General features: G+C 73.0%; 188 protein-coding genes and 6 pseudogenes. 78 read left to right on the forward strand and 116 right to left on the reverse strand.

What is annotated here, in order from left to right:
• Nucleotides 1-216: 216 nt before the first annotated feature.
• The 3 genes and pseudogenes from DEJ49_RS36220 to DEJ49_RS00015 form a co-directional block, all read right to left on the reverse strand.
• Nucleotides 217-396 (reverse strand): annotated as a pseudogene (locus DEJ49_RS36220) (transcriptional regulator); the annotation flags it as partial.
• A 173-nt stretch (nucleotides 397-569) separates the two neighbouring features.
• Complete coding sequence (locus DEJ49_RS00010) at nucleotides 570-944, reverse strand: hypothetical protein (protein ID WP_150181743.1); 375 nt, start codon at nucleotides 942-944, stop codon at nucleotides 570-572.
• Between the two features lie 23 nt (nucleotides 945-967).
• A complete protein-coding gene (locus DEJ49_RS00015) occupies nucleotides 968-2218 on the reverse strand; it encodes a helix-turn-helix transcriptional regulator (protein WP_150181744.1) in 1251 nt (416 codons plus the stop codon).
• Nucleotides 2219-2386: 168 nt separating this feature from the next.
• Here DEJ49_RS00015 and DEJ49_RS00020 point away from each other — a divergent pair, with 168 nt between their 5' ends.
• The 3 genes from DEJ49_RS00020 to DEJ49_RS00030 all read left to right on the forward strand — a co-directional run bounded on the left by DEJ49_RS00020 (nucleotide 2387) and on the right by DEJ49_RS00030 (nucleotide 6529).
• Nucleotides 2387-2770, forward strand: a complete 384-nt coding sequence (locus DEJ49_RS00020; protein WP_150181745.1) for a hypothetical protein — start codon at nucleotides 2387-2389, stop codon at nucleotides 2768-2770.
• A 587-nt stretch (nucleotides 2771-3357) separates the two neighbouring features.
• Nucleotides 3358-4515, forward strand: coding sequence for a cytochrome P450 (locus tag DEJ49_RS00025; protein WP_150181746.1), 1158 nt, complete (start codon nucleotides 3358-3360; stop codon nucleotides 4513-4515).
• Between the two features lie 400 nt (nucleotides 4516-4915).
• Entirely contained in the window at nucleotides 4916-6529 is a 1614-nt protein-coding gene (locus tag DEJ49_RS00030) for an NlpC/P60 family protein (protein ID WP_223832656.1), read from the forward strand.
• 75 nt (nucleotides 6530-6604) lie between these two features.
• On the opposite strand, the gene DEJ49_RS00035 is transcribed toward DEJ49_RS00030, so the two are convergent.
• The gene (locus DEJ49_RS00035; RefSeq protein WP_150181748.1) at nucleotides 6605-7606 is read right to left on the reverse strand and encodes a HEAT repeat domain-containing protein; all 1002 of its coding nucleotides are present in this window, start codon (nucleotides 7604-7606) and stop codon (nucleotides 6605-6607) included.
• Between the two features lie 4 nt (nucleotides 7607-7610).
• On the reverse strand, nucleotides 7611-8378 hold the full coding sequence (locus DEJ49_RS00040) for a HEAT repeat domain-containing protein (RefSeq protein WP_150181749.1): 768 nt from the start codon (nucleotides 8376-8378) through the stop codon (nucleotides 7611-7613).
• Between the two features lie 215 nt (nucleotides 8379-8593).
• Between DEJ49_RS00040 and DEJ49_RS00045 the strand changes: the two genes are divergently transcribed.
• Together DEJ49_RS00045 and DEJ49_RS00050 are read left to right on the forward strand one after the other, a co-directional pair.
• On the forward strand, nucleotides 8594-8830 hold the full coding sequence (locus DEJ49_RS00045; protein ID WP_150181750.1) for a hypothetical protein: 237 nt from the start codon (nucleotides 8594-8596) through the stop codon (nucleotides 8828-8830).
• 226 nt (nucleotides 8831-9056) lie between these two features.
• Nucleotides 9057-9278 (forward strand): hypothetical protein, encoded by a 222-nt coding sequence (locus DEJ49_RS00050; RefSeq protein ID WP_150181751.1) that lies wholly within the window; start codon nucleotides 9057-9059, stop codon nucleotides 9276-9278.
• Nucleotides 9279-9344: 66 nt separating this feature from the next.
• Here the strand turns inward: DEJ49_RS00050 and DEJ49_RS00055 are convergent, their stop codons facing one another.
• On the reverse strand, nucleotides 9345-9746 hold the full coding sequence (locus DEJ49_RS00055) for a RidA family protein (protein ID WP_150181752.1): 402 nt from the start codon (nucleotides 9744-9746) through the stop codon (nucleotides 9345-9347).
• Nucleotides 9747-9846: 100 nt separating this feature from the next.
• Here DEJ49_RS00055 and DEJ49_RS00060 point away from each other — a divergent pair, with 100 nt between their 5' ends.
• The 3 genes from DEJ49_RS00060 to DEJ49_RS00070 all read left to right on the forward strand — a co-directional run bounded on the left by DEJ49_RS00060 (nucleotide 9847) and on the right by DEJ49_RS00070 (nucleotide 12860).
• Complete coding sequence (locus tag DEJ49_RS00060) at nucleotides 9847-10230, forward strand: winged helix-turn-helix transcriptional regulator (protein ID WP_150181753.1); 384 nt, start codon at nucleotides 9847-9849, stop codon at nucleotides 10228-10230.
• A 209-nt stretch (nucleotides 10231-10439) separates the two neighbouring features.
• Entirely contained in the window at nucleotides 10440-11450 is a 1011-nt protein-coding gene (locus DEJ49_RS00065; RefSeq protein WP_150181754.1) for a winged helix-turn-helix domain-containing protein, read from the forward strand.
• A 396-nt stretch (nucleotides 11451-11846) separates the two neighbouring features.
• The gene (locus tag DEJ49_RS00070) at nucleotides 11847-12860 is read left to right on the forward strand and encodes a ParB/RepB/Spo0J family partition protein (RefSeq protein ID WP_223833143.1); all 1014 of its coding nucleotides are present in this window, start codon (nucleotides 11847-11849) and stop codon (nucleotides 12858-12860) included.
• 153 nt (nucleotides 12861-13013) lie between these two features.
• On the opposite strand, the gene DEJ49_RS00075 is transcribed toward DEJ49_RS00070, so the two are convergent.
• A complete protein-coding gene (locus DEJ49_RS00075) occupies nucleotides 13014-13835 on the reverse strand; it encodes an AfsR/SARP family transcriptional regulator (RefSeq protein WP_150181756.1) in 822 nt (273 codons plus the stop codon).
• 694 nt (nucleotides 13836-14529) lie between these two features.
• On the opposite strand from DEJ49_RS00075, the gene DEJ49_RS00080 reads away from it, so the two are divergent.
• From DEJ49_RS00080 to DEJ49_RS00090, 3 genes are all read left to right on the forward strand, one after another.
• Entirely contained in the window at nucleotides 14530-16593 is a 2064-nt protein-coding gene (locus tag DEJ49_RS00080; RefSeq protein ID WP_150181757.1) for an FAD/NAD(P)-binding protein, read from the forward strand.
• Complete coding sequence (locus tag DEJ49_RS36830; RefSeq protein ID WP_223832657.1) at nucleotides 16590-18455, forward strand: lyase family protein; 1866 nt, start codon at nucleotides 16590-16592, stop codon at nucleotides 18453-18455. The genes DEJ49_RS00080 and DEJ49_RS36830 overlap by 4 nt, the downstream gene beginning before the upstream one ends.
• Nucleotides 18456-18588: 133 nt before the next feature.
• On the forward strand, nucleotides 18589-19674 hold the full coding sequence (locus tag DEJ49_RS00090) for a methyltransferase (protein ID WP_150181758.1): 1086 nt from the start codon (nucleotides 18589-18591) through the stop codon (nucleotides 19672-19674).
• A gap of 92 nt (nucleotides 19675-19766) precedes the next feature.
• On the opposite strand, the gene DEJ49_RS00095 is transcribed toward DEJ49_RS00090, so the two are convergent.
• The 9 genes from DEJ49_RS00095 to DEJ49_RS00135 form a co-directional block, all read right to left on the reverse strand.
• Nucleotides 19767-21335: an MDR family MFS transporter gene (locus tag DEJ49_RS00095; RefSeq protein WP_150181759.1), complete on the reverse strand. Its 1569-nt coding sequence runs from the start codon at nucleotides 21333-21335 to the stop codon at nucleotides 19767-19769.
• On the reverse strand, nucleotides 21332-22798 hold the full coding sequence (locus tag DEJ49_RS00100) for a multicopper oxidase family protein (RefSeq protein ID WP_150181760.1): 1467 nt from the start codon (nucleotides 22796-22798) through the stop codon (nucleotides 21332-21334). Before DEJ49_RS00100 ends, DEJ49_RS00095 begins: the two co-directional genes overlap by 4 nt.
• 403 nt (nucleotides 22799-23201) lie before the next feature.
• Nucleotides 23202-23966, reverse strand: a complete 765-nt coding sequence (locus DEJ49_RS00105; RefSeq protein WP_150181761.1) for a response regulator transcription factor — start codon at nucleotides 23964-23966, stop codon at nucleotides 23202-23204.
• 72 nt (nucleotides 23967-24038) lie between these two features.
• Nucleotides 24039-24479 carry a GNAT family N-acetyltransferase gene (locus DEJ49_RS00110; protein WP_150181762.1) on the reverse strand — a complete coding sequence of 147 codons (441 nt, stop codon included), beginning with the start codon at nucleotides 24477-24479 and terminating at the stop codon, nucleotides 24039-24041.
• Complete coding sequence (gene purB / locus DEJ49_RS00115; RefSeq protein ID WP_150181763.1) at nucleotides 24463-25752, reverse strand: adenylosuccinate lyase; 1290 nt, start codon at nucleotides 25750-25752, stop codon at nucleotides 24463-24465. Before purB ends, DEJ49_RS00110 begins: the two co-directional genes overlap by 17 nt.
• 79 nt (nucleotides 25753-25831) lie before the next feature.
• Nucleotides 25832-27352, reverse strand: a complete 1521-nt coding sequence (locus tag DEJ49_RS00120) for a glutamine synthetase family protein (RefSeq protein ID WP_150181764.1) — start codon at nucleotides 27350-27352, stop codon at nucleotides 25832-25834.
• 3 nt (nucleotides 27353-27355) lie between these two features.
• Nucleotides 27356-28780 (reverse strand): amidase, encoded by a 1425-nt coding sequence (locus tag DEJ49_RS00125; RefSeq protein WP_150181765.1) that lies wholly within the window; start codon nucleotides 28778-28780, stop codon nucleotides 27356-27358.
• Nucleotides 28777-30714 (reverse strand): hypothetical protein, encoded by a 1938-nt coding sequence (locus tag DEJ49_RS00130; protein WP_150181766.1) that lies wholly within the window; start codon nucleotides 30712-30714, stop codon nucleotides 28777-28779. Before DEJ49_RS00130 ends, DEJ49_RS00125 begins: the two co-directional genes overlap by 4 nt.
• Nucleotides 30711-31037 carry a 4Fe-4S dicluster-binding protein gene (locus DEJ49_RS00135; RefSeq protein WP_150181767.1) on the reverse strand — a complete coding sequence of 109 codons (327 nt, stop codon included), beginning with the start codon at nucleotides 31035-31037 and terminating at the stop codon, nucleotides 30711-30713. Before DEJ49_RS00135 ends, DEJ49_RS00130 begins: the two co-directional genes overlap by 4 nt.
• A 210-nt stretch (nucleotides 31038-31247) precedes the next feature.
• Here DEJ49_RS00135 and DEJ49_RS00140 point away from each other — a divergent pair, with 210 nt between their 5' ends.
• A complete protein-coding gene (locus tag DEJ49_RS00140) occupies nucleotides 31248-31712 on the forward strand; it encodes a VOC family protein (protein ID WP_150181768.1) in 465 nt (154 codons plus the stop codon).
• Between the two features lie 108 nt (nucleotides 31713-31820).
• Here DEJ49_RS00140 and DEJ49_RS00145 read toward each other — a convergent pair whose 3' ends face one another.
• Complete coding sequence (locus tag DEJ49_RS00145; protein ID WP_150181769.1) at nucleotides 31821-32273, reverse strand: carboxymuconolactone decarboxylase family protein; 453 nt, start codon at nucleotides 32271-32273, stop codon at nucleotides 31821-31823.
• Between the two features lie 185 nt (nucleotides 32274-32458).
• Nucleotides 32459-34561 carry an MMPL family transporter gene (locus tag DEJ49_RS00150; RefSeq protein WP_223832658.1) on the reverse strand — a complete coding sequence of 701 codons (2103 nt, stop codon included), beginning with the start codon at nucleotides 34559-34561 and terminating at the stop codon, nucleotides 32459-32461.
• Between the two features lie 301 nt (nucleotides 34562-34862).
• Between DEJ49_RS00150 and DEJ49_RS00155 the strand changes: the two genes are divergently transcribed.
• Complete coding sequence (locus tag DEJ49_RS00155) at nucleotides 34863-35732, forward strand: sigma-70 family RNA polymerase sigma factor (RefSeq protein WP_150187948.1); 870 nt, start codon at nucleotides 34863-34865, stop codon at nucleotides 35730-35732.
• A 176-nt stretch (nucleotides 35733-35908) separates the two neighbouring features.
• On the opposite strand, the gene DEJ49_RS00160 is transcribed toward DEJ49_RS00155, so the two are convergent.
• The 11 genes from DEJ49_RS00160 to DEJ49_RS00210 form a co-directional block, all read right to left on the reverse strand.
• Nucleotides 35909-36748 (reverse strand): alpha/beta hydrolase, encoded by an 840-nt coding sequence (locus DEJ49_RS00160; protein ID WP_150181771.1) that lies wholly within the window; start codon nucleotides 36746-36748, stop codon nucleotides 35909-35911.
• A gap of 569 nt (nucleotides 36749-37317) precedes the next feature.
• On the reverse strand, nucleotides 37318-38892 hold the full coding sequence (locus DEJ49_RS00165) for an FAD-dependent monooxygenase (RefSeq protein WP_150181772.1): 1575 nt from the start codon (nucleotides 38890-38892) through the stop codon (nucleotides 37318-37320).
• A 42-nt stretch (nucleotides 38893-38934) separates the two neighbouring features.
• Nucleotides 38935-40470: an FAD-dependent monooxygenase gene (locus tag DEJ49_RS00170; RefSeq protein WP_150181773.1), complete on the reverse strand. Its 1536-nt coding sequence runs from the start codon at nucleotides 40468-40470 to the stop codon at nucleotides 38935-38937.
• Between the two features lies 1 nt (nucleotide 40471).
• The gene (locus DEJ49_RS00175) at nucleotides 40472-41416 is read right to left on the reverse strand and encodes an aromatase/cyclase (protein WP_150181774.1); all 945 of its coding nucleotides are present in this window, start codon (nucleotides 41414-41416) and stop codon (nucleotides 40472-40474) included.
• Nucleotides 41417-41471: 55 nt separating this feature from the next.
• Nucleotides 41472-42257, reverse strand: coding sequence for a 3-oxoacyl-ACP reductase FabG (gene fabG, locus DEJ49_RS00180; RefSeq protein WP_150181775.1), 786 nt, complete (start codon nucleotides 42255-42257; stop codon nucleotides 41472-41474).
• 13 nt (nucleotides 42258-42270) lie between these two features.
• Nucleotides 42271-42540: an acyl carrier protein gene (locus tag DEJ49_RS00185; RefSeq protein WP_150181776.1), complete on the reverse strand. Its 270-nt coding sequence runs from the start codon at nucleotides 42538-42540 to the stop codon at nucleotides 42271-42273.
• Nucleotides 42541-42559: 19 nt separating this feature from the next.
• Complete coding sequence (locus DEJ49_RS00190; protein ID WP_150181777.1) at nucleotides 42560-43780, reverse strand: ketosynthase chain-length factor; 1221 nt, start codon at nucleotides 43778-43780, stop codon at nucleotides 42560-42562.
• Nucleotides 43777-45048 (reverse strand): beta-ketoacyl-[acyl-carrier-protein] synthase family protein, encoded by a 1272-nt coding sequence (locus DEJ49_RS00195; RefSeq protein WP_150181778.1) that lies wholly within the window; start codon nucleotides 45046-45048, stop codon nucleotides 43777-43779. Before DEJ49_RS00195 ends, DEJ49_RS00190 begins: the two co-directional genes overlap by 4 nt.
• Nucleotides 45045-45374 (reverse strand): TcmI family type II polyketide cyclase, encoded by a 330-nt coding sequence (locus DEJ49_RS00200; RefSeq protein ID WP_150181779.1) that lies wholly within the window; start codon nucleotides 45372-45374, stop codon nucleotides 45045-45047. Before DEJ49_RS00200 ends, DEJ49_RS00195 begins: the two co-directional genes overlap by 4 nt.
• 95 nt (nucleotides 45375-45469) lie before the next feature.
• Nucleotides 45470-46165 (reverse strand): antibiotic biosynthesis monooxygenase family protein, encoded by a 696-nt coding sequence (locus tag DEJ49_RS00205; protein ID WP_150181780.1) that lies wholly within the window; start codon nucleotides 46163-46165, stop codon nucleotides 45470-45472.
• A 90-nt stretch (nucleotides 46166-46255) separates the two neighbouring features.
• Entirely contained in the window at nucleotides 46256-47731 is a 1476-nt protein-coding gene (locus tag DEJ49_RS00210; RefSeq protein ID WP_150181781.1) for an FAD-dependent monooxygenase, read from the reverse strand.
• A 175-nt stretch (nucleotides 47732-47906) separates the two neighbouring features.
• Here DEJ49_RS00210 and DEJ49_RS00215 point away from each other — a divergent pair, with 175 nt between their 5' ends.
• Entirely contained in the window at nucleotides 47907-48374 is a 468-nt protein-coding gene (locus DEJ49_RS00215) for a nuclear transport factor 2 family protein (protein ID WP_150181782.1), read from the forward strand.
• Between the two features lie 32 nt (nucleotides 48375-48406).
• Here DEJ49_RS00215 and DEJ49_RS00220 read toward each other — a convergent pair whose 3' ends face one another.
• Nucleotides 48407-48823 carry a pyridoxamine 5'-phosphate oxidase family protein gene (locus tag DEJ49_RS00220; protein ID WP_150181783.1) on the reverse strand — a complete coding sequence of 139 codons (417 nt, stop codon included), beginning with the start codon at nucleotides 48821-48823 and terminating at the stop codon, nucleotides 48407-48409.
• Between the two features lie 51 nt (nucleotides 48824-48874).
• Nucleotides 48875-49003, reverse strand: coding sequence for a hypothetical protein (locus DEJ49_RS36675; RefSeq protein ID WP_263398769.1), 129 nt, complete (start codon nucleotides 49001-49003; stop codon nucleotides 48875-48877).
• Between the two features lie 200 nt (nucleotides 49004-49203).
• On the opposite strand from DEJ49_RS36675, the gene DEJ49_RS00225 reads away from it, so the two are divergent.
• Nucleotides 49204-49425, forward strand: coding sequence for a DUF6059 family protein (locus tag DEJ49_RS00225; RefSeq protein ID WP_150181784.1), 222 nt, complete (start codon nucleotides 49204-49206; stop codon nucleotides 49423-49425).
• A 30-nt stretch (nucleotides 49426-49455) separates the two neighbouring features.
• On the opposite strand, the gene DEJ49_RS00230 is transcribed toward DEJ49_RS00225, so the two are convergent.
• The 12 genes from DEJ49_RS00230 to DEJ49_RS00285 form a co-directional block, all read right to left on the reverse strand.
• Nucleotides 49456-50331: a ParB N-terminal domain-containing protein gene (locus DEJ49_RS00230; protein ID WP_411757123.1), complete on the reverse strand. Its 876-nt coding sequence runs from the start codon at nucleotides 50329-50331 to the stop codon at nucleotides 49456-49458.
• Nucleotides 50332-50708: 377 nt separating this feature from the next.
• Entirely contained in the window at nucleotides 50709-51590 is an 882-nt protein-coding gene (locus DEJ49_RS00235) for an ABC transporter permease (protein WP_150181786.1), read from the reverse strand.
• Nucleotides 51577-52365, reverse strand: a complete 789-nt coding sequence (locus DEJ49_RS00240; RefSeq protein WP_150181787.1) for an ABC transporter ATP-binding protein — start codon at nucleotides 52363-52365, stop codon at nucleotides 51577-51579. Before DEJ49_RS00240 ends, DEJ49_RS00235 begins: the two co-directional genes overlap by 14 nt.
• A 21-nt stretch (nucleotides 52366-52386) precedes the next feature.
• Entirely contained in the window at nucleotides 52387-53499 is a 1113-nt protein-coding gene (locus DEJ49_RS00245) for an aliphatic sulfonate ABC transporter substrate-binding protein (RefSeq protein WP_150181788.1), read from the reverse strand.
• Entirely contained in the window at nucleotides 53487-54824 is a 1338-nt protein-coding gene (locus tag DEJ49_RS00250; protein WP_150181789.1) for a sulfate adenylyltransferase subunit 1, read from the reverse strand. The genes DEJ49_RS00245 and DEJ49_RS00250 overlap by 13 nt, the downstream gene beginning before the upstream one ends.
• Nucleotides 54824-55765: a sulfate adenylyltransferase subunit CysD gene (gene cysD, locus DEJ49_RS00255; protein WP_150181790.1), complete on the reverse strand. Its 942-nt coding sequence runs from the start codon at nucleotides 55763-55765 to the stop codon at nucleotides 54824-54826. The genes DEJ49_RS00250 and cysD overlap by 1 nt, the downstream gene beginning before the upstream one ends.
• Nucleotides 55762-56298: an adenylyl-sulfate kinase gene (cysC, locus tag DEJ49_RS00260; RefSeq protein WP_150181791.1), complete on the reverse strand. Its 537-nt coding sequence runs from the start codon at nucleotides 56296-56298 to the stop codon at nucleotides 55762-55764. The genes cysD and cysC overlap by 4 nt, the downstream gene beginning before the upstream one ends.
• A gap of 48 nt (nucleotides 56299-56346) precedes the next feature.
• A complete protein-coding gene (locus DEJ49_RS00265; RefSeq protein ID WP_150181792.1) occupies nucleotides 56347-57876 on the reverse strand; it encodes an FAD-dependent monooxygenase in 1530 nt (509 codons plus the stop codon).
• A gap of 2 nt (nucleotides 57877-57878) precedes the next feature.
• The gene (locus tag DEJ49_RS00270; protein WP_150181793.1) at nucleotides 57879-59426 is read right to left on the reverse strand and encodes an FAD-dependent monooxygenase; all 1548 of its coding nucleotides are present in this window, start codon (nucleotides 59424-59426) and stop codon (nucleotides 57879-57881) included.
• A gap of 125 nt (nucleotides 59427-59551) precedes the next feature.
• The gene (locus tag DEJ49_RS00275) at nucleotides 59552-61090 is read right to left on the reverse strand and encodes an alpha/beta hydrolase (RefSeq protein WP_150181794.1); all 1539 of its coding nucleotides are present in this window, start codon (nucleotides 61088-61090) and stop codon (nucleotides 59552-59554) included.
• A 278-nt stretch (nucleotides 61091-61368) separates the two neighbouring features.
• The gene (locus DEJ49_RS00280; RefSeq protein ID WP_150181795.1) at nucleotides 61369-62061 is read right to left on the reverse strand and encodes a sulfotransferase family protein; all 693 of its coding nucleotides are present in this window, start codon (nucleotides 62059-62061) and stop codon (nucleotides 61369-61371) included.
• Nucleotides 62062-62193: 132 nt separating this feature from the next.
• Complete coding sequence (locus tag DEJ49_RS00285; RefSeq protein ID WP_150181796.1) at nucleotides 62194-62640, reverse strand: carboxymuconolactone decarboxylase family protein; 447 nt, start codon at nucleotides 62638-62640, stop codon at nucleotides 62194-62196.
• Between the two features lie 331 nt (nucleotides 62641-62971).
• On the opposite strand from DEJ49_RS00285, the gene DEJ49_RS00290 reads away from it, so the two are divergent.
• The 5 genes from DEJ49_RS00290 to DEJ49_RS00310 all read left to right on the forward strand — a co-directional run bounded on the left by DEJ49_RS00290 (nucleotide 62972) and on the right by DEJ49_RS00310 (nucleotide 67823).
• Nucleotides 62972-63697, forward strand: a complete 726-nt coding sequence (locus tag DEJ49_RS00290) for an SDR family oxidoreductase (RefSeq protein WP_150181797.1) — start codon at nucleotides 62972-62974, stop codon at nucleotides 63695-63697.
• Between the two features lie 196 nt (nucleotides 63698-63893).
• Entirely contained in the window at nucleotides 63894-64211 is a 318-nt protein-coding gene (locus DEJ49_RS00295) for a Rieske (2Fe-2S) protein (RefSeq protein ID WP_150181798.1), read from the forward strand.
• Nucleotides 64212-64223: 12 nt separating this feature from the next.
• Nucleotides 64224-64937 (forward strand): gamma-glutamyl-gamma-aminobutyrate hydrolase family protein, encoded by a 714-nt coding sequence (locus DEJ49_RS00300; protein WP_150181799.1) that lies wholly within the window; start codon nucleotides 64224-64226, stop codon nucleotides 64935-64937.
• Nucleotides 64938-65037: 100 nt separating this feature from the next.
• Nucleotides 65038-66816 carry an FAD-dependent monooxygenase gene (locus tag DEJ49_RS00305; protein ID WP_150181800.1) on the forward strand — a complete coding sequence of 593 codons (1779 nt, stop codon included), beginning with the start codon at nucleotides 65038-65040 and terminating at the stop codon, nucleotides 66814-66816.
• A gap of 134 nt (nucleotides 66817-66950) precedes the next feature.
• Nucleotides 66951-67823 carry an NmrA/HSCARG family protein gene (locus DEJ49_RS00310; protein WP_150181801.1) on the forward strand — a complete coding sequence of 291 codons (873 nt, stop codon included), beginning with the start codon at nucleotides 66951-66953 and terminating at the stop codon, nucleotides 67821-67823.
• Nucleotides 67824-67883: 60 nt separating this feature from the next.
• On the opposite strand, the gene DEJ49_RS00315 is transcribed toward DEJ49_RS00310, so the two are convergent.
• Nucleotides 67884-68660 carry an alpha/beta fold hydrolase gene (locus DEJ49_RS00315; protein WP_150181802.1) on the reverse strand — a complete coding sequence of 259 codons (777 nt, stop codon included), beginning with the start codon at nucleotides 68658-68660 and terminating at the stop codon, nucleotides 67884-67886.
• Between the two features lie 210 nt (nucleotides 68661-68870).
• Between DEJ49_RS00315 and hemG the strand changes: the two genes are divergently transcribed.
• From hemG to DEJ49_RS00335, 4 genes and pseudogenes are all read left to right on the forward strand, one after another.
• Nucleotides 68871-70334: a protoporphyrinogen oxidase gene (hemG, locus tag DEJ49_RS00320; RefSeq protein ID WP_150181803.1), complete on the forward strand. Its 1464-nt coding sequence runs from the start codon at nucleotides 68871-68873 to the stop codon at nucleotides 70332-70334.
• A 41-nt stretch (nucleotides 70335-70375) separates the two neighbouring features.
• Nucleotides 70376-70984 (forward strand): DsbA family protein, encoded by a 609-nt coding sequence (locus DEJ49_RS00325; RefSeq protein WP_223832659.1) that lies wholly within the window; start codon nucleotides 70376-70378, stop codon nucleotides 70982-70984.
• Nucleotides 70985-71089: 105 nt separating this feature from the next.
• On the forward strand, nucleotides 71090-71536 hold the full coding sequence (locus DEJ49_RS00330) for a YdeI/OmpD-associated family protein (protein WP_150181805.1): 447 nt from the start codon (nucleotides 71090-71092) through the stop codon (nucleotides 71534-71536).
• Between the two features lie 43 nt (nucleotides 71537-71579).
• A pseudogene (locus DEJ49_RS00335) lies at nucleotides 71580-72442 on the forward strand (FAD-dependent oxidoreductase); the annotation flags it as partial.
• Nucleotides 72443-72626: 184 nt separating this feature from the next.
• Here DEJ49_RS00335 and DEJ49_RS00340 read toward each other — a convergent pair.
• From DEJ49_RS00340 to DEJ49_RS00350, 3 genes are read right to left on the reverse strand one after another with little or no spacing between them, the layout of a single operon-like run.
• Nucleotides 72627-73403, reverse strand: coding sequence for an ABC transporter permease (locus DEJ49_RS00340; RefSeq protein WP_150181806.1), 777 nt, complete (start codon nucleotides 73401-73403; stop codon nucleotides 72627-72629).
• Nucleotides 73400-74377 carry an ABC transporter ATP-binding protein gene (locus DEJ49_RS00345; RefSeq protein WP_150181807.1) on the reverse strand — a complete coding sequence of 326 codons (978 nt, stop codon included), beginning with the start codon at nucleotides 74375-74377 and terminating at the stop codon, nucleotides 73400-73402. Before DEJ49_RS00345 ends, DEJ49_RS00340 begins: the two co-directional genes overlap by 4 nt.
• Nucleotides 74378-74420: 43 nt before the next feature.
• Nucleotides 74421-75089 (reverse strand): DUF4097 family beta strand repeat-containing protein, encoded by a 669-nt coding sequence (locus DEJ49_RS00350; protein ID WP_150181808.1) that lies wholly within the window; start codon nucleotides 75087-75089, stop codon nucleotides 74421-74423.
• 273 nt (nucleotides 75090-75362) lie between these two features.
• Between DEJ49_RS00350 and DEJ49_RS00355 the strand changes: the two genes are divergently transcribed.
• The 4 genes from DEJ49_RS00355 (at nucleotide 75363) to DEJ49_RS36680 (ending at nucleotide 78937) form a co-directional block, all read left to right on the forward strand.
• On the forward strand, nucleotides 75363-76133 hold the full coding sequence (locus tag DEJ49_RS00355) for a helix-turn-helix domain-containing protein (protein WP_150181809.1): 771 nt from the start codon (nucleotides 75363-75365) through the stop codon (nucleotides 76131-76133).
• Nucleotides 76134-76228: 95 nt separating this feature from the next.
• Nucleotides 76229-76489, forward strand: a complete 261-nt coding sequence (locus tag DEJ49_RS00360) for a DUF5133 domain-containing protein (RefSeq protein WP_150187949.1) — start codon at nucleotides 76229-76231, stop codon at nucleotides 76487-76489.
• Between the two features lie 67 nt (nucleotides 76490-76556).
• Nucleotides 76557-77189, forward strand: coding sequence for a DUF6629 family protein (locus DEJ49_RS00365; RefSeq protein WP_150181810.1), 633 nt, complete (start codon nucleotides 76557-76559; stop codon nucleotides 77187-77189).
• Nucleotides 77190-77638: 449 nt separating this feature from the next.
• The gene (locus DEJ49_RS36680; protein ID WP_263398770.1) at nucleotides 77639-78937 is read left to right on the forward strand and encodes an ANTAR domain-containing protein; all 1299 of its coding nucleotides are present in this window, start codon (nucleotides 77639-77641) and stop codon (nucleotides 78935-78937) included.
• Between the two features lie 3 nt (nucleotides 78938-78940).
• Here DEJ49_RS36680 and DEJ49_RS00375 read toward each other — a convergent pair whose 3' ends face one another.
• Nucleotides 78941-79435 carry a cupin domain-containing protein gene (locus DEJ49_RS00375; RefSeq protein WP_150181811.1) on the reverse strand — a complete coding sequence of 165 codons (495 nt, stop codon included), beginning with the start codon at nucleotides 79433-79435 and terminating at the stop codon, nucleotides 78941-78943.
• An 80-nt stretch (nucleotides 79436-79515) separates the two neighbouring features.
• Between DEJ49_RS00375 and DEJ49_RS00380 the strand changes: the two genes are divergently transcribed.
• From DEJ49_RS00380 to DEJ49_RS00400, 5 genes are all read left to right on the forward strand, one after another.
• On the forward strand, nucleotides 79516-80406 hold the full coding sequence (locus DEJ49_RS00380) for a LysR substrate-binding domain-containing protein (RefSeq protein WP_150181812.1): 891 nt from the start codon (nucleotides 79516-79518) through the stop codon (nucleotides 80404-80406).
• Nucleotides 80407-80551: 145 nt separating this feature from the next.
• Entirely contained in the window at nucleotides 80552-80860 is a 309-nt protein-coding gene (locus DEJ49_RS00385) for a DUF6332 family protein (protein WP_317850435.1), read from the forward strand.
• Nucleotides 80861-80999: 139 nt separating this feature from the next.
• A complete protein-coding gene (locus tag DEJ49_RS00390; protein ID WP_150181814.1) occupies nucleotides 81000-81563 on the forward strand; it encodes a (2Fe-2S)-binding protein in 564 nt (187 codons plus the stop codon).
• Nucleotides 81560-82579, forward strand: coding sequence for an FAD binding domain-containing protein (locus tag DEJ49_RS00395; protein WP_150181815.1), 1020 nt, complete (start codon nucleotides 81560-81562; stop codon nucleotides 82577-82579). The genes DEJ49_RS00390 and DEJ49_RS00395 overlap by 4 nt, the downstream gene beginning before the upstream one ends.
• A gap of 69 nt (nucleotides 82580-82648) precedes the next feature.
• Nucleotides 82649-84745, forward strand: coding sequence for a xanthine dehydrogenase family protein molybdopterin-binding subunit (locus tag DEJ49_RS00400; RefSeq protein ID WP_150181816.1), 2097 nt, complete (start codon nucleotides 82649-82651; stop codon nucleotides 84743-84745).
• A 31-nt stretch (nucleotides 84746-84776) separates the two neighbouring features.
• On the opposite strand, the gene DEJ49_RS00405 is transcribed toward DEJ49_RS00400, so the two are convergent.
• The 4 genes from DEJ49_RS00405 to DEJ49_RS00420 form a co-directional block, all read right to left on the reverse strand.
• Entirely contained in the window at nucleotides 84777-85808 is a 1032-nt protein-coding gene (locus DEJ49_RS00405; RefSeq protein WP_150181817.1) for a PHP domain-containing protein, read from the reverse strand.
• 91 nt (nucleotides 85809-85899) lie between these two features.
• The gene (locus DEJ49_RS00410; RefSeq protein WP_150181818.1) at nucleotides 85900-86775 is read right to left on the reverse strand and encodes a short-chain dehydrogenase/reductase; all 876 of its coding nucleotides are present in this window, start codon (nucleotides 86773-86775) and stop codon (nucleotides 85900-85902) included.
• Complete coding sequence (locus DEJ49_RS00415; protein WP_150181819.1) at nucleotides 86772-88403, reverse strand: phytoene desaturase family protein; 1632 nt, start codon at nucleotides 88401-88403, stop codon at nucleotides 86772-86774. The genes DEJ49_RS00410 and DEJ49_RS00415 overlap by 4 nt, the downstream gene beginning before the upstream one ends.
• Nucleotides 88396-88860, reverse strand: a complete 465-nt coding sequence (locus tag DEJ49_RS00420; RefSeq protein ID WP_150181820.1) for an SRPBCC family protein — start codon at nucleotides 88858-88860, stop codon at nucleotides 88396-88398. Before DEJ49_RS00420 ends, DEJ49_RS00415 begins: the two co-directional genes overlap by 8 nt.
• 235 nt (nucleotides 88861-89095) lie before the next feature.
• Here DEJ49_RS00420 and DEJ49_RS00425 point away from each other — a divergent pair, with 235 nt between their 5' ends.
• The 3 genes from DEJ49_RS00425 (at nucleotide 89096) to DEJ49_RS00435 (ending at nucleotide 92231) form a co-directional block, all read left to right on the forward strand.
• Nucleotides 89096-90607, forward strand: a complete 1512-nt coding sequence (locus DEJ49_RS00425) for an SDR family oxidoreductase (protein ID WP_150181821.1) — start codon at nucleotides 89096-89098, stop codon at nucleotides 90605-90607.
• A gap of 435 nt (nucleotides 90608-91042) precedes the next feature.
• On the forward strand, nucleotides 91043-91939 hold the full coding sequence (locus DEJ49_RS00430) for an SDR family oxidoreductase (RefSeq protein WP_150181822.1): 897 nt from the start codon (nucleotides 91043-91045) through the stop codon (nucleotides 91937-91939).
• An 88-nt stretch (nucleotides 91940-92027) separates the two neighbouring features.
• Entirely contained in the window at nucleotides 92028-92231 is a 204-nt protein-coding gene (locus DEJ49_RS00435) for a hypothetical protein (RefSeq protein WP_150181823.1), read from the forward strand.
• 9 nt (nucleotides 92232-92240) lie between these two features.
• Here the strand turns inward: DEJ49_RS00435 and DEJ49_RS00440 are convergent, their stop codons facing one another.
• The gene (locus DEJ49_RS00440; protein WP_150181824.1) at nucleotides 92241-93443 is read right to left on the reverse strand and encodes a PP2C family protein-serine/threonine phosphatase; all 1203 of its coding nucleotides are present in this window, start codon (nucleotides 93441-93443) and stop codon (nucleotides 92241-92243) included.
• Between the two features lie 216 nt (nucleotides 93444-93659).
• Between DEJ49_RS00440 and DEJ49_RS00445 the strand changes: the two genes are divergently transcribed.
• Together DEJ49_RS00445 and DEJ49_RS00450 are read left to right on the forward strand one after the other, a co-directional pair.
• Complete coding sequence (locus tag DEJ49_RS00445; RefSeq protein ID WP_223832660.1) at nucleotides 93660-93920, forward strand: hypothetical protein; 261 nt, start codon at nucleotides 93660-93662, stop codon at nucleotides 93918-93920.
• 46 nt (nucleotides 93921-93966) lie between these two features.
• On the forward strand, nucleotides 93967-94332 hold the full coding sequence (locus DEJ49_RS00450) for a hypothetical protein (RefSeq protein ID WP_223832661.1): 366 nt from the start codon (nucleotides 93967-93969) through the stop codon (nucleotides 94330-94332).
• A gap of 106 nt (nucleotides 94333-94438) precedes the next feature.
• Here DEJ49_RS00450 and DEJ49_RS00455 read toward each other — a convergent pair whose 3' ends face one another.
• Entirely contained in the window at nucleotides 94439-94984 is a 546-nt protein-coding gene (locus DEJ49_RS00455; protein ID WP_150181827.1) for a bacterioferritin, read from the reverse strand.
• Nucleotides 94985-95353: 369 nt separating this feature from the next.
• Here DEJ49_RS00455 and DEJ49_RS00460 point away from each other — a divergent pair, with 369 nt between their 5' ends.
• The gene (locus DEJ49_RS00460; protein ID WP_150181828.1) at nucleotides 95354-96241 is read left to right on the forward strand and encodes a helix-turn-helix domain-containing protein; all 888 of its coding nucleotides are present in this window, start codon (nucleotides 95354-95356) and stop codon (nucleotides 96239-96241) included.
• An 815-nt stretch (nucleotides 96242-97056) separates the two neighbouring features.
• A complete protein-coding gene (locus DEJ49_RS00465; RefSeq protein WP_150181829.1) occupies nucleotides 97057-98508 on the forward strand; it encodes a multicopper oxidase family protein in 1452 nt (483 codons plus the stop codon).
• Between the two features lie 77 nt (nucleotides 98509-98585).
• Here the strand turns inward: DEJ49_RS00465 and DEJ49_RS00475 are convergent, their stop codons facing one another.
• Nucleotides 98586-99059, reverse strand: a complete 474-nt coding sequence (locus tag DEJ49_RS00475) for a carboxymuconolactone decarboxylase family protein (protein WP_150181830.1) — start codon at nucleotides 99057-99059, stop codon at nucleotides 98586-98588.
• Between the two features lie 83 nt (nucleotides 99060-99142).
• The gene (sigJ, locus tag DEJ49_RS00480; protein ID WP_150181831.1) at nucleotides 99143-100075 is read right to left on the reverse strand and encodes an RNA polymerase sigma factor SigJ; all 933 of its coding nucleotides are present in this window, start codon (nucleotides 100073-100075) and stop codon (nucleotides 99143-99145) included.
• Between the two features lie 145 nt (nucleotides 100076-100220).
• Between sigJ (DEJ49_RS00480) and DEJ49_RS00485 the strand changes: the two genes are divergently transcribed.
• Nucleotides 100221-100604 carry a nuclear transport factor 2 family protein gene (locus tag DEJ49_RS00485; RefSeq protein ID WP_150181832.1) on the forward strand — a complete coding sequence of 128 codons (384 nt, stop codon included), beginning with the start codon at nucleotides 100221-100223 and terminating at the stop codon, nucleotides 100602-100604.
• 53 nt (nucleotides 100605-100657) lie between these two features.
• On the opposite strand, the gene sigJ (DEJ49_RS00490) is transcribed toward DEJ49_RS00485, so the two are convergent.
• Nucleotides 100658-101590: an RNA polymerase sigma factor SigJ gene (gene sigJ, locus DEJ49_RS00490; protein WP_150181833.1), complete on the reverse strand. Its 933-nt coding sequence runs from the start codon at nucleotides 101588-101590 to the stop codon at nucleotides 100658-100660.
• Between the two features lie 557 nt (nucleotides 101591-102147).
• Here sigJ (DEJ49_RS00490) and wrbA (DEJ49_RS00500) point away from each other — a divergent pair.
• Nucleotides 102148-102759, forward strand: a complete 612-nt coding sequence (wrbA, locus tag DEJ49_RS00500) for an NAD(P)H:quinone oxidoreductase (protein WP_223832662.1) — start codon at nucleotides 102148-102150, stop codon at nucleotides 102757-102759.
• A 76-nt stretch (nucleotides 102760-102835) separates the two neighbouring features.
• Here the strand turns inward: wrbA (DEJ49_RS00500) and DEJ49_RS00505 are convergent, their stop codons facing one another.
• The 12 genes from DEJ49_RS00505 to DEJ49_RS00570 form a co-directional block, all read right to left on the reverse strand.
• Complete coding sequence (locus DEJ49_RS00505) at nucleotides 102836-103318, reverse strand: PhzA/PhzB family protein (protein WP_150181836.1); 483 nt, start codon at nucleotides 103316-103318, stop codon at nucleotides 102836-102838.
• A gap of 34 nt (nucleotides 103319-103352) precedes the next feature.
• The gene (gene phzG / locus DEJ49_RS00510) at nucleotides 103353-104003 is read right to left on the reverse strand and encodes a phenazine biosynthesis FMN-dependent oxidase PhzG (RefSeq protein ID WP_150181837.1); all 651 of its coding nucleotides are present in this window, start codon (nucleotides 104001-104003) and stop codon (nucleotides 103353-103355) included.
• A gap of 102 nt (nucleotides 104004-104105) precedes the next feature.
• On the reverse strand, nucleotides 104106-106031 hold the full coding sequence (locus DEJ49_RS00515; RefSeq protein ID WP_150181838.1) for a chorismate-binding protein: 1926 nt from the start codon (nucleotides 106029-106031) through the stop codon (nucleotides 104106-104108).
• Nucleotides 106028-106651: an isochorismatase family protein gene (locus DEJ49_RS00520; RefSeq protein ID WP_150181839.1), complete on the reverse strand. Its 624-nt coding sequence runs from the start codon at nucleotides 106649-106651 to the stop codon at nucleotides 106028-106030. The genes DEJ49_RS00515 and DEJ49_RS00520 overlap by 4 nt, the downstream gene beginning before the upstream one ends.
• Before the next feature lie 49 nt (nucleotides 106652-106700).
• Nucleotides 106701-107876: a 3-deoxy-7-phosphoheptulonate synthase gene (locus DEJ49_RS00525; protein WP_150181840.1), complete on the reverse strand. Its 1176-nt coding sequence runs from the start codon at nucleotides 107874-107876 to the stop codon at nucleotides 106701-106703.
• Nucleotides 107877-107907: 31 nt separating this feature from the next.
• Nucleotides 107908-108396 carry a PhzA/PhzB family protein gene (locus DEJ49_RS00530; protein WP_150181841.1) on the reverse strand — a complete coding sequence of 163 codons (489 nt, stop codon included), beginning with the start codon at nucleotides 108394-108396 and terminating at the stop codon, nucleotides 107908-107910.
• A 311-nt stretch (nucleotides 108397-108707) separates the two neighbouring features.
• Nucleotides 108708-109622, reverse strand: coding sequence for an aromatic prenyltransferase (locus DEJ49_RS00535; protein ID WP_150181842.1), 915 nt, complete (start codon nucleotides 109620-109622; stop codon nucleotides 108708-108710).
• Between the two features lie 135 nt (nucleotides 109623-109757).
• Entirely contained in the window at nucleotides 109758-110828 is a 1071-nt protein-coding gene (locus DEJ49_RS00540; protein ID WP_223832663.1) for a methyltransferase, read from the reverse strand.
• 86 nt (nucleotides 110829-110914) lie between these two features.
• Entirely contained in the window at nucleotides 110915-111817 is a 903-nt protein-coding gene (locus DEJ49_RS00545) for an aromatic prenyltransferase (protein ID WP_150181843.1), read from the reverse strand.
• A 590-nt stretch (nucleotides 111818-112407) separates the two neighbouring features.
• Nucleotides 112408-114135 (reverse strand): cytochrome b, encoded by a 1728-nt coding sequence (locus DEJ49_RS00555; RefSeq protein ID WP_150181845.1) that lies wholly within the window; start codon nucleotides 114133-114135, stop codon nucleotides 112408-112410.
• A gap of 869 nt (nucleotides 114136-115004) precedes the next feature.
• Nucleotides 115005-117338: an FAD-dependent oxidoreductase gene (locus DEJ49_RS00565; RefSeq protein ID WP_150181846.1), complete on the reverse strand. Its 2334-nt coding sequence runs from the start codon at nucleotides 117336-117338 to the stop codon at nucleotides 115005-115007.
• Nucleotides 117339-118180: 842 nt separating this feature from the next.
• Nucleotides 118181-119248 (reverse strand): polyprenyl synthetase family protein, encoded by a 1068-nt coding sequence (locus tag DEJ49_RS00570; protein ID WP_150181847.1) that lies wholly within the window; start codon nucleotides 119246-119248, stop codon nucleotides 118181-118183.
• 760 nt (nucleotides 119249-120008) lie between these two features.
• Here DEJ49_RS00570 and DEJ49_RS00575 point away from each other — a divergent pair.
• Nucleotides 120009-120635, forward strand: coding sequence for a hypothetical protein (locus tag DEJ49_RS00575; RefSeq protein WP_150181848.1), 627 nt, complete (start codon nucleotides 120009-120011; stop codon nucleotides 120633-120635).
• Nucleotides 120632-120814, forward strand: coding sequence for a hypothetical protein (locus DEJ49_RS00580; protein ID WP_150163957.1), 183 nt, complete (start codon nucleotides 120632-120634; stop codon nucleotides 120812-120814). Before DEJ49_RS00575 ends, DEJ49_RS00580 begins: the two co-directional genes overlap by 4 nt.
• 797 nt (nucleotides 120815-121611) lie before the next feature.
• On the opposite strand, the gene DEJ49_RS00585 is transcribed toward DEJ49_RS00580, so the two are convergent.
• The 23 genes from DEJ49_RS00585 to DEJ49_RS00700 all read right to left on the reverse strand — a co-directional run bounded on the left by DEJ49_RS00585 (nucleotide 121612) and on the right by DEJ49_RS00700 (nucleotide 160737).
• A complete protein-coding gene (locus tag DEJ49_RS00585; protein WP_150181849.1) occupies nucleotides 121612-123282 on the reverse strand; it encodes a lyase family protein in 1671 nt (556 codons plus the stop codon).
• Nucleotides 123283-123760: 478 nt separating this feature from the next.
• Nucleotides 123761-125728, reverse strand: a complete 1968-nt coding sequence (locus DEJ49_RS00590; protein ID WP_150181850.1) for an FAD/NAD(P)-binding protein — start codon at nucleotides 125726-125728, stop codon at nucleotides 123761-123763.
• Nucleotides 125729-126073: 345 nt separating this feature from the next.
• A complete protein-coding gene (locus DEJ49_RS35835) occupies nucleotides 126074-126244 on the reverse strand; it encodes a hypothetical protein (RefSeq protein WP_190329227.1) in 171 nt (56 codons plus the stop codon).
• A gap of 789 nt (nucleotides 126245-127033) precedes the next feature.
• Entirely contained in the window at nucleotides 127034-128044 is a 1011-nt protein-coding gene (gene mvk, locus DEJ49_RS00595; RefSeq protein ID WP_223832664.1) for a mevalonate kinase, read from the reverse strand.
• 468 nt (nucleotides 128045-128512) lie between these two features.
• A complete protein-coding gene (locus tag DEJ49_RS00600; protein ID WP_150181852.1) occupies nucleotides 128513-130039 on the reverse strand; it encodes an MFS transporter in 1527 nt (508 codons plus the stop codon).
• A gap of 191 nt (nucleotides 130040-130230) precedes the next feature.
• Entirely contained in the window at nucleotides 130231-130692 is a 462-nt protein-coding gene (locus DEJ49_RS00605; protein ID WP_150181853.1) for a hypothetical protein, read from the reverse strand.
• Nucleotides 130693-131180: 488 nt separating this feature from the next.
• Nucleotides 131181-132644 carry an adenosylhomocysteinase gene (ahcY, locus tag DEJ49_RS00615; protein WP_150181855.1) on the reverse strand — a complete coding sequence of 488 codons (1464 nt, stop codon included), beginning with the start codon at nucleotides 132642-132644 and terminating at the stop codon, nucleotides 131181-131183.
• The gene (gene metF, locus DEJ49_RS00620; protein WP_150181856.1) at nucleotides 132622-133527 is read right to left on the reverse strand and encodes a methylenetetrahydrofolate reductase [NAD(P)H]; all 906 of its coding nucleotides are present in this window, start codon (nucleotides 133525-133527) and stop codon (nucleotides 132622-132624) included. Before metF ends, ahcY begins: the two co-directional genes overlap by 23 nt.
• Nucleotides 133524-137051 (reverse strand): methionine synthase, encoded by a 3528-nt coding sequence (gene metH / locus DEJ49_RS00625; RefSeq protein ID WP_150181857.1) that lies wholly within the window; start codon nucleotides 137049-137051, stop codon nucleotides 133524-133526. The genes metF and metH overlap by 4 nt, the downstream gene beginning before the upstream one ends.
• Nucleotides 137048-138031, reverse strand: a complete 984-nt coding sequence (locus DEJ49_RS00630; protein ID WP_150181858.1) for a carbohydrate kinase family protein — start codon at nucleotides 138029-138031, stop codon at nucleotides 137048-137050. The genes metH and DEJ49_RS00630 overlap by 4 nt, the downstream gene beginning before the upstream one ends.
• 216 nt (nucleotides 138032-138247) lie before the next feature.
• Nucleotides 138248-139462, reverse strand: coding sequence for a methionine adenosyltransferase (metK, locus tag DEJ49_RS00635; RefSeq protein WP_150181859.1), 1215 nt, complete (start codon nucleotides 139460-139462; stop codon nucleotides 138248-138250).
• 520 nt (nucleotides 139463-139982) lie between these two features.
• Nucleotides 139983-141572, reverse strand: a complete 1590-nt coding sequence (locus DEJ49_RS00640; protein ID WP_150181860.1) for a class I adenylate-forming enzyme family protein — start codon at nucleotides 141570-141572, stop codon at nucleotides 139983-139985.
• Between the two features lie 1467 nt (nucleotides 141573-143039).
• Entirely contained in the window at nucleotides 143040-143651 is a 612-nt protein-coding gene (wrbA, locus tag DEJ49_RS00645; RefSeq protein ID WP_150181861.1) for an NAD(P)H:quinone oxidoreductase, read from the reverse strand.
• A 99-nt stretch (nucleotides 143652-143750) separates the two neighbouring features.
• Entirely contained in the window at nucleotides 143751-144818 is a 1068-nt protein-coding gene (locus DEJ49_RS00650; RefSeq protein ID WP_150181862.1) for a class I SAM-dependent methyltransferase, read from the reverse strand.
• Complete coding sequence (locus DEJ49_RS00655; RefSeq protein WP_150181863.1) at nucleotides 144815-146023, reverse strand: DegT/DnrJ/EryC1/StrS family aminotransferase; 1209 nt, start codon at nucleotides 146021-146023, stop codon at nucleotides 144815-144817. The genes DEJ49_RS00650 and DEJ49_RS00655 overlap by 4 nt, the downstream gene beginning before the upstream one ends.
• Nucleotides 146024-146028: 5 nt before the next feature.
• Complete coding sequence (locus DEJ49_RS00660; protein WP_150181864.1) at nucleotides 146029-146598, reverse strand: cupin domain-containing protein; 570 nt, start codon at nucleotides 146596-146598, stop codon at nucleotides 146029-146031.
• A gap of 94 nt (nucleotides 146599-146692) precedes the next feature.
• Nucleotides 146693-147760 (reverse strand): type III polyketide synthase, encoded by a 1068-nt coding sequence (locus tag DEJ49_RS00665; RefSeq protein ID WP_150181865.1) that lies wholly within the window; start codon nucleotides 147758-147760, stop codon nucleotides 146693-146695.
• A 2136-nt stretch (nucleotides 147761-149896) separates the two neighbouring features.
• Entirely contained in the window at nucleotides 149897-150856 is a 960-nt protein-coding gene (locus tag DEJ49_RS00670; RefSeq protein ID WP_150181866.1) for an aromatase/cyclase, read from the reverse strand.
• A 2122-nt stretch (nucleotides 150857-152978) separates the two neighbouring features.
• Entirely contained in the window at nucleotides 152979-153800 is an 822-nt protein-coding gene (locus tag DEJ49_RS00675) for an AfsR/SARP family transcriptional regulator (RefSeq protein ID WP_150181867.1), read from the reverse strand.
• Between the two features lie 620 nt (nucleotides 153801-154420).
• Entirely contained in the window at nucleotides 154421-155413 is a 993-nt protein-coding gene (locus DEJ49_RS00685) for an AfsR/SARP family transcriptional regulator (protein WP_150181869.1), read from the reverse strand.
• Between the two features lie 681 nt (nucleotides 155414-156094).
• Entirely contained in the window at nucleotides 156095-156784 is a 690-nt protein-coding gene (locus tag DEJ49_RS00690; RefSeq protein ID WP_150181870.1) for a ScbR family autoregulator-binding transcription factor, read from the reverse strand.
• A gap of 1065 nt (nucleotides 156785-157849) precedes the next feature.
• Nucleotides 157850-159373: an acyl-CoA carboxylase subunit beta gene (locus DEJ49_RS00695; protein ID WP_223833145.1), complete on the reverse strand. Its 1524-nt coding sequence runs from the start codon at nucleotides 159371-159373 to the stop codon at nucleotides 157850-157852.
• 1151 nt (nucleotides 159374-160524) lie between these two features.
• The gene (locus DEJ49_RS00700) at nucleotides 160525-160737 is read right to left on the reverse strand and encodes an acyl-CoA carboxylase epsilon subunit (protein WP_150181871.1); all 213 of its coding nucleotides are present in this window, start codon (nucleotides 160735-160737) and stop codon (nucleotides 160525-160527) included.
• A 1330-nt stretch (nucleotides 160738-162067) separates the two neighbouring features.
• On the opposite strand from DEJ49_RS00700, the gene DEJ49_RS36685 reads away from it, so the two are divergent.
• Both DEJ49_RS36685 and DEJ49_RS00715 read left to right on the forward strand, forming a co-directional pair.
• Complete coding sequence (locus DEJ49_RS36685) at nucleotides 162068-162688, forward strand: ScbR family autoregulator-binding transcription factor (protein ID WP_150181872.1); 621 nt, start codon at nucleotides 162068-162070, stop codon at nucleotides 162686-162688.
• Between the two features lie 588 nt (nucleotides 162689-163276).
• Entirely contained in the window at nucleotides 163277-164047 is a 771-nt protein-coding gene (locus DEJ49_RS00715) for a glucose 1-dehydrogenase (RefSeq protein WP_150181873.1), read from the forward strand.
• Nucleotides 164048-165460: 1413 nt separating this feature from the next.
• On the opposite strand, the gene DEJ49_RS00720 is transcribed toward DEJ49_RS00715, so the two are convergent.
• Entirely contained in the window at nucleotides 165461-166126 is a 666-nt protein-coding gene (locus tag DEJ49_RS00720; protein WP_150181874.1) for a ScbR family autoregulator-binding transcription factor, read from the reverse strand.
• A gap of 137 nt (nucleotides 166127-166263) precedes the next feature.
• Between DEJ49_RS00720 and DEJ49_RS00725 the strand changes: the two genes are divergently transcribed.
• The 3 genes from DEJ49_RS00725 to DEJ49_RS00735 all read left to right on the forward strand — a co-directional run bounded on the left by DEJ49_RS00725 (nucleotide 166264) and on the right by DEJ49_RS00735 (nucleotide 169339).
• Nucleotides 166264-166755, forward strand: a complete 492-nt coding sequence (locus tag DEJ49_RS00725) for a diadenosine tetraphosphate hydrolase (RefSeq protein WP_411757124.1) — start codon at nucleotides 166264-166266, stop codon at nucleotides 166753-166755.
• Between the two features lie 510 nt (nucleotides 166756-167265).
• Nucleotides 167266-167709: an HPP family protein gene (locus DEJ49_RS00730; protein WP_223832665.1), complete on the forward strand. Its 444-nt coding sequence runs from the start codon at nucleotides 167266-167268 to the stop codon at nucleotides 167707-167709.
• A gap of 415 nt (nucleotides 167710-168124) precedes the next feature.
• Entirely contained in the window at nucleotides 168125-169339 is a 1215-nt protein-coding gene (locus DEJ49_RS00735; protein ID WP_150181875.1) for an alanine--tRNA ligase-related protein, read from the forward strand.
• Between the two features lie 149 nt (nucleotides 169340-169488).
• Here the strand turns inward: DEJ49_RS00735 and DEJ49_RS00745 are convergent, their stop codons facing one another.
• Nucleotides 169489-170241: a DJ-1/PfpI family protein gene (locus DEJ49_RS00745; RefSeq protein ID WP_150187955.1), complete on the reverse strand. Its 753-nt coding sequence runs from the start codon at nucleotides 170239-170241 to the stop codon at nucleotides 169489-169491.
• Nucleotides 170242-170562: 321 nt separating this feature from the next.
• On the opposite strand from DEJ49_RS00745, the gene DEJ49_RS00750 reads away from it, so the two are divergent.
• On the forward strand, nucleotides 170563-171384 hold the full coding sequence (locus DEJ49_RS00750; protein WP_150181877.1) for an alpha/beta fold hydrolase: 822 nt from the start codon (nucleotides 170563-170565) through the stop codon (nucleotides 171382-171384).
• Nucleotides 171385-171421: 37 nt separating this feature from the next.
• On the forward strand, nucleotides 171422-172042 hold the full coding sequence (locus DEJ49_RS00755; protein WP_150181878.1) for an L-threonylcarbamoyladenylate synthase: 621 nt from the start codon (nucleotides 171422-171424) through the stop codon (nucleotides 172040-172042).
• 60 nt (nucleotides 172043-172102) lie between these two features.
• Here the strand turns inward: DEJ49_RS00755 and DEJ49_RS00760 are convergent, their stop codons facing one another.
• Complete coding sequence (locus tag DEJ49_RS00760) at nucleotides 172103-175429, reverse strand: amidohydrolase family protein (RefSeq protein WP_150181879.1); 3327 nt, start codon at nucleotides 175427-175429, stop codon at nucleotides 172103-172105.
• A gap of 84 nt (nucleotides 175430-175513) precedes the next feature.
• Nucleotides 175514-177304 (reverse strand): immunity 49 family protein, encoded by a 1791-nt coding sequence (locus DEJ49_RS00765; protein WP_223832667.1) that lies wholly within the window; start codon nucleotides 177302-177304, stop codon nucleotides 175514-175516.
• Nucleotides 177305-177493: 189 nt separating this feature from the next.
• On the opposite strand from DEJ49_RS00765, the gene DEJ49_RS00770 reads away from it, so the two are divergent.
• The 8 genes from DEJ49_RS00770 to DEJ49_RS00805 all read left to right on the forward strand — a co-directional run bounded on the left by DEJ49_RS00770 (nucleotide 177494) and on the right by DEJ49_RS00805 (nucleotide 187998).
• Nucleotides 177494-178708 carry an alpha/beta hydrolase family protein gene (locus DEJ49_RS00770; RefSeq protein WP_150181880.1) on the forward strand — a complete coding sequence of 405 codons (1215 nt, stop codon included), beginning with the start codon at nucleotides 177494-177496 and terminating at the stop codon, nucleotides 178706-178708.
• Between the two features lie 46 nt (nucleotides 178709-178754).
• Nucleotides 178755-179186 carry a GNAT family N-acetyltransferase gene (locus DEJ49_RS00775; protein WP_150181881.1) on the forward strand — a complete coding sequence of 144 codons (432 nt, stop codon included), beginning with the start codon at nucleotides 178755-178757 and terminating at the stop codon, nucleotides 179184-179186.
• Nucleotides 179187-179308: 122 nt separating this feature from the next.
• Nucleotides 179309-180250 carry a family 16 glycosylhydrolase gene (locus tag DEJ49_RS00780; protein WP_411757125.1) on the forward strand — a complete coding sequence of 314 codons (942 nt, stop codon included), beginning with the start codon at nucleotides 179309-179311 and terminating at the stop codon, nucleotides 180248-180250.
• A 343-nt stretch (nucleotides 180251-180593) separates the two neighbouring features.
• Nucleotides 180594-181082, forward strand: coding sequence for a transglycosylase SLT domain-containing protein (locus tag DEJ49_RS00785; RefSeq protein WP_150181882.1), 489 nt, complete (start codon nucleotides 180594-180596; stop codon nucleotides 181080-181082).
• Nucleotides 181083-181135: 53 nt separating this feature from the next.
• Nucleotides 181136-182269, forward strand: coding sequence for an LCP family protein (locus DEJ49_RS00790; protein WP_150181883.1), 1134 nt, complete (start codon nucleotides 181136-181138; stop codon nucleotides 182267-182269).
• Between the two features lie 134 nt (nucleotides 182270-182403).
• Entirely contained in the window at nucleotides 182404-183996 is a 1593-nt protein-coding gene (locus DEJ49_RS00795; RefSeq protein WP_411757126.1) for a sigma-70 family RNA polymerase sigma factor, read from the forward strand.
• 132 nt (nucleotides 183997-184128) lie between these two features.
• Nucleotides 184129-185067, forward strand: coding sequence for an alpha/beta hydrolase family protein (locus DEJ49_RS00800; protein WP_150181884.1), 939 nt, complete (start codon nucleotides 184129-184131; stop codon nucleotides 185065-185067).
• 156 nt (nucleotides 185068-185223) lie between these two features.
• On the forward strand, nucleotides 185224-187998 hold the full coding sequence (locus DEJ49_RS00805; RefSeq protein WP_150181885.1) for a helix-turn-helix transcriptional regulator: 2775 nt from the start codon (nucleotides 185224-185226) through the stop codon (nucleotides 187996-187998).
• Here the strand turns inward: DEJ49_RS00805 and DEJ49_RS00810 are convergent.
• Nucleotides 187985-188626, reverse strand: coding sequence for a response regulator (locus DEJ49_RS00810; protein WP_150181886.1), 642 nt, complete (start codon nucleotides 188624-188626; stop codon nucleotides 187985-187987). The two genes, DEJ49_RS00805 and DEJ49_RS00810, sit on opposite strands and share 14 nt — an antisense overlap.
• Complete coding sequence (locus tag DEJ49_RS00815) at nucleotides 188623-189795, reverse strand: sensor histidine kinase (RefSeq protein WP_150187959.1); 1173 nt, start codon at nucleotides 189793-189795, stop codon at nucleotides 188623-188625. The genes DEJ49_RS00810 and DEJ49_RS00815 overlap by 4 nt, the downstream gene beginning before the upstream one ends.
• 249 nt (nucleotides 189796-190044) lie before the next feature.
• On the opposite strand from DEJ49_RS00815, the gene DEJ49_RS00820 reads away from it, so the two are divergent.
• The 6 genes and pseudogenes from DEJ49_RS00820 to DEJ49_RS00845 all read left to right on the forward strand — a co-directional run bounded on the left by DEJ49_RS00820 (nucleotide 190045) and on the right by DEJ49_RS00845 (nucleotide 197628).
• Complete coding sequence (locus tag DEJ49_RS00820) at nucleotides 190045-191136, forward strand: ABC transporter permease (protein ID WP_150187960.1); 1092 nt, start codon at nucleotides 190045-190047, stop codon at nucleotides 191134-191136.
• Nucleotides 191133-191804: an ABC transporter ATP-binding protein gene (locus DEJ49_RS00825; protein ID WP_150181887.1), complete on the forward strand. Its 672-nt coding sequence runs from the start codon at nucleotides 191133-191135 to the stop codon at nucleotides 191802-191804. Before DEJ49_RS00820 ends, DEJ49_RS00825 begins: the two co-directional genes overlap by 4 nt.
• A gap of 103 nt (nucleotides 191805-191907) precedes the next feature.
• Entirely contained in the window at nucleotides 191908-193086 is a 1179-nt protein-coding gene (locus DEJ49_RS00830; protein WP_223832668.1) for a hypothetical protein, read from the forward strand.
• Between the two features lie 341 nt (nucleotides 193087-193427).
• Nucleotides 193428-195440 carry a DNA topoisomerase (ATP-hydrolyzing) subunit B gene (gene gyrB / locus DEJ49_RS00835; protein WP_150181888.1) on the forward strand — a complete coding sequence of 671 codons (2013 nt, stop codon included), beginning with the start codon at nucleotides 193428-193430 and terminating at the stop codon, nucleotides 195438-195440.
• Between the two features lie 44 nt (nucleotides 195441-195484).
• A pseudogene (locus DEJ49_RS00840) lies at nucleotides 195485-196254 on the forward strand (toprim domain-containing protein); the annotation flags it as partial.
• Between the two features lie 174 nt (nucleotides 196255-196428).
• Complete coding sequence (locus DEJ49_RS00845; RefSeq protein WP_150187962.1) at nucleotides 196429-197628, forward strand: serine hydrolase domain-containing protein; 1200 nt, start codon at nucleotides 196429-196431, stop codon at nucleotides 197626-197628.
• Between the two features lie 65 nt (nucleotides 197629-197693).
• Here DEJ49_RS00845 and DEJ49_RS00850 read toward each other — a convergent pair.
• Nucleotides 197694-198633, reverse strand: a pseudogene (locus tag DEJ49_RS00850) (RNA polymerase sigma-70 factor).
• Nucleotides 198634-198832: 199 nt separating this feature from the next.
• On the opposite strand from DEJ49_RS00850, the gene DEJ49_RS00855 reads away from it, so the two are divergent.
• Together DEJ49_RS00855 and DEJ49_RS00865 are read left to right on the forward strand one after the other, a co-directional pair.
• Entirely contained in the window at nucleotides 198833-200020 is a 1188-nt protein-coding gene (locus DEJ49_RS00855) for an MFS transporter (RefSeq protein WP_411757127.1), read from the forward strand.
• A gap of 161 nt (nucleotides 200021-200181) precedes the next feature.
• The gene (locus tag DEJ49_RS00865) at nucleotides 200182-200721 is read left to right on the forward strand and encodes a GNAT family N-acetyltransferase (protein ID WP_150181890.1); all 540 of its coding nucleotides are present in this window, start codon (nucleotides 200182-200184) and stop codon (nucleotides 200719-200721) included.
• Between the two features lie 14 nt (nucleotides 200722-200735).
• Here DEJ49_RS00865 and DEJ49_RS00870 read toward each other — a convergent pair whose 3' ends face one another.
• From DEJ49_RS00870 to DEJ49_RS00895, 7 genes are all read right to left on the reverse strand, one after another.
• Nucleotides 200736-201146, reverse strand: coding sequence for a cysteine/serine endopeptidase inhibitor (locus tag DEJ49_RS00870; RefSeq protein WP_150181891.1), 411 nt, complete (start codon nucleotides 201144-201146; stop codon nucleotides 200736-200738).
• Nucleotides 201147-201446: 300 nt separating this feature from the next.
• On the reverse strand, nucleotides 201447-202568 hold the full coding sequence (locus tag DEJ49_RS00875; protein WP_150187963.1) for a winged helix DNA-binding domain-containing protein: 1122 nt from the start codon (nucleotides 202566-202568) through the stop codon (nucleotides 201447-201449).
• 127 nt (nucleotides 202569-202695) lie between these two features.
• A complete protein-coding gene (locus DEJ49_RS00880; RefSeq protein ID WP_411757223.1) occupies nucleotides 202696-203274 on the reverse strand; it encodes a DUF5825 family protein in 579 nt (192 codons plus the stop codon).
• Between the two features lie 77 nt (nucleotides 203275-203351).
• Nucleotides 203352-205304 carry a RiPP maturation radical SAM C-methyltransferase gene (locus tag DEJ49_RS00885; RefSeq protein WP_150181893.1) on the reverse strand — a complete coding sequence of 651 codons (1953 nt, stop codon included), beginning with the start codon at nucleotides 205302-205304 and terminating at the stop codon, nucleotides 203352-203354.
• 69 nt (nucleotides 205305-205373) lie between these two features.
• Entirely contained in the window at nucleotides 205374-205502 is a 129-nt protein-coding gene (locus tag DEJ49_RS36690; RefSeq protein WP_263398771.1) for a hypothetical protein, read from the reverse strand.
• Between the two features lie 30 nt (nucleotides 205503-205532).
• On the reverse strand, nucleotides 205533-207317 hold the full coding sequence (locus tag DEJ49_RS00890; protein ID WP_150181894.1) for an alpha/beta hydrolase family protein: 1785 nt from the start codon (nucleotides 207315-207317) through the stop codon (nucleotides 205533-205535).
• A complete protein-coding gene (locus DEJ49_RS00895; RefSeq protein WP_223832669.1) occupies nucleotides 207314-208528 on the reverse strand; it encodes an MFS transporter in 1215 nt (404 codons plus the stop codon). The genes DEJ49_RS00890 and DEJ49_RS00895 overlap by 4 nt, the downstream gene beginning before the upstream one ends.
• Nucleotides 208529-208994: 466 nt before the next feature.
• Here DEJ49_RS00895 and DEJ49_RS00900 point away from each other — a divergent pair, with 466 nt between their 5' ends.
• Nucleotides 208995-209714 carry an MgtC/SapB family protein gene (locus DEJ49_RS00900; RefSeq protein WP_150181895.1) on the forward strand — a complete coding sequence of 240 codons (720 nt, stop codon included), beginning with the start codon at nucleotides 208995-208997 and terminating at the stop codon, nucleotides 209712-209714.
• Between the two features lie 25 nt (nucleotides 209715-209739).
• Here the strand turns inward: DEJ49_RS00900 and DEJ49_RS00905 are convergent, their stop codons facing one another.
• Genes DEJ49_RS00905 through DEJ49_RS00915 form a run of 3 tightly spaced genes read right to left on the reverse strand, consistent with a single transcriptional unit; the run spans nucleotide 209740 to nucleotide 211951 of the window.
• Complete coding sequence (locus tag DEJ49_RS00905; protein WP_150187965.1) at nucleotides 209740-210291, reverse strand: TetR/AcrR family transcriptional regulator; 552 nt, start codon at nucleotides 210289-210291, stop codon at nucleotides 209740-209742.
• A gap of 24 nt (nucleotides 210292-210315) precedes the next feature.
• Nucleotides 210316-211734 carry an amidase gene (locus DEJ49_RS00910; RefSeq protein ID WP_150181896.1) on the reverse strand — a complete coding sequence of 473 codons (1419 nt, stop codon included), beginning with the start codon at nucleotides 211732-211734 and terminating at the stop codon, nucleotides 210316-210318.
• Nucleotides 211721-211951, reverse strand: coding sequence for a hypothetical protein (locus DEJ49_RS00915; RefSeq protein ID WP_150181897.1), 231 nt, complete (start codon nucleotides 211949-211951; stop codon nucleotides 211721-211723). Before DEJ49_RS00915 ends, DEJ49_RS00910 begins: the two co-directional genes overlap by 14 nt.
• A 125-nt stretch (nucleotides 211952-212076) precedes the next feature.
• Between DEJ49_RS00915 and DEJ49_RS00920 the strand changes: the two genes are divergently transcribed.
• Nucleotides 212077-212982: an MBL fold metallo-hydrolase gene (locus DEJ49_RS00920; RefSeq protein WP_150181898.1), complete on the forward strand. Its 906-nt coding sequence runs from the start codon at nucleotides 212077-212079 to the stop codon at nucleotides 212980-212982.
• Between the two features lie 15 nt (nucleotides 212983-212997).
• Here the strand turns inward: DEJ49_RS00920 and DEJ49_RS00925 are convergent, their stop codons facing one another.
• Entirely contained in the window at nucleotides 212998-213996 is a 999-nt protein-coding gene (locus tag DEJ49_RS00925; protein WP_150181899.1) for a helix-turn-helix transcriptional regulator, read from the reverse strand.
• A gap of 144 nt (nucleotides 213997-214140) precedes the next feature.
• On the opposite strand from DEJ49_RS00925, the gene DEJ49_RS00930 reads away from it, so the two are divergent.
• Nucleotides 214141-214545, forward strand: coding sequence for a VOC family protein (locus DEJ49_RS00930; protein WP_150181900.1), 405 nt, complete (start codon nucleotides 214141-214143; stop codon nucleotides 214543-214545).
• A 13-nt stretch (nucleotides 214546-214558) separates the two neighbouring features.
• Here the strand turns inward: DEJ49_RS00930 and DEJ49_RS00935 are convergent, their stop codons facing one another.
• Both DEJ49_RS00935 and DEJ49_RS00940 read right to left on the reverse strand, forming a co-directional pair.
• On the reverse strand, nucleotides 214559-215428 hold the full coding sequence (locus DEJ49_RS00935; RefSeq protein ID WP_150181901.1) for a hypothetical protein: 870 nt from the start codon (nucleotides 215426-215428) through the stop codon (nucleotides 214559-214561).
• Between the two features lie 15 nt (nucleotides 215429-215443).
• Nucleotides 215444-217396, reverse strand: a complete 1953-nt coding sequence (locus DEJ49_RS00940) for an AfsR/SARP family transcriptional regulator (protein WP_223832670.1) — start codon at nucleotides 217394-217396, stop codon at nucleotides 215444-215446.
• 229 nt (nucleotides 217397-217625) lie between these two features.
• Between DEJ49_RS00940 and DEJ49_RS00945 the strand changes: the two genes are divergently transcribed.
• Nucleotides 217626-218516, forward strand: coding sequence for an alpha/beta fold hydrolase (locus DEJ49_RS00945; RefSeq protein ID WP_150181902.1), 891 nt, complete (start codon nucleotides 217626-217628; stop codon nucleotides 218514-218516).
• 39 nt (nucleotides 218517-218555) lie between these two features.
• Here DEJ49_RS00945 and DEJ49_RS00950 read toward each other — a convergent pair whose 3' ends face one another.
• Together DEJ49_RS00950 and DEJ49_RS00955 are read right to left on the reverse strand one after the other, a co-directional pair.
• Nucleotides 218556-219287: a haloacid dehalogenase type II gene (locus DEJ49_RS00950; protein ID WP_150181903.1), complete on the reverse strand. Its 732-nt coding sequence runs from the start codon at nucleotides 219285-219287 to the stop codon at nucleotides 218556-218558.
• Nucleotides 219288-219398: 111 nt separating this feature from the next.
• A complete protein-coding gene (locus tag DEJ49_RS00955) occupies nucleotides 219399-219863 on the reverse strand; it encodes a winged helix-turn-helix transcriptional regulator (RefSeq protein WP_150181904.1) in 465 nt (154 codons plus the stop codon).
• A 201-nt stretch (nucleotides 219864-220064) separates the two neighbouring features.
• Here DEJ49_RS00955 and DEJ49_RS00960 point away from each other — a divergent pair, with 201 nt between their 5' ends.
• Nucleotides 220065-221327: an MFS transporter gene (locus DEJ49_RS00960; RefSeq protein ID WP_223832671.1), complete on the forward strand. Its 1263-nt coding sequence runs from the start codon at nucleotides 220065-220067 to the stop codon at nucleotides 221325-221327.
• A 95-nt stretch (nucleotides 221328-221422) separates the two neighbouring features.
• Nucleotides 221423-222481 carry a vWA domain-containing protein gene (locus DEJ49_RS00965; protein ID WP_150164010.1) on the forward strand — a complete coding sequence of 353 codons (1059 nt, stop codon included), beginning with the start codon at nucleotides 221423-221425 and terminating at the stop codon, nucleotides 222479-222481.
• A gap of 57 nt (nucleotides 222482-222538) precedes the next feature.
• Here the strand turns inward: DEJ49_RS00965 and DEJ49_RS00970 are convergent.
• Nucleotides 222539-223012, reverse strand: a pseudogene (locus tag DEJ49_RS00970) (5-amino-6-(5-phosphoribosylamino)uracil reductase); the annotation flags it as partial.
• A gap of 187 nt (nucleotides 223013-223199) precedes the next feature.
• Here DEJ49_RS00970 and DEJ49_RS00975 point away from each other — a divergent pair.
• Nucleotides 223200-223907 (forward strand): ribonuclease H, encoded by a 708-nt coding sequence (locus DEJ49_RS00975; protein WP_190329229.1) that lies wholly within the window; start codon nucleotides 223200-223202, stop codon nucleotides 223905-223907.
• A 199-nt stretch (nucleotides 223908-224106) separates the two neighbouring features.
• Complete coding sequence (locus DEJ49_RS00980; protein WP_150181907.1) at nucleotides 224107-224346, forward strand: chaplin; 240 nt, start codon at nucleotides 224107-224109, stop codon at nucleotides 224344-224346.
• 128 nt (nucleotides 224347-224474) lie between these two features.
• On the opposite strand, the gene DEJ49_RS00985 is transcribed toward DEJ49_RS00980, so the two are convergent.
• A complete protein-coding gene (locus DEJ49_RS00985) occupies nucleotides 224475-224813 on the reverse strand; it encodes a hypothetical protein (protein WP_150181908.1) in 339 nt (112 codons plus the stop codon).
• A gap of 156 nt (nucleotides 224814-224969) precedes the next feature.
• On the opposite strand from DEJ49_RS00985, the gene DEJ49_RS00990 reads away from it, so the two are divergent.
• From DEJ49_RS00990 to DEJ49_RS36235, 3 genes and pseudogenes are all read left to right on the forward strand, one after another.
• Entirely contained in the window at nucleotides 224970-225575 is a 606-nt protein-coding gene (locus tag DEJ49_RS00990; protein ID WP_150181909.1) for a hypothetical protein, read from the forward strand.
• Nucleotides 225575-226798 (forward strand): sensor histidine kinase, encoded by a 1224-nt coding sequence (locus tag DEJ49_RS00995; RefSeq protein ID WP_150181910.1) that lies wholly within the window; start codon nucleotides 225575-225577, stop codon nucleotides 226796-226798. The genes DEJ49_RS00990 and DEJ49_RS00995 overlap by 1 nt, the downstream gene beginning before the upstream one ends.
• Nucleotides 226795-226980: pseudogene (locus tag DEJ49_RS36235) on the forward strand (response regulator transcription factor); the annotation flags it as partial. The gene DEJ49_RS00995 and the pseudogene DEJ49_RS36235, both read left to right, overlap by 4 nt.
• Nucleotides 226981-227661 lie beyond the last annotated feature (681 nt).

Here is a 227661-nt window from a genome sequence, read left to right on the forward strand (position 1 = left end):
CCGCGCTCCGCGCGGCAGCCGGTGACTCCGTCACCGGCGCGGCCAACTCCGTTGTCCGCGGCTCGAATCGCTTCGCGATTCGGCCTGCCGGAATTCGCTCCGCGATTTCCGGGTGAAAACCGCTCCGCGGCTTTCACTAAAAACAGCGGCAAAGGGCGCCACCGTGCGGGGTGTGACGCTACGTCAGGTAGGGACATACCAATACCTGATGTAGCGTCAGCTTATGCCGCAAACCCCCACAGCTGAAACATATTCGTACTGCCCCCATTGCGACCCCAAATCCACAATCAAATCCACCCATGCATCGTCCTGAGCCGTCACATCTCCAGCCGCCCAGGACCGGATAATGGCGTCCCACCGGCGAATGTTGAGACTGCGGTACTCCAGCACCCGCTGAAACCGTCGACCGCCACACTCGGACTAGCCGGGTGGGGTGACCGCTCCTGAAGGAGACCAAGTCCGGTGCCTGACGTGCCTGCTACCAGAAGCTTCTACATCAGTGGTGTTCGCGCAGCATCAAACGGGGGATGCAAAGTCCCTATCTTCTTCGAGTGATACGGGATCGTTGATCAAGCCTCCTTTGTGGCGTCCTCCACCGCCTCGAAAATGTCCGCGTCCGTTTCCTGTTGCCACCTAGGCAGCTCGGGCCAGTCCGCGACATAGCCAGGCTTGACGTCTTCGCCAAAGTGCTTGTACATCTGTGCAGTCCAGGCAGTGGCGACGAATCGGCTCTTCTGCTCACGCGACAGACGCGACGCGTTGCGATCCGAGTGGGCAAGGAGCTGGGCAACCTGGTCGAAGACGGCGCCGGCGGCAGCTCGCTCCCAGTCGGGGGTGTCCTGCCATGGCGTCACGTAGGACGGCTTCGGTTCGCCGTCGAAATGCTTGCGCACCCCTGCGATCCAAGCCTCGCGGAATACCTTCGCGCCCTCGATGTCGCTCACAACGCTCACCTTTCGCTTTTCGGTCAGACGGTCAGCACACGGATCCGGGCATCGAGTTCGGCGACCCTGCGGTCCCCGGACAGCGCCGTGCAGGCGGTGCGCAGGTCGCCGAGTCTACGAGCCACGTAACCGGATGAGGACTCGTGGCAAATCTTGAGGGCCTGATCGGCATAGGAGGTGAGCTGCTCGACGTCCCTGCGTTTGGCCCCGATTGCTGCCAGGTCGGTAAGCACGGCCGCCCGGCGCCGCAGAGAGAGGCCAGGTGCGAGTCCGTCGAGCCGCAGTGCGTCTTGGAGAGCTCGTTCGGCGAGGTCTAGGCGCTCAAGTCGTACGTACCGGGCGCCGCGTTCCTCCGCCAGGCGTGAGCCGTCGAAGCGCAGCCAGCCGCCGTTGCCCGAAACCGGGCCTGCGGTGACCTCCTGAGCCACGTCCAGCGCCCGTTCGCAGGAGGCCAGGTCCCCCAGTCCCGCGTGTGCTTCGGCCTGCACCGAGGCGACCCAGTGGCGTGTGGAGAGCTGCGGGTCGCCACGGCGTGCGATACGTTCAGCGGCGCTGAGCGTGGACACGGCTTGCGTGTATCGGTTTTCGTACAGGTCGACGTAGGCCAGGCGCGTGAGTCCGCACGCCCACAAGTCGTATGCCTTGGAGTCCTTAGCTGCTGAGGTGGCAAGGCTGTATGCGACTGCGGCGTCGGTGTACCGGTTCTGGTCGAAGGCCAGCTCCCCGGCGAGCTGGAACAGGTCTGCAGCCGCTGCGACGAGCGTGTGGTGGTGGCGGGTTTTGCCGTCGGCGAGGCAGTCGGCAAGCGCGGTTGTCTGGTCGTGTACAAGTGGATGCACAGCTGCCTTGGTGCGCGCCATCTGAAACACCTGCCAGAGGTGGTTGTTCATCGCAGCGAAGGTCCCCGCGTGGGCGTCTGTTGTCTCGCTGCCGTCGGCGGTAGCGTCGTCGCTCATCGCGGAGAGGGCGCTGGTCACGGCTACCAGGCGCAAAAATTCACGTCGGATCATGTCGTCGGATACCCCCGCACTGAAGACGCTCCCCTGCGTGACTGTCACTGGCTCTTGAGCAGCGCCGGTACGTGTCTCGGCGATCAGGACGTCCAGCTCGTGCAGTTCGACTTGCAGCAGCTTGGCCAGTCTGGGGCGCTGGCAGGGCTGGGGTAGCGCCTTGCCGCATTCCCACCGGCCGACCGTACGTCGGTCGACGTCCAGGTCTGCGGCCAGCGCTTCTTGACTGTATCCCAGCCGTTTACGCCGTTCGCCCAAGGTCATCGGCCAGGCCCTTCGTCATCCGACAGCGTCACTGGGGTGCTGTACCCGTAACGCGCAAAGGTGTCCCAAGGGTGTCCCACAGACGCCGTGGCCTGCAGCAACTCAGCACGGAAGGCTGAGTGTTGTTGAGGTCGGAGCAGTCCGGCAGTCGTGGTGAGGGAGCAGACGGTGACCGCAATGACCAGCGAGGAAAGAGAATTCCGACCGGCACAGACCGGACCGGCCGACCTGGCAGAGGTGGACAACGCGATCCGTCGTGCGGAGGTCCTGGCTGTCGCCGACCCCTCTAGCCTCCTGGCCGACGAGGTAGCCGTCGAACTCTGCGGTCACCTGACCCGATTGCTGGATCCGGCAGAGGCCCGGCTCGCCAGGTTCAGCGGCAGCAGCCTCGCCGCGCAGCGTGCCCGTGACGTTCTGGCAGGCTCCATCCGTCACGCGCAGGCCGTTTACGAGGACCAGCAGGCGGCGGCGTTCACCAACCCGGCCGCCCGTCTGTACCTCCTCGCGGGCGCCTGCCGAGTGCTCAAGAACGCAACGACGCTCTCGTGGTGACCTCCCTGGATTCGGCGCGCCGGCGCCGACTATAGGCCTGACTTCGCGCCGTACATCGGCAGCACCGGGTTGGAGCGCGAGGGTCAGGCCGTCGTCGACCTGGGATTCTAGTTGGGCGCGGAGGTGGTGGGCTACCCGCTGGCGTTGGAGTTTGGTTCTCGTCGTCATTGTGAGCTGGCCGCCGCTGATCTCGGGCCAGGACATCGGTGTCGGGTTGCGGAACGTATCGCTGGGCCGGTCGTCGTGTCTGGTCGGCGAGGCGTGCGCCGGGAGTGGGGGGTGGGGGCCGGGGGTGTCGGGTGTGGGGGTTGGTGGTGGGTGGGGGGACCGGCGTGCGCTTACACCTTCGGGTCATTGCGGACATATCTCAGGGGTGGGGTGGAAGTACCTCTGTGTGCCAACCGCTTTGTGGGGTGCGGCTGTTGGTGGCGGGCGTTGGTCGGGTGTCGTCTGGGGGTGGGTGTTTCCTCGGGGCGGTTCCGGCTGCGGCTCGGTGTATTCGGGTGTCTGTGAGGGGGCTTCGTCATGCCTGGTATGGGTTGCTGGACTTCGCTCCGGGGCTGCGCGGAGGTCTGGGGGGTGGGGGGATGAGGCTCGGGGTCAGGGTTCGGCTGCGGCAGGATCCCCTCGCGTACATCGAGGAGCTGAGCCGTGGCAGCACGGCCGAGGTGATGCGGCTGCCGTGGGGTGGCTGGTGTGTCCGCGACACGGAGTTGGCGCAGGTGTTGCTGCGTGATCCGGAGTTCAATGTGGGCGGGTCGGTGTTCTTCGGTGCGTTGCTGCCCGATCGTGGTGCGCAGGTGGAGGTGGGTCGTGCGGTGCGCGGTCTGCTGCGGGAGGGTGTGCCGTCCTGTCGTGCCGTGCTGGGTGAGGCGGTGGCGGGTTTGCCGGTGGTGAGCCGGTGGCCGGGGGCCGGTACGCGGTTGGTGTACCGGTGTCTGGCGGATGTGTTGCTGCATCCTGGTGCGCCGGAGGGTGTGCGTGGGTTGTTGCGGCAGGCGGCGCATGAGGGTGTGGCGGTGCGTGCGCCGTATGCGTGGCAGCGGGCTCGGGCGGAGGTGGTGCGGGCCCGGTTGGTGGGGGCTTTGGCCGAGGAGGTGCGGCGTCGGCGTCGGCGGCCTGTGGGTGAGCCGCGGGATCTGCTGGATGCGGTGCTCACGGTGTGTCCGCGGGCGGAGATGGCTGATCGGGCGGTGGCCGATCTGTATCTGATGATGTTCCGGGCGATCATGTCTCCGGTCAGTTCGTCGCTGGCGTGGTCGGTGCTGTTGGGGTGTCTGCATCACACGCGGGCCGCGCCGTGGCCGTGGCCCGTGGATCATGTGGTGCGTGAGGCGGTGCGGCACCGTCCGGTGCCGTGGATGCTGGGGCGTACTCTTCCGCGGGCCGTGGAGCTCGGCGGCACCGTTTTCGAGGCCGGTGAGCTGCTCTCCGTCTGTCCGTATCTGCTGCATCACGATGGGCGTCATTGGGATGCTCCCGATGTTTTTCGGCCCGAGCGTTGGGCGGAGAGCGGTGGCCATGGGCCGTATGTGCCGTTCGGGATGGGGCCGTTCAGCTGTGCCGGTGCGGCGGTGGCGCACACGCTGCTCACGGAGTCGCTGGCCGCTCTGACCGATCAGGCTTTTCTGACCGTTGCCGGTGGTGATGCGCGCGCGGTCATGTCGGAGGGCAATGCCCCGCGGCCGTTCGTCCTGCACCGCACCCCAGACCCCCCGTCCGCCCGCCAGTTGGGGAGGAGGTGATTGGTCATGGCTGCGACGATGCGACGCATCTTCACGAACAAGCCGGCCCGGCGCTGGTACTGGTACTGATGGATCAGGGGCGCTGTCGGCCTCGGCCCGGGCACCTTCGGTGTCCGGGCCTCGCCTTTGGCGGGGCCCTTGGTTGTTGTGTGTCCGGTGCCGGATGCGGTGCTTCCGGGGGGTCGTGGGGATGATGTGGCGCGTGAGTGATACTTCCCGTCGTAGTCTCCTTGGCGCCCTTGGGGCACTTACTGTTTCGGCTGCCGTTTCTCCGGCCGCTGTCGCCTCGTCCGCGGGGCGTGCCGCTCCGGGCTCGCCCGCTGCTGTGCCGCTCGCGTCGGGGGGTGTTGCCGGTGCTGCTTCTACGACTGGGCCGCGCTCGGCGATGACGTTCACGGGGGTGCCGTACGACACGGCGGCCTTCGCTCGTTCCTTTCTCGGGGAGCTGAGGGCGAGGGTGCTGCCGGGCACGCCGGTGCGTACGGAGGTGCGGCACGGGGATCAGCGGGTGGCCGTGCTGACCGAGGGGGCGCGCACCGTGGTGGTGTCCGGGCCCGAGCGGACGTTCACGGAGAACAAGCAGTCTTTTGCCGATGTGTTCGACCGGCTGGTTCCCGACCCGGCGCTGCTGCCCGCCAAGCGGTTGAAGCCCGGTTGGGGCTATTCGCCGGCCGGTGGCACCTGGAGTGTGCACGGGGGGACGGCCGGTGATGCCGATTTCGGTGTCCACACCAGGGGTGCGGCGACGATGGTCCTCAAGGACACGGAGGAGGGCCGCTATGCCACGTTGACGGATGACGGGATATCCGACGTCGACGTCATGTGTGAGGCCTCCTTGGACAAGGTGCCGGTGGGCAACGCCTGTTCTGTTGCTCTGCTCTTCGGGTATCGCAGTGGGAGCGCGCACTATCGGGCTCGGCTCTCCTTCACCACGAAGGGGGAGGTGGATCTGCGCGTGGAGAGGGTGGCGGACGGCAGGACGGTGGTGCTGGCCGAGGCGGGGCCGCTTGCCACGGGGGTGCGGGCCGGTGCCGTGTGGAAGATCCGGGTGCGGCGTACGGGGGTCAAGGCGCTGGTCACGGCGTGGCCTGCGGCCGGTGTGGAGCCCGGGGAGCCCATCGCGCAGGTGGAGGTCGCGGAGGCGGGGCGTCGTGGGCGGGTGGGGGTTCGCGGGTTTGCCTCTTCGGGCTGTACGAATCTGCCGGTCACTGTGGCCGTGCGTCGTTTTGAGGTGGCTGATGCCACGTGGGCGGCGCCGCCTTCGGTGACGCATCGCGACTGGGTGCGGCTTTTGGACGCGCCGTTCGACGGTGCGTGGACGCCGGCCGTTGAGGCCGTGGTGCGTGGCTGGGCCGGTTCGATGGCCCCGGACGTCTTCTCGTACGCGATGATGTTCCTGCCCGATGCCCCGCCTGTTGGGGGTGCGGATCCGCGGGTGGGGGGCGCGGACGTGCTGGGTGAGGCGGGGTATGGGAAGCCCGACAGTCAGGGGCTGTTGCCCGTCGGCGCGGACTTCCACGACTACATGCAGCAGCCGTGGGCCTTTCCCGACGAAACCCGGGAGCCGGAGGACAAGCAGGGCCGGCACCTGGACTGTTCGGGGTATGTGCGGATGGTCTACGGCTTTCATCTGGGCGTGGACATGGTGGCGGTGAAGGACCCGGCGAAGAAGGCGCTGCCGCGCAAGTCCGGTGCGATGGTGGACTTCGCGCCCGGTGTGCGTGTCGCCCAGCGGGCGGGCAGTGGTGGTTCCGGGGTGGATCTGGGGCAGTTGCAGCCGGGGGATCTGGTTCTGTTCGATGTCCATGACGTGGCGGGTGATCCGGATGATCCGGAGTCGTACGACGTCGATCACGTGGGCATCTATCTCGGCCTCGACCAGGAGGACAAGCGGCGTTTCCTCTCCAGCCGCAAGAGTGCTGACGGGCCGACCATGGCCGACATCTCGGGTGCGTCGGTTCTGGACGGGCCGGGGATCTACGCGGACTCCCTGCATACCGTCCACCGCATCTGACGGGGGCCTCTCTGCCCGGGAGGGGGCGGGCGGGTGTGGTCGCCGGTGCGGGTTCGCTGCCCGGGGGGGGGCGGGTCAGGTGCGGGCCTGGAGGAGGTAGGTGGCGGTCAGGGAGACTGCCGGGTCCTCATCGTGCGACAGCTGTACGAGGGCTTGTGCGGCTGTCGTTCCCGGGATGTCGGCCAGGGCCTGGGTCAGGCGGCCGCGGGCGGGGGGCTGTGTGGTGGGGTGGGCGAGGTGGTCGACGAGGCGGGTGGTGATCCGGTGGGCCGTCGCGGTGTCCTGGCCCGCCAGTTCGCTCAGGGCGTCGGCCGCGTCGGTGTCGTTCCGTCCCGCGACGATCATGTCGATGAGCGTCGGGATCGCTGTGGTCTCTCCGCGTGTCCCAAGGGCCAGGGCCGCTTGCCCGCGGACCTGCGGGTCGGGGTCGGTGAGGGCGTCGTGCAGGTGCGTGGTGGTCTGGTCCCCGGGCATTTTGGCGAGGGCCTGGACGGCGCGTCTGCGTACCGCGGGCAGGGGTGAGTCGAGGCCTTTGGCCAGGAGTGCCGGGGCGTCGTCGGGTGCCTGCGCCAGTGCCCAGCGCAGGGTGCCCGCGACGTTCGGCTGTGTTTCGCTCAGTGCCGCTTCGACCAGGGCCTCCACCGGCACGGGGGTTCCGTGGGCGGTGGAGAGGGCTGCGCGCTGGCGGGTGCCGGGGTTGTGCGATCCCAGGGCCTGCAGGAGCGCGATGACCTTGAGGACGTCCTGCCAGTCGGTGGGGTCGGCGGCGTCGATGCGGCGCAGGCGGGTGAGCAGTTCGGTCTCGGTGGCGATGCGGTCGTGTGTCTGGCGGATGAGGTCGCCGACGAGGGCCGCGGGGGTGAAGTCGGCGTCGTCCAGGGCGCGCCCGATGTCGCGCAGGGACAGGCCAAGGGAGCGCAGGCTTTCGATGTGGAAGATCCGCTGGATGTCTTTCGCGGAGTATTCGCGGTAGCCGGAGTCGGTGCGCTGGGATGGCTGGACCAGGCCGAGGGATTCGTAGTGCCTGAGCATGCGGGCGCTCACGCCGGACTGTTTTGCCACCTCACCGATCAGCACGGGCCTATTGTCCGTCCCGTGGGGTGCCCTGGGTGTCCTGGGCGGCGCCCGGTGCCTCCTGGCCGTTTTGTGGGGCGCCGGTGAGGGCCGCGGTGCGTTTGGCTTCCTCGATGGCCAGGGTGAATCCGGCGTCCGGGTCGTGCAGCAGTTGCCGGGTGGCGAGGGCGTGGGCTCGTACGTCGGCGTTCGGGGCCGTGGTCGCCTCGTGGAGGACCGGTTCGATGACCGCGCCGAGCGCGACCAGTGCCTGGCTGAGGCTCAGCTGTGTCTCGCGCTCGCCGCGTCCGAGCTGGGTGGCCAGGGTGGCGGCCAGGGCGGCTTCGTCGCCTTCGGGGACGAGGAGGACCGCGGCACGCCAGGCGCTGCGCGCGACCTCGTCGTCGGCGTCGGTCAGCAGGGCCTTGGTGATGGCCGGCCAGGACCGCGGGTCTGCGATCTTGGAGAGGGTGTGCAGGGCCTGGCTGCGTGCCTGGGCGTGCTCCGAGCTGAGTTCCCCGAGCAGTTCGGGCAGGGTCAGGTCCACGGGGTGGCGGGTGAGTGCCCAGGTCAGCATGTCGCGGACGAAGAACTCGGGCTCGGTCGCGCTTCGTTCGACGAGGTGGTCGACGTAGCGCGGGTCGGGGCTGGTGCCGGCTGCCAGGGCGGCTCGCAGGCGTACGGAGGAGTTGTTGTCCCGCAGGGCCTTGAGTGTCTGCTGGGACTGCCGGGACTGGGATGTCTGGGGTGTCTGGGGGGTTTGTGTCGGGTCCGGGCTCTGGGGTGTCGTGGTCATCGGTCCGCCTCTCTCTGGGAGGCAGTGGACACCTTGTCACTGTGGCAAGGTCAAGCGCGGGCGGCCGCCCGGCCGGTTCCGGGGTCGTGTGGGCCGTGCGGAAGCATGGCGGGGCCCGTTCGGGTGGTGAGGGGGTGCCGGGCCGTTACCCGGGTCTGCCGGCGCGGCAAGTGACATAGCGACAACACCCCGCATATTCCAGGAGGAATATTCTCATGCGTGTTCGCTCGACCATCCTCGCCGCCGTCCTGACCGCGTCCGTTGTGGCCATCGGGGCGGGCTCGGCCGTCGCCGACGACGACCACTACGCCCCGCACGACGGGCTGGGCTACAACCACAAGGGCTTCGAGGGCGAGTACGACAGCGTCGGCGGCCCGCTCGGCATCGTCTTCTCCCAGGCCAAGGGTTACGGCCACGAGGGCATGGGCCACGAGCCCGCCGCCCAGCGCTGACGTACGCGCTCGGGATCAGCACAGGCGCGGTGGCGAGGCGGGCTCGGCCCTCCTTGCCGCCGCGTTCTGTCATGGGCGGCCGGGGATCACACGGATGAGCGATTGCCTGCCGGTGGCCTCGCTCGTTGAGTGATCGCTGATCTTGTGCGGCGGCTGGGCCGCGGCAGGACGGCGTGGATCTCCGGAGCGTTCCGCTCCGGCGCGAGAACGAGAAGAGGAGAACGTTGTGCGTCGGATGAGTATGGCCCTGACCCTGGCCGTGGCTGCTGCCGGGCTCGGTGCGTCGGCAGTGACCGCCCAGGCGGCATCTGCACCTGAGCAGGGCCCGCCGTTCCCCTACCAGGACTGCCTCAAGGCGACCAAGGACAAGGGCGAGAGCCCTTCTCAGAGCCGGTGGCACTGTGACCAGTTGGTCGAGAAGGGTTGGGTCCGGCCGGCGAACCGCTGACCTGTCCTTCCCCCGGGGGGCGTCTTCGCCGGCGCCCCCCGGTGCCCGCCGGGGGCCCGCGAAGCCTCAGGCGGGCAGTTTCATGTCGATGATGAAGCTGATCTCCACGAGCTGGCCGGGGAAGGTCAGTTCGGTGACGCCCAGGGCCGTGGCGGCCGGGCGGTGGGTGCCGAAGTAGTCCAGGTTGCCCTTCATCGTGGCCGCGGCGTGCTGTTGCAGGTCCACCAGGTACAGGGTCTGCGAGACGATCTGGTTGCGGGTGGCGCCGTAGTGGGCCAGGACCTTGTCCATGGTGGCGTGGGTCTGCCGCAGCTGGGCGGTGAAGTCGCCCGGGTGCAGGAGTTCGCCCGCCTCACCGAACGCGAGCTGTCCCGAGACGTGGACGAGGTCGCCGGACTTGATCGCCTGTACGTAGCCGAAGTCGCTCTCGGCGGGCACGTCGTGGGTGAAGATGTCAGGGGTGGTCATGGTGGCCGTCCTTCCGGTCGCTCTCTTGTGGTTACTCGGGAACTGTAAGAGAGTGTGGGCTGACCTGGAAGAACGCACTTTTTAGTGACTGGGGAACCTGATGGTGACCAAGCAGCTCCTCAAGGGTCTGCCCGAGGACGCCGACCTGCGGCGCGCGGACTCCCTGGCGCGGGAGATCTTCTCCGACGTCGCCAACAAGTGGGCGCTCCTGATCATCGAGGCGCTCGGCGAACGCACCCTGCGCTTCGGCGAGTTGCGCGACGAGGTCGAGGGCGTCAGCCACAAGATGCTCACCCAGAACCTGCGCATGCTGGAGCGCAACGGCCTGGTCGACCGCACGGTGCACCCCACCGTGCCGCCGCGGGTCGAGTACACCCTCACCGGGCCGGGCCGGGACCTGCGCACCGCGGTCGACGCCCTCTGCGGATGGACCCACCAGCACCTGGCCCACATCGAGAGCGCGCGCGGCCGCTTCGGCACCTGAGAGGGCAGCTTGGTGGGGCGGCCGTGTTCCCCCGTGGCACGGCCGTCCCACCGGTATGAGGCCGGCCCCTCGCAGGGCCGGGATGGGGCTGATGCGGGCTGCTCGGGCTGCTGCGGGCTGCTCGCGGTTCAAGAGTGGCGCATTGGGGTGATCGAGGTCGACGTGTTTTGGGCTAGCCCGAATAACGACATCTTGATCAGGCTCTGCGCATGCCGCTGCGTCTCCACTTCACCGCCGCCGATCTGGCCCGTACCCGGCTGGCCGAGGGGCCCCGGCCGATGCTGGAGCTGGACATCGCCGTGCGGCTGCTGCAGGACGGCGCCCATGCCGCGCGGTTCGGGGCCTGGCGGCGCCACTCGCTGCGGCGGCTGGCGCCCGGCGTGCGGCGGCTGTTCGATCTGATTCCGCCGACCGGCTGGACCGTCGGCTTCCTGGACCATGCGGGGGCCGCCGGCATCGACGAGGCGGTGGAGCGGGTGCGCGCCACGCCCGCCGCCCGGATCGCCGCGGACATGGAGAGGTGGGCGGCGCGCATGCAGGGGCAGGCGGTGCCGGCGTGGACGCGGGCACTGGGCAGCGACCGGCGGTTGCTCGGCGAGCTCGCCGACGCCGTCGCCCTCGCGCACCGGGAGGTCGTCGCGCCCTATCAGGAGCACATGGACGTGCTCAGCCGCGCGGATCAGGCGCTGCGGGCCCGTCAGGTGGCCCACGGCGGGCTCGACATGCTGCTGTCGGGCCTCAACCCGTCCTGTATCCGGTGGGATTCACCGGTACTGGAGCTGACGACGGCATCCGGGTTCACCGGGGACATTCATCTCGCGGGCCGCGGACTGCTGTTGATTCCCTCGGTGTTCGGCGCGGTGTTTCCGGCCTTCGACGAAACCGCCGAGCCGCAGCCGTGGCTGACCTATCCCGTCGGTGTACGTGACACGGATCTATTTCTGGCGCCCGTGGAGACCGCCCGGGTACTGAGTGCGGTCCCCGATTCCCTGACGGCGCTGCTGGGGCATACGCGTGCCGTGGTGCTGTGGACCATTGCCGAGCATCCGGGCTGTACGACCAGTGAACTCGCCCGGCGTGCGGGGATCTCACCGGCGAGCGCGAGCCAGCACGCCACCGTGCTGCGCACCGCCGGCCTCTCCCACACCGTGCGGCACCGCAATACCGCTTTGCACACCGCTACTTACGCAGGGACCCATTTACTGAGTACCGCGGGGTGAGGGTGGTGCGCGGGTGGCTGAATGTGGAGGTCGGCCGGGCGGGAGCGGAGCGCCGGGGCCGGTGCGGGGGCGTGCGGGGGTGCGGGGCTCCGTCGGCTGCGCGGGTGGCCGGAGGTGTGCGGTGGGGAGGGGGCGCCTGAAGGGGCGTCGGGGCTGGTCCCGGGCGGCTCGAGGGGTCGCGGGGGCGCGGGTGGGGGGTGTGGGTGAGGTGGCTTGTGTCGGTCCGGTCCGGTGATCGCTGGTGGATTCTGTTGCCGGGGACCTTCTCCGGAAAAAACGGGCATAACGCAATTGCATGAAATCCCGGAGAGTTCTCTGTTCGTGGCGGAATCTCATGATACTCTCGCCGCGTTATGCGCTTCGGTCCGGGGGAGGAGAAGCAGCGTGATGATCGGAATGCCAGGGGAGGCAGCCCCTGGGGGGGAACTTCCTAAAGATCAGTTCTGCCGGCCCGTCGGGCCCGACCACTCGACCGAGGTTTCTGCTTCAATCATCAGGATTCCGATCGCCTTGCTCCGTGACGCGGATTCTCCTCGTCTCGCCGGTGTCGACCAGGATCATGTACGTACTCTGGCGGCCTGCACCGATAAACTTCCGCCGATCATCGTGCACCGCTCGACGATGAAGGTCATCGACGGAATGCACCGGCTGCACGTGGCGCGGCTGAACGGCGAGGAAACCATTGAGGTCCGCTACTTCGAGGGATCGAACAGGGAAGCGTTCCTCTTAGCCGTCGAACTGAACCTGAAGCACGGCCTTGCGCTGGCTCTCTCCGACCGCAAGAAGTCGGCGATGAAGATCCTGGAGAGTTTCCCCGAGTGGTCGGACCGGGCCGTCGCCATGAAGACCGGCCTTTCCGGCAAGACCGTCGGGGTACTGCGCCGTAAATTCGCGGGACAGATCGCCCAGGCCCCGCTGAGAGTCGGGCGGGACGGCCGCGTACGGCCGCTGAATTCCCACAAAGACCGCCAGAAGAGCGCCCACATTCTGCCCGCGGAGCCGGACATCGTCCTGCGGGAGGGCGCCGAGAGCGCCCAGCTGCCCGCGCCATCGTCCCGGGAGGCGCAGAAACGGTTGCGCAGCGCGGAGGAGGGGCCCCTGTCCGGCGCGGAGGCCCGCAGCCGGGCTCCGCACGGCCCCGAGGCGGCCCTCCCGCTCGTGGACCCCCTCGCCCAGCTCGAGTCGCTCAAGCGGGACCCCGCCCTGAAGTACAGCAACGACGGCCGGGAGATGATCCGCTGGCTCGAGGCCCGCATCATCCGCAAGAGCGACCCCGGCCTGGTCCTGCAGGCCCCCGCCCACCAGGCGAGGAAGATCGCCGCCCTGGCCCGGGCGTGCGCGGCGCAGTGGAACTGCATCGCCACGCGCATGGAGCTCCTGTGCGACGACTGCTCCAAGGCGTCCAACTGAGGAAATTCCGCAGTCGACCCCCACAGATCCGACCGGGGTCCGGGGCCTTGGGTCCGGGGTCCGGGCGGGCGGTGTGGGCGGCATCCCTCCGCGGGCAACGGGTGCCCCGCGGAGAGCTGCGGATGCCGCCGACGGCATCGCCGCTGTGCCCGCTCAGCTCGCGTAGCGGTCGAACGTGGAGGACGGCCGCGGGCCCGCGATCACGTCCAGTCGCGGGTCGACCGCGAGAATCGCCTGATGAAGCCGCTGCAACTGCGGCGACGGCTCCACCCCCAGGTCCTCGATCAGCCGGGCCCGCAGCCGCTGGTAGACGTCCAGGGCCGAGGCCTGGCGGCCCGAGCGGTACAGCGCCACCATCGCCTGCGAGTGCAGGCCCTCGTGCCGGGGGTGGCGGGCGGTCAGGTCGCTCAGCTCGGCCAGGAACTCGCAGTGCCGGCCCAGGCGCAGCTCGGCGTCGATGCGCCGCTCCAGGGTGACCAGGCGGCTCTCCTCCAGGCGGGTGGCCTCGATCTCCAGTACGCAGCCCATGCGCACGTCGACCAGCGCGGACCCGTCCCACAGGTCCAGGGCCCGCCCGAAGAGGGTGGCCGCCGCCCGGTCGTCGCCGCTGTCGAAGGCGCGCTGGCCGCCGGCCACCAGGCGCTCGTACTCGTGCACGTCGACCTGTTCGGGCGGGATCTGCAGGAGATAGCCGCCGTACCGGGTCACCAGGACGTCCTTGGCGCTGCCCGCCGCGTCCGGGCCCATGGCCGTGCCCAGGCGCCGGCGCAGCTGGAGGATGTAGGTCTGCAGGGTCGTCATGGCGCTGGCGGGCAGGTCGACCCCCCAGATCTCCTCCATGAGCGTCGAGATCGGCACGACCCTTCGCGGGTAGAGGGCCAAAAGCGCCAGGATCTGCCGGGGCTTGCTTGCGGTTGGCACAACATTCACACCGTTAACATCGGCACCAAGCGGGCCGAGGACCTTTACCCTCACAGATTCCTCCTAGAATCCGGCGGCTTCGCGTTTGCGAGCCGGCACCGAATCTGATCTGCAGCGCATGTCGCATGGCAGACTCCACAGCCTCTCTCTGCTAACCGATCCGTCAGGTGCGCCGGCCGCCGGAGCGGCCCCGGATCTGCAGATACTCCACCGCTTTTCAGGTATCCCTCTGATGTCACTTTCGCCGTTGTCCACCGATAACTCATGGGCCAGCGGAATTGTGTCGACTGATTGCCGGGTGCGGCAAGTGCTTCCCTCGGCGCCCCGAGGGGCCCGTGCGGGACGAAGCGGAGGTGATACCTCCGCCGTCCTTCCGTACATGAGGTCTCCCCTGCCGGGCGCACTTGTAATAAGGTCTGCGAGATTGTGATCTGTCACGCTGCGCCGGACGGGCCGATGTCCGGCACGGCGTCATGTCCGCATTCACGCATTCCTCCGGCCGTGGACTCACCGGCGGAGTTCTGATAAACGCGCGAGAGCGGTGGGAGCGGTCCGGGCCGCGCAATGCGCGGCCCTCTCCCATTTCCCCGGTGATCCAAAGATGGGGTGAACTGCGGGTGGCGGCGGGCTCCGCCGGGACGCGAGTCCTGGTTGAGCCCGCCTCCTGACCCCGTGGGGAGTGTGGGGGCGCACCGCCCGGCGGCGGTTGCCCTCCCGGTATGCCCTCCGCGACAAGGAGCACGCGACCATGCCCACAGGACCCCTGGCTCAGCACACCGCGGTGTGTCTGGTCGGAGCCGGCCCGCGCGGGTTCTCCGTGCTCGAGCGGATCTGCGCGCAGGAACGCAAGTCCCCGCTGTGGGACCGGGTGAGCGTGCACGTCGTGGATCCCGCGCCGCCCGGCGCGGGCCGGGTGTGGCGGCCCGCGCAGTCGCCGCACCTGCTGATGAACACCGTCGCCTCGCAGGTCACCGTCTACACCGACGACAGCGTCTGCATCCGCGGCCCGCTGGAGGAGGGGCCCAGCCTCTATGAGTGGGCCCGGGCGCTGGGCCGGGGCGCGCTGGCACCCGGCCCCGCCACCCCGTGCGAGGCGGACGTGCTGGGTGAGGCGCGGGCGCTGGGGCCGGACAGCTATCCCACCCGCGCCCTGTACGGGCGGTACCTGGCCTGGGCGTTCGCGCAGGCCGTGGCCGGCGCGCCGGCGCATGTGGTGATCCGCGTGCACCGGATACGGGCGGTGGCCCTCACCGATGAGGAGGGCACGGACGACCAGGGCACGGGGGCGCGCGGGGCTGCGGCGCAGACGGTGGTGCTGGAGGACGGCACGCGGCTTTCGGGGCTGTCCGCGGTGGTGCTCGCCCAGGGGCACGTGCCGGTGCGGCCCAGTGCGCAGGAGGCCGCGCTGGGCCAATTCGCCGGGCGGCACGGCCTGTTCTACGTCGCGCCGGCCAACCCCGCCGACGTGGACCTCTCCCCCATCGCGCCGGGCCAGGACGTGCTGCTGCGCGGCCTTGGCCTGAACTTCTTCGACTACATGTCGCTGCTCACCCAGGGCCGGGGCGGCCGGTTCGAGCGGGCCGGCCGGCGCCTGGTCTACCGGCCCTCGGGGCGCGAGCCGCGGCTGCACGCCGGGTCGCGGCGCGGTGTGCCGTACCACTCCCGGGGCGACAACGAGAAAGGCGCGTACGGCCGTTACCGGCCGCGGCTGCTCACCGCCGGGCACGTCGCGGCGCTGCGCGCGCCGGGGCGCGGCCCGCTGGGTTTTGGCGACGACCTGTGGCCGCTGATCTCCAAGGAGGTGCGGTGCGTCTACTACGAGGCGCTGCTGGCCGGGCGGGGCGAGGCGCCCGGGGCGGTGGCCTGTTTCGCGGCGGGTTTCCTGGCCGCGGCGCCGGGGCGGGCCGAGGAGCGGGTGCTGGCGGCCGCCGGGATCGGTGAGGAGGCGCGCTGGGACTGGGAGGCGCTCGCCCGCCCGTACGGCTCCCGTCTCTTCGCGGACTCGGCGGAGTTCGCCGCCTGGCTGCGCGGCCACCTCGAGCAGGACGTGGCGCAGGCGCGGCGCGGCAATGTGCGCGGGCCGCTGAAGGCCGCCCTCGACGTGCTGCGCGACCTGCGCAACGAGATCCGGCTGGCCGTGGACCACGGCGGGCTGAGCGGGGACTCGCACCGCACCGAGCTGGAGGGCTGGTACACGCCGCTCAACGCCTATCTGTCCATCGGGCCGCCCGCCGGGCGGGTGGAGGAGATGCTCGCGCTGATGGCGGCCGGGGTGCTGGAGGTGTCGCTGCCCGGCATCCGCGTCACCGCCGCCGAGGGCGGCCCTGGGGGCGAGGGGGCGGGGTTTGTGGGGACCTCGACGGTGGTGCCCGGCGCCCGGGTGCGCGCCGGTGCGCTGATCGAGGCCCGGCTGCCGGAGACGGACCTGCGCCGCACGGATGATCCGCTGCTGCGCCGCCTCCTCGCCTCGGGGCAGTGCCGCCCCTACCGCGTCCAGGACCACGAGACGGGCGGCCTGGCCGTCACCCGCTCCTTCCAGCTGCTGGACGCCGGCGGGAGGGCGCACCGGCGGCGTTTCGCCTACGGGGTGCCCACGGAGTCGGTGCACTGGGTGACGGCCGCGGGCATCCGGCCCGGCGTCGGGTCGGTGACGCTGGAGGACTCCGACGCCATCGCGGGGGCGGTCCTGGCCCTGCCCGCCCCCGCCCCCGCCCCCGCCCCTGCCCCCGCCCGCACGGCGCCGGTTCCTGGGCCCGGGCCCGGGCCCGGCGGCGGGGCGGGCGTTTCGGAACGTGAAGAGGTGCAGCCGTGACGACGAACTCCGGGGATTTCGTGGCAGCCGCTCCCCCGCCCGTGGCGGCCGCTCCCCCGGTGCAGCCGGATGCGGGGCTGCTGTCGCCGGTGCGGGTGGGCACCGCCGTGGAGGCCGCGGTCGGTGACAGGGCCTGGCTGCAGGCCCTGCTGGACGCGGAGGCGGCGCTCGCCCGGGCCCAGGCGCGCACGGGCACGGTTCCTGCCGCGGCGGCCGCGGCGATCACCGCGGCCGCCCGCGCCGAGCACTTCGACGTGCGGGAGGTGGCGCTGGCCGCCCGGTCGACGGCCAATCCGGTGGTCGGGCTGGTGGCCGCGCTGACCCGCGTGGTCGCCCGTACGGCGCCGGAGGCGGCCGAGTACGTGCACCGCGGCTCCACCAGCCAGGACGTCTTCGACACCGGGGCGATGCTGGTGGCCGCGCGCGCCCTGCGGCTGATCGTCGCGGACCTGCGGGCGACGGCTGTGTCCCTGGCCGCGCTGGCCGGCGCCCACCGCGACACGGTGATGGCCGGGCGGACCCTGGCCCTGCACGCCGTGCCCACCACGTTCGGCCTCAAGGCGGCCGGCTGGCGCCACCTGGTACTGGAGGCCGTCGCACGCCTGGAGCGTGTCGCGGAGGAGTCCCTGGTCATCTCGCTGGGCGGGGCGGCCGGCACGCTGGCCGGCTACCTGCAGTACGCCGAGCAGGCCTCGGGGCGGGACGCCGGGCAGGCCCCGGGACAGGAAGCCGCGCAGGTTCCGCAGGAGTACGCCGGGCAGGCCCCGCGGCAGGCCCGGCAGCAAGAGGCCGGGCAAGCGACGCGGCAGGAGGCCGAGCAGACCCCGCAGCAGGCCCAGCAGCAGGAATCCGGGCAAGCGACGCAGCAGACCCCGCGGCAGTACACCCAGCAAACCCCGCGGCAGGCCCGGCCGCAGGAGACCGGGCAGGCCCCAGGGCAGGGGCAGAAGGTGGAACAGGGCCCGGGGCAAGAGGCCACGCAGGACCCGCAGCAGAACGCCGAGCAGGCCCCAGGCCAAGAGGCCACGCAGGACCCGCAGCAGAACGCCGAGCAGGCCCCAGGCCAAGAGGCCACGCAGGACCCGCAGCAGAACGCCGAGCAGGCCCCAGGCGGTGGGGTGGGGTGGGGTGTCGGGGAGAGGGTGGAGCTTTTGGGGGAGGCGTTTGCCGGTGAGACCGGGCTGGCCCGGCCGGTGTTGCCCTGGCATGCGCTGCGCACGCCCGTCACCGATCTGGGGGCCGCCCTGGCGCACACCGCGGGCGCCCTGGGCAAGATGGCGGCGGACGTGCAGGTCCTGGCCCGCACCGAGATCGGCGAGGTCGCCGAGCCCGCCCCCGAGGGACGCGGCGCCTCCTCGGCGATGCCCCACAAACGCAACCCCGTCCTGGCCACCCTGATCCGTTCGGCCGCCGTCCAGGTGCCCGCGCTCGCCTCGGTCCTGGCGCAGTGCCTGCCCACCGAGGACGAGCGCTCGGCGGGGCTGTGGCACGCCGAGTGGCAGCCGCTGCGCGAGTGCCTGCGGCTGACCGGCGGCGCCGCCCACGCGGCCGCCGAACTGGCCGCCGGACTGGTGGTGCGGCCCGAACGGATGCGCGCCAACCTCGAATTGACGGCTGGTCAGGTCGTTTCCGAGCGGCTGGCCGCGTACCTGGCGCCCCGGCTCGGCAGGAGCGCCGCCAGGGAGCTGCTCTCCCGTGCTTCGCAGCAGGCGCAGGCCACTGGGCGGCCGCTGGGGCAGGTCCTGGCTCAACTGCCCGCCCTGGCCGGGGTAGTGAGCGGCGAGGAGCTGGCGCGGCTGCTCGATCCGCGGCGTTACACCGGGGCTGCGGGGGTGCTGGTGGACCGTGCGCTGCGGGAGTGAGCCCCCCCCCGGGCCTTAGTCCTCCGCTCTCTGCCCTCCCGTTCTCTTCTTTCCCCCTCCCCCGCTTTCCGCTCCCTTGTCTCTCGTCGCCGTTTTTGTCCGCAAATGTCCAGCACTCAGCCGGAGGAATGTCATGCCGCCACTGCCGCCCGCCCGTGTCGTCCGTGCCGTCGAGAGCGTGCGTGCCGCGCTGCAGAGCCTGACGCGCAAACTCGCTCCCCCGCCGTTCGCGCTGCTCGAGCTCGTCCAGGGCGCCATGGTCAGCCAGGCGATCTACGTGGCCGCCGAACTGCGCATCGCCGAGACCCTCCAGGACGGGCCGCTCACCCCCGGGCAGATCGCGGAGCGGGCCGGGGCGGACGCCGACGCGGTGCACCGCCTGCTGCGCCTCCTTGCGACCTACGGCATCTTCACCGAGCGCAAGGACGGGCGGTTCGCGCTGACCCCGATGGCGCGGGCCCTGATCGAGGACGCCCCGATGTCCATGTACGGGATCGCCCGGCTGATGGGCCACCCCATCCACTGGGAGGACTGGGGGCACCTGGTCGACGCGGTGCGCACCGGTGAGCCGAGCCTGCCCAAACTGCGCGGCATGGGTGCCTTCGAGTACCTGGAGGCCAACGCCGAGTACGGGGCTGTCTTCACCGCGGGGATGGGGGCGATGTCGGGCACGGAGACCGAACCCCTGCTGGCCGCCTACGACTTCGCCCGCTTCGGCACCGTCGTCGACTTCTGCGGCGGCCGCGGCGACCTGCTGGCCGGGGTGCTGAAGAAGACGCCGAACGCGCGCGGGATCCTCTCCGACCCCCGCGTGGGCACCAACGGCGCCGCCGGCTTCCTGGCCGAGCAGGGCCTCTCGCAGCGGTGCACGATCGCCGACGGCGGGCTGTTCGACGCGGTGCCGGCCGGCGGGGACGCGTACATCCTCAAGCACATCCTGCACGACTGGCCCGAGCCGCAGGCCCTGGAGATCCTGCGCAACGTCCGCAAGGCGATGAACCCCGGCGGGCGGCTCCTGGTGATGGAGATGGTGGTGCCCGACAAGGTCAACGGCCCGCACTCGGGCAAGCTGGTCGACCTGTGGCTGATGCTGCTGGTCGGCGGCAAGGAACGCACCCGCGCCCAGTACGCCGACCTGCTCGGCAAGGCCGGTTTCCGGCTGGAGCGGGTGGTGCAGACCCCGGCGGCGATCTCCGTCGTCGAGGCGAGCGCGCACTGAGCCCACCTCCGGCCGCCACCCGGTGCCCCCTTCCGGCGCCGCACCTCCTGCCCCGGAAGTCGGGGCAGGAGGTGCGGCGCCGGATCTTTGTGTCAGGTGTCCTGCTTTTGCTGGGGGGGCTTGCCGGTGGCGCGCAGGGGGACCTCGCGGACCCCGAGCGCGGCCGCCAGCGCCAGGCCCGCGGCCACTGACGCCAGCACGAACGCGCCCTGCACGCCCTGGGCGACGGCGCTGCGGTAGACGGCGCGCACCGGGGCGCTGAGGCGGTGCATGCTCTCGGCGTCCAGGCGGGTGCGGTGCAGGGCCGTGCCGTGGGTGTGCGCGCTCATCACGTCGCGGACGCGGTGGTTGAACAAGGTGCCCATGACGGCGACGCCGACCGACTGGCCCAGCGTGCGGAAGAGGGTCATCGCGGCGGAGGCGACACCGACCTCGTGGGCGCCGACGCTGTTCTGGGCGACGGTCATCACGTTCTGGCCCAGAAAGCCCATGCCGGCCCCCAGCAGGGCCATGAACAGGGCGGCGGAGAGGCGTGAGGTGCCGGTGCCCACATGCGAGAGCAGCAGGGTGCCGGTGAGCATCGCGGCCGAGCCGGTGACCTGCAGGATTTTGTAGCGGCCGGTGCGGGCGACGGTGCGGCCCGACAGCTGGGAGGCCAGGACCAGGGCGCCGAGCATCGGCAGCAGCAGCAGACCCGAGCCGGTCGCCGAGACGCCGTGCACGGCCTGCTGGTAGAGCGGCAGGTACAGGACGGCGCCGAACATCACGAAGCCGTTGGTGAAGCTCAGGGCGGCCATCAGGCAGAAGTTGGGCTCGCCGAACAGGTGCGGGGGCAGCACCGGTTCCAGCGCGCGGGACTGGGCGTGGACGAAGCCGGCCAGGGCCGCGGCGGACAGGACGGACAGCGTCACGATCGTCGCCGAGTTCCAGGCGTGTTCGACGCCGCCCCAGGTGACCACCAGCACGAACGAGACGATGCACACGACCAGCAGCAGCGCGCCCACGTAGTCGATGTGGGCCTTTCTGCGCCGGCCGGTCACCCGCACCAGGCGGGCGATCAGGACCAGCGACAGCAGCCCGAGGGGCAGGTTGAACCAGAACGCCCAGCGCCAGCCGGCCGAGTCGGTGAGGGAGCCGCCGATCAGCGGGCCTGCGGTCATGGAGAACACCATGACGCTGGTGATCATGCCCTGGTAGCGGCCGCGTTCGCGCGGTGGGATCAGCTCGCCGATGACCGCCATGACACCGACTGCGAGGCCTCCCCCGCCAAGTCCCTGCACGGTGCGCGCGGCGATCAGCTCGGCCATGTCCTGGGCCAGGCCGCACAGCAGTGACCCGGTCAGGAACACCGACATCGCCACGACGAGCCACCGCTTGCGCCCGTACATGTCGCCGAGCTTGCCCCAGACGGGGATGGAGGCCGCGGCGGCCAGCGTGTAGGAGGTCACCGCCCAGGACAGGTAGGCGGTGCCGCCCAGTTCGCCGGCGATGGTCGGCATGGATGTCGCCACGATGGTGGAGCCCAGCGAGGAGGGCAGCATCGCGAGCAGCAGGGGGATCAGCGCGAGACGTATGCTGCGCGGCCCCGGGTCGCGCCGTGTCCCTGGGGCCTGGCCCGTCGGCGCGTCCACGGGCTCCTCCTGGTGGCCGGTGTGCCTCATCTGATGTGCATCGTGGCCATCATGCCCCGCACACCGTGCTCGAACATGTGGCAGTGGTAGAGGTATCGGCCGCGGTAGCTGTCGAAGACGGCCTGCAGGCGCACGGTTTCGCCGGGGGCGAGGTGGACGGTGTCCTTCAGGCCGCTCTCCTCCGGCCCCGGGGGCCGGCCCGCGCGCTCCAGGACGCGGAACTGCACCAGGTGCAGGTGGAAGTTGTGCTCGGCGCGGGCGTTGGCGTTGGTGACCGTCCAGACCTCGCTGGTGTTGAACTTGATGCGGGCATCGACGCGTTGGGGGTCGTACTCCTTCTCGTCGATGTAGGCGCCGGGGTGTTCGCCGCCCTCGTCCATGCGCAGCACCACCGTCCGCTCGGTGTCGGGGCGGGGCAGGGGCGGCAGGGTGCGCAGCCGCTCGGGTATGCGGCTGGGGTCGTGGGCGGTGCGCACCACGTCGAAGCGGAGTACCTCGCCGATCTGTTCGGCGGGTCCGGTGCCGGTGGTGTTGGTCAGGACGACGCCGGTGCCCACCGGGTAGCGGGAGAAGTCGACGACGACGTCGGCGCGTTCGCCGGCGGACAGGGCGATGCGGTCGGTGGTGTGGGGGGCGGTGAGCAGGCCGCCGTCGGAGCCGATCTGGGTGATCGGGCTGTTGTCGGCCAGGCGCAGTTCGAAGCGGCGCTGGTTGGAGGCGTTGAGCAGGCGCAGCCGGTACTTGCGGGCGGCGACCTGGAAGTAGGGGTAGGGCACGCCGTTGGCCAGGAGGGTGTTGCGGGCGCGGTCGCCCATGGCGTAGGCGAGCTGGTTGTTGTCGTCGAAGCGGGCGTCGCGCAGGGCGATGACGACTTCGTAGCGCCCCCTGGGCAGGGGCAGGGCGCGTTCGGTGGCGTCGGTGAGCAGGTAGGAGCCGGACAGGCCGCGGTAGACGTTCTCCGCTTCGAGGTGGTGGGCGTGGTCGTGGAACCACAGCGGGGCGTGCGGCTGGCGGTTGGGGTAGTGGTAGACGCGGTCCGTGCCGGGTTCGATGACGTCCATGGGGTCGCCGTCGCTGTCGGGGGGCACCGCGGCGCCGTGCAGGTGGACGGCGGTGGGCACGGTGAGGCGGTTGCGCTGGCGGATGATGACGGGGTGGTGGGAGCGGGCCCGGATGACGGGTCCGGGGAAGTGGCCGTCGTAGGTGAGGACGTCGGTGGACGGGCCGCCGGGCAGGATCTGGGCGCGGGCGGGCTGCATCGTCATCACGTACACGTCGGATTTCCCGGTGCGGCCCGTCGGCTTCTTCTCGGGCAGCAGGGGCATGGGGCGCCGGAACTTCTCAGGCGCCGCGGCCGGGGCCGCGGGGGTGTTGGCGGTGGTGGTGGTGGCGGGGCGGGCGCGGGCGGCGAGCAGCGGGGTGAGGCCGGCGCCGGTGAGCGCCGCCCCGCCGGTGGCGAGGGTGACGCTCAGGGCACTGCGTCGGTTGATCATGGTTGCTCCAGGGCTGGTCGGCGCCGCTGCCGGGTGCGGCAGGAGGGTGGGCGCGGGTGCGGGTGCGGGTGCGGGTGCGGGTGCGGGTGCGGGTGCGGGTGCGGCGGGAGGGTGGGTGCGCGGGCTCGGTGCGAGTGCGGCGGGCTCGGTGCGGGTGCACATGCGGGTGCGGCGGGCTTGCGTGGCGCGGTGCGGGTGCGGGTGCGGCGGGCTCGGTGCGGGTGCACATGCGGGTGCGGCGGGCTTGCGTGGCGCGGTGTGGGTGCGGTGTGCGCACGTGGTGCGGTGTGGGTGTGGCGCTCGCCTGGTGTGCTGCGTGCGGGGTGCGGTGCGGTGCGTGCGCGGTGGTGTGCTGGGTGCAGCGCGGGCGGGGTGCGGTGGTGTGCGGGGTGTTGTGTGGGAGTCAGCCCGTGCCGAGTTTGAAGCCGACGCCGCGTACGGTGACGACCCAGCCGTTGCCGCCGAGTTTTCCGCGCAGGCTGCTGACGTGGGTGTCGATGGTGCGGCGCGACCAGGAGTCGCCCCACACCTGCTGCAGGAGCTGCTTGCGCGGGATGACCGTGTCGGGCTGGGCGGCCAGCAGGCACAGCAGGTCGAACTCCTTGCGGGTCAGGGCGACGGCCCGGCCGTCGACGGTGACCTGGCGGGAGTCGACGTCGATGCGCAGCCGGCCCAGGTCCAGTTCGCGGGCCGCGGCGGGCTGCCAGCGGGTGCGGCGCATCACCGCTTCGATACGGGCGATGAGTTCGCGCAGCCCGTAGGGCTTGGTGACGTAGTCGTCGGCGCCCGCGTGCAGGCCGAGCACGCAGTCCAGTTCGGAGCGGCGGGCGGTGACGATGATGATGGGGACGCGGCTGACCTCGCGGATCGCGCGGCACACCTCCAGACCGTCCAGGTCGGGCAGGTCCAGGTCGAGCAGGACCAACTCGACGTCCTCGTAGGCCTGCAGGGCCGCGCTGCCGTGCCGCACGCCGACGGGGTCGTGGCCGTGGCGGCGCAGCTGGGCGGTGAGGGAGCCGGCCAGGGCCGCGTCGCCGTCGACCACCAGGATGCGCTGGCCGGTGGGGGCGCGGGCCGGCGGCGGGGTGCCCGGCGGCTCGGCGGGGCGGGCGCCCGCGGGCACGGCGGTGCAGGGCTCCAGCAGTGCCGGTGACGGTATGTGGCTCATGCCTCCCCCGTGGGGTGTGCGGTGCCCGGGCGGGCCGCCGGCGGGCGGCGGCCCGCCGCGGTCCGGGTGCGCCTACGGTTGCCGGGACGGCGGCCCCGCCAGGGGCTGCCCGGGGTTCAGGACCCATGCCGAGTCGTGCCGGGTGAAGCCCACGCGCGGGTAGTAGCCGGTGGCGGCGGGCGCCGACAGGAGCACCACCTTGGCGTCGGGGGCCTGGCGGCGGGTCTCCTCCATCAGGGCGAGGCCCACCCCCGAGCGCTGGTGGGCGCGGATGACGGCGATGTCGGAGAGGTAGGTGACGTAGGAGAAGTCGGAGATGCTGCGGGCGATGCCGATCAGGGTGTTGTCCGCCTCGCGGGCGACGACGACGAGGTTGGCCTCGCGCACCATCGCGGCCATCCGCTCCCGGTCCGTCACGGGGCGGCGCTCGCCCAGTCCGGAGGCGTGGTAGACGGCCAGGACCTCGTCCAGGTCGAGGTCGGCGCCGTTGACGCGTTCAGTCTTCCAGCTCATCGAGCATCTCCAATCGCCGCCGTATGACGTCGTGGTGGACGAGGAAGCGCTCGGGTCGCGGCTCCTCGCGCAGCTCGACGCCCTCGGCGGCCAGGGTGTCCTTGAAGGGGGTGCCGGTGGCCGCCGTGCGGTTGGCGGCGGCCTGCGCGCAGCGGTAGGCGTGCTCGCGCTCGGTGCCGTCGCCGAGCAGGTCGGCCAGGACGGCCGAACTGTAGATGAGGCCGTGGGTGCGCTCCAGTGCGGCGCGCATCGTCTCGGGGCGCACGGTGAGGTGGGCCAGGAGCTCTTCGGCCCGGGTGGCCTGGAAGTGGGCGACGGCCAGGCTGTCGGGCAGGATGACCCGCTCCACGGACTGGTGGGCCAGGTCCCGCTCGTGCCACAGCGCGACGTCCTCCAGGGCGGTGGTGGCGTAGCCGCGCAGCAGGCGGGCCAGGCCGCACAGCCGTTCGCTGGTGGTGGGGTTGCGTTTGTGGGGCATGGCGCTGGAGCCCTGGTAGGCGGGGGCGCGCTGTTCTTCGACCTCGGCGACCTCGGTGCGCTGCAGCAGCCGCATCTCCAGGGCGATCTGTTCGACGCAGGCGCCCAGCGCGGCGACGGCCTGCACGAGTTGGGCGTGCCGGTCGCGGGCGACGACCTGGCTGGGCGCGGGCTCGATGCCAAGGCCCAGCGACTGGCACACGTACTGTTCGACGTAGGGGTCGATGAGGGCGTAGGTGCCCACCGAGCCGGAGATGGTGCCGACGGCGACGGCCTCGCGGGCGGCCGTCAGGCGGGTCAGGGAGCGGTCGATCGCGAAGGCGTAGCCGGCGAGTTTGTGGCCGAAGGTGGTCGGTTCGGCGTGGATGCCGTGGGTGCGGCCGACCATGAGGGTGTCGAAGTGTTCCAGGGCGCGGGCCACCAGGGTGCGGCGCAGGCGGCGGGCGGCCGCCGTCAGCAGGTCGGTGGCCCGGGCCAGGGTGTGGCCCAGTGCGGTGTCGACCAGGTCGTAGCTGGTCATGCCCAGGTGGACCCAGCGGGCGGAGGATTCGGGGATGTGCTCGCAGTAGGCGGCGAGGAAGGAGAGGACTTCGTGGTCGCGGTCCTTCTCGATCTCGGCGATGCGCTGGGCGAGTGGCACGGGGGCGCGGCGCATGTCGCGCACCGCGTCCTCGGGGACGCGTCCCAGGCGCACCTGGGCCTCGGTGGCGAGGATCTCGACGCGGACCCAGGTGGCGTAGCGGTGCTGGTCGCTGAAGAGTTCCGCCATCTCGGGCAGGGTGTATCGGGCAATCATGCAACGGCCTCTGTTCTGCGGGGTGTCGGCTCGTGGGGTGTCGGCATGCTGGTCGGGGGCGTGCGGGTGGTGGGCACGCTCAGTACGCCTCGAAGTACTCGCGCTGTTCCCAGGCGGTGACCTGGTCGGGGCTGGTGCCGGTGGTGGCGCACCAGGTTTCGTAGCGGCGCAGTTCGCTCTCCTTGAGGCGGGTGAGGCAGGTGGCCAGCGGGCGGCCCAGGAGCTGGTCGGCGCGGCCCGCGGTGAACGCGGCGAGCGCTTCGCCCAGGGACTGCGGTACGTGCTGTTCGGCGGCCGGGGCGGACTGCTCGGCGGCGGGGGCGGGCCGGCCGCCTTCCGGGGTGCCTTTCAGGCCGGTGAGGCCGGCGAAGAGCTGGGCGGCGATGGCCAGGTAGGGGTTGGCGCACGGTTCGCCGCTGCGGTTTTCGATGTGGGCGCCGGTGCCGCCGCCGACCATGCGGAGCATGACGCTGCGGTCCTCCATGGACCAGTCCATGCGGGTGGGGGCCAGCGCGTGGCGGGAGTCGAGGCGGCGGTAGCCGTTGACGGTGGGCACCGAGAGCAGGAACAGCTCCCTGGTGTGGGCGAGCAGGCCGTCCGCGTACGCCTTGGCCTGCGGGGAGAGGCCGCCCGCGGGGCCGTCGGCGGCGAAGAGGTTGCGGCCGCTCGCGGTGTCCAGGACGGACTGGTGCAGGTGCCAGCCGCTGGGGTCGAAGGCGTCCAGGAGCGGCTGGGACATGAAGGAGGCGTGGTGGCCGCGCCGGGCGCACCAGCGTTTGGTGGCGGTGCGGAACAGCAGCATGGCGTCCGCGGTGTCCAGGGCGGACATCGGGCTGAAGGTGGATTCGACCTGGCCGGGCCCGGATTCGTGCTCCATGGAGCGCAGCGGCAGGCCCAGCGCGGCCAGGTGCAGGGCCAGGGGGTCGGTGATGTGGGCGACGGAGTCGTAGCGGGCGTCCAGGTTGAACTGGTAGCCGGCGTTCATCGCGGCCACCCGGGGCGCCTGGCCCTGCAGGCCGAAGCCGTTGCCGGTGTTGCCGGGCGCCTGGTCCAGGAGGCGGGTGAGGTACCACTCGACTTCCAGGCCGGTGACCGGGGTGTAGCCGTGGGCGGTGTAGTCGGCGCCGAGGCGGCGCAGTACGGCGCGGGAGGACAGCGGGTGGGCCGTGCCCTCGCGCAGGTATTCGTCGCCGATGACCCAGGCGGTGCGCGGCTGGGTGTCGGGCAGGAGCTGGAAGGTGAGCGGGTCGGGTACGAGGATGAAGTTGCCGGCGCCGGCGAGTTCCTCCACGCCCAGGCCGGGGTCGCCCAGGAAGTCGACGGCGATGGCGTGGCCGGTGTCGAAGAGGAAGGGGCCGGGGCTGAAGTTCATGCCGTTGCGCAGCACGGAGCGGAAGGTGTCCGCGGTCAGGGTCTTGGAGCGGGCCAGGCCGTGCGGGTCGCAGAAGGCCAGGCGGACGAAGTCGAGGTGGTCGAGGTCGGCCTCGATCTGTTCGGCGGCGGCGAACTGCTCCTCGCTCCACAGGTCGTGGTCGGCGACGAAGGAGGGGGTGCCGACGGCGTCCTGGGCGGCTATGGAGCGCCATGCGCGGGTGTACATGGGTCAGGGGGTCCTTTCGGTGGCGGGGACGAGCGCGTGCCCGGGGCGGGGCGGGGGCAGGGCTCCCAGCTCCCTTTCCAGGCGGTGGGCCACCGTCAGGACCAGGTCGTCGGCGCCGACGGGGCCCACGAGCTGGATGCCGGCGGGCAGTCCGGAGCCGGTCAGGCCGGCCGGGAGGGTCACCGCGGGCTGGCCGGTCATGTTGAAGGGGTAGGAGGCGGGTGACCAGGACAGCCAGAGCAGGTCGCGGGGGTCGGCCGCCCAGGGCGGGGCGATGGCGTGCAGGTCGAAGGGTTCGATGGGGACGGTGGCCATGGCCAGCAGGTGGTGGCGGCGCATCACCGAGCGCAGCCGGGTGCGCAGTTGCTGGCGGACTTCTTCGGCGCGCATCAGGGCGGTGCCGCTCAGGGTGCGGCCGTAGCGGACGATTTCCAGGCGGCCCGGGTCGCAGTGTTCCTCGTCCTCGCGGGTGGTGCCGGCGGCTTCGGCGGCGGCCAGGATGTCGACGAGGGCGGGGTAGAGGTCGTCGCAGCGCACCTGGACGCGTTCGACGTGGTGGCCCTGGCCGGTGAGGGCGCCCATCGCCTGTTCGGTGACCTTGCGGATCTCCTCGGTGGTGCCCTCGTACTCGATCCATCCGATGTGCTGGCGGCGGCGGTGGGCGGGCAGGTCGATGGAGCCCAGGCCGGAGTCGGGGTCGGCGGGGTGGGGGCCTGCGATGACGGCGGCGAGCGCGGCGGCGTCGGTGACGGTGCGGGCCAGGGTGCCCTGGTGGGCGAGGCGGTCGACGCCGTTGGGGACGTAGGGGACGCGTCCGTAGGAGGGTTTGTAGCCGGCCACGCCGCAGAACGCGGCGGGGATGCGGATGGAGCCGGCGCCGTCGGTGGCCAGGGCGCCCTCGCCCAGGCCGGTGGCGACCGCGGCGGCGGCGCCGCCGCTGGAGCCGCCCGCGGTCAGGTGGGGGGCGTAGGGGTTGGCGGTGGGCGGCGCGGTGCGGCCCAGGGTGGCGGCGCTCCAGCCGTACTCGCTGGTGGTGGTCTTGCCGATGACGACGGCGCCGGCGGCGCGCAGCCGGGCGACGGCCGGGGCGTCTTTGCGGGGGCGGTGGTTGGGCAGCAGGGAGCCGCGGGTGGTGGGCAGGTCGCGGGTCTGCAGGAGGTCCTTGACGGAGACCGTGACGCCGAGCAGCGGGGCGCCCTGCCAGGCGCCCGCGCCGCGTTCGCGGATGCGGCGGTCGGCGTGCTCGGCGGCGCGCAGCGCTTCGTCGCCGGCAACGGTGACGAACGCGCCGAGGGTGTCGTGTTCGCGTACGGCGTCCAGTACGGCCTGCACGTGCTCGACGACGGTCGTCTCGCGGCGCCGCAGCCGCGCGGTGAGCTCCCCGATCGCCCCGTGCGCCCCGTGCGCCCCGTGCGCCCCGGCGGTCATCGTGGGGTGCCCTGGGGGGTGTGGGCGGCGGTGATGGTGTGCCAGTGCCAGGGGGCGTCGAAGGCGGTGACCTCGACGGGGGTGCCGGCCAGGGTGAGTTCGGCGGCCAGGGTGGTGGCGCGGGCGATGAAGCGGGAGGCGCGGTGGGCGGCGAGCAGGTCGGGCTCGGTGAAGGGGGTGCCGGCGCAGCGCAGCAGGCGCAGGTCGACGAAGCCGTTGAAGGTGCGTCCGGCGACCTCGACGGGCTGCGGGGAGCGGATGGAGAAGCGCACCTGGTTGCTGACGTGCCCGTGGTGGTGCTGGTCGGAGAAGAACGCGATGTCGGGGATGGTGGGCGGCACGAAGTGGTCGCGGGCCACCACGGCGGGGTGGCGGGGCAGGTTGCCGGGCACGAAGTGCCAGGAGTTGTACTGCATGCGCGAGGACATCGCCCAGGCCGCGTCCGCCATCGCCTTGGGTGAGTCGCCGAAGTGGGCGCGTGCCTGGGGGCGGGGCACCACGCAGCAGAAGTAGTGGGTGATGTCCCAGCCGCAGATCTCCGCCCAGCTCTCGGTGCGCAGCGCGTCGATGAGGGCGGGCAGGGAGCGCATGCCGCGGCTCATGGCGAAGTCGGCGGCGAAGACGTCGGCGACGGCCGTGACGCTCTCGTGGACGAGGGCTTCGAGTCCGGTGGCGTGGGCGCCGTGCGGGCGGGCGAGCCAGGCGGGCTCGGCGGCCGCGCTGTGGCCCAGTTCGTCCAGGGTGGTGCCGGTCAGCGGGAGGCGGGCGGCCAGGCGGCGGCTGAGTTCCTCGTCGCGCCGGCGTACTCCGTCGGTGTCGGCGGCGATGCGTTCCACCTTGTGCATCAGGGTGCCGTGGATCTCGCGGTAGAGGGGGACCTGGCGGATGACCTGGCGGCGGCGGGTGCCGAGTGCTTCGGCGAGCGTCTTGAGGTCCTCCACGCCGTGGGAGGCGGCGGGGGCGACCGGCTGGCCGGGGACGCTGTTGTAGGAGTGGCGGATGCGTTCGAGCATGGCGGCGACGTGGTCGATGCTCAGCTGGGTGCCGTTGGCCTCCTCCACCCGGCCGGCGCCGGCGGAGCGGATGAGCAGGGTCAGGCCGATGACCAGCTGCACGTCGTGGTCGGACCAGAGTTCCAGGGGCAGTTGCTGCAGGCTGCTCAGGACGCAGTCGGGGTGTCCGGGCCACAGGGTCTTGCCGGTGAGGCTGTTCTGCTCGCGGAAGTTGGTGTACTGGCGGTGTTCTTGGTAGAGCACGAAGGGGGCGGTGCGCAGGGCCGCTTCCTTGGCCTGTTCCAGGAGTTCGTCGCGGCCCTTCTCGCCCTGGCGCTCCAGCCAGGCGCGGCAGTCGGCCAGGGTGTGGGCGGTGCGGGCGGCGGCGCGGCTCATGCGGTCGTGGTAGGCGCGGGCGGCCTGCAGGGACCAGGGCACGCGCAGGACGCCGCCGACCAGGTGGCGGCGGTCCAGGGGGCCCTGGGCGGGGCCGCGCAGGACGATGCGGCCGGTGGTGGCCAGGGCGAGCTCGCCGACGAAGACGGGTTCCTCGGCGGCGGCCTCGATGAGGTCGACGGCCGGCTCCGTGCCGTGGCCGGCGGGGGTGGTGTCCTCGCGCCAGGTCAGGCCCCACAGGGCGCGGAAGGCGGCTTCCTCGGTGGTGGCCAGGGCGCGCAGCTGTACCTGGGGCGGTACGTGGCCGTCGAGGCTGAGGAGGATGTCGACGCTCGCGCGCAGGTCGGGGGCGGTGCGGGCGCGCTGCCAGACCCTCTCCAGGAGGGCGGGGAAGCCGGCGCCGGGCTCGCGGGGGCGGTCGGGGCCCGGTGCGGTGCCCGCGGCGGTGCCCAGGCGGCTGGGGCGGCGGCTGAGGCGTTTTCTGGCGTTGGCGGCGCGGCGGCTCTCGCGTTCGGCGGGCCCGTTCGTCTCGGCGGGCCCGGTCATGAGGTGCCCGCGGACAGGTCGATGTGGCTCCACAGGCTCGCGTCGGTGGCCTGCCAGTCCTCGTCGACGTAGATGCAGTCGACGGGGCACTCCAGGACGCAGGCGGGGCAGCCCGAGCACAGTTCGGGAATGATGACGACGTCGAGACCGCGGTCGAATATGGCGCCGAACTCCTCGGGACAGCCGCGCAGGCAGCTGTCGCAGGTGATGCACTCCGAGGTTTCTATGCGGCGCGGTGGCTTCTTCCAGTTCTCGCCGCGAGTTCGCGCGGCGATCCGCTCGGAACGGGCGGATTTCGCCGCCGGCAATGCGTTCTCGCTCACGGAACACTCACCCTTCGGGTCGGTTCGAGACGCCCACATCGTTACGACGGGGTCTCGACCACTCCATGAGCTTCGGTGGTGGCGTACTCGACTGCTTTGTTCAACCGGTGAATTGCTCGGTTGAACAGCGGCGGGCGGTTCTACCGTCGTGCCCACACACCGTCCCCACCGGGGTCCTACGGGGTTGGACCACGAACAGGAGCTGCCACGATGCCTGCGACGCCGACGCCGAAACTGATGACGTTCTTGACCTTCAGGAGCCAGGCCGAGGAGGCGCTGCAGTTCTACACCGCGCTCTTCGACAACTCCGAGGTGCACCGGATGATCCGGGCGCGGGCCGGTGAGCCGGGATGGCAGGAAGGGGTGCTGCAGCACGCCCTGTTCACACTCGACGGGCAGATGTTCATGTGTACGAACATGCCGCCGCCGGGGGCCGTTGGATACGATCTTGCGCCGTGGGATTCGTATGAGTTCTCCCCCGCGACCGCGATATATGTGCAGTGCGAATCGGAAAGTGAATTCGATCGTTTCTACACGGCGCTTTCCGAGAAGGGTGAGGTCATCATGCCGGCGGGCGGGTACGAATTCAGTGCCCGGTTCGCGTGGCTGACCGACCGGTTCGGGGTGTCGTGGCGCATCAATCTCGTGCCGTCCCGGGGCCCGCGCGCCCGGTGAGAGCCCTGCGCGCCACACGCGCCGCACGCGGCTGAGGCCGGCCCGCCTCGGGGAAGGGGGGCCGGCCTCAGCCGTGTGCGGGTTTCGGTCGGCGGGTGCGGGGGCCGGTCAGCCCCAGGCGCCGGCGATCGCCTTGGTGGTCACGTTCAGGCGGTTGAAGAAGTTGGACAGGGCGATCATGAGGATCAGGGCCGCCAGGCCCTTCTCGTCGTAGTGGGCCTTGGCGCGCTCCCACACGTCGTCCGGCACCGGGTCGGAGCGGTCGGCCAGGCGGGTGGCGCACTCGGCCAGCTCCAGCGCGGCGCGCTCGGCGTCGGTGAAGTAGGAGGTCTCCCGCCAGGCGGAGACGGCGAACAGGCGCTCCTCGGTCTCGCCGGCCTTGCGGGCGCCGCGGGCCCCGGAGTCCACACAGGGGCTGCAGCCGTTGATCTGGCTCGCGCGCAGGTGGACCAGGTCCAGGGTCGTCTTCGGGACTCCACCGGAGTAGATCGCCTTGTACATGTCCTGCACAGGCTGGGTGGCGTCAAGGATCATCGCCGGGTTCTGCAGGCGCGCTTCCATGATTTTTCCTCTCTTGGTTCACCATCGACGCCGCTTTCAGGCAGCGTCACTTCTATGACGACTGGGGGCGGGTGAGTGTGACAGCGGCAGGTCACCGGGGCTGCCGGGACCTGGCGCACGGTCGGGGGCGGGGGCGCGCGCCGCGGGGGATTCGGCGCGGCGCCCCCTTCCGTCCGGCGCGCCGGTCAGGTGCCGACGTCGACGCGGGCGGTCTGTGCGGGGCGCTCGCCGGTCAGCGGCGCCTCGTCCTCGGGATGGCCCGGGCGCCAGATGCGCGGGCCGATGCTGAGGGACAGGGCGGGGATGAGCAGGCTGCGCACCAGGAAGGTGTCCAGGAGGATGCCGATGGCGATGAGCAGGCCCTGCTGCAGGGAGGCGACGGTGGGGATGGCGGCCAGGACGCAGAAGGTGGCGGCCAGGACGACGCCCGCGGAGGTGATGACGCCGCCGGTGACGGTGAGGCCGGTCAGGGTGCCCTCGCGGTGGCCGCGGAGTTTGACCTCCTCGCGGACCCGGGCCATCAGGAAGATCGTGTAGTCCACGCCGAGGGCGACCAGGAACAGGAAGCCGATCAGCAGCAGGCCGCGGTCGATGCGCGGGTAGTCGATGGCGTGGAAGAGCAGGGAGGCCGCGCCGACGGCGGAGGCGAAGGAGACGACCACCGACGCCAGCAGGACGAGCGGGGCGACCACCGCGCGCAGCACCAGGACCAGCATGAGGAAGACGACCGCGAGGATCAGCGGGATGAGGAGCAGCTCCTCGTCCTTCTGGGCGTCGGAGGTGTCCAGGACGATCGCGGTCTGGCCGCCCACGACGGCCTCGGCGCTCTCCCCTTGCGTCCGGTCCAGGGCGGTGCGCATCCGCTCGACGGTGTCCTTGGCCGCGGCGGTGTCCGGGGCGGCCTCGAAGACGGCGGTCAGGTGGGTCCAGCCGCCCGCGGTGCGCTCGCTCGCGGCGGACTCGACGCCGGGGACCTCGCGCACGGTCTGCAGGACGGTGCCGGCCCCGGCGGCGGGCACGTAGATGTCGGCGGGCGCGGAGGAGCCGGCCGGGAAGTGCTTGGCCAGCAGGTGCTGGCCCTCGACCGAGTCGACGGACTTGGTGAACTGCTCGGCCTGGGTCTGGCCGGTCTCCACCGTGGTGGTGCCAAGGGCCAGGACGGCCAGGACGCCGATGGAGGCGGCCCAGATCACGCGGGGCCTGCGGCCCACGGCGCCCGCCACGCGGGCCCAGGTGCCGTGCTCCTTCTCCGCGCTCGCGTCGTAGCCGGGGGTGTGGCGCGGCACGAACGGCCAGAACGTCCAGCGGCCCAGGATGACCAGCAGGGCGGGCAGCAGGGAGGTCATGGCCAGGAAGACCACCGCGATGCCGATGGCCACGACCGGGCCCAGGCCCTGGGTGGAGTTCATGCTGCCGAAGACCAGGCAGAGCGTGGCCACGCCCACGGTGGCCGCGGAGGCGGCGAGCGCGGGCAGGGAGCGGCGCACGGCGATCTGCATCGCCTCGTGGCGGTCCTGGTGGCGGTGCAGTTCCTCGCGGTAGCGGGCGATGAGCAGCAGGGCGTAGTCGGTGCCCACGCCCACGCACAGGATCATCAGGATGTACGCGCTGAGTCCGTTGACGAGCAGCCCCGCGTGTTTGGCCAGGAGGTAGACCACGCCGCTGGCGACCTGGCTGGCCAGGAAGACGGTGAGCAGCGGGACGATCCACAGGACGGGGCTGCGGTAGGTGAGCAGGAGCAGCAGGGCGACGACGCCGAGGGCCGCGCCGAGCAGGGCGCCGTCCATGCCGCTGTAGACCTCGGCGAAGTCGCGGACGCTGCCGGCCTCGCCGGCGATGCGGATGTCCAGGCCGTCGGGTGCGCCCTTCTTGACGATGTCCTCGGAGTCGCTGACGGCGTCGGTGAGCACTCCGTTGTCGCTGGGGCTGGTGCGCAGCGGGTAGCTGAGGAAGGCGGCCTTGTTGTCGTCGGAGATCTGGGGTTTGGCGACGTCGCCGACGGCGATGTCGTCCTGCAGCGCGGTGCGGTCGGCCGCGATCTTGTCCCGGTCGGCGTCGGTGAGGCCGCCGCCGCGGGCGTAGATGATGATGGCGGTGCTGCTGTCCTTGTCGGCGAAGTGCTTCTCGGCCAGCTTGACGGCCTGGGTGGACTGGGCGCTGGAGGGCAGCCAGGTCTCGGGGTCGTTGTCCTGGACGTCGCCCAGCTTGGCGGCGAGGGAGCCGCCGGCCGAGATGAGCACCAGCCAGATGAGGAGTACGGCCCACTTGGAGCGGCGTCCGCTGACCATGCGGGCATAGCGGGCCAGGAATCCGGCTGCGGCGCCTGGACTGTCACTGTGGGTGTCTGGTCGACGACGTAGCGTTGTCATGGTTGCTCGCAAAGGGTCAGGGAGCCTGCTTCGGACAGCTCCGCTCTTGAAAATTCGGGAGAGAGCGCGACCAGGGGTGCGGCGCCCTGTCGAAGCCGGCGCCGGCGCATCCCGTCACACGCGGGTGGTCCCGTTCGTCACTGCTATGACGCCCGGCAGCGCGAAGATGTGACAGGCGTTTGTCACACACGGACCGGGATCGAAGGGGACGACGGTGGTCATGCAGGAAAACGAACGGTTGGCACGCGCGTTCGAGGAGAAGCGGCCGCGGCTGCAGGCCGTGGCCCACCGCATGCTCGGCTCGACCGACGAGGCCGAGGACGCCGTGCAGGAAGCCTGGATCCGGCTGCACCGCAGCGAGACCGACAGCGTGGAGAACCTCGACGGCTGGCTCACCACGGTGGTGAGCCGGGTCTGCCTGGACATGCTGCGCGCCCGCAACCGGCGCGAGGAGTTCCTGGCCGAGCACGCCGAGCCCTCGGACGATCCCCGCACCGAGGTCGCCTCCGACCCCGAGCACGCGGCCGTGCTCGCCGACTCGGTGGGCCTGGCGATGCTGGTGGTCCTGGACACCCTCGACCCCGACGAGCGCCTCGCCTTCGTCCTGCACGACACCTTCGCGGTGCCGTTCGCCGACATCGCCGCGATCATCGGGCGCAGTCCGGCGGCCACCCGGCAGCTGGCCAGCCGGGCCCGGCGGCGCGTGCACGGCGCCTCTCCCCTGCCCGACCTGCAGCGCCAGCACAAGGTCGTGGACGCCTTCTTGACCGCCGCCCGCAACGGGGAGTTCGAGCGGCTGCTCACCCTGCTGGCGCCCGACGCCTCCATGCACGCCGACGACACGGCGGTACGCATCGGGGCGGCGCCGCTGACCGAGGGCGCCGAGGGCGTGGCGAGCATCTTCTCCGGCGGTGCGGAGGCGGCCCGGATCGCGCTCATCGACGGGTCGGTGGGGGCGGTGTGGCAGTCCAAGGTCCGCCCGATCGTGGTCTTCAACTTCACCATCGAGGACGGGCGGATCACCGCGATCGATCTGGTGGCCGGGCCCGAGCGGCTGCGGGAGCTGGACATCGTGGTGCTGGACGCCTGAGCGCGGCGGCGGTCCGCTCCCCGGGCGCCGCTCAGAGCCTGTCTGTGAACCCCCGTCGTCCGCGCGAAGCGCGGGCGCAGCGGCGGATTGGGGCCTCCCCTGCTCGAGCGGAGCCGAGAGCTTGGGGGAGTGCGTGCCGGGCGTCGGGGCGCAGGCGGGGGTTCACAGACAGGCTCTCAGGCGCCCGGGGGCAGGCACTCCTCCAGGAACGCCAGCGCCCGCAGGTGGTAGGCGCGGGCCGCCCAGCCCAGGCTGATGTTGTGCCCCGCGCCCGGCTGGTGCTCCAGCAGGACGCGCGGCGCGGCGGTGAAGGCGGCCGCCAGTGCCGCCAGGTCGGGCTCCTGGCGGCGCCACCACAGCTCGTGCTCGGCGAAGGTGAACCGGACCGGCACCCGCACCCGCGGCGCGAGTCGGTCGAACAGCCCCGGCCAGCCGGCCAGTTCGGCCGCCTCCCGCACCGGCATCGGCGCGACCGTGCCCGCGCTCTGCCGGAAGGTGCCCGGCGGATACAGCCGCAGCGGCCCCCAGTGCCGGCGCCGGGAGGCGGGCCGGCGGTGGCGCACCTCGTCCTCGGCGCCTGGCGCGTAGTGCCGCCCGCAGCCGGAGATGTCCACGCCGAGCAGCCCGGCGCCGTCCCCGGCGTGCGCGGCCAGCGCGAGGGCCAGCTTGCCGCCGAAGGAGTGCGCCAGCACGAAGTGGCCGGCGCCCACCGGATGGCGGCCGGCGAAGTCGGCGAGGGCGGCGCGCAGCAGCGGCGTCTGCTCCGCCAGGGGCAGGCCCTCGGGCAGGGCGGCCGCGGAGCGGCCGTAACCGGGCCGGTCCACGGCCAGCACGGTGCAGCCGAGCCGCGCCCCGAGCCGGAGCAGGGACAGCTCCGAGCGGGCCCGCCCGTGAAAGTAGCCCGCACGCATACCGCCCCCGTGCACCGCCACGACCAGCGCCCGCGGAGGGCCTGCCGGTTCACACAGCAGCGCGGAGAGGGCGAGCCCGCCGGCATCCAGAACGACCGACCGCACTTCGCCCGGCCCCTCCTCGGGCGGGGTGGTCCCGGCGGGGCCGGGGGCTTTGGGTGGTGTGCGGGGAGCCTTCTGGCGGGGTGGCGGGGCGGTGGTGTCCGGATGCTCCGCGGGTAGGGCGACTCCGGCTACGGCGGGGGCTGTTGGGGCTGCGCGGGGCGCATCCTGGCGAGGTGGCGGGGGGCGGTCGGCGGTTCCCGGATGCTCCTCGGGCGGGGCAACCCAAGTCGGGCCGGGGGCCGTTGATGCTATGTGGGGCGCGCCCTGCCGGGATGGCAGGGCGGGGGCGGTGGCGCCCGGATGCTCCGCGGGCGGGGCACCTCCGGCTGCGGCGGGTGCTGTTGTGGCTGCGTGGGGCGCGCCCTGGCGGGGTGGCGGGGCGGGGGTGGGGGTGTCCAGGGCGAGCGGGTGTCCTTCGCCTGGCTGGTGCGCGGGCGGGGCAATTTCCGCCGGGGCTGGTGCTGTTGGCGCCGGGCGGGGGGCCTCCTGGCGGGGTGGCGGGGCGGGGGTGGGGGTGTCCGGGGGCTCTTTGGGTGGGGTGGGTCCGGGCGGGGCGGGGGCCGTTGGCACTAGGACGCTCGTTTCGGGCCGAACCAGTGGGTCAGGGCTGCGGTCAGGCCGGCAGGGGTGTCCTGGCTCGTCCAGGCCACGTGGCCGTCGGGGCGGACCAACAGGGCGTCCAGGTCGGTCAGGACGTCGGTGGCGCCCTCGGACGGTTTGGCGGTGGCCGTGATCGTGTGGATCCGGTCGGCCCAGGGGGCGGCCGCGGCGCGCAGGGCCGGGTTGTCGGTCAGGTCGAGGAGGATGCCGCGGGCCGGGTGCAGCAGGCGGGCGGTGTCGCTCTCGCCGTCGGCGCCGGTCAGGGGGCGCTTGGGCAGGCGGCGGCCGAGCAGGGGGTGGGGGGCGGGTGAGGGGGCCGTGCCGGGCGGGGTCATGTCGTAGTGGATGTCCAGGTGGCTGACGATCCCGGCCAGGTGGCGCTTGACCTCGTCGTGTGCGAGCAGTTCGGTGAACAGGGCCCGCAGCGGGTCCGACTGCTCGCCGCCCAGGAACACGATGCCCTGTGCGCGGGTGTTCATCAGCAGGCGCTGCCCGACCGGATGCCGCTCGGCGTGGTAGGTGTCCAGCAGACCCGCCGGAGCGGTGCCGCACACCGTGGCGGCCAGCTTCCAGCCGAGGTTGACCGCGTCCTGCACGCCGGTGCTCAGCCCCTGCCCGCCCGCCGGGAGGTGGATGTGCGCCGCGTCGCCCGCCAGCAGCACCCGCCCGCGCCGGTAGGTGTCGGCCTGGCGGGTGGCGTCGCTGAAGGAGGAGACCCACTGCGCGCTGCCGGCGCTGATGTCCTCGCCGGTGATGTGCCGCCAGGCGGCGGCGACCTCGGCGAAGGTGATGTCGTCGTCGCGCTCGTGGGCCGGCACGCCGTGCGGGCAGACGATGATGCGGTCCACGCCCTCCCCGAGCGGGGCCGCCATCACCATGCCGTTGGGCAGCCGCTCCCCCAAGAAGCGGGGCTTGAGACCGCAGCCCACCACGTCGGCCAGGTACATGGTGCGGGTGGCGGGCAGGCCGGGGAAGCCGAAACCGGCCGCCTTGCGGATGCCGCTCTGTCCCCCGTCGCAGCCCACCAGGTAGGCGGCGCGCAGCCGGCGGACCCCGTCGGGGGTGCGGGCGGTCACCTCGACGTGGTCGCCGTCCAGGAAGCCCTCGGCGATGTCCGTCACCTGCCAGCCGCGCCGGATGTCGGCGCCCAGCTCCCCGGCCCAGGCCTCCAGGACCGCCTCGGTCTGGTTCTGCGGGATGCCGCGGGCCCCGAAGTGGGCGTCCTCCAGCGCGGTGTAGTCGAACTGCACCCCGCCGAAGTGGCCCAGCGGGCTGACCTCCAGGCTGGGGCCCTGCCCGAAGCGGGGCAGCAGGCCGCGCTGGTCGAAGACCTCCATGGCCCGGGCGGTGAAGCCGAGGCCGCGCGACTGCCCGGTCGGCTCGGGAAGCCGCTCCAGGAGGGTGACGCGCGCCCCGCCCAGGCGCAGTTCGCCCGCGAGCATCAGCCCCGCCGGGCCGGCGCCGACCACGATGACGTCAGTGACGTCGGGGCCGTCGGTGCCGGTGGTGCCGGTGGTGCCGGTGGTCACTGCTGTCCCCGCCATGATGTTCCTGCCTCTCCTCGCTCGCGGATGTCGTGACGTGCGTCAGTGCGGGGTGCCGAACCAGCGCTCCAGGGCGCAGGACAGCTCCTCGGCGCCGGCGGGCCGGTCGCTGGTGGCCGCCCACACCACGTAGCCGTCCGGGCGCACCGCCAGCGCGGTCACCTTGTCCAGCTCGCCGGATTCGCTGTCCGGTTCGGGGCGGGCCACCACCAGATCGATGCGGTCGGCCCACCGCTCCCCCGCCGCCGGCACCCGCCCGTCCAGGCCGAGCAGCAGGCCGCGCCCCGAGCGCAGCAGTTCCAGGGTGGTGCAGGTGGCGCTGCCCACCCGCAGCCGGGCGTGCGGCAGGCGCAGGCCGGTCAGGGGGTGGCCGGTGCCGCAGTCGGCGTAGCGGATGTCGAGGCCGCTGATCATGCCGGCGAGGCGGGTGCGTACCTGCTCGTCGCCCAGCAGTTCGGCCAGGACCGCGCGCAGCGGCTCCACCTCGGCGCTGCCCAGCAGCAGTTGTGCCTGGGCGCGGATGTTGGCGAGCACGGCGCGGCCCACCTGGTGGCGTTCGCTGTGGTAGGTGTCCAGCAGGCCGGCGGGGGCGTGGCCGGCCAGGACGGCGGCGAGTTTCCAGCCGAGGTTGAAGGCGTCCTGCAGGCCCAGGTTGAGGGCCTGGCCGCCGATGGGCATCTGGCGGTGCGCGGCATCGCCCGCGTACAGCACGCGGCCGTGCCGGTAGTGGGTGAGCTGGCGGTTGGCGTCGTCGAAGTGGTTGACCCACAAGGGGGTGCCGGCGCCGATGTCCTCGCCGGTGACCCGCTGCCAGGCGGCGGCCATCTCGGCGAACTCGGGGGGCCCGGTGCGCTGCCTGGCCTTCGCGCCGAATTCGTGGACCATCACGCGGGTCACGCCGTCGGCGCGGCGGGCGGCGATGGCCAGGCCGCCGGGCAGGCGCTCGAAGCGCCGGTCGCGGATGTGGATGCCCTCGACGTCGGCGCGCAGCAGTTCGCGGGTGGCGTCCTGGCCGGGGAAGTCGGCGCCGGTCAGGCGGCGCACGGTGGAGTCCTGGCCGTCGCAGGCCACCAGGTACTGTCCGCGCAGCCGCACGGGGCGCCCGTCGCGGCCCATGGCCTGTGCTTCGACCGCCTCGCCGTCCTGGACCAGGTCGATCAGTTCCAGGCGGTGGCCGCAGTGGATGTCGGCGCCCAGCGAGAGCGCCCACTCCTCCAGGACCGACTCGGTCTTGGTCTGGGGCACCTTGTGCTGGCCGGGGTAGGCGCCGGGCAGGGTGAGGTCCAGGGGCAGGCCGCCGAAGTGGCCGCGCGCCTCGGTGGGCGGGCTGGCGAAGTCGGTGAGCAGGCCGCGGCTGTCGAAGATCTCCATGGTGCGGGCGTGCAGGGTGGAGGCCCGGGACTCCTTGGTGGGGCGGTGGCGCTGTTCGACGACGGCGACCTGGATGCCGTGCAGGCACAGTTCGGCGGTGAGCAGCAGCCCCACGGGTCCGGCGCCGACGACGATGACCTGGGTGTCCAGCACGTCGGTGCGGCCCGGGGCGGGGCGGCGGGGGCGGGCGGGGTCCTGCGCGGCCATGTCAGTGCGTCCGCTCCGCGTAGTCCTTGGCATGGCCCAGCGTGGCGCGGCTGTTGGTGGACAGGGCGCTGTGCACGTAGGCGCGGGCGTCGGCGACGGTGGCCTGTTCGCCGAGGATCCCGGCGATGTTGGCGGTGTTGATCGACACGGTGTGCTGGGAGGCGGCCTCGGTGGTGCCCCGGCCGGTGTCGGTGAACGTCCAGTAGCCGGTGTGCAGGGTCATCAGGGCGGGCAGGGTGACCTGCTTGTAGGCGATCTTGTGGGTGTCCAGGGCGACCCGGTAGGACTTGGTGGTGTGCACCGAGCCGTCCTTGGCGCGGGTGTCCATCTCCAGGATCTGCAGGCCGGGGGCGGGTTCCTCGAAGCGTACGGTGGCCACGTGCGGCAGCCGTTCGGGCCAGCGCCCGGCCTCGTTGACGAAGTCGAAGGCGTCCTTGGCCGCGCCGTTGATCTCCACGGTGTCGGTGAAGGAGAACAGGAGGTCCTCGCTCTCGGCGGCGTGGGCCTGTTCGACGTTGTCCTTGAGGGCGGCCAGTTCGGCGGTGCTGTTGGTGTCCACGGCCCTCTCGATCCACTCGAGGTCCTGCGGGTCGTCGTCGATGGCCCGGTAGTCGTGCAGCAGCCGCACCCGGGAGGTGTCCGCGCCCTGCGGTTCCACGATCCAGGTGCCGCCCATCGCGGCGACCGGGGCGGTGGTGACCTCCTGGCGGAAGGTGATGCGCAGCGTGTCGGGGTCCAGGGTGCGGCGCGAGGTCCAGTTCTTGGCCTCGCCGTTGGCGGTGGCCCAGATGTGGATGCGCTCCTGGTGCGCGCCCGTCTCCTCGCGCTCGACGTGGATGGTGGGCGGGAAGATCTGCGGCCAGTGGCTCACGTCCGCCAGCAGGCGGTAGACCGTGGCGGCGGGCGCGCCGACGGTGATCTCGTGCTCGACCTGACGCGTCGTCATGACTGCTGCTCCTTGTGCGGCGGCGGGCGGGGCGGTCGGGGCGGGGCGGTGGGTGTCAGAAGTTGCCGAGGCCGCCGCAGACGTTGAGGGCCTGGGAGGTGATGGAGGCGGCGGTGTCGGAGGCGAGGTAGCCGATGAGGCCGGCGACTTCGTCGGGGGTGCTGTAGCGGCCGAGGGGGATCTTGGCCTGGAACTTGGTGAGGATGGCCTCTTCGGTGGTGTCGTAGGCGGCGGCGTATCCCTGGCGCACCCGCTGGGCCATGGGGGTCTCCACGTAGCCGGGGCATACGGCGTTGACGGTGATGCCGGTGGGGGCCAGTTCGTTGCCGAGCGCCTTGGTGAAGCCGACGACGCCGTGTTTGGAGGCGGAGTAGGGGGCGCCGAGCACGACGCCCTGTTTGCCGGCGGTGGAGGCGACGTTGATGATGCGGCCGCGGTCCTGCTCGCGCATGCGGCCGGTGGTCAGCACCGCGCGGGTCATGCGGAAGACGCTGTTGAGGTTGGTGTCGATGACGTCGTCCCACAGCTCGTCGGCGATGTCCGCGGTCACCCCGCCGCCGGAACGGCCGGCGTTGTTGACCAGGACGTCCACGGGCCCGTGGCGCTCCACGGCGGTGCTGACGAAGGCGGTGACGGACGCCTTGTCGCGTACGTCGAGCGCGCTTCCGTCGGCGTCCAGGCCCTCCTCGCGCAGCTGCTTGACGGTGGAGGCCACGTTCTCCGCGGTGCGGGCGCCGAGGAAGACGCGGTGGCCCTGCCGGGCCAGCAGGCGGGCGGCGGCCAGGCCGATGCCGCTGGTGGCGCCGGTGACGAGGGCGAGGCGGGGGGCGGTTGCTGTCATGGCGGGTGTCCTCTCAGGCCACGCGGGCGGCGGCCAGCCGCTCGTTGACGGTGCGGATCAGTTCCCGGGGGGTCAGGGCGTCGCTGAGCGTGTCGTCGTCCAGCGCGATGCCCCACTCGCGCTCGATGCAGCCGCCGGTCTCCAGGAGGGCCAGCGACTCGTAGCCCAGGTCACCGAAGGTGGTGTCCAGGATGTCGTCGTCCGGCGGGGCGGCCTCGTCGGCGCCCGCGGCCTCGACGAGGATGCGCTTGAGGTCGTCCAGGGTAAATCGCTGTTCGCTCATGTCGGTCTGCTTCCTTGTCTCAGGTCCCGGCCGGTGCGGCGCGCACGACCATCGCGGAGTTGAAGCCGCCGTGGCCCCGGGCCAGCACCAGCGCGGTGCGCACAGTGGCCGGACGCGCCTGGTACAGGACCAGGTCCAGGTCGTACTCGGGACAGGGGTCGATGTGGACGGTGGGCGGGATGAGGCCGGCGCGCATCGCAAGGAGCGCGCAGGCCACGTCCAGGGGTGCGGCGCCCGAGTGCAGGCGGCCGGTCATCGTCTTGGGCACGGTGACCGGGACGCGGCCGGGACCGAACACCTCGCTGATCGCTGCGGCCTCCGCGCGGTCCAGGTCGGGTACGCCCGCGCCGTCGGCGAAGACGACGTCGATGTCGGCGGGCGCGGCGGCGGCGTCGTCCAGGGCGGTGCGGATCGCGGTGCGCAGGCTGGAGGGGCGGCCGCTGTGCGGGGGCGGGTCGATGGTGGCGCCGTAGCCGGCGAGTTCGCCATAGAGGGTGGCGCCGCGGGCGCGGGCCGCCTCGGTGGGCTCCAGGGTGAGCAGGGCGCCGCCCTCGCCGGGGACGTAGCCGCGGGCGTCGCGGTCGAAGGGCAGGTAGGCGCGGGTGGGTTCGTCGCTGTCGCTCAGGCGTCCGCCGGCCAGCTGGGCCACCCAGCCCCAGGGGCAGACCGAGGCGTCCACGGCGCCGCCGATGATCAGCGGGGTGCCCTTGCGGATGAGGCGGCGGGCCTGGGCGAGGGCGTCCAGGCCGCCGGCCTGGTCGCTGACGACGACGCCGCTGGGCCCCTTCATGCCGTGCCGGATGGAGATCTGGCCGCTGTTGACCGCGTAGAACCAGGCGAAGGACTGGTAGGCGGAGACGAACTGGCTGCCCCTGGCCCACAGTTTCTGCAGTTCGTCCTGGCCGAACTCGAAGCCGCCGGCGTGGCTGGCGGTGACCACGCCCATGTCCAGCGGGTCGAAGGCGGCCACGTCCACCCGGGCGTCGGCCAGCGCCCAGTCGGCGGCGGCCAGCGAGAGGCGGGTGACGCGGTCGGTCTGCGGCAGCAGCCGGCCCGGCAGGTGGTCGGCGGCCTCGAAGCCGGGGATCTCCCCGGCCAGTTGGGCGGGGTAGCCGGAGGGGTCGAAGCGGGTGATGCGGCCGATGCCGCTCTTGGCGCCCAGGGTGGCCGCCCAGTAGTCGGCCGCGCCGAGCCCGTTGGGGGCGGCGATGCCCATGCCGGTGACCGCGACCGCCGTCATACGGTGCTCCTTTGCGCCGAGGTGAGCACCATCGCGCTCTGGAATCCGCCGAAGCCGCTGCCGACCGTCAGGACCGTGTCGGTGCGCTGGTCGCGGGCGGTCAACGGCACGTAGTCCAGGTCGCATTCGGGGTCGGGGGTGTGCAGGTTGGCCGTCGGCGGCACCACGTCGTACTCCATGGCCAGTGCGGAGGCGGCGATCTCGATGGAGCCGATGGCGCCCAGCGAGTGGCCCACCATCGACTTGATGGAGCTGACCGGGGTGTCGTAGGCGTGGTGGCCCAGCGCCCGTTTGAACGCGGCCGTCTCGTGCCGGTCGTTCTGCTTGGTGCCCGAGCCGTGGGCGTTGATGTAGTCGACCTGCTCGGGGTTGATGCGCGCCTCGTCCAGGGCCAGGCGGATGGCCTCGGCCATCTCCGCGCCGTCCCGGCGCAGTCCGGTCATGTGGTAGGCGTTGGAGCGGGTGGCGTAGCCGGCGATCTCGGCGTAGATGTGCGCGCCGCGCCGCCGGGCGCTCTCCAGTTCCTCCAGGACGAAGAAGGCGGCGCCCTCGCCCAGCACGAAGCCGTTGCGGGTGCCGTCGAAGGGCCGCGAGGCCCGCTCGGGGGCGTCGTGGCGCGGTGTGGTCGCCTTGATCGCGTCGAAGCAGGCCATGGTGATCGGGGAGATCGGCGCGTCGGAGGCGCCGGCGACCATGACGTCGACGGAGCCCTCGCGCACCAGCTCCACCGCGTAGCCGACCGCGTCGATGCCCGAGGTGCAGCCGGTGGAGACGACCGTGGAGGGGCCCTCCGCGCCGACCGCCCAGGCCACTTCGGCCGCGAACGAGCTGGGCACCAGGTAGTTGTACAGGTGCGGCACCGCGTAGCGGTGGTCGACCAGGTCCAGGCGGCCGCCGTCGCTGACGACGCGGTATTCGTTGTCCAGGCCCATGGTGGCGCCCACCGCGCTGCCCACGGCCACGCCGATGCGGTGCGGGGCGTGCTCGGCCAGTTCGGCGCCGCTGTCGGCCACGGCGCTGCGCGCGGTGACCACGGCGAACTGGGCGGCGCGGTCCATGCGCCGCACCTCCTGCGGGCTCAAGCCCTGTTCCAGGCCGCAGAAGTCGGCCTCGGCGGCCACCTTGGAGCGGAAGGGGGCGGGGTCGAAGAAGGTGATGCCCCGGGTCGCGGTGCGGCCCTCGCTGATCAGCTGCCAGAACTCCTTGCGGCCCAGACCGCCGGGGGCCAGGACCTCCAGGCCGGTGATGGCGACGCGGCGCTGCGTCATGCGCCGGCCTCCCAGGAGTAGAAGCGCTGGGCCATCGCGTCGGCCGGGGAGCGCCAGGTCGCCGGGTCGTAGGCCTCGATGTGCGGCTTGAGGTCGTCGCTGATCCGCACGAAGCGGGGGTCGTCCTTGGCGTGTTCGATGCGGGCGCCCCCGTCGTCGTTGTCGAAGTCCTGCAGGTGGAAGTAGAGGCCGCGGTAGGCGAAGAGTTGGCGGCGCCGGGTGCCCATGCGGTGGGGCATGTCGGTGGCGTCGAAGTCGGTGAACAGTTCGGCGACGCTGCGGCTGGAGTCGATCGCCATCCGGGCCACGATCAGCGTGCTGTGCATACCTCGCTCCTTGCGGTGGGCGCCGGGCGCCGTGGTCGGCGGGGACGGGGCGGACCGGCCGGCCGGGCGGGGCCCGCGCGGCCGGTCCGGGCGGCTCACGCGCCGGCGGCGCGGCTGTGGATGACCCGGTAGGAGTTCCAGTCGCGGTCGGTCTTCAGGGCGTCGATGCGGGCCTGGGACTTCTGGCGCGCCTCGGACTGCTGCGCGGCGGGCTGGTTGCGGTGGGCGTCGTACTGCTCCTTGCTGGCCCACTGGGAGTAGACGACGGCGAAGGGGCCCTCCAGGAAGCGGGCGCGCAGGCCCTTGAAGACGCTGTGCGAGCGGTAGCCGTCCACGTCCGCCAGCCAGGACTGGCCCTGGCCGAGCTCGGCGATCAGCTCGTCCTGGTCGCCCGCGGAGACCTTGAAGATCTCGATGACGGTGTGGTCGTCGCGGTCGGGCGAGACCTCGGTCGCCTCGCCCTGGGAGGGGTGGCGCTGGGTGTAGACGATCTCGCTCTGCAGCAGCCGGATGGAGGTGGTGATGTCCTGGAAGACGGGCAGCGTGCGGTGCTTGAACTCCTCGCCCGCGTACCGCTTCTCCAGGTCCTCGCCGCTGCGCCACTGGATGAAGTTGGCGGTGCCGGGGCTGTCCTGGCCGGCGTGCACGGTGGAGGAGATCCAGCCGTCGAACGCCGCGGTGTCGACGATCTTCCGCATCTCCTGGATCAGCGTGTCCTGCTTCTCCGGCTTGTCGGTGGTGAACAGGTTGAGGACGGTCAGGTGCTTGTCCTGGGTGGAGATGTAGGGCATGGCGTCGGGTCTCTTCCTGTCGGGCTGTCAGGGATGGCTGCGCGCGCGGCGGGGCCCGGTCGGGGCGCGGGCGCGGTCGGGCGGTGGCGGTCAGGCGGCGGGGCCGAACCAGCGCTCCAGGGCGTCGGGCAGGGGGCTCGCGTCCGGGTCGGGGGCGATCCAGGCGATGTAGCCGTCGGGGCGCAGCAGGATCGCGTCGGCGGCGGGCAGGCCGGGGCCGGGCCGGGCGGTGACGAGGTCGACGCGGTCCGACCAGGCCTTGGCGGCGGTGGTCGGGGTGCTGTCGCCGCCGAGGTCCAGGAGCACGCCGCGGCCGGTGTGCAGCAGGGCGTGGACGCTGGTGGGCCGGCCCTCGCAGGTGAGGTCGCCGTCCTCCAGGCGCCGGCCGAGCAGCGGGTGGCTCCCCGTGCCGACGTCGTGGCGGATGTCGAGGCCGGTGACCATGCCGACCAGGTGGCGCTGGACCGACTCGTACCGGGTGAGTTCGGTGAACACGTCGAGCAGCGGGGTGATCTCCTCGCCGCCGAGGTAGAGGATGCGCTGGGCCAGGGTGTTGGTCAGGATGCGGGCGCCGACCGGGTGGCGCTCGGTGTGGTAGGTGTCCAGGAGGGCGTCGGGGGCCAGGCCCTTGAGGACGAGGGCGAGTTTCCAGCCGAGGTTGACCGCGTCCTGCACGCCGGCGCTCATGCCCTGGGCGCCGATGGGCAGGTGGATGTGTGCGGCGTCGCCCGCCAGGAAGACCCGTCCGCTGCGGTAGCGGTCGGCCTGCCGGCTCACGTCGGTGGTCGAGCTCACCCACAGCGGGGTGGCGGCGTGGATGTCCTCGCCCGACAGCTTCTGGAAGGTGTCGGCGACCTCGTCGAAGGTGATCGGCTCGGTGCTGCGGCGCAGCGGCTCGCCGCGGTCGTAGTAGATGATGCGGCAGCGGTCCGGGCCCAGCGGCAGCACCATGATCATGCCGCCGGGCACCCGCTCCCCGGCGAAGCGGGGCCGCAGCCGCACCCCGGCGATGTCGGCGAAGCGCAGCTCGATGGCCGGTTCGGTGCCGGGGAAGCCGATGCCGGCGGCGGTACGGACCTTGCTGCGGGCGCCGTCGCAGCCGATCACGTACCGGGCGCGCAGCTCTTCGCCCGCGGCTTCGGCGCCGGTGCCGCCGGTCTGCAGGGTCACCCCGTCCGCGTCCTGGGTCAGGCCGGTGACCTCCACCCCGCGGCGGATGCGGGCGCCCTGCTCGGTGGCGTGGCCGGCCAGCATCGCCTCGGTGCGGGACTGGGGGATGCCGCGTGCGCCGTAGGAACCGCCGCTGATGACCTGGTAGTCGAGCGGTACGCCGCCGAAGTGCCCGGCGGGGATGGTGTCGACCTCGCCGAGGCGGGCGAGCAGTCCGCGCTGTGCGAATTCCTCGATGGTGCGCGCGGAGAAGCCGAGGGCGCGTGACTGGCGCATCGGTTCGGCGAGCCTGTCGAGCACGAGAACGGAAATGCCGTGCAGCCCCAACTCACCGGCGAACATAAGGCCGGTGGGTCCTGCACCTACGATGATCACGTCCGCGTCATAATTGTCCATCGTCGCCCATCCGCCGTCGTGTGGTTGATGTTTTACGAGTATGGACAGCGCCCGAGCGGCCGGTAAAGGGACGCCGGTACACAGCTTTTGCAGTCCACTACAGAAACGTGCGGACAACGTCAGATCTTTGACAGGCGGGGTTGGTGACAGCGGGTTTGTGGGCCCATTCTCAAGCATGACCTCGACTGAAGCTGAATCCGTCACTCCGGACACGGCCGTGGTGGACGCCTTTACGGTGAGCGGTCTTCTTGACCGTTATCTCCTGGCGTTGGACACCGAAGAACTCGACGACGCGTGGGCGCGCACCTTGTTCACCGAGGACGCGGTGGTCGCTTTCCCGTTGAGCCGGCACGAGGGAATAACCGGGCTTGCCCGGTGGCACCGGGCCGCGCTGGAGAATTTCGCGCGCACCCAGCACCTGAATTCGCCCGCGGTGGTGGAGCTGACCGGTGCCGGGGCGAGCCTGCGCGCCAATCTGCTGTCCACGCACGTGCACCATCCCGGCGGCCCGGGCCCGGAGTTGTTCACCACCGGCACCTCGGTGACCGGCGCGGCCCGCCGCACCCCGGACGGCTGGCGCCTGACGCGGCTCTCGTTCGGGCTGATCTGGGTGGACGGGGTGCCGCCCGGCGCCCGCGGCTGATGGCGCCGAGCGGGCGGGCGGCGGGCGGGCTCTCAGCAGTTGAGGCTCAGCACCCGGTCGACGGCGATCTCCACGACGACGCGGCCGGGCGGGTGGGGCGGGCCGGAGAAGTAGCGCTCGGTGTAGCGGCGGACCCCTTCGGCGACGCGTTCGGGGGCGTCCAGGACGCGGGCGGTGCCCTCCAGGGACACCCAGGCGAAGCCGTCCACCTGGCACAGCGCGACGCGCGCGTGCGGGCTGGCCAGCACGTTCTTGACCTTGCGGGTCGTGTTCACGGTCAGGACGCGGGCCAGGCCGGCCGGGGCGTCGAAGGTGAAGCGCACCGGGGTGAGGTGGGGCGAGCCGTCGGGCCGCAGCGTGCTCAGCACGCCGGTGTGCGGCGCGGCGAGGAACCGGCGTGCCGCCGGGGACAGCGCCGTCGCGCCGGCGCGCTGCGGGGAGAGCGTCATCGTCTGGGACTCCTTGTTCGTCTCACCGGCGCAACGCGCCCCGGCACCCGGTCAGTCGATCCCGCGGACCACGTTGCCTTCCGCGGGATCGTCCTCCTCCTCGTCCACCCCGGCCAGCCGGAGCACCGGTGCGGCCCCCTCGGCACCGCGTGTCTGCCGCTCACGTTCGGCCTCGTCCATGGGCCTGTCCTTTCGCGACCGTGCGCCCTGCCAGGCTGCGGAGCCGGCTTGCTCCACCCGCCCACGGTGGCAAGGCGCTCTCGAGGCCGGGCGGAGGGGCGGCTCGAGTCCGCCTCGACCACCGGCCCGCACAGTGACGGCTCCCGGCGCACCCCGAGCCCCCGCCGCCCCGCGGCCCCCACCCCGTTGGAGGAAGACCCATGGCCGGCCTGATCAGGCGTGTGTGGCGCGAGGTGTACGCGGCCCTGCAGGCGTACGGCGCGATCTACGTCTCGGTGGCGCGGCCCGCCGAGGACCTGGCCCCGCCGGCCGCGCCGCGGCGCGGCGGGCCGCCGGCGGGCCATCCGGAGCGGCTGTGCCCGGAGGTGGCCCTGAGCCCGGTGGAGCGCGCCCTCAACCGGCAGCTGGAGACCGGCCCCTGAGGGGCGGCCGGGGGTGCGTGGCACGGGAGGTCAGACGGCTTCCTGGCGGTTGCGCAGCCGTTCGGCGAACAGGCTCCACTCCTTGCCGACGCTCTCCGCGATGGGCGCGATGACGCCGACCCAGTGCGCGGGGACGGCGCCGACGAGCTCGCGCCAGCCGTCGGGGTCGCTGGCGTGCAGCGCCATCCACTGCAGGAACTCCTTGCCGCCCGCGGTGTAGCGGATGCACGGGTCGTTGGCGACCTTGGCGGCGACGGTCTCCCAGGCCGGGGGCGCCTCGGCCGGGACGGTGGCGGGGCGGCGGGCCGGCAGGTCCTCGGCGGCCGCGGGCGGGGCGGGCGGGGGGTCGGCGGGCCGTTCGGCCGGGTGCAGGGTCAGGCGGGCCCCGGCGCCGCGCAGGCCGTCGCGTTCCGGGCTGATTCCGCGGCGCAGGCGGGCGCTGACGTCGTGGACGGTGCCCAGGGACACCTCGGTCTCCCGGGCGACCTCGCGCAGGGTGGCCTCGGGGTGGGCGTGGATGTAGGCGGCGGCGCGGCGGCGGCCCTCGCCGGCGCTGACCGCGCGCAGTTTGCCGTCCAGGCCCAGGCGTTGGCCGCCGGGCGGGGTGGCGCACGCGGAGCGTTCGCGCAGCGCCGCGATGGTCTTGGCGCTGAGCCCGGTGACGCTGGCGATGGCGCGGTCGGACCATTCGGGGTGGGCGAGCAGGACGCGTTCGGCGCCGGCCATACGGTCGGCCCGCGACAGCGGGAGTCCGTGGGAGGTATTGGCTTTCATGGCGAGTACGAGGGCTTCGGCGTCGGTGCATTCGACGAGCCGTGCGGTGATGCTGTGGTCGCCGCAGAGTTTCGCGGCCTCCAGTCTGTGGAGTCCGTCGATGATCCGCCAGCCGTCTTTCTGGACGAGCACGGGCGGCAATTGGGAGCGGCCCGGGGCTTCGACGAGCAATTGGAGATAGGCGGCGTTGATTCCGCCCCGGCGCAGGTGCAGTCCGGGCGACAGCGCATGGACCGGGAGTTCCTGTGCCGGTGTGTTCTCGATGTTCTGGGGGCCGATTTGGGGGCCGTTTTTGGGGCCGTTTTTGGGGCCGGTTCCTTCACCGGTCTCCGGTTCTCCGCACCGTATTGCGGTGGAACTAGAACTGCCTGCGATCACCGTAGCCCGCCCGTCTTTGAAAGCCATCCGGTGTGCCCTTTCTGCTGCATTCCGGATGAGCGTCGCAGCGGTTTCTCTAGCCGCAGTAGAGGGTGGGTCGATGGTCGTCGGACTGTGGCCGGGGGCAGGTTTCAGCGGCGTACGAGCAGGCCGCGGCTGCGCAGGACCCAGCGTTCCAGGGGGCTGAAGACGAGCAGGTCGATGGCGATGCCGACCAGCAGGATCAGCAGGATGGCCTCGAAGACCATGGCCATGTCGCTGGCGTTGCGGCCGTTCTCCAGGAGCTGGCCCAGGCCCAGGCCGAGGTCGGGGAAGGACGCGATGATCTCGGCGGCCATCAGGGAGCGCCAGGCGAAGGCCCAGCCCTGTTTGAGGCCGGCGACGTAGCCGGGCAGGGCGGCGGGCAGCACCACGTGCCAGGTGCCCTTGAGGCCGGTGGCGCCCATGGTGCGGCCGGCCCGCAGGAACAGCGGCGGCACCTGGTCGACGCCGGAGACCAGGCCGTTGGCGATGGAGGGGACCGCGCCGAGCAGGATCACCGCGTACATCATGGAGTTGTTCAGGCCCAGCCAGATCACCGCGGGCGGCACCCAGGCCACCGAGGGCAGGGACTGCAGGCCGGACAGGATCGGGCCGATCGCCGCGCGCAGGAATCTCAGGCGGGCCACGAGCAGGCCCAGCGGGGTGCCGATGAGCAGGGCGAGCAGGAACCCGGACAGGCCGCGCGAGACGGACGTCCAGATGTAGCCGAGGAGTTCGCCCTCCAGCCAGGCCTGGTGGGCCACGTTCCACACGGCGCCGGGGGACGGGAGCCTGCCGGGGTCGTCGACGATGTGGAAGGAGACGAGGCCCTGCCACAGGGCGAGGACCAGTGCGATGGCGAGGGCGGGCGGGGCGACCTTCTCCTTGAGGGTGAGGGTGAGGGGCCTGCGGATCTGCTGGGGGGTTTCCAGGGCGTCCAGGCCGGCGAGGTCGTTGCCGTCCTTGGGGACGCTGGTGTCAGTACTGGCCATGTCGGCGGATCTCCCCCCGCAGCTGTTCGGTGATCTCGATGGAGAGTTCGGCGACGGCGCTGTCCTCGATGCGGCGCGGCTGGGGGATGTCCACGGCCCATTCGCGGGCGATGCGCCCGGGGCGGGAGGACAGCAGGATCACGCGCTGGGCCAGGCGGGCGGCCTCGCGCACGTTGTGGGTGACGAACAGGACGGAGAGTTTCGTCTCGCTCCAGATGCGGGTCAGTTCGTCGTGCAGCACGTCGCGGGTGATGGCGTCCAGCGCGGCGAAGGGCTCGTCCATGAGCAGCAGGCGGCTCTCCTGGGCCAGCGCGCGGGCCAGGGCGACCCGCTGGCGCATGCCGCCGGACAGTTCGTGCACCCGCTTGCCGTGGGCGCCCTTGAGGCGGACCAGGGCCAGGAGTTCCTCGGCGCGTTCGCGGCGCCGCTCAGGGGCGATGCCGCGCAGTTTCAGGGCGAGTTCGATGTTCTTGCCGGCGCTCAGCCAGGGGAACAGGGCGTGTTCCTGGAACATCAGGGCGGGCCGGCCGTCGGTGGTGATCTCGCCGGTGGTGGGCTCGTCCAGGCCGGCGACGAGGTTGAGCAGGGTGGACTTGCCGCAGCCGGAGGCCCCGAGCAGGGTGACGAACTCGCCGGGGGCGACGGCCAGGCTGATGTCGTCCAGGACGAGCTGGGGCCCGGCGGGGCCCGGGAACGACTTGGAGACGTGCTCCAGGCGGGCGGCGTGGCGGGCCGTCGCGGCGGCGTCGGCGGCCTTGTCGAGGGTCGCGGTCATGGTCGTCACCTCCGGGGAAATTCATCGAGGGGGTCGGCGGACGCCGAGGCCGGCGTCGTCCACCGGGCGCTGCCCGGCGGCTTTCAGGACCTTGTTGAGCGGGGCGAGGTCGTAGATGCCGGACAGGTCGGGGTGCTGCAGCAGGCCGGCCCGCACGGCGTGGGCGGCCTCGGTGCGCAAGGTGGCGGCCAGCGGGTCGTCGGTGAAGTCGATGGACTGCCAGGCCGGGTCCAGGACCCGGCGGGGCAGGGCCTTGCCGGCGTCGGCGGCCAGCTGTTGGTTGGCGGCCTGCCGGGCGCGGCCGGGATGGTCCTTGATCCACCGGTTGGTGGCCACCGACGCCGTCAGCACCGCCTCGACGACCCGGGGGTGCCGGGCGAGGAACTTCTGGGAGACGATGATGTTGGTGATGACGAAGGAGCCGCCGGGCCACAGCGTCTTCTCGTCCAGCAGGACCTTGCCGCCCAGGGCGACGATCTTGGAGGCGGTGGGCTCGGGCACCCACGCGCCGTCGAGGGAGCCGGACTTGTAGGCGTCGGGGGTGACCTTGTTGTCGCTGCGCACCACGGTCACCTCGCCCTTGCCGCTGGGCGCGTCGACCTGCCAGCCCCTGCCGGCCGCCCAGTTGAGGAAGGCGACGTCCTGGGTGTTGCCCAGCTGCGGGGTGGCGATCTTCTTGCCCTTGACGTCGTCCAGGGTCTTGATCTTCTTCGGGTTCACGACGAGTTTCACGCCGCCGGAGGCGGAGCCGCCGATGATGCGCAGGTTCGTGCCGCCCGACTTGGTGAACCCGTTGATCGCCGGGGACGGGCCGATCCAGCCGATGTCGATCGAGCCCGCGTTGAGCGCCTCGATCTCGGAGGGGCCCGCGTTGAAGGTGGCGTACGTCGCCCGGGTGGCGCCCAGCGCCTTTTGGAAGAAGCCCTGCCGGTTGCCGACCAGGGCGGTGGCGTGGGTGAGGTTGGCGAAGTAGCCGATGCGCACCGAGTCCAGGCCGTCGATCTTGTGTGCGCCGGCGGCGATCGGCGCGGTGTCCTTGTCCTTGGCCTGCGAGCCGTAGCCGCAGCCCGCGGGCGCCCACAGCAGCAGGGCGGCCAGCAGGGCGGGTACGGCGCGCCGTCTCAGAAGTCCCATGCGTCGTCCTGAGCGGGGTCGGTGGCCGGGTGGGTGGCCGGGTCCGGCAGGGCGAAGGCTTCGCCGACCATGCCCGCGGTCAGGGTGGTGCCGTCGGCCGGGTCGATGAGGATGAAGGAGCCGGTGCGCCGGGAGTGGGCGTAGCTGTCCAGGGGCAGCGGTTCGGCGGTGCGCAGGCGCACCTGCCCGATGTCGTTGGCGGCTAGCCGGCCCGGGTGCGGGTAGGGCGAGAGGTCCTCCAGGGTGAGGCGGGAGGGGATGTCGGTGACCAGGGCCTTGACGGTGCGGGTGCCGTGTTTGAGCAGCACCCGCCGGCCGACGGTGAGCGGCTGGTCGGCGACGTGGCAGACGGTCGCCGCCACCTCGCGGGTGGTGGCCGGCGCCTCGTCGGCCGGCACGATCAGGTCGCCGCGGGAGACGTCGAGGTCGTCGCTCAGCAGCACGGTCACCGACTGCAGGGCCCCGGCCGTCTCGACGGTGCGGCCCAGGCGTTCGATGGCGGCGATGGTGGTGGTGCGGCCCGAGGGCAGCACGCGCACCTGCTGGCCGGTGCGGAAGGTGCCCTCGGCGATGCGGCCGGCGTAGCCGCGGTAGTCGGGGCGCTCAGGGCTCTGCGGGCGGATGACGTACTGCACGGGAAGGCGGGCGGCGCGCGGCGCCATCAGGTCGCCGACGGGCACGCTCTCCAGGTGTTCCAGGACGGTGGGGCCGCCGTACCAGTCCATGTGCGCGGAGGTGTCCACGACGTTGTCGCCGGCCAGCGCGGAGATCGGGATGACGGTGACCTGCGGGCCGCCCAGCTCCTTGACGTAGGCCGTGTACTCCTCGGCGATCTCCGCGAAGACCGCTTCCCGGTGGCCGACGAGGTCCATCTTGTTGACCGCCAGGACGATCTGCGGGACGCGCAGCAGGGCGGCGATGGCGGTGTGGCGGCGGGTCTGTTCGACGACGCCGTTGCGGGCGTCGACCAGGATGATCGTGAGTTCGGCGGTGGAGGCGCCGGTGACCATGTTGCGGGTGTACTGCACGTGGCCGGGGGTGTCGGCGAGGATGAAGCGGCGCCGGGGGGTGGCGAAGTAGCGGTAGGCGACGTCGATGGTGATGCCCTGTTCGCGTTCGGCGCGCAGGCCGTCGGTGAGCAGCGCCAGGTCGGGGGTGGCCTGCCCGCGGTTGCGGGAGGCGTGGGCGACGGCTTCCAGCTGGTCGGCCAGGACCGACTTGGAGTCGTGCAACAGCCGTCCCACCAGGGTGGACTTGCCGTCGTCGACGGAGCCGGCGGTGGCAAAGCGCAGTGTGTCGGCGGCGGTGTCGCTCAGATGGCTCATCAGAAGTACCCCTCGCGCTTGCGGTCTTCCATCGCGGCCTCGGAGAGCTTGTCGTCGGCGCGGGTGGCGCCGCGTTCGGTGAGGCGGGACGCGGCGATCTCCGTGATGACCTTGTCGATGGTGTCGGCGTCGGAGTCCACCGCGCCGGTGCAGGACATGTCGCCGACGGTGCGGTAGCGCACCCGGCGCTTCTCGGTGCGCTCCCCCGGTGCCGGGCCGCCCCAGGACCCGGCGGTCAGCCACATGTGGTGGCGCTCGAACACCTCGCGTTCGTGGGCGAAGTAGATGCTCGGCAGCTCGATGCGTTCGCGGGCGATGTACTGCCACACGTCCAGCTCGGTCCAGTTGGACAGCGGGAAGACGCGCACGTGCTCGCGGGGCAGGTGGCGGCCGTTGTACAGGTTCCACAGCTCGGGGCGCTGGCGGCGCGGGTCCCACTGGGAGAACTCGTCGCGCAGGGAGAACACGCGTTCCTTGGCGCGGGCTTTTTCCTCGTCGCGGCGCCCGCCGCCGAACACCGCGTCGAACCGCTCGCGTTGGATGGTGTCGGTCAGCGGGCGGGTCTGCAGCGGGTTGCGGGTGCCGTCGGGGCGCTCCTTGAGGATGCCGCGGTCGATGTAGTCCTGCACGGAGGCGACGTGCAGGCGCAGCCCGTGCTCGGCGACCACCCGGTCGCGGAAGGCGAGGACTTCGGGGAAGTTGTGGCCGGTGTCCACGTGCAGCAGCGCGAAGGGCACCGGCGCCGGTGTGAACGCCTTCAGTGCCAGGTGCAGCATGACGATGGAGTCCTTGCCGCCGGAGAACAGCAGCACCGGGTTGTCGAACTCGCCCGCCACCTCGCGCAGGATGTGCACCGCCTCCGACTCCAGCACGTCGGGGTGCGAGAGGGCGTAGGGGCTCTGGCCGCCGCCGGCCGTCACCGCACCCAGGGTCGGTGTCATACCAGTCCCCTTTCGGTGAGCAGGGCGTGCACCGCGGCGGCGGACTGCGCCACGCTCTGGTGCTGCGACTCGATGCGCAGGTCCGGGGCGGTCGGCTCCTCGTAGGGGTCGTCCACGCCGGTCAGGCCCGTCAGCTGTCCGGCGGCCTGCTTGGCGTACAGGCCCTTCACGTCGCGTGCGCTGCACACCTCCAGCGGGGTGGCGACGTGCACTTCGAGGTAGGGGGTGCGGTTGCTGTCGTGGCGTTTGCGGACCGCTTCGCGGCTGTCGGTGTACGGCGCGATGACCGGGGCCAGCGCCAGGATGCCGTTGCGGGCCAGGAGTTCGGCGACGTAGCCGATGCGCTGCACGTTGGTGTCGCGGTCGGCGCGGGAGAAGCCGAGGCCGGCCGAGAGCGCCTCGCGGATCTCGTCGCCGTCCAGGACCTCCACGCGGTGCCCGTCCGCGCGGAGCCGGGCGGCCAGCTCGTAGGCGATGGTGGTCTTGCCGGCGCTGGGCAGGCCGGTGAGCCAGACGGTGACTCCGGGCGTCACGGGCATCTCCTGGGGGTCGGGGGGTGGCGGCGGTGCGGGGCGCGGGTCTCAGAGCGGCCGGGCGGGCGGGCGCGGGGCGCCGAACCAGCGGGTCAGGGCGTCGGTGAGGTCGCTGTCGCTGCCGGGCGCGGTCCAGGCGACGTAGCCGTCGGGCCGGATGAGGACGGCCTGCGGGGCCTGGGCGGCCGGGCCGGCGGGGCCGGTGGCTTCGGGGGTCCAGGTGCCGGTGACGATGTCGACGCCGGCGGTCCAGTCCTGGGCGAGCTGGGCGGCCTTGGAGCCGGTGCCGTCCGCGCCGTCGGTGGCGATCAGGACGCCGCGCGCGGGATGCAGCAGCTCCGCCACCCGGGTGCGGGTGCCGTCGGGGCGGGTCAGTTCCAGGGCGGGGGGCATGCGCCGGCCCAGCAGGGGGTGGTCCCCCGGCCCCATGTCGTAGCGGATGCCCAGGCCGCTGAGGACGCCCGCCAGATGGGTGGCCGCGTCCTTGTGGGTGAGGACCTCGCCGAGCACCTCGCGCAGCGGCGCCATCTCCTGCCCGGTCAGGCGCAGTTCGATGGCGGCGCGGGCGTTGCGCGCCAGCTGCTCCCCGATCGGGTGGCGCTCGGCGTGGTAGGTGTCCAGGAGCGTGTCGGGGGCGCGGCCGGCGAGGACCGCGGCCAGTTTCCAGCCGAGGTTCACCGCGTCCTGCACGCCCACGCTCAGCCCCTGCGCCATCGCCGGCGGCTGGACGTGGGTGGCATCGCCCGCCAGGAAGATCCGGCCGCGCCGGTAGTCGGCGGCCACCCGGGAGGCGTCGGTGAAGCAGCTGATCCAGCGGCACTGCCCGTGGTGGATGGACTCGCCGGTCAGCCGCTGCCAGGCGTCGGCGAGTTCGCCGTACGTGAGGGCCTCGCGGTCCTTGGGGCGCGTGCCCCGCTCGTAGGCGACGACGCGGGTGACGCCGTTCTCCAGGTCCATCGCCATGATCATGCTGCCGTCGGGGAGGTTCTCCCCGATGCGCCGGCGGCGGGTCTCGATACCGGTCACATCGGCGGTGTAGAAGCCGCGGGTGGGCTCGGGTCCGGGGAAGTCGATGCCGGCCAGCTTGCGGACGGTGCTGCGGCCGCCGTCGCAGCCGACCAGGTAGCGGGCCCGGTCCCGGCCCGCCCCCTCGGGCCCGTCGAAGGTCACCTCGACGCCGTCGGGGTGCTGGTCGAGGCCGGTGACCTCATGGCCGCGGCGGACGGTCACCCCGAGTCCGCCCGCCCACTCCTCAAGCATCCGCTCGGTGCGGGACTGCGAGACGCCGCGGGCGCCGCTGTGGTCCTCCTCCAGCGGGCCCAGGTCGATGGGCACCCCGCCGAAGTGGGCGTCGGCCGGCTCCGTGGCGCCGAGCCGGGCGAGCAGTCCGCGCTGGTCGAAGCTCTCCACGGCGCGGCGGGTGAGGCTGGCGCCGCGGGACTCGCGGGCCGGGGCGGGCAGCTTCTCGTAGACGACGACGTCGGCGCCGGCCAGGCGCAGCTCGCCGGCCATCATCAGCCCGACCGGGCCCGCGCCGACGACTATCACGTCCCTTCTCGTGCTCGTGCTCGTGCTCATGCTCACGCTCCTGTTCGGTGGAGGGCGCCGGGAGTGCCGGGGGCCCCTGGGGTGCCGGGCGTGCCGGGGGTGCCGAACCAGTGGGCCAGGGCGTCGGCCAGGTCGCGGTCGCTGCCCGGCGCGGTCCAGGCGACGTAGCCGTCGGGGCGGATGAGGACCGCCACCGGGGCCGGGCCGGTCGAACCGGGGGCGTCGGGGGCGTCGGGGGTCCAGGTGCCGGTGACGACGTCGACGCTCGCCGCCCAGTCCTGGGCGATCTCGGCCGTCTTGCCGTCCGCGCCGTCGGTGGTGATCAGTACGCCGCGCGCGGCGTGCAGCAGCTCCGCCACCCGGGTGCGGGTGCCGTCGGGGCGGGTCAGTTCCTTGTGCGGGGGCATGCGCCGGCCCAGCAGGGGGTGCTCCCCCGGCCCCAGGTCGTAGCCGATGCCCAGCCCGCTCACGATGCCGGCCAGCTGCCCGGCGGCCTCCTTGTGCGCCACCAGCTCGCCCAGCACGCCGCGCAGCGGGTCCATGTCGGCGTCGCCGAGGTAGAGCATCGACGCCGCCTGCGCGTTGCGGATCAACTGCTCGCCGACCGGGTGGCGTTCGGCGTGGTAGGTGTCCAGGAGGTGCTCGGGGGCCCGGCCTGCGAGGTGGGCGGCCAGTTTCCAGCCCAGGTTCGCCGCGTCCTGCAGCCCGGCGCTCAGGCTCCAGGCGGCCAGCGGCGGCATGGCGTGGGCGGCATCGCCCGCCAGCAGCACCCGGCCGCGCCGGTACTCGGTGGCCAGGGCGGCCGCGTTGTCGCAGGCCCACATCCACTGCGCGCTCGCGTGACGGATGTCCTCGCCGGTCAACTTCTGCCAGGCGTCTGCCACTTGAGGGAACGTCAGCTTGGCGGGGTCCTGGTGCGGGGGCAGGTCCTTGTCGTGGATGACGATGCGGCAGCGGCCCTCGCCCAGCGGGGTGCACACCACCATGTGGCCACCGGGCAGGCGCTCCCCGATGGGACGGGGGCGCAGCGTGATGCCGGTGAGCTCCGCGGTGTACATGCCGCGGGTGGCCTCCCAGTGGCGGGCGGGGATGCCGGCGGCGGTGCGGACGGTGCTGTGCGGTCCGTCGCAGCCCACCACGTAGCGGGCGCGGTGCTCGCCGGCGCCTGCGGGTCCCTGGCAGGTGACGACGACGCCGTCGCTCTCCTCGCGCACGCCGGTGACCTCGAGCCCGCGGCGCACCGGCACCCCGAGCTCGGCGAGGCGGGCGGCCAGCATCGCCTCGGTGCGGGCCTGGGAGAGGCCCAGGACGCCGCTGTGGTCCTCCTCCAGCATGCCGAGATCGAACCGGACGCCGCCGAAGTGGCCCATCGGCCCCCACCGGAACCGGCCGAGCCCGGTGAGGAGTCCGCGCTGGTCGAGTGTTTCCGCCGCGCGCCGGTTGAAGCCGAGCGCGCGGGATTCCCCGGAGGGGGCGGGGAGTTTGTCGAAGACGGTGACATTCACACCGCCCAGGTGGAGTTCACAGGCCAGCATCAATCCGACGGGACCGGCACCGACAATTATTACGCCAGTTTCCATTGTTGACCTTCCACGCGGGCGGCTGAGGAATCGTCGATGTCAAACTACACATCAGCATGTTCAACCGGTGATTTCCCGCGGTTGAACGAGGCGGGCGGAATCTGTTTCTGCCATGTGTGCGGGTTTTACGGGGCGGGCTGCGGCGGCGCGGGCGCCTGGCAGGTGGCGTCGGCGCCCTTGCGCGCGGCCGGGCGGCTGCCGTCCTTCAGGTAGGCGTCGACCACCGTGTTGACGCAGGTGTTGGCGTTGCGGGACAGCGACGTCTCGTGTTCGTAGCCGCCCTGCTCCACAAGGAGCCGGGAGCCGGGGAACCTGCGGTGCATGTCGTGGGCGCCCGCCAGTGGGGATCCGGCGACGTGCTCGCCCTGCACGACCAGGACGTTCACGTCCTTGGCGCCGACCTTCTGCGGGGTGCCCGCGGGCGCGGGCCAGTACGCGCACGGCGCGTTGTACCAGGCGTTGAACCAGGTCAGGAAGGTGTTGCCGGCGCGGTAGTCGCGGGTGTAATCGCGGTGCCAGCGCTGCCAGTTCCGAGGCCAGGGCGAGTCGGTGCACTGCACCGCGCTGTACATGGCCTGCTTGTTCTGGGTCGGGTAGCCGGGCTCGTTGAAGGCGGACCTGAGCCCGGTGGCGTCCTCGCGCAGCACCCAGTCGGCCAGCGCCTTGGTGTGGCCGCTCCAGGCGGAGCGGCGGTAGAGGTCGATGAGGAAGACCTCGGTGTACTCGGCCGGGCCGATCTTTCCGTCGACGGGTGCCGTGCGCAGCTTGGCCATGCCTTGGTAGTACGCGGCCTCGACGGCGGCGCGGGTGGTGCCCAGGTGGTAGGTCGCGTCGTTGCGGGCGACCCAGGAGAAGTAGTTCTGGGCGCTCTGTTCGAAGGTGGCGTTCTGGGCGAGGACGTTCTTGTACCAGCCCTTGCCGGGCAGCATCACGGTGTCCAGGACCATGCGGCGCACCCGGTGGGGGTACATCGAGGCGTAGACCGAGCCGAGGTAGGTGCCGTAGTCCCAGCCGAAGTAGGTCAGTTGCTCCTCGCCGAGCGCCTGACGGATGAGGTCCAGGTCGCGGGCGCTGTCCTTGGTGCTGAGGAAGTTCAGGGTGTCGCCGTGGGCGCGGCCGCAGCTCGCGGCGAAGTCGCGGGCCCGGGTGCGCCAGGCGCGTTCGTCGGCGGCGGTGCGGGGCACCAGGTCGGCGCGGGCCCTGCCGGGCCAGACGTAGTCGGGCGCGCAGGTGATCCGCGGTTCGCTGGCGCCGGTGCCGCGCGGGTCGAAGCCGATCCAGTCGTAGGTGGCGCCGACGGCCGGGGACAGGCCGGAGGTGCCCTTGGCGAACCGGGTGGGCAGGTCGCGGCCGAACTGGCCGGGCCACTGGCCGCGGTTGAGCAGCACGATGCCCTGGTAGCGGTCCTCGGGTGCGGTGTGCCGGGCGCGGGTCAGTGCCAGGTCGATGGTGCGGCCGGTCGGCCTGGTGTGGTCGAGCGGGACGGCGAGCGTGCCGCACTCCAGGCCCTTGAGCAGGGCGCCGACGACGGGGTCGTTGTCCGGGCAGGGCGACCAGGAGACGGTGGACGCCGGGCGCTCGGGTGCGGCTTTCGCCGGCGCCGCGGCGACCGTTCCCGCCAGGGCGGTGGCGGCCGCCGCCGTAATTGCCAGTAACTTCCTCACGTAATCCCCTTCTTGAGGCAGATACGCCGCCGGGCCGGGTTGTGCGGGCAGGCCGGCGAAGCCGATTTTCTCGGGCGGGTCCTGGGGGCGGCGCGAGACTATCGGCTGCGGGAAGTGGCGTGAAAACAACTGCGGTTGAACAATGACGGGCGGTCGAGCGGGGCTGGAACGGCGGTATCGGGCGGGAACAGCGCGACTTGTTTACTGGATACGAAAAAGCCCCGCGGCCAGCCGGTCATGGGCTGTCCGCGGGGAAAAGGAAAAAGGTGCGGGTGGTGTTATCGCGGTCCGCCGCCAAAAGCGGGTGCGCTGCCGGGGGCGGGCGGGCCACCCGCGGCCATCTGCTGCATCCGCTCCCGCATGTTCGCGGTGGTGTTGGCGTGCGGGAACGGCGTGGTGGGCGTGTCGGTGCCCAGGAACGCGCACAGCGGCTCCCAGCCCTTGGTGACGTCGTAGACCAGGAGGTTGTCGGCGGGGACCGCGTCGATGATCTCCTGGTTGCGGCGGTGGTAGACCTCGATGGCGTGGTCCTTGTCGGAGAACCGCCCCTCGAACAGCCCCTCCCAGGTCATGACGTTGGTCATGCGGAAGACGCGGGCCTGGCGGCTGCCCTGCTCGGGCGGGGTCTCCTTGTTCTTCAGGACGAACTGGTACAGCGTGTTGTACGTGCTCTGGTACCAGCCGTCCGCGTCGCGCACCGTCAGGACGACCTTGGCCTCGGGGAAGGCCTTGATGATCTGGTCGTAGTAGAAGGAGGGCGGGCCGTCCACCGCGGAGGTGTAGCCCTCGAACACCGCGTCCCAGTCGGGCTGCTGCCCCTCGCAGATGATGCGCTCCCACTGCTCCAGGCGCTTCTCGTCGCCGACGATGTCGAACATGTGGTAGCAGGGGCCGTAACCGAGCTGTTCCAGCGCCACCTGCAGTGACGTGGTCCCGGTCCTGCCGAGACCGGCGTTGATGAGCTTCAACACGGGGCGGTTCCTTCCCTGCGGCTGGGTGGTCAGGTGGTGCGTGGGGTCCCGGTCGTCACTGCTATGACGCCCGGCGGCGCGCGGATGTGACAGGCGTACGGCGCGCCGCACGGGCCGGGGCGCGGCGGGCGCTCAGCGCCAGGCCGCGGGCACCTGGCGGGTGGCGACGTTGATGCGGTTCCAGCAGTTGACCAGGCCGATGTGGATGACCAGGGAGGCCAGTTCCTCCTCGGTGTAGTGGCCGGCCGCGTCCTGCCAGACCTCGTCGGGCACCGCGTCCTCGCGGCCGCTGAGTTCGGTGGCGTCCTCGGCCAGCGCCAGGGCGGCGCGCTCGGCGGGGGTGAAGCAGGTCGCCTCGCGCCACTCGGCGACCTGGGGCAGGCGGGCGTCGGCCTCGGCGGCCTGCCCCAGGTCGTCGGGGATCGTGTAGATGCGGCCGTTGATCTGGCTCACCCGCAGCCGGATGAGGTCGAGCGTGCGCTGCGGGACCCCGACCCTGCCGATGACTTTGGTCAGGTCGAGCAGGGGCTGCAGGGCGTCGGGCACGACCAGCGAAGGGTTGTTCATCCGCGGTGGCATCGGGGCGTCTCCTGTGAGTCGGGCCCGCGCCGGCGCCGCTGCGGCGCCGCCCGGCGGCAGGCGCGCGGGGGCGGACGGGCAGGGCGGGGGCGGGCAGCGGCGAGTGCCGGTCCACCAGGCTGCCGCCGCCGTGTGTGTTGGTGCAAGTGCCCGGCGAACAGGGCGCCGTGCGGGCGGTGTTCGACCGCGCGGTCGCCGCAGTTGAACATCCGCGGCGTTCACGGGGGCCTCGGGCGCGCCGGGCGAACTGTGTGACGCTTCGGTGGGTTCACAGCGCGTGACCCATCCCCCTCCCCTCCCCCTTTTCCGACGGACAGAAGGGACCACGGACGTGCCTGAGAAGATCGCGCTCGTCACCGGCGCCAACAAGGGCATCGGGCAGGAGACCGCACGGCAGCTGGGCGAGCGGGGAGCCGTCGTCCTGGTCGGCGCCAGGGACGAGGTGCGCGGCAAGCAGGCGAGCGCCGTGCTCGCGGACCGCGGCATCACCGCGGTGCCGCTGCGCGTCGACGTGTGCGACGCGGCCTGTGTGGCCGAGGCCGCCGCCCTCATCGAGCGGCGCTACGGCCGCCTGGACATCCTGGTCAACAACGCGGGGATCGCCGGGCGGTTCACCGGCGCGCCCAGCCAGGCGGCCGCGGGCGATCTGCGGGAGGTGTACGAGACCAACGTGTTCGGCGTGGTCACGGTGACCAACGCGATGCTGCCGCTGCTGCGCCGCTCGCCGGCCGGGCGCATCGTCAACATGTCCAGCCACCTGGGGTCGCTGGCCCTCAACGCCGACCCGGCCTCCCCCATGGCGCACGTCAACATGCTCGCCTACCAGTCCTCCAAGACCGCGCTGAACGCGCTGACCCTGGCCTACGCCAAGGAGCTGCGGGACACCCCGATCAAGGTGAACGCGGCCCACCCGGGTGTGGTGGCCACCGACATCAACGGCCACCGCGGGCAGCGCACGCCCGCCCAGGGCGCCGTGATCGCGGTGCGGCTCGCGCTGCTCGACGCGGCGGGGCCCACGGGGGCCTCGCTGTCGGAGGACGGCCCGGTGCCCTGGTAGCGGCCGGGCACGGCGCGGGGGCAAGGGCGGGGGCTCCGATGAACCTCGTCCTGAGCTCGGGTCATCCTCAAGAGCCCCGGCGGAACGTGTGGCCCGGCGCGTGGAGATCCGGCGGACACCGGACCGGCCCCCGATGCCGGCCCCCTGGATCCAGTCCCTGATTCCGGGCCCCTGACTGTGGAGGAGAGCGGGAGCGATGAGCTTCATCAAGGTTTGTCCGGTGGACAAGATCCCGGCCGGCGGCGCGATCGCGGTGGAGGTCGAGGACGCCCCGGTCGCACTGGTGCGCAGGGACGAGACCGTGTACGCGGTCAGCGACCTGTGCTCGCACGCCGAGGTCTCCCTCGCCGAGGGCGAGGTCTACGGCACCACCATCGAGTGCTGGCTGCACGGCTCGTGCTTCGACCTGCGCACCGGGCAGCCCGTCAATCCGCCGGCGACCCGGCCGATCGCCACCTACCGGGTGAAGGTCGAGGACGGCTTCGTCTACGTGGCGCCGGGCGCCGAGGACTAGGGGCAGGTGGAGATGAACGCAGCGAAGCGGCCGGTGGTCGGGATCACCGCGCGGACGGTCCCGGTCACCCTGCAGGGCACCGACATGGTGGTCAGCCTCTCGCTCCAGTCGCATGTGGACTTCCTGGCCGCGGCGGGCTGCGTCCCGGTGGTGCTGCCGGTGCGGCCCGGCGTCGAGCAGCTGCTCGACGGTCTGCAGGGGCTGCTCGTGCCGGGCGGCCCGGACGTCGATCCGGCGCTGTACGGGCAGGAGCGCCACCCGCTGACGCGGGTCGCGAGCACCGAGCTGGACCGCGCCGAACTCGCTCTGATCGGGGCGGCGCTGTCGGGCGGGCTGCCTTTGCTGGCCATCTGCCGCGGCATGCAGCTGCTCAACGTGGGCTGCGGGGGCACCCTGCACCAGCATCTGCCGGAGGTCACCGGATCCGACGGGCACCGCCCGCCGGGCCCCGGCTTCGAGTTCGGCCGGCACGTCCTGGACCTGCGGTCCGGCAGCCATATCGCGCGGGTCTTCGGCGACGACACCCCCAAGACCGCCTGCCACCACCACCAGGCCGTGGACCGTATCGGCGAGAACCTGACCGCCACCGCCCGCACGCCCGACGGCGTCGTCGAGGCGGTCGAGGCGGTGGGCCACCCCTTCGCGCTGGGCGTGCAGTGGGAGGCGGGACAGACCGAGGACGACCGGCTGCACCGCGCCCTGGCAGACGCCGCACGGCGCCGGTGAGACACGTACCAGCAGCCCGAGACAGCTCAACGCACCTTCAATCCCGGCACATTCGGCAGTTTCCGTGAGCGTGGGACTGTCACCTTCCGGAAGGACGAAAATGGGAACAGTCGAGGTTCCGGTTCTTATCGTGGGCGGCGGCGGATGCGGTCTTGCCGCCTCCAACTTCCTGTCCGATCACGGTGTGGACCACCTGCTCGTCGAACGGCACGCGGACACCGCGCACGTGCCCAAGGCGCACTACCTCAACCAGCGCACGATGGAGATCTTCCGCCAGCACGGGCTCGACGCGCCGATGGTGGAGCAGGGCGCGCCCCTGGAACTGTTCGGCAAGCTGCGCTGGCTGACCTCGCTGGCCGGCGAGGGCCCGCTGGACGCGCGGCACATCCACGAGATCGACGCCTTCGGCGGCGGCTCGCTGCGCGAGCGGTACGCGGCCGCCGGGCCCGTCCTGCCGGTCAAGCTGCCGCAGGTCCGCCTGGAGCCGATCCTGCGCGCCACCGCCGAACAGCGCCGCCCCGGGCGCATCCTGTTCGGCCACGAGATGACCGGCTTCACCGACGAGGGCGACCGGGTGGTCGCCGAGATCCGCGAGCGGGCCACCGGCGAGACGACGACGGTCACCGCCCGCTACATGATCGGCGCCGACGGCGGCCGCACGGTCGGCAGCGCCCTGGGCATCGAGATGCGCGGCGTGCCCGCACTCCTCGACGTGACCACCGCGTACTTCACCGCGGACCTGTCGCAGTGGTGGCAGGAGGGCACCCTGCTGACCCACTTCCTGCACGCCGACGACCCGGACCTGTGCAGCAACCTCATCGAGATGGGGCCCAGCTGGGGCAAGGCCTGCGAGGAGTGGGTGCTGCACTTCCCGCCGATGGACGCCGACCGCCTCGACGAGGAGGCGGTGGTGGCCCGGGTCCGGCAGCTGCTCGGCCTGCCCGAGCTGGAGCTGACCCTGCACCACGTGACGAACTGGACGGTGCAGGCGCTGGTCGCCGAGCGCTACCGCAAGGGGCGGGTGCTGCTGGCCGGCGACTCCGCGCACCGCCAGCCGCCCACCGTGGGCCTGGGCCTGAACTCCGGCATCCAGGACGCCCACAACCTGGCGTGGAAGCTGGCCGCGGTCCTCGACGGCCGCGCCGACGACACCCTCCTTGACACCTACGAGGCCGAGCGGCAGCCGGTGTGCCGGCTCAACGTCGACTGGGCGGTCTCGGCGGCCTCCCACCACCAGGCGGTCCTGGACACGGTGGGCCTGGGCCCGCATGCCCCCGCCCAGCGCCGCAAGCGGATGTTCGCCGCGTACTTCGAGCAGTCCCCCATCGGTGAGGTGGTGCGGGCCAGGACCGCGGAGATCCTGGACACCCACCGGGCCGGCTGCCAGGCGCACGACTTCGAGATCGGCTTCCACTACGAGCAGGGCGCGCTGGTGCCCGACGGCAGCGAGCCGCCCGCGCGGGTGCCGATGCGCGATGTGTACCAGCCCACGACCCGGCCCGGGCACCGGCTGCCGCACGCCTGGCTGGAGCAGGACGGCCGGCGCCTGTCCACCCACGACCTGACTGGGTCCCCGGCCTCCTTCGTCCTGATCACCGGGGAGCGGGGCGGCGCGTGGGCGGAGGCGGCCGCGCAGGTGGCGGAGAAGCTGTCGCTGCCGATCCGGTCGGTGCGGATCGGCGCGGGCGGAGAGTTCGCCGACGCCGAGGGCGGCTGGGCGCGGGTCCGTGAGATCGCCGGGGACGGCGCCGTCCTGGTGCGCCCGGACAACCACGTGGCCTGGCGCAGCATGGGCGCCGCCGACAACCCGGCGCAGCTGCTGGCGAACGCGTTCTCCCGCATCCTCGAACCGCGTATCACCGCGGATTCCGCTTCCTGACTGTCCGGGGCGGGCGGAAGGGGGGCGGCCGCACCGGCGGACCGGCGGCCGCCCCCCCTTTATTGCACGGCTTTGTTGCACGGCACCTTTCGCGGCCCATCTTGCACGGCCATCTTTCACGACGGAGGAATACGGTGACGGTAGACGGAACGGTCCTGGTGCTGGGCGGAACCGGCCGGCAGGGGGGTGCGACGGCCCGGGCCCTGCTGGCGCGGGGACGCGTCGTGCACGCGCTGGTGCGCGATCCGCGGGCGGCCGCGGCGCGCGCGCTCGCCGCGGCGGGTGCGGTGCTCGTCCGCGGGGACCTGGAGGATCCGGCGTCGCTGCGCGCGGCGATGCGCGGCGTCCAGGGCGTGTTCAGCGTCCAGACGTTCCGCGGCCCGGGCGGCGTGGAGGCCGAGGAGCGGCAGGGCAGGGCGGTGGCGGACGCCGCCGCCGAGGCCGGCGTGGCCCACTTCGTGTACAGCTCGGTGGGCGGCGCGGACCGCTGCGAGGTCATCCCGCACTTCCGCAGCAAGTGGAACATCGAGCAGCACATCGACAAGCTCGGGCTGCCGGCGACGGTGCTGCGGCCGACCATGTTCTACGACATCCTGCTGGACCTGGGCCCCAAGCCGGCCGGCGGCGGGCTGGTCCTTGGCCTGTGGCTGCGTCCCGAGGTCCCGGTGCAGGTGATCGCGACCGGCGACATCGGGGCGTTCGCCGCGGACGCCTTCAGCGATCCGGACGCGTGGCTGGGCCGGCGGGTGGAGATCGCCAGTGCCGAGCTGACGGGACCGCAGATCGCCGCGGCGTTCGCGCGGGTGGCGGGCGTCCCGGTCCGCTACGAGCAGCAGTCCTTCGAGCCGCTGCGCACGGCCCGCCCGGACCTGGCCGCGATGTTCGACTGGCTCGACACCGAGGGCTACAGCGCGGACATGGCCGAACTGCGCCGCCTGCGCCCCGGCGTGACCGGCCTGGAGGCGTGGCTGCGCGAGAACTGGACGATTCCCCAGGCCCAGGCGTAGGCGCCGGCAGACGGCTGAGGGCCACGTCCGCCGCGGCGGACGTGGCCCTCGGCGGCGGGTTCAGGTGGTGGTGAAGCCGGCCAGGACGCGGCCCAGGATGTCGGTGTCGATGCGGTGCCAGGAGCCGGGCAGCTGCATGCCCCAGCCGCTGGGCAGGGCGGCCGCGGTCGCGCGGGCCGCATCGCGCAGCCAGTCGCCGGTCGCGTCGCTGTTGAGGACCAGGGCCGGGGTGCGCAGGGCCGCCAGGCGGGCGGTGGGCACCTCGAAGTCGCCGAGGATGGTCGTGTCGTACAGCAGGGTGTGGGCGTTGGCCTCGTTCGTCGCCCACAGGGGTGCCTTGCGCCACTCGGCGATGACCTGGGGGCTCAGACCGAGGAACTCGCGCAGCCAGTACTCCGCGGTCTGCCCGCGCCGGTCCTGGGCGAGCAGCGTCTTGAGGGTGTCCATGCAGTCGGCGGGCGGCTTGGGGTGGGGGGCGACGCGGAAGTAGGGCTCGTGCAGGGCGAGTCTGGTGATCGGCACGCCGGCCAGGGCCGCTTCCAGGGCGAGGTTCGCGCCGGTGGAGCCGGCGAAGACGGCCGCCCGGCCGCCCGCGTCGTCGATGACCGCCGCGAGGTCCTCGATCTCGCGCTGGACGGCGTAGTACGGGGCGTCGCCGCTCTGGCCCCGGCCCCGGCGGTCGTAGACGTGGACGGTGCAGTGCGGCGCCAGTTCCGGGACCAGGGCGTCGAAGATGGTGTGGTCGCGGAACGCGCCGTTCATCAGCACGATCGGCGGGCCGTCGCCGGTGCTGCGACAGGCGATCGTCGTGCCGTCCTGGGAAACGACCTTCCGCATGCCACCACTCTCCTTTGGTCCACGGGGTGTGTTGTGCGCAGCGGTAATGTCCAGCGGTCCGGTCGATGGCGGGTGGAGCCTGAATCGGGCCCAAGTCGCCCTGGAATCAGGCCGGTTGCCAGGCGATTGGGGATCCACTCCCGCTCGACCGGGACTATCGGCGCCCCTCCAAAACTGATGCGACACCGTATCCACGAAGGAGCAGGTCGTATGGCGGACAACGGAATGGCTCGGTCGGGCACGGCGCCGCACGTCGTCGTCGTCGGGGGCGGCGTCGCCGGGCTCGCGGCGGCGTTCTTCCTGCGCGAGGAGCCGGTGCGGGTGACCGTCCTGGAGGGCGCGGACCGGCTGGGCGGGCAGCTGGCCGTCTCCGAGCTGGCGGGCGTCGTCATCGACGAGGGCGCGGAGTCGACGTACGCCCGGCGGCCCAAGACCGCCCGGCTGCTCAAGGCCGCCGGCCTGGAGGAGCGGGTGGTGGCGGCGGGCACCAAGTCGATGGCGGTGTGGAGCGGGGGGCAGCTGCGGCCGCCGCTGGAGCGTCAGTTCATGGGCGTGCCCTGCGACATGGACGAGCTCGCCAAGTCCGGCATCCTCTCCGAGGAGGGTGTGGCACGGGCCCGCCAGGACCTGACGCTGCCGCGGGCCGGGCGGGAGGGCGACCGGTCGGTGGCGGACGTGGTGGGCGGGCGCCTCGGCCGCGAGGTCGTGGACCGGCTGGTGGATCCCTTCCTGTCGGACGCCTACTTCGGCCGCGCCGACGAGCTGTCCTTCGAGGCCACCCTCACCCCGCTGGTCACCGCCGCCCGGCGGCGCGCCTCCCTGGCCGAGGCCGCGGGCGCGCTGCTGCCGGCGCCGCCGCCGCCGGGCCAGGAGCCCACCACCGGCATCTCCACCCTGGCCGGCGGGCTCGGCTCGCTGCCCCGGGTCCTCGCCGACGGGCTGCTCGCCGCCTCGCCGGACGCGGCCGTGCGCACCGGCACGCGGGTGCGCGGCCTGGAACGCCGCGGACAGGGCTGGCGGGTGAGCGTGGACGGCGCGGCCGGGCCCGAGCAGCTGGACGCGGACGCCGTCATCGTCGCCGTGCCCGCCGCGCAGGCCGGCCCGCTGCTCGCCGGCCTGCCCGGCACCGGCGGGGCCACCGCGGCGCTCGCCGGGATCCCCCACGCCGGGTCCGTCATCGTCACGCTCGCCTTCCCGCGCAGGGCACTTGACGCGGTACGCCCCCTGGGGCACAGCGGCTACCGGGTGCCGGCCGTGGACGGGCGGGCGATGAAGGTCGTCACGTTCTCCACCATGAAGTGGCCGCACCTGGCGGGCGAGGTGGACATCGTGCGCTGCCAGGGCGGCGGCAGCGGCGGCGAGGAACTGCTGGGCCGCGACGACGCCGACCTGGTCGCGCTCGCCGCCGCCGAACTGGCCGAGGTCACCGGGGTCGGCGGCCCGCCGCTGGCCTCCCGGGTGAGCCGGTGGGAGGCGGCAGTGCCGCAGTACACGGTGGGGCACCTGGAGCGGGTGGCGCGCATCCGGGAGGGGGTCGCCGCCCAGCGCAGCCTCGCGGTGTGCGGCGCCGCCTACGACGGGGTCGGGGTGGGCCAGTGCGTGGCAAGCGCCCTCAAGGCCGCCGAGGAGGTGCTCGGCGAGCTGCGCGCGGGCGCCCTGGCCGGGCCCGCATGACCGGGAGGGACGTCCACGATGCCGAGGGAGGGGAGGCCGGCGTGTCCGAACAGAGCGTGAGCGCCGTCGACTTCTGGTTCGACCCGCAGTGCCCGTGGGCGTGGATCGCCTCGCGGTGGATCACCGAGGTGCAGCGGCTGCGGCCGATCCGGGTGCGCTGGCACGTGATGAGCCTGGCGGTCCTGAACGAGGGACGCGACGTGCCGCACAAGTACCGGGTGGGGCTGGGCTTCGGGCCGGTACGGGTGTGTGTGGCCGCCGAGCAGAAGTACGGCCCCGAGGTGCTGGGCCGCCTCTACACCGAACTGGGCGTGCGCTACCACCACGAGAAGGCGCCCAAGGACCGGGCCACCCTGGAGGCGGCGCTCGCCGCGGCCGGGCTGGACGCGGGTCTGGCCGCGGCGATGGACTCCACCGAGTACGACACGGCGCTGCGCGCCTCGCACCGCGACGGCATGGACCGGGTCGGCTACGACGTGGGCACGCCGGTGATCGCCGTGGACGGCAACGCGTTCTTCGGTCCGGTGGTGACGCCGGTGCCGCGCGGCGAGGCGGCGGCGCGGCTGTGGGACGGGGTGCTGCTGGTCACCGCGACGGACGGGTTCTTCGAGCTCAAGCGCACCCGGGACCGCAAGCCGGACTTCGGCTGACGGGTCGGTTCGCGCCACACGGATGGCGCCGATCCGCGCACCCGGCAGGCCCGCCCCCGTCAGGATGTGACCCAGCACGGTCACTTACACCGACAGGAGCAGATGATGAAGTTCCGAACCTACGTCGAGCCTCCCGAGCCCATGCGGGGCCTGGAGGTTCCTGTGGAGGTCGTGGAGAAGCTCGACGGGGGCAAGCGGCCGGCCGTGACCATCACCGTCAACGGGCACTCCTGGAACAGCCGGCTGGCCATCATGCGCGGCCGCCACCTGATCGGCTTCAGCAAGGCCAACCGGGAGGCGGCCGGGGTCGAGACGGGTGAGGAGGTCGAGGTGGAACTCGTCCTGGACACCGAGCCCCGCGTCCTGGTCGAGCCGGACGACTTCATCGCGGCGCTGGACGCCGACCCGATCGCCCGCAAGGTCTACGACCGCCTGTCCCCGAGCCGCAAACGGGCCCACGTGCACGCCATCGAAAGCGCGAAGAAACCCGAGACCCGCCTGCGCCGAATCGAAAAGGCGGTGACGACACTGCGCGACGAGGCCTTCGCGTAGAACCATCCCGCCCCGCCGGGGCGGGCCGAGGTGGGGCGGGCCGGGCCTGATGGAGGGGTTCGCCGGTCTGGTCCTGGAGGGCCGCCAGGCGCTGCGGGTCCTGGACCCCGAGGGGCGCGTCCTGCTCGACCAGCCCGACGACGGCACGGGCGGCCGCCCCGAGTGCAGCGCGGTGAGCTGCGCCGGCTGCTGCTCGACTCGCTGCCGGCCGGCACCGTGCGCTGGGGGCACAAGGTCAGCGGCGTGCGGGCGCTGGGCCGGGGCCGGCACGAGGTGACCTTCGCCGGCGGTGCCGCGAGCGTCACCACGGGGCTGCTGGCGGGTGCGGACGGCGCCTGGTCACGGGTCCGGCCGCTGGTCACCGACGCCGTCCCCGCCTGCGTCGGCAAGTCGGTCGTGGAGACGTACCTGTTCGACAGCGAGGACCGGCACCCGGCCACCGCGAAGGCGGCCGGCGGCGGGATGATGATCGCGCCCGCGCCGGACCGGGAGATCGTCGCCCACCGGGAGCGGGCCGGCACCCTGCACGCCTCTGTGGGCATCACCGCGCCCAAGGAGTGGTTCACGGCCATCGACTTCGGCGACGCGCGGGCGGCCGCGGCGCGCACCGCCGGGGAGTTCGGGGGCTGGGCGCCGGAGATCACCGCGCTGATCACCCGGACCGACACGCCGCCGGTCCTGCGCCTGCTGCACGCCCTGCCCCGGGGCCACCGGTGGGAGCGGGTGCCCGGGGTGACCCTGCTCGGCGACGCCGCCCATCTCGCGCCGCCCAACGGCGAGGGCGCCAACCTGGCCATGCTCGACGGGGCCGACCCGGGCCGGGCCCTGGCCGCGCACCCCGAGGACCTCGAGGCCGCCCTGGGCCTCTACGAGCAGGCCATGTTCCCGCGCAGCGCGGCGGCCGCCCTGTCCCAGGGCACGGGGAGACGCACGAGGACGGAGGCCACGGGGGCGGGGGCGGTGACCACGACCTGTTCGCTCTGCTCTCCGGGCTCATGGAGAAGCCCCGCCCGAGGTGAGAGCCACTCTTCGAGGCCTCGGGGCGGGGCTTTTCGGCGGGCGGGGGCGGCGGGCCCGGGCCGGCACGCGGCTACTTGGGGTCGCGGTTGAAGCGGGCGGTGGACCAGCCGTAGCCCAGGGCGGTCAGGGCCAGGCACCAGCCCAGCGCGAGCCATCCGTTGTTGCCGATGCCGGTGCCCAGGAGCAGGCCGCGCAGGGTCTCGATGGCGGGGGTGAAGGGCTGGTACTCGGCGATCGGCTGGAACCAGCCCGGCATCGAGTGCAGCGGGACGAAGGCGCTGGAGATGAGCGGCAGCAGGATCAGCGGCATCGCGTTGTTGCCGGCCGCCTCGGCGTTGGGGCTGCTCAGGCCCATGCCGACGGCGATCCAGGTGAAGGCCAGGGCGACCAGGGCGAGCAGTCCGAAGGCCGCGAGCCACTCCAGGACGGTGGCGTCGGTGGAGCGGAACCCCATCGCCACGCCGACGGCGCCGACCAGGACGAGGCTGATGAGGATCTGCAGGACGCTGCCCACGACGTGGCCGAAGAGGATGGAGCCGCGGTGGATGGCCATGGTGCGGAAGCGGGCGATGATGCCCTCGTTCATGTCGGTGGAGATGGAGACGGCGGTGCCGATGGCGGTGGAGCCGATGGTCATCAGCAGGATGCCGGGCACGAGGTAGGCGACGTAGGCGGAGCGGCCCGCGCCGGCGCTCATGGTGTCGCCGAAGATGTAGACGAACAGCAGCAACAGCATGACCGGGGTCATCAGCAGGTTCAGGGTGAGCGAGGGGTAGCGGCGGGCGTGCAGGAGGTTGCGGCGCAGCATCGTGGAGGAGTCGCGCACGGCGAGGGAGAGGGAGCTCATCGGACGTTCTCCTTGGGCTGGCGGGGCCGGCCGGAGTGGCCGGGCTGGGCGGACTGGCTGGTGGTGAGGGCGAAGAAGACGTCGTCCAGGTCGGGGGTGTGCACGGTCAGTTCGTCGGCCTCGATGCCGGCCAGGTCCAGGCGGTCGAGCAGGGCGCGCAGGTCGCGCTGGCTGCCGTCGCTGGGGAGTTGGAGGGTGAGGGCCTCCTGGTCGCAGGCGGCCCCGGGCAGGGCGGCGGCGGCGCTGCGGTGGGCGGCCGGGTCGGTGAAGCGCAGGCGCACGTGCCCGCCGGGGACGAGGCGTTTGAGTTCCTGGGCGGTGCCCTCGGCGGCGATCCTCCCGTCGTTCAGGACGGCGATGCGGTCGGCGAGTTCGTCGGCCTCCTCCAGGTACTGGGTGGTGAGGAAGACGCTCGCCCCGTCGGTGACCAGTTCGCGGATGATGCCCCACATGGTGTGGCGGGAGCGGGGGTCCAGGCCGGTGGTGGGTTCGTCGAGGAAGATGACGCGGGGGCTGCCGACGAGGGTCATGGCGATGTCCAGGCGGCGTTTCATGCCGCCGGAGTAGGTGGCGGCGGGTTTCCTCGCGACCGCCACGAGGTCGAAGCGTTCCAGGAGTTCGGCGGCCACCCGGCGTCCCTCGCGCCTGGGCAGGTGGTGCAGGTCGGCCATGAGGAGCATGTTCTCCTCGCCGGTGATCAGGCCGTCGACGGCGGAGAACTGGCCGGTGACGCCGATCTGCGCGCGGGCGGCCTGGGCCTGGTGGGCGAGGTCGTGGCCGGCGACGCGCAGGTCGCCGGCGTCGGCCCGGACGAGGGTGGAGAGGATTTTCACGGCGGTGGTCTTGCCGGCGCCGTTGGGGCCCAGCAGGGAGAAGACGGTGCCTTCGGGGACGCTCAGGTCGATGCCGTCCAGGACAGTCTTGTCGCCGTAGGACTTGCGCAGCCCGCGGGCGGCGATGGCCGAGCCGGTCATGAGGGGAGCTCCTTGTGTCGTGGGCCGCGGAGGGAAGGCGGGGTCAGAGGCTGCGGGCGGTGATGTCGCCCTGGGCGACGGTGGCCTTGATGGTCAGGGCGGGGGTGGCGCCGCTGTTGTGCAGGGCGTTGTCGATGCGGCCGTAGGCGGTGCCGGCGTCCAGGGTGGCGCTGACGCCGCGGGCGGCGGTGACGGTGATGTCGCCCTGCTCGGTGCTCAGGGCGAGCGCACCGTGCCCGGCCTCGGCGATGTGCACGTTGCCGCGCAGGGTGCGGATCTCGCCGCCGCCGTTCAGGCGGCCGACCCAGATGTCGGCGTCGAGGCCGGTCAGGCGGGCGGCGGTGGCCTCGTCGAGCTTGACGGAGCCGTGGCCGCCGTCGAAGGCGACCTCGCCCAGGCGTCCCACGCCGCGGAACTCGGCGGCCGAGGAGGTGGCCCGCACATGGGATCCGGCGGGCAGCTGGACGGTGACCTCGACGGCGCCGGCGGTGCCGAGGACGCGGTTGGTGGGCTGGGGGGCCTGGATGCGCAGGACGCCGTCGGCGTAGGCGACTTCGGTCTGCTCGGCCGCCTTGACGTCGCGGTCCCGGGCGGGGTCGGCGGGCCGGACCTCGACGGTGGTGTCGGCGCGGTCGGCGGCGATGAACTGGATGCGCCCGGCGGGGATGTCCAGGACGGTGCGGACGGCGGCGGGGGTGTCGAACTTCTGCATCGTGTGCTCCTTCATCCGGTGGCGCGGACCCCGGCGGCCCGCCCTTTCCGATGACAGAAACGCTACGTTGCATTCACAGATCTGACAACAAACTTGTTGCGTTGCAACCCCATATCCGCAGGTAGATATGGGGAAGTTGAAGCAATGACCTCACGCTTAACGCAACAACACCCCACCCATTGCATTGCAATGAGTTGGGCGTGAACGCTATGGTCGGCGTGTCCACCCGCCCCCTGCGGGGCCCGGCGGGCCCCGGCCACGAAGGAGACCCCGATGCCGGGAGGCAGACTCACCCAGCAGGAACGCCGGCAGATCGCCCAGGGACTCGCCGACAACCTCTCCTACGCCGAGATCGCCCGGCGCCTGGAGCGGCCGACCTCGACGATCACCCGCGAGGTGACGCGCAACGGCGGCCCGGCCGGCTACCGCGCCGAGGTCGCCCACCGCGCCACCGAGCACCGCGCCCACCGCCGCAAGCAGAGCGCGCCCCGCACCGCGCGCACCGCACCGCAGCCACACGGGCGCGACGCCGGCGAAGTGCGCGCGTACGAGGAGGTGTTCGCCACCGTCATGATCACCTCGGGCATGCCCACGATGATGTCCCGGGTGGTGGCCGCCCTCGTCCTCACCGACTCCGGCAGCCTCACCGCGGCCGAGCTCGCCGGGCACCTCCAGGTCAGCCCGGCCGCCATCTCCAAGGCCATCGCCTACCTGGAGAGCCAGGGCTTCGTGCGCCGGGAGCGCGGCGAGGGCCGCCGCGAGCGCTACGTCGTCGACGACGACGTCTACTACCAGTCCATGATGGCCTCCGCCCGCGCCACCGCCCAGGTCGTGGCCACCGCCCGCCAGGGCGTGCCCGTCCTGCGCCCGGGCACCCCCGCCGCCACCCGCCTGGAGAACATCGCCCGCTTCCTGGACTTCGTCTCCGAGAGCACCGCCCGCGCCGCCGAACAGGCCCGCGACATCCTCCACACCAAGCCCGCCCCCTCCCCCTCCGCCTCCGCCTCCGCCGACGGGAGTGCCGTACCGCCCGCACAGAAATGACCGCCCGCCGCGCATGACGGTGCACGGCGAGGGGCACACGGCGCATCACGTACGACAAACCCGGTAAAAACCGCCTGTAAGGGAGGCCCCTGATGCTGCTGATGGCCCGTCCGGTCCTGAAGAACCTGCTCGAGCAGTACGAGACACTGCGCGCCCTGCACGCCGAACAGGGCTCCAAGGAGACCCTGCGGCGCCTGGAGGACGTCTCCTACACCCTGTGCGTGTCCACCGGCACCCGCGACATCGACGCCGCCCTCGCCGCCGCCCGCCACCGGCTCGCCGCCACCGCCCCCGCCGCCGGGCAGCACCGCGCACGGCACGCGGCCCCCAAGAGCGCCCAGGCGCTGGCGAGCTGACCCCGCGGAGTCTGCTCGCGGCGGGCACGGCGCGCTCGCGCGCCGCGGCGGCCGTAGCGTGGGCGGCATGTGCTGGAGTGCCACGGCCGATCTCGCGGCGGGAACGGGCATCGCAGCGGTGGGCGTCGTCTCGGTGAGCCTGGCGGCCCGCCGCCCCCGCGACCTGCCGCTGGCCGCGCTGCCGCTGCTGCTGGGCGCCCACCAGATCGTCGAGGCCGCCGTCTGGCGGCACAGCGGCGGCACCGGGCCCGCCACCCTGGCCTGGGCCGTGATCGCGCTGCCGCTGCTCGCGCTGTGGGTGCCGGCGGCCGTGCTGTGCGCGGCGCCGCCCGCCGCCCGGCGCCGGCTGCTCCTCCCGCTGGCGGCGGGGGCGGCGACGGCGGCGGTCCTCGCCCACGCGCTGGCGACACGGCCGGTCAGCGCCGAGATCCGCGGGCACACCGTCGGCTACGCGCTGGGGCTGCCGCAGACCGGGCTGCTGGTGACCGGCTACCTGCTGGCCACCGTCGGCTCCCTGCTCCTGTCCGGCGAGCGGGCACTCGTCCTGTTCGGGGTGCTGGTCGCGGCGGGCGCGGCGGTGTGCTTCGTGCTGTGGCGCGAGGAGTACGTCTCCACGTGGTGCGCGTTCGCCGCGGTGTGCTCGCTGCTGCTGACGCTGTGGGCGGCCCGGCGCGGGCCGGCGCGCACCGCCGCTGCCTGAGAGGTCGTCAGCCGTTGGTGTTGATGTGGGCCGGGGTCCGCCACGGGCCCTGCCGCCCGCAAGTGTGACCGCCGCAGAGGTCCCGGGCGTGCGACGTGCCCGTCAGGCGCGGCAGCGCAGCATCTCCAGCGGCGGGTTGGCGTGGAAGTCCGCCCAGTGCTCCGTGCCGAAGGCGCGCAGGCCGGCCCGGCGGTCTCTACGGGTGCGCGGCGGCGGCCGTACTGGCGGAAGCCACAAAGACCCGGGCCCGGGCCCGGCCTCCCCTCCAGCCGGCCGTCCGGCACCGGGGCGGCCATGACATCGCCGGGGCGGGCGGGATACGGTCGCTGGAGCGGGTGAGGAGCAGGGCGTGCCGGGAGGAACCGGGCGGGCCGGGGCCGGTGAGTACGGTCCGCTGCGCCTCGGCCGATCGGCAAGGGGCCGGAGAGGGTGCGGCCAAGGGAGAGAGTTTGACCAGCATTCCGACCGCGTCCCCCTCACCGGAGGAGCGGCCGTCGTCACGTGAGGACCGGCTGCCCTCGCCCGAGCGGGCCGCGTCCCCCGAGCGGATCTCCTCGCCCGAGGGAGCCCCCTCCCCTGAGCCCCCGCCCGAGCAGGCCTCGGCGCTGGAGCGCGTCCCCTCGCCCGAGCAGGCCTCATCGCTGGAGCAGGCCCCCTCGCCCGAGCAGGCCCCCCTGCCCAAGCAGGTCTCGGCGGTGGAGCAGGCCCCCTCGCCCGAGCAGGCCCCCCTGCCCAAGCAGGCCTCGGCGCTGGAGCAGGTCCCCTCATCCGAGCAGGCCTCGGCGGTGGAGCAGGTCCCCCCGCCCGGGCGGGCCTCTTCGCCCGAGCTGATCCCCTCCCCCGGGCGGGCCTCTTCGCCCGAGCTGATCCTCTCCCCCGGCCGGGTCCCCTCGGCCGAGGCGGCGTCCGAGCGGCTCGTGCTGCTGGAGCGGGAGGCGGAGCAGCTGCGGGTCACCGCCGGGCGGCTGCGTGAGCAGGTGGCCGAGCTGGAGGTGCGGGCGCGGGCGCGGCCCCGGATCGCGCTGGCCGAGGGCATCCTGGTCGAGCGCTACCGGCTGGCACACGCCCAGGACGCGTTCATGCTGCTGCGCCGGGCCTCCCAGCACGCCAACATCAAGCTGCACCAGCTGGCCGCCGCGGTGGTGCGCACCCCCGGCCCCGCGCCGGGCGCCGAGAGGTGGCTGCCCGAGCGGACCCGGCACGCCGCCCTGCCCGGCCTGGACGCGCTGCGGGCCGGCACGCTGGACGCGCGCAACCAGGGCGAGGTGCTGGGCGCCGCGCTGCACCGCGTGCTGACCGTCACCGGCACGGGCATGGGCAACGTGCAGCTGCTCGAGAACGACGTGCTGCGCATGGCCAAGCACGCGGGCCTGCCCCGGCACTTCACCGACCACTTCGCGTTCGTCGACGGGCGCACCTCCTGCTCCCGGGCCGCCGAGGCCAGCAGCCAGGTCACCGTCAAGGAGGTGGCCTCCTCGGCCGGGTTCGGCGAGGAGGACCGCCGGGTGATCCTCACCTCCGGCAGCCGCGCCTGCCACAGCATCCCGCTCGTCGACGAACACCAGGTCGTCCACGGCGTCATCTCCTCCCACCACGACCGGCCCCTGACCGGCTTCACCCAGGCCCAGCTGCGGGAACTGCACACCACCGGCCGCACCATGGGCGAGTGGATCAGGTGGCACCAGGAGACCGTGCTCCTGGACGCGCTGGAGGACCTGCACCGACTCGCCCTGGCCGGGCAGGACTGAGCCTCAAGAGGCGGGCGAGGCGGGGCGGGTGGCGTAGCGGCTCATGGTGGCCAGGCTGTCGGCGGGGGTCGGGGGCCGGCCCTCGGCGAGCGTGTCGCGCAGGTCGCGGAAGTACTGCACGTACAGGTCCGGGGTGAAGACGCTGAGCATGCGGGCCGGCTGGGCGCCGGGGTTGGCGAAGGTGTGCGGCGCACCGGCCGGCACCATCACGAACGTGCCGGGGCCGGCGTCGTGCTCCTCCCGCCCGACGGTGAACCGCACCGTGCCCGCCAGCACGTAGAAGCCCTCGTCGTGCTGGGCGTGGCGGTGCTGCGGGGGGCCGGGGGTGTGCGGGGCGAGGACGGACTCGGTCAGGCCCAGGCGGTGTTCGGTGTTGCTGCCGTCCTCCAGGACGCGCATGCGGGTGGTGCCCAGGGTGAGTGTCTCCCCCTCGCCGGGGCGGACCACCGATACGGCGGGGGCGTCGGTCGTGGGGGCGGGCTGTGTCTCGTCGGTCATGACCCGATGGGACCGCGCGGGGGCGGCGGGCGTCCAAGACCTGTTCCGTGGGCCCGATACCGGCTGGGTATCGTGGCGGGATGGAGCTGCGGACGTTGCGGTACTTCGTGGCGGTCGCCGAGGAACTCCACTTCGGGCGGGCGGCCGTGCGGCTGCACATCAGCCAGCCGCCGCTGAGCCGGGCCGTCAAAGGGCTGGAGGCGGAGGTCGGCGCGGTGCTGCTGGTGCGCTCGCCGGCCGGCGTCACGCTCACCGCGGCCGGCGCGGTGCTCCTGGAGGAGGCGCGCGCCCTGCTGGAGCGGGCCGCGCTGGCGCGCGAGCGGGTGGCCGCCGCGGCCGGGCCCGGGGCCGTCACCGTCGGGGTGCTGGGCGACGGCGCCGACGCGGGGCTGAGCCGGCTGGCCGCCGCCTTCCGCCGCCGGCATCCGGGCGTGGAGGTACGCGTCCGGGAGGCCGATCTGAGCGATCCCACCTGCGGGCTGCACGCCGGCCGCGTCGATGTCGCGCTGACGCGCGGGCCCTTCCAGGAGACCGGGCTCTCGGTCCGCACGCTGCGCACCGACGCCGTGGGGGTACTGCTGCGCGCCGACGACCCGCTGGCCCGCCGCGCGAGCCTGCGCCTGGCCGACCTCGCGGGGCGGCGCTGGTTCCGCTTCCCGCCGGGCACCGACCCGCTGTGGCAGTCCTACTGGGGCGGCGGAGTGCGGCGTGAGGGGCTGGTGGTGCGGGCGGTGGTGGAGTGCCGGCAGGCCGTGCTGTGGAACGGCACGCTCGGCATGACCCTTTTGGACCACCCGCCCTCCCCCGGCCTGGTGGTGATCCCCCTGAACGACATGCCGCCCAGCCCGCTGGTGGCGGCGTGGAGCACGGGCAACGCGGACGTCCTGGTCCGCTCCTTCGTACGCGCCGCAACCGGCCTCCACCGGGGGCGGGGGCGGGGGGCGGTGGACGCGCGGCCCGGCGGCGGGTAGCCGCGGGGCCGACTCGCGGGCGGCGGGGCGGTTGTGGCGCGGGGCGGTGCCGCGGAGCGAGGGGCCCGGTCCTGCGGTGTGGTGGGGCGGTTTCGCGGGGCTGCGGGGGCACTTGACGGGGCTGGGTAGGGTCTGGGACATGGGGATGAGCCGCCGTAGTCAGGCCGAGCGGGATGCGATGACCGTGGAGATCGGTTACGCGCTGCTCAGCGCCTGCTTCCTGGGCGCCGTCGTGTTCGGGGTGATCGCCGGCCCGGCCGCGGTGTGGCGGCTCCCCTCCGGCGCCGAGAGGCTGCTGGTGGTCGCGGGCGCCGCGCTCGGCACGGTGCTCGGGGTGCTGCGGGTGGTGCACGTGCTGTGGCGGTACGCCGGAGCCCCCCGCCCCGACTCCGGCCCCGGCCCCGGCTCCGGCTCCGGCTCCGGCCCCGGCTCCGGCTCCGGCTCGACGGACTGACCCCGCCGCTCCCCCGGTCTGCCTTCCGGTCTTCGGCCCGGCGCGGAGCGGTTCGGCATGCCGGAACGTGTGTCCTGTCCCAGGCTGGAGGGGCTGATACCGGGACGGACCCACCTTCGGGACGAGGGAGCAGAGCGCCATGGGGACCGATGTGTTCCATTCGGAAGTGCCCCTGCGGGTGAACGGCAGGCCCCACAGCCCTGTCGTCGATCACCGGGCGACGCTGCTGGACGTCCTGCGGGAGCAGCTGGACCTCACCGGCGCCAAGAAGGGCTGTGACCACGGCCAGTGCGGTGCCTGCACCGTCCTGGTGGACGGGCGCCGGGCCAACAGCTGTCTGCTGCTGGCGGTCGCCGTCGAGGGGTGTGACATCACCACCGTCGAGGGGCTGCGCGGCGCGGAGGACGGCCCCCCGCATCCCCTGCAGCGGGCCTTCGTGGAGCGTGACGCCTTCCAGTGCGGGTACTGCACGCCGGGGCAGCTGTGTTCGGCCCTCGGCATGCTGGCCGAGGCCCGGGCGGGCCATGCCTCGCACGTGACGGACCCCCAGGTGAAGGGCGGTGAGCCGGTGCCACTGAGCCGGCAGGAGATCCAGGAGCGGCTCAGCGGCAACCTGTGCCGGTGCGGCGCCTATCCGCGCATCGTCGAGGCCGTCCAGGACACGGCCGCCGCCGGCGATGTCGAAGGAGGCGGGGTGCGGTGAAGTCCTTCCGGTATGTGCGCGCCCACAGCGTCGAGGAGGCCACCGCGGCACACGCCGGCCGGGCCACCTCCCGCTACCTGGGCGGCGGGACCAACCTCGTCGACCTGATGAAGCTGGGCGTGGAGCGGCCGCGGACGCTGATCGACGTGAGCCGGCTGCCGCTGGACGACGTGGCGGAACTGGCCGACGGGTCCCTGCGCGTGGGCGCGACGGTGCGCAACAGCGACCTGGCCGCCCACCCGCTGGTCCGCGCCCGCCACCCCGTGCTGTCCCAGGCGCTGCTCGCCGGCGCCTCGGGCCAGCTGCGCAACATGGCCACCACCGGCGGCAACCTCCTCCAGCGCACCCGCTGCCCCTACTTCCAGGACGTGGCCAAGCCGTGCAACAAGCGCGAGCCCGGCTCGGGCTGCGCCGCCCGGGAGGGGGTGCACCGCGACCACGCGGTGCTGGGGCACTCCGCGCAGTGCATCGCCACCCACCCCTCCGACATGGCCGTCGCGCTGGCCGCGCTGGACGCGCAGGTGGAGCTGCAGGGGGTGCGCGGGACGCGGACGGTGCCGGCCGCCGACTTCCACCGGCTGCCGGGCGACCGGCCGCAGACCGACACCGAGATCGCCCACGGCGAGCTGATCACCGCGGTGCTGCTCCCGCCGCCGGCGCCGGGCACCGTCTCGGCCTACCGCAAGGCACGCGACCGTGCCTCCTACGCCTTCGCCCTGGCCTCGGTGGCCGTGGTCGTGGCCGTGCGGGAGGAGACCGTGCACGAGGTGCGGATCGCCTTCGGCGGGCTGGCCCACCGGCCCTGGCGGGCGCGGCGCGCCGAGGAGGCGCTGCGCGGCGCCGCGCCGGGCGGCGAGGCGTTTAAGCGGGCGCTGGACGCCGAGCTGGCGGCGGCCGAGCCGCTGCGCGACAACGCCTTCAAGGTGCCGCTGGCCCGCAATCTGGCCTGCGACGTCCTGCGCCGCCTGACCCGCCCGGACGCCGACGCCGACGCGGGCGCGGGCGCCACGCCCTGAGCGGACGGTCCCGCCCGCCCGCCGCCCCCTTCCTTTCGTACGTACGTATCGCCTGCAGGGAGAGACACCATGCCGCAGACCGCCGACGCGCAGGGAGCGGACCTCGAGCGCCGGGAGGGCACCGACAAGGTGCTCGGCAGCGCCCGCTACGCCGCCGAGCACACCCCTGAGGGCTGCGCGTACGCGTGGCCGGTCGCGGCCACCGCGGCGCGCGGCGAGGTGGCCGCCCTGGACGACGCGGCGGCGCTGGCGCTGCCCGGCGTGGTGGGCGTACTGCACCACAAGAACGCGCCGCGCCTGGCCGAGCCGGACGACGCCACCCTGGCCCTGCTGCAGGACGCCCGGGTGCCGCACCGCGGCTGGTACGTGGCGCTGGTGGTCGCCGACACCCTGGAGGCGGCCCGCGAGGGCGCGGCCGCCGTCGAGGTCACCTACGCCACCGAGCCGCACGATGTCACCCTGCGGGCCGAGCACCCCGACGCGTATGTGCCCAAGGACTCCGACGGGACCTCGGGCGAGCACGTGCGCGGCGACGCGGAGGCGGCGTTCGCGGCCGCGCCGGTGCGGGTGGACACCGGCTACCGGGTGCCGCCGCTGCACAACCACCCCATGGAGCCGCACGCGGCCACCGCCCACTGGCGGGACGGGCATCTGAGCGTGTACGACTCCAGCCAGGGCGCCACCACCGTGCGCGACACGCTGGCCGGCCTGTTCGGGCTGCGCAAGGAGCAGGTGACGGTCGTCTCCGAGCACGTGGGCGGCGGCTTCGGGTCCAAGGGCACGCCCCGCCCGCACGTGGTGCTGGCCGCCATGGCCGCCCGCGTCACCGGCCGCCCGGTCAAAATCGCCCTGCCCCGGCGGCAGTTGCCCGCCGTGGTGGGGCACCGCGCGCCGACCCTGCACCGGGTGCGGCTGGGCGCAGCAGCGGACGGCACGCTCACCTCGGTGATCCACGAGGTGACCGCGCACACCTCGCGCATCAAGGAGTTCATGGAGACCGGGGCGGCCGCCACCCGCGTCATGTATCCCTCGCGGCACGCGCGCACCACGCACCGGGCGGTGCCGCTGGATGTGCCCAGCCCGTCCTGGATGCGGGCCCCGGGCGAGGCGCCGGGCATGTACGCGCTGGAGTCGGCGATGGACGAACTCGCCCAGGCGCTGGACATCGACCCCATCGAGCTGCGGCTGCGCAACGACACCGGGCACGAGCCGGACAGCGGCAAGCCCTTCAGCAGCCGGCACCTGGCGCAGTGCCTGCAAGAGGGGGCGCGCCGCTTCGGCTGGGCGGAGCGCGACCCGCGCCCGCGCACCCGCCGGGAGGGGCCGCTGCTGGTGGGCAGCGGGGTGGCGGCGGCGACCTATCCGGTCGTGGTCGCGCCCTCCCGGGCCGGCGTGCAGGCCTGCCCGGACGGCACGTTCGTGGTGCGGATCAACGCCACCGACATCGGGACCGGGGCGCGCACGGTGCTCGCGCAGGTCGCCGCGGACGCGCTGGGCGTGCCGGTGGAGCGGGTGGGCACCGAGATCGGCAGCAGCGACCTGCCCTCGGCGCCGCTGGCCGGCGGCTCCTCGGGCACGGCCTCATGGGGGTGGGCGGTGCACGAGGCGTGCACCGCGCTGGCCAAACGCCTGGCCGAGCAGCGCGGGCAGCAGCTGCCGCCGGAGGGGGTCAGCGCCACGGCCGACACGGCGGGGCGGGCCGACGCGGACAGCGACTACGCGCGGCACGCGTTCGGCGCGCACTTCGCCGAGGTCACGGTGGACACGGTCTCCGGCGAGGTACGGGTACGGCGCCTGCTCGGCGTCTACGCCGCCGGGCGCATCCTCAACTCCCGTACCGCCCGCTCGCAGTTCGTCGGCGCGATGACGATGGGGCTGGGGATGGCGCTGATGGAGAACAGCACGATGGATGCCGCCTTCGGGGACTTCGCGGAGAACGACCTGGCCTCCTACCACGTGCCGGCGCACGCGGATGTGCCGCACATCGAGGCGCACTGGATCGAGGAGGACGATCCGCACCTCAACCCGATGGGCAGCAAGGGCATCGGCGAGATCGGCATCGTGGGAACGGCCGCGGCGATCGGCAACGCGGTGCACCACGCGACGGGGGTCCGCCTACGGGAACTCCCCCTGACCCCCGACCGGGTGCTCACCCACGCCCTGTAGCCACCCGCCGCTCGACTCAACTCAGCTCAGCTCAAGCGGTGGTGCGGGCGCGGCTTTCGCGGGTCCAGGACAGGACCTCGGGCGCGGTCCAGGTGGTCACCACGCGTTCGGCGGGCACCTTGCACTCCTCGGCCCGCGCGCAGCCGATGATCTGCCAGTCGAGCTGGCCGGGCGCGTGGGCGTCGGTGTCGACGGCGAACAGCGTGCCGGCCGCCACCGCCTGGCGCAGCAGGCGGCGCGGCGGGTCGAGGCGTTCGGGACGGCTGTTGATCTCCACGGCGGTGCGGGCGGCCGCGCAGGCGGCGAAGACCTCCGCCGCGTCGAACTGTGACTCGGGGCGGCCGCGGCCGGTGACCAGGCGGCCGGTGCAGTGGCCCAGGACGTCGGCGCGGGGGTTGCTCACCGCGGCGACCAGGCGGCGGGTCATCGCGGCGGCGTCCATGCGCAGTTTGGAGTGGACGGAGACGACCACGACGTCCAGGCGGTCCAGCAGGTCGGGTTCCTGGTCCAGGGAGCCGTCGTCGAGGATGTCGCACTCGATGCCGGTCAGCAGCCGGAAGGGCGCCCACTGCTCGTTGAGGGCGGCCACCACCTCCAGCTGGTCGCGCAGCCGCTCGGGCGACAGGCCGCGGGCGATCGTCAGGCGGGGCGAGTGGTCGGTGAGCACGGCCCATTCGTGGCCGATCTCGCGGGCGGCGCGGCCCATCGCCTCGATGGGGCTGCCGCCGTCGGACCAGTCGGAGTGCAGATGGCAGTCGCCGCGCAGCAGGGCCCGCAGCCGGCTGCCGGCGCCCTCGGCCAGCGGCGCGCGGGCCTCCTCCTCCAGGCGCTGCAGATAGCCGGGCATGGTGCCGGCCAGCGCCTCGCGGATCACGCCTGCGGTCTTGGGCCCGATCCCCTTGAGGGACTCCAGGGACCCGTCCCCTGCGCGGCGCTCCAGCTCCGGGCCCGCAAGGTTCCCGATCACCTCGGCGGCGGTACGAAAGGCCCGCACCCGGTAGGTGGGGGCACGCCCCCGCTCCAGAAGGAAGGCAATGCGCTCCAGCGCCTCCACGGGCTCCATGACACCTCCGGCCGGGCGGTACGCAGCGGTACGCAGGGATGGGTGGGTTCCAGCGTCGCGCAGGCGCCGGGGGGCGGCACGGCGGGGCTGGTCAGTCAGGTGGGGGGTGGGCGGTGTGGGCGGCGTGGGCGCCGGGGCCCAGGGGGCCGGTTTGGGGGATGGGGCGGTGGTGGGGGCGGGTGCGGGCCAGGCGGGTGATCAGGGGTGGCAGCAGGCCGCGGCCGGCCTGGGCCAGGCGGGTCCAGGCCGGGACGTAGACGGCGGTGCGGCGGTGTTCGATGGCGTCGGCCAGGCGGGCGGCCACCGGCGGCAGGGGGCGGATGCGGCGGGCCGGGGGCGGCAGCAGGGCGCGCGGCTCGCGCAGTGCGGCGTGGGCGTCCACCTGGGCCAGCATGTCGGTCTCCAGCCAGTTGAGGTAGGCGATGCCCACCGCGACGCCGAGGTGGGCGGTCTCGGCGCGCAGCGCGTGGGTGAAGGCCTCCACGCCGGCCTTGGAGGCGCAGTAGGCGCTCAGCATCGGCACGGCGCCCAGCGCGGCCAGGGAGGCGATCTGCAGGTGGTAGCCGCGGGTGCGCAGCAGGTCGGGCAGGAAGGCCTGGGCGGTCAGGGCGCTGCCGGTCAGGTTCACCTCGATCACCCGGCGCCAGGAGTGCGGGTCGGCGCTCTGCAGGGGGCCGGCCTGGGCGATGCCGGCGTTGGCGACGACGACGGAGGGCGCTCCCAGGCGGGCGCGCACGGTGCGGGCCGCGGCGTGCAGGGCGGCGGGGTCGGTGACGTCGACGGGCAGGGCCAGGGCGGGCGTGGGCAGGGTGGCCGCGACCTGTTCCAGCGCGTGCGGCTCCAGGCCCAGCAGGGCGATGCGGGCGTCGCGGCGGGCCAGTTCGCGGGCGAGGGCGGCGCCCAGGCCGCGGGCGGCGCCGGTCACCACGACGGTGCGGCCGCTGAGCGGGCCGGGGCCGGCTTTCACGGGCGGGGCGGGGGTGGGGTGCCGGTGCGGTCGCGTCGGGTGAGGTGGCGTTGGGTGCGGGTCAGCGGGAAGGGCAGGCGGCGGCGCAGCGCGGCGCGGGCCGCGTTGGCGCCGGGGGCGCCGTGGACGCCGCCGCCGGGGTGGGCGGCGGCGGAGGCCAGGTAGAGGCCCGCCAGGGGGGTTTCGGGGCGGCCGGTGCCCGGCACGGGGCGGAAGAACAGCTGCTGGTGCAGGGAGGTGGTGCCGCCGTTGAGGGCGCCGGCGTGCAGGTTGCGGTCCAGGGCCTGCAGGGTGGGCGGGGCCAGGATGCGGCGGGCCCGGATCAGGCTGCGGAAACCGGGGGCGAAGCGTTCGACCTGCTGCTCCATGCGGTCGGCCATCCGCTCCTGCTCGGCGGCCCGCCAGGCGCCGGTGATGCCCTCCTCGCCGGCGTCGGCGCGGATGTCCTGGGGGACGTGGGTGTAGGCCCAGGCGGACTCGGTGCCGGCCGGTGAGCGGGTGGCGTCCGAGGTGGTCATCTGGCCGAAGAGGAGGAAGGGCCGGTCGGGTACCTGGTGCATGGCCAGCTGGGCGGCGAAGCGGGTGAGTTCGTCGACGCCGTCGGCCAGGTGGACGGTGCCCGCCCCGGCCGCCTCCTTGGCCTGCCAGGGCACCGGGCCGTCCAGCGCCCAGTCGACCTTGAAGGTGGCGAAGTCCCACTGGAAGCGGCCAAGGTCGGCAAGGAGCTGGTCGGGCAGGTGCTGGGGGGCGATGAGGTCGCCGTACAGGGCGGGCAGCGAGACGTCGGCCAGGACGGCGCGGGTGGCGGGCACGGTTTCGCCGTCGGCGGTGCGCACGGCGACCGCGCGCCCGTCGCGGACGATGATCTGTTCGGCGCGGCGGCCGCAGTGCACCGCCGCGCCGCGCGCCTCAAGGCGCCGGGTCAGGGCGGCGGTCAGGGCGCCGGCGCCGCCCACCGGGACGGGGAAGCCGTAGCTCTGGCCGAGCATCGCCATGAGCCAGCCGAAGCCGCCGCTGCCGGCCGCCTCGGGGGCCAGGTCGGCGTGCAGGGCGTTGCCGGCCAGCAGGAGCCGGCCGCCCTCGCCGGTGAACTCCTCCTCGCCCAGGCGGCGTACCGGCAGCAGCAGGGTGCGGGCCATGCGCAGCGCGCCGGCGGTCTTGAGGCGGTAGGCCAGCTTGGCGGTGGCCTTCACCGGCGGGAAGGGGGTGAACAGGGCGTCCAGCAGGGCGGGGCGGATGTCGTCCCATATCGCGTGCAGGCGCTCCCAGGCGGCGCCGTCGCCCGGGGCGAAGGCGTCCAGGGAGGCGGCGGTGGCCTGCGGGCTGCGGTCCAGGACGGCGCAGCGGCCGTCGCTCAGGGGGTGGGCCACCACGTGCGGGGCGTGGCTCCAGCGCAGTCCGTGCTCGTGCAGGCGCAGCCGCCGCAGGACCGGCGAGGCGGCCGCCAGCGGGTAGAAGGAGCTGCACAGGTCGTTGACGAAGTCGGGGTGCACGCCCCGGTCGTGGCGCACGGCGCCGCCCGGCTCGGCCTGTTCCTCCAGGACGGTGACGCTCCAGCCGGCGTCGGCCAGGAGGTTGGCGGCGACCAGACCGTTGGGGCCGGCGCCGATGACGACGGCGTCAGGCATGGCCCGCTCCGCTGGTGGCGCGGGGCGTCTGGGTCTCGCACACCTTGGCCAGGCGGGCCAGCATCGCGCGGTGGCGGATCTGGATGAGGGCTTCGACGGCGGTGTTGTGCAGGGCGCCGGCCGCGCCGCGCAGCGGGTGTTCGTCGACGGTGACCAGGCTGTGCTCGCCCCAGGGCCGCACCTCCAGGGCGATGCGGGCGGTGCCCAGCGGGCCGGCCTTGGCCTCCAGTTCCAAGATGGTGCCCTCCTCGCAGCGGCGTACGACGGTTTCGTTGGTGGCCCGCAGCGGGCCCAGCCGTACCTCGTACCGAAGGGCCGCGCCGACCTGCGGCCAGTGGCCGCGCACCGGGGTGGAGGAGGCGGTGCCCACCACCCATTGGGCGTAGCGGTTGCCGTCGGCCAGCACGCTCCACACCGTTGCCGGGCTCACCGTGATCAGTCGATGACGCCGTGCCATCCATGCCTCCCTGACTCGCCCCTGACCCGCCGTCATCGCCGGGTGCCCCGTTCCGGCGTTCTCAACATCGTGCGGGAGATGCGGCGTCTTCGCGCCCCGGGGCAGGTGTGCGGGCAGGCGGTGGCGGGGTGCGGCGTGGTGCGGGCGGGGCCGCGGCGGGTGAGACTTCCCGGGGCGGCCGGATGCGGCGCCGGGCTCCCCGGGGGTCCTTTTTCTCGAGGAGGCGGCAGCGCACGTGAGTGACGGCGAGGACGCCCGTGCCGGGCGGCGGCTGGTCCTGGTGACCGGGGCCACCGGCTACATCGGGGGCCGGCTGGTGCCCGAACTGCTGGCGGCCGGGTACCGGGTGCGGTGCCTGGCCCGCTCGCCGGAGAAGCTGCGCGATCACCCCTGGGCCGGTCGGGTGGAGGTGGTGCGCGGCGATGTGACCGACGCATCGTCGCTGGCCGGCGCGTTCGAGGGGGTGGCGGTGGCCTACTACCTGGTGCACGCGCTGAGCACCGGGGCCGGCTTCGAGGACACCGACCGGCGCTCGGCGCGCACCTTCGCCGAGCAGGCCCAGGCGGCCGGGGTGGGGCGCATCGTGTATCTGGGCGGGCTGACCCCGGCCGGGGTGGACGAGCGGGAGTTGTCGCCGCATCTGCGCTCGCGGGCCGAGGTGGGCCGGATCTTCCTGGACTGCCCGGTGCCCGCCGCGGTGCTGCGCGCGGCGGTCATCATCGGGTCGGGCTCGGCGTCCTTTGAGATGCTGCGCTACCTCACCGAACGCCTCCCCGTCATGATCACCCCCAGCTGGGTGCGCACCCGCATCCAGCCCATCGCGGTCCGCGACGTGCTGCGCTACCTGGTGGCCTGCGCCGAGCTGCCCGCCGACGTCGACCGCGGCTTCGACATCGGCGGCCCGGACGTGATGACCTACCGCGACATGATGCGCACCTACGCCCGCGTCGCCGGGCTGCGGCACCGCCTGATCGTGCCGGTGCCGATTTTGACCCCCACGCTCTCCAGCCACTGGGTCGGCCTGATCACGCCGGTGCCGCGCGGCATCGCCCGGCCGCTGGCGGAGTCGCTGCGCCACGAAGTGGTCTGCCAGGAGCACGACATCGCCGCCCACGTGCCCGACGGTCCGGGCCGGCCGCTGCCCTTCCCCCAGGCGCTGCGGCTGGCCCTGCGGCGCATCCAGGAGGCGCAGGTGAGCACCCGCTGGTCCTCGGCCGCGGTGCCCGGCGCGCCCAGCGATCCGCTGCCCACCGACCCCGACTGGGCCGGCGGCAGCCTTTACACCGACCACCGCACGCTGCTGGTGGACGCTACGCCGGCGGCGCTGTGGCGGGTCATCGAGGGCATCGGCGGCGACAACGGCTGGTACTCCTTCCCGCTGGCCTGGGCGGTGCGGGGCTGGCTGGACCGGCTGGCGGGCGGGGTGGGCCTGCGCCGCGGGCGCCGTGACGCGCACCGGCTGCGGGTGGGCGACTCGCTGGATTTCTGGCGGGTGGAGGAGATCGAGCCGGGCCGGCTGCTGCGGCTGCGCGCGGAGATGCGGCTGCCGGGGCTGGCCTGGCTGGAGATGCGGGTGGAACACGACGCCTCGGGCCGCACCCGCTACAGCCAGCGCGCCCTGTTCCACCCGCGCGGCCTGGCCGGCCACGCCTACTGGTGGGCGGTGGCGCCCTTCCACGCGGTGGTCTTCGGCGGCATGGCCCGCAACATCACCGAGGCGGCGGGCAAGGAGCCCGCCCCCGCCTGACCCGGCGCGCCGGGTCGCCCTCCCCTGAGGCGGGCGCGCACCCCCGGCGGGCGGCCCGTCTTGCGAGCCGCGGATGGCGCCGACGACGCGGTGGCGGGCGGGTGGTCAGCGGCGGTTGTGCGACTTCAGGTACCAGGCGGCGGCGACGGCGAGGACGACGAGAACAAGAAGGATCTTCATGGTCCCCGGTTGTCCCCGATCGCGCGGGACATGCCTGCCGCGCCCCGCCGGGGCCCTGGGGGTGCGTTTTGCCGGTCGGGGGCCAGGGCACCCGGTGGCCGCGGCCGCGCCGGACGCCGCCGGTGCGCCAAGGCGGCGCCGGCCCGGCGCTCCGGTGGTGCGGTGCTCGCGTCTTGCGGAAGGTGGGAGAGGCGCCCCCGGGGCCCGGAGCGGTCCGCGCCCGGCCCGTACGCCCCCGCACGAAAGGCAGCACCCATGACGGACACTTCCGGCCGGCAGGGCCCGCAGGACCCCACCTCCAAGGGGCCGCGCCCGGACTTTCCCCAGCAGGACCAGGAGGTGCCGGGGTGGACCGGGCCGATGGACCCGCCGCCCGACCACGGGGAGGACTCCTACCGCGGCTCCGGACTGCTGCGCGACCGGATCGCGCTGATCACCGGGGGTGATTCGGGCATCGGGCGGGCGGTGGCCATCGCGATGGCCCGCGAGGAGGCCGACGTCGTGTTCACCCATCTGCCCGCCGAGGCCGGCGAGGCGCAGGAGACCGCCCGCTGGATCGAGGAGGCCGGGCGGCGGGCTATTGCGGTGCCCTGCGACATCCGCGAGGAGGAACAGTGCCGGCGGCTCGTGGAGCGCGCGGTCACCGAGTTCGGGCGGATCGACGTGCTGGTCAACAACGCCGCGTACCAGATGTCGCAGCCCAAGGGCATCACGGACATCTCCACCGAGCAGTTCGACCGGGTGGTGCGCACCAACCTGTACGGCATGTTCTGGCTGTGCAAGATGGCCGTGCCGCACATGCAACGCGGCGCCTCGATCATCAACACCACTTCGGTGCAGGCCTACAAGCCCAGTCCGCACCTGCTGGACTACGCCATGACCAAGGGCGCCATCGTGACGTTCACCCAGGGTCTGGCGCAGATGCTGGTCGAGGACGGGATCCGCGTCAACGCGGTGGCGCCGGGGCCGGTGTGGACGCCGCTGATCCCCGCGACGCTGCCGGACACCACGGAGTTCGGCAAGCAGGCGCCGCTGGGCCGGCCCGCGCAGCCCGCGGAGATGGCCCCGGCCTACGTCTTCCTCGCCTCGGAGCACGCGAGTTTCATCACCGCCGAGATCATGAACGCCACCGGCGGCACCCCGCTGCCCTGACCCGGGGCACGGGGGCCCGGCAGCGGACCACGGACCACGGATCACGGACCACGGATCACGGATCACGACGGAGGGAAGGGACATCACCATGCGCCACCACGAGCACGAGCCCGCGCAGACCGCGGCCGAGGAGGTCCTGGAGGAGGTCGAGGACGCCGAGGAGCGGCCCGTACCCGATGAGAGGCGCGAGCACGCCAAGGACGGCGAGGCGGGCGACACCCTCACGCCCAGCCCCACCGCCCAGGAGGACATCCACGAGGACAAGGGCCGCAACGGCGGCGGGGGCCGCTGAGGGGGGCGTTCAGCGGTGCGCGGGCCGGGGCTCCCGGCCGGGCGGATGCCACTCGATCATCAAGATGGTGGCGTCGTCGCGCAGCCGCTCGGTCTGCGCGTCCAGCACGGAGTGGATGAGCCGGCGCAGCGTCTCGGCGGCGACCTCGCCGCCGGTGGAGGCGCGGATGACGGAGTCGGCGAAGCGCTCGAGGCCGAGTTCGGTGCCGTCGGCCAGCCGGGCCTCGGTCAGGCCGTCGGTGTAGAGCAGCACGCGGTCGCCGGGTTCCAGGGTCGTCTCGTGGACCTGGCGGTCGGTGCCGCTGCGCAGGAAGGCGGAGAAGCCCATGGGCGGGTCGGCCTCGCGTTCCAGGGCGCCCTCGACGAGCCGGCTGTCGCGGATGAGCAGGGGCGGGGGGTGGCCGCAGTTGCTCCAGCGCAGCACCCCGCTGGCCAGGTCCAGGCGCAGCAGGACGCCGGTGCAGAACTGGTCGGGCAGCCACAGGCCGATGGCCGCGTCCACGGCCTCCAGGAGTTCGGGCAGTTCGGCGCCGGTGCGCCGGCCGTTGCGGCAGGCGGCCAGGGCGACCGCGGTGGTCAGGCCGGAGAGCAGGTTGTGGCCCATCGCGTCGACGATCGTGGCGTGCAGGGCCGTTGGGGTGAGGCAGTGGTCGAAGGCGTCGCCGCCGATCTCGTAGGCGGGTTCCAGCACGGCGGTGGAGACCACGTGGGTGTTGCCGATGGTGCGCGGCGGCAGGAAGGCGCGCAGCATCTCGGCGGGCAGCTGCATGGGTTCGGAGCGGGTGCGCTGGATGACGTTGTCCTTGTAGGCGCGCTTGGAGGTGATCATCATCGCGAGGAGGGCGGCCAGGGCCCGGCTGCGGCGCAGCAGCGCGGGGTCCAGGAAGGGGGTGTGGACGGCGACCACGCCCAGGCGTTCGGCGCCGTCCAGCAGGGGCAGCCAGGCGGTCATGCCGCCGGCGGGTGATTCCTGCACGCGCAGGGACAGGGTGCGGTAGGCCCAGCCGGCCAGCGAGTTGTCCACGTCGGCGGCGGCCGCGTCGTCGTTGAGCGGGATCAGGCGGCACTGCTGCAGGTCGGCGAGGTAGACCACGGCCTGGGGCACGCCCAGGGCGGTGGCGCACCGGGCGACGGCGGTGGCCAGGTCCAGTACGGCGTTGTCCGGGTCCGCGAGGAACTCCTCGAGTCCGCCGGGCGGCTCCGATGTCGGCACGTCCTCTCCCTTCGCCACGGGGCTGCGCGACTCGGCTGGGTGACACGAGCAGTCTCACACCGCACCGGCGCGGCTGCCCGGCCGGTCGTGTCGCCGATCGGCCGCGGGTGGTCCACGGTGATCAGTACGAGTTGTCCCGCCCTGCGCGGGTACCTGCACCCCAGCTCCCCCCGCGGCCGGTCCGCGGCCGGGGACCGGCCGATGAGAGGAGAGACCGTGAGCGAGCAGATACCGCCCTCCCCCGGTGCGGACGGCACTGCGCCCGTGCCCCGGGACCCGCCGGACCAGCAGGCCGACGGCGGCCAGGACCCCTGGGAGGCGGCGCAGGACACGGCCAAGGCCGACAGCGAGGCCTCGAAGGACAGCGGCGGCGACGACGTGCCCGAGACCGACGAGGCCGGCACCGGCCGGCGCGACAACGGCGGGGCCACGGGCGCCCAGAGCGAGGATCCGGTGCCGCAGGAGCCCTCCGGGTGAGGGCGCGGCCCGGCCGGACGAGCACAGCGAGGGAAAGGGATTGACGGTGAGCGGTGCGGGAGAAGAGCCGGCGCAGGTCACGGTGGAACTGAGCGGGGCGGCCACGGACGCCGGGAGCGTCTTCGACGTCCTGAAGGCGGTCTACGCCTCGGACCGCGACGGCGGGCCCACGGCGTCGGACACGAGCGGGCCGACCGTGTGGAGCGGGGTGTTCGACACCGCCAGGCCGGCGGGCGGCGGGCCGGGCGGCACGCCCTCCCTGCAGGGCCCGGTGACCGCCGGTGTGCAGGGCGGCTATGTGGCGGTCGACCAGGTCGTCACGGTCCTTTCGGCGGCCTTCGCCGTCACCGAGGAGGGCTCCGCCTCGGGCGACCAGGAAAAGGACGTGTCGCTGCGGCTGGAGAGCCGCTGACCGTCCTTCGCCGACGGGGCCGGGCGGGGCCCCGTCCCGGGCTCCGGTGCGGTGACGGCACAAGAGCCCGGGGCGGCGCGGGGGCAGGGCCCGGGAGACGGGCTTGTCAGGCCCGGTGGTCGCCCGGGATGCGCTCGAGCAGGCCGCGCAGGTCGTCGGCGTGCTCCTCCTCCTGGGCGAGCAGGTCCTCGAAGACGCGGCGGGTGGTGGGGTCGCCCTCCCCCAGCCACTGGGCGATCTCGGTGTAGGCGGCGACGGCGACGCGTTCGGCCACCAGGTCCTCCTTGATCATTTCGATCAGGTCGGTGCTGTCGTCGTACTCCGCGTGGGAGCGGGAGGTGAGCGTGTCGGGGTTGAAGTCCGGCTCGCCGCCCAGCTGGACGATGCGCTGGGCCAGTTTGTCGGCGTGCTCCTGCTCCTCCTGGGCGTGTTCGAGGAACTCCGCGGCCACCGGCTCGGAGTACAGGCCCGAGACCGTGTAGTAGTGCCGCTTGTAGCGCAGGGTGCAGACGATCTCGGTGGCGAGGGCCTCGTTGAGGACGAGGAGGACGCGCTGCAGGTCCGCGCCGTAGGCGTCGGTGACCGGGCCCTTCTCGATCTGCCGGCGGGCCCGCTCGCGGATGGTCTTGATGTCGGTCAGGAACTCGGCCATGGCTGCTGCTCTCTGCTGGGCGGTCGGGGCGGCGGGCGGACCGCGTGCGGTGTCCCGCCACCCCCTGACCGTACCCATATGTCCGCATTCATCCCCTGGGGGCCGGTCCCGGTGTCGGGACCGGCCCCCAGCGGCGCCGGGGCGCGGCGGCACCCCCCGCGCGGTGCCGGTGGCCTCACAACGCAGGTGACCTCTCTGCGGGTGCCGGGGTACTCTGCGCGCCGAACAGGGGTGGCGCGTGCGCGCGTTGGGCCGCGCGGCGGGCCGTGGGGGGAAGCGGGGACGACATGCGGGGGCTGGGCCAGGACATACCGGCGGGCGGCGGGCCCTGGCCGCCGGGGGCGGTCGCCGCGGGCGGGAGGGCCGGCGGTGGACAATAAGGCCGCCCTGCGGCAGCTGCTGCGCTGGAAGCGGAGCCGGCTGGAGCCCGCCTCGGTGGGCCTGCGCCCGCGCACCGGCCGCGGCCGCCGCGCCCCGGGGCTCTCCCAGGCGCAGGTCGCCCAGCTCCTGTACGTCTCCGAGCGCACCTACGCCCAGCTGGAGCGGGGCGAGATGCCCTCCCCCGCCGCCGGCTTCCTGGACCGGGTCTGCGAGGTGCTGCGCCTGGAGGAGGACGAGCGCACCGCGCTGTACGTGTATGCGCTGGGGCACGAGCCGCCCCGGCCGCGGGACCCGCTGGCCGGGCAGGACATCCACGGCGCCTGGCACGAGGCGGTGGCCAGTGTGGCCCGGCCCTGTTACGTCAACGACGTCGCCTGGAACGTACTGGCCTGCAACGAGGCGTTCACCGCCACGTTCCCGCGCGCGCCGGGGGCCCGGCCCGCGCTGCCCGAGCGCAACCTGATGCGCTACATGCTGCTGCGGGAGAGCGCGCGCGAGCACCACCTGCTGGACTGGGAGCGGCAGTGGGCCCGGCCGCTGGCCGCGCAGCTGCGCAAGGCCGTGGCGCTGTATCCGGGCAACGCCGATCTGCGGGAGCTGGACAAGGAGGTGGAGGCCGACCCGGTGGCCGGGCCCCTCTACCGCTCGGACCCGGTGACCTACGTCCAGCCCGGCGGGGCGACCCGGCCGGTGCGCTTTCCCTGGCCCGCTCCGCCGGGCCCGCCCGAGCGCGCCGAGCGGTGCTGCCCGGACCATCTGCCCTCCCGGGCCGGGCTGGTGACCATGTGCGCGGCGGTGCCGCTGGGCTCGCCCGGCGCCCGCTTCTTCATCCTGGTCTTCGAGCCCGCACCGGCGGCCGGGGGCACGCGGCCCTGAGGAAGTCCCGCACGCCTCACCCCGCCCCGGGGGCGGGGCCGGTCCCGGGCAGGTGCCGGCCGCAGTGGGAGCAGAACTGGGCCTGGCCGGGGGCCAGGTGGCCGCAGCGGGGGCAGCCGCGGTCGAGGAGGCAGGCCGGGTCGCCCGGGGGCGAGCGGGAAGCAGGTGCCGGCCAGGCGCAGTTCGCCCGCGCCGGCCAGCACGGTGAGAGCCTGTGTCATCACCCCGGCCGGATCAGTGGGCGTCGTCTGGTGCGTGCGATCGCAAGGCGCCGGAGCGCCCTGGGTGGGGGTCCCCCCGGGCCCTTCAGGCCTGGGGGAGGAGCTACCTGGGCGGTTCGGCAACGCCGCTCTGAGCAGGAGGCCGTGCCCGGCCCCGGCGTCCTCGCCCAGGTCCGTGCCGGGGGCCGGCCGCACCACGGCGGCGTCCAGGTCGCGGCCCCGGCCGCGCAGCGCCCACACCAGGCCGACCGGTCCGCGCCCCGGGGGCGCGGGTCTGGTGCGGGCCGAGCAGGACCGGTCCCTGCGCGTCGCCGGGCTCACTGATGGGCATCGCGGCATGTCTCCTTGGCGCCGGGGCCGGGTCCTTGCGCAGTGTGCGGCGGCCGGGCGCCGCGCGCGGGGCCGGCAGGGGTGAAAGCGGGGCGGACCAGGACCATGCGGATCCGAGTGAATCTCAAGGAGCGGCTGGTGGACTACCGCTGGCACCGCACGGCTTGACGCGGCCGCGCTCTTTGTCACCCCGTGCGGCCGCCGCCCCCCTTTCGCGGTGCCCCGTTTTCTCAACTCACGTACGCATGTACTTAGGAGGGCACCATGGTCACCCGACGCCGTCTGCTCGGCACCGGACTCGCCGCCGCGGGCGTAGGGCTCACCGGGGCGTCGTTCACCCCCCTGCTCGGCGTGGACCGCGCCAAGGCCAGCCCGGCCCCGGCCGCCGCGGCGATACCCGAGCTGTTCACCGTACCCATGCCGCAGATGCCGGTCCTCAGACCCACCGTGCGCACCGCGACCACCGATTACTACGACGTCACCACGCGCCGGGTGCGCAAGGAGATCCTGCCGGGCATCCAGACCGATCTGATCACCTACGACGGGAACTTCCCCGGCGCGACCCTCAAGGCCCGCTCGGGGCGCACCGTCGTCGTGCGCCAGCACAACGAGCTGGACGTGGCCACCTCCTCGCACCTGCACGGCGCCTCGGTCACCCAGGCCAACGACGGTGACCCGATGGACACCCTGGCCCCGGGCGGGGTGCGCGCCTACACCTATCCCAACAAGCAGCCGCACGCCTCGCTGTGGTACCACGACCACGCCCACCACATGGAGTCGGAGAACGTCTACCGCGGGCTGCACGGCAGTTACCTGCTGACCGACGCCATCGAGGACAAACTGCCGCTGCCCAAGGGCGAGTACGACGTGGTGATCGCGATCCGCGACGCGCACTTCGACGCGGCGGGGCAGCTCGTGTACGTCATGGACGACCAGCAGCGCTCCACGCTGCTGGTCAACGGCGCGCCCTACCCCTTCTTCCAGGTCGCCGCCCGCAAGTACCGGCTGCGCTTCGCCAACATGTCCAACCAGCGTTTTCTGGGGCTGCGGCTGGCCGACGGCAGCGAGATCGTCCAGATCGGCTCGGACGGCGGGCTGCTGCCGCGCCCGCACACCACCGACTCCCTCACCCTCTCCCCCGGCGAGCGCATCGACGTCGTCGTGGACTTCTCCCGCTACAAGGTGGGCGACAAGGTGGTGCTGGAGAACACCATCATCTTCGCCGGCAGCGCCGAGCAGGTCGGCCAGGTGATGCGGTTCGACGTGGTGCGCACGGCCGCCGACAGCAGTGCGGTGCCCGCGGTGCTGCGCTCGCTGCCGGCGCTGCCCACGCCGACCAACGAGCGGACCGTCGTGCTGAAGATGGAGGAGGGGGTGGCGCACCCCAAGGGCTTCGTGGACGGCAAGACGTACGACCCGGCGCGGGTGGACGCCAGCATCCGGTTCGGGGCCAGCGAGGTGTGGACGGTCACCAACGCCAATGCGCGGGTGCCGCACAACTTCCATATGCACCTGGTGCAGTTCCGGGTCCTGGAGCGGGGCGGCAAGCCGCCGGCGCCGGGCGAGTCGGGCCTGAAGGACACCGTCATCGTGGCGGCCGGTGAGACGGTCAAGCTGCAGGCGACCTTCGACTCCTACCGGGGTTCCTACGTCTACCACTGCCACATGCTGGACCACTCGGCGATGGGCATGATGGCGACCATGAAGATCAGCTGAACGGGAGGAGCAGGCGCCGCCCGCGGCCCGCGGCCGCGGGCGGCCCGCCCCCTCCCCCCCCGGGTCGCGGGGGCGGCTCAGGTGAACTGGCCGACCCGGTAGTGGCCGGCGGGCTGCTGGGACATGACGTTGAGCCGGTTGAAGGCGTTGATCAGGGCGATGGTGGCCAGCAGGGCGGCCAGCTGGTCCTCGTCGTAGTGGCGGGCGGCGTTCGCCCAGGCCGCCTCGCTGACCCCGCCGGCCGCGTCGGCCAGGCGGGTGCCCTGCTCGGTCAGTTCCAGGGCGGCGCGTTCGGCCTCGGTGAAGACCGTCGCCTCGCGCCAGGCGGCGACCAGGTGGAGGCGCACCTGGCTCTCCCCGGCGTGGGCGGCCTCCTTGGTGTGCATGTCGATGCAGAAGCCGCAGCCGTTGATCTGGCTGGCGCGCAGCCTGACCAGTTCCTGCGTCGACGCGGGCAGCGCGGAGTTGGCTGCCGCCTTGCCCGCCGCGGCCAGGTACTTCAAGAAGGCGGCCGAGACGGGGTTGTCGAAGAGGTTCAAGCGGGCGTCCATGGTGGGCTCCTCTGCCGTGCTGGTGCGTACACAGCTCAGACCACGCAGGACGCCCGGATGTGACAGCCGCCCGCCCGCCAGGGTCAGCCGGTGGTCCAGGGGCGCAGTTTTTCGGGGTTGCGCACCGCCCACAGGTGCTTGATGCGCTCGCCGGCGAAGTCGAAGGCCAGCACCGAGACGGTGACGCCGTGCTGCTGGACGACCAGGCCGGGCTCGCCGTTGACGGTGCGCTCCAGGATCGTCATGGCGGGCGCCTTGGCGGTGATGGTGACCAGGTAGCGGGCGATCTGCTCGCCGCCGCCGGTGGGGGGCGCGGCGTTGACCAGGCCGCCGCCGTCGGCCAGCCCGGTGGCCTCGGGGTCCAGGAGGCTGATCAGGGCGCCGATGTCCTTGGCCTCCCAGGCCTGCTTGAAGTCGCGCACCAGGTCGGCGCGGCGGGCGGTGGCGGTGGCGGGGGCCTGCTGGGCGCTGCGGATGCGGCGCCGGGCGGAGGAGGCCAGCTGGCGGCAGGCGGCCGGGCTGCGCCCGACGCTTTCGGCCACTTCGGCGAAGGAGTAGCGGAAGACGTCGTGGAGGATGAACGCGACCCGCTCGGCCGGGGTCATGGACTCCAGGACGACCAGGAAGGCCATGTTGACCGACTCGTCCAGGGTGATGCGGTCGGCCGGGTCGGCGGTGCCCGCCGAGCGGCCGCTGATCCACTCGGAGTGGTCGGGCAGCGGCTCGGGGATCCACTCCCCCACATACCGCTCGCGCCGCGCCCGCGCCGAGCCCAAAAGGTCCAGGCAGATGCGGCTGGCCACGGTGGTCAGCCAGCCGCCGGGCGAGGCGACCGCCTCGCGCTGGGCGGGCGTCATGGCATACCAGCGGGCGTAGGCCTCCTGCACCACGTCCTCGGCGTCGGCCAGCGAGCCGAGGAACCGGTAGGCGAGGTTGATCAGCTGACGCCGCTCGCTCAGGACCGTGCTCAGGTCCGCCTCGAGCCGGTCGTCGTCTGGCGCGGTCTGCGTCCTCATCGTCTCGCTTGCTCCCTTGGCCGGAATCTGCCGTCATGGCATACGACGAGACAGCCGGTGGGAATGTGAGGCGGCCCGGCCCGCGCGGGGGCACCTTCTGGCAGGATTCCAGCGCTCTCCTAGGCGTATCAAATAGTCATATGGCATGAGCAAACACAAAGCGATCGTGGAGCGGTACCGCGACGGGGTCCTCAGCGGCGACCACGAGCAGGTGCTGTCCCTGGTGACCGACGACGTGGTGTGGGAGAGCCTGGGCCAGCTGCGGGTGCAGGGCAAGGACGCGCTGCGCGGCGTGGTGCAGAACAAGGACGGGGTCGCGGCGCAGGGCGTCGTGCAGCGTCCGCGGATCACGGTCGACCGGCTGATCGAGGAGGGCGACACCGTGGTGGCCACCGGCCGGGCGGCGCTGCCGCTGCCCACCGGCGCGACGGCGGAGTTCCTCTTCTGCGACGTGTTCACCTTCGTCGGGGACGCGATCAGCCACCTGGAGAGCTACAAGGTCCCCCTGGCCCCGCCGCAGCAGGGCTGAGCGCCGGCACCCCGCCCCGGCCGGGCCGCCGGGCGGGGCGGGGTGCGGGCGGGTCAGCCGGCCGTCCAGGGGCGCAGCTTCTCGGGGTTGCGCACCGCCCAGATGTGCTTGATGCGCTCGCCCTCGAAGTCGAAGGCCAGCACCGAGACGGTGACGCCGTCCTGCTGGGCCACCAGGCCGGGCTGGCCGTTGACGGTGCGCTCCAGGATCGTCAGGTCCGGGGCGCGGCCGGCGACGTCGGCGAAGACGTGGGCGATGGCCGCGCCGCCGGTGACCGGCTGCAGCTGGGCGCTGACCAGGCCGCCGCCGTCGGCGATGGTGGTGGCGTCGGGGTCGAGCAGGCCGATGAGGGCCTCGATGTCCTTGGCCGCCCAGGCCTGCTTGAAGTCGCGCACCAGATCGGCGCGGTGGGCGGTGGCGGCCGCCGGGGTGCTGCGGGCGGCGGTGATGCGGCGCCGGGCGGAGGAGGCCAGCTGGCGGCAGGCGGCCGGGCTGCGCCCGACGATCTCGGCGACTTCGGCGAAGGAGTAGTGGAAGACGTCGTGGAGGATGAACGCGACCCGCTCGGCCGGGGTCATCGCGTCCAGGACGACGAGGAAGGCCATGTTGACCGACTCGTCCAGGGTGATGCGGTCGGCCGGGTCGCCGGTGGCCTCCGGCCCGCTGATCCACTCCATGCGGTCGGGCAGCGGCTCGGGGATCCACTCCCCCACATACCGCTCGCGCCGGGCCCGCGCCGAGCCCAGGAGGTCCAGGCAGATGCGGCTGGCCACGGTGGTCAGCCAGCCGCCGGGGGCGGCGACCGCCTCCCGCCGGCGCTCGGACATGGCATACCAGCGGGCGTAGGTCTCCTGCACCACGTCCTCGGCGTCGGCCAGCGAGCCGAGGAACCGGTAGGCGAGGTTGATCAGCTGCCGGCGCTCGCTGAGTACGGCGCGCAGGCCGGGGTCGAGCCGGCTGTCCTCCGGCTCCACTTGGTTGCTCATGGTGTCGCCAACTCCCTTGACTGCGCCCTGACTTCACCAGTTCGTTCCGGCGTCGCCCAGAAGGTGGCGCGCGTCACCTCACATTACAACGGGCTGCGTCGTCGTATGGCTGGAGATCGAATTCCCGCCGGGCTCCCGTCCCCCGGTCGCCCGGTACCGGAATCCCCGTTCTCCGCCCGCGACTTCGGGCCTTCGAGGTCGCACCGACCGCCGAGGAGAATTGCCGTGCAGCTGACTTCGATCCGCGGGTCACCAGCAGGTCCGGGCCCCGCCGTGCGCGGCGGCCGCCCGGTGCGCCCGGCCTCGTCCTGGCCGCGGGGTGCCCGCGGCTGACCTGGGCCGCAGGGCTCCCGGTGGCGGGGGCCGCCGACAGTGCCACACCGCCGGCGGCGCCCCGCGGGGCGGACGCGGTCCGGGCCGCGGCCCCGCGACGGATGTTTTTCCCGGCTCTTTGCCCTCACCCCGCTGGATGTTTTCCCACAGGGGCGCGGCCCCCTCCGCCGAGGCGGCCGGCTCCTGGCACCACCCGTACAGCACGCGAAGAAAAGGAAACAGTTGTGGAACCTGTGAACGTTGCAATCATCTATTACAGCGCGACCGGCAACGTGCACACGTTGGCTCAGGCCGTGGCCGAGGGCGCGGAGAAGGCGGGCGCCACCGTGCGGCTGCGCAAGGTCGCCGAGACCGCCCCGGACGCGGCGATCAGCGCCAACCCGGCCTGGGTGGAGCACCGGGCGGCCACCACCGACATCGCCGAGGCCACCCACGACGACCTGGCCTGGGCGGATGCGGTCCTGTTCGGCACCCCCAGCCGGTTCGGCAACCCGGCCAGCCAGCTGCGCGCGTTCATCGACACCACCGGCCCGCTGTGGTTCGCGGGCAAGATCGCGGGCAAGGTGTTCTCCGCGTTCACCGCGAGCAACACCGCGCACGGCGGGCAGGAGTCGACGATCCTGGCGCTGTCGAACACCTTCTACCACTGGGGCGGCATCATCGTGCCGCCCGGCTACACCGACCCCATCCAGTTCCAGTCCGGCAACCCGTACGGCACCTCGCACGTCGCCGGCGAGGGCGCGCCCGGCGAGGTCGCGCTGCAGGCCGCCCGCCACCAGGCGCGCCGCGTGGTGGACACCGCGGCCGCGCTGAAGGCCGGGCGCGGCGAGCTCTGAGCCGCCGCGGGACTCCTTGCGCACACCGGCGGGGGCCGCCGACCCGATGGTCGGCGGCCCCCGCCCGTTGCCGGGTTCAGGAGGGGATCCAGTCGCGTTTGATGTGCGGGGTGTCGATGCTCAGGGCGCGCATGTGCTCGATGGGGTTGGTGTATTCGCGGCTGGCGGCGATGAGTCCGTCGTCCAGGGTGAAGCCGTGGATGAAGTGGTTGCGGTAGCGGCCCTCGGGATAGCCGGGGAAGCGGATGGTGCCCTCACCCTCGCACTCCACCCAGATGACGGCCGGGTCCTGGGTCTCGTAGATCTGCACGTCGGACCACTCCCAGTCGGGCAGCACCTCAAGGGAGAGCTCGTTGTGCTTTTGCAGCTTGGCGCGGCCCTTGACGGTGATGGGGCGGCCGATGTCGGTGTTGAACAGGGCGGCGGTGCCGTCTTCGGTGTAGAGGGTGTAGCGGCGCAGCCGGGCCTCGCGGCCGGTCTCCATGTACTGCTCCACGGCCCGCCGGTTGCGGGCGCGCAGCTCGAGGTGGTTGGTGAACACCGGGGCGGGGGCGGTCATCGCATCTCCGAGAACAAGTGGGGGGTGGGGTGGGTCAGGGCTGCAGGCGGGTGGTGTCCCAGCCGCTGTCGGTGCGGTCGTAGCGCAGCCGTTCGTGCAGCCGGTCGGTGCCATTCGCCCAGAACTCCACGGCGGCCGGCTCCAGGAGGTAGGCCACGAACGTGTCGGGGCAGGGCAGCGCGCGCGGCGGCTCGCCCAGTTCCAGGGCCCTGGCGCGGATCTCTTCGAGGTGGTCCAGGTCGCGCAGCGGCTCGCTCTGCAGCGAGACGGTGGACATGGGGTGGGTGAACACCGCGCGCGCCGCCCACAGTTCCTCCGCCGTCGCGCGCGGGAGCTGGCGCACCGGGCCGGCCACGGTGATCTGCTGGCTGGTCTCGCGCCAGTACAGCACCCCCGACGCCCAGGGGTTGGCGGTCAGTTCCCGGCCCTTCTGGCTGCCGGCGTGGGTGATGAACACGATGCCGGTGTCGGTGACCTGGTTGACCGCCAGGATCCGCGAGGAGGTACGCCCCTGCGCGTCGGCGGTGGCCAGGGCCAGCGCGCGCGGCTCGCGCACGCCCTGCTCGGTGGCCGTCTTCAGCCAGGCGGACAGCAGGCCCAGCGGCTCCGCGGGCGGCGTGTGGAACTCGGGGAACTCCACCTCGAGGGAGCCCGTCAGCGTCTCGGAACGCCGTACATCAGACATGGATGAATCCTTCAACGGTGCGGCCACAGCGCGGCTTTGACAGGGGAAAGGGCCGGGCCGGCGCTCGGGGGTGGGCGCCGGCCCGGCAGTGGGTGGGGCGGATCAGGCCGGGTCGGGGGTGCGGGCCGGGGCCAGCAGGCCGGCCAGCGCGGTGCCGACGATGCGGGGGCCCTCGCGGGTCAGGACGGATTCGGGGTGGAACTGCAGGGAGGCGAAGCCGGGGCCGCGCAGGGCGTGCACCTCGCCGCTCTGCGGATCGCGGCTGACCTGGACGGGTCCGCCGGTCAGGCCGGGCACGCCGGCGGGGGTGAATTCCTCGTCCTGGCTCAGCAGCGCGAAGGTGTTGTAGTAGCCGACGTGCTCGGGGGCGCCGAACAGGTCGATCTGCTTTTGCACGCCCTGGTTGGGCACCTCGCGGCGGCGCAGGCGCAGGCCCAGTTGCAGGCCCAGGACCTGGTGGCTGAGGCAGACGGCGAGGAAGGGGCGCTGTTCGCGCAGCAGGGTGGCCACCGCGGTGTGCAGGTGGGCCATCTTGGGGTGGGCCACCTCCTGGGGGTCGCCGGGGCCGGGGCCCATGACGACGAGGTCGTGGCCGGTGAAGGTGTAGTCCTCGTCGTAGCGGCGCAGGGTGACGTCCAGGCCCAGGGAGCGCAGCTGCTGGTCGATCATGGAGGTGAAGGTGTCCTCCATGTCGACGACCAGGACGCGGCGGCCGGCCAGGCCGGGTTGGGCGGCGGCGCGGGCGGGGATGTCGGCGAGCCAGAACCCGGCGATGGCGTCGTTGCGTCCTTCCAGGGCGCGGCGCACGCGGGGGTGGTCGGCGAAGCGGCCGGTGGTGGCGCCGCCCAGGGCGGCGACCAGGCCCGCGGCCTTGGCGCGGGTCTCGGCGGCCTCGGAGGCCGGGTCGGAGTGGCGCACGATGGTGGCGCCGACGCCGATGGCCAGGCGGCCCTGCTCGTCGATGTCGGCGGTGCGGATGAGGATGGCGGAGTCCATGACGCGCTCGCCGTGCTCGTCGCGGCCGATGAGGGCGGCGGCGCCGCTGTAGTAGCCGCGGCCGCCGGGCTCGTACTGGTGGATGATGCGGCAGGCGCTTTCCAGGGGGCTGCCGGTGACGGTGGGGGCGAACATCGTCTCGCGCAGGATGTCGCGCACGTCGCGGTCGGTGCGGCCCTCGATGAAGTACTCGGTGTGGGCCAGGCGGGCCATTTCCTTGAGGTAGGGGCCCACGACGCGGCCGCCGGTGTCGCAGATGCGGGCCATCATCTTCAGTTCCTCGTCGAGGACCATGTAGAGCTCGTCGGTTTCCTTGCGGTCGCCGAGGAATTGAAGGACGCCTTCGAGGGTGGAGCCGGAGGGCGGGTAGCGGTAGGTGCCGCTGATGGGGTTCATGACGGCGGTGCCGTCCTGGAGGCTGACGTGCCGCTCGGGCGAGGCGCCGACCAGGATGCGTTCGCCGGTGTGGATGAGGAAGGTCCAGTGGGCGCCGCTCTCGCCTTGGAGCAGGCGGCGGAAGAGGGCGGGGGCGCTGGCCGGGCCGTAGTCGGTGATGTCGGCGAGGAAGGTGCGCTTGATGACGAAGTTGGCGCCCTCGCCGGTGCCGATCATTTCCTTGGTGATGCGGCGCACCACGTCCTCGTAGGCGGCGTCGTCGACGTCGAAGTCGCCGCCGGACAGCGGGGTGGGCACGTCGGGGATGCGGGCCAGGGCCTGGTCCAGGGGCAGTTGCTGCTGGCCGGTGACGGTCATGGCGAGCAGTTCGGTGCCGTCGTCGGCGCAGGCGAAGCCGCGTTCGGCCAGCTGCCGGTAGGGCATGAGGACCAGCACCTCGTGCCCGGCGCCGGTGCCGGGGGCGGGCCGGTCGGGCAGGGGGATGTCGGCCAGGGTGGCGGGCCGGGTGAGGGAGCCGGTGAGGACTTCCAGGGTGTGCGGCCCGGTGGTGTGGGGGCGGTGCAGCAGGGCGAAGGCCTCGGCCTGGCCGTCCAGGGCGCGGGCCAGCAGGTCGGGGGTGGGTGGTGTCGGTGTCATGTGAAGAGCCCCTTGACGGTGGTGACCCGGGCGCAGCGCTCGGCGGCGTAGGTGAGGGCCGAGCGGTGGTAGTCCTGTGAGAAGTCGGCGGTGGCGTCGGCGACGAAGAACGGCTGGATGTCGTGGGTGAAGGCGTCGATGGCGGTGGCCAGGACGCCGACGTGGGCGTAGACGCCGCACACGATGAGCTGGTCGCGGCCGGCGGCGCGCATCCGCTCGAGCAGGTCGGTCTTGAAGAAGGCGCTGTAGCGCCACTTGGTGAGCTGCCAGTCCTGTGCGGTGGGGGCCAGCGCGTCGACGACCTGGCGGTCCTCGGGGGCGGGGCGCATGCCCGGGCCCCAGAAGTCCTTGAGCAGGCCGCGCTGTTCGTCGCTCATGCCGCCGGGCTGGGCGGTGTAGGCGACGGGGATGCCCAGGGCCGCGCAGCGGTCGCGCAGCTGCGCGGCGTGGGTGATGAGCTGGTGGCGCAGGGGGTCGGGGAAGGGCTTGAGGAAGTACCGCTGCATGTCGTGGACGAGCAGGACCGCCCGGTCGGCCTCGGCGGTCCAGGACACGGCGGCCGGGGGCAGGTCGCCCTCGGCGGGCAGGGGGTAGGGGCTGATGGGGGGTATGCCGGTCATGGTGGAAGTCCTCGAACGGGTGCGGGGGGTGCGGGTGGGTCGCCGGTGCTCAGGCGGGCCAGGCGTTGACGGCGCTCTGGGCCTGGGCGGGGTTGAGGCGCGGGTCGCAGCAGGAGGTGTAGCGCTCGCCGACGCGGTCCAGGTCGGCCTCGGTGCTGGCGCACTCGGTGACGTCGTCGGGGGTGGTCTCCAGGTGGAGGCCGCCGGCGGTGCCGCCGGCGGACTGGACGGCCTGGACGAAGCCGGTGATCTCGCGGGCGACGGTGTCCAGCAGGCGGGTCTTGTAGCCGCCGGGGGCGGTGACGGTGTTGCCGTGCACCGGGTCGCTGAGCCAGATGACGGGGTGGCCGGCCTCGCGGACGGCTTCGACCAGGCGGGGCAGTTTCTGGCCGACCTGGTCGGCGCCCATGCGGGCGATGAGGGTCAGGCGGCCCTCGTCGCGCCAGGGGTCCAGGCGTTCGCACAGGGCGAGCAGGTCGGGCACGTCCATGCTGGGGCCGACCTTGCAGGCCACCGGGTTGCTGACCTGGGACAGGAGGGCGACGTGGGCGCCTTCGACCTGGCGGGTGCGCTCGCCGATCCAGGGCCAGTGGGTGGAGCCGAGGAAGAGGCGGCCCTTGTCGTCCATGCGCAGCATGGGGGTCTCGTAGTCCAGGAGCAGCGCTTCGTGGCTGGTCCACACCATCGGTTCGACGACCTCGCGGCCGGCGGCGCGGTCGCGCCAGCCCAGGTGTTCGAGGATGTCGCCGGCGGCCATGTAGCCGGTGAGGATGCGCAGCGGGTCGGGGCGGCGGCTCTCGGCGTCGGGTTCGGGGCCGTTGACCATGTGGCCGCGGAAGACGGGCAGTTCCACCCCGTCGACGATCTCGGTGGGCTTGGAGCGCGGCTTGGCGAACTGGCCGGCGATGCGGCCCACCCGCAGCACCGGCTTGCCGGTGATCAGGCCGAGCGAGCCGGCCAGCACGTCCAGGAGGGCGGCCTTGCGGGCGACGTAGGCGGGGGTGCATTCCTGGGGGTCCTCGGCGCAGTCGCCGGACTGCAGCACCATGGCCTCGCCGCGGGCGACCTTGCCCAGCAGGGTGCGCAGGGTGGCCAGGTCGTCGCCCTGGACGAGCGGGGGGCGGGAGGCGAGGGCTTCGCCGACCCGGTTGAGCTGTGAAAGGTCGCTCCAGTCGGGTTGCTGCAGTGCCCCGCGGATACGAATCTCCCGTATAACGTCTTCCATGACGTACTCCGATCCAGCGGTGAAGTGATACTCAGGTGGGAATTCCGGTGCGCTTGATCTCCGGTACCGGAATACCGAGCGCCCGCAGCTGCTGGAAGGGGTTCATGAACTCGCGATTACGCTTGATCTTCCCGTTGTCGAGTTCGAACGAGTGCAGGAAGTGGTTCTCGTAGTAGCCCTCGGGGTAATCGCCGAAGCGGATCTTTCCGCGTCCGTCGCATTCCACCCAGATGTGGTTGGGGTCCTGCGTCTCGAATATCTGGATGTTGTACCACTCCCAGTCCGGGAAGCAGTCGAGGGACCATACGGCGTGCTCGGCGAGCCGGTCGCGGCCCACGGTCTCGACCGGGGATCCGGTGTCGGTGGTCCACAGGCCGCCGCGGCCGTCCTCGGTGAACAGCTCGTGGCGGCGGAGCCGGTCCTGGCCGCGGGTGTGCATGTACTGCTCGACGGTGGCCCGGTTGGCGCGGCGCAGTTCGGCCGCGTCGGTGAATCCCTGGGCCGGGGCGGATTCGGACATGGGTGTCCCCTTCGTGGTGAGCAAGTGCGTTGGGCGAGTGGTGGGGGGATGGCGCGTCGGGGCGCGGAATTCCCCCCGTTCCGCGGTGCGATCTTGCCCGATTCCACAGAGCAAATCAACACCGTTTCGGCGGTACGCTACTGACGTTGTGTAATATTCAACTTTATTGATGGCATAGTGGTCCACGCACCGGTGGAAACAATGCGGAATGCCCCCTGGAGCAGGTTTGTTCCGGGTGGCGCAAAGAAATTGCCTGAGCTGGGCACAAGCCCGGCTCAGGCATTTCACAAGTGGATCTGTGGCAGGACTTTTCAGAGCTTTCCGTTGTGGACGGCGCTGATGACCTGGCGCATGAGCGGGGAGAGCTGGAAGTAGGGGCCGAGGTTGAGGTAGCGGCCCTCGGGGGCCCACTTCACGGCCGCAATGACGATGGGCTCGCCGGGGTAGGCGCGCGGGGCGTGGTCCACGAAGTGCGCGACCTGGTCGGTGACGGGCACCGGCAGGGCGGCGCGGTCCCAGCCGCGGGCGGGCGGCGGGGCGTAGCAGATCCGCTCGATGCCGGCGGAGTCCCAGCTGAGGGTGGTGTAGATGCGAAAGGCGCGCCGGGCGAAGGCGAGCGTGGCCTCGTCGGGGGCGGGCCAGCCCAGTTCGCGGTGCAGGGACAGGAGCGTCTTCGGCGCCCGGCACTGCTCGGAGAGCTGGGTGAAGTAGAGGTTGACGGTGCGGCGCGGGTAGTCGATGCCGATCATCGCGACGTCGCTCAGGCCGTGCCGGGCCAGCAGGTCCAGGCTCTGGGCCAGGGCGGGCGGCATGGCGGGCAGTTCGGCGAGCTTGGCCACGTCCTGGACGTCCTGCGGGAAGTGCGCGTAGATCTTGTTGAAGCCGCCGACGACGCCGCCGTCGATGAGGTACTCGCTGATGGTGCACCGGCTCTGGAGGTCGGCGAGCAGGGTGTCCACGGGGTGGCCGGCCGCCGTGACGAAGCCGTGGGCCAGCGCGGTGGCGTAGGGGTCGCCGGCGCGGGTGGGCACGGTGAGGGTGAAGTCGAGTTCGGCCGGGGCGTCCTGGCTGGTGGAGACGCTGTAGACGACGCCGGCCTCGTGCAGGCCGTCGGCGAAGGCGGCCACGATGGGCCGCACGCCGCCGGGCCGGGCGGGCACGCCCGCCAGCCGGGCGGCCTCCTCGATGGCCGAGCACACCTCGTTGATCCCCGTGGCGTGGGGCATGACTCCTCCATGGGCCGGTTGGCGCGTGTGCGGGCGGGGGCCGGGGCGGGGCGCGGACCGGCGGGGCGCGGCCCGGGCGCGCGGGAAGAGGGGCGCCCGGGCCAGGGGGTTCAAGGACAGGCTCTGAGGGGGGGGTCAGCCGACCTTCGTGGCGCTCAGGATGGCCTGGACGGGGATGACGTCGCGGGGCACCTCGGCGGGGTCCTTGGTGATGGCCTTGGTGACCTTGAACCCGCACTCCTCCAGCCAGCTCTGGTAGGTGGAGATCTTCTGCGGGCCGCCCTGGCCCATGGTGCAGCCGATGAAGAAGGCGGGGAAGAAGTCGACGTTGTAGTTGTCGGTGTCGCGGATGTCCTCGGGATAGACCGGCACCATGATGTGGACCTGGCCGCCCGCCTCCAGGGAGCGGTGGACGCCCTGGAGGATGGTGAAGACGTCGTCCTTGTCGAACATGTCCAGGAAGTGCTTGATCAGGACGGTGTCGAAGCCCCGGGGGATCTCGTCGAAGACGTTGCCGCCGATGAAGGAGCAGTGCTCGGCCACGCCGTGCTTCTGGAAGTTCTCCAGGCAGGTGCGCTCCTTCTCCGGCAGGTCGAAGGTGGTCACCTTCAGCCCCGGGGAGGCCTTGTGCTGGTAGGTGTGGATCGCCCCCAGGCCGGTGTTGCCGGCCACGTCCAGGACCTGGGCGCCGGCGGGCACGTCGATGTTGGCGAAGAACCAGGGGTCGATGTTGGCGGTGACGTTGTTCATCAGCGTCAGCCAGGCGTCGTTGAGGTCGCTGTGGTCGGCCACCGCGTCGTAGAGGGTGCCCTCGCCCGCGCCGTAGAGCTCCTTGAGGCCCACGATGGTGCCGGTGCGCACGCTGTCGGTGAGGTAGAAGAGCTGCCGCAGCGCCACCACCTTGATCATGTTCATGTAGGTGAGGGCGCGCTTGAGGTCGTGCTCGGCGACCTCGGCCAGCGCGTCCAGGCGGTAGCCGCCGTCCTCGTCCTGGGCGACGAAGCCCTCCTTGACCATCAGGAACAGCAGCTGCTCCACGGCGTCGGGCTTGGCGCCGACGGCCTGACCGAGCTCGGCGGCGCTCGCGCCGGGCGTGGCGCGCAGCTCATCGACGAGGCCGAGCTCGAAGACGGACAGCAGGCTCATGAACCGCGAGGGGCCGACCATGTACTCGCGGAACCGGGCGAGGGTGGCTTCAGTAGACATTGCGGCTGTTCCCTTTCGATAGGCGGTGCGGGTGGCCGGGAGGGCGCCCCGGCGGGCGGACGGGCCAACGGGCGGGGCGGGGGGAATCAGGCCGAGCGCCCGCCGACGTAGGAAAGGTTCAGCCGGCTGTCGGTGCGCCACTGGTAGTACGACTGGAGCTTGTAGTACTCCTCGCCGCTCGCGGTCACGGCGGCGTAGACCATCTTGGGGGTGTCGGTGCCGTAGGGGACGCTCTTGAGGAACTGCTCGACCTTGCTGCCCAGGCGGGCGGAGAGCTCCAGCGGGTTCTCGGTCTTGACGCTGTAGGCGATCCGCTCGACCTTGTGGGAGTCCCAGTTCAAGGTGGTGTAGATGCCGAAGGCCCGCTGGCAGAAGTCGAGCATCTGCTCGCTGGGGTCGGGCAGGCCGATCTCGCGGTGCATCGCCAGGACGGTGTCGCGGGAGACGACGTCGGCGGAGGCGGCGAAGTACACGTTCATGGTGCGGCTGGCGTAGTCGATGCCGATCAGGTCCACCTGGTCGGCCAGCTGGTAGCGGGCGAAGAAGTCCTCGGTGGCGGCCAGGCCGGGCGGCATGGAGGCGATCTCGGCCAGGTGGGCGAGGCTCTCGTGGCGGCCGCCGGGGAAGTACACCCAGATCTTCTTGAAGCCGCCCAGCACCCCGAAGTCGACGCCGTAGCTGTCCACCGCGCAGTGCTTTTGCACGTCGGCCAGGAGCGACTCGATGGGGTGGCCGCTCTGGGCGGTGAGGTTCTTCTCCACGGCCACGGCGTAGGGGTCGATGGCGCGCGGGACGGTGAAGCGGCAGTCGAACTCGCCCTCGTGGCGCGCGTTGGTGGCCACCCGGAAAGCGATCACGGCGCCCGGCAGGACGTCCTCGTAGGCGGCCAGGATGGGCCACACCTTGTCGCGGTCGCAGGCCACGTCCAGCAGCCCGGCGGACTTTTCGACGGCAGCGTAGACACCGGCCAGATCGGCGGTTCCCGACATCATTCCTCCAGAGATGGATTACGGCGCCGGTGAGCGGCGGCACGTTGCAGGGGCGGCGCGCCGGGGCCCGGGGCGGGCTGCGCCCGGGCGCCGGGCGGGGTGGTGCGGGCGGTGCCCGGCGCGTGCGGGGGCGGGGCGCGCCGGTCGGGGCGGGCACGCGGGGGGCCGGCGCGGGGCGGCGGGCCAGGGCGTGCCGCGGCGGCGGCACCGGCCGGTGGTGCGAGGGGGGCTGGGGGGTGAGGGCCCGTCAGGTGCGCGCGTGTACGCGGGTGTTCCCGGGCCCTTCGGCGCAACTCCCCCACAGCCAAGGGCTCCACGCTCCGAGGGAGGGGGCACGACTTTTGGGCAGGGGAGGCTTGCAGAAATAGTGACACGGGCGGGCCCCTACACCAAGAGCCGTTCAAAGTGACGTGGGTCACGTGAAACGGGGGGTGCCGGTGGCGCCTGCCGGGCCAACTCCCGCGCCGCACGCGGCTGTTGTGGCGCGGCCCGGCGGGGGATGCGAAAAGGCGGCGCGGGTGACCCGTCCCCTGGTCACCCGCGCCGCGGTTCTCGTCCGGGCCCGGCCGCTGCGGGCCGGGCCTGACGCGTCAGTGCACGTGCCGGTCCTCCCCGCGCCCCTCCAGGGCGGCGGGCCGGCCGTTGTCCTGTCCGCCCGCATGACCGTTGACCTGGCCGCCCGTGTGGCCGCCGGCGCCGTGGTCGAGGTGGTCCAGGGCCTGCTGCAGCTCCTGCGGGGTGGGGTTGGCGATCTGCCCGTCGCTGAACCAGCGGCTGAGCCGGTGGCGCAGCAGCTCGGCGCGGGACTTGGGGTTGGGCACGCCGTCGCGGTCCTCGCGCACCGGGGCCGGCAGCGCGGGGTGGACCTCGCGGGAGAGCAGGGTGTACTCCTGCGCGCGGGCCAGGCGCTCGTGGACCTCGACGAACTCGCCGTGCGGCAGGCGCTTGATGCGGCCGGTCTCGCGGCCGTGCAGCAGCTTGTCGCGGTCGCGCAGCTGGAGGCCGATGCAGATCCGCTTGGTGACGACGTAGGTCAGCGCGGGGATGACGAACACCCCGATGCGCACCGCCCAGGTGATGGAGTTCATCGACAGGTGGAAGCGCTCGGCGAGGATGTCGTTGGAGCCGCCGAAGAACAGCACCAGGTAGAAGGCGGCCAGCGAGCAGACGAAGGCGGTGCGGGTGGGCTGCTCGCGCGGGCGGTCCAGCAGGTGGTGCTCGCGCTTGTCGCCGGTGATCCAGGCCTCGATGAAGGGCCACAGGCAGGCGATGGCGATCAGCAGGGTGGGCAGCACCACGGCCGGGACCAGCACGCCCATGTTGACGGTGTAGCCGGCGACGGCGAACTCCCAGGCGGGGAAGGCGCGCAGGGCGCCCTCGAGGAAGCCCATGTACCAGTCGGGCTGGGAGCCCTGGGAGATCTGGTCGGGCCGGTAGGGCCCGTACACCCACACGGCGTTGATCTGGGCGATGCCCGCCATCAGGGCCAGGACGCCGGAGACCAGGAAGAAGAAGCCGCCGGCCTTGGCCGCGTAGTGCGGCATCAGGGGCTGGCCGACCACGTTCTGCTGGTTGCGGCCCGGCCCGCGGAACTGGGTGTGCTTCTGGTAGATGACCAGGATCAGGTGGACGGTGACCAGGGCCAGGATGATGCCGGGCAGCAGCAGGATGTGGAAGCTGTAGAAGCGCGGGATGACGTCGGTGGCGGGGAACTCGCCGCCGAAGAGGAACATCGTCAGGTAGGTGCCGACCAGCGGGATGGCCAGCGTGACGCCCTCGGCGATGCGCAGGCCGGTGCCCGAGAGGAGGTCGTCGGGCAGCGAGTAGCCCAGGAAGCCTTCCAGGGTGACCAGGATCAGCAGGACCACGCCGATGAGCCAGTTCAGCTCGCGGGGCTTGCGGAAGGAGCCGGTCAAGAAGTGCCGCAGGGTGTGCGCCATGGTCGCGGCGATCATGGTGAGGGCGGCCCAGTGGTGCAGCTGGCGGATGAACAGGCCGCCGCGCACCTCGAAGCTGATGCGCAGGGTGGAGGCGTAGGCCTCCGACATCTGCACGCCCTGCAGCGGGACGTGCGGTCCTTCGTAGACGGTGTGGGCCATGCTCGGGTTGAAGAACATGGTCAGGTACAGGCCGGTGAGGATCAGGATGATGAAGCTGTAGAGCGCGATCTCGCCGAACATGAAGGACCAGTGCTCGGGAAAGACCTTGCGCATCAGGGTGCGCCACTGGTAGATGCCGAGCCGGCCGTCCGCCCAGTCCGCGATGCGTTCGCCCTGCGGTGCCGTGGTCCGCTGCGGCGCCTTGTCGGTGATGCTCATGCCCGTGCGCCCTCCCCTCGCCGCTGAGTCGTCACAGGCACACCCGGGCCGGCCGGTGAGGGCGCGGCGGTGGGGGCGGCCTGCAGCGGCGCAAACGGGCCCGTGCCGTGAAGCGGGTCGAACGCTATCGACACGGTGTGCGGCCGGACAACCGTGCTCGAGCCGGAACCCGGCCCCAACTCCACCGTTTCTTGAGCGAGTTTCGAGCCGTCCCGCCGCGCAGGTGCCATGACCCCGCCCAACTGGGCGGTCATTGCTGGCGAGTTGCCCCGGCGCGTGCGCCCCGGTCTCCCCAAGTGGGCCTCAACAGCGGCTAGTTGCTGCGCTCTTGTCATGCCCGAAGCCTATGTCGCGGGCATTTGGCACTCGCGCCCGGCACCCCCTTGTCCGCGCCCGGGGGGCGGGAGGCTCCCGGGGGGCGGGCGGCTCCCGGGGGGCGGGCGGCTCCCCCCGGGGGGGAGGAGGGGGAGGCTCCCCCCGGGGGGGCGGGGGCCTCAGGGCGGCGGCGCTCGCCGGTCGGGACCGGGGTGGGTCTCAGGGGTGCGGCGCTCGTCCGGCGGGGATGGGGCGGGCCTCCTCAAGGCCGGGCCGGGGTGGGTCTCAGGGGTGGCGGCGCTCGCCTGCCGGGGCCGGGGCGGGGCGCAGGGGCGGCGGCGCTTGCCCGGCGGGAAAGAGGCGGGTCAGGGCCGGGCTGGGGTGGGTCTCAGGGGTGTCGGCGCGCCCGCCCGGCGGGGAGGGGCGGGGCAAGGCCGGGCCGGGGTGGGCCTCAGGGGTGGTGGCGCTCGCCCGCCGGGGCCCGGGCGGGGCGCAGGGGCGGCGGCGCCCGCCCGGCGGGGAAGAGGCGGGTCAAGGCCGGGCCGGGGTGGGTCTCAGGGGTGGCGGCGCTCGCCCGCCGGGGCCGGGGCGGGCCACTGGGCCGAGGAGCCGGCCGGGTGCAGGCGGGCCGAGCCGGTGGCCACGCCGATGACGGGCACCGCCGGGGCCGGGGCACGGCGGCGGCGGGCGTGCTCGCCGTGGGTGATGCTGGGCGGCGCCGGCACGGGCGGCGGGACGGGGACCCGGCGGGCGCGCGGACCGGGCACCACGGCGAGCGTCCCCACGGCCTGCACCCGCGCCAGCAGCCGGGCGGCGGCATACGGCTCGGTGACGGCCTCGGCGGCGATCCGCGCAGTCACCCGCCGGGCCAGCCAGGCCCGCAGACCGCGGGGCGGCCGGCCTGGGTCGGCGGTGCGGGATCCGCCCGCGAACCAGGCCCGCGGGCCGCGGGAGCGGGCCGGGTTGGTGGCGGGAGCGGCCGGGGGGTGCGGGGTGGCCGTGGCGGGGCTGGGAGTCGTTGCGGCGGGGCGGGGGGTGACTGCTGCACCTGCGGTGGCCGTCACGCCTGGGGACGCTGTTCTGCCTGGGGTGGCTGCAGGGCTGCGCGCGCCTGCGGAACCGGGGGCGGCTGTCGTACCTGCTGCGCCGACGGTGTCTGGCGCGTCTGCGGCGCCGGTGGGAACTGCCGCACCTGCCGCGCCCGGCATGCCTGCGGCGCCGAAGGCGGGTGCAGGGTCGAGGGTGCCCGCCACATCTGCCGCCCCGGGCGGAGCTGCCGCACCCGCCGCGCCCGTCACGCCTGCGGCACCGGAAGCGGCGGCAGGGTCGAGTTGGCCCGCCGGGGCTGCGGCACCAGCGGTATCAGGGACGTCCGCGGTGCCCGCCGAGCCCGCCGAGCCCGCCGCACCTGCGGCCCCTCCAGGGCCGGGGGTGCCTGCGGTGCCGGCCACGCCTGCTAGGCCTGCCGCGCCCGTCACGCCTGCGGCACCGGAAGCGGCTGGGTCGAGTTGGCCCGCCGGGGCTGCGGCGGCGGCGGTGTCAGGGGCGTCCGCCGTGCTCGGCGCGCCCGCCGTGCCTGCGGTGCTGGCCGTGCCTGCGGTGCCGGGGACGGCTGCTGGCGTACCTGCTGCGGCAGGGGCGCTCGCCGCGTCCGGGGCGGCTGTCGTGCCTGCGCCTGCAGAGTGGGGGGCCACTGCGGGGGCGGGGCCTGTGGTGCGTAGGTGGCGGGTGCTGGACTGCCAGGCGGGGGACAGCCGGTGGGCCAGGGCGCGGCGCAGGCGGTAGGCCAGGCCCACCGTCGTGCCGTGGCCGCTGAGCATGCCGTCCAGGACGAGGGCGCTCTGCACGGCCAGGGTCATGCCCTGGCCGTGGGCGGGGTCGGTGACGGCCAGGGCGTCGCCCATCACCAGGAACTGGTCGGGCCAGCGGCGCAGTTGGTCGTAGTGGCGCCAGCGGTTCTCGGTGCGGGTGCAGGTGTGCACCGGGCCCAGCGGGGTCGCGCTCTCGATGACGTCGCGCAGCAGCGGGTGGCGCAGCAGGCCCGCCGCGTGCAGCAGCGCTGCGTGGTCGGTGGGCGGCGGGGTGCCGTCGGCGAAGGTGAGGGTGAGCGCGAGGCGGCCGCCCTCGATGACGTTGAGGGCCCCCTGGCGGGGGTGGCCGGGCGCGGCCGTGAGCAGCAGGCTCTGCCAGTCGGCGACGTGGCCGAGGGGCGGGGCGAAGACGGTGGAGGCGTACGTGGTGCGGGCGGGCACGACCGTTTCGCGGGGCGGCTCGTAGCCGAGGCCGGCCAGCCAGTGGGGGGCGCGGGAGGCGTGTCCGGAGGCGTCCACCACGAAGTCGGCGGGTATGAGGCGGTGCGGGCCCGCACCGCCGGGGCCGGGCCGCTCGCGCCGGCGGGTCCAGACGCCGGTGACGGTGTCGTTGGGGCCGCCCTGAAGACCCTGCACCTCGTGGCCGGCCAGGAAGGTGACCGCGGGTTCGGCGCGCAGCCGGGCGCGCAGGACGGCGTCGATCAGGTCGCGGGAGGCGCTGAGCATCGACAGGTCCGCGTCGAAGCGGGGCAGCCAGCCGGCCGGGCCCAGGACCAGCGCGTCCTGGGGCAGGCGGATGCGGACCGCGCCGGCGCGGGCGAAGTCGGCGCCGATGCCGGGGAAGAGTTCCTCCAGGCCCTGCTGGGCGGTGGTGGTGAGGCTGTGGGTGTGCCGGGCCTGGGGCAGGCCGCGGCGGCGGGCGGCGCCGCGCGGCAGGTGGTCGCGCTCGATGACGGTGACGTGGTCCATGGAGTTGGCCAGGGCCCGCGCGGCGGTGAGCCCGGCGAGGCCGGCGCCGATCACCACGGCGTGGCCGCGGCCCCCGCTCTGCTCGACGCCGCGTGCGTCCTGACTCATCTCGGCCGCCCTTCCGGTGCGTTCGTGGTTGCATCATGCGGCGTGCGCGCGCCCGTACGGCGGGATTTGCCCAACCCCCCACCGCTCCCCCGCCCTTGCCGTCCCCGCGCCCGGCCCGTCCCCGGCAGCGCCCCCGCCCGGCCGGGCGCGCCCCGATCTCCCTGGTGAGACCGCATGCGCGCGCCCGCCGCCCGGACCGGTCCCCGGTCCGGGCGCGGCGCGGGCCGAGGCCAGCGGTCAAGCGGTCCTCGAGGCGGCCGCGACAGGGGCTGTGGCGGACGTCGAGCGGAGGTCGCGGGGCTCGGGCGGGGGGTATGGGGCGTTGCTGGGGGGGGTGCGGGGCGCGGCCGGCCCTGTCCGGGGGGTGCGGGGCGCGGCCGGCCCCGTCCGGGGGACACGGAGAGGGCTGCCCGCCGGGGTGGGGGTGCGGAGAGGGCCGCCCGCCGGGGGGTGCGGTCGCGGGGCGGCCGCCGGGGTGGGGGTGTGGTCGCGGGGCGGGTGCTCAGGGGGTTCGCCTGCCGCGGGGGCACGGCGGCTTCGCAGGCGGCGTCTTGCGGAGGGGAGCGCTCCCGGGGCAGCCCTCCCCCGCGAGGGGTCTGGCGTGAACGGTGCGCGGCCGGGCGGGAGTTGACCGGAAGTGGCGGCGTCCGGCGCGCCGCTGCCGGGCCCGCAGAGGGCGCGTAACTCCTGCTGGTACTACCGGTACGCAGGGCAGCGCAACGTACCCCTGAAACCCAACCCCGCGGGTGCTGGCGGGGGTTGGTCCGGCCGGAGCCCGGGCGCCGCCCCCGCCGGCCCCCCGGAGGGGGCGGGGCGGCACCAGGGGCCGGGACGGGTGGCGGTCAGGTGGTGCGGTAGGCGACCTGCGTGGCCATCGCCGTCAGTTCCGTGCGCCACACCGGGTCGATGGGCACGTCGGCGATGGCGTCGCAGCCCTGTTCGACCAGGGCGGCGATGTGTTTTTCGACGTCGTCGGGGACGCCGGTGTCCACCAGGCGGCGGCGCACCTCGTCGGGGGTGTGGCCGGGCTCGGTGATCAGGCTGTGGATGCGTTCGTCGCGCTGCATCGCCCAGCCCAGCAGCAGGGTCATCTTGTGCTGCTGGAAGTCGAGGCCCGCGGGTTTGCCGGTGTGCGCGGAGTCGCCGAAGGCGTCCAGCAGGTCGTCGCGGAGCTGGAACGCCTCGCCCACCGCCTCGCCGTACTTGGCGAAGGCGGGGGCCAGGTCGGGGCGGCCGGCCGCGCTCGCGCCGACGGCCAGGGGGCGGTGGATGGTGTAGTGGCCGGACTTGGCCAGGGCGATCCAGCGGGACAGCCGCGGGTCGACGGAGAACTCGGCGGCCGCGGTCATGTCCATGTACTGGCCGATCATCAGCTCCGAGCGCAGCGTGTTCCACACTCCCTGCACTGCCGCGGGCGCGGCGCTCATCAGCTGTTCGCTGTAGACCAGGGCGAGGTCGCCGACCAGCAGGGCGACGCCTTCGCCGTAGCGGCGCGATTCGCCCTGCCAGGCGCGGGCGGCGTGCAGCGCGCTGTGGTGGGCGTGCACGGTGGGCAGGCCGCGCCGGTGGCTGGAGGCGTCGATGACGTCGTCGTGGATGAGGGCGGAGGCGTGCAGCATCTCCAGGGCGGCGGCGGCCGAGACGACGGCGGGGTCGGCGGGGTCGCCGTCGGCGGCGAGGTAGCCGGCGATGCAGAAGGCGGGGCGGATGCGTTTGCCGCCCGCCGCGACCAGTTCGCTCAGCGCGTCCACGGCGCCGACCGCGCGGTCGTTCACGTCTGCCCATAACTCGTGCTCGGCGGAGAGGAAGGCGCGCAGGTGTCCCTCCATTCTCTCCAGCAGATCGTCGCGGGTGCGGCGCGCGGTCGCGGCCAATTCCTGGTCGGTTCCGTCGGTTTCGATACAGGCCATTTCCATAGCCACAGCTTTTCCCTTGCGTTGAGGTGGGGCAGGGGGCGGTGTCACCGGGCGGCCGGGGGCGGGCCGCCGGCCGGAGGGGCCGGAAGGGGTCCCGGAGGGAGGGCCCCGGACGGGGGCGCGCGGCAGGGGGGTCGGGAGAGGTCTGGGGAACGGCGCCGGGAGGGGCGCGGGGCAGGGAGCAGAGGGCGGGGGCGGGGGCGGGGGCGGGGGCGGGGGCGGGGGCGGGGGCGGTAAAGCAGGGCGTCATCCGTCCAAAGCGAAACATGAAGAACCCTGGAGTTCTCCTTTAGAAAAGAGGAATCTCAAATTCCCCTTTAGGGCAGATCGATTACGAAATGAAAAATTTACAACCGCTGGATTACCGCTCCCTTCCCGGTGGGACGCACGTTGACACCCCCCGACCGGTCATGGAACTCTCCGAGGGCACCCATAGCCGTGACTAGGCGGCGGTGGGGTCCGGGGACACATCGGGGGGATGGACCGCACATGACAGCCGTATTCACTGAGTGCATCAGGGCCTGCGCCTATAGGGCCGGGCCTGAATTCTTTGCCGGAATTTCCTGAACGGGACCGTTCCGCCACGTTGCGACGTGATGACCGTTCAGCGGCCCGCATCCGAAGGCTCCGGCCACGCCCCCCACTCTTTCCCTTTCCGGGGGCCATCGATTCAGCAATTCACTGCGGCATCCGGTACGGGAGACGTGTGTCTTCGTGCCGGGTGCGGGGCGCGTCAGCTCATGAAGGAGATTCAATGGAGTTTCACTCATGCCCCAGGAACCATGACCGGCAGGTCCCTGTCGCCGCCGGCGCCGTCCTGTGCACCGGCTGTGTCGAGCAGCTGGAGCGCAACCTGCGCACCCTTCCCGGTCTCCACCAGGAAGGACTGCACCACATTCTGTCGACGTCCCGGCGGCGGAACCCGACAAAGGTGTCGGGCAGCCGCAGGCGGGATCATCTGAACATTTCCGCGCTCGATGCCAGGAACAATATTCTCGCGATCCTGGAGTCGTGGTCCGGTTTTGTCGTGGAAAAGCGGGGGGTGGCCGCTCCCGGGCGTTCCGTACCGCATCTGGCCTGCTTTTTGATTCTCCATCTGGAGTGGCTTGCGACGCAGCCGCCGGCCGCCGAATTCGCCGATGAAGTCGAGAGTCTCCAGATGGAATCGCTGCGGGCCATCGACCCGGATTCCGAGGATGAGAAGGCGCCGGTCATCGGGTGTGTCGTGGACGACTGCCCGGGGACGATCAATGCGTCGCCGCGCCCCGCGCGGCCGGCGGTCCGGGGCAGTGTCAGCTGTTCGTCGGGCCATTCCTGGGAAATGCGCGAATTGCTCACCATCCGGCATCTCATGGACCGGCAAAGGAAGGACGCCGCATGAACCGACCGCCGCGCCACCGGCTCGTTCCCACGAATGTGGCCGCACTGGCCACGGGTGTGTCCGAAGCGACCATTCGCAAGTGGGTGAGCCGGGGCAAGATAACCCGCTACGGCACACCGGGCCGCTCCCAGTTCGACATAGAAGAGCTCACGGAGATCGCTCTGCAGCGCCAGCGCTGAGCGAGGTCCGTGAGCGCCCTCGCCGGCCCCTCGGGGCCGCTTGCCTTGCCCGCGGCGCAGGCCGCCATCGAGACCCCGCCTGGAGCGGGGGCGGTGGCGGCCTTCGCCGTCGCCGGGGGGGTGGCCGCCCTCGCCGTCGCCGGGGGGGCGGGCGCCACCTCGCCATCGCCCCGGGGGCCGCCGCCTCGCCACCGCTCGGGGGACGGTGGCCGCCCTCACCGTCACCGGGGGCCGCCCTCACCGTCACCGGAGTCGGTGGCGGCCTTCGCCGTCGCCCAGGGGACGGTGGCCGCTTTCGCCGTCGCCGGGGGCCAGGGGACGCGCCTCGGGGGCCGGTGGCGGCCTTCACCGTCACCCGGGTCGGTGGCCGCCCTCACCATCGCCCCGGGGGTCGGTAGCCGCCCTCACCGTCACCGGGGGCCAGGGGACGCCTCGCCGTCGCCCCCGGGGGCCGGTGGCGGCCTTCACCGGCACCCGGGTCAGTGGCCGCCCTCGCTGTCACCCGGGGTCGGCGGTGGCCTCCGCCGTCGCTCGGGGGACGGTGCCGCCCTCACCGTCGCCCCCGGGGGGCCGGGGCCGCCTTCGTCGTCGCCCGGGGTCGGCGGTGGCCTTCGTCGTCGCCCGGGGGACGGTGGCCGCCCTCACCGTCGCCGGGGGCCGGTGGCCACCCTCGCCGTCGCCCGGGTCGGTGGCGGCCCTCACCGTCGCCGGGGGCCGGTGGCCACCCTCACGGTCGCCCGGGGGCCGATGGCCGCCCACGCCGCCCGCCCGGGGGCTGGTGGCCGCCCTCACCGTCGTCAGGGGCCGGTGGCCGCCTCGCCGTCGGCGGCGCAGAGCCCCCCTCCCTGGTTGGGCGGCGCGGGCGGGGCGGGGGGCACGGGGGCCGCAGAAGGCGCAGACGGTGCGGGAGTCGCGGACGGCGCGGGCGTCTCGGACGGCGCGGGTGTTGCGGGCGGCGCGGGTGCCTCGGGCGACGCGGGTGCCTCGGGTGGCGCGGGTGTCTTGGACGGTGGGGGCGGGGCGGGGCGGGTCAGGGCGCGGTCGGTCAGCGCGGCGGCCGCCCCGGTGTAGGCCCGGGGGGCGAACAGGTCGCCCCCCGGGTCTGCGCCGGGCCCGGCGTCGCGCAGTGCGGCGGCCGCGCGCGGGTCCTGGCCCAGGACCTCGGCCAGCGGCCGGCCGCCGGCGGCGGACCGGGCCGATGCGGCGTCCAGCAGGTCGCGGGCGGCGGCCCGGCCCAGCCGCGGCGCCAGGACGGCGGCGATCCGTTCGGAGACGATGCGGCCGCCGGTCAGGGCGGTGTTGGCCTCCATCCGGGCGGCATCGACGCGCAGCTGCGCCACGAGCTCCGCGGCCTGGTGGGCCGCGCCCCCGGCCAGCCGCAGCAGGGCGCGCAGCGGCTCCCACTCGGCGTGCCAGGCGCCGGCCGAGCGCTCGTCCTCGCTCAGCATGCAGCCCAGCACGCCGGCCGCCAGCGGCGGGGCCTGCAGGGCGGCGGAGCGGATGGCGGTGGCCAGGACGGGGTTCTGCTTGTGCGGCATCGCCGAGGACGCGCCGCGCCCGGCGGGCGCCGGTTCGTGCACCTCGCCGACCTCGGTGCGGGTCAGCGACAGTACGTCCACGGCGATCTTGCCGAGCGCGGCGCAGGTGAACGCGGCGCCCTGGGCCAGGTCGGCCACCGGGGTGCGCAGCACGTGCCAGGGCAGCAGCGGGGCGCGCAGCCCCACTTCGGCGGCGAACGCCTCGGTCAGGTCCTGGACGTAGGCGGCGGGGTCGGCGCCCGGCGCGTGGGCGAGGTAGCCGGCCAGCGTGCCGGCGGCCCCGCCCAGCTGGACGGGCGCCGCCGCCTCCAGCGCGGCGAGCCGGTCGGCGGCGTCCAGCACCAGGTGGCGCCAGCCCGCGGCCTTGCAGCCGAAGGTGGTGGGCACCGCGTGCAGGGCCAGGGTGCGGCCGGCCATCACGGTGTCGCGGTGGGTACGGGCCAGCGCGGCCAGCGCCTGTTCGGCGCGGGCCAGGTCGGCGCGGATCAGGGCCAGGGCCCGCCGGGCGACGAGCATGGCGGCCGTGTCGAAGATGTCCTGGCTGGTGGAGCCGCGGTGCACGTAGGCGGCCGCGGCCGGGTCCTGGGCGGCGACCAGTGCGGTGAACTCCCGTACCAGGGCCACCACCGGGTTGGCGGACTGGCGGGCCCGCACGGCCAGGGCCGCCACGTCCAGGTGCTGTGCGGCCGCCGCCCGGGTGATCGTGCGGGCGGCGTCCTGGGGCACGGTGCCAAGGCGTGCCTGCGCCCGGCTCAGCCCCGCCTCGGCATCGAGCATGGCCTGCAGCCACGCCCGGTCCCCCACCGCCCCCGCCACCGGCACCCCGGCCCACACGGGCGCCAACAGCCCGGCTTCAGATCCCACCCCGTCCGGCCCCGCCGCATCCGTCCCGGGCGGGGGCGGCGGCACGGGTGAAGGGTCAGCACTCATGGGTGACTCCTGCTTCCTGTTCGATACGAGGACCCGGCACCCGGCCCCGCCCAACTCCCGGGACCGGCCGGGCCGGTTGCCGCCGGAGGGAAGGGCCGAGGGCACGGTGGCAGCACGAGGGCGCCGCCTTGCGCCCCACGGCTCGGCATCGGCCCAGGGCGAGACGGCCGCCCCCGGACGGAAGGGCCGGCGGCACGACGGCCACCCCTTCCACCCGCGCGGCTCGACGTCGGCCCGGAGCACGGCGGTTGCCGCCGCACGGAAGGGCCTGCGGCACGCCGGCGGCACGGCAGACTCCCCCTCCTCCCGCGACTCGACGTAGACCCAAGGCGAAGCGCTTGCCGCCGCGCGGAAGGGCCGGCGATACATACCGGCGGCACGACGGGCCCCCGGCTCAACGACGGTCCAGGGCGGAGCAGTTGCCAGTGGGGCTGCCGGCCCGGCCGGGCCGGTGTCGTCCGGCGGATGCGGGGGGCGGTCACGTGGTGGCTCGGTCGAAGGTGGTCGTGGATGGGGTGGGGGTCGGGGTGTGCAGGGCGGCGCGGGCGATCGCGTCCGCGTCGGTGAGGGTGACCGAGTTGACGCCGGGGCGGATGCCCGCGGCCGTCACCCAGTGCACCGCTTCGGTCGGCACACCGAAGGCGTAGCGGTGCGGATGGGGGCGGCCCGCCGCGTCGATCAGGCGGAAGGGGCGTTCGGTGACGGCCAGCCCGTCGCTGTCGAAGGGCCGGCCGGTGCGGGTGCGGATGCGGTGGGCGGTGCACTGGCCGGTGGCCAGCAGGTGGCGCAGCAGCCGGTCCCCGGTGCGGCGCAGCGTGATCGCGGGCAGCCGGGCCTCCACGACCGCGTCCACCTGCCGCGCCGAGCCGGGCACCAGCGGGGACAGGACCGTGCAGCGCCCGTCCTGCACCTCCACGCGCAGGCCGGGACCGATCACCTCCAGCACCCCCGCCTCGATCAGCGCGGTCATCTCCTCCACCCGCCGCGCCGGCGGGCCGATGGACAGGTGCGCGTTGAGCGGTGTGTACCAGCCGTCCAGGTCGGTGCGGTGGGAGTCGCCGTCCAGACCGCCGTGGTCGACGGCCAGGCGGATCTCGTTGCGCAGGTCCCGCAGCACGTCCAGGGCCGCCTTCAGGGGCCCGTTGACGTTGCCGGCCCGCGCCTCGGCCACGTCCTGGCGCAGCTGGTCCAGGAGCCAGCCGGTGAAGTCTTCGGGGCCGGTGAACTCCCGCCCGCGCCAGGGGCGGGCCAGCAGCTCCCAGTCCAGGCGGTCCTTCTCGCCGATGCCGTACTCCTCCAGCACCGCCCGCAGGTGCCCCTCCCCCGCCGGCGCGGCCAGGCAGGCGGCCTCCAGCTGGCGGGCCGGCAGCGCCTCGCCGCGCGAGCGCAGCAGCGTGGCGTAGTAGACGGCCTCCGCCTCGCGGGCGACCAGCGGCCACACATCGCGCCGGAAGTCCAGCCCGCTTACGGCGTGTTCGCGGCGCAGCGCGGCGATGTGCGCGGCGGTCAGCAGCCGCGGCTCGTGCCGGCCGTGGGGGCCCTTCTGGTTCTCCCCGCGTGCCTGGTAGGGAATGCCGCGCCGCGATCCCGCGTACAGCCGCGGCTCCTGGCCCGAGGCCCGGTAGGACAGCCGGCCGCCGCGGCGGGTGAAGGTGCCGCCGCGGCCGGCGGTGAGCCGGGCCAGGTAGTCGAAGAAGTTCAGGCCCAGGCCGCGCAGCAGCACCCGCATGCCCGGCGCCAGCGCCCGCAGGTCCACATCGGCCGGGTTGGCCGGCGCCAGGTGGTGCACCCCCGCGGCACGGGCGCGCCCGGCAAAGGCCCGCTCCGCCTCATCCGCGGCGGCCGGCAGGTGGCCCTGGCACAGGATGACGGCGTCCAGCCCGCCGAGCACCGTGCCGTCGGCCAGCCGCACCCGCTGACGCACCCCGACCTGCGCTTCCGGGCCCGTTTGCGGGGCGGGCTCGTCGTCCAGGGCCACGGCCAGGGCGCGGTGGAAGGTGACGTGCACCCGGCCGGGCGCGCCGCGCACCACGCGCCGGCAGGCCCAGCGCAGGTAGTGGCCGTAAAAGGCGCGGGTGGGATAGGTGTCGGGGCCCAGCGCGCGGGCCTGGGCCAGTACGTCGTGCGGATACGTGCCCTCGATCTCGCCCGCGGCCAGCGCGCGGGCCCACTCGTGCAGGCTGGGCCCCGGCTCCAGCGGGCCCGCCAGGTCGACGCTGGCGTCGGTGAACACCGAGATCTGTCCGGCCACGGTGTTCATGAGCAGGTGCGGGGACTGGTCGGTGCGCCATACCCGGCCGGCGCCGGGCGGGCAGGGGTCGATCACATGGATGTGGACGGGGCCGTCCTGCGGCCGCAGGCGGGCGTTGGCGCACAGGCGCTCGAGTACGGACAGGCCGCGGGGTCCGGCACCTACCACGCACACCGTGCGAGGGCTCACTGTCATGACTAACCGTTTCTGCTGGTCACGCAACGGGGCGAGGACCACGGCGCAGCGCGGGGGCCGCCCCTCCAACGGGGCGGTGGCGGGCCGGGTCCGGGCCTGTCGCCGGGCCGGGCCCGGTGGCAGGCGTGCGCACGCCCCGCCGCCGAGGGCAGACCTCACCCGGCGGCGGACCACACCCGGGCGCGCCGGCTGGGCGGCGGGAGGGTGTGGGCATACGGCGGCACGTGCGGCAGGGGAAGACGGGTCGGCGGGGGCGGCGGCGGGCGGTGTGCCGCGCCGCGGGTGCTTCCCCCGCGTCCCTGCTGCGCCGCCGTCACCCGCTGTCGCGGGGCGGACGGTAGCCGTTCACCATGCGCGCCGGGTCGGCCCCGCGGCCGGACGGCCGCCTCCTACGCGCGTCGGCGGAAACAGAGTCGGGTCGCCCTCACCGGGCTGGTCGTGACGGGGCCGGACGAGCGGGCCGCCGGCCACGCCGAGGCCACAGCCGAGCCCGTACACGGTGCTGTTGGCATCCATGTGCCTGCTCCTCTCGTCTGTCAGTGCGTCAGTGCGTGGGTAGGTAGGTGGGTGGGTGGTGCCCGGTGGCACGGGGTGGTGCCGGGGGTCGGGATGGTGCCAGGCCACGGGGTGGCGCCAGGGCACGGGATGGTGCCAGGGCACGGATGGTGCCGGGGCACGGGGTGGTGCCAGGTCACGGGGTGGTGCCGTGGTCCGAGGTGGTTCGGGTGGTGCGCAATGGTGCCGGGGCACGGGATGGTGCCGGGTAGTGCGGGATGGCGCCAGGGGTGCGGGGTGACCTCTTGGCACGGGACAGTGCCCGGGGGTACGGGGTGGCGCCGAGGCATTCCGCGGCGCGGGACGGCGTCGGGGCACGGGCTGGTGCCCCGAGGCACCGGACGGTGCCGGGCGCGGGACAGTGCCGAGGTTCGGGACGGTGCCGCGGCGCAGGACGGCGTCAAGGCACAGGGTGACGCCGGAGGCACCGGGCGGTGCCGGGGGCGGGACAGTGCCGAGGTTCGGGACGGTGCCGCGGCGCAGGACGGCGTCAAGGCACAGGGTGGCGCCGGAGGCACCGGACGGTGCCGGGGGCGGGACAGTGCCGAGGTTCGGGACGGTGCCGCGGCGCAGGACGGCGTCAAGGCACAGGGTGACGCCGGAGGCACCGGACGGTGCCAGGTGCGGGACAGTGCCGAGGTTCGGGACGGTGCCGTGGCGCAGGACGGTGCCGCGGTGCAGGACGGCCTCGGGGTACGGGGGGGGCGCCGGCGGCACCGGGCGGTGCCGGGTGCGGGAGGGTGGCGTAGGTCAGGTGCCGTCGTGGTGGCTGGGCGTGCGGGGGGTCAGGGGGAGGACCCAGGTCTGCTGGGCGCCGGCCGCGTGGAGGCGGCGGGTGACCGTGCCGGCCTGGTCGGAGGGGACCAGCGCGATCATGCAGCCGCCCAGCCCGCCTCCGGTGATCTTCGCGCCGAGGCTGCCCGCGGCCAGGGCTGCCTCGACCAGCGCGTCGATGCGCTCGGTGCTCAACCGGGCCTCGCGCAGCAGGTGGTGATAGGCGGTCAGGTAGGGGCCGAGTTCGTCGGGGGTGTCCTGGGCCAGGGCCTGGCGGGCCCGGTCGGTCAGCAGGGCGGCGCGGCGCAGGAAGTGGTGCCGGCTGCCGGGGTGGCGGGTGAAGCCGTCGCGCAGCCGGGTCACCGCGTCCTTGGTGCGGCCCACCTCGCCGCTGTCGGCGACGATGAACAGGCCTTCGCAGCCCACCTGCAGGTCCCTCGCGGTGCCCTGCTGGAACAGCACGGGGCCGGGTGCGCCCACGGCGGTGGCGTCGACGCCGCTGGCCCGGCCGTGGGCCACGTTCTCGGCGCTCTGCACCAGGTCGAAGACCGTCCGCGCGTCGACCTCGCGGCCGAAGAGGTCGGCCAGCGCCAGGACCACGGCGCGGGCGCAGGCGGCGCTGGAGCCGAGGCCGCGGCCGGGCGGGATCGCGCAGTCCAGGATCACTTCCAGGTGCACGTCCTGGGCCACGTCCACGGTGGCGCGGAACTCGGCGGCCAGCTGCCGCAGCCCGTCGGAGGCTTCGGTGGCCACCGGCCGGGACGGGGAGCCGGTCATCGTCAACGACACCCCGCCGGTGCGGCCGGGGCCGGGCGCGGACCAGCCGGCGCTGGCCGTGACCGCCAGCTGCGGCACCGGCAGCGCCAGGGCGGGCGCCCCGTAGACCACGGCGTGCTCGCCCAGCAGGATCGTCTTGGCGTGGGCGCGGCCGACCCCGACCGTGCGGGCCCGGCGGGCGGGGGCGGTGTCCGGGGCCGGTGGTGTCAACGCGCTCAGCTCCCCTGGTGTTTTCCGCATGGAGATCGCATCGTCCAGACTTCTCGGAAGGAAGGAGGAAGGAGGAAGGAAGGCAGGAAGGCAGGAAGGCAGGAAGGAAGGAAGGAAGGGGTGAGGAAACGGCAGGCGTACGAGGGGTACGTGAAGACGTAAGCCGTAACGCCCGCGCCCGGCCCGGGGCGCCTTGCGCCTCACCGGATTTCCGCTACGGGGCGCCCGGCCCCAATTCCCGGCCCCGGTACGGCATTTGGGCAGGGTGGACGCACTGGAATAGTGACACGCGCGATGAGGCCGCGACTAGAGCGCCTTGGGGTGGTGTGGGTCACGTACCGGGAAATGCGGGGGAAATACGGGACGGGGAAAAGCCCGTACCGCCCCCGGGGCAGGACCCGGGGGCGGTACGGGCAGAACGGGCCGTCAGTCGTGCGACGGCGTCACGGGGTCAGCGCGGCACGGCTGTCACGAGGAGACGCCGGTGGCGGCGGGCCGCTGGGCCGTCTCCGCGTCGGGCTCCCCCTCGGCCTCGGCGAGCACGTTGCGCGGGGTGGCGTCGACCTTCTGCATCAGGACGACGACGAGCACCGCGGCGACGGCCACCAGGATGGCGCCGACCTGGAAGGCCCGCGAGGCGCCGTCGGCCTGCGCGACGGTGGGGATGACGCCGTCGCCGATGTGGTCGGTGGTGTAGCGGATGGCCAGCGGCACCAGGGTGGCCAGGCCGAGCGCGCCGCCGATCTGCTGCATGGCGGTCTGCACGCCGGAGGCCAGGCCGGAGTCCTTGCCGGTGACCTGGTAGAGCGCGCCGTTGACCAGGGCCGGGTAGCACATGGCGCTGAACAGGCCGAACACGATCATGCCGGGCAGGACGCCGCCGACGTAGGAGGAGTCGGCCTCCAGGGTGGAGGCGACGAGCAGGCCCGCGGCGGCGCCGCCGAAGCCGATGGCCAGGACCGCCTTGACGCCGATGCGGGGCATCAGCGCGGAGGCGGCGCCCATGCCGGCGCCCATCGCGAAGGCGAGTGGCACCACGGCCATGCCGGACTTGATCGCGGAGTAGCCGAGGACCTTCTGCATGTAGAGGATGAGCAGGAAGGCGTAGCAGTGGAAGCTGGCCAGCAGCGCCAGGGTCACGACGTTGGAGGTGACGCGGGTGCGGTTGGTGAAGAAGCGGATGGGCACCATCGGGTCGGAGATCCGCGTCTCCCAGATGGCCGCCAGGAGCAGCACGCCGATGCCGCCGAGCAGCGGGAGCAGCACGGTGGAGGAGCCCCAGGAGTGGTCGGCGGCCTTGATCAGGCCGTAGACGACGGCGACGAGACCGCCGGTGATGGAGACCGCGCCGACGACGTCGACGCTGCGGCCCTCGCGCTCCATGCGGCTCTCCGGCATGACCTTGGGCACCAGGATGAGCGCGGCGAGCGCGATGGGGATGTTGATGTAGAAGATCCAGCGCCAGTCGACGTACTCGGTCAGGGCGCCGGAGACGACCGATCCGATGACGCCGCCCAGGGCGGCGGTGCCGCCCCACACGCCGAGCGCCTTCATCCGCTCCTTGGCGTCGGGGAAGAGCACGGGGATCATGCCGAGTGCGGCCGGGCCGCACAGCGCCTCGCCCAGACCCTGCACGAAGCGGCTGGAGACCAGCATGCCGGAGGACATCGCGGCGCCGCAGGTGGCCGAGGCGACACCGAAGCAGACCACACCGACCATGAAGATCTTGCGGCGGCCGTACATGTCGGCCAGCCGGCCGCCAAGGAGCAGGAATCCGCCGGCCGTCAGCACATAGCCGTTGATGACCCAGGCGAGGTCACCGGTCGGGTTGAAGGTCAGATCCTTGTCGATTTCGGGAAGCGCGACGAGCACAATCGTGACGTCCATGACGAGCATGAACTGAATGGCGGCCAAAATGGCCAGCGCTTTCCATCGCCGCGGGTCGGCAGCGGGGGCTTGCGCCCCGCCCGTGGACTCTTTGTCGAGAGTACTCATGGCCTGATTACTTCCTCCGAATGATGTGCGACCAAGAAGGCCACCCGCGCGGACATTCCGGCCGGCGCCGGTGAGGGGCCCGCGCCCGCTGTGCGCGGGGTGGCGCCGTCTCCACCGGTACGACGACGCAGCCCTGCGGAATGTGAGGGGGGGTTCGCGCTTCCGGGCCGCCGGGGGGGGTGCGGGCGGGCTCAGCCGACCAGGTAGCGCTGGATGGTGGGCGAGACCAGGGCGACGACCTCGTCGACCGAGGCGGAGGCGATCGGCTCCAGTTTGACGACGTAGCGCAGCACGGCCACGCCCCATACCTGGGCCTGGGCGGCGTTGATGTTCATCGGCGGCACGCCGAGCGCCTCGGCGACCTCGTCGAAGTCCTTGGGGGGTTCCTCCAGGGAGGCGGCCAGCTGCTGGAAGATCTGGCGGGACATGAAGTCGCGCATCTGGGCGGCGCCCTGGCCGTCGGCGAACACGGCGCCGAAGGCGGCCAGGAGCTGCGGCCGGGCCTGGGGGTCCTCCCACTTGGACAGGGCGGCCCGCAGCAGGCCCTCGGCCAGCTGGGCGCGTTCGCCGGTGAGCGAGGCCGCTCCGGCCTCGGCGAGGGCGTCCCCGATGTCGCTCAGGGCGTTGGGGCCTTCGGCGGCGGCTGTGGACATCGCTCCTCCTAGGAACAGGGGCCCGCGCTCTGGAGGTCGGGCCCCGGTCGGACGTATGGCGCACCGGCTCCCCCGGACAGGGCGGGGGGTGGTGCGGCGGTGCGGGGCGGTGCCGGTCAGGGGCGGCAGCGGTGGCAAGGATCGTGCGTGGGGGGGGCAGGGCGCCATCGTCGCTCCTGGCCGCTCCGGATCCGCTCGATGTCCGCTCGAACCGGCGCCGGGGCCGGGCCGGTCGGGGCCCGGCCCCGGCGGGTGGGGGTCAGTCGATGCCGCGCACGAGGTGGCTCTCGAACGTGTCGTCCTCGTCGATGCCGGCGAGCCGGAGCGGCGGGGTGCCGTACGGGGCCGGGGGCCGGGCCACAGCCATGGCTGCCGCCGTGGCCGGTCCGGGTGGCCCGGGTGGCCGGGGTGGTCCGGGGTCCTCCTGTGCGGTGTCGTGCACCGGCTTCTCCTGTTCCGACCGCCCCGCGCGGGGCGTTCCGTCCGTGTCAGTAGCGGTAGTGGTCGGGCTTGAAGGGGCCTTCGACCTCGACGCCGATGTAGGCGGCCTGCTCCGGGCTGAGCGTGGTCAGCTTCACGCCCAGCGCGTCCAGGTGCAGACGGGCGACCTTCTCGTCCAGGTGCTTGGGCAGCACATAGACATCGGTGGGGTACTGCTCCTGCTTGGTGAACAGCTCGATCTGGGCCAGCGTCTGGTCCGCGAACGAGTTGGACATCACGAACGAGGGGTGGCCGGTCGCGTTGCCCAGGTTCAGCAGACGCCCCTCGGACAGCACGATCAGCACCTTGCCCTCGGGGAAGGTCCAGGTGTGCACCTGCGGCTTGACCTCGTCCTTGACGATGCCCTCGATCGCCGCGAGACCGGCCATGTCGATCTCGTTGTCGAAGTGGCCGATGTTGCCCACGATCGCCTGGTGCTTCATCCGGGCCATGTGCGAGGCCATGATGATGTCCTTGTTGCCCGTCGTGGTGACGAAGATGTCGGCCGTCTCCACGACCTCGTCCAGGGTGGTGACCTGGTAGCCGTCCATCGCCGCCTGCAGCGCGCAGATCGGGTCGATCTCCGTGACGATCACCCGCGCGCCCTGGCCGCGCAGCGACTCCGCACACCCCTTGCCCACATCGCCATACCCGCACACCACCGCGGTCTTGCCGCCGATCAGGACGTCGGTGGCGCGGTTGATGCCGTCGATCAGGGAGTGCCGGCAGCCGTACTTGTTGTCGAACTTCGACTTGGTCACCGCGTCGTTCACATTGATCGCGGGGAACAGCAGCTGGCCCTCGCGCTGCATCTCGTACAGGCGGTGCACGCCCGTGGTGGTCTCCTCGGTCACACCACGGATCTCCGAGGCCAGCTGGGTCCACTTCTGCGAACCCTCACTGATGGTGCGGTTCAGCAGCTGCAGGATGACACGGTGCTCGTCGTTCTCCGCGCTCTCCACGGCGGGGACCTTGCCGGCCTTCTCGTACTCGACGCCCTTGTGGACCAGCAAGGTGGCGTCGCCGCCGTCGTCCAGGATCATGTTCGGGCCGCCGGTGGGCGTGTTCGGCCAGGTCAGCGCCTGCTCCGTGCACCACCAGTACTCCTCCAGACTCTCCCCCTTCCAGGCGAAGACCGGCACGCCCCGCGGGTCCTCGGGGGTGCCGTTGGGGCCGACCGCGATGGCCGCGGCCGCGTGGTCCTGGGTGGAGAAGATGTTGCAGGAGACCCAGCGGACCTCGGCGCCGAGCGCGACCAGCGTCTCGATGAGCACCGCGGTCTGCACGGTCATGTGCAGGGAGCCCATGATGCGGGCCCCGGCCAGCGGCTGGGAGGCGGCGAACTCCTTGCGGATCGCCATCAGACCGGGCATCTCGTGCTCGGCCAGGGTGATCTCCTTGCGGCCGAACGCGGCCAGCGAGAGATCGGCGACCTTGAAGTCGTGGCCGTCAGTGGTGGGCTGCGAGGTCATGCGGGGTGCTCCTTGCGTCGGTGACGTTGCGGTGGATCTCGAGCGTGGCGGTCGAGCGGTTGAGGGTGATGTAGTGCAGGCCGGGGGCGCCTTCGGCGAGCAGGCGCCGGGCCATGGCGGTGGCGTGGTCGACGCCGATGCGGTGGCCTTCGGCGGGGTGGTGGCGGGCGGCGTCCAGGCGGTGGGCCAGGTGTTCGGGGAAGGCGGCGCCGCTGAGCTGGGCGAAGCGGCTGATCTGGCGCACGTCGGTGGCCGGCATGATCTCGGGGATGATCGGGGTGGTGCAGCCGGCGGCGGTGACCTTGTCGCGCAGGCGCAGGTAGTCCTCGACGTGGAAGAACATCTGGGTGATGGCGTAGTCGGCGCCGGCCCGGCATTTGGCGACGAAGTGGCGGATGTCGCTGTCCCAGTCGGTGGAGCGGGGGTGGCGTTCGGGGAAGGCGGCCACGCCGACGCTGAAGTCTCCCGACTCCTTGACCAGGCGCACCAGTTCGTGGGCGTGGGTGAAGCCGTCGGGGTGGGCGATCCAGGGGGCGCCGGGGTCGCCGGGCGGGTCGCCGCGCACGGCCAGGACGTCGCGGACCCCGGCGTCGGCGTACTGGCCGATGATGTGGCGCAGTTCGGCCACCGAGTGGCCCACCGCGGTCAGGTGGGCGACGGGGCGCAGGGTCGTCTCGGCGGCGATGCGTTTGGTGACCTCCACGGTGCGGTCGCGGGAGGAGCCGCCGGCGCCGTAGGTGACCGAGACGAAGGTGGGGGCGAGGGTTTCGATGCGGCGGATGGCCTTCCACAGGGTGCGGGCGGCCGCGTCGCTCTTGGGCGGGAAGAACTCGAAGGAGAAGCTGGGGGTGTCCTGGTCGATGAGGGCGCGCAGGGCGGTCATGGGCGGCCTCCGGCGTTGAAGTAGCTGGCCTGGGGGTGGTGCAGGACGAGCGCGTCGGTGGACTGTTCGGGGTGCAGCTGGAATTCCTCGGAGAGGTGGACGCCGATGCGTTCGGGCCGCAGCAGGGCGGCGATCTTGGCGCGGTCGGCCAGGTCGGGGCAGGCGGGGTAGCCCAGCGAGTAGCGGCAGCCCTGGTACTGGGTGCGGAACATGCCCGCGATGTCGTCCGGGTCCCCGGCGTTGATGCCGAGTTCGGCGCGTACCCGGGCGTGCCAGTACTCCGCGAGGGCCTCGGCGAGCTGGACGGACAGGCCGTGCAGTTCGAGGTAGTCGCGGTAGGAGTCGGCGGCGAACAGTTCGGCGGTGGCCTCGCCGATCTTCGAGCCGACGGTGACCACCTGCAGCCCCACCACGTCGATCTCGCCGGACTCCTCGGGGCGGAAGAAGTCGGCCAGGCACAGCCGGCGCCCGCGCGGCTGGCGGGGGAAGGTGAAGCGGGTGTGTTCGGCGCCGGCCTCGTCCAGCAGGATCAGGTCCTCGCCCTTGGACACGCAGCGGAAGTAGCCGTGCACGACGGCGGCTTCGAGCAGGTTGTCGGTCTGCAGCTTCTCCAGGAGCCCGCGCAGGCGGGGCCGCCCCTCGCTCTCCACCAGTTCCTCGTAGGTGGGTCCGTGGCCGGTGCGGTTCTGCTTGAGGCCCCACTGGCCCTTGAACAGGGCGTCCTCGTCCAGCCAGGAGGCGTACTCCTTGAGGGGGATGCCCTTGATGACGCGGGTGCCCCAGAACGGCGGCGTGGGCAGCGGGTTGTCGACGGCGACGTCGGAGCGGGAGGGGCCCTCGGGCTCCTCGACGGCCACGGGGGCATCGCGCTTGGGCACCCGGCGCTGCTTGAGCTCGGGCAGGCTCGCGCCGGGCACGCCGCGCTTGACCGCGATGAGGGCGTCCATCAGGCGCAGCCCTTCGAACGCGTCGCGGGCGTAGCGCACTTCGCCCTCGTAGATCTCGTGCAGGTCCTGCTCGACGTAGGCGCGGGTGAGGGCGGCGCCGCCCAGGATGACGGGGTAGTCGGCGGCCATCTGGCGCTGGTTGAGCTCCTCCAGGTTCTCCTTCATGATCACCGTGGACTTGACCAGCAGCCCGGACATGCCGATCACATCGGCCTTGTGCTCGGCGGCGGCGTCCAGGATCGCGGCGACCGGCTGCTTGATGCCGAGGTTGACGACGTTGTAGCCGTTGTTGGACAAGATGATGTCGACGAGGTTCTTGCCGATGTCGTGCACGTCGCCGCGGACGGTGGCCAGCACGATGGTGCCCTTGCCCTCCGCGTCCGACTTCTCCATGTGCGGCTCCAGGTGCGCCACCGCCGTCTTCATCACCTCGGCGGACTGCAGCACGAAGGGCAGCTGCATCTGCCCGGAGCCGAACAGCTCACCGACGACCTTCATGCCCTCCAGCAGGGTGTTGTTGACGATGTCCAGCGCGGGGGTGTCCTGCAGGGCTTCGTCGAGGTCGGCCTCCAGGCCGTTCTTCTCGCCGTCGATGATGCGCCGCTGCAACCGCTCGTCCAATGGCAGGGCGAGGAGTTCCTCGGCCTTGCCCGCCTTCATCGACTTCGTCGAGACGCCCTCGAAGAGCTCCATCAGCTTTTGCAGCGGGTCATAACCCTCGGCGCGCCGGTCGTAGATCAGGTCGAGGGCGACCTTGACCTGCTCCTCCTCCAGCCGCGCGATCGGCAGGATCTTCGAGGCGTGCACGATCGCCGAATCCAGACCCGCCTTCACACACTCGTCCAGGAAGACGGAGTTGAGGACCACGCGCGCGGCCGGGTTGAGGCCGAAGGAGATGTTGGACAGGCCCAGCGTGGTCTGCACGTCCGGGTGACGCTTCTTCAGCTCACGGATCGCCTCGATGGTGGCGATACCGTCCTTGCGGGACTCCTCCTGACCCGTGCAGATCGTAAAGGTCAGGGTGTCGATGAGGAGGTCCGACTCCTGAATGCCCCAGTTCGTCGTCAAGTCCTCGATCAGGCGCTCGGCGATGGCGACCTTGTGCTCGGGGGTGCGGGCCTGGCCCTCCTCGTCGATGGTCAGCGCGATCAGCGCCGCGCCGTGCTCCCTGGCCAGCGCGGTGACCTTCGCGAAGCGGGATTCGGGGCCGTCGCCGTCCTCGTAGTTGACGGAGTTGATGACCGCGCGGCCGCCCAGCTTCTCCAGGCCGGCCTGGATGACGGGGACCTCGGTGGAGTCCAGGACGATGGGCAGCGTGGAGGCGGTGGCGAAGCGCCCGGCCAGCTCCTCCATGTCGGCCACGCCGTCGCGGCCCACGTAGTCCACGCACAGGTCCAGCATGTGCGCGCCCTCACGGATCTGATCGCGCGCCATCTCCACACAGTCGTCCCAGCGCCCCTCCAGCATCGCCTCGCGGAACTTCTTGGAGCCGTTGGCGTTGGTGCGCTCCCCGATCGCCAGGTAGGCGGTGTCCTGGCGGAAGGGGACGGTCTGGTAGAGGGAGGCGGCGCCGGGTTCGGGGTGCGGGGTGCGGGCGGGCGGGGTCAGGCCGCGGACGCGTTCGACGACCTGGCGCAGGTGTTCTGGGGTGGTGCCGCAGCAGCCGCCGACCAGGGAGAGGCCGTAGTCGCGGACGAAGGTCTCCTGGGCGTCGGCCAGTCCGTCGGGGTCCAGCGGGAAGTGCGCGCCGTTCTTGGTCAGGACGGGCAGGCCGGCGTTGGGCATGCACAGCAGCGGGATGCGGGCGTGGCGGGCCAGGTGGCGCAGGTGCTCGGTCATCTCGGCGGGGCCGGTGGAGCAGTTCAGGCCGATCATGTCGATGCCCAGGGGTTCGAGCACGGTCAGCGCGGCGCCGATCTCTGAGCCCAGGAGCATGGTGCCGGTGGTCTCGAAGGCCAGGGAGCACACCAGGGGCAGGTCCAGGCCGGCCTGGGTCAGGGCGCGGCGGGCGCCCAGGACGGCGGCCTTGGTCTGCAGCAGGTCCTGGGTGGTCTCCACGATGAGCAGGTCGGCGCCGCCGGCGATGAGGCCTTCGGCGTTGGCCTGGAAGCCGTCGCGCAGGGTGGTGAAGTCGGTGTGGCCCAGGGTGGGGAGTTTGGTGCCGGGGCCCATCGAGCCGAGCACGAAGCGCTGGCGGCCGTCGCCGGCGTCGCATTCGTCGGCGACCTGGCGGGCGATGTGGGCGCCGGCCCGGGAGAGTTCGAAGATGCGGTCGGCGATGTCGTACTCGTTCAGTGCGGCGTGGTTGGCGCCGAAGGTGTTGGTCTCCACGCAGTCCACGCCGGCCGCGAAGTAGGCCTGGTGCACCGAGCGCACGATGTCGGGGCGGGTGACGTTGAGGATCTCGTTGCAGCCCTCGAGCTGTTGGAAGTCGCCCAGGGTGGGGTCCTGGGCCTGGAGCATGGTGCCCATCGCGCCGTCGGCGACCACCACGCGGGTGGCGAGGGCCTCGCGGAGGGCGGCGGCGCGGGCGCGCGGCGTGCGGCCGGGCGTGCTGGGTGTGCTGGGTGTGCTCATGCGGTCCCCTCGAGCCGCGCCTCCAGGGCGCGGGCGGCGCCGGCTCCGTAGGTCTGGTCGATGCGGGCGCTCAGGTCGGCGGGGATGAGTTTGTACTCCTGGGTGCCGACCGATTCCAGGACGGTGGTGGCCAGGGCGCAGCCGAGCTGGGCGGCGCGTTCGTGGGGCAGTTCCCAGGCGGTGCCGGCCAGGAATCCGGCGCGGAAGGCGTCGCCGGCGCCGGTGGGGTCGGCGATCTTGTCGGTGGGGACGGCGGGCACGGGCAGCCGGGGGCAGCCGGCGCGGGCCAGGGAGACGCCGCCGGCGCCCAGGGTGGTGATCCAGGTGCCGACGCGGTCCAGGAGCTGCTGTTCGCTCCAGCCGGTGCGCTCCAGCAGCAGGGCGGCCTCGTATTCGTTGGTGAACAGCCAGCGGGCGCCGTCCACCAGGCGGCGGGCCTGCTCGCCGTCCAGGCGGGCCAGTTGCTGGGAGGGGTCGGCGGCCACCGGGATGTTCAGGCGGTGGGCGGCGGCGGTGTGGCGCAGCATGGCCTGGGGGTCGTCGGCGCCGATCAGGACGAGGCCGGGCGGGCCGGTGCGGGCGGTGACCTCGGCCAGGTCGATGTGGGAGGCCTCGGCCATGGCGCCGGCGTAGAAGGTGGCGATCTGGTTCTGGTCCTGGTCGGTGGTGCACACGAAGCGGGCGGTGTGCAGGGTGTCGCTGACCTGGACGGCGCCGGTGTCCACGCCGTGGTCGCGCAGCCAGTGGCCGTAGTCGGTGAAGTCCAGGCCGGCGGCGCCGATCAGGATCGGGTCCAGGCCGAGCAGGCCCAGGCCGAAGGCGATGTTGGCGCCGACGCCGCCGCGGCGCACCTCCAGGCGGTCGGCGAGGAAGGACAAGGAGACCCGCTCCAGCTGTTCTTTGAGCAGCTGTTCGGCGAAGCGTCCGGGAAAGACCATCAGGTGGTCGGTGGCGATCGATCCGGTCACGGCGATACGCACGGCAAGGCACTCCTTGAAGCTGGGTGGGTCGGCGGTGTGGGGCCGGCCGCCCCCGCCCCCGCTTGGTTGCGGGCGCCGGGCGGGCGCGCCCGGGGGGGGCGGCCGGTGGCCGCGCCCGGGGGGGCGGCCGGTGGCCGAAGAGCGGCACGGGGGCCAGGGCCGGGGGCGGGGGCGGGCCGGGCCGAGGGAGGGGCCGCAGTTCGGGAGGGCGGCGGGTCAGCTGGCGGCTTCGACGGCCTTGCGCAGGGCGTCGGCGCGGTCGGTGCGCTCCCAGGTCAGCTCGGGCAGTTCGCGGCCGAAGTGGCCGTAGGCGGCGGTCTGGGCGTAGATGGGGCGCAGCAGGTCCAGGTCGCGGATGAGCGCGGCCGGGCGCAGGTCGAACACCTCGGTGACGGCCGCTTCGATGGCGGCCTGCGGGGCGGTGGCGGTGCCGAAGGTCTCGATGAACAGGCCGACCGGTTCGGCCTTGCCGATGGCGTAGGCGACCTGGACCTCGCAGCGGGCGGCCAGGCCCGCGGCGACGACGTTCTTGGCGACCCAGCGCATCGCGTAGGCGGCGGAGCGGTCGACCTTGGAGGGGTCCTTGCCGGAGAAGGCGCCGCCGCCGTGGCGGGCCATGCCGCCGTAGGTGTCGACGATGATCTTGCGGCCGGTCAGGCCGGCGTCGCCCATCGGGCCGCCGATCTCGAAGCGGCCGGTGGGGTTGACGAACAGGCGGTAGTCGTCGGTGTCGAGTTTGATGCCGTCGTCGGCGAGCCGGTCCAGGACGTGTTGCACGACGTGGGTGCGCAGGTCGGGGGTGAGCTGGTCGGTGAGGTCGATGTCGGCGGCGTGCTGGGAGGAGACGACGATGGTGTCCAGGCGCACGGGCCGGCTGCCCTGGTATTCGATGGTGACCTGGGTCTTGCCGTCGGGGCGCAGGTAGGGGACGGTGCCGTCCTTGCGGACCGCGCTCAGGCGGTGCGAGAGGCGGTGGGCCAGCTCGATGGGCAGCGGCATGAGGGTGGGCGTCTCGTCGGTGGCGTAGCCGAACATGAGGCCCTGGTCGCCGGCGCCCTGGCGGTCCAGTTCGTCCTGGTCGCCCTCGACGCGGTTCTCGTAGGCGGTGTCCACGCCCTGGGCGATGTCGGGCGACTGGGCGCCGATGGACACCGATACGCCGCAGGAGGCGCCGTCGAAGCCCTTGGCCGAGGAGTCGTAGCCGATGTCGAGGATCTTCTGGCGGACCAGGGTGGCGATGTCGGCGTAGGCGGTGGTGGTCACCTCGCCGGCGATGTGGACCTGGCCGGTGGTGATGAGGGTCTCGACCGCGACGCGGGAGGCGGGGTCCTGGCTGAGCAGGGCGTCCAGGACGGTGTCGCTGATCTGGTCGGCGATCTTGTCGGGGTGGCCCTCGGTGACGGATTCCGAGGTGAACAGACGGCGGGACATGGCTCTCCTGGCGGGAGGGGGTGGGTGTGGGTGGTGGTGGCTGGGAAGGGGGCGGTGGCCGGGGGCGGGCAGCCCTGGGGGCGGTGCAACTCCAGTGACGGGCCCGCGGGGTTGCATCCACACGCCGCGCGCGGATCCCGGGGGGCCCTCCGGGGGTGCAACTCCCCTGGCGGCGCGCAGGACTTGCGTACCCACGCCGCGCGTGGCGCCGTGGGCGCGCGCCCTGCGGGGGCGCACCTCCCGTGGCGGTGCGCAGGGTTACGTACGCACGTCGCGTGCGGGCCCGGGGGCGGCCGCCGGGCGCGGGAGGCCCCCGGGGGGCGCGACCCCCGCGCGGTGGTACGCGGAGTTGCGTACGCACGCCGCGCCGGCCGGGGGCGGCCGGGGGCGTCGGGGAAACCGCCCCGCTCCCCTCCCCCGCTCCCGGGCCGGGGGCACCGACTCCGGTGGCGGTCTGGGGGGGGTGGCGCCCCGCCGGTCCCCCGGCCGCCGGGCCCCGGGGGGGGCCGGGCCGGGCGGGTCAGGCGGGGTCGGGCAGGTGGTGGCGGAGCTGCTGGGTCAGGGCGATGCGCTGGACCTTGAGGGTGGCGGTGCGCGGCAGGTCGGCCTGCGGGAGCTGGACGGGGTCGGCGAGCTGGGGGAAGTCGGTGACCGCGGCGCGCCAGCGGGCGCGGTCCAGGGGGGCGTCGTCGGTGGTGCAGACGACGGGGACGGGCCGGTCGTCGGGGCCGGTGACCACGACCAGTTCGCTCAGTTCCGCCAGCCGTCCCAGGACGACGTCCTCGATCTCGAGGGAGCTGCGCACGCCGTCGATCATGTCGACTTCGCGGTCGAGCATGTGCAGGCAGCCCAGTTTGGTGCGGTAGCCGACGTCGCCGGTGCGCCACCAGGCGCCGTTGCGGTTGGTGTCGTAGCGGTCCTGTTCGGCGTGGTAGGTCTTGGCCAGGCCGGGCCAGGCGACCTCGATGAAGCCGGGGTTGGTGGGCGAGGGGGTCTTGCCGTTGCGGCTGACGACGCGGACCCTGGCGGCGCCGGCGGGCATGGCCCAGCCCACGCAGCGGCCGTTGGCCTTGTGGGCGGAGTTGCGGAAGTAGGCGCGGCCGACGGCGGGGCCGACCTCGCTCTGTCCGTAGATCTGGAAGAACAGGGCGCCGGGGCGGTCGGAGGCGTTGAGCAGCCGGCCCATGGTGCGCGGGTGGATGGCGTCGAAGGTGCTGCTGAAGACCTTCACCGAGGCGAAGGGGCGGCGCGGGTCGCCGGCCAGGTCTTCCCAGTCCATCAGGGAGTTGGGCAGGGCCTCGACGAAGCCGGGGCGGTGGGCCAGGAACTGCTCGGCGACGCTGTCGGGGTCGGATTCGTTCATGAGGAGGATCGGGAGCTGTTTGAGCAGGGCCAGGGACATCGCCGCGACCATCCGGGAGTGCACGAAGGGGATGTGGATGGCGACGGTGTCCTTGCGGCGCAGCAGGGTGAGCAGGCGCCACTGCGGGACCAGGCGGATGCCCTGGGTGCGGGGGGTGTGCACGACGAGTTTGGGCAGGCCGGTGGTGCCGGAGGTGTGGGTGATGACGGCGGCCTCGTCGATGGGGCGCACGACCGGGGCGACGCGGGGGGCGTGGGCGAGGCGGGCCAGGGACTGGGTGCCCTCGCGTTCACCGGCGGTGATCAGGACGTGCCGGGTGAGGTCGGCCAGGGCTTCCTTGGCCAGGCCCGCGTCGAGTTTGGGCAGGTCGGTCAGGAGGCTGGGGCGTTCCAGGCGCTGCATGAGGGCGGCGACGGTGGGGGCGTCCAGGGCGGGCGAGAGCATCACCGGGACGGCGCCGATGCGGGAGGCGGCGGCGCCCAGCATCCAGATGTCGGCGTTGGCGCTCTTGTGGATGACCAGGTGTTCGTCGGGGCGGATGCCGGCCGCCCACAGGCGGGCGGCCAGGTCGTCGATGGCCTCGGCGAACTCGGCCAGGGTCAGGCGCCGGCCGGCCTGGGGCAGGACGTGCAGGTCGTGGTCGAGGGTGATGGGGATGGAGCCGTTGACGGCGGCGGCCATCTCCGGCAGGAGACCGAGGTGCAGACCGCGCTTTTGGATCGATGCGTAGACCGTGGAGCCCTTCATCGGGGCTGTCTCCTTAGGTGAGGTGGCCGGACGGCGACGGGATGGGGGCCCCGGGGCGGGGCCGGGCCTTATCGGGCGGGGTGGGGCGGGTCGGGGCGGTGAGGGGGGCGGGCCCGGTGGTGGGCCGGGGTGCTGCGGCCGGGATGCTGCGGGGTGGGCCGGCCGCGGCGGAGCGGGCCCGGCCGCCCCCCGGGGGAGGGGAGGCCGGGCCTGCTCCGGCGGCGCGACCGAGGGCGTGGCTGGTGCGACCGAGGGCTCCCGGCGGTGCGGCGGACCGGCCCCAGTGGCAAGGCCGACGCGCCCCGGCGGCGCAGCGGGCCCGCAGCAACGACTCCGGCGCCCTGGCCCGTTGGACGCCCGGTCGAGCGGTGAGGCAGGCCGGCCGCAACGGTCAGGCGGGCAGGCCCGGCGGTGGGCCGCGCCGGCCACGGCGATGTGGGCGGCGGCCACCGCGACAGTGCAGCGGGGCCACCACGGCGGTGCGACCGCCCCCAACGGCGGGGCAGCCCCCACGGCGCGGCCGACAGCCACCACGACAGCGCAGCAGGGCCGCCACGAACAGCGCGACCGACACACCCCAACAGCGGGGCAGCCCGGCCCCACCGCGCGGCCGACGGCCACTGCGACGGCGCAGCGGAGCCGCCACGGCGATGCGACCGCCCCCCAACGGCGGGGCAACCCGCCCCCACGGCGCGGCCGACAGCCACCGCGACAGTGCAGCGGAGCCGCCACGGCGATGCGACCGCCCCCCAACAGCGGAGCAGCCCACCCCCACGGCGGTGTGGCCGACGGCCACCACGACAGTGCAGCGGGGCCGCCACGATGGCGCGACCGCCCCCAACGGCGGGGCAGCCCACCCCCACGGCGGCGCGGCCGACGGCCACCACGACAGTGCAACGGGGCCGCCACGGCGATGCGACCGACACACCCCAACAGCAGGGCAGCCCGCCACGGCGGCGCGGCCGACACCCACCGCGACAGTGCAGCGGCCGCCACGGCGGTGCGACCGACACTCCCCCCAGCACGCGGTGGCGCGGGCCCGCCGCAACCGCGAAGTTGCTGCCCCCCGCCGTGCAGCGGGCCGGGCCGGATGTTGGGCCCCCCGGGGTGCGCCGCCGGTGTGGTCGGCCGAGGTGTGGAGCGGGCCGGGGTGCCGGGTCCCTGGGCCGGACGGGCTGGGTGGCGGGGAGGAAAATTTTTGGGGGGCGGGCTCACATTGTGCGGGGCTGTGTCGTCGGAGGGGTGAGGCGGACGAGGCGGACGCCGCCGGGCCGTATCGCGGGCCCGGGGGTCGCTGCCCCGGACCGCACCGGGGCGCCGGGGGCGCCCCCTCGGGCCGGGTCTGCCGACCGGCCGCGCCCCCGGCTCCGCCCACCGGCCACCGGCCGGGCCCGCACGGTTCTGACCGAAGCCGCGCGGGCCCGGCCGGGTTCACCCACCCCCGCCCCCGGGCGGGGCGGGGGCGGGTCAGGCGGCGGCGCGGCCGGCCTTGAGCGCGGCGGTGGTGTCCACCACGCGGCGGGCCTGGTGGCGGGCGGCCTGCAGCGCGACCTCGCCGGGCGCGCCCTCGCCGGCGACGTGCGAGGTGCCGTACGGGTTGCCGGACTGGAACTGGATGGGGTCGGTGTAGCCGGGCGGCACGATGATGCCGCCCCAGTGGTAGAAGGTGTTCGACAGCGCCAGGATCGTCGACTCCTGCCCGCCGTGCGCGGTGTTGCTCGCGGTGAACGCGGAGAACACCTTGCCCGCGATCTTGCCCGCGAACCACAGCGGGCCGGTGGTGTCGATGAACGCGCGCAGCTGGCTGGCCGGGTTGCCGAACCGGCTGGGGGTGCCGAACAGGACCGCATCCGCCCAGGCGAGGTCGTCGTGGGTGGCCTCGGCGATGTCGGTGGTGGCCGCCCGGTGCTCCACCCAGGCGGGGTTGGCGTTGACGGCGGCCTCGGGGGCGGTCTCGGCGACCTTGCGCAGCCGCACGGTGGCGCCGGCTTTCTCCGCGCCTTCGGCCACGGCCTGGGCCAGGGCGTGCACGGTGCCGGTCGCGCTGTAGTAGATGACGGACACGTTCACAGGGTCCACAGCTGTTTCCTCGTGTTCTGGGTGCTGAGTACTGGGTGCTGAGTACTGGGTGCTGAGTGCTCGGTGCCGGGTGCCGGGTGGGCGTCGTACGCGGCGCGGCTAGCGGGCGATGACCAGCGTGGCGGGCGGGGCGGAGTGGAAGGTGATGTCGCTGAAGCCGGCCTTGGTGAGCCAGGCGTGGTAGTCGGCGCGCCGCCAGGTGCCGCCCTGCTGGGACTTCAGGAGCATCTCGGAGGCGAACAGCAGCGGGAAGGCGGGTCCGGTGCGGTCGTCGTCGACGACGTAGTCGCACACCACCAGGGCGCCGCCGGGCTTGAGGGCGTCCTTGAGGCGGGTGAAGACCTCGATGTTGTCCTCGGGGCCTTCCTGGTGGGCGATGTGCGAGTACAGCGCCACGTCGTAGGCGCCGGTGCCGAAGTCGGTGGTGTGGAAGTCGCCGTCGATGCAGGTGAAGCGGTCGGCGACGCCGCGTTCGGCGAGCAGCTCGCGGGCGATGGCGTTGATGGGTTCCCAGTCCAGCTGGGTGGCGCGGGCGGCGGGGTTGGCCTCGAGCCAGGTGGCGGAGTAGATGCCCGAGCCGCCGCCGACGTCCAGGATGGACAGCGGGCCGGCCTCGGACAGGCGCAGCACGTCGGCGGCGACGGCGGCGGCGGGCACCGACTGGGCGGCGATGGCCGGCACGACCTGGCCCCAGTGGGGGTTGTCGGCGACTTCGGTGGTGGGGTCGCTGACCGGGCCGCCGGCGCGTACCACCTCGGGCAGGGCGGCCAGTTTGCCCATGTGGGTGAGCTTGAGGCGGGCCATCGCGGACAGGTCGGCGGGCCGGCCGGCGACCAGGTAGGCGGAGGCGGCCGGGGTGTTGCGGTAGCGGCCCCGCTCGAGGGTGACCAGGCCGATGCTGACCAGGCCGTCCAGCAAAGTCTGGGCGCCGCGTTCGGAGATCTGGGCGCGGGCGGCCAGCTGGGCGGCGTCGTGGGCGCCGTCCTCGAGGTGGGTGAACAGGCGGTGTTCGGCGGCGGCGCCCAGGATGCCGGTGGACCAGTAGCCGTTGATGAGCCGCAGGATGGTGTCCGGCCCCCAGTCCGGAGCGGAATCCGGCCCGGCATGCCCCGCGGTGTCCGGCCCGGTGTGGGGCGTGGTGGTCGTGGTGGGCTGGTGCTCGCTCATGCGGTTCCTCCCCGGCCCGCGGGGGCCGCGTGGGTGCGAAGGGCGGTGCGCAGCACCGTCACGACGCGTTCGATCTGGTCGGCGGTGAGTTCGGCGTGCATGGGGATGGCCAGGTGGCGGGCGAACAGGTCGGCCGAGACGGGGCAGGCCTGCCGGGCGGCGAAGACGGGCTGCAGGTGGCTGGCCCAGGTGCCGTGGCCGCAGCCGATGCCCTGGCCGCGCAGGTCGGCGGCGAGGGCGGCCCGGTCCACCCGCGCGTCCAGCGCGATGAGGTAGGACTGCCAGGCGTGCGTGCGGTCGGCGGGCACCTGGGGCAGCGTCACCAGTTCCTCGTCGGCCAGGAGTTCGCCGTAGGCGGCGGCGACCTGGGTGCGGCGGGCCAGGAGTTCGTCGATCCGGCCGAGCTGGACCTGCAGGATGGCGGCGGCGATGTCGGAGAGCTTGAAGTTGTAGCCGATCTCGGTGAACTCCGGGATGGGCAGGCCGACGATCTTCGACTGGTCGAAGATGCTGCCGATGCCGAAGGAGGAGCGCAGCCGGGCGTCGGCGGCGATGGCCGGGTCGGCGGCCAGCAGGGCGCCGCCCTCGCCGCTGGTGGCGCCCTTGCGGCCGTGGAAGGACAGGCAGGAGACGGGGGCCAGGGCGCCGGCCTGGCGGCCCTGGTAGGTGGCGCCGACCGCGCAGGCGGCGTCCTCGATGAGGAACAGGCCGTGCCGGTCGGCCAGGGCCTGCAGTTCGCGGTAGTCGGCGGGCAGGCCGACGGTGTCCACCGCGATGATGCCGGTGGTGCGCTCGGTGATCAGGTCGGCGACGGCCTGGACGTCCACGGTGTGGGTGTCGGGGCGTACGTCGGCGAAGACGGGCACCGCGTCCAGGTAGCGCACCGCGTGGGCGGGGGCGGGGAAGGTGTAGTCGGCGACGATGACTTCGTCGCCGCGCTGCACGCCCAGCGCCAGCAGCGCCACGTGCAGGGCGGCGCCGCAGTTGCTCAGGGCGACCGCGTCCATGGCGTAGCGCTGGGCGAGCTGGGCCTCCAGGGCCTTGCCGCGCGGGCCCTGGCCGGCCGGCCAGCCGGAGGCGAACACCTCGGCGACGGCGGCCAGTTCCTGCTCGCCCAGGCTGGCGTGCACCAGCGGAACGGCGGCACCGGACCCGGCGGCGGGGGCGGACGTGGCGGCGGAGGCGGCGGGTGTGGTGGTGGTCATGGCGGTCACGTCCCCTGCGGCTTGGGCGACTGCTGCGGCTGCGGCTGCGGTGTGGTGGGCGGCTGGTAGCGCAAGGGGGTGAGTTCCTCGACGTCGTAGCGCTTGCGCATCTCCTCCACGGCCGCCGGGTCGACGGTGGTGCCGCGCGCCCAGATCTCCGCGATCTCCTCGAAGTACTGCTCGTGGTCGGGCGAGGGGAAGCTCTGGAAGAGCATCTTGACCGGCTTGTCGGTGGCGTTGCGGAAGGCGTGCGGGGTGCCGGTCGGCACGAACATGCAGCCGCCCTCGGCGGCGCGGATGACGCGCTCGCCGCTGGCGGAGCGCCAGTGGTGCCAGGTGTCGCGGGTGCGTTCGGTGGGCTCGAAGCACATCAGGTCCAGCTCGCCCTCGAGGACGTAGAAGAACTCCTGGGACTCGTGGTGGACGTGGGCGCCGACGTCGAAGCCGGGCGGCACGATCACCTCGAAGATGGAGACGGCGGAGCCCTGCGCCTGGGTGGCCTTGAAGGTCACCTCCTGCGCCGGGGTCTTCAGCGTGCGTCCCCCACCGGGCGGGACGATCAGGCTGGAAGTCATGTGATGGTTTTCCTTCGGTTGTCGCGGACATCTCGCACGGCGCGCGGCCCGCACCTGCCCCTGTATGGGGGGGGCGGGCGGCCGGGGCGGCGGGTCAGCCGGCGGCGGGCGGGGTGTCGCTGTTCCAGCGGCCCAGGGCCATCTCGGCGGTGATGCCGGGGCCGAATCCGGCGATCAGCCCGGTGGCGTCGGGCATCGGGGTGTCCTCTTCGAACAGGCGCAGGGCGGCGTCCAGGACGACCGCGCTGGCGATGTTGCCGTACTCGGTCAGCGTGGACCAGCTGTGGCGGAACACCTTGCGGTCCACGTCCAGGAACTTGGCCAGGTCGTTGAGGATCCGCGGGCCGCCGGCGTGCACGATGTAGAAGTCGAGGTTGGAGGCGTCCCACTGGTGGCCGGCGGCGAAGTCGCGCAGCACCGGGGCGAGGGGTTCCATCGTGCCGGGCACCCGGCGGTCCAGCTGGAAGTGGAAGCCGGTGTCGCGCACCGAGTAGGAGATCCAGTCCTCGGTGTCGGGGATGAGGTAGGAGGAGTTGCGCTCCAGCTCGATGCCGGTGCCGCCGGTGCCGCGCACCACGGCGGCGGCGACCGCGTCGCCGAACAGGCCGTCGGAGAGCAGGGAGCCGATGTCGTCCATGTCGGGCTGGTAGCACAGCGAGCACAGCTCGCAGGAGACGATCAGGACGTTGCTGCCGGGGTGGGCCACGCAGAAGTCGTGGGCCCGGTTGATGGCGGCGCCGCCGGCCGCGCAGCCCAGCTGGGCGATGGGGATCTGGCGGGTGTCGGAGCGAAAGCCCATCTTGTTGATGAGCCAGGCGGTCAGCGAGGGCATGAGGAAGCCGGTGCACGACACGTAGATGATGGCGTCGATGTCGCGGGCGTTGACCTCGGCGTTGGCCAGGGCCTCCTCGACGACCTCGGGGGTGCGTTTTTTGGACTCCGCCTCGTAGATGCGGTTGCGCTCGGTCAGGCCGGGGTGGGCCAGGGTCTGCTCGATGGGCTGCACGATATGCCGCTTCAGCACCCCCGTGTTGCGGATCAGCCGCAGCGCCAGGGGCAGTTGCGGCTTTCCGGCGTGGACGCTCTCGGCGAATTGAAGCGTCTCTTCCGCTGTGATGACGTATTCCGGCACACGCACTGACGGCTTGCATAGCCTAGGCATATCGGGAATCCACTTTCTCTAGAGTCTGCCTTCTGCACGTGAGGAAGCTGCTTAGCTTTCGCGCACTCCCGGTGCCGCCCGGCGGGCGGCGGCGAGGGCAGCTGCTGTGACGGCGTCTGCCGCGCCGCCTTCGCCGGCCCCGGACCAGCACCACATCCCGCGCCCTCTTCTGCGCGGGCCCTGTCGAACCTGCACGGCCCGGTGGAGCCCTGGGGGCGGGGCCCGTGGGGGCAAAGCCCCGGGGTAGCTCCCCGGGGCAGGTCCCCGGGGCAGGTCCCCGGGGGTGCCGGGGGCCCGTGGGGCGGGCCCGCTGGGCAGGGCCCGTGGGGGCGGGGCCTGCCCGTGGGGGCGGGCCGGCCCGTTGGGGCGGGGCCCGTTGGGGGCAGGGGTGGTGGTCCGGGCGCCGGGGAAGGCGGCGCGGATGATGCATCGGGTGGGGCAGGCCGGCTCGAGGGCCGGGTGAGGCGGAGTGCGGTGGGGCGGAGTGCGGTGGAGCGGAGTGCGGTGGGGCGGAGTGCGGTGGGGCGGAGTGCGGGGCCGGGGTTCCCGGGAGGGTGTGGCCGAGGCCGGAGGCCCTGGCGGGGAGGTGCGCGGGCGCGGTGCCGCGGGAGGGTGTGGCCGGGGGGCGGGGTGGTGCGGGTGCGCGGTGCCGCGGTCTTGCCCTGGCGGGCGGGGTACGGGCGCGGGTCCGGGGCGGTGGGGCGTGCCGTGGGGTGCGGGCCGGGGGGTGGCGCCGGGCGGGCGTTGCGGGGCCCGTGGGGGTACGGGGGCGCCCCGGCGGTACGGGAGAGGCGCCCTCGCCCTGGGCCCGGGGGGGGGCGGCTCGTCGTCCGCCGTTCACCGCCGGCTGCTGGCTGTCGGCTGCTGGCCTCTCGCGGTGCTGGCGCGTTGTCGAAGGGCGGTCGCGTACCGGGCCGGGCGCGGCGGGGCATGGCGGGGCAGGGGCAGCGGGCAGGGGCAGCGGTCCGGTGCGCGCCGGCTGTTCTCCTGCCGGTGCGCCCTTTCTGGGTCCGCCGCCGACCGGCCCCCGCAGGGGGGTTGACCGGGCCGGGCCGGATCGGGCGGGGCCGCGGCACGGCTGCGCCCACGCGGGATGGGCTCACTGCCGGTGTCTGCCGGTGCGGGTGCTGGCGCGGCTTTTTCCGGTACGGATTTCGTCACGGCCGAGGAGCCGAAATCAAGGAGGGAAAATCCCTGCCGGGCCCGCGTGCGTCGACGCCGGGCGTCAGGGCGTACGGGCAAATAAATGCGGTGGGGGGAAGCGATGCCGCCGGGTCGTGAACTCGGCAGGGCCGTTAGGGGCGGCGGTTACGACGCTCAACCCACCGCCTCAGAACCGGCTTTGGGCAGGGAAGTCGTGCGGAAATAGTGACACGGATGCCGTCCCGGCACCAAGGGACTCCGAAAGTGACGTAGGTCACTGCGCCGGGGTGTTGTGCGCTCCGTATCTCCGGACGGCTGTCCGCCTTCGCGCGGAGTGAGGGCGTCCGCATCTCCCGCTGGACGGGGGCGAGTTGGCTGCCGCGGTGCCGGGGCGGGGACGGGAGCGTGCGGAGGGCGCCCGCCGCGCTCCGGCGGGTCGGGCCCGGCACTCCCCCACCACCGCGGCCGCGGTGCACGGCCGCCCCGCCTGCGCCCCGGGGCGGCGCCCCTACCTCCCTCCCCGTAACGGATGCCATCTCAACGACCGTGCCAGGGCACCCGGTTGGGCCCGGGTTGCGGCAGGACCGGACAGGCCTGGGGCTGCGGCAGGCCCGGTTGGGCCTGGGGTTGCGGCAGGCCCGGTCGGGTCGGATGCCGCGGGGGCGGGCGTCCGGGGCGGCCGGACGGCGCACGCCCGGGGGGGGCCGGGCCGGGCACAACGCCTTGGGGGGGCGTATGCAGCGGTGCGTGCCGCCCCTCCCCCGCCGGCCGGCCGGGCGGGCGGGCGGCCAGGCGGGCGGGTGGGGTGCGGGTCCGGGGGACGCTCCGGGCTCCGGCCGTCCCGGGGGGGGCGCCGCGTGTGGAGGCGGCGCCACCGCGTGCGGGGGCGGCGTCCGTGTGCGGGGGCGGCGTCCGTGTGCGGGGGCGGCGTCCGTGTGCGGGGGCGGCGTCCGTGTGCGGGCCGGGGCGGGGGCGGTGTTGGCCGGGGCGGGGTCAGAGGACGCGGATGGCGGATTCGGCGTGGTGGCGGGCCAGTTGCAGGGTCTGGCGGCTGTCGCGGGCGAGGTCGGCGCGGATGCGGCGGCGGGCCTCGGCCAGGGTGGTGCCGGCGCCCAGGACCTGTTCGATGTGGTCCTCGCGCAGCAGGGCGTGGTGCTGGGCGACGACGGTGACGCCGCGTTCGTCGGGCAGGACGGACCATTCGCCGCAGTGCGCGGCCAGCAGCGGGCGGGGCACGGTGGCCTTGTGCACGATGCGGCCGGCGTGCGGGAAGCAGATGCGGATGCCGGCCACGTTGCGGGCGGGTCCGCCGTCGTCGGCGGCAAGTTCCAGGGCGACTTTCTGGATGCCCAGGTGGGGTTCTTCCAGGGCGGCGCGGCGCACGTGCGGGAGCTGGCCGGGCCAGTCGGCGACGTCGTAGAGGAAGCCGTAGACCAGTTCGGCGGGCCCGTGGACGCGGATCGACTCGGCGAAGGAGAGGGCCAGCTGGTCCAGGCGGGTCCAGCGTTCGGCCAGGAACTGCAGGCTGCGCAGGGTGGAGCGGGTGTTGTCGGTGGTGACCTGGGCGAGCCAGATGGCGTCCTGGGGCCGGTCGGGGGCGGCGGTGAACTCGTGTTCCAGGGTCACCCGGCAGCGGCCGGGATCCAGCGGCTGCACGCTCCAGCGGCCGGCCATGGAGGTGGCGGGTTCCATGAGCAGGTCCTGGCGGAAGGCGATCTGGCGGCGTACGGGGTCCTGGGTGCGGTGGGCGGTCCAGGAGACGATCTGGCCCTCGGCCAGGGCCCAGACCCGCACGCGTTCGTGGACGCCGTCGAAGTCCAGGCGCTGGGCGTAGATGTTGCGCGGCAGGTAGAGCGGCCAGCGCTCGGGGTCTGCGATCAGCGCGTAGAGGGTGGCGGCGGGTGCGGCCACCTCCCGCGTGTGCGACAGCCGGTGGATGCGCTCGCCGGGCACCGGGCCCCCCTTTCTGTTGTGTTGTGCGCGCGTTGGTCGGGGCAGGTCGGACCGGGCCGGGCCGGGTGGTGCAACGCGGTGGGGCGGGGCGGGTGCCCGGTGGCGGGCGGGCGGGTCCGGGGTGGAGCGCGTCCGGAGTGGGGCCGGTGGTCTGTGCAGTGTGCCCCATCCGGCTCGACGCGCACCCGGAGACGGCTCGAGTCCGCCTCGTCCCGTGCCGGGTGTGCGATGGGAGGGGGCGGGAGGGGGGTGGGGGTTGCTGCCCGGCTCTCGGCCGCCTGAGGCTGCGGCCTGGCTGCGGCCTGGTGTCCCGCCTGGCCTGCGGCCCGGACTCCCGGCCTGGTGCGCTGCCTGGCCTGCGGCCCGGACTCCCGGCCTGGTGCGCTGCCTGGCGTGCGGCCTGGTGTCCAGCCCGGTCTCCGCGTCCGGTCCGGTCTACGGTCCGCCGTCCGGTCCGGTCTTCGGCTCGGCGTCCGGGCCGGCGTCCGGCCGCTCGGCCGGGGCGCCGCGCGCGGGGAGCGGGTGCGGCGCGGGCAGCCCGGGTGGTCCACGGGGGCTGGGCGACCGGGTGGTTGCAGGGGGCTGGGCGACCGGGTGGTTGCAGGGGGCTGGGCGACCGGGGGCTGGGCCGCCGGAGCCCGGAGGCGGGGGCCAGATGGCGGGAGGGGGCTGGGGGCGCGGTGGCCGCACCGCCGGGCGGCTGGTAACCGGGCGGTCGGTGACCAGGTCGTCCGACCGCCGGGTGGCTGAGGCCCGGACCGCCGGTGAGCAGGTGTCCCGGCCGCCGGTGAGCAGGTGTCCCGGCCGTCGGAAGGCTGGCGCCGGACCGCCGGTGGCCAAGTGGCCTGCCATCGGAAGGCCAGGACCGGACGGCCGGTGAGCAGGTGGCCCGGCCTATCGGAAGGCCGACGCCCGGACCGCCGATGGCCAAGTGACCCTAGCCTGGCCGTCTTGCCAGTGATCAGGCGCCATGGGCCCGGCGGCGGCAGCCAGTGGCGGACGGCCGGTGATTGGGCAGCCATGGCGCCACGACCGGTAGCCCAACGGCCAGTGGCCGCAGGGCCGGTGGCCGGGCAGCCATGGGACCGACGGCGGAAGCCCAACAGCCAGCGGGCCAAGGGCCGGTCGCCGGACAGCCATGACCGACGGCGGAAGCCCAACAGCCAGCGAGCCAAGGGCCGGTCGCCGGACAGCCATGACCGACGGCGGAAGCCCAACAGCCAGCGGGCCAAGGGCCGGTCGCCGGACAGCCATGACCGACGGCTGGCCGCCGACGGCTGGCCGCTGACGGTCAGTGGCCGAAAGGCCGGTGACCAAGCGGCCCCGCCCGAGGACCGGCAGCCGGACGATCCGGCTGCCGGATGTCCACGGCCGGACACCCGGTAGCCGACAGCCGGCGGCTGTGGCCCGGGGGGACACCGAGCGGCCGTGGCCGGGCGACCGGCGTCCGGCGTCCGGACGGCCAGTCCCCAAGGGGCAGCCGGCCAAGCGGCCGGGAGCCAGGCATCCGGCGTCCGGACGGCCACCGACCGCACGGCCGGGCCCCAAACGCCCCTGGCCGTACGGCCGATACGGGAACGGCCGGGGCCGGACGGCCGAACACCTGCTGGCCCTGGCCCACCGTCCGGAAGTCGGTCATCCGGCGAACCGGAAGCCGGACAGCCGGACAGCCGGAGCCGAACGATCGCCTCCCGGACAGCCAGAAGCCAACGGCCGGAAAGCCAGGCAGCCGGACCACTGGAGCCGAACGGTCGGACGCCAACGTGCCCCGGCCAAACGGCCGTCAGCCGGATATCCGACGACCAGGCAGCCCGGCCCGAAGGGCCCGTCAGGACCTGGCCCTGGCCAACCGGCCGGTAACCGCACGATCAACGACCGGTCAGCCACCGACCGCACGGCCGGCGGCCGGGCAGCCGGCGAGCGGAAAGCCGTGCCGGGCGGCCGGGCGCCGGCTGGCCCGGCGAGCGGGACCGGCGGCCGCACGGGCCGGGGCCCACAGGCCGGCTGTCGGCGGGCCGGTGGCCGGGTATGCGGGCCGTCGGCCGGCCAGAGCCAGGTGTTGCGGGCCGTCGGCCGGCCGGGGCCAGGTGTTGCGGGCACCGGCCGGCCGGTGCCGGGTGGTTCAGGCCGCGTAGAGGTCGAACGTGGAGGTGCGCCGCGGCCCGGCCGTGACGTCCAGCTGGGGATCGACGGCCAGCATCGCCTGGTGCAGCCGCTGCACCTGCGGGGAGGGCTCCACCCCCAGTCCTTCGATCATGCGGATGCGCAGCTTGCGGTAGATCTCCAGGGCCGAGGCCTGCCGTCCCGAGCGGTAGAGCGCCACCATGGCCTGCGAGTGCAGCCCCTCATGCTGGGGGTAGCGCGCGGTCAGCTCGGTGAGCTCGGCGATGAGCTCGGAGTGCCGGCCCAGGCGCAGGTCGGCGTCGATGCGCCGCTCCACGGTGCCCAGGCGGGACTCCTCCAGCCGCATGACCTCGATCTCCAGGATGGGGCCCACCCGCACGTCCACCAGCGCGGGCCCGCGCCACAGCGCCAGGGCCCGGCGGAAGCGGTCGGCGGCGGTGGCGTCGTCCCCGTTCTCGAAGGCGGTACGGCCCTCGGTGGCCAGCCGGTCGTACTCGTGCACGTCCACGCCCTCGGCCGGTATCTGCATCAGATAGCCGCCGTGCCGGGTGGCCAGGACCTCCTTGGCGGTGCCGGGGGTGCCGGGCCCCAGCGCGGTGCCCAGGTGCCGGCGCAGCTGGAGGATGTAGGTCTGCAGGGTGGTCAGCGCGCTCTGGGGCGGTTCGGTGCCCCAGAGTTCCTCCATGAGCGTGGGGACGGGCATGACCTGTCCGGGATAGAGGGCAAAGAGGGACAAGATCTGCCGCGGCTTGCGTGCCGTCGGAACAATCGATCCCCCGTTGACCTCGGCGCTCAACGGACCCAGAACCTGAATCTTCATGGGTGTTCTCCGTACTTCGTCGAGTGTGTGTCTTGACTGCATTCCGTCGCCGCGGGCGCTCTTGGGTCGGGTGCGGGGCGTCCTCCTTTCGCCGTACGGGCCACGGGGCCCCGGTCGTGGAACAGGAACAGGAACAGGAACAGGTGCCGGAAGGGGAACCGGGACGGGGACGGGAAGGGGCAGGGGTGAGGCGGCGTCAGGCGCCGTACACGCCTTGCGGGTTGCACGCTAGGCGGCGCGGGCCAGGTGCGCCTGGCCCGGGGTGAAGCCGGTGCGACGGGCAAGGAAACGTTGTCGCGCACCGCCCCTCCCCCCCTTTGCTCCGTCAAGTCCTCACGTCCGTGAACGGTTCCAACTGCGGTGCACCGGTGCGCGGGGGCACCGGTGCGCGGCGGTACGGGCCCGCTGCCGCGGTGGGGCGCGGCAGCCGGCGGTGGTACGCGGGTGGTGCACGGCGTGGCCGGTGGGGGCGGCGCACGCGCTCTCCACGCGGCTCGCCCGCCGCAGATCTCGCGGCGGGCGAGTGCGTGGGGAGGGGAAGGGCAGACACAGGGGGCGGCGGGGGGCCGGGTGGCCCTGGCCGCCCGCGGCCGGCGGGGCCGCCGGCCCGGGGGGGCGGGTCAGCCGGTGGGCACCAGCCGCACCCGGGCCGCGGGAGGCGCGGCCCCCGGCACGGCCCCGGCCCCGGCGGGGGCCGGGGCCGGAGCGGCGGCCGGGACAACAGGGGCGGCAGGGGCGGCGGGGGTGGGGGCGGCGAGGTCGTGGCCGGCGGTCAGGATGGAGCGCTGCAGGCGCCGCAGCCGGGCCGAGGGCTCCAGGCCCAGTTCCTGCACCAGGGTGGTGCGCAGCCGCTGGTAGGCGTCCAGGGCCTCGCCGCGCCGCCCGGAGCGGTGCAGGGCGAGCATGTACTGGGCGTGCAGGCTCTCGTGGGTGCGGTAGCCGTTGACCAGGACGGTCAGTTCGGCCAGCAGCTCGCGGTGGCGGCCCAGGCGCAGGTCGGCCTCGATGCGCCGGTCCAGCGCGCACAGCCGGCTCTCGTCCAGGCGCTTGATCTCCATCTGCAGCTGCGGGCCGGCCTGGACGTCGGCGAAGGCGGTGCCCGACCACAGGGCCAGCGCCTCGCGCAGCTGGCGGGCCGCGCCGGCGCAGTCCCCGGCGTCCATGGCCCGGTAGCCGGCGCCCGCCAGCCGCTCGAAGGTCCGCACGTCGCTGGCCCCGCCGCCGCTGCACAGCAGATACCCGCCGGGCATCGTCACCAGCACGTCCTTGGCGCTGCGCACCGGCCCCGCACCGGCGCCCGTCCCGCCCGGCGCGGACCCGGCGCCGGTGGCCGCGGTGCCGGTGGCCGCGGTGCCGGTGGCGTCCGGGAGGGTGTCGCGCTCCAGCGCGGCGGCGATCAGCTCGCGCAGCTGCAGGACGTAGGTCTGCAAGGTGGTGCGGGCGCTGCGCGGCGGGGCCGCGCCCCACAGCTCCTCGGTCAGGGCGGACACCGGCACCATCCGGTCGGCGTGCAGCGCCAGCAGCGCGAGCACCTGGCGGGGCTTGGGGGCGGTGGGCGTGATGGACCGACCGTTTTCCCGCACCCCCAGTGCGCCGAGTACCTCGATGTCCACAGCGTCCCCCTGAAGGTGGTTGTTGCCGCTCGCGCCGTAGCCGCTCGCGGAGCCGATCCCCTTACCGCACCCAGATTCAAATAGATTCGGGGACCGCTGTCAATACAAAACCGCGTAGCTGGTTTCTAGCTGCGCTGGAGTCGACTTCAGGCGATCTACCTGCCATTTCTTGAGTGGATCTTGAGGAAGGGGCAGGTCACGCGGGTGCGGACGGGCGGGTTTTGGCCGCGGGTGGCCGGTCCGGCACGGGTGAGGGCGGACCGGGGCGGGCCGGGACGGGCCACCGGCCCGTCCGGGCGCCTGAAACAGCGGGTGTCCGCTGTTTTACTTTGGGTCTAACAGGGGCTGAAGTGCCGGGTATTTGCGGGGACTTGGCGGCGGGGCGGTGCCCGGAAGGGCGCGGGCGGTGCCCCGCGGGGGCGGGGGCGGGGTACGGAAGGGCCGGCCTGGGGCCGGAAGGGGCCGGGCCGGGGTCCGCAACGGCGGGTGGCGGGAGCCGCAAGGGGCGGGTTCCGGGCTCGGGAGGGGCGGGGTCCGGGCTCGGGAGGGGCGGGGTCCGGGCTCGGGAGGGGCGGGTTTTGGGCTCGGGAGGGGCGGGTTTTGGGCTCGGGTGGGGCGGCGGGGGCCCGCCGAGGGCGCCGGGGCCGCGCCGGGGGTGTTCCAGCCGCCCAAACGCAGGCGCTACGTGGTGCTCCGGCCGCCGGGGTGGCTGCGGTCCTGCGGGGCGTCCGGGACGGCGGGGTGGGCGGGACCGGCGGGGTGGGAGGTGGTGGCGGCCTGGGCGGTGGCGGGGTGGGGGGTCAGGCGGGGCAGCAGGAGGTCCCAGTACTGGGCCAGGGTGCGCGGGGCGAGCCAGCGGGGGTCGGTGCGGCCCAGCGCGGCGAAGCCGACGGTGGCCGCGACGACGGCGGCCGCGGCGCCGGCCGGGCTGATGCCGCCGGCCAGGGCGCCCTGGCGGCGGGCGGTGTGCAGCAGCGTCTCGACCCAGCGCTGCCAGGCGCCGCGCAGGTCCAGCGGGTCGGTGCGCCAGGGGGCGGGGCCCACCAGCTGGAACCCGGCGCGCACCACGATGTCCTGTTCCAGGGCGCGCAGCAGGGCGTTCCCGGCTGCGGCCAGGCGCTGCAGCGGGCCGCTGTGGTCTTCCTCGGCCTGGCGGGTGATGCGGTGCAAGGTGGCCAGCGAGGCCGCCTCCACGGCGCGGGCCAGGGCGTGTTTGTTCGCGAAGTGGAAGTGCAGGGCGCCGGTGCTGACCCCGGCCCGCCGGCTGATGGTGCCCAGCGTGGCCGGTACGAAGCCCTCCTCGGCGAACACCTCGGCGGCCGCCCGCATCAGTGACTCCCGTGTGCGCGCGGCACGTTCCTGCTGCACCATCGTGGCTCTCCTGGACTGGACACGGCCCCCGGGACCCGCACCGCCGGCCGGCCGCGGGCCCGTACCCGGCGCGGGACGGCCCGCCGCCGGCTCCGGCCGCCGGAGGCCGGCTCCCGGCGCCATTGTGCCGGTCGGGGCCGGCAGCGGCCCGCTGCCGCCCGGCGGTTGCCGGTCGGCGCGGCGAGTGCCGGCTGGCGGCTGGCGGCTGGCGGCTGGCGGCTGTTACCTGCCGGCGGTCGCTGATGGGCGGCTGCCGGCCGAGGGCGGACGGGCGGACAGGTGGCGGGTGGTGGGTGGTGGGTAGTGGGTGGCGGCTGTTACCTGCCGGCGGTCACTGATGGGCGGCTGCCCGCCGAGGGCGGACGGGCGGACAGGTGGCGGGTGGTGGGTGGTGGGTGCCGGTTGGCGGACAGCAGTTGCCGGCGGTCGCTGGCTGACGGTTGACGTTGCGGCTGGAAGCCGACCCGGGGGGCTGGTGGGTGAGTGGCGGTCTCCGGTTGCGTGGCCGGCGGTTGGCGTTGCGGCGGCCGGCTATCCGCTGCCGGCGAGCGGTTGCGGCCGCTGGCGGGCGACGGACGGTCCCCGGTTGCCGGCCGGTGACCGGCGGCCACCGGCTGCCGGCCGCCGGCTGCTGGCTGCTGGCTGCTGGCTGCTGGCCGGCATGGTGACGGCCGGGCGGCCCCGCGGCTCCGCCCCCCGGCCCTCGGGTCGCGGCCCTCGGGTCGCGGCCCTCGGCCCCGGCTCCCGCGGCGGGGCCGGGAGACCCGCAGCCCCGGAGGGCGCAGGCCCAGGGGCCCGGGCGCGGAGCGGTGGCCCGCCGGCCCTTGCGAACGCGCCGCCGGGACACGGGACTTCACTCCCCCAGACCCCAGGCCCCGGGAACCGGGCCCCGGTTCCCGGTTCCCGGGCCGGGGGGCTTGGGCGGCCCGGGGCCGGCCGGGGCGGTGTGCGCGGCTGCGGGTGCCGGGGGGGCGGCGCTCTGTCCCGCGTACTCCCGCAAGGGCCGGACAGGGACGGTGCCGGGCCGGGCGGACGTGGGCGGACGGGCCGGTGGGCCGGGGGCGGTTACTGCGGGGGGTTGCCGTGTTTGCGGGAGGGCAGGTCGGCGTGTTTGGTGCGCAGCATGGCCAGCGCGCGGATGAGGACTTCGCGGGTGGCGGCGGGGTCGATGACGTCGTCGACCAGGCCGCGTTCGGCGGCGTAGTAGGGGTGCATCAGCTCGGCCCTGTACTCCTTGGCCAGGCGGGCGCGCATCGCCCCGGGGTCCTGGGCGGCGGCGATCTGCTTGCGGAAGATGACGTTGGCGGCGCCCTCGGCGCCCATCACCGCGATCTCGTTGGTGGGCCAGGCGTAGGTGAGGTCGGCGCCGATGGACTGGCTGTCCATGACGATGTAGGCGCCGCCGTACGCCTTGCGCAGCACCAGGGAGATCCGCGGGACGGTGGCGTTGCAGTACGCGTAGAGGAGCTTGGCGCCGTGGCGGATGATGCCGCCGTGCTCCTGGTCGACGCCGGGCAGGAAGCCGGGCACGTCCAGCAGGGTGAGGATCGGGATGTTGAAGGCGTCGCACATCTGGACGAAGCGGGCGGCCTTCTCCGAGGCCTCGATGTCGAGGACACCGGCCAGCGCCTGGGGCTGGTTGGCGACGACGGCGACGACCTGGCCGTCCAGGCGGGCCAGGGCGCAGATGATGTTGCGGGCCCAGCGCTCGTGGACCTCCAGGTACTCGCCGTCGTCCAGGAGTTCGGCCAGCACCTGGTGCATGTCGTAGGGGCGGCTGCCGTCGGCGGGCACCACCTCCAGCAGGCGGGGGGTGGGCCGGGCGGCGGGGTCGGTGCAGGCCGCGGCCGGCGGGGCCTGGCGGTTGTTCGAGGGCAGCAGGGACAGCAGGTAGCGGACCTCGGCCAGGCAGGTCTCCTCGTCGTCGTAGGCGAAGTGGCACACCCCGGAGGTCTCGGCGTGCACGTCCGCGCCGCCCAGCCCGTTTTGGGTGACGTCCTCGCCGGTGACGGCCTTGATGACGTCGGGGCCGGTGATGAACATCTGCGAGGTGTCGCGGACCATGAACACGAAGTCGGTCAGCGCCGGGCTGTAGGCGGCGCCGCCCGCGCACGGGCCCAGCATCACCGAGATCTGCGGGATGACGCCGGAGGCCTTGGTGTTGCGCTGGAAGATGCCGCCGTAGCCGGCCAGCGCCGCCACGCCCTCCTGGATCCGGGCGCCGGCCCCGTCGTTGAGGGAGACCAGCGGCGCGCCGGCCGCGATGGCCATGTCCATGATCTTGTGGATCTTGGTGGCGTGCGCCTCGCCGAGCGCGCCGCCGAAGATGCGGAAGTCGTGGGCGTAGACGAAGACGGTGCGGCCCTCCACCGTGCCCCAGCCGGTGACGACCCCGTCCGTGTACGGCTTCTTGGCCTCCAGGCCGAACCCGGTGGCCCGGTGCCGGCGCAGCTGCTCCACCTCCTGGAAGGAATCCTCGTCCAGGAGCAGGGCGATGCGCTCGCGGGCGGTCAGCTTGCCCCGGGCGTGCTGGGCCGCGGTGGCCTGCTCGCCCGGCCCGGCCAGCGCCTGCGCGCGGATCGCGGCCAGCTCGGCCGCCTTGCCGCGCGCCCCGGCCCCGGCTGCGGCTGCAGCCTCGGCTGCGGCTGCGGCTGCGGCCTGGGCTGCGGCCGTGTCCGGTGTGGAGGGCTCCGTCACCGTCGCCACGACGGTTCCCCTTTCTCCTCGGTCGGCCCGGCCGGACCGCGGCGGGCCCCGGTAGCGGACCGCAGCGCGCCACGGACCGGACCGCTGCAGCGGATCTCATGTCCGGGAAATTTCCCGTTACCCAACACCCCCGGGACCCCCAGGGCTCCCAGGACCCCCGGGGCCCCCAGGACCTCCAGGGTCCCCGGGACCTCCCTGGGCCCGGGGACCCTGGGGTCCCGCGCCCCGGGCATCCGGGACCTGGCCTGGGGCCGTTCCGGGCCCCGGGCCGGGTGGTGGTCCGGGCCGGGTGGTGGTCCGGACCGGGTGGTGGTCCGGACCGGGTGGTGGTCCGGACCGGGTGGTGGTCCGGACCGGGTGGTGGTCCGGACCGGGTGGTGGTCCGGACCGGGTGGTGGTCCGGACCGGGGGCCGGTTTCCCGGCCCCCGGGCCCGGCACCGTTCCCGGGCCCCGGGCTGCCCGGCCCCGAAGCCGGGTTCCGGCTGCGGATCCAGCACCGTCCCCGGTCCCCGGTGGCCGGTTTCCGGGTACGGCATCGCTTCCAGGCCCCGGGTGCCCGGCGCCGGGCTCGCGTCCCGGCCCGGGCACGACTGCGTTCCCAGGCCGTCCCGGCCCCGGCCCAGCACCGTGTTCCCGGTCCTGACTGCCGTTCCCGGCCCCGGGCCCAGCACCGTTCCCGGTTCTGACTGCCATTCCCGGTCCCGTTCCAGGTCCGTTCCCGGGTCCAGTTCACGTTCCCGGTTCCTGTTCCCGGGGCCAGTTCTCGTCCCCGGATCCGGCTCCGTTCCCGGCCCCAGTTCCCGTTCTGGGCCCTGGTGTCCCGTTCCCGGTACGGCTCCGTTCCTTGTCCCGGCCCCGGCCCCATCCCGGCCCCGGGGCCGGGATTTCAGTTCCGGAGGGGGCGAGTCGGTCCCGGCCCGGTCCCGTTGCCGGTCCCGGGTCGGTTCCGGTTCCGGTACGCGTCCCGGTTCGGGTGCCCCCTTCCGGGAGGGGCGGGCCGGCCGGCGCCCGGGGCCGGGGCGGTGCGTGTGTGTCAGCGCCAGCTGTGCGGTGCCCGGTAGGCCCGGGCGGCCTCCGGCGGGCGCCAGGCCTCGCTCCGGCGCGGCGCGTGCGGCCGGTCCTCCCCGCCCGGCGGCCGGCCGGCGGCCAGCGAGAGCAGTGTCACGGCAACAGCGGCGAGCTCTTCGTCGCTGGCCTGCCCGCGCTCGATCCTGAGCAGGGCGGTCCTACGTTCGGCAGCGTCCATGACCCCACCTCCCCTTTAAGCGCCAACGGTCGACCGCCGGGCTCAAAACAGGCTCGGGTCTGCCTGGAGCTGCCCGCACACCAGCCCGCACCGACCACCCGCCCCAGGACCGCACACCCACCCCAACACCCCTCCTGCCGCAAGACGGCCCCGGGCCCGGCCACCCGGGGGGCACCCGCAAGACGGCGGACCCGCACGCGCGGATGGGCCCCACACCGCGACCGACGGCCCCGCACGGCGACGGCCCCACACGAACAACGGCCATGCGCCCGGCACACGCCACCGAACCAGCCCACCCCGCACACCACCCCCGCCCCCAGCACCAGCACCAGCACCCACGAACAGCCCGGGTCCCGGCCGTACGCGGACGCCCCCCGCCCAGTGCGACACCACGTCAGCCACCCGGCGGCAGAGGGCTCCTGAACAGCACAACCGGCACCGCCCGGCCACAGACCCTATGCCCGGCACCGGCGCGCACCGCGACGGCGCCCCCCCTTGCGGCCGCTCCCCCACGGCCAGCGCCCCCAGACCTCCTGCACCGCCCGCAGCCCGATCCGCTGCCGCCCCTCCAGACCGTCCGCGGGCAGCCAGCCGGCCTCAGCGCTCCCCCTGCAGCCCAGCCGCCGCGCACGGCTGCCACGGCACCGCACCCCCGGCGCCCACGACCCGACCCCCGCAGCCGCACTCAGGCCCCGGCACGCCAGACCCGCACACCCCGGCCCACGCCCCCCGCCGCGGCCTCCCCGCCTCACCCCCAGCCCCGCCCCACCCCGGAACAACATCCCCCGACTCCGCCCCCCGGGCCCCTCCCACCCAGCCGACGCACCGACCAGGCCGCACCCTCCGCACCGACCGGACCGCACCATCCGGGCCGGACCGTCCGGGCCGGGCCGTCCGGGCCGGGCCGCTGGGGCCGGGCCGTCCGGGCCGGGCCGCTGGGGCCGGGCCGTTGGGGCGGCGGCAGGGCCGCCCAGGCCCGCGGCGGGGACAGCCTGAAGGGGCAGAGGTGACACACGGTTTCATTAAAAACCGCTTGTACGGTTTTTAACGGGGCTAATGTCACGGGCATGTTCCCCGCCCCCGCCCTCCCGCCCGGCCCGCCCCAGGGCCGGAACGGAACCCCCGGCTTCCGGCCAAAGCAGCCCCCGCCGCCCCGGGCCCGCCCCACGGACACCTGCCGAGGTGGCCACCGCGCGGGGACCGGCGGACAGGCAAGCGGAATGCGTCACGCCGCACCGTTCCCGCAGCGGGGTTCGGCCCGCCTCTGGAGATCAAACCGGCAAGTTGGTTTTATACGCGGTCTGGACACGATTCGTGACGGGAGTCACCAGTGAGCAAGCAGGAACGGGCCACCCGTACCCGCAACGCCCTCATCCTCTCGGCCGCCGAGCTGTTCGAGCGGTACGGCTACGTACGGGCCAGCCTGGACGAGATCAGCTCCGGCGCCCGCGTCAGCCGCGGCGCGCTGCACTTCCACTTCGAGAACAAGGCGGCGGTGGCCGACGCCGTGGAACAGGCCGCCGCCCGCACCCTGCGCGCGACCGCCCAGGCCATCCCGCTGGGCCAGAGCAGCGCCATCCAGAGCCTGATGGACCTCTCCCACCGCATGGTCCACCTCCTGCACCACGACGTGGTCGTCCGCGCCGGCTTCCGCCTCAACTGCGACACGGGCCCGCGCACCCCCCTGGACCTGCGCCAGGAATGGCAGGCCTGCGTCCGCCGGCTGGTCACCCGCGCCGCCGACGAACGCGCCCTGGCCGCCGGCGTCTGCCCCGACGGCCTGGTCGCCACCGTGGTGGCCACCACCGTGGGCCTGGAAGTCCTCAGCCGCGCCAACCGCGGCTGGCTCTCCACCTCCTCCCTCACCACCTTCTGGCAACTCCTGCTCCCCTCCGTAGCCAGCCCACCCACCCTGCCCACCCTCCAACCCGGCGGCACCCCCACCCCCTGACCCACCCCCCACCACCCCACGCCCTGCCACCCGGCCTAGCCCAACGAACCCACAACAGACCAGAACCCAAAACCCGACCACGCCACGGACACGACAGGAAGAAACGAGACGAGACAGGACGGGGCGGGACGGGAAGGGGCGGGACGGGAAGGGAAGGGGCGGGACAGGGCGGGACGGGACAGGGCGGGGCGGGGCGGGACAGGGGGGACGGGGCGGGGCGGGGACGACTGGGCCGGGCAGGCCGGGCCGCCCCGGGGCCTCCCCGAGGCGCCCGGCCCTCCCCTCTCCCCCTCCCGGATAAGGCGCCCGCGCGGAACCAGGCCCCGAAGACACATCCGCCCCCCGGCAGCCGCGGGGCGGGCCAACACCGGGCAGAAGCAGGGGACAACGCCCCGGCCCGCCGGCAACACCCGGCAGGCCCGGGCACGTCGGCAGACGGCCCCGCAGGGCAGGGGTCAAGAGGCAGGAAGCCAGGGCCCGTTATCGAACGTGCACGCTAGGCTGCCGGCAGATCATCCCGCCCCCCCCCGGGCGGGAAACAGGCACCCCGGCGGCACACCCCGCCCCAGCCAAGGAGACACCCGGCCCATGACCCCGCCCCTAAAGAACCTCGCCGGCAAGGTCGCCCTGATCACCGGAGCCAGCAGCGGCATCGGCGCCGCCGCCGCCCGCGTCTTCACCCGCGAAGGCGCCCGCGTGGTCCTGGTCGCCCGCCGCGAGGACCGCCTGCAGACCCTGGTCAAAGAACTCCGCACGGCCGGCGCCGACGCCTCCTACTGCACCGCCGACGTGCAAAGCGCCCCCGACATGCAACGCGCCGTCGCCCACACCCTCAACACCCACGGCCGCCTGGACGCCGCCTTCAACAACGCCGGCGCCGCAGCCGCCAAAACCCCCCTGCACCTCATGGACGACGCCACCTACGACCTCATCATGGACACCAACGTCCGCGGCGTCTGGAACTGCCTGCGCCCCCAGATCAGCGCCATGCTCACCACCGGCGGCGGCGCCATCGTCAACACCAGCAGCGTCGCCGGCCTGGTCGCCACCTCCGTCGCCGCCCCCTACATCGCCGCCAAACACGCCGTCATCGGCCTCACCAAAGTCGCCGCCGTCGAATACGCCCCCCACCACATCCGCGTCAACGCCATCGCCCCCGGCCTGACCCGCTCCGAAATGGTCCAGGACTGGTTCACCCGCCACCCCGCCCAAGAAGCCAAAAGCAAAGCCTCCTCCCCCCAAAACCGCATGGCCGAACCCGAAGAAATCGCCGAAGCCGCCGCCTGGCTCTGCACCGACCACGCCTCCTTCATCACCGGCACCACCCTGACCATCGACGGCGGCGCCACCACCTGGTAACCCCCACCCACCACCCCACACACGACCCCACACCAACCGGTACAGCTCTCACCCCGCAGTGCCCGCACACGCCAAGCCGGACAGGCGACCGGAAACTCCCAAGTCACCGCCCTGCCGACACTCCAGGCGGCCCAACCCGCCACACGCGTCCAGCCTCGGAAGGGCCCCGCACAGCCACTCCACACCCGGCTACGACGGAAACCCCCGCAGGCCCGCGCACCCCAAGCACACCGCAGCCCCCGCACCCAAAACACACCGCAAGCGCGCGCACCCCGCAAGCGCGCGCACTCAAAGCGACCCGCGGGCTCAGGCACCCAAAGCGACCTGCAAACTCGCGTACCCCAAGCGCCCCGCAGGCTTACGCACCCACGGCAGGAACCGGACCCAAGAGGATGCGCCTGGACCACCACAACCCAGGCTTGGCTGATGGCCTGTTGGTCGGGCCCTGGTGTTCGGCGTTCCGGTGGTGGGGTGCCTGCGGGGGTATGGCGGGGCGGTTGGGGTCTGTTGCGGGGAAGGCGTGCCCGCTGCCGTTGTAGTGCTGCGTGTTCAAGTGGCCTTGATGGGGAAGTCGCGGCTGCCGGAGGTAAGCCGCAGGTGCTGTCGCTCCGGCCGGTGTGAGGGCGGGGATGTTCTCCGTCCGGTGGGTGCTGGACGGCCGGCGAAAGGCACCCAAAACCCGGAACCCGGAAAAATCAACCGCAAAAATCCAAGACCACCAGGCGGCCGAGAAAACCCGGCACCCAGACCACCAACCCCGCCCAAACCCAGCACACAGAAAAGCAGCCCGCGGAAACCAACATCCCAACAACGCCGACCGGCACACAAAAACCACAACCAAACCCAGCAGACAGAAAGACACCCGCCAGCCCGAAAACACAGCCGCCCCCGCAAAAAAACCTGGCAGCCCAACACCCCTATCCGGCGTCGAGGACCCGGCCCAAAACCAGGACTATCAGCCGGCACGAAGCACCCGGAACCACAACCCAGGCGACCGCCAGAAACAAAAACCAGGGCAAAGCCGACCGGCACGAAGAACCCCGGAACCCAGACCGCCCACCGCACCGAAGAAAACAAACACAGAATCACCGGTCAGGCGCGAACACCCAGCACCCAGACCCCCGACCCGGCCCAAAACACCCAAAAACCCTAAAAGCCAGCCACCCAAAACCAGAAACTAAAAAGCGCCCGGCCAACCGGCACGAAGAACCCGACCACTCAGACCGCCCACCGCCCGCCGCCCGCCGCCCGCCGTCCGCCGCCCGGCACAGCAAACCCCCCGCCCAGCACCTCAACCAGCCACGCACCCCCAGCACCGGACCCCCCACGCCCACCGCCGGCAAAACCCCATCCCCGGACACCCCGACACCCCCCACACAACACCCGCGCACCACACCCCGGAACCCGCCACCCTCACCCCGCCGACGTCGGCACCAGCGACGGCTGCGCAACCGACACCGCCTCCGCATACAACCGCGCCCCCCGATCCGGCGCCAAATCCAACCGCGCCAACACCGCCGGCACCGTAATCGCCGGAATCACATGATCATACAAAACCGAAATCCGCCGCTCCACATCCGCCAGACCACACTCCAACTGCGAAAACAACTGCACCCCATGAAACGCCGACACAATCAACTCCGCCGTCTGCCGCGGCACCACATGCGACAACACCTCCCCCCGCTCCTTCGCCTCCGCCAACGTCTGCGCCGACAACTCAATCCACGCCGGCCACGCACTCCCATAATGCTCACGACCCTGCGGATCCGACGACAACACCGCCCCCGCCCTCACCACCGGATCCCGCGGCAACCGATGCGCCAACAACAACCCCGCATCCACCCACTCCTGCACCTTCAACTCCTGCACAGGACCCGCAAACGCCACCTGCGCCTGCAACACCCCCCGCGCCAACGCCTCCTTCGAATCAAAATGAAAATACAAAGCCCCCTTCGTCACCCCCGCCACCTGCAAAATATCCGACACCGTCGCCGCCGAATACCCACACTCCGCAAACACCACCGCAGCAGCCTCCAACACCGCCCGCCGCGTCCGAACAGCACGCTCCTGCCGCGCCACCCCACACACCACCCCTCCACACACCCACACCAACCAAACCCAACACCAACAACACCAAACCCAACACCCACCCAAGCAGCCAAGCCGGGTCGCCAATATAACGTCTTGCGCGGCCAGAATGTGTACATTCTCATCGCATGAGCTCAGGAATAGGCGCCAGCTGGAAGCGCGATCGGATCGGGAGCGCCCTTAAAGGGGAGAATCCCACCGTACTGCGGAAGATGACCGCGGGGTTCGCTGTGATCGGAGACGTGCAGTTTCTGCCGGGGTACTCCGTACTTCTCGTCGACGAACCCGGAGTGCAGCGGCTGTCGGACCTGCCCAAGAAGCGGCGGTTGCAGTTTCTGTCCGATATGGACCAGCTGGGGGAAGCGGTCGAGAGAGTCTGTCGACGGATGGATCCCGCCTTCCGGCGCGTGAATCTGGAGATCCTCGGTAATAGGGATCCCTTTCTGCAAGCCCACGTATGGCCGCGCTACGAGTGGGAACCCGCGGACCTTGTCGGCGTACCGGTCTGGCTCTATCCGCGTGCACGGTGGAGTGACGAGCGGTTCGCGCTCGGACCGCGGCACGATGCGCTGCGGGTGAGCATCGGTGCCGAGCTCGACGGGCTTGCCGCAGGCGACTGACCTCCGCACCGGACTCGCACCCCTGCACCGGATCTGCACCGGACCGGCATCAGACCTCGTTGGACCTGCATCGGACCTGCGGACCGGGCAGTTCCCGGTGCGGTGATCGTGGTGCGTCGCGCTGATCAGGACCCTGACCTGACCTGACCTGACCTGCGGCTACGTCAGCGCGCCTCGTAGAATCCCGGATGAGTACGCGGATATCCCGACCCGGACCGCCGCCGGTGCCCACGTCCCTGCCGACCGCGAGGGAAGACGGGCCGACTCCTGCCCTTCTGCCATCGCCGTCCGGGTTTCCCGTCGGCCCTGCCCCGGAATCGCACTGTCTTGAGCACCGACGAAATAGTCGACACACAGCCTGCTGTCCCCGCAGCCGCAAGTGCAGGCACAACCGCAACCCACACAGCGACTCCGTCCGCCGTAGCCGTTGCGCCTCGCACCCGCCCTCGTACCCGCTTCTCCGCCCGGCTCGCCGGTCGTGCGCCCGCTCCGCCCTCGCCCGGTGCCGCCTTGCACAACATCAGCGCCGCGACCGCCGTGCTGCTCGTTCTGGTGGCGATAGGGTCCGTCATCCACGAGCCCGTGCTCATACCCCCACTGGCCGCGTCCGCGGCGATCATTCATTGCGCGCCCGGATTGCCCCTCGCTCAGCCTCGCAGTGTGATCGCCGGGCATCTGCTGTGCGCCGCCGTCGGCTACGCGGTCCTCGCCGCGGCGGGGAGTTCCCCGTGGGCGGCAGCCCTCGCCGCCGGGATCGGTCTCGCCGTGATGACCGTGGCCCGTACCCAGCACTCCCCCGCGTGCGCGACCGCCGTCGTCATCGTCCTGAACACGCCGCGCCCTGCCACCTTCGTACCCCTGCTCGTGGGGTCCGCGGGGCTGCTCGTCCTCGCCGGCTGGGCCGCCTCGTACGCCCGTCCCCGTACACCGCGCTACCCCGCCTACTGGTGGTGAGCCCTGCGGGCGGGCTGTAGGGAGCCCAGCGGATAGGGGAGCGGGAGCTCGGTAGGCAGTAGAGGGACGGGTCCGGCGATAATCGCGTGACCTCGTCTGCCGGGCTCGTTATCCTCGGCCACATGAACGTCACAGGCCCACGCACCAACGCGACCGCGCGAGCGACCAGCTCGCCGGTTGCCGCCGCCTGACGTCTGACGTCGACATCTGACGTCCTTCCCTCTCCATCGGCGACCGGAAACGGCCCGCCGATGGCGACTCGTGGCTCGTATCCGAACCACCGATGACCGTCGATCGATCCACCCACCGGTCCATCGATCGATCAACTCGTCGAATCGTCGACCCACCGTCGTGCGGACCGTTGTCCGGTGCCTCCCCGCTGAACAGCTAAATCAGCTAAGGAGCCACCTACCCCATGAACACCGATCACGTCGTTCGCACCTTCGTCGACTACTTCCGTGAGCGCGGACACCGTCGTATCACCGGGTCGACCCTGCTGCCGCCGCCCGGCGACCCCGTACTGTTCACCACCTCCGGCATGCACCCCCTCACCCCGTATCTGGAGGGCCGCCCGCACCCTCTCGGCAACCGGCTCGTCAACGTGCAGCGCTGTCTGCGCACCACCGACCTCGAAGAAGTCGGCGACCCCACACATCTCACCGTCTTCCAGATGCTCGGCACGTGGTCGCTCGGCGACTACGAAGGGCCGCAGAGTCTGCGGTGGGGGTACGAGCTCCTGACCGAGGGGTTCGGTGTCGATCCGGGCATGATGTACGCCACCGTCTTCGGCGGTGACGACCGTACCGACCCCGACACCGCTTCCCTTGAGATGTGGGAGGAGCTCGGGGTTCCGGTGGAATTCACCGTGGACGACAACTGGTGGTCCAACGGGCCCACCGGGCCGTGCGGTCCCGATTCAGAGATCTTCCTCTGGACCGGCGGGCGGAGCAATGACGCCCCGATCCACTCCACCCACACCCACCCCCACTCCACCCACCCCACCCCTTCCCAGGACAACCGTTGGGTCGAGATGTGGAATCACGTCACCATGCGCTACCGCCGGCTCGACGACGGCTCCCTCGTCCCACTCCCCCAGCGCAACGTCGACACCGGACTCGGTCTGGAACGGCTCGTCGCCACCCTGCAGGGCAAGTCGTCGGTGTTCGAGAGCGACATCTTCGAGCCCTGGCGCCGGCTCGTGCCGGGGCTGTGGCCGCTGGACGAGACGTCGCTGCGGCTCGTCTGCGACCATCTGCGTTCCGCCGTCGTGGTCATCGGCGACGGGGTGCGGCCGACCAATACCGGTCGCGGGTACGTGTTGCGTCGGCTGGTGCGGCGTCTGCTGACCGTCCTCTGGCGTGAGGAGGGCGGGTCGCGCAGTCTCGGGGATCTGCCGGACGAGCTGGTGCGGCACACTCTGGATCACTTTCGTCAGGGCATGGACCCCGTCGACGTACGCGTGATCCTGCTCGACGAGGAGCAGCGGTTCCGTCGGCTTCTGGAGCGAGGGCGACGCATTCTGGCCCAGCCGCGGTTCCGCGGACCGTTGGACGAGGAGCGCCTGCGCTATCTCCACGACACGCACGGTCTGCCGCGCGATCTCGTGCTCAGCCTGCGGTCGCGCGAGTGATCGGGCCGCGATTGTGCTTGCGGTCGCTGCCGTGATCGCGACCGTAAGCACAACCGCAACCGCCACCGCCACCGCCACCGCAATCGCAATCGCCCGAGTACTGACCTGCACGGGTGCACAGGGCGGGCCGGGGAGCCTGCGGCCCGCTCTCAGACCGCCGCGTCCGCGATCAGCTTGAGGGCGAGCGCCTCCGTTTCGGCGTCCGCCTTCTCCGGGCTGCCGGTGTCGTACGGCGGGTCCGGGTCGTACTCGACCGCCAGTTGCATCGCCTCCGCCACCTCGGTGCCCGAGAGGCGGGCGGCGAGGTGCAGGCCCATGTCGATACCCGCGGAGACGCCCGCTGCCGTGATGATCTTCCCCGCCTCGACGAAGCGTCCGGGCTTGTACGTCGCGCCGACCTTCTCCAGGTACGGTCGCGCCGCCCAGTACGTCGTCGCGGGAAGGCCGCGGAGCAGGCCCGCCGCCCCCAGGATCAGTGAGCCCGTGCACACGGACGTCGTCCAGACCGACCGGCGATGGACGCGGCGGATCCACTCGTGGACCGTCGCGTCGCCCAGCATCGCCGTCACTCCTCGATCCCCTCCTCCGGGGACCAGCAGGACATCGGCACGGTGTACGTCCCGCATCGCGCGGTCCGCCACCAGGCTCAGCTCCCCCGTGTCCGTACGGACCGGGCCCGCCTCGCGGGCGACCGTCGTCACCCGCAGGCCCGGGACGCGGCAGAGCACCTCGTACGGACCCACCGCGTCCAGCGCCGTGAAGCCGTCGTAGAGCAGCACGGCGGCCTCCAACCGGGCTTTCCCGGACGCCGCCCGCGCCGGTCCCGCGCCCACTCCGACCGCTGCCGCGGCTCCAACGGCTCCAACGGCTCCAACCGCTCCCGCGACCGCCGCCCCCGACACCGCGCCCTTCAGCACCCCGCGCCGACTCGGCCGCACCCGCCGATCACCGGCCCCGGTCGCTCCGCCATCCCTGTGCACATTCACCAATACCCGCCTCTACTAGGGGAGTTGACGCACCTTCCACCCGAGTAGTCGTACTTCGTCGGTCCCTAGTTCCGCAGTTCCGCCCGTCCTTACCTTTCGGGTAATCGACGGAGTGATCCCCCTCGGCGAGAGTTGGCTCATCGCACCACACGCCACACGCCACACGCCACACGCCACACGTCACACGTCACGCGACACACAACACACCACCGGCACCGCAGCGAAAGGACCCACCCCATGCCGAACTTCGAAGGCTGCGACGGGACGCGTCTCTTCTGCACCGACTGGGGGCAGGGCAAGCCCGTCGTCTTCGTGGCCGGGGCCTGGCTGGCCAGCAGCTCGTGGGAGTTCCAGATGCTGCCGCTGGCCGGGCGCGGTCTGCGCTGCGTCGCCTACGACCGGCGGGGGCACGGTCGCTCCGACTGGGTCGGTCACGGCTTCGACTACGACACCCTCGCCGACGACCTCGCCGCCCTGCTCGACCACCTGGACCTCCGAGAGGTGACGCTGGTCGCCCACTCGATGGGTGGCGGGGAGGTGATCCGGTACCTCTCCCGGCACGGGTACGACCGGGTGAGCCGGGTCGCGCTGATCGGGACCACCGCGCCGTTCCCGCTCGCCGCGCCGGACAATCCCGAGGGCGTGCCGCGGGAGATATTCGATGCCATGACGGCCGAGCGGACCAAGGACCGGCCGCGCTGGATGGCGCAGAACTCGCAGGCGTTCTTCGCGACGCACCTGGGCAACAGTGTCTCCACCGAGCTGATGGACTGGATGATCCGGCAGTGCCTCGACTGCTCGGCGATCGCCGCCGTCGAAGCGGTGAAGACCGCGTTCCGCACCGACCTCCGCGCCGAGGCCGCCGCGATCGAGGTGCCGGCCCTCATCCTGCACGGCGACGCCGACGCCTCCGCTCCCGTCGCCCTCTGTGGTCGGCGGCTGGCCAAGACGGTGCCGGACAACATCTATAAGGAGTACTCCCTGGCCGGGCACGGTATCTGCGTCACCCACGCCGAGGCCGTCAACCGGGACCTGCTCGACTTCATCGGCGCCGCCTAGCCCCGGCGCGCACATCTGTGTCACTTAGACTCGAACAATGGCCAAGTACTTCGACGTGCACCCCGACAACCCCCAGCGCCGCAGCATCAGCAGCGTCGTCGACGGGATCCGCTCCGGCGCGCTCGTCGCGTATCCGACGGATTCCTGTTACGCGCTGGGGTGTCAGCTCGGCAGCCGTGACGGCATGGACCGCATCCGGTCGATCCGTCGGCTCGACGACCGGCATCACTTCACGCTGATGTGCGAGAGCTTCGCGCAACTGGGGCAGTTCGTTCATCTCGACAACGACGTGTTCCGTGCCATCAAGGCCGCGACGCCCGGCAGTTATACGTTCATCCTGCCCGCCACCAAAGAGGTGCCCCGGCAGATGATGCACCCGAAGAAGAAGACGGTCGGCGTGCGCATCCCCGATCACACGGTCACCCAGGCCCTCCTCGCCGAGCTCGGCGAGCCGCTGCTGTCCAGCACGCTGCTCCTGCCCGACCAAAAGGAGCCGCTGACCCAGGGCTGGGACATCAAGGAGCGCCTCGACCACGTCGTGGACTCGGTCATCGACTCGGGCGACTGCGGTACCGTCCCGACCACCGTCATCGACTTCTCCGACGGCGAGGCGGAGATCGTGCGGCGGGGAGCCGGCGACACCTCCCGGTTCGAGTAGCCCCGCCGGCTCCGACAGCCCCGCCGGCTCCGACAGCCCCGACCGGAGGAGGTGCTGTGCTCAGTCCACCGGCGTGCAGCAGCCGTCCCTCCGCATCAGGTGGCCGACCTTCAGCCAGTACGCCTCCCCCTCCCTCGGCCGTCGCTGTCGCTGTCGCCGTCGCCGCTCGAACGCGGCGGTCAGGTCCGCGGTCCGGTGGAGCGTTCCGCCACGGAGTACCGACACCGTCCGCACCATCGCGTCGAAGTCCGTGAACGGGTCGCCGTCCACCATGGTCAGGTCGGCGACCTTGCCCGCTTCGACCGTGCCGAGGTGCCGGTCGAGGCCGAACACCTGGGCCGGCCGTACGGTGGCGGTGCGCAGCGCCTGCGCCGGGGTCAGGCCGCCCAGGTGGAGGGCGCGCAGGCCCAGGTGGAGGGCGAGGCCCACCGGGACGATGGGCTGGTCCGTGCCGAGGGCCACCTGGCCTCCCACCGACAGGATGCGGCGGTAGATGTCGGTTTCGCGACGGAGTGTCGCCAGTTGGGCGTCCGTCGGTGGTACTGCTGCCCCCGCCTTCACGGCAGCCGCGTCCCACGGTGGCATCACCGCGGTGACACGCGGGTCGTCCGCGAGTGCCGGGTCCGCGCCGAGCAGGGGCGCCGAGGTGAACGGTGTGGCGATGAGGGAGAACGCCGCGCCCCGCGCGCTGTAGATCTCGACGACGTCGTCCCACGCGCGGCCGGTGGCCGTGATGGCGTGCCCGAACTCCGCGCGCTGCGTGGCCTGCAGATGGGTCGTCAGGTCCTGGCCGAGCTGGATGCCGGGTGAGAGGAGGTGGCCGCCCGTGCGTACTCCCAGCTTCTCGTGCGCGAAGCGCGCCGCCTCCTCCATCACCCATCCGGGCGCCCGCACATAGGTCTTGACGAAGTCCCAGTCGAGCGCCGCCCCGCGTCGCAGCGAGCGTTTCAGTGCCGCCCTGCTCCGGTGGGCTCGGCCCATGCTGTACGCGACGCGGGCACCGTCCAGCAGTTCGCCGGTCGTGAGCAGGCGGGGGCCCGCCAGCTCTCCCGCGTACACCGCCTCGCGAATGCGGGCCTGTTCGTAGGCGAAGCCGCCCAGTGAGACCGCCGTGGTGATGCCGTACGTCAGCTGGCCCGCTGTCTGACGCCCGCCGTAGGTCGTCTGCCAGGGGTGCGTGTGGGTGTCCCACAGGCCGGGGACGACGGTGTGGTGCGAGGCGTCGACGCGGCGGTCCGCGGGGCGGGCGGGGCCTGCGGGGCGGTGGGGGCGTACGGAGGTGATGCGGCCGGCGCGGACCACGATGTCGACGTCGTCCCGCACCTCGTCCCCGGTGCCGTCCCACAGCCGTCCCGCGTGGACGACGACGTCCGCGGGCGTGGGCCTGCGCTGGTCCAGCGGCACCCGGATGGTGCGTGGACGCTCCCCGCCGGCACCGACGCCGACTCCGGATCCGGCTCCGACTCCGGCTCCCACTCCGACGAGGCGAAGTCGCCCGTTCGACAGGTAGAGGAGCGACTTCGAGTCGCCCGCCCATGACGGGTGGTCGGCCGATTCGTCGGAGAGCACCCGCAGTGCGCCGCGCGGCGTCCCGTCGGGACGCACGGGCAGCAGGCACAGCGCCGATTCGACGATCACTGCGAGCCAGCGGCCGTCCGGCGACCAGACCGGTCCCGAGTCGTAGCGGTCGGAGAGCGAGGCGTGCGGGGCCACGGCATGCAGGCGGTCCGCTCCGGTGCTCGCGTCGACGACGCGGATCAGGTTGTAGCCCTCGCGGAAGCGGTTGTTGATGCGGTTCCGGTCGCAGAGTGCGATGTGACGGCCGTCGGGCGACCAGCTGGGGCGGCCCGGGAGGCCTCCTCCGCCGAGGGGCGTGACCAGCGCGCGTTCGGTGCCGGACGCGAGGTCGCGTACGACGAGGCGGCCGGTCATGTCGAGGCAGGCGAGCCGTTCGCCGTCGGGCGAGAGGGCGGGGTGGGTCCGGCCGCCGGTCGCCAGTGCGGTCTCGGTGCCGGTGGCGAGGTCGTGGCGGTACACGCCGAGCAGTCCGTCGCGGTCGTCGGCGTAGATCAGGGACTTGCCGTCCCGTGTCCAGGTCGGGGCGAGCAGGTAGCCGGTGGCCGAGGCGCGGTGCAGCCGCCGGGGTGGCTTGCCGCCCGACGCCGCCGCCACCCAGAGGGAGTTGAGCGCGGCGAAGGCGATCCGGCGGCCGTCCGGCGAGAGGGCGGGCAGGTGGATGCCGCGCGTGGGGCGTGCCCGCCCCAGGCCCAGGTCGTACTCCTTGACCCGGTAGCGGGGGCGTTGCACTGGCAGGGTGGCGTCGAAGGGGATCACTTCCGGGTCACGGGCGTGCGGACGACGCCGGTCGGGATCCTCCGGCCCGCCCCCGACGTCAGCACGTACACGACCCTCCGGCCCGCCCCCGCCGTCGGGACGTACGAGCGTGAAGCGGCCGTCCAGTGTGAGCAGCAGCCTGCCGTCCTCCGTCCAGCGCGGCGGCACGGGAGCCAGGTCGCCGTCGAGCGCGACAGGCCTGCCGTCGACGACCAGCGTGCAGGACGCGTCGGGCGCGGCCGTGGTCCGCAGGTGGGCGAGGCGTTCTCCGTCGGGGGCGAGGGCGGGCGTCATGACCTGCGCCTTCGCGGTCTCGGTGTGGGTGACGGCGACGGGGCCCGCGCCGTCCGCGGGGACGGACGCGATGGTGCGGGCCTCCAGCGTGCTGCCCGTCTGCGTCGCGACCGGTCTGCCGCGGACGAAGAGGAGTCGTCCGCCGTCCGGTGACCACGTGGGGTCGAAGTCCTCCCACGGTCCTTCCTGCAGCGGGCCGTCCTGGCCGGGGCGGCCGGTCACGCGGACGATGTCGCCGCTCGCGAGGTCCAGGACGTGGATGCGGTACGAGCCGCCGCGCACCGGATCGCCGCCCCGCTCCGACGCGAAGGCGATCCGCGTACCGTCGGGCGACCAGGCGGGGCCCCGGTCGTCCCAGGGCCCCTCCGTGCGCTGTCGCAGCCCCGTTCCGTCGGGGCGCATCGTCCAGATGTGGAAGCCGCCGTCCTGGTACGCGCAGAACGCGACCGACGTGCCGTCCGGCGCGTACACGGGCCGGTTCGGTTCGAGTCCGGCCGGTGTCAGCGGCACCGCCTCACCGCCGGTGCGGGGCAGGGACCACAGGGTGGCCTGCGCCTCGACGATCAGGCGGTCGGCGCCCGGTGCGAGCGTCGCCGCGCCGTTCGTCACGCGCGTGAACGAGAGGGGCACCGTGGTGCGCGGGCGGGCCGGCGCCGGGGTCGCGGTGCCGAGGGCGGCGACGGCCCCGGACGCGCCCGCGGCGACGAAGAGTTGACGTCGGGACAGAGGCAACACGGTGTTGTGCCGGTCACAGTCCATGACACAGAACACTCGCCCATCGGCACCGCCGGAGACAACACCCATCGACGCCAACACGCCGATGTCCCGCATCTCGTCACTGTCCTACGTGGGGAACTCGCCGAGCCAGTCGCGCTTGAGGAGGTGCTTCGGCAGGTACGGCGACGTGTCGTCGACGGGGAAGTCCGAGTCGTACGCCAGGCATGCCAGCGCGAGCGGGCCGAGGGCGATGCGGTTGTACAGCGCGGTGGTTCCGGCGTCCGGCCTGTCGCTCCAGTACCTCTCGTGGTGCGCGAGCGCTTCGGCGAGCGTCGTGGTGAAGGCGTCGCGGTCGCCTGCGATCAGGCGGTGCATGAGGGCGGCCGGCTGGTAGTCGATGAGGTTGAGGAAGTCACCGGGAGTGCGGGTCGCGACGTCGGGGTGGGAGGTCTCCATCGTGGCGATGAGGTGCTGGACGACGTCGTCCATGGGCTGCCTGAGCCAGAACGCCCGGAGTGTCTGGATCCAGTGGAAGACGTATTCGTCCGCGAAGGCGGCCCGGCGCAGGTCGTCCAGCGGCACGTTGCAGAGCAGCGTCAGGCGGTCCCGTTCCCTGCAGACGGCGGCGAGGTAGAAGGCGTCGAGCCAGGCGCGGGCGTCCGCGCCCGGTACGGGTCCGGTGGCGGGCAGGCGCAGGGTGCGGTCGGCGATGCGGCATTCGACCGTGCCCTCGGTGGCGACGGTCGTGCGGAACAGTGCCGAGCCGGTCTGCATCGCCCACACCCACGCCTCCCAGGTCTCCAGGCGCCCGCCGTCGGGGTCCGCGGCGAAGCGGACGTCGCTCAGGCGCTTCGTCGCGGCGAAGGTGTGGGCGACGCCCGCCTCGCTCTGCGCGAGCCTGACGATGCCCGCGGCCGCGGCGGCGGGGTCGAGGTCGGCGGCGTCGGCCTCGGCGCCGACCGGCTCGCCGGAGGGAACCGCGGCCGCGACGGCCTGCGGCTCCGCGGGGGCTGGCGCGCTCTGCGCGTGCAGCTTCTTCATCAGCTCCATCAGCTCGGGCGGCGGCACCACGGAGAAGGAGCGGGTCTCGTGGTCGATGGCGGTGAGCGAGGTCAGCTGCCCCTCGTGCCACCAGTACAGCCGCGGCGAGAGTGCGCCGGGACCGTCCTCGTAGGCGCCGAGCGCGTACGCGCCCAGGTCGTTGACCGCGTCGACCACCGTGCCGTCCTCGATGGGGTGGAACGCCAGCAGGTTGCGGCTGGGCAGGACGACGAGCGCGCCCGCCTCCGGCAGGTCCTTGCCGGTGGTGGCGCGGGCCAGTTCGGGGAGTACGAGGGCTTTGCTGGCCACGAAGTGGGAGTCGCCGTACACGGTCCACAGCCGCGCGCCCTGCGGCCCTGTCGCCTCGTCGTGCTCGACGAGTTCGCGGATCAGGTTGTTGCGGGCGGCCACCCAGAGCTGATCCGGTCCGACGCTCGCCACGTCGTGGTCGGTGAGAATGCGCACGGAGGTGGGCGTGTCGAGGGCGAGCGCAAGGAGCAGGCCTTCGGCGACCGGGCGCGTGTAGCGGAAGCTGTTCGCCATTTCGCCGGGGAAGGCGTCGTCGGGCAGGAGCCGCAGGACGGTTCCTTCGAGCAGTTCCCGCGCGCTCTCCCCGCCCCGCGATCCGTTCTCCAGCGTCGTGAAGTGCTGCTCGACCAGCCGGGGCCAGTGCTCCTCCGCGGCGGCGCGGCACTGGTGCGCCAGGTTCGGGAGGGGGCTGCGGCGTCCGTCGCCCCACAGCACGGCATCGCCCTCGATCCGCGGGCGTATCCCGTGGCGGGTGAGGAGGTGATCGGCTGTCAGGCTCCGCAGGCGTTCGGCCTGCGGGAAGGTCAGCATCGGCAGGTGGGGATCTGGTGCGTGGTGTTCGTTCACCCGGTGACTCTACGAAGAAGGCGCGGGGCGGATGTACGACGGGTGGGTCCGGCGCGTGACAAAGGGGGGTGGGGAGGTGACGTACACCCTGGAGCTGATGTCTCCCGTGTGTGTACCCCCAGGGTCTGGTGGTGTGCGGTACCAGAGACGGACGTGGCGTCAACTGCTCGCGCACTAGCGTCCTTTGGCATGACAGCATCACGGAGCACCGCGCGCAGACGCGCTCTTGCCACCGCCCTCGCCCTCTCTCTGGCCGTCCCTCTCGCGGGCGGCGCGACCGCCTTCGCCGCAGCGGGGGACGGCTCCTCCGCTCGGACCTCGGCGAGTGCCGCCCCGGCGGACACCAAGTCGACGGCGTCACTCCGGCTTCCGCGCCCCACCGGCCCGTACGCGGTCGGCCGCGACACCCTGCACCTCGTCGACAAGAGCCGCCCCGACCCGTGGGTGCCGTCGGCGGGCGCCCGCGAGTTGATGGCGTCCGTGTACTACCCCGGGCGGCACGGGGGCGGGCGCCCCACCGCCTATACGTCGGAGGAGGAGGCGCGGCTCCTGCTGGAGTGGTGGAAGAAGGAGGACCTGCTCTCCCCCGCCGCGTACGCCGGCACCCGCACCTACGCCCGCACCGGGGTGCGTCCCGCGCCGGGGCGGTTCCCGTTGATCGTGCTCTCCCCGGGGTTCACCGCCCCGCGCTCCACGCTGACGCATCTCGCCGAGGACCTGGCGAGCCGGGGCTTCGTCGTGGCCACCGTCGACCACGCCTACGAGTCCCTCGGCACGGCGTTCCCGGGCGGGCGCATCCTGACCTGCCAGGCCTGCGGGCCCTTCGACGAGCCGGGCGGCGGCGAGCTCGCCTCGAAGGGGCGGGCCAAGGACATCTCGTACGTCATCGACCGGCTGACCGGTGGCAAGAACGCCTGGCGGCACGCCCGCATGATCGACGAGAAGCGGATCGGTGCGGGCGGGCACTCCATCGGCGGGTCCGGGACGCTCGCCGCCATGACCGGGGACCGCCGCGTGCGGGCCGGCATGAACATGGACGGCCACTTCCACACCCGCCCCACCGGCCTCGGCGGCCGTCCGTTCCTGATGCTCGGCGCCGAGACCATCCACACGCCGGGCGTGGAGGACGGCAAGAACTGGGACGAGACCTGGGAGGGGATGGACGGCTGGAAGCGGTGGCTCACCGTCAAGGGCTCGGGGCACTTCACGTTCACCGACATCCCCGTCCTCGCCGCGCAGGCGGGCGCGGACGATCCCGAGGTGCCGCTGTCCGGTGAGCGCTCCGAACAGATCACCCGGGCCTACATCGGCGCGTTCTACGAGCAGCACCTGCGGGGCGTCCCGCAGCCGCTGCTCGACGGGCCGACGCCGGGCAATCCCGAGGTGACCTTCCAGCGGCGCTGACCGGCCGCCGGGCGCCAGGATCGGCGCCACGGATAGCATGTAACACATGAACGAGATTTATGACCCTTACGAGCTGCGTGCGGAAGTGCCGTCCGTCAAGACCTTCCGCCGCCTGCGCACCGACGCCGGCCTCTCCGACAGGGCTCCCGAAGCCGTCGCGCTCGCCCTGCCGAACACCTGGCACGGCGTGGTCCTCCACCACGAGGGCGAGCCGATCGGCATGGGCCGGATCATCGGCGACGGCGGCACGGCGTTCCAGCTCGTCGACATCTGCGTACACCCCGACCACCAGGGGCGGGGCCTCGGCAGGCGCATCATGGCCGCGCTCACCGAGGAGCTGGAGCGGCGCGCTCCCGCGACCGCGTACGTCTCGTTGATCGCGGACGGTCCGGCACGCTTCCTCTACGAGAAGTTCGGCTTCGCCGACACCGCGACGCATGACTCGATCGGCATGTACCGGTCGATGCCCGCGCGCTGACGCGGGGAGGCCGGTCCGCACCAACTCCTTGACGGGGCCCAGGAGTCTGCCTTAAATCAAGTACTGAACGAAGTGCGCGCGACGCATCGTGCGTCGCGTTCACTTCTCGACGTTCCATTGTCATGCGCATGCCCCCCACGCGAAGCGATGTGATGACCGTGCCCACCTCCCCCGCGTCCACCTCCCTCAGTCGCCGCACCAAACTCGGCGCGCTCGCCCTCGTCTGCGGCGTCGCGAGCCTCGGCGTGCTGCCCACCGCCTCGGCGGAGAACGCGCCCCCGGCCCGCTCCGCCGCCGCGCCGACAGCGTCCACCTTCACCGACGATTTCAACGGCCCGGCGGGAGCCGCCGTCGACGGCGGCAAGTGGCAGATCGAGACCGGCGACAACGTCAACAACCACGAGCGGCAGTACTACACGTCGGGCAACAAGAACGCGGCCCTCGACGGCCAGGGCAACCTGGTCATCACCGCCCGCAAGGAGAACCCCGGCAACTACCAGTGCTGGTACGGCCGTTGTGAGTACACCTCCGCCCGGCTCAACACGTCCGGCAAGTTCACGAGCACGTACGGGCACGTCGAGGCGCGGATGAAGGTGCCGCGCGGCCAGGGCATGTGGCCCGCGTTCTGGATGCTCGGCGCCGACATCGGCAGCGTGGGCTGGCCGAACAGCGGCGAGATCGACGTGATGGAGAACGTCGGCTTCGAGCCGTCCACCGTGCACGGCACACTGCACGGACCCGGCTACTCGGGGTCGGGCGGGATCGGCGCGGGGTACACGCTGCCCGGCGGCGAGGCCTTCGCGGACAAGTTCCACACGTTCGCGGTGGACTGGTCGCCGAACAAGGTCACCTGGTCCGTGGACGGCCGCGTCTACCAGACCCGCACCCCGGCCGACCTCAACGGCAAGAGGTGGGTCTTCGACAAGCCCTTCTTCCTCATCCTGAACCTCGCGGTCGGCGGGTACTGGCCCGGCGATCCCGACGGCAGCACGACCTTCCCGAAGCAGCTGATCGTCGACTACGTCCGCGTGACCGGCGGAAACGTGGCTCCGACCGGCAGCTGAGGCCCCGTCGCGGGCGCCCCTCCGAGCGGCGGTACCGGCCACCCGGAAAACCGGTGACCCAGGCCACTCGGAGGGCTCCGCGGCTGTGAAGCCCCTCATAGGGGCCACGTCACATGCTAAGGACGGTAGTAGCCGCTCCGAGGCGTGAGCCCGGCCCTGGGCTCCGCGAGGCGCGGTCTCCACCAGGGCTTCTTCGTATCGCGGTAGTACGTCACATCATTGCGCCCGACCCCGGGCGCCGCTAACCCTGGCTGAGTCTTCGGGACGCCCGGGACCGCACAGCGGGCACAGTCACCCGCTCGGTCCGGCGCCCCTCTCGTCCCCACCCAGGAGTTGCACCCGCATGTCCCTGACGCGCACCGCTCGCACCCGCAAGTTCTCCGTCGCCGGTATCGCCACCGCGGGAGCGGCCGCCGCCGCCCTGACCCTCGTCCCCTCCCCCGCCCACGCCGCGGAGCCCGCGAAGGCCCCCGCCGCCGCGCCGCACGCCGCCGCGGGCGACAAGAAGTACCCCGAGAACCTCGACGGCTGGATCCGCGAGTCCCTCGACATCATGAAGTCCAAGGGCATCCCCGGCTCCTACGAGGGCCTGCACCGCAACATCATGCGTGAGTCCTCCGGCAACCCGAACGCGCAGAACGGCTGGGACGTGAACGCCCAGAACGGCACGCCGTCCAAGGGCCTCCTTCAGGTCATCCAGCCGACCTTCGAGGCGTACCACGTCGACGGAACCCCCCATAACCTGACCGACCCGGTCGCCAACATCACCGCGGCCGCCAACTACGCCGCCGACAAGTACGGCTCCATCGACAACGTCGACTCCGCGTACTGAGTCCAGGGACCACCGAGTTTCCCGGACACCTGATTCGCGAGGAGAGGCAGCGCATGCCGCACGAGAGCCAGAACGAGCACCCGGCACACCCGGCGGACGGCCCCTCGGTGCCCGCCTACGGGCCCGCCCGGGTCCGAGGCTCGCGGCGCAAGCCCCGTAAGAAGGCCCTGCGGTACGTCGCGTGGGGCGCCCTGGGCCTGGTGCTCGCCGGTGGCGGAGGCGTCGCCTACGCCTGGCAGCACCTCGACGGCAACATCCAGGGCACGGACGTCGACGCGGCTCTCGGCCACGACAGGCCGGCGGAGCAGCGCGACGGATCGATGAACATCCTCCTGCTCGGCTCCGACTCACGGGCAGGGACCCACGGCAAGTACGGCACCGGTGTGCAGGGGGCCCGCGCCGACACGGCGATGGTCCTGCACGTCGACAAGACCCACCAGAAGGCATCGGTCGTCAGCATCCCGCGCGACACGATGGTCGAGCGGCCGCAGTGCGCGACGTCCCACGGCGCCGCCGCGGGCGCCCAGCAGGCCATGTTCAACTCGTCGTACCAGGTGGGAGGGCCCGCCTGCACCGTGAAGACGGTCGAGCAGATGTCGGGCCTGCGCATGGACCACTACCTCGAAGTCGACTTCAAGGGGTTCCAGAAGCTCATCGACGAGCTCGGCGGTGTGGACATCACCACCCACAAGGCCATCAAGGACCCCAACAGCGGCCTCTCGCTGACCGCGGGCAAGCACACGCTGCAGGGCGAGGACGCCCTGGCGCTGGTCCGCACCCGGCACGGTGTGGGTGACGGCAGCGACCTGGGCCGCATCCAGCTCCAGCAGGCCTTCATCAAGGCCCTGATCCACCGCGCCGACACCGTCGACCCGCTCAGCAGCCCCGCCAAGTCCTACGGTCTCGCGGACACCGCGACCAAGACGGTCAGCGCCGACTCCGACCTCGCGTCGGCCGACAAGCTGCTCGGCCTGGCCAAGGAGCTGAAGGGCATCAGCCCCGACGACACCGACATGGTGACGATGCCGGTCACCTACGACGCACAGGACGCGGGCCGGGTCCTGCCGCTCGACAAGGCGTCGCACCGGGTCTGGAACGCGCTGCGCCACGACAAGCCCATACCGAAGTCCGCGACCGAACAGTCGGTGGGCGACAGGACGGACTCGCCGGTCTCGGCGGGTTCCTGAACCTCGGACAACCTCGGACCGGATACGACGGAATCCGTGCACATCCTGTGCGCGTTTTCTGTTATCCAGGCGTTCGCAGGGCGTCTCCCCTGTGTCGGAGGAGACAGGCCCCCCACAAAGAGAGTGGACACAGCGTGAGCAGCGAACGCCACAGCGCGATGATCAGGGCAGCGCAGGACGGGAACCAGCAGGCGCAGGACGCGCTGGTGGCGGAGTACCTGCCGCTGGTCTACAACATCGTCGGACGGGCCCTGAACGGCCATGCGGACGTGGACGACGTGGTGCAGGAGACCATGCTGCGCGTCCTCGGCGGCCTGGACGGCCTGCGCGACCCCGCGACCTTCCGCAGCTGGCTGGTCGCCATCACCATGAACCAGATACGCGGGCACTGGCGCGAGCGCGCCTCGGGCGCGATACCCGCCGGCAGCGGTCTCGCCGACGCGTACGACGTGGTGGACCCGGGCGCGGACTTCGTCGACCTGACCATCACGCGGCTCGGGCTCTCGGGACAGCGCAAGGAGACCGCCGAGGCGACGCGCTGGCTGGACGAGGACGACCGGGCGCTGCTTTCGCTGTGGTGGCTGGAGTCCGCGGGCGAGCTCACGCGGGCCGAGGTCGCCGAGGTGCTGGAGCTGTCGCCGCAGCACGCGGCGGTACGGGTGCAGCGCATGAAGGCCCAGCTGGAGACGGCACGTGTGGTCGTACGCGCACTGTCGGCCCACCCTCCGTGCGGGGGGCTCCAGCAGATGATCGCCGGCTGGGACGGTGTGCCGTCGGCCCTGTGGCGCAAGCGGCTGGCCCGCCATGCCCGCGGCTGCGCGGCCTGCGAGGGCCACTGGTCGAACCTGGTGCCCGCCGAGGGGCTCCTGGTGGGTCTGGGGCTCGTGCCGGTGGGCTCCGCGCTCGCCGGTCCTGTCGTGCCGCCCGATCTCGTCGAGGTCGGCTCGGCGTCCGCCGCCCACGGCGACGGTTCGTCCGCTCCCGTCTCCGCCCGGGCGCAGGCCCGCCGTGATCGCGCCAGACGCCGGCGTCGTACGACAGGAGTGGCCGCCGCGGTCGTGGCGCTCGGCATCGGAGGCGCCGCGGTGCACCTCCTCACGAGCCCGGACGCGGACGAGAGCGCGCCGTCCACCGCCGCCGCATCCGCCTCGCCCGCCACCCCGTCCGCGTCGAAGAGCGCCTCGCCCTCCGCCTCCCCCAAGCGCTCCGCGTCCCCCAGCGCCAAGCCGAAGCCGAGCAGGGCGAAGAAGAAGGCGACGCCCTCGCCGACCCGCACCCCGGCCAAGCCAAAGCCGAAGCCCAAGCCCGAGGCGCCCGCTCCGAAGCCCGCGCCGCAGCAGCCGAGCGGCACGGCCGAGCAGGTCGTCGCCCTGGTGAACGCCGAGCGCGCGAAGGCGGGCTGCGGTCCCGTCAGCTCCAACGGCAAGCTCGCCACGGCGGCCGCCAAGCACTCCGCCGACATGGCGGCCCGCGACTACTTCGACCACACGAGCCCCGACGGCACGGACCCCGGCGACCGCATCACCGCGGCCGGCTACCGCTGGAGCACGTACGGCGAGAACATCGCCCGCGGCCAGCAGAGCCCCGCCGCGGTCATGGACTCCTGGATGAAGAGCCCCGGTCACAAGGCGAACATCCTCAACTGCGACTTCAAGGAGCTGGGCGTGGGCATCCACAACGGCTCCGGCGGCCCCTGGTGGACGCAGGCCTTCGGCACGGCGCTCTGACCGCCGGGGGAAGCCGCTCGGCGGCACGGCACCGGTGATTTCGCCGATGTCTGTACACGGTCATCGGCGCCACGGTGGGGACCGCCAACGAAACGGCGGTCCCCATCAGGGCACGCACGCTCCTCTCCGCGCATGCCACGCCCCGGGTCCCGCCACGACCGAGAGGACCCCTTCGTGCAGCTGCACGTCTTCTCCCGCCCCGTGGTGCGGGCCTGCCTCGCCGCGCTGGTCGCCACCGCGGGACTCCTCGGCCCCGGCCTCGCGCCGGGGGCCCAAGCCGCCGCGGACAACCCGTACGAGCGCGGCCCCGACCCGACCGTCGCCAGCATCGAGGCGCCGCGCGGCTCCTACGCCGTCTCGCAGACCACCGTCTCCTCGCTCGGGGTGTCCGGGTTCGGCGGCGGCACCGTCTACTACCCGACATCGACCGCCGACGGCACGTTCGGCGCGGTGGTCATCTCGCCGGGCTTCACCGCCTACCAGTCGAGCATCGCGTGGCTCGGGCCGCGGCTCGCCTCGCAGGGCTTCGTCGTCTTCACCATCGACACCCTCACCACCCTCGACCAGCCCGCCAGCCGGGGGCGCCAACTCCTCGCCGCGCTGGACTACTTGACAAAGTCGAGCTCGGTGCGCGGCCGGGTCGACGCGTCCCGGCTCGGCGTGATGGGCCACTCGATGGGCGGCGGCGGCACGCTGGAGGCGGCCAAGAGCCGTACGTCGCTCAAGGCGGCGATCCCGCTGACCGGCTGGAACCTCGACACGACCTGGCCGGAGCTGCGGACACCGACGCTGGTGGTGGGCGCGGACGGTGACACGGTGGCGCCGGTCTCCAGTCACTCCGAGCCGTTCTACGAGTCGCTGCCCGGCTCCCTGGACAAGGCGTACCTGGAGCTCAACAACGCGACTCACTTCACGCCGAACACGTCCGACACGACGATCGCGAAGTACAGCATTTCCTGGCTGAAGCGATTCATCGACAGCGACACCCGTTACGAGCAGTTCCTCTGTCCGCTGCCGAGGCCGAGCCTCACGATCGAGGAGTACCGCGGCAACTGCCCGCACACCTCCTGACGCTCCTCCCCACGGGTGTCACGACGGCCGTCGTCCGGTGCCGGGCGGCGGTCGTCCTGTGCCCGTGCACACCCGCGCGCAGACGCCTTTGGTGGCGCGCCCAGAGGTGTGGACGTGAGGCTTCCGGGCCGAGTTACGCGACAGTAACGTGCGGGCGTGACCCTTCAGACCCCACCCGAACTGTTCGGCCGCCGTGCGGAGATCGCCGCCGTGGAGTCCCTGGTGGGGCGCGTACGGGCCGGTCACGGCGGTGTGCTCGTGCTGACGGCACAGCCCGGTCTGGGGCGTACCGCGCTGGTGGAGTACGCGCGGGGGATCTGCGGCCCGGTCCCGGCGGTGCGGGCGGCCGTGCCGAGCCGGTTCGCGTACGAGGGCGGTGGGCCGCGGCTCGTCTGTGTCGACGACGTGCACCGTTGGGACCACGCGACCCGGGCCGCGCTCGCCGCGGACCTCCGACGAGCGCCCGCCTCGACCCCCATGGCCGTCCTGCTCACCTACACGGAACACCGCATCGGCGCGGGCGAGTTCGCGGGACATACGACGCTGCGGCTGGGGCCGCTCGACGACGGCGCGGCGGCCTCGCTCCTCGACCGGCTCACCCTGGGCGCCGCCGACCCGGTCGTCGGCGCCTGGCTGGTCCGCGAGGCCACGGGGAACCCCCGCCTGCTCACCGCGCTCGTCGCGGCCCTCACCCCCGGCCAGCTGACCGGCCGCTCCCCGCTGCCCGACCCCCTGCCCGGCGGCGAGGACCTCCTCGCCGATCACGCACTCCGCGTCGACGACCTGCCCGGCCCCGCACGCGCGCTGCTGCTCCTCGCCGCGGCGGCCGGGGAGCACGAGCCCGACGGTGCGGGGGCGGACCTCGCGCTGGTCCTGCGCGCGGGCGGCGACCCGGCCGGGCTCGCACCCGCCGAAGCGGCCGGGGTCGTCGTAGCGGCGGGCGGACGGCTGCGCTTCACGCACCCGCTGCTGCGCCGGGCGGTGCTCCGGCGTGTCGCGCCCGACCGCCGCGGAGCCGCCCACCTCCGCCTCGCCCACGCCTGCCGCGACCGCCTCCCCCGCCTGATCCAGCTCGCCTGCGCGGCGGACGACCACGACGCACGGCTCGCCGCGTCCCTCGCCGCCGCGGCGGCCGCACACCGCCCTCACGCCGAGCGTTCCGCCGCCCTGGCCCGCGCCGCGGCCCTCACGGCCGCCCCCGAGACGCGGACCGACCGGCTCGCCGACGCGGCGGAAGCGGCGCGCCTCGCCGGGGATCCCGTACGGGCCCGTGCGCTGCTGTCACGGGCCGGCACCGTCCCCGCACACGGTGGCGTCCACCGGGTACGCGGCCTGCTCGCCCTCGCGGACGGCCCGGCCGACGACGCCAGGGAGTCCTTGCTCACCGCGGCGGCACTGCTCCCGCCCGCACGGGCCCGCCGCGCACTCATCGGCGCGGCGGAGGCCGCATGGTCGATGGGCGACGCGGCCGCCTACCGGGACGCGCTGACGCGCTTGCCGCCATGCGACGACGACCCACTGCTGGAGGCATACCGGACCGGAATGTGCGCGGTCCTTGCAGGCCACACCACGGAGGGCCACGCGTCACTGCGCCGCTGCTTGGCCGGTCTGCGCGGGGCGGGACTGGCGGAAAGGGCCGGTGAGGCGGCGGGGCAGGGGGAAGAGGCTGATGGGGTGCGGGCCGATGCGTTGCATGCCGAGGAGGACGGCCTCTGCGGGGCCGGCCAGACCGGGGAAGCCGACGTGGCAGGCGTGCTCGGCGGGCCGCTGCACGCCAGGGCGACCGGCTTCGACGCGGCCCGCCAGGCCGGGGAGGCCGGCGGGGCGGGTGGGTTCATGCGGGCTGGGGCCGCTGCTCTTGTGGTGGGTGAGGTTGAGGTTGCCTGTGAGGCCGGGGCTCGGGCGCTCGCGGCCGTCCGCGCCTACGGACCCGAGGTCCTGTTGCCGCGCGCCCTGGAACACCTGGCGTACGGAGAGCTGCGTGCGGGACGCCACACCAGCGCCCGCGCGCACGCTCTCGAAGGGCTCCGGGCGGCGCATCGGATCGGGCAGACCAACGTCGCCGTGTCGCTGCACGCCGTCCTCGCGCTCGCCGCGTCCGTGGAAGGGGACGCCGACGCCTGCGCCGCGCACGCGGCGGCCGCCGCGGCAGGTGCCGGGCCGCACGGACTGGCGCAGGCCGCCACCCTCGCCGTCTGGGCCGTGGCCCGTACCGAACTCGCCACGGGACGTCCCGCCGACGCGGCGGCGCGGCTCGCCCCGCTGGTCGCTCCCGGGCCGCGGCGCGGTCACTTCGCCGTGCGCTTGCTGGCCGTGCCCTGCTTCGTGGAGGCGGCCGTGCAGGTCGGGCGCGTGGCGGAGGCGCGGCGCGCCACCGCGGAGTTCACCCGCTGGGCCGGAGCGACCGCCGACGGGCTCGCGTCGGCCCAGCTCGCGCGCTGCCGTGCCCTGTTGGCACCGCCGGTGAAGGCAGCCGCGGCCTTTGCGAGCGCGGTCGCCCACCACGACCGCCTGCCGGGCGAGTTCGAGCGCGGCCGTACGCAACTCCTGTACGGACAGTGGCTGCGGCGCCGTCGCCGTACCCGCGAGGCGCGCGGGCCGTTGCGGGACGCGCTGGTCTCCTTCGAGCGGTGCGGGGCACGGGCCTGGGCGGACCGCAGCCGTGCCGAACTGCGTGCGGCGGGCGAGGCGGTCGGCGGGGAGCGGAGCCCCGGGCCCCTGTCGGCGCTGACCCCGCAGCAGCAGCGCATCGCCCGGCACGTCGCGGAGGGTGCCACCAACCGGGAGGTCGCGGTGCGCCTCTCGGTGAGCCACCGCACCGTCGACCATCACCTGCGGAACGTGTTCGCGGCGCTCGGCGTACGGTCCCGCGTCGAGCTGTCGCGGCTGCTCGCCGGGGAGGGCGGAACCGGCGTCGTCACCGTCGGATGAGGCCGAGGTGCGTGCCGGTGGCGACGGCGGACGTACGGGAATCGACGTCGAGCTTGGCGTAGATGCGGGCCAGGTGCGATTTGACGGTGCCCTCGGTGAGGTGGAGGCGGGCGCCGATGGCCTGGTTGGACAGGCCGTCGGCGACGAGGGCGAGGACTTCGGTCTCGCGGCTGGTGAGAGTGGTGGCGGGGGTGCGCAGGCGGTTCATCAGGCGGTCGGCGACGGTGGCGGCGAGTGTGGTGCGGCCCGCGGCGGCGGTGCGTACGGCGGCGGCGAGTTCCTCGGGCGGGGCGTCCTTGAGGAGGTAGCCGGTGGCTCCGGCCTCGATCGCGGGCAGCGTGTCGGCGTCGGTGTCGTACGTGGTGACGATCAGGACGCGCGGCGCCCGCGGCCGTGCGGTGATGGCGGCGGTGGCCTGCGCGCCGTTCATGCCCTTGCCGAACTGGAGGTCCATGAGGACGACGTCGATGTCGCCCTGGGCGGCGCGGGCGACGGCCTCCTCCGCCGTGGCCGCCTCGGCGGTGACGGCGATGCCCTCCTCCGTCTCCAGGACGGCGCGCAGTCCGGCCCGCACGACGGGGTGGTCGTCGGCCAGGAGCAGCCGGATCGGGGTCTCGTGCGGCGTCACGGGCGGGCCTCGCGTGCGGGGTCGGGGGTGGGAAGCGGGCTTGTGCGGTTCAGGGGGAGTCGGACCTTCAGCGTCGTGCCGCCGCCCGGCGCGGATTCGATCGTGAGGGTGCCGCCGAGCGCGTGGACGCGGGAGCGCATGGCGGCGATCCCGAATCCACCGGTTTCGGGGTCGGGCGCGGACAGCCCGCCCGGGTCGAAGCCCCGCCCGTCGTCGACGACGTCCAGGGCGACATGGTCGCCGAGGCAGTGGAGGGTGACCTCGGCGCTGCGGGCTTCGGCGTGGCGGACGGTGTTGGCGAGGGCGGACTGGGCGATGCGGAGCAGCGCGACCTCGTGCGCGGTGGGCAGCGCTACCGGATCGCCGCTGAGGTGGAAGTCCGTGGTGACCTGGTGGCGGGTGCTGGTGGTGGCGCAGAGCCGTTCCAGAGCGTCGGGCAGCGTGGTGCCCTCCAGGGCGGGCGGGGCGAGGGCGACGACGAAGCGGCGGGCCTCGGCGAGGTTGTCGACGGCGGCCTGGCGGGCCTGGTCGACGTAGCGCGCGGCGTTGTCGGGGGCGGTGGGCAGGGCGCGTTCGGCGGCGCGCAGCAGGAGCTGGATGCTGGACAGGCCCTGGGCGAGGGTGTCGTGGATCTCGCGGGCGAGCCGTTCGCGTTCGGCGAGGACGCCCGCGGTGTGCTGGGCGGCGGCGAGGTCGGAGCGGGTTGCGGTGAGCTCTTCGATCAGGCGTCTGCGCTGGTCGCTCTCCCGGTACAGGGCCTGGTATCCCCACACCACCGCGACGGCGACGGCGGCGCCGAGGGCCGGTCCGATGGCCATGGCGATGCTGAAGGTGCCCTGGTGGGCGGCGTAGCCGGAGATGGCCGCCGCGGCGGTCGCCACGACGGCGACGAGCCCGGCGCGCCGGGGCAGCAGGTGGAGCTGGAGGAAGTTCAGCGGGAACGCCACCCACACCGCGTCCGGGGACAGCCCGAGGAGTACGAGCCAGACGGCGCCCACCGCGGTCAGCCACAGCGCGGCCGCCCGTAGCGAGCGCCGCACACTCGGCAGGGCGGGGCCCACCGCGTAGACCAGACCGCACACGGCGGCGACGGCGACGACCCATCCCGCGTGCGGACGCCCGTCGGCCGCGGCGCGCACCGCGGTCAGCGCGAGCAGGCCGACGACCATGAGGTGCAGGCACCAGGCCAGGGCACTGGTGGTGGGGGTCGGGGCCGGTGCGGCGGTGGTGTTCACAGTGCTCCCAGCCTAAGGAGAAGACCGGTGCGGGGCCTCCATCGAAAGTTAGAAGTCGGGTGCCGCCTTTGGACGCGTCGATTGCTGCCCTGCGCCAGATGCCCCGGGCGGGGGCCGGCAACGACGGTGGGGACACACCACTTACTCCCACCCCCCATGCACTGTAAGGAGCGGGCCCACGCCGTGTTCGTCGCCTGGAGAGACCTGAAGTTCGCGAAGGGCCGCTTCGCCCTGATGGGCACCGTGATCGTGCTCATCACCCTGCTGGTGGGGTTGCTGTCCGGGCTGACCGCCGGGCTCGGCCGGCAGAACACGTCCGCGATCACCGGCCTGCCCGCCGACCGGATCGCCTTCGGCGCGCCCGGCGGCGGCGAGGAGTTGTCGTACGCCGATTCCACCGTCACCGAGCGGCAGTGGCAGCGGTGGGCCGAGGCGCCCGGCGTGCGCGGCGCCGAACCGCTGGGCATCACCACGACCCGGGCGACGGCCGGGAGCAGGAGCGCCGGTGTGTCCGTCTTCGGCGTCCGGCCCGGTTCCGGGCTCGCCCCGGACGGCGACGCGCTCGACGACCGCACCGCGGTCCTGTCGGCCGACGCCGCCGACCGGCTCGGCGTGGCCGCGGGCGGCACCGTCGACCTGGCAGGACAGCGGCTGACCGTCGCCGCGGTGAGCGGTGACGCGTCCTTCAGCCACACCCCCGTCGTCTGGACCAGCCTCGGCACCTGGCAGAAGACGGCACCTCCGACCGGCGACGACCGGCAGGGCCCGACCGCGACGGTCATCGCCCTGAACACCACGTCCGGCTCCCGCCTCGACGCCACGGACCGGGCGGCCGGTACCAAGACGGTCGCCAAGGACGACTCGCTCTCCGCGATCGGCTCCTACGCCTCGGAGAACGGCTCCCTGCAACTGATGCGCGGCTTCCTGTTCGCCATCTCGGCCCTGGTCATCGGCGCCTTCTTCACGGTGTGGACCATCCAGCGCAGCGGCGACATCGCCGTGCTCAAGGCGCTGGGGGCCTCCACCGCCGCCCTGCTCGGGGACGCGCTCGGCCAGGCCGTCGTCCTGCTGGCCGGCGGAACCCTGGTCGGCACGGGCATCGCCGCCGGGATCGGGGCCCTGGTCGCCGACTCCGCCGTGCCGTTCGTCCTCACGCCCGCCACCGTCGTCGTTCCGGCCGCCGTCATGGTCGCGCTCGGCGCGCTCGGGGCCGTCCTGTCCGTCCGCCGCATCACGTCCGTCGACCCGCTGACCGCGCTGGGGAGCGTCCGATGAGCCTCACCCTGACCGACATCACCCTCACCTACCCCGACGGCGACACGCGCCTGACCGCCCTCGACCGCGTCAGCCTCGACGTACCGAAGGGCAGCCTGACCACCGTCCTCGGCCCGTCCGGTTCCGGCAAGTCCAGCCTCCTCGCGGTCGCCGCCACGCTCGTCACCCCCGACGCCGGGACCGTCATCGTCGACGGCACGCCCACCACCGGCCTGTCCCGCCGTGAGCTCACCGCTCTGCGCCGCCGCCGGATCGGCGTCGTCTTCCAGCAGCCGAACCTGCTGCCCTCCCTCACCGCCGTCGAACAGCTGCAGGTCATGGCGGAGATCGACGGCCGCAGGGCCCGTACCGCGCGGGACCGGGCCGCGGAGCTGCTCGACGCCGTCGGACTCACCGGTCAGGCGGACCGCCGCCCGCACCAGCTCTCCGGTGGCCAGCGGCAGCGCGTCAACATCGCCCGCGCCCTGATGAACGAGCCCACGGTCCTCCTGGTCGACGAGCCGACCAGCGCCCTCGACCACGAACGCGGCGCCGCCGTCATCGACCTGATCGCCCGCCTCACCCACCGGCGCGCCACCGCGACCGTCCTGGTGACGCACGACCGCACGCATCTCACCGCCGCCGACCGGATGGCGGAGGTCCGCGACGGGCGCCTGTCCCCGGCCTGAAGGAACCCGTCGGCCGATTGTCACGCGGGTGGCTAGTCCCCCACGCGTTCCTGCCCGACGGTGGTCCCTCCGAACGGTGTGGACCGAGTGGAAGGGGCCAGCGGTGAGGCGAAGACGATTTGTGGCGGGAACGATCGGCACGCTCTCAGGGATCGCTCTCGGTGCGGGCACGGCCCGAGCCGACGCGGAGGCACCCCGGTCGCGGGGCCCGCGGAACGTACGGCCCGGGTCGTGGGGCCCGCGGAACGCACAGGACTGGCGGGCCGTCCCGGCACCGGGCAGCACCCCCGCCGCACAGCTGCGCCGCATCTCCGCCGCCGGGGCGGGCCTCGCCTGGGCCGTCGGTGAGGAGGGGCTCGCCGGGCCCTCGCGCGGGCGGGCATTGGCCATGGTGTGGAACGGCAGTGCCTGGTCGAAGACCGATCTGTCGCACCTGGACTACAGCGGGCGGCTGAGCGATGTCGCGGGCGTCTGCGCAACCGCCGCGTGGAGCGTCGGCCTGCCCACGGGTGACGCGAGTCCGCTGCTGCGCTGGGACGGGTCCACCTGGCGCGAGGCCTCCTTTCCCGGGCGGGGCGAGGCCGGTGTCAGGCTCGAGTCGGTGGCGGTCGGCGCCGACCGGCGGGTGTGGATCTGCGGCGCCCGGGGCGGCGCAGCCCGGTTGCTGCTCGGCGACGGCAGGCGCTGGACCTGGCTCGACCCGCTGCCGGTCGCGAGCGCCAACCTGTACCGGGTCGTCCTGCGCGCGCCGAACGAGGTGTGGGTCAGCGGCGACCAGGCCTCCGGCGGCGGCTGGTCGGGCCTCGTGGCCCGCTGGAACGGCTCGTGGACCGTCCTGCCGCCGATCACGGGCGCCCGCCTCGGTATCGGCGACGTGCACGCGGCCGCCGCGGACGACGTATGGGCCGTCGGCACGGAGGCCGGCGTCGGCGGACCACCGGGACGCCCCGGCAACCCGGCCCTCGCGCACTGGGACGGCACGGCGTGGACCCGGGTCCAGCCGGGCTTCACCGTCGGGTCGCTGTCCGGGATCGCGGGTGACGCGCAGGGCCGTGCCGCGTGGATATCGGGGTGGAACCACCAGGACCAGAGCCGCAGCACGTATCTGCGCCGGGACGGCGCCGGCTGGACCGTCGTCCGCGGCCCGGCGGGCGGGGCGACGGCTCCGTACCTGAATGACGTGACCGCCGTGCCCGGCACCAACGGCTTCTGGTCGGTCGGCATGACCAGCCCGGTGCCGGCCCCGCCGACCGAGGCGTACACGGAACGGCTCGACGGCTGACAGAGGGCACATCCGCACGCGGAATCAGTGCCTGATCGACGGCGCGGCAAGGCGCCAGGAAACCCCCTGGGCGCCCCTGTGGCGGATTTAGAGCGAGTCGGTGCAGGGGGGATCGGCTGCGACGGAGTTCGAGCCGCACAGCGCCACCCAGGGGCACTCTCGCCCTGCCACCGGGGGGCACCTTCGGTATTCTGGGCGGCGTTCCCGCAGTCACCGGCCCCGAGGTTCGCGAGCCCCTGGGCCTTGTTCGCGCTGCCCTGCCACGTCTCCGCCGGCTGTCCCGCCGCTCCGCCATCACGTGATGCCGGAGCGCGGTCTGCCATGCCCGAAAGAGAGCATTCGTGACCACGTACGACGACACTCGCCTCGCCACCGACACGCACGACGCCACCGCGTACGACGCCCACGCGATCACTGTTCTGGACGGCCTGGACGCCGTGCGCAAGAGGCCCGGGATGTACATCGGCTCCACGGGCGAGCGGGGTCTGCACCACCTGGTGCAGGAACTCGTGGACAACTCCGTGGACGAGGCGCTCGCAGGCGTGGCCGACCGGATCGACGTGACGATCCTCGCCGACGGCGGCGTGCGGGTGACCGACAACGGCCGCGGCATCCCGGTGGGGATGCATCCGGCGGAGAAGCGGCCTGCCGTCGAGGTCGTGCTGACCGTGCTGCACGCGGGCGGAAAGTTCGGGGGCGGCGGGTACGCGGTCTCCGGCGGTCTGCACGGGGTGGGCCTGTCCGTGGTCAACGCGCTGTCGACCCGGCTGTCGGCGGAGATCCTGACCGACGGCCACCGGTGGACCCAGGACTACAGGGACGGCGTTCCCGTCGCCCCGTTGGCCCGCCATGAGGCCACCTCGCGGACCGGCACCTCGCTGACGTTCTGGGCGGACGGTGACATCTTCGAGACCACCACGTACTCCTTCGAGACGCTCGCCAGGCGGTTCCAGGAGATGGCCTTCCTCAACCGCGGCCTCACCCTGACCCTCACCGACGAACGGCCCTCCGCGCGGGCGTCGGCCGCGGCCGACGAAGCCGACGCGGCCCCCGCCGCGAGGACGGTCTCGTACCGCTACGACGGCGGCATCACCGACTTCGTCGCCCACCTCAACGCCCGCAAGGGGGAACCGGTCCATCCGTCGGTCGTGACATTCGCCGCCGAGGATCCGGAACGGCTGCTCTCGGTCGAGGTGGCCCTGCAGTGGAACGGCCAGTACACCGACAGCGTGTACTCGTACGCCAATGCCATCCACACCCACGAGGGCGGCACCCACGAGGAGGGCTTCCGCACCGCCCTGACCACCGTGGTCAACCGGTACGCGCGGGACAGGAAGCTGCTGCGGGAGAAGGACGCGAACCTGTCCGGCGAGGACATCCGCGAGGGCCTGACCGCGATCATCTCGGTCAAGCTCGGTGAGCCGCAGTTCGAGGGCCAGACCAAGACCAAGCTGGGCAACTCCGAGGCGCGCGCGTTCGTGCAGAAGGTCGTCCACGAGCATCTGACCGACTGGTTCGACCGCAACCCGAACGACGCCACGGACATCGTGCGCAAGGCGGTCCAAGCGGCGACGGCCCGGGTCGCGGCCCGCAAGGCGCGCGACCTGACCCGCCGCAAGGGACTGCTGGAAACGGCGTCGCTGCCGGGCAAGCTGTCGGACTGTCAGTCGAACGATCCGGCGCTTTCGGAGATCTTCATCGTCGAGGGCGACTCCGCGGGCGGCTCGGCCAAATCCGGCCGCGATCCTCGGTACCAGGCGATCCTGCCGATCCGCGGCAAGATCCTCAACGTGGAGAAGGCGCGGATCGACAAGATCCTGCACAACCAGGAGATCCAGGCGATCATCTCCGCGTTCGGCACGGGCGTGCACGAGGACTTCGACATCGCCGGGCTCCGCTACCACAAGATCATTCTGATGGCGGACGCCGACGTCGACGGCCAGCACATCAACACTCTCCTGCTGACCTTCCTGTTCCGCTTCATGCGCCCGCTGATCGAGGACGGGCACGTCTACCTCTCCCGCCCGCCGCTCTACAAGGTCAAGTGGAGCCGGGACCACGTCGAGTACGCCTACTCCGACCGCGAGCGCGACGTGCTCATCGAGCGGGGACGGCAGGCGGGCCGCCGGGTCAGGGACGACTCCATCCAGCGCTTCAAGGGTCTCGGCGAGATGAACGCCGAGGAGCTGCGCGTCACCACCATGGACCCCGACCACCGGGTCCTGGGGCAGGTCACCCTCGACGACGCGGCCGTCGCCGACGACCTCTTCTCCGTCCTGATGGGCGAGGACGTCGACGCGCGCCGCCACTTCATCCAGCGCAACGCCAAGGACGTCCGCTTCCTCGACATCTGACCCCGGGACCGGCCGACCTGAATCACACCCCCTGTCGCCCAGGAGGGCTGACGGCGGTGGTCACCGTCCGGCTCGCCGAACCGCAGTTCGAGGGACAGACCAAGGAGGTTCTTGGCACCTCGGCGGCCCGCCGCGTCGTCGGCGGCGTGGTCGGCGAGGGGCTCAGGGCGTTCCTGACCTCCACCGGACGGGACACCGCCCACCAGGCGCGCGCCGTCATGGACAAGGCCGTCGCCGCCGCGCGCACCGCGTCGCGGCCCGCCGGCACAAGGAGACGCAGCGCCGGAAGACGGCCCTGGAGTCCTCGTCGCTGCCCGCGAAGCTCGCCGACTGCCGCAGCGACGACGTGATGCGCGGCGAGCTCTTCGTCGTCGAGGGCGACTCGGCGCTCGGCACGGCGAAACTGGCCCGGAACTCCGAGTTCCAGGCCCTGTTGCCGATCCGCGGCAAGATTCTCAACGTCCAGAAGGCGTCCGTGTCGGACATGCTGAGGAACGCCGAGTGCGGGGCGATCGTCCAGGTCGTCGGGGCGGGCTCCGGGCGCACCTTCGACCTGGACTCGGTGCGCTACGGAAAGATCATCATGATGACGGACGCCGACGTGGACGGCTCCCACATCCGCGGCCTGCTCCTGACCCTGTTCCACCGCTACCTGCGGCCCATGGTCGCGGCCGACCGCGTCTTCGCCGCCGTGCCGCCGCTGCACCGCGTCGAGCTGATCCAGCCGAAGAAGGGCCGGGACACATACGTCTACACGTATTCGGACAGCGAACTGCGCGACACACTCCGCGAGTTCAGGAGCAAGAACATCCGCCGGCGCCACGTCGTTCCCCATCAGCAGGCGAAGACTCGCTCGGCGGCTTCCAGGTCGGTGAGAGGATCGACATATGAGGCCGAAAATCGCTCAACTCCTGTGACGCGAGCAACCTCTGTGACATGCCGCGCGGTCCCCCACCCTCGACGAACCCGTCGACCGAAGGGACAGCACATGTCGGCACGGAACTCTCTGGCGGGCAGGGCCGCGTTGGCCGTATCGGCCGCGGTGACGGCGGGGGCGCTCATGGCCCCCGCCTCCGCGGCCGCCCACCCGCACGCACCGGCCGACGGCCGTCACGCTCCGGCCCAGCGGGCCATGGACGCCGCCGTCGAGGACGGCGTCCCCGGTGTGACGGGCCAGGCGACGGACGCGTACGGCACCTGGAACGGCACCTCGGGCGTCGGCGACCTGACGACCGGACGACCACGCGGCCCCCGCGACCACTACCGCATCGGCAGCGTCACCAAGACCTTCGTGGCGACGGTCCTCCTGCAGCTCGCGGGAGAGGGCGAGCTCGACCTGGACGACACGGTGGACCACTGGCTGCCCGGCCTCGTGCGGGGCAACGGCCACGACGGCAGACACATCACCGTCCGTCAGCTCCTCAACCACACCAGCGGCATCTACGACTATTACGCCGACCCCGACTTCGCGACGTCCTTCCGGCTGCGCGACGGCTTCTTCGAGCACCGCTACGACACCTGGCGCCCCGAACAACTGGTGGCGGTCGCCATGCGGCACGAGCCGACCTCCGCCGAGCCGGGCAAGACCTGGCACTACTCCGACACGAACTACATCCTCGCCGGAATGATCCTGGAGAAGGCCACCGGGCACTCGTACGCCCACGAGGTCCGCAAGCGCATCATCAAGCCACTGAAGCTGCGCGAGACCTCGGTCCCCCGCACCGGCCCGCACATGCCGCGGCCCAGCAGCCGCGCGTACTCGAAGCTCTCCGACGCCGCCACGGGACCGTCGTACGACGTCACGGAGTTCAACCCGTCCGCCGCCTGGACGAGCGGCGGCATGATCTCCGACTCGGCCGACCTGAACCGCTTCCACGAGGCCCTGCTGGGCGGCGAACTGCTGCCCGAGCGGCAACTCAACGAGATGAAGACGACCGTCGCCATGAGCGAGGAATATCCGGCGGCCGCCCGCTACGGACTCGGCATCGCCGAACGCCGGCTGAGCTGCGGCCGGACGGTCTGGGGCCACCACGGCGGCATCCTCGGTTCCACCACGGAGTCGGTGGCGACCGAGGACGGGCGCCACGCGCTCTCCTTCAACTTCAACGGCGACTGGACGGGTGACAGCGACGCGGTGATCGAGGCGGAGTTCTGCGAGTCGGGGAGGGGAACGGACGGCAACGGCTGACCCTCTGACCGACTGACCGGCTGACCCGGCTGACCCGGCCGACGGAGGACTTGGCGGTCCGGGGCTCAGATTCGGCTGAGCGCGGTCTCCCGCTCGACGCGTGACAGCTTCGCGGGGTTGCGTACGGAGTAGAGCCCGGTGATGAGGCCGTCCTCGGTCCGGATCGCCACGACACCGTCGACGCCGCCGTCGCGCCGCAGCAGGAATCCGGGCCAGCCGTTGACCTGCACCGGTTCGGCGGTGATACCCGTGTGGAACGCGACAAGGCCGGTGGTGAGCAGTCGGGCGACCTTGTCAGACCCCACCACCGCGTGCAGCGTGGCCCTTCGGGCGCCGCCGCCGTCGCCCAGGTAGACGACGTCCGGGGCGAGTATGTCGACCAGACCCTGGAGGCCGCCGGAGTCGATCGCCCGCTGGAAGGCACGGAGCGCGGCCTGACCGTCCGCCTGCGACACCAGGCCGCGCGACCGGCGTGCCGCGACGTGGGCGCGCGCCCGGTGGGCGGTCTGACGGACCGCGGCGAGGCTCTTGCCGACGGCGTCGGCGATTTCGTCGTACTCCAGCTCGAACACCTCGCGCAGCACGAACACCGCGCGTTCGGTCGGCGTGAGCGTCTCCATCACGAGCAGCATCGCCATCGACACGCTGTCGGCCAGTTCGACGTCCTCGGCCACGTCGGGCGCCGTCAGGAGGGGTTCGGGGAGCCAGGGTCCGACGTAGGACTCCCTGCGGCGGCCGAGCGTGCGGAGCCGGTCGAGTGCTTGCCGGGTGACGATCCGCACCAGGTAGGCGCCGGTCCCGCACCGCGTCGAGGTCGACGCCCACCCAGCGCAGCCAGCTCTCCTGCAGGACGTCCTCGGCGTCGGCGGCTGAGCCGAGCATTTCGTAGGCGACGGTGAACAGCAGGTTCCGGTGCACGACGAACGCCTCGGTGGCCGGGTCGAGATGGTCTGCCCGCGCCCCGGTCACGCCACTAGCGCCGCTCTCCGCACCGTGCTCGCTCATGGTCCGCTCCCACCTGTGCCTCTCGGCCGTGTTCCCCGCACAAGACGCCGCCGCCCGCCGTTCTGTGACATCCCCGCGTGATGACCCACGTCACGCCCCCACTCATGTCATGGCGACGGCGGCACCGGCGTCTTGTGGGCGTCGGGACGCCGCGCGGACGATCCGTGCGGCGCGCACCACCACGAGTGAGGACGAAGTCATGGCCATCACGAAGCCGCAGGATCCCGCGGCTGATCCGCGCCGGTGGGCTGCGCTGTTCTTCATCGGGCTCGCCCAGCTCATGATCGTTCTGGACGAGACGGTCGTGAACATCGCGCTGCCGTCGCTCCAGCGGGACCTCGGGATCCCCGACGGCGACCGGCAGTGGGTCATCACCGGATACATCCTGGCGTTCGGCGGTCTGCTGCTGCTCGGCGGCCGGATCGCCGACTACACGGGGCGCAAGCGGGCGTTCCTGATCGGACTGCTCGGCTTCGCCGCCGCGTCGGCGCTCGGCGGGGCGGCGGGCTCCTTCGAGACGCTGCTGGCCGCCCGGGTTTTGCAGGGCGGGTTCGCCGCGCTGCTGGGTCCGTCCGCGCTGTCGCTCCTGACGGTGACGTTCACGCATCCCAAGGAGCGGGCGAAGGCGTTCGGGATCTGGGGAGCGATCACCGCCATGGCCGGTGCGCTCGGACTGCTGGCGGGTGGCGCGCTGACCGAGTATCTGAGCTGGCGCTGGTGCCTGTACATCAGCGTGCCGCTCGCGTTGGTCGCGGCGGTGGGCGGGTACGGGGTGCTGACCGAGTCGAGGCGGCAGGGACAGGCGCGGTTCGACGTCTTCGGCGTCCTGCTGGTGACGAGCGGACTGGTCGCACTCGTCTACGGCACGAGCCGGACCGAGGCCGACGGCTGGGGTTCGGCGCCGGTCGGCGAGCTGCTGGGCGCGGGCGCGGTGCTGCTGGGCGCGGGCGCCGTGCTGCTCGCCGCGTTCGCTCTCGTCGAGAACCGGGTGCCGCCAGCCGCTGCTGCCGATGCGTCTCGTCGCCGACCGCACGCGGGGCGGCGCCTACCTGGGCGCGGGGCTCGCCATCCTCGGCATGTTCGGCGCGTTCCTCTTCATGACGTACTACCTGCAGGGCATCAAGGGTTACTCGCCGATCAGGACAGGGGTGGCCCTCCTGCCGATGACCGTGGCGGTCCTGCTCACGGCCGCCGGGCTCGCGACCCGGCTCCTGCCGCAGGTCCGCTCCGACTTGAGGGATGCCCTGGCCCACGGATACCCCGGCTCAGGGATGCTCCGGGCTCTGCTCGGGCGGTGTCCCGCCGCCGGGGCCACCGCCCTTGTCGCCCTTGTCCGTCCCATGGTCGTGGGCACCGGCGCGGCGCCCACCCGGCTGGCGCGCTTTGAGCTCGGCACTGTCCTGGGGCGTCGCTCCGCCCTTGGCACTGCGCCGCTGTTCGGGCTGCTGCGGGTTCGACATCACCATCGCTCCCCTCGCTGTTCCCCGTGTCCCATGGTCGCACGCAGGTGCTCTTCGGTCCCGTCGAGCGGAACCCTAGGATCGGCGCATGGGACGCTCGACGCCGATAGAACCCTTGTCACAACCGCTCACGGACGGGGTCGTGGCCGTACGCCCCCGTCGCGCGCCGGACCTGCCCGCCATCGAGGCGGCCAGCCACGACCCGGACACGGTCCGGTGGCTCGACGACCCGCCCATGGACGAGGCCGCCCGCAGCACGAGCCTGTCCCGGGTGGAAGAGGCGTGGCGCACGGGTCGTGCCGCGCCCTTGGTGATCGCGGACGCCCTGACGGACGAGCCGGTCGGCATCATCAACCTGCAGTTCCGGGACGATGACGTGGCGACCGTCGCGTACAGCGTGTTCCCTGCCCGGCGCGGCCAGGGCATCGCCCCCAGGGCCGTGCGACTGCTCACGGGCTGGGGCCTGAACGAACTCGGGTTGCGTCAGCTCCTCCTCGAGGCCGACGAAGGCAACACGGCGTCGGTCAGGGTCGCCGAGAAGTGCGGGTTCCGGCGGATCGGCAGTCGGGTCGAGGAGACCGGGGACAGTTCGCGCACGCTGGTCGTGTTCGTCTGCGCGGAGGGTTGATCCGCGGGCGGTCGTTACCGTACGAACTTCCATGTGACGCCGTTGATCACGCCTACATCGAGGGGCGCCAGGCGGCCGAACGCCGTCTGGCTGAGGTCGATGTGCGTCGCGGCGCACGACGGGCACTTGTCCCGGACCGGCACGGTGATCGTCCTGCCCTGGTACGTCACCTGAACCGAAATCCCCCGGCACAGCGGGTCGTTGTTCGGGTTCGCCGTCGTCCACCAGGCGGCGGACACGGCCACCAGGTCCTGCGTCGACGCGTCGATGGGCGTGCCGCAGGCGCCGTAACCCCTGTCGTTGTAGTACGTGGACTTCCCGGACATCGGCTGGCCGATGGGTATGTCGGCGTGGGCCGTTCCGGTGCCGACCGCGACACCGACGACCGCCGCGACCACGACACCGCTCCACCGTCCGATTCTCATGACGTGCCACCCCACTCCCGTCACGGGCACCCTCACGGCGAGAGCGCTCTCATGCGGCGAGAGCCTGCGAGCGACCGCTGCGGACCCGCAAGGTTCCCGGACGGGGTATGGCGTCAACCCGCCCTGCGCCTGATGTCGTTGAGGGTCCCGTTCTGCTGCGGCTGACGTGGCGGGGAGGACGGAACCCCGGCCCCTCACACGCCCGCCGCCCCGCGGCCCGGAAAGGCGTGATGACGGTGCCGGGTGGGGAGGGCGAGGGGCGGGCGAGGCTCGGAGGGAGCCGCGGGTGCGGCCGTTGCGTCAGAACGTCTCGACCCGTACGCGTTCGCTCGCCTTGTCCGACAGGAACGCCGCCACCGCCCGCCCCTCCTCCGCGACCTCCGCCCGCTCCGCGCGGGAGAAGCGCCGCAGCGGTGTCGCGACCACGGTGTCCTTCTCCACGGTCCACGTCGCCGCGACCCGACCGTCGACCAGGACGACCCGTTCCCCGGCGACCGACAGTCCGCGGTGGGCGTCGTCGATGATCCGGCCGCGGTCCTGGTAGCCGAGGATCGCGTTGTCGAACGCGGGCAGGAACCGGACCGGCGCCGGGGTGTCGGGGTCCGGGCGGGGCGCGTCGGGCAGGTCGAGCAGTTCACGGCCGCGCTCGTCGCGGAAGGAGACGAGGTCCGGGCGGGCGGCGGCGACCGCGGCGGGGAGTCCGGCGAGACCGCTCCAGGCGCGCAGGTCGGCCGTGGCGGCGGGGCCGAACGCGGCGAGGTAGCGGCGCAGGAGCGCCTGCCCCACGGGGTCGGAGCCGTCCGGGGACGAGGTGTTCGGGGAGGGCGAGGACGGGTCGGGTTCCGGTTCCTCCCCCAGCCACGTGGCGAGCGGGAGGTTGCGTACGCCTCCCTTCGTCCGCCACAGGCCCCGTGGCGGCAGCTGCACCATGGGCACGAGCGCGGCGATCAGCATCTCCCCCAGCGCCCGCGCCGGCACCCCCGGCCAGCGGTCGGCGACCGCCCGCGTCAGTTCGGCCATGGTGCGCGGCTCGCCGTCGGCCATCGTCTCCCGGCCCGCCGCGGCGAGTGCGTCGAGGTCCACGCCGTCGAGCTCGCGGCGATACACGCCGAGCACCCGTTGGCGCAGCATCGCGTCGTGCCGGGCGCGCCAGGCCAGCACGTCATCGGCGGTGACGAGATGGACCGTACGGCGCATGAGGTGCGTACGGACCACGCGCCGCTCGACGAGCAGGTCGGAGAGGGTGCCCGGCTCGAAGGCGCGCAGCCGCGACCAGAGCCCCACGAACGGTTCCTGCGGCTCCTGCGCCTGGAGCCCGCAGAGGTGGGCGACCGCGTCGAGGGCCGGCAGGTCGGCGCGGTCGAGGAGCAGTTGCCGTGCGAGCGTCGCGCGGTTCAGTGTTCGGGTGTCGAGGACGGTCACGTTCGCGGACATGCGGCTGCTCCTGGGTGCTCGGTGCTCGGTTCTGCGCGGCCGAGCACCACGCTCCCAGACAACGCGGTCAGCTTCTGTCCTCTACTCCCGTCTCCTGTCCGCGGCCCGTTGCCCTTCAGATCGCGATCGACTGCTGGAGCCAGCGGCTGACGCGGTACGGCAGCCACCACGCGTACGGGCCGATGTCCAGGACGAGTTGTTCGGCGCGGAAGTCGTCCAGGACCGCCTTCGGGACGGTGTCGGCGGGGGCGCCGTGGTCGAGGCGGTCGATGGTCGTCTCGTACTCGGGTTCGTCGGCGGTGAAGCGGCGCAGCTCGCCCCACCTGCGGTCGCGGATCTGGATGAAGCCCGGACCCTTGCGCCACAGGCATTTGCACAGGTAGTGGCCGCGCCGCCAGGTGTTCAGCGCGTCCTCGGCGCCGTCCGGGCCGAGGAGCACCGCGGGCGGCTGGAGGTGGCTGAGCATGCGCCACCCGTCCGCCGAGTCCGGGTCGAGCCGCAGTTTCCACTCGACCATGACGGCCCGCGCGGTCAGGTCCCTGACGAGGCCGAGTCCGTGCAGCGCGGCGGCCGGGTCCGCGGTGGCCGTGAGGTCGACGGGGTCGGGCAGGCGTACCCGGCGCGCACCGAGCTGCCAGAGTCGTTCGGCGTGCCCGCCGGGCGGTCCTGGCAGGGGCACCTCGCCGAGGAACATGCCGGGCAGCTCGCACGCGGCGGGGTCGTAGTCGCGCCAGGCGAGGAGGGTCGGCGTCGGCGTGGCGAGGGTCGCGGTCACTGTGCTCCTCCGGATCGGGCGGGCTCGGGCACGGGCACGGACGCGGGCTCCGGCGCGAGTGCCGTCTCCTCCGCGTGGATGTGCCGCATGAAGTCGAGGCGGAGCAGGTCCTCGTTGACCGCGGCGGGTGCGATGTGGACGTACTGGCCCGCGTCGGAGAAGACGATGCCGAGGGCGAGCCAGGAGTCGAGGAGTTCCTGGACCCTGGCCTCGTCGAGGGTCATGTCGGAGACCCGGGCGGCGGCCTTCCGCAGGAGTGCCTGGACGCTGTGCGGCTGGTCGAGGAGGCGGAAGACGGCCAGCTCGAAGGGGTCGGTGAGCTCCATGGCGCGCCAGGAGAAGGTGCGCCGGCGGCTGACGAGGACGATGCGGTCGCCGTGGTCGTCGTGGGTGAGGCGGGCGTCGGTGTGGTGTCTGCGCCAGTCGGCGAGTGCTTCGTTGAGCGCCTTCACGGTGGTCTCGCCGATGCCGCGGGCCGGTGCCTCGAAGACGTACGCCATGCCGTACAGCTCTTCTTCGGGCAGGTCGTACGTGAAGCGGTAGTGGCCTTCGGGGCGCAGGCCGGTGAAGCCCAGTTCGGGGCGCTCGAAGTAGGGGCTGAAGCGTTCGATGGCGATGCGGGCGGAGAGGTCGACCGGTGGGTCGAGGTGTTCGAGTGCGGGGATCTGCGCGATGACGGGGTCGTAGTCCTCGGCGCTCTCGCCGGGGAAGCCGTGGAGGTAGTTCCAGGCGACGGAGAGGCCCGTCTCGGCGCCGTCGCGGAGCATCCGGACGTTCTGGCAGCCGCTCACGCCTTTGTCCATCAGGTCGAGGACGCGGCTGTTGAGGCTCTCGATGCCGGGCTGTACGTAGATGAGTCCCGCGTCGGCGAGGGTGCGCAGCTGGCTGCGCTTCATGTTGGCCTTGATCTCGATGTGCAGGCGCAGGTCGTAGCCGCTCTCGATGATGCGGGGCAGCACGGTGGTGAGGTAGCGCATGTCGAGGATGTTGTCGACGACGTACATGTCCAGGACCTTGTGGCGGCGGGCCAGGTCCATGATCTCTTCGTAGAAGGTGTCCGGGCTCTTGGAGCGGAACTCCATGAACGAGCCGTTGAGGCCGCAGAACGTGCAGTGGTGTTTCTCGCCCCACCAGCAGCCGCGTGCGCCTTCGACGACGAGTTTGGGCTCGACCCAGTTGCGGGCCACGGACGCGGCGAGGCGCTCGAAGTAGCCGCTGTAGTCGGGCGGCAGGATCGCGGCGGGCGGCAGCGGCCGGGTGGCCATGGGGTTGGCGACACTCTTGCCCGTGGCGTCGCGGTGGCAGAGCCCCGGGATGTCGTCGAGCGGGGTTCTCTCCGTGAGCGCGGTGAGCAGGGCGGGGAAGGCGGCCTCGCCCTCGCCGCGTACGACGTGGTCGACGAAGTCGAAGTTGCGGTGCACGGCGGCGCCCTGTTCGCCGTCGCAGTTGGCGCCGCCCATGACGGTCACGAGGTGCGGGGCGAGCTCTTTGACGCGGCGGGCGCAGGCGAGGGCGGCGGTGTTCTGCTGGAAGGTGGAGGTGAAGCCGACGACGTCGGGTTCGCTCGCCACGACCTGCCGGGCGATCATCTCGACGAACTCGGGGACGATCCGGTGCAGTGCGCGCGTCATCTTCATCCGCGCGGCCTTCAGCTTGCCGGTCATGACGGTGGTGAACTCGTCGTCCCGCCACTCCGGGTCGTCGTAGAGGGCGGAGGAGAACACCCAGTCGCCGCAGCCCATGAAGTACGAGGAGAGCGCGTAGTACTCGTAGTCGTCACCGGTGAACTCGGTGCGTTCGGTGATCCAGTCGGTGAAGGCGAGGTTGGCGTGCAGCACCTCGGCGGTTGCGCCGGGGACGCGCTCGTCCACGCTCCGTTTGAGGATGCCCAGGGCGAGCGACGGAAGGTCGATGGGCGACCAGGGCATGTTGACCAGCAGTACGCGCACGGGCGCTCCTCCGGGGGGTGTGAGGGCCGGCCGGCCCCCGGGGTGCGCCCGGGGGCCGACCGGTGGGGATCAGTCCTCGACGGTGTCTTCGCCGTCCTCGGCGTTGCGGAACGGGACGGTGACCGTGATGCCGACGCTCGGCTTCCGGTTCGTCTCGTCCTCCGCGAGCGGGTCGTTGTGGATGACGTCCTTCTGCATGGCTCTCTCCTCTCGGTAGGTCGCGCTGATTCAGTGCTGGACGGTGTGGTGCATCGACCCGTCACCTTGCGGAGCGGGGCGTCTGGGTGGGCGGAGCTCCCTGTCGAGGAAGAGCACCGCGCGGCGCAGTACGGTCATGTGGTCGCCGCCGTCGTAGCCGTCGTGCCCGGAGTCCAGCCAGAGGGACTCGTGCCGGGCGCCGGCCGTGTCGAGGGCGGCGAGGTAGGAACGGACCTGCTGCGCCGGGCACTTGGTGTCGTGCGTGGCGGCGACGACGAGCAGCGGGTCCCGTACGCGGGCGGCGTACCGGATCGGCGAGCTGTGCGCGTACCGCGCGGGCACCTGGTCGGGTGTGCCGCCGAACAGCCGCTCGTCCAGGGCGCGCAGGGCCACGGTGCCCGCGGCGTGGGCGGCGGCGTAGTCGGCGACGGGCTTGACGGCGACGCCCGCCCGCCACAGGCCGGGCCGGGTGCCGAGGGCGAGCAGGACGAGGTAGCCGCCCCAGGAGGTGCCCCACAGGCCGGTCGCGTCCGGGCGGATCAGGCCGCGTGCGGTGAGGTCGGCGTGGACGGCGGCGAGGTCGGCGACCTGGGTGTGGCCGACGCCGTCGCGGTACGCGCGCTGCCAGTGGGGTCCGTAGCCGGTGGAGCCGCGGTAGTTGACGCGGGCGACGGCGAAGCCGGAGGCGACGAGGGAGTGCACGGTGCCGTCGTAGGCGTCCCTGTCGTGGTCGGCGGGGCCGCCGTGGACGAGGAACACGGCGGGGTGCGGTCCCGTGCCGTCCTCGGGGAGGCTCAGCAGGGTGTGCACGGGGCCGTCGGGGCCGGGGGTGCGGATGTCCCGCACGGTGCCGGGGACATGGCCTGCGACGGTGCCGAGAGGTGGCAGTGGGGTGCCGGCGCTGGAGGTCATCGTCGGCGGGTGCGTGGTGTCGGTCCAGAGGGTGTGGAGGTCGCCGCCGGGGCGCGGGGCGGCGTCGAGGAGGGTGCCGGGCGGGGTCGGTACGGGGGTGAGGGTGCGGGTCTTCAGGTGGGCGCGGTGGAGCAGGGAGCGGCCGTGGCGGTCCTGGCGGATCAGGACGGAGTGGCCGTCCGGGTACCAGCGGGCGGTGATCTGGGTGTCGAAGGCGCACCAGTCGTGGGTGACGGGGCCGGTGGCGGGGGTCCAGGTGGCGAGCAGGTAGCGGTCCTCGTGCTCGCGGACGAGGAGGAGCGTGGGGCGTGGCCCGGTGGGTGCGAAGCCGAGGGCCCAGAGCCTGCCGTGCGGGCCGTCGCCGGGCAGGACGGCGAGCACGGTTCCGTCGGGCGTGAGGAGGGTGACGGCGGCGGGCGAGTCGGCGGTGCGGGTGAGGGCCAGGAGGTCGCCGCCCGGGGCGAGTCCGGCGAGGGCGGCGAGTCCTTCGACGCGCGTCACCTCGCGGCCGGGGCCGCCGCGTGTGCCGATGCGGATGGTGGTGCTGTCGTCGAGTCCGATGCCGATGGTGGCGAGGGGGCCGTCGGTGACGGCGAGGCCGCGGGCGGTGCCGTCCGGGACGCCGGTGAGTCCTGGCCTGTCGGGTCCGCCGGTGAAGGCCTGGTGGCGCCATCGGCCGACGCCGCGGGCGTCCTCGTCGAACCACCAGACCCGTGCGTCCCGGTCGATGGCGCCGTGCAGGGTGCCGCCCGGCCGGTCGGTGACGCGTCGGGAGCGGCGGGTCGCGGCGTCCCAGGTGCAGATCTCGCAGCGGCCCTCGGCGTCGGCGGTGAAGACCATCCGGCGCGGGTCGGCGGCGCACACCTCGGGCAGGGCGGCGCGGTAGACCTGGAAGCGGCTCATGCGGCGGCCTCCGCGAGGGCGGCGCGCCGCGTGGTGTGCACGGCGAGCAGGCCGAGCAGCGCGGCGCAGACGAGTGCGGGTGCGGCGGTGCCGATCCGGTCGGCGCACAGTCCGGCGAGGACGGGGGCGAGAGCGGCGGCGCCGCCGGACGCCGTCGCGAGGACCGCGCCGACGCGCGCCTGCACGGAGGGTTCCGTGACGAGGAGGGCGCGTGCCTGGAGGACGACGGCGGGCAGCGGCACGAGCAGGCAGACCGCGCCGAGCAGCAGCCCGTACGTCCAGGGCCCGGCGGCGGTGGCGAGGGCCGCGGTGAGCGGTACGAGCAGCCAGGTCACGCCGACGAGGACCCGGGCGGCGCCGACCCGCACGGCGACGCGGGGCGCGGCGAGCGACCCGGCGAGACCGGCGGCGCCGGAGACCGCGAGGACGACGCCCAGCGGGAGGGCGCCCGAGCCGGAGCGTTCCAGGGCGAAGACGGCGGCGTAGTAGAGCGCGACGGCGACGCCGTTGACGAGGGCGATCCACACCAGGACGAGGCGCAGGAGCGGTTGCCGCCGCACGAGGTGCAGCCCGGCGGCGGCTTCACGGAGCAGCCCTCCCCCGTGGGGCTGCTCCGCGGCTTTCAGTTCGGCCCGCATCCCGCGTACGCAGCAGGCGGCGACGGCGTACGAGACGGCGTCGGCCAGGAAGGGCAGCGCACGCGAGAGCTGGTAGGCGGCGCCTCCGACGGCGGGTCCGAGGATGAGGGCGCCCTGGTCGGCGGCGGCGAGGCGGGCGACGGCGCGGGGCTGGTCGTCGGGCGGGCAGACCAGGGCGACCGTGCCGCGCGATGCGGCGTCGTGCGTGGCGGTGGCGAAGCGTTCGACGAGGACGGCGCCCAGGAGGTGCGGGAGCGTGAGGTGGCCGAGGGCGAGCACCAGGGCGACGGAGCCCATGGCGAGCGCGGAGACGACGGCGGACCAGAACATGATCGTCTTGCGGGCGCCGCGGTCGGCCGGGACGGCGGCGAGCGGTCCCAGCAGGATCCCGGCGGCCAGCGAGAGGCCGGCGACGAGCCCCGCAGTCTGCGCGGAGTGACCGAGGGAGAGGAGCAACAGCGGGAGTACGACACCGGAGGCCTGGGTGCCGAGCGCGTCGGCCGCGTTGGCCCACCAGAAGAGCCGGAAGTCGCGGGCGGAGGTGCCTGCGGAAGAGAGGGACGACGACTCCACGCAATTCCTCCATGAACATGAAGCTGCTGTGAAGAGAGGTGAAGAAAGTGGGATGGGAGTGAAACGAGAGCGGGATCGTAGCCAGCGCCGCGAGCGGGCTACAAGGTGCGGGGTCCGCTGTCCGAAAAGCGCAGTGGAATGGGCACAAGGCGGACTCCCGGCTCGGCCACAAGGGGAAGTTCGAGTTCCGCCAGGACGCACGTGACGGGTGGGACCAGAGGGGCGTCTGTGACGTGAGGGACGCCATGACGGACACGTACATCCATGTGCGACAGAGGGTAATTACGTACGCAGACGCGCCCGTCTCCGGGACCGGAGGCGGGCGTGGTCGGAGCCGTCCCGTCCGGACTATGGCCGGTTCACGTCGATCCCGGTGGACGCGGCCCGGATCGCGGAGGTGTGTCCCATCGGCAACAGTGGGCACGAGGAGGGACGGATGACCGTACGGCCGGGGTGAGGACGAGCAATGGAACCGAGTGGCCAGGGATGGGTGCAGCTGGCCGAGTTCGCCGTGGCCTTCGGCCTGTCCGCCGCGATCGGCCTGGAACGTGAGATCCGACAGAAGGCGGCGGGGCTGCGGACCTACACCACCGTCGGCGTGGGCGCCGCGCTGTTCACCCTGGTCAGCAAGTACGGGTTCACGGACGTGCTCCAGTCCGGCACCGTCACCCTCGACCCGTCCCGGGTGGCCGCGCAGATCGTCTCCGGACTCGGCTTCATCGGCGCCGGCGTCATCTTCGTACAGCGGGGGTCCGTACAGGGCCTGACCACGGCGGCGACCATCTGGCTGACGGCCGCCGTGGGCTCCGCGGCGGCGGCCGGCCTGCCGCTGCTCGCGGTCCTCGCCACCGCCTCGTACTTCCTCGTCGCGTACGCCGTCCGCCCCCTGGCCCGCCGCCTCTCGCTCCTGCGCTCGGTACCCGTCCACTACCGCATCACCTATCTCCAACGCCCGGGCCTGCTGCAGGACCTGTTCGCGGAGTGCACGCGCGCCGGCTTCGACATCGCCGAGGTGCGCACCCTCAGCGCCTCCGTCCCCAAGGGCGCCTACGGCGGCGAGACGGAGCACACGGTCGAGGTCCTCCTGGCCGTGGTGGGACGCGGCGACGGCGACGCGCTGACGGCGCGTTTCGTGGCGGTGGACGGGGTGGTGGCGTGCGCACGGCCCGGTTACGGGGACGAGTGAGGGGTCCGGTTGCTCAAAGCCTGTGTCACAACCCCGGCGCGTCGAGCACCCGGGTCACCAGGTCCCGTGCGTACGTCCCGTCGTGCCCGGACGGGCGGAACAGGATGCGGTACATCATCGGCGCGACGACATGGTCGAGGACCGTCTCGACGCCGGGTGCGGTCTCCCCGCGGTCCGCCGCGCGGGCGAGGATCACGTCGACCTGCTCGGCCGCATAGGCGGAGCACTGGCCCGCGTTGCTGCCGTCGGGGTCGCCGAGGAGGGCGTCACGGATGTACGCGCGGCCCGCGGGCGACCCCATCTCGTCGAGGAACTGCTCGGCCCAGGCCCGCAGATCGCTCCTCAGGTCCCCCAGATCCTCCGGCGGCGCCTCCGGACGCAGCCGTTCGACCGCCACGTCCGACAGAAGCGCCTGCAGATCGCCCCAGCGACGGTAGACCGTCGACGGGGTGACCTCCGCGCGGGCCGCGATCATCGGAACGGTCAGCGCGTCGCGGCCCACCTCGTCCGCGAGTTCACGTACGGCGGTGTGCACCGCCTCCTGCACACGGGCACTGCGCCCGCCGGGGCGCGCCATCGGTCTACGACTCACGCCATCACCTTAAAGCGCGTCCCGGCGCGGGCCCGCAGCGGCGGTCACCGGGGCGTATCCCCGCGCGGGCACCGCCTCCTCGTACGCGTGCCCGACCCGCAGCACCATGGCCTCGCCGAGCGGCCGCCCGAGCAGCTGCATGCCGATGGGCATCCCCGCCCCGTCGCGCCCGACCGGGACGGACAGCGCGGGAACACCGGTGATGTCCGCGGGGGCCGAGAGACGGACGTACGCGTCGGAGACGCTCTCGCTCGTGCCGTCGGGCCACACGACGACTTCCTGATCCGTGCGCACCGCGGTCACGGGAACGGTCGGCGCGGCGACCACGTCGACCTCGTCCAGCATGCGCAGCCACGCCTGCCGCATCAGGGTGCGGGCCCGCTGGGCACGCAGATAGTCGCCGGCGGACATGAGCGCGCCGGCCTCCAGCAGGACGCGGATGTCGGCGCCGTACCGCTCGGGCGCCGAGCGCAGGGTCCGCTCGTGGTAGGCGGTGGCCTCGGGGACCATCAGGCCCCACTGGGTGGCCTGGACGTAGCGGGTCATCGGGATCTCGACCTCGACGAGCGTCGCGCCAAGGGCCCGGAGCTGCTCGACGGCGTCACGCACGGCCGTCTCGACCTCGGGGTCGACGTGCTCGAAGTAGTAGTTGCGCGGTACGCCGACCCTTACTCCCGTCAGGTCAGCGCCCGGCGGCGGCCGGTAGTCCACGGAGGACGGGGTGGGCAGGCTGGCGGGGTCGCGGGGGTCGTGGCCCGCGAGGACGGACATCACCAGGGCGGCGTCCTCGACGGTCCGCGTCAGGGGGCCCACGTGGTCGAGCGACCAGGACAGGGACGTCACGCCGTGCCGCGGGACGAGGCCGTACGTGGGCTTGAGGCCGACGACGCCGTTCAACGCGGCCGGTACGCGGATCGACCCCCCGGTGTCGGTCCCGAGGGCGAAGGTCGCCGCGGCGGCCGCGACGGCGACGGCCGAGCCACCGCTGGAACCGCCCGCCACACGGTCCGGGTCCCAGGCGTTGCTGGTCTGCGGCGTGGTGAGCCCGTAGGCGAACTCGTGGGTGTGCGTCTTGCCGACGAGGGCGGTACCGGCCGCGGCGAGGCGCGCGGCGACCGTGCTGTCGGTGGCGGCCGCGGGGTGATCCGCCCGGGCGCGGGAGCTCGCGGTGGTCGCCAGACCGGCGACGTCGATCAGGTCCTTCAGCGCTACGGGGATTCCGTGCAGGGGACCGTGCGTTCCGGCAGCGCGCTCGGCCGCGCGTGCGGACTCGCGGGCCCGCTCCCCCGTCACCGTGACATAGGCCTGGAGGGAGGGTTCCGTCCGGGCGATCCGGTCGAGCACGGAGTCCACGAGCTCGACGGGGGACAGTCGCCGCGTCCGGATCTCCTCGGCGGCGGCGGTGAGGGTCAACTCATACGGCTGCATCGCGGGCGGCCTCCACCACGCGGGTCTCTTCCGCCGACCGGTGAGCGGCGGGCGGGGTGTCGGCGAAGTCCAGTTCCCGCAGGACGGAGACGACCGAGTGGATGTGGTCGGCCGTGGCCGCGACCACCTGGGTGCGGTCACCCGCCAGCGGGAGTCCGGAACGCGCGGCCCATCGGGCGGCCTCCGGCGGGGTGAGGGGCGGTTCGACGTCGGACATGGGGATCCCTTCCTCATCACTGTCACTAAAAGCTAAGCGTTTGCGTTAGCCCCAACGTAGGGCCTACGCTCACTTAACGCAAACACTTAGCTTTAACCAGCCGCTGTCACCGCCAGGGAGCACACGTGCAGACGCCGACCCCGCCCCGAACCCCTCACTGGTCCGTCGGAGACGTCACCATCCACCGCGTCGACGAGATCCCCCTCCCGCCCGAGACGGGCCCTTGGCTGCTCCCGACCGCCACGCCCGACGTGACGGCCCAACACGCTTGGCTGCACCCGGACTTCGCCGGTGACGGGGGCGTCCTGCACCTCGACAGCCACACCTTCGCGCTCACCGTGGGCACGCTTCGCGTGCTCGTCGACACCGGTATCGGCAACGGCAAGACGCGGGCGAACCCGGCCTGGCACGACCTCCGCACCGACTACCTGCGGCGCCTCACCGACGCGGGCTTCCCGCCGGACACGGTCGACCTCGTCGTCCTCACGCACCTGCACACCGACCACGTCGGCTGGAACACCCGCGAGGAGGACGGCACTTGGGTCCCCACGTTCCCCCGCGCCCGTTACGTCACCTCCCGCGCCGAGCGGGAGTTCTGGACCGGCCACGACATGGACGAACCGCGACGGCAGATGTTCCGCGACTCCGTGCATCCCATCGAGGAGGCGGGACTGCTCGACCTGGTCGACATCCCGGCCGAGGGCGCCGAAGTCGCACCGGGGGTCCGTCTCGTACCCACGCCCGGCCACACACCCGGCCACATCGCCGTCCGAATCGGCAGCGACGGCGAATCAGCCGTGATCACGGGCGACTTGCTCCACCACCCCGTACAACTCCCCCACCCCCACATCGGAAGCTGCGTCGACATCGACCCCGAACAGGCCGAGGCCACGCGCAGCGCTCTGCTCGCCTCGCTCGCCGGCACGGAGACGCTGCTCCTCGGCACCCACTTCCCCGACCCGACGGCCGGCCGCGTGGTGTCCGACGGGGATACGTACCGTCTGGCGCCGGTCCCGCCGACGCGGGCCTAGTGCCGCGAGCCGCGATCAGGCCGATCGGGCCGATCGGGCGAAGGAGGCGAGTCGTTCGGCGAACTCCGCGACCGCCGTGCGCAGTTCTTCGGGGCGTTCAATGACGAACGGCCGGTCGAGCGACGCCAGCACGGGAGGCAGCCAGTCGAGGCGTTCCGCCCGCACTTCGGCCCGCACCCAGGATTCACCGCCGCCGCACCCATCCTCCTCAGGGACACACGGCTCCAGACCCGCGACGCTCACGGGAAGGCGGGCGCGGACCTGCTCGACCGTGCCCTGGATCCGCACCGTCACCTCATACCGGTACGCGGCCGTGGCGAACCCGGTCAGCACACGGTCCGCCGGATCGAACCCGTCGGGCACCTCGAACGAAGCGCCCGCCAGAGGCCGCGCGGACGTGACGCGGTCGAGCCGGAAGGTCCGTTCCTCGTCGATCTCCGGGTCCTTGCCGGTGACGTACCACCGGCCCGCATGCGCGACGATCCCGTACGGATGCAGGGTGCGGTCGCCGCGCAGCCCCTTGCGGTCCGCGTACCGGAGCGCCACCGGCCGCCGGTGGCGTACCGCGTCGGCGAGCGTGAGCAGCACCTCCGAGTCCGGCACGGGCAGCGCGCCCGGCTCGTCGGTGAAGGCCAGGGAGTCCAGGACCGTGTCGAGACGGCGGGCCACACGGGCGGGCAGCACACGCCGGATCTTGGCCGCCGCCGTCTCGCCGGCCGTGCCCCCGGGCGTGAGGCCCGCGCGGCGCCCGGCGATCAGCCCGAGCAGGACGGCGAGCGCCTCGTCGTCGCCGAACATCAGCGGGGGCAGCGCCGTACCGGGGGCGAGCCGGTATCCGCCGTAGCGGCCGCGCACGGACTCGACGGGCACGTCGAGGTCGATCAGCTGGTCCACGTAGCGCCGCACGGTCCGCCCGTCGACACCGAGCCGTTCCGCGAGTTCGGCGACCGTACGGGTGCCGCCGGACTGCAGCAGTTCCAGGAGTGTGAGCACGCGGCCGACCGGTCGGGACATGTCGGCAGCCTAATGCGAATCCAGGCGAATACAGGACCGATTCTGTCCACTATTCGTCCTAGCGTGCAGCGCACACGGCCGCAACGGCCGAACACCCAACGCCCGACGCCGGGCGCCGGACGCCCAACCGAGGAGCAGAGCAGCATGCACGCCACGGAAACCGCCGACTTCGTCTCCGTCCGCATCATCACCGCCGACGTCGCCCGTCTCGTCGCCTTCTACGAAAAGGCCACCGGTACCCGTGCCACCTGGGCCACCGAGGACTTCGCCGAGCTCAGGACCCCGACGGCGACCCTCGCGATCGCGAGCACCCGCACGGTTCCGCTCTTCGCCCCCGGGTCCGCGCGCCCCGCCGACAACCACAGCGTGATCATCGAGTTCCTCGTCGACGACGTCGACCGCCTGCACGACGCCTTGCGCGGCTGGGTCCCCGACTTCGTCAACGGCCCGACCACCATGCCCTGGGGCAACCGTTCCCTGCTCCTCCGCGACCCCGACGGCAACCTCGTCAACTTCTTCACGCCCGCAGCGCGGCTGTCCGCGGACTAGGGATGTCCGCGGACTAGGACTGCCTGCGGATCGGCGTCGCGGCCGCGTCGTACGGGAGCGTGGAGAGGGCGTCGGCGTAACCCCGTTCCATGGCCTGCCGTTGGCGGGTCGTGTGCGGGGTCGCGGGGTGCGTGGCCAGGCGCGCCATGCGTTCCTCGTGGCCCCGGGCCATCTCCGCTGCCGTCGCACGCCAGTCGGCGTCGTCCGGTACGCGGACCAGCTCCACGCAGGCCGGGACCGTGCCCTCGGCCAGCGCGGCCGCCGCGCGTTCGTGGCCGTCGAGGAGCAGCCAGCCGTCCAGGAAGGACACCCACCACAGCAGTACGGGGGCGAGAGTTCCCTCACGGACGTGCTTGCGGAGGGCCTTGACGCGGGGCGCGTCCGGCGCCGGGAGCGGGCGCAGCGGCACCACGCCGTGCCAGCCCCCGCCACAGAGCAGCTCGATCGTCGCGTCCGGCCAGTCCTGGACGAGGTCGCAGCTCCAGATGCCGGGGGCGAACGTCGTACGCGGGGAGAGTCGCCAGCGTCCGGGCCGCAGCGGCGCGTACTGCGGCGCGTCCTCCAGCCAACGTGCGTATCGGTGCGGCCACTCGCCCCCGGCCCGCATCGTCGCGGCGGACAGGGGCGGCAGCGGGGAGCGGTGACCGGGCAGACGGTGCAGGTGGAGGTCATGGCAGCAACCGTCGCCCTCCGACCGTGCCTGTATCAGCGGACGTTCGTCCTGCAGCAACGCCCAGCGACGACGCCCCGCACGCTCAAAGCGAAGCGAGGAGGACGGGGAAGACGACGGGCGCGCGCCCAGCGGTGCGGCCTCCGGTACGGCCTCCGGTACGGCCAGGACGAGCCCGCCCCCTGGCAGTGGTTCCCTCGTCGCTCTGTTCATGGGTCCAGTGTCGCGTCATGCCAGCGCGTCCCCGACACGAGCGAGCCATACGTCGACGGGTCCGGCCGTGAGCACCCCGCTGCCCGCGCCGGCCAACTGCCCCGCCGCCGGCAGCAGGCGTGACCGGACCAGCTCCAACGCCGCCCGGTCCCCCACGCGCAGGGCCGCCTCCGCCGCCACGCAGCACAACGCCTCGTAGAGCAGGTCGGGTGGCGGCTCGGGCAAGGCTCGCAGGGCCGCTCGCGCCTGCGCGTGGCGCCCCCTCTCGGCGAGGGCCAGCGCCTCGGCCCAGGGGCGGTGCGGGCCCCAGTCCAGGGCGAGGTCGACGTCGGGCGGCAGCCGGTGCGCCAGGCGCAGGGTGACCAGCGCCAGCGGAAGCAGCCCCGTGCGCATCCCCGGCATCCCGGCCTCGTCCAGGTGCGCGGCCGCGACCCGCATTCCGGTCTCGGCCCGCGCCACGTCCCCGGACGCGGCGTGCCGCAGCGCGTCGTACCACCGTGTGAAGACGCCGACCAGCGGCAGTTCGTGACGCTCCGAGAGACGCGTCGCGGCGGCCGCGTGCGCGTCGGCCCCCGGGAAGTCGCCGAGCCCGGCGCGCGCCTGCAGGCGGACGAGGTGACCGAGCACTTCGAACGTCACCAAGCCCTGCCGAGCGGCGAGTTCGACGAGCTCGATGCCGATGGTGTCGCGCCGCGCGGCCAGGCCCGCGCGGGTGAAGGACTGCATGTACGTCCCGTTGAGCGCGAACGCGAGCAGCGCGGGGTCGTCGAGGTGCCGCGCCAACCGTTCCGCCTCGCGCGCGGCCTGCGGTCCGCGGGGTGTCCTGGCGCCGCGCGTCTCCACCGCGACGGTGGCGAGGAGGCGGCAGCGTGTCGCGTCGGACGCGTCCTGAGGCAGGTGCGCGAGGGCCCGTTCCGCGGTCGCGACGATCCGCCGGGCGAGCTCGGGGTCGTCGCCGCGCGTCCAGATCGCGGGCACGTCGAAGGCGCCGATCACACGAGCGGTCAGTTCCGCGTCGCCGTACTCCTCGGCCGCCTCGACGACCTCCATGCGGTGCCGCCGGGCGGCCTCGAGTCCCCCTGCGCCGGTCACGGCGAGGTTCCGGATGAGGCCGACGGTCGACTCCAGACGGGCGCGGGCGCCGGCCTCGACGGTGCGGTCGTACGACGCCGCCGCCTCGCTCCAGAGCCGGGACGCCGACCGGCGAGGCGGCTCCCCTGCCGGGCCGAGCGGCGAGCTCTCCCCCTCCAGAGCCGCGTCCTGCGCGAGGATGTCCGACTCCAGGCGGCGCAGGCCGGGGCCCGGGTCGAGCCCCAGCTCGTCGGCGAGCGTGGCACGGGCGCGGCGGAGTGTCGCGAGGGCGTCGCCCTGCCGGCCGCTCCGGTACAGCGCGAGAGACAGCAGCCGCCAGGCGTCCTCGCGCCACGGGTGGCGGGCCACGTGCGCGTCGAGGTCGGGCACGACGTCGGCGGCCCGGCCGCACGCCAGCGCGGCCTCGGCGCGCCGCTCGACGGCCAGCGCGCGCAGTTCGGCGAGCCGGGAACGTTCCGTACGCGCCCACTCCTCGTCCGCGAAATCGGCGTAGGCGGGGCCCCGCCACCATCCCAGCGCCTCGTCGAGGCGGCGCAGCGCGTCCGGCGGCGGCGCCTGCCGTGCCTCGCTCACGGCCGTCTCGAACCGCCAGGCGTCGACGGCGTCCGGCGCGGCCCGCAGCGCGTAGCCAGGTCCCTCGGTCACGAGGAGGCGGGCGGGCGCGCGGTGCGGCCGGTCGGGTTCCAGGACCTTGCGCAGGGCGGTGACAAACGTCCGGACCGTCCCGAGCGCACGCTCCGGCGGGTCGTCCCACAGCTCGTCGACGAGACGCGTGACGGGTACGACGTGGCGCCGGGCGACGACCAGACGGGCAAGGACGGCGCGCTGCCGCGGCCCGCCCAGGTTGAGCGGACCTCCGGAGTCCCAGGCGGTCACGGTCCCGAGGACCCCGAACCGCACTGATCCCGACGGGTCCGGCCGCTCCGTTCCCTTCACCACTCCGCCACCCGTCCCGTCCCGTCCGTTCCTGTCCCGTTACCTGGCCCGTTCCTGACCCCTACCTGTCCCGCTCACTGATCGGTTGCTGATTCGCCGGCGGCAGGCTGAACGCGTCCGCCGTCACCGGCGGCCTCGTCCCATCCCCCATCCTCCCGGAGAGCGCACCATGGCACCGACCGTCCCCGGCTTCGACACCGGCTTCGACCACCAGCACGTCCCTGTCGCGGACGGCGTACGTCTCCACGTCGCCGTCGGCGGCTCCGGCAGCCCCGTCGTGTTGCTGCACGGCTTCCCGCAGACCCACCTGATGTGGCGGCACGTCGCGGCCGACCTCGCCGCGGAGCACACCGTGATCTGCCCCGACCTGCGCGGGTACGGCGCCAGCGACAAACCGGCCGACCTCGACGGGGCAACGTACTCCAAGCGCACGATGGCTGCCGACGTCGTCGCGCTGGCCCGCGCCCTCGGCCACGACCGGTTCGCCCTGGCCGGCCACGACCGCGGCGCCCTCGTCGCCGTACGGGCCGGACTCGACCACCCGGAGGCGGTCACACACCTCTTGTCCCTGGATGTGCTGCCGACGCTCGACATGTGGGAGGTCATGCACGGCACCACGGCCGCCGTCGGCTTCCATCTGTACCTGATGGCTCAACCGCCCGGCCTGCCCGAGGAGTTGATCGGCGGCGCCCCGGACGCGTTCTTCGGTCACTTCCTCGACATCTGGACGCGCGATCCCGCCGCGATCCCCGCCGACGTACGCGCCGCCTACCTCAAGGCGTGCCGCGAGGCCGTGCCGTCCATCGTCGCCGACTACCGCGCCTCCGCCCACATCGACGTCCGGCACGACCGGGCCGACCGGGACGCGGGCAACCGGCTCGCCATGCCCGTCTCCGTGCTCCAGCAGGACTGGGGCGCGGCACTCGGCTTCGACGCCGCCGCGCTGTGGCGCGCCTGGGCCCCCGACCTGCATCACGCGACCGTGTCCTGCGGCCACTTCATGGCGGAGGAGGAGCCCGCCGTGGTCAGCGCGGCGATACGCGACCTGCTCGCCCGCTGAGCACTCTCCCCCCTCCCCCGTCCGCTCTCCCCCTGGGTCCTACTTCCTGCGGCGGTCGAGCTTCTCGATCAGGTCGGGCAGGTCGTCGGCGTAGAGGTCGAACGCGTCCGAGGGAGCGGGCGGGTCCCCGACGGGGCGCGCGACGTAGGCCGTGCGCAGGCCGAGGCTCTGCGCGGCACGCAGGTCCCACGCGTGGGCGGCGACCATCAGCAAGCGCTCGGGCGGGCGCCCGGACACGGTGACGGCCAGGCGGTAGACCGCCGGGTCGGGCTTGTAGGTCCGGGCGTCCTCGGCGGACAGCGCCTGGTGCCAGCGCAGTCCGGCGTACGCGTTCAAGTCCAGCAGCGCCGACCTGCTCGCGTTGGAGAGCGCGAGCAGCGGAAAACGTTCGGCGAGACGGGCGAGTCCGGCCACCGTGTCGGGCCACGGCGGGAGCTTCCGTCCCGTCCGGGCCAGCGCGGCCACCGCGTGCGCGTCGTCGACCTTGACGCCATCCTCGACCCTGACGGCGTCGTCGACCTTGACGGCGTCGGCGACGAGCCGCGCCGCCTCCAGGTCGAGGACATCGCCGGCGGCATAGGGCCGTGCACCGCCGACGATGCGCTGCTGCTCGCGCTCGACGTGCGTCTGCCACAGCGACAGAAGCCGCTCGACCTCGAAGTCGTCGAGCGAAGGGGCGAAGGCGCCGATGCCCGCGTGGATCCCGGCGGGTTCGTCGACCAGCGTGCCGAGGACGTCGAACACGACGGCATCGATTTCGAGCTCTGACATGGGGGCTCCAGAAGCAGGGCGACGGATGGCGTTGGTCGCCCCAACGCCACGCTGTGGCACCCGAATTCCCTTGTCCTCATCGGTCACACGTCGACGTATGCGTGTGGGCACTCATGGAGTCGGCGTCCGAGCGGGGACCTTGTGGACGGCCGTGTCGTCGGGGCTCAGGCGCCGCCCGTCCGCGGACAGCACTTCGAGGGTACGAAGACTCTGGCCCTGTCGGCGGTCGACCAGCTGCGAGTGCGGCTCGCCGGGCGCGAAGAAGTTCTGCTCGCCCCACTGCCGCAGCGCCACGATGACGGGAAAGAGCGCCCTGCCCTTGGGCGTCAGGACGTACTCGCGATAGGCGCTGCCGTCCGAGGCCGGGACGGACTCGAGGACACCGCCGTCCACGAGGGTGCGCAGGCGCGCGGTGAGGATGTTCTTGGCCACGCCGAGGCTGCGCTGGAACTCGCCGAAGCGCCTGCTCCCGTCGAAGGCGTCCCGCACGATCAGCAGGGACCACCAGTCGCCGATCGCGTCCACCGACCGGGCCACCGGGCATTCACTGTCGTCGAAACGCGTCCTGGTCACCACGGGGTCCACCTCTCACCTCTCACTCACTACCTGGTTGCAACATGCTACCAACGAGCGCTACCGTCACCATCCCCCTCTGGTAGCAAGTTGCAACCAGATATCGACAGGCGGAGGTGCGCGCGGATGACCTGCCACGGCGAGGCTGTGACACGACGACCCGAGGTTCAACCCGCGAAGGCCGCAGAGGACACGGAGGCCGCATTGGCCGCGGAGGCCTCGGAGGCCTCGGACACCCCGGAGACTCCGGGGGCCTCGTTCACCCTCTCCCCCGGCATCGTGCTCCTCTTCGCCGTCGCCTGCGGAGCGGCCGTTGCCAACGTCTACTTCTCCCAGCCGCTTCTGGTGACCATGGGCCACGACCTCGCCATGAGCCCCGCGCTCATCGGCAGCGTGGTCACGCTCACGCATGTCGGGTACGGCCTCGGGCTCTTCTTCCTCGTACCGCTAGGAGACATGGCGGACCGCAGGCGGCTCGTCGTGGCCCAACTCCTCTTCCTGGTCGGCGCTTTGGCGATCGTGGCCACCGCCGGCACGCCGGGGATGCTGCTCGCGGGCATGGCCGCGACAGGGCTCCTCGCGGTCGTCACACAGACACTCGTGGCCTTCGCGGCCTCCCTGGCGCCCGCCGCGAGCCGTGGACGGGTCGTCGGTCTGGTCACCAGCGGCGTGGTCGTCGGGATCCTGTTGGCGCGCACCGCGTCCGGCGTGCTGGCCGATCTCGCGGGCTGGCGCTCCGTCTACGTCGCATCGGCCTCGCTCACCGCCCTGCTCGCGCTCGTCCTGCACCGGGTGCTCCCGCGCGACGAGCCGCTGACGTCCGGCAGCGACACGACCCCGGCGACACCCCTTCGCTACGGCGAACTCCTGCGCTCCACCGTCACCTTGTTCGCCCGCGAGCGACTGCTGCGGCTTCGCGCCCTGTTCTGCCTGCTGGTGTTCGCCGCCTTCAGCACCCTGTGGAGCAGCGTCGCGCTGCCGCTCAGCGAGGCCCCGTACTCCCTGTCCCACAGCGCGATCGGCGCGCTCGGACTGGTCGGTGCCGCCGGCGCGCTCGCCGCGACCGCGGCGGGGCGCCTCAACGACCGCGGGCTCTCCCGGCAGACCACCGGCGTCGCGCTGGCCCTGCTCGCCGTCTCGTGGGTGCCCCTCGCCTTCACCCGCGGCTCTCTCGCGGCGCTGATCGTCGGCGTGGTCCTCCTCGACCTCGCCGTTCAAGCGGTCCACGTCACCAACCAGACCCTCATCTACGCCCTGCACCCGGAGGCGGGCAGTCGGCTGATCGGCGGCTACATGGTCTTCTACTCGGTCGGCAGCGCCACCGGCGCCATCGCCGCGACCTCCCTCTACACGGTGGGCGGTTGGGGAGCCGTGTGCGCACTGGGTGCGGCGTTCAGCTGCGTCGCGCTCGCACTGTGGGCGGCCACCCGGCGGAGCGCGGACGGGGCTGCGCGCGAGGCGGGGTGATTCGGCGTCAAAGGCCGTTGTCAGTGCCTCCACATAGAGTGAATACATCACTCGGGGAACATCACTCGGGGGAACCTCGAAGGGGGAGCACTGACGTGTCCGCAAACAGGATTCAGCACAAGGTGAATCACGTCGCGCTGGTGGTCGACTGTTCCGGTTCGATGCAGCCGCACCAGAGCCAACTCATTCGCGTGGTGGACGAGTTCGTGGCGGGCTTGAAGGCCGAATCGGACAGCCTCGGTCACGAGACCCGTATCAGCCTCTATTCCTTCGACCACAAGGTGGAGAACCTGGTCTGGGACATGGACGTGAAGCACCTTCCGTCCATGCGCGGGCTGTACCGGGTGAAGAACGGAGCGACGGCGCTCATTGAGGCTTCTCTGAAGTCCCTGGACGACCTCGGCCACATCTGGGAGGAATACGGGGAGCACAGCTTCCTCCAGATCGTCGTCACGGACGGCGAGGAGAACGCCTCCGGCGGCGACAGGCGCCACGACGGCGACATGACCATCCTCGGCCCCTGGCTCGACAGGATCACGGCGAAGATGAGCGGGCTGCCCGGCCACTGGACGTCCGCGATCCTCGTGCCGAACTCGCTGGCCAAGCGCACCGCGCAGAACTACGGCTTCCCTGCGGGCAACATCGCCATCTGGGACGCCGACTCCCAGAAGGGCGTCGAGGACGCGATCGGCACCGTGCGCGCCGCCGCCACCAGCTTCCTCCGCGGCCGGGAGCAGGGCGTGCGCGGCACGAAGAACCTGTTCGCCGTCGGCCAGGACATATCGGTCGACGAGGTGCGCGCGAACCTCGAACCGATACCGGCCGACAAATACCGTCTCCTGAAGGTCGACAAGGAGACCGAGATCCGCCCCTTCGTCAACTCGCATCCGGGCGTCACATACGAAAGGGGTGCCTGCTATTACCAGCTCGGCGCCCGGGCCCAGGTGCAGCAGAACAAGGAAGTCATCGTCGTCGAGAAGGACACCGACCGCGCCTATACGGGGGATGCGGCGCGGAGTCTTCTGTTCGGTACGGGTATTCACGGAACCGTGTCCGTGAAGGCGGGCAACAATCCCAAGTTGGAGGTGTACGTCCAGAGTCGTTCGGTGAACAGGAAACTCAAGCCGAATACGCGTCTGCTCATCATGCTCTGAGGGTTCTGAGAGTTCCGACAGAGGGAGGCAGAGGACGAGTGACGGGCGACCGCGCAATCACGTCAGATGAGAATTCGGGGATTTGGCAGCGTCGGCGTACTCGGACAATTCGATGACGGTGAGGCCGGCCCCCTCGATACGACCCGTGCCGGACGTGTCGGGCCGCCGCCAGGCGACGACCACGCGGCGCACTCCCGCGTCGCGGATCAGCCGGGCGCAGGGGCGCGGTCTGGGGCCTTCTTCGGTGCACGGCTCCAGCGAGGCGTAGAGGGTGGCCGCGGGCAGGCGGGGGTCGTCCGGCCGGAGTTTGGCCAGGGCACCTTCCTCGGCGTGGTGGTGCGCGCCGCTCTCCCTAGAGTAGGAGCGGGCGAGTTCGGTGCCGTCGTCGGCGACGACGACCGCACCGGCGCTGAACTCTGATTCCGAGTGGGGGCTCGCCGTCGCGAGCTGGCAGGCGACGGCGAGCCAGGCCCCGTCGGCGACGGTGGTGCGGTCGCCGGGCCCGGGCCGGCCGCAGGCGGTGGGAGAGTGCTCGTTCACGTTCATGGAGTGTCGGTCTCCTTGAGGGCTACCGCAGGAGTACCACGCCCCCCGCCACGGCTTGCTTCGGAACGTACGTGTGCCCGGCATTTCCTCGACAAGACATCAATCGGCCGTGCCGGGCGCGTCCGGGACCTGCGGTGTCCCGCCGGCCGGCGCGGGATGAAACGATCGAGGGATGTCTGACTTGATCATTGCCGCCTGTGACGGAGCGGCGAAGAAGAATCCCGGGCCCGCGGCCTGGGCCTGGGTGGTCGCCGACGCGGACGGCCACCCGCAGCGCTGGGAGGCCGGTCCGCTCGGCCACTCCACGAACAACGTGGCCGAGCTGACCGCGCTCGCGGAACTCCTGGAGGCCACCGACCCGGCCGTGCCGCTCGAGGTACGGATGGACAGCCAGTACGCGATGAACGCGGTCACCAAGTGGATCGCGTCGTGGAAGCGCAACGGGTGGCAGACCGCGGCGAAGAAGCCGGTCGCCAACAAGGACCTGGTCGTGCGCATCGACGCGCTGCTGCAGGGACGCGAGGTGACGTTCCGGCACGTGGCCGCGCACCGCGTGGACGGTGACCACCTGAACGCGATCGCGGATGTCGCCGCCAGCGACGCCGCGACGAGCCAGCAGCCCGCGGGCACGGCGCACGGCGCGACGGAGATCCCGGAGCCGCGGGCGGACCGCATGACCGCCTCCCCCGCGAGCCGTACGCCCCGGAAGGCCGCCGCCCGCACGAAGACGGCCTCCGGGAAGGCGTCATCGGGGCCCGTCATCAAGGCCAAGTTCCCCGGGCGCTGTCACTGCCAGAAGCCGTACGCCGCCGGCGAGAAGATCGCCAAGAACGCACACGGCTGGGGCCACGTGGAGTGCCGGGACACCGCCGGCGAGTGACCTCGCCCGCTCCTTCGGTGGCGTGCGGGGCCATGCGGCGGATCACGGCCGTTGCGGCATTCGGGCGAGAACGCGTGTCCGGCCGCGGGGGCGCGCGTTGATCACCGCGGGCGCCCAGAGTTGTGCTGCTCCGGTCGCGCACGCGTGTGGTGACCCGACCGGGCGCCCTCAGGTACATACGACTGCAAGGAGATCCACCATGTCCGCAACGAAGAAGACGCTGAGCGTGGTCCTGGGCACCGGCGCCCTGGTGATGGGCGCGGCGGGTATGGCCTCGGCCGACGCGGGCGCGCAGGGCGCGGCCCTCAACTCGCCGGGTGTCATCTCGGGCAACGCCGTCCAGGTCCCGATCCACATCCCGGTCAACGCCTGTGGCAACACCATCAACGTCATCGGCCTGCTGAACCCGGCCTTCGGCAACACCTGCGTCAACGACTGACCTGACGCCCCCGCGCCGCGCCGAGCCGAGTCCCGGCTCCGCGGCGCACCGGAGCAAGCGCGCCGCCGACCTTCCCTTTCGGCGGCGCGCTTTCGTGCGCCGTGCGGTGCACCCGCCGGTGGGCGGGGCTACCAGTTGTCCGGCCGCACCTCGTAGGTGAGCGTGTAGTGGGCGCCGTCACCGCGGAACACGGCGACCTGCTCACCGCGGCCCGAGACGGCCGGGCTGATGTGGAAGTCGCCCAGGTGGTCGTCGGGGTCGAAGTCGTCGTGCTCCCACACGGAGACGACGTCCGCTCCGCTGTTGGACAGGGTGAACGGTCCGTTGTTGACGTTGATGACGTCACCCTTGCTGACGTCGCCGCGTCCCCAGACGCGGCCGCCGCGGAAGTCCACCCACGTCTCGTCCTCGCCGTTGTCCTCGGTCTCGATGCAGCGCAGTTGGTAGAACTTGACCTGGTGTCCCATGTCCGTCTCCCTGATCCTTCTCTTCGTCGGACGGGTTTCCGACACCCACGAGAATGCGCGCATCAGGACTATCATCGCGTCCACTCTGGAGTGGATTAATGGTGTACGACCCAGGGTGTACGTTTCTGCGTGGAGACGAGCACGTTTCATGGACCCATGAGCGACTCGAGCGACCCCATGGATGCGTCAACCGCGCTGGTCACAGCCGCGGACGTCACTCTCGAACCGATCGGTGCCCGGGCGCTCCTCGTGGACAGGGACGTGCTCCTCGTCCCCGATCCGCCGCCGCTCCTCGTCGAGCCGCCGGGGGCGCTGGTCGCGGTGATCGCGCCGGTGCCCGAGGGGAGCGGGCCCGTGGAGCGGATCGGGGTGGCCGACGTCGAGCACCTCGTCCAGGGCGAGGGCCAGGACCAGGACCGCGAGGAGGGCCTGGACCTGGGGCAGGGTGGGGGTGAACCCGCGTCGGGCGTGCTGGCCAGTGTCGTCAGGCTCTCGGGTCCGTCGCGCTACGTGGTCCGTGCCGAGCCCGCCACACAGCGGCGCCTGGCGGAGGCGTTGCGCGAGGAGGACGGCGACCTGTGGGCGGCGATGCGCGAGCTCGGCTACGACTCGCCGGTGCCCGCAAGGCCCAGAAAGGCGGGCCTGGCCACGCTGAGCGAGGACCGGCTCGACGCGCTCGCCGCGGGACCCTGCCGGGTCATCCGCACCTGCCTGCCCCACCCGCCGCGCCCCGACACGCCCCACCCGCCGACCGGCCCGTGATGACCGGCCCCGGAACCGTCCTCGGCAGGCTGTACCGGGCGGCGCCCGCCGTCCAGGACTCCGTGCTGGCCGCCGCGCTCCTGCTGCCCGACCTGTTCCTCTTCTCGGACTTCGCGCTGCCCTCCGTCGAACTCGCCGGCCGGCTGCTCACGGTCGGGTACGCCGTGCTCGGCTACGCGGCGCTCGCGGCGCGTCGGCGGGCGCCTCTCGCGGTGTTCGGTTACGTGTGGGCGCACGCGCTCGGCGGCGAGCTCCTGACCGCCGCCGGGGCGTTCGACTACAGCCCGACCCTGGGCCTGCTCGCCGCCCTCTACACCGTCGCCGCCCTGCGCGGCGCCCGGCCCGCCGTGTTCGCGCTGGTGTCCGTGGCGGTACCGGTCGCGCTCTCGGTGCGGGCGGCGCTCGCCGACGTACCCGAAGCGGAACGGCTGACGTCTTTGATCGGGGTGGCCTGCTTCTACGGGCTGCTCAATCTGGAGGTGTGGGCGGTCGGCAGGTGGGTGCGTGCGGGGCGGGGCGCGGCGGTCCGTGACCGGCTCGCGGTGGCCCGCGCCGAGGAGGCGGTGCTGTCCGAACGGGCGCGTACGGCACGCGAGTTGCACGACATCGTCGCCAACGCGGTCACCGTCATGGTGCTGCAGGCGGGCGGTGCCCGTCATGTGCTGCGGACCGACCCGGGCCGGGTCGAGAACGCGCTCGACCAGATCGAGTCGTGCGGCAAGACGGCGGTCGCCGAGCTGCGGCACATGCTGCTGGTGCTGCGTGCCGACGGCGAGCGGCTCGCCGCCGAGGAGCCGAGCTTCGGCCTCGCCGACCTGGACCCGCTCCTCAACGGCGTGCGTCAGGCGGGTCTGACCGCGCACTTGCGGGTCACGGGCGCCCCCGCCCCGCTCAGCAGGAGCGTCGACCTGACCGCGTACCGGCTGGTGCAGGAGGCGCTCACCAACGCGGCCAAGCACGCGGGTCCGGGTGCGGTCACCGTCGTACGGCTCGACTGGCACCCGGCGGGCGATCGGCTGAAGATCACGATCCTGGACGACGGCCGGGGTGCCCCGCCCGCCGACCGCTCCGAACTCTCGACCGGGCACGGCCTGCTGGGGATGCGCGAGCGGGTGGCGGTGTGCGGCGGCACGTTCGAGGCCGGTCCCGCCAGGAACGGCGGCTTCCGGGTCGCCGCGGGCCTGCCGACGCAGAAACTCCCCCCGCGGGAGGTCGGGTCATGATCCGGGTACTGATCGCCGACGACCAGGCGATGGTGCGTTCCGCGCTCGCCATGCTGCTGACCGGCGAGGACGGCATCGAGGTGGTGGGCGAGGCCGCGGACGGCTCCGAAGCGGTGGCGCGCGCCGCGGAGCTGCGTCCCACGGTCGTCGTCATGGACGTACGGATGCCCGGCACGGGGGGTCGCGCCGGCGATCTCGTCGTTCTTGCCGATGACGACGATGGCCGGGGGGAGGTGGACCTGCCGGGGGCGCAGCGGTTTGTCCGTCACGTAGCGCGTCACGGCTGCGGCGAGCGGCTCCGCCAGTTGGGCGGCGCGTACCTTCTCCGATGGTGAGAAGGGTCTGGAGTGCCGCTCGCGCAGCAGGACCAACGCGCCCCGGGCGACGCCGCGTCGGGACAGGGCGATGCACAGTTCGCTGCCGTAGGCGTCGGCGGCCATGATGCCGTGGAGCCGGCGCGTGTCGGGGCAGGGGTCCTGTGCTCCCGCGCCGAGCACGACGGCCGGGCAGGGGCCGTGGAGGAGGTCGGCGACGGGTCTGCGGGTCCGGCCGAGGGCGTTCGCGCGGTCCATCCGGCGCCGTGCGACGCTGCTGTAGCTGTTCTCGCAGGCGAGAAAGCAGCGCGCGCCCGTGACGGGGTCGAATCCGGAGAGCAGATAGCCGTCGTGCGGCAGGATCGTGGCGAGATGCCGCGAGAGTACGCTCCCCAACTCCGCCACGGTTTCCGCTCGCGCCGCCGCCTCCGGCACGGCGCGGCTCACCGCGTCCACGGAGCTCGTACCCAAGACCATGGGTCGAGCGTGACAGCCCGCTCGGCAACTGTCGCTCTTTTTACGCCCTTTGGTGGTACGTGCGGTCGCGGG

Origin of the sequence: Streptomyces venezuelae (assembly GCF_008642335.1) — a bacterium.
In the GTDB taxonomy this organism is placed as follows: domain Bacteria; phylum Actinomycetota; class Actinomycetes; order Streptomycetales; family Streptomycetaceae; genus Streptomyces; species Streptomyces venezuelae_F.

Excerpts from the sequence above, each read along its gene's own strand:
- DEJ49_RS00015 (WP_150181744.1), bottom strand. The coding sequence starts at position 2,218 with ATGACCTTGGGCGAACGGCGTAAACGGCTGGGATACAGTCAAGAAGCG.
- DEJ49_RS00025 (WP_150181746.1), top strand. The coding sequence starts at position 3,358 with ATGAGGCTCGGGGTCAGGGTTCGGCTGCGGCAGGATCCCCTCGCGTAC.
- DEJ49_RS00040 (WP_150181749.1), bottom strand. The coding sequence starts at position 8,378 with ATGACCACGACACCCCAGAGCCCGGACCCGACACAAACCCCCCAGACA.
- DEJ49_RS00045 (WP_150181750.1), top strand. The coding sequence starts at position 8,594 with ATGCGTGTTCGCTCGACCATCCTCGCCGCCGTCCTGACCGCGTCCGTT.
- DEJ49_RS00055 (WP_150181752.1), bottom strand. The coding sequence starts at position 9,746 with ATGACCACCCCTGACATCTTCACCCACGACGTGCCCGCCGAGAGCGAC.
- DEJ49_RS00060 (WP_150181753.1), top strand. The coding sequence starts at position 9,847 with ATGGTGACCAAGCAGCTCCTCAAGGGTCTGCCCGAGGACGCCGACCTG.
- DEJ49_RS00065 (WP_150181754.1), top strand. The coding sequence starts at position 10,440 with ATGCCGCTGCGTCTCCACTTCACCGCCGCCGATCTGGCCCGTACCCGG.
- DEJ49_RS00070 (WP_223833143.1), top strand. The coding sequence starts at position 11,847 with ATGCCAGGGGAGGCAGCCCCTGGGGGGGAACTTCCTAAAGATCAGTTC.
- DEJ49_RS00080 (WP_150181757.1), top strand. The coding sequence starts at position 14,530 with ATGCCCACAGGACCCCTGGCTCAGCACACCGCGGTGTGTCTGGTCGGA.
- DEJ49_RS00090 (WP_150181758.1), top strand. The coding sequence starts at position 18,589 with ATGCCGCCACTGCCGCCCGCCCGTGTCGTCCGTGCCGTCGAGAGCGTG.
- DEJ49_RS00095 (WP_150181759.1), bottom strand. The coding sequence starts at position 21,335 with ATGAGGCACACCGGCCACCAGGAGGAGCCCGTGGACGCGCCGACGGGC.
- DEJ49_RS00100 (WP_150181760.1), bottom strand. The coding sequence starts at position 22,798 with ATGATCAACCGACGCAGTGCCCTGAGCGTCACCCTCGCCACCGGCGGG.
- DEJ49_RS00105 (WP_150181761.1), bottom strand. The coding sequence starts at position 23,966 with ATGAGCCACATACCGTCACCGGCACTGCTGGAGCCCTGCACCGCCGTG.
- DEJ49_RS00110 (WP_150181762.1), bottom strand. The coding sequence starts at position 24,479 with ATGAGCTGGAAGACTGAACGCGTCAACGGCGCCGACCTCGACCTGGAC.
- purB (WP_150181763.1), bottom strand. The coding sequence starts at position 25,752 with ATGATTGCCCGATACACCCTGCCCGAGATGGCGGAACTCTTCAGCGAC.
- DEJ49_RS00120 (WP_150181764.1), bottom strand. The coding sequence starts at position 27,352 with ATGTACACCCGCGCATGGCGCTCCATAGCCGCCCAGGACGCCGTCGGC.
- DEJ49_RS00125 (WP_150181765.1), bottom strand. The coding sequence starts at position 28,780 with ATGACCGCCGGGGCGCACGGGGCGCACGGGGCGCACGGGGCGATCGGG.
- DEJ49_RS00130 (WP_150181766.1), bottom strand. The coding sequence starts at position 30,714 with ATGACCGGGCCCGCCGAGACGAACGGGCCCGCCGAACGCGAGAGCCGC.
- DEJ49_RS00140 (WP_150181768.1), top strand. The coding sequence starts at position 31,248 with ATGCCTGCGACGCCGACGCCGAAACTGATGACGTTCTTGACCTTCAGG.
- DEJ49_RS00145 (WP_150181769.1), bottom strand. The coding sequence starts at position 32,273 with ATGGAAGCGCGCCTGCAGAACCCGGCGATGATCCTTGACGCCACCCAG.
- DEJ49_RS00150 (WP_223832658.1), bottom strand. The coding sequence starts at position 34,561 with ATGGTCAGCGGACGCCGCTCCAAGTGGGCCGTACTCCTCATCTGGCTG.
- DEJ49_RS00155 (WP_150187948.1), top strand. The coding sequence starts at position 34,863 with ATGCAGGAAAACGAACGGTTGGCACGCGCGTTCGAGGAGAAGCGGCCG.
- DEJ49_RS00165 (WP_150181772.1), bottom strand. The coding sequence starts at position 38,892 with ATGGCGGGGACAGCAGTGACCACCGGCACCACCGGCACCACCGGCACC.
- DEJ49_RS00170 (WP_150181773.1), bottom strand. The coding sequence starts at position 40,470 with ATGGCCGCGCAGGACCCCGCCCGCCCCCGCCGCCCCGCCCCGGGCCGC.
- DEJ49_RS00175 (WP_150181774.1), bottom strand. The coding sequence starts at position 41,416 with ATGACGACGCGTCAGGTCGAGCACGAGATCACCGTCGGCGCGCCCGCC.
- fabG (WP_150181775.1), bottom strand. The coding sequence starts at position 42,257 with ATGACAGCAACCGCCCCCCGCCTCGCCCTCGTCACCGGCGCCACCAGC.
- DEJ49_RS00185 (WP_150181776.1), bottom strand. The coding sequence starts at position 42,540 with ATGAGCGAACAGCGATTTACCCTGGACGACCTCAAGCGCATCCTCGTC.
- DEJ49_RS00190 (WP_150181777.1), bottom strand. The coding sequence starts at position 43,780 with ATGACGGCGGTCGCGGTCACCGGCATGGGCATCGCCGCCCCCAACGGG.
- DEJ49_RS00195 (WP_150181778.1), bottom strand. The coding sequence starts at position 45,048 with ATGACGCAGCGCCGCGTCGCCATCACCGGCCTGGAGGTCCTGGCCCCC.
- DEJ49_RS00200 (WP_150181779.1), bottom strand. The coding sequence starts at position 45,374 with ATGCACAGCACGCTGATCGTGGCCCGGATGGCGATCGACTCCAGCCGC.
- DEJ49_RS00205 (WP_150181780.1), bottom strand. The coding sequence starts at position 46,165 with ATGCCCTACATCTCCACCCAGGACAAGCACCTGACCGTCCTCAACCTG.
- DEJ49_RS00210 (WP_150181781.1), bottom strand. The coding sequence starts at position 47,731 with ATGGACAATTATGACGCGGACGTGATCATCGTAGGTGCAGGACCCACC.
- DEJ49_RS00215 (WP_150181782.1), top strand. The coding sequence starts at position 47,907 with ATGACCTCGACTGAAGCTGAATCCGTCACTCCGGACACGGCCGTGGTG.
- DEJ49_RS00220 (WP_150181783.1), bottom strand. The coding sequence starts at position 48,823 with ATGACGCTCTCCCCGCAGCGCGCCGGCGCGACGGCGCTGTCCCCGGCG.
- DEJ49_RS36675 (WP_263398769.1), bottom strand. The coding sequence starts at position 49,003 with ATGGACGAGGCCGAACGTGAGCGGCAGACACGCGGTGCCGAGGGGGCC.
- DEJ49_RS00225 (WP_150181784.1), top strand. The coding sequence starts at position 49,204 with ATGGCCGGCCTGATCAGGCGTGTGTGGCGCGAGGTGTACGCGGCCCTG.
- DEJ49_RS00235 (WP_150181786.1), bottom strand. The coding sequence starts at position 51,590 with ATGGCCAGTACTGACACCAGCGTCCCCAAGGACGGCAACGACCTCGCC.
- DEJ49_RS00240 (WP_150181787.1), bottom strand. The coding sequence starts at position 52,365 with ATGACCGCGACCCTCGACAAGGCCGCCGACGCCGCCGCGACGGCCCGC.
- DEJ49_RS00245 (WP_150181788.1), bottom strand. The coding sequence starts at position 53,499 with ATGGGACTTCTGAGACGGCGCGCCGTACCCGCCCTGCTGGCCGCCCTG.
- DEJ49_RS00250 (WP_150181789.1), bottom strand. The coding sequence starts at position 54,824 with ATGAGCCATCTGAGCGACACCGCCGCCGACACACTGCGCTTTGCCACC.
- cysD (WP_150181790.1), bottom strand. The coding sequence starts at position 55,765 with ATGACACCGACCCTGGGTGCGGTGACGGCCGGCGGCGGCCAGAGCCCC.
- DEJ49_RS00265 (WP_150181792.1), bottom strand. The coding sequence starts at position 57,876 with ATGAGCACGAGCACGAGCACGAGAAGGGACGTGATAGTCGTCGGCGCG.
- DEJ49_RS00270 (WP_150181793.1), bottom strand. The coding sequence starts at position 59,426 with ATGGAAACTGGCGTAATAATTGTCGGTGCCGGTCCCGTCGGATTGATG.
- DEJ49_RS00285 (WP_150181796.1), bottom strand. The coding sequence starts at position 62,640 with ATGCCACCGCGGATGAACAACCCTTCGCTGGTCGTGCCCGACGCCCTG.
- DEJ49_RS00295 (WP_150181798.1), top strand. The coding sequence starts at position 63,894 with ATGAGCTTCATCAAGGTTTGTCCGGTGGACAAGATCCCGGCCGGCGGC.
- DEJ49_RS00300 (WP_150181799.1), top strand. The coding sequence starts at position 64,224 with ATGAACGCAGCGAAGCGGCCGGTGGTCGGGATCACCGCGCGGACGGTC.
- DEJ49_RS00305 (WP_150181800.1), top strand. The coding sequence starts at position 65,038 with ATGGGAACAGTCGAGGTTCCGGTTCTTATCGTGGGCGGCGGCGGATGC.
- DEJ49_RS00315 (WP_150181802.1), bottom strand. The coding sequence starts at position 68,660 with ATGCGGAAGGTCGTTTCCCAGGACGGCACGACGATCGCCTGTCGCAGC.
- hemG (WP_150181803.1), top strand. The coding sequence starts at position 68,871 with ATGGCGGACAACGGAATGGCTCGGTCGGGCACGGCGCCGCACGTCGTC.
- DEJ49_RS00330 (WP_150181805.1), top strand. The coding sequence starts at position 71,090 with ATGAAGTTCCGAACCTACGTCGAGCCTCCCGAGCCCATGCGGGGCCTG.
- DEJ49_RS00340 (WP_150181806.1), bottom strand. The coding sequence starts at position 73,403 with ATGAGCTCCCTCTCCCTCGCCGTGCGCGACTCCTCCACGATGCTGCGC.
- DEJ49_RS00345 (WP_150181807.1), bottom strand. The coding sequence starts at position 74,377 with ATGACCGGCTCGGCCATCGCCGCCCGCGGGCTGCGCAAGTCCTACGGC.
- DEJ49_RS00350 (WP_150181808.1), bottom strand. The coding sequence starts at position 75,089 with ATGCAGAAGTTCGACACCCCCGCCGCCGTCCGCACCGTCCTGGACATC.
- DEJ49_RS00355 (WP_150181809.1), top strand. The coding sequence starts at position 75,363 with ATGCCGGGAGGCAGACTCACCCAGCAGGAACGCCGGCAGATCGCCCAG.
- DEJ49_RS00365 (WP_150181810.1), top strand. The coding sequence starts at position 76,557 with ATGTGCTGGAGTGCCACGGCCGATCTCGCGGCGGGAACGGGCATCGCA.
- DEJ49_RS00375 (WP_150181811.1), bottom strand. The coding sequence starts at position 79,435 with ATGACCGACGAGACACAGCCCGCCCCCACGACCGACGCCCCCGCCGTA.
- DEJ49_RS00380 (WP_150181812.1), top strand. The coding sequence starts at position 79,516 with ATGGAGCTGCGGACGTTGCGGTACTTCGTGGCGGTCGCCGAGGAACTC.
- DEJ49_RS00385 (WP_317850435.1), top strand. The coding sequence starts at position 80,552 with ATGAGCCGCCGTAGTCAGGCCGAGCGGGATGCGATGACCGTGGAGATC.
- DEJ49_RS00390 (WP_150181814.1), top strand. The coding sequence starts at position 81,000 with ATGGGGACCGATGTGTTCCATTCGGAAGTGCCCCTGCGGGTGAACGGC.
- DEJ49_RS00400 (WP_150181816.1), top strand. The coding sequence starts at position 82,649 with ATGCCGCAGACCGCCGACGCGCAGGGAGCGGACCTCGAGCGCCGGGAG.
- DEJ49_RS00405 (WP_150181817.1), bottom strand. The coding sequence starts at position 85,808 with ATGGAGCCCGTGGAGGCGCTGGAGCGCATTGCCTTCCTTCTGGAGCGG.
- DEJ49_RS00415 (WP_150181819.1), bottom strand. The coding sequence starts at position 88,403 with ATGCCTGACGCCGTCGTCATCGGCGCCGGCCCCAACGGTCTGGTCGCC.
- DEJ49_RS00420 (WP_150181820.1), bottom strand. The coding sequence starts at position 88,860 with ATGGCACGGCGTCATCGACTGATCACGGTGAGCCCGGCAACGGTGTGG.
- DEJ49_RS00430 (WP_150181822.1), top strand. The coding sequence starts at position 91,043 with ATGACGGACACTTCCGGCCGGCAGGGCCCGCAGGACCCCACCTCCAAG.
- DEJ49_RS00435 (WP_150181823.1), top strand. The coding sequence starts at position 92,028 with ATGCGCCACCACGAGCACGAGCCCGCGCAGACCGCGGCCGAGGAGGTC.
- DEJ49_RS00455 (WP_150181827.1), bottom strand. The coding sequence starts at position 94,984 with ATGGCCGAGTTCCTGACCGACATCAAGACCATCCGCGAGCGGGCCCGC.
- DEJ49_RS00465 (WP_150181829.1), top strand. The coding sequence starts at position 97,057 with ATGGTCACCCGACGCCGTCTGCTCGGCACCGGACTCGCCGCCGCGGGC.
- DEJ49_RS00475 (WP_150181830.1), bottom strand. The coding sequence starts at position 99,059 with ATGGACGCCCGCTTGAACCTCTTCGACAACCCCGTCTCGGCCGCCTTC.
- sigJ (WP_150181831.1), bottom strand. The coding sequence starts at position 100,075 with ATGAGGACGCAGACCGCGCCAGACGACGACCGGCTCGAGGCGGACCTG.
- DEJ49_RS00485 (WP_150181832.1), top strand. The coding sequence starts at position 100,221 with ATGAGCAAACACAAAGCGATCGTGGAGCGGTACCGCGACGGGGTCCTC.
- sigJ (WP_150181833.1), bottom strand. The coding sequence starts at position 101,590 with ATGAGCAACCAAGTGGAGCCGGAGGACAGCCGGCTCGACCCCGGCCTG.
- DEJ49_RS00505 (WP_150181836.1), bottom strand. The coding sequence starts at position 103,318 with ATGACCGCCCCCGCCCCGGTGTTCACCAACCACCTCGAGCTGCGCGCC.
- phzG (WP_150181837.1), bottom strand. The coding sequence starts at position 104,003 with ATGTCTGATGTACGGCGTTCCGAGACGCTGACGGGCTCCCTCGAGGTG.
- DEJ49_RS00515 (WP_150181838.1), bottom strand. The coding sequence starts at position 106,031 with ATGACACCGACACCACCCACCCCCGACCTGCTGGCCCGCGCCCTGGAC.
- DEJ49_RS00520 (WP_150181839.1), bottom strand. The coding sequence starts at position 106,651 with ATGACCGGCATACCCCCCATCAGCCCCTACCCCCTGCCCGCCGAGGGC.
- DEJ49_RS00525 (WP_150181840.1), bottom strand. The coding sequence starts at position 107,876 with ATGGAAGACGTTATACGGGAGATTCGTATCCGCGGGGCACTGCAGCAA.
- DEJ49_RS00530 (WP_150181841.1), bottom strand. The coding sequence starts at position 108,396 with ATGTCCGAATCCGCCCCGGCCCAGGGATTCACCGACGCGGCCGAACTG.
- DEJ49_RS00535 (WP_150181842.1), bottom strand. The coding sequence starts at position 109,622 with ATGCCCCACGCCACGGGGATCAACGAGGTGTGCTCGGCCATCGAGGAG.
- DEJ49_RS00540 (WP_223832663.1), bottom strand. The coding sequence starts at position 110,828 with ATGTCTACTGAAGCCACCCTCGCCCGGTTCCGCGAGTACATGGTCGGC.
- DEJ49_RS00545 (WP_150181843.1), bottom strand. The coding sequence starts at position 111,817 with ATGTCGGGAACCGCCGATCTGGCCGGTGTCTACGCTGCCGTCGAAAAG.
- DEJ49_RS00555 (WP_150181845.1), bottom strand. The coding sequence starts at position 114,135 with ATGAGCATCACCGACAAGGCGCCGCAGCGGACCACGGCACCGCAGGGC.
- DEJ49_RS00565 (WP_150181846.1), bottom strand. The coding sequence starts at position 117,338 with ATGAGTCAGGACGCACGCGGCGTCGAGCAGAGCGGGGGCCGCGGCCAC.
- DEJ49_RS00570 (WP_150181847.1), bottom strand. The coding sequence starts at position 119,248 with ATGGCCTGTATCGAAACCGACGGAACCGACCAGGAATTGGCCGCGACC.
- DEJ49_RS00575 (WP_150181848.1), top strand. The coding sequence starts at position 120,009 with ATGGAGTTTCACTCATGCCCCAGGAACCATGACCGGCAGGTCCCTGTC.
- DEJ49_RS00580 (WP_150163957.1), top strand. The coding sequence starts at position 120,632 with ATGAACCGACCGCCGCGCCACCGGCTCGTTCCCACGAATGTGGCCGCA.
- DEJ49_RS00585 (WP_150181849.1), bottom strand. The coding sequence starts at position 123,282 with ATGAGTGCTGACCCTTCACCCGTGCCGCCGCCCCCGCCCGGGACGGAT.
- DEJ49_RS00590 (WP_150181850.1), bottom strand. The coding sequence starts at position 125,728 with ATGACAGTGAGCCCTCGCACGGTGTGCGTGGTAGGTGCCGGACCCCGC.
- DEJ49_RS35835 (WP_190329227.1), bottom strand. The coding sequence starts at position 126,244 with ATGGATGCCAACAGCACCGTGTACGGGCTCGGCTGTGGCCTCGGCGTG.
- DEJ49_RS00600 (WP_150181852.1), bottom strand. The coding sequence starts at position 130,039 with ATGAGTACTCTCGACAAAGAGTCCACGGGCGGGGCGCAAGCCCCCGCT.
- DEJ49_RS00605 (WP_150181853.1), bottom strand. The coding sequence starts at position 130,692 with ATGTCCACAGCCGCCGCCGAAGGCCCCAACGCCCTGAGCGACATCGGG.
- ahcY (WP_150181855.1), bottom strand. The coding sequence starts at position 132,644 with ATGACCTCGCAGCCCACCACTGACGGCCACGACTTCAAGGTCGCCGAT.
- metF (WP_150181856.1), bottom strand. The coding sequence starts at position 133,527 with ATGACCGCCCTGCGCGCCCTCATCGACCAGGACACCCCCAGCTTCTCC.
- metH (WP_150181857.1), bottom strand. The coding sequence starts at position 137,051 with ATGAGCACACCCAGCACACCCAGCACGCCCGGCCGCACGCCGCGCGCC.
- metK (WP_150181859.1), bottom strand. The coding sequence starts at position 139,462 with ATGTCCCGCCGTCTGTTCACCTCGGAATCCGTCACCGAGGGCCACCCC.
- DEJ49_RS00640 (WP_150181860.1), bottom strand. The coding sequence starts at position 141,572 with ATGAAGGGCTCCACGGTCTACGCATCGATCCAAAAGCGCGGTCTGCAC.
- DEJ49_RS00650 (WP_150181862.1), bottom strand. The coding sequence starts at position 144,818 with ATGAGCGAGCACCAGCCCACCACGACCACCACGCCCCACACCGGGCCG.
- DEJ49_RS00655 (WP_150181863.1), bottom strand. The coding sequence starts at position 146,023 with ATGACCACCACCACACCCGCCGCCTCCGCCGCCACGTCCGCCCCCGCC.
- DEJ49_RS00660 (WP_150181864.1), bottom strand. The coding sequence starts at position 146,598 with ATGACTTCCAGCCTGATCGTCCCGCCCGGTGGGGGACGCACGCTGAAG.
- DEJ49_RS00665 (WP_150181865.1), bottom strand. The coding sequence starts at position 147,760 with ATGCCTAGGCTATGCAAGCCGTCAGTGCGTGTGCCGGAATACGTCATC.
- DEJ49_RS00675 (WP_150181867.1), bottom strand. The coding sequence starts at position 153,800 with ATGAAGATTCAGGTTCTGGGTCCGTTGAGCGCCGAGGTCAACGGGGGA.
- DEJ49_RS00690 (WP_150181870.1), bottom strand. The coding sequence starts at position 156,784 with ATGGTGCAGCAGGAACGTGCCGCGCGCACACGGGAGTCACTGATGCGG.
- DEJ49_RS00700 (WP_150181871.1), bottom strand. The coding sequence starts at position 160,737 with ATGGACGCTGCCGAACGTAGGACCGCCCTGCTCAGGATCGAGCGCGGG.
- DEJ49_RS00715 (WP_150181873.1), top strand. The coding sequence starts at position 163,277 with ATGACCCCGCCCCTAAAGAACCTCGCCGGCAAGGTCGCCCTGATCACC.
- DEJ49_RS00725 (WP_411757124.1), top strand. The coding sequence starts at position 166,264 with ATGAGCTCAGGAATAGGCGCCAGCTGGAAGCGCGATCGGATCGGGAGC.
- DEJ49_RS00735 (WP_150181875.1), top strand. The coding sequence starts at position 168,125 with ATGAACACCGATCACGTCGTTCGCACCTTCGTCGACTACTTCCGTGAG.
- DEJ49_RS00750 (WP_150181877.1), top strand. The coding sequence starts at position 170,563 with ATGCCGAACTTCGAAGGCTGCGACGGGACGCGTCTCTTCTGCACCGAC.
- DEJ49_RS00755 (WP_150181878.1), top strand. The coding sequence starts at position 171,422 with ATGGCCAAGTACTTCGACGTGCACCCCGACAACCCCCAGCGCCGCAGC.
- DEJ49_RS00760 (WP_150181879.1), bottom strand. The coding sequence starts at position 175,429 with ATGGACTGTGACCGGCACAACACCGTGTTGCCTCTGTCCCGACGTCAA.
- DEJ49_RS00770 (WP_150181880.1), top strand. The coding sequence starts at position 177,494 with ATGACAGCATCACGGAGCACCGCGCGCAGACGCGCTCTTGCCACCGCC.
- DEJ49_RS00775 (WP_150181881.1), top strand. The coding sequence starts at position 178,755 with ATGAACGAGATTTATGACCCTTACGAGCTGCGTGCGGAAGTGCCGTCC.
- DEJ49_RS00780 (WP_411757125.1), top strand. The coding sequence starts at position 179,309 with ATGCGCATGCCCCCCACGCGAAGCGATGTGATGACCGTGCCCACCTCC.
- DEJ49_RS00785 (WP_150181882.1), top strand. The coding sequence starts at position 180,594 with ATGTCCCTGACGCGCACCGCTCGCACCCGCAAGTTCTCCGTCGCCGGT.
- DEJ49_RS00790 (WP_150181883.1), top strand. The coding sequence starts at position 181,136 with ATGCCGCACGAGAGCCAGAACGAGCACCCGGCACACCCGGCGGACGGC.
- DEJ49_RS00800 (WP_150181884.1), top strand. The coding sequence starts at position 184,129 with ATGCCACGCCCCGGGTCCCGCCACGACCGAGAGGACCCCTTCGTGCAG.
- DEJ49_RS00815 (WP_150187959.1), bottom strand. The coding sequence starts at position 189,795 with ATGGTCGTCGGCCTGCTCGCGCTGACCGCGGTGCGCGCCGCGGCCGAC.
- DEJ49_RS00825 (WP_150181887.1), top strand. The coding sequence starts at position 191,133 with ATGAGCCTCACCCTGACCGACATCACCCTCACCTACCCCGACGGCGAC.
- DEJ49_RS00845 (WP_150187962.1), top strand. The coding sequence starts at position 196,429 with ATGTCGGCACGGAACTCTCTGGCGGGCAGGGCCGCGTTGGCCGTATCG.
- DEJ49_RS00855 (WP_411757127.1), top strand. The coding sequence starts at position 198,833 with ATGGCCATCACGAAGCCGCAGGATCCCGCGGCTGATCCGCGCCGGTGG.
- DEJ49_RS00865 (WP_150181890.1), top strand. The coding sequence starts at position 200,182 with ATGGGACGCTCGACGCCGATAGAACCCTTGTCACAACCGCTCACGGAC.
- DEJ49_RS00870 (WP_150181891.1), bottom strand. The coding sequence starts at position 201,146 with ATGAGAATCGGACGGTGGAGCGGTGTCGTGGTCGCGGCGGTCGTCGGT.
- DEJ49_RS00880 (WP_411757223.1), bottom strand. The coding sequence starts at position 203,274 with ATGTTCCTCGGCGAGGTGCCCCTGCCAGGACCGCCCGGCGGGCACGCC.
- DEJ49_RS36690 (WP_263398771.1), bottom strand. The coding sequence starts at position 205,502 with ATGCAGAAGGACGTCATCCACAACGACCCGCTCGCGGAGGACGAGACG.
- DEJ49_RS00890 (WP_150181894.1), bottom strand. The coding sequence starts at position 207,317 with ATGAGCCGCTTCCAGGTCTACCGCGCCGCCCTGCCCGAGGTGTGCGCC.
- DEJ49_RS00900 (WP_150181895.1), top strand. The coding sequence starts at position 208,995 with ATGGAACCGAGTGGCCAGGGATGGGTGCAGCTGGCCGAGTTCGCCGTG.
- DEJ49_RS00905 (WP_150187965.1), bottom strand. The coding sequence starts at position 210,291 with ATGGCGCGCCCCGGCGGGCGCAGTGCCCGTGTGCAGGAGGCGGTGCAC.
- DEJ49_RS00910 (WP_150181896.1), bottom strand. The coding sequence starts at position 211,734 with ATGCAGCCGTATGAGTTGACCCTCACCGCCGCCGCCGAGGAGATCCGG.
- DEJ49_RS00915 (WP_150181897.1), bottom strand. The coding sequence starts at position 211,951 with ATGTCCGACGTCGAACCGCCCCTCACCCCGCCGGAGGCCGCCCGATGG.
- DEJ49_RS00925 (WP_150181899.1), bottom strand. The coding sequence starts at position 213,996 with ATGTCCCGACCGGTCGGCCGCGTGCTCACACTCCTGGAACTGCTGCAG.
- DEJ49_RS00930 (WP_150181900.1), top strand. The coding sequence starts at position 214,141 with ATGCACGCCACGGAAACCGCCGACTTCGTCTCCGTCCGCATCATCACC.
- DEJ49_RS00935 (WP_150181901.1), bottom strand. The coding sequence starts at position 215,428 with ATGAACAGAGCGACGAGGGAACCACTGCCAGGGGGCGGGCTCGTCCTG.
- DEJ49_RS00945 (WP_150181902.1), top strand. The coding sequence starts at position 217,626 with ATGGCACCGACCGTCCCCGGCTTCGACACCGGCTTCGACCACCAGCAC.
- DEJ49_RS00950 (WP_150181903.1), bottom strand. The coding sequence starts at position 219,287 with ATGTCAGAGCTCGAAATCGATGCCGTCGTGTTCGACGTCCTCGGCACG.
- DEJ49_RS00975 (WP_190329229.1), top strand. The coding sequence starts at position 223,200 with ATGTCTGACTTGATCATTGCCGCCTGTGACGGAGCGGCGAAGAAGAAT.
- DEJ49_RS00980 (WP_150181907.1), top strand. The coding sequence starts at position 224,107 with ATGTCCGCAACGAAGAAGACGCTGAGCGTGGTCCTGGGCACCGGCGCC.
- DEJ49_RS00985 (WP_150181908.1), bottom strand. The coding sequence starts at position 224,813 with ATGGGACACCAGGTCAAGTTCTACCAACTGCGCTGCATCGAGACCGAG.
- DEJ49_RS00990 (WP_150181909.1), top strand. The coding sequence starts at position 224,970 with ATGAGCGACTCGAGCGACCCCATGGATGCGTCAACCGCGCTGGTCACA.
- DEJ49_RS00995 (WP_150181910.1), top strand. The coding sequence starts at position 225,575 with ATGACCGGCCCCGGAACCGTCCTCGGCAGGCTGTACCGGGCGGCGCCC.